General features: G+C 43.0%; 228 protein-coding genes, 3 pseudogenes and 1 other annotated feature (1 of these 232 cut by a window edge). Of the genes and pseudogenes, 197 read left to right on the top strand and 34 right to left on the bottom strand.

All coding sequences use genetic code 11. The features are described 5' to 3' along the window. From M2444_RS05055 to M2444_RS05030, 6 genes are all read left to right on the top strand, one after another. Positions 1–103 carry the final stretch of a uroporphyrinogen decarboxylase family protein gene (locus M2444_RS05055; protein ID WP_280786429.1) on the top strand. It extends 917 nt beyond the left edge of the window, so the window shows 103 of its 1,020 coding nt (coding positions 918–1,020); its start codon lies beyond the left edge, outside the window; its stop codon occupies positions 101–103. 11 nt (positions 104–114) lie between these two features. Beyond that, positions 115–942, top strand: coding sequence for a MetQ/NlpA family ABC transporter substrate-binding protein (locus M2444_RS05050; RefSeq protein WP_094869555.1), 828 nt, complete (start codon positions 115–117; stop codon positions 940–942). An 18-nt stretch (positions 943–960) separates the two neighbouring features. Beyond that, entirely contained in the window at positions 961–1,767 is an 807-nt protein-coding gene (locus tag M2444_RS05045) for a pyrroline-5-carboxylate reductase family protein (RefSeq protein WP_094869556.1), read from the top strand. A 2-nt stretch (positions 1,768–1,769) separates the two neighbouring features. Further along, on the top strand, positions 1,770–2,534 hold the full coding sequence (locus M2444_RS05040; RefSeq protein WP_280786428.1) for a VOC family protein: 765 nt from the start codon (positions 1,770–1,772) through the stop codon (positions 2,532–2,534). A gap of 283 nt (positions 2,535–2,817) precedes the next feature. Continuing rightward, the gene (locus M2444_RS05035) at positions 2,818–3,810 is read left to right on the top strand and encodes a hypothetical protein (RefSeq protein WP_280786427.1); all 993 of its coding nucleotides are present in this window, start codon (positions 2,818–2,820) and stop codon (positions 3,808–3,810) included. Between the two features lie 15 nt (positions 3,811–3,825). Further along, positions 3,826–4,086: a helix-turn-helix domain-containing protein gene (locus tag M2444_RS05030; RefSeq protein ID WP_094878836.1), complete on the top strand. Its 261-nt coding sequence runs from the start codon at positions 3,826–3,828 to the stop codon at positions 4,084–4,086. 30 nt (positions 4,087–4,116) lie between these two features. On the opposite strand, the gene M2444_RS05025 is transcribed toward M2444_RS05030, so the two are convergent. Next, on the bottom strand, positions 4,117–5,025 hold the full coding sequence (locus M2444_RS05025; protein ID WP_280786426.1) for a LysR family transcriptional regulator: 909 nt from the start codon (positions 5,023–5,025) through the stop codon (positions 4,117–4,119). Positions 5,026–5,130: 105 nt separating this feature from the next. Between M2444_RS05025 and aroA the strand changes: the two genes are divergently transcribed. The 3 genes from aroA to M2444_RS05010 all read left to right on the top strand — a co-directional run bounded on the left by aroA (position 5,131) and on the right by M2444_RS05010 (position 8,456). Beyond that, positions 5,131–6,477 (top strand): 3-phosphoshikimate 1-carboxyvinyltransferase, encoded by a 1,347-nt coding sequence (gene aroA, locus M2444_RS05020; RefSeq protein ID WP_094878834.1) that lies wholly within the window; start codon positions 5,131–5,133, stop codon positions 6,475–6,477. A gap of 18 nt (positions 6,478–6,495) precedes the next feature. Continuing rightward, positions 6,496–7,551: a chorismate synthase gene (gene aroC / locus M2444_RS05015; RefSeq protein WP_280786425.1), complete on the top strand. Its 1,056-nt coding sequence runs from the start codon at positions 6,496–6,498 to the stop codon at positions 7,549–7,551. A 224-nt stretch (positions 7,552–7,775) separates the two neighbouring features. Further along, a complete protein-coding gene (locus M2444_RS05010) occupies positions 7,776–8,456 on the top strand; it encodes a hypothetical protein (RefSeq protein ID WP_280786424.1) in 681 nt (226 codons plus the stop codon). Between the two features lie 146 nt (positions 8,457–8,602). Here the strand turns inward: M2444_RS05010 and M2444_RS05005 are convergent, their stop codons facing one another. The 3 genes from M2444_RS05005 to M2444_RS04995 all read right to left on the bottom strand — a co-directional run bounded on the left by M2444_RS05005 (position 8,603) and on the right by M2444_RS04995 (position 12,060). Next, the gene (locus M2444_RS05005; RefSeq protein ID WP_094869564.1) at positions 8,603–9,277 is read right to left on the bottom strand and encodes an SOS response-associated peptidase; all 675 of its coding nucleotides are present in this window, start codon (positions 9,275–9,277) and stop codon (positions 8,603–8,605) included. A gap of 171 nt (positions 9,278–9,448) precedes the next feature. Next, positions 9,449–10,990, bottom strand: coding sequence for a glycoside hydrolase family 5 protein (locus M2444_RS05000; protein ID WP_280786423.1), 1,542 nt, complete (start codon positions 10,988–10,990; stop codon positions 9,449–9,451). Positions 10,991–11,226: 236 nt separating this feature from the next. Continuing rightward, positions 11,227–12,060 (bottom strand): MurR/RpiR family transcriptional regulator, encoded by an 834-nt coding sequence (locus M2444_RS04995; protein WP_094876047.1) that lies wholly within the window; start codon positions 12,058–12,060, stop codon positions 11,227–11,229. 180 nt (positions 12,061–12,240) lie between these two features. On the opposite strand from M2444_RS04995, the gene M2444_RS04990 reads away from it, so the two are divergent. The 7 genes from M2444_RS04990 to M2444_RS04960 all read left to right on the top strand — a co-directional run bounded on the left by M2444_RS04990 (position 12,241) and on the right by M2444_RS04960 (position 19,452). Beyond that, on the top strand, positions 12,241–13,119 hold the full coding sequence (locus M2444_RS04990) for a DUF8171 family membrane protein (RefSeq protein ID WP_280786422.1): 879 nt from the start codon (positions 12,241–12,243) through the stop codon (positions 13,117–13,119). Next, positions 13,112–14,860, top strand: coding sequence for an ABC transporter ATP-binding protein (locus M2444_RS04985; RefSeq protein WP_280786421.1), 1,749 nt, complete (start codon positions 13,112–13,114; stop codon positions 14,858–14,860). The genes M2444_RS04990 and M2444_RS04985 overlap by 8 nt, the downstream gene beginning before the upstream one ends. Beyond that, complete coding sequence (locus tag M2444_RS04980; RefSeq protein ID WP_042189505.1) at positions 14,847–15,680, top strand: energy-coupling factor transporter transmembrane component T family protein; 834 nt, start codon at positions 14,847–14,849, stop codon at positions 15,678–15,680. Before M2444_RS04985 ends, M2444_RS04980 begins: the two co-directional genes overlap by 14 nt. 34 nt (positions 15,681–15,714) lie before the next feature. Beyond that, a complete protein-coding gene (locus M2444_RS04975) occupies positions 15,715–16,509 on the top strand; it encodes a PHP domain-containing protein (protein ID WP_094869570.1) in 795 nt (264 codons plus the stop codon). Positions 16,510–16,740: 231 nt separating this feature from the next. Then, positions 16,741–17,388 carry a FusB/FusC family EF-G-binding protein gene (locus M2444_RS04970; RefSeq protein WP_094869571.1) on the top strand — a complete coding sequence of 216 codons (648 nt, stop codon included), beginning with the start codon at positions 16,741–16,743 and terminating at the stop codon, positions 17,386–17,388. Between the two features lie 200 nt (positions 17,389–17,588). Further along, positions 17,589–18,062, top strand: a complete 474-nt coding sequence (locus tag M2444_RS04965; RefSeq protein WP_280786420.1) for a MarR family transcriptional regulator — start codon at positions 17,589–17,591, stop codon at positions 18,060–18,062. 154 nt (positions 18,063–18,216) lie between these two features. Beyond that, the gene (locus M2444_RS04960) at positions 18,217–19,452 is read left to right on the top strand and encodes an MFS transporter (protein ID WP_280786419.1); all 1,236 of its coding nucleotides are present in this window, start codon (positions 18,217–18,219) and stop codon (positions 19,450–19,452) included. A gap of 76 nt (positions 19,453–19,528) precedes the next feature. On the opposite strand, the gene M2444_RS04955 is transcribed toward M2444_RS04960, so the two are convergent. Next, positions 19,529–19,753, bottom strand: coding sequence for a hypothetical protein (locus M2444_RS04955; RefSeq protein ID WP_280786418.1), 225 nt, complete (start codon positions 19,751–19,753; stop codon positions 19,529–19,531). A gap of 171 nt (positions 19,754–19,924) precedes the next feature. On the opposite strand from M2444_RS04955, the gene M2444_RS04950 reads away from it, so the two are divergent. From M2444_RS04950 to M2444_RS04920, 7 genes are all read left to right on the top strand, one after another. Next, positions 19,925–20,764: a DegV family protein gene (locus tag M2444_RS04950; protein WP_094869575.1), complete on the top strand. Its 840-nt coding sequence runs from the start codon at positions 19,925–19,927 to the stop codon at positions 20,762–20,764. A gap of 196 nt (positions 20,765–20,960) precedes the next feature. Then, the gene (locus tag M2444_RS04945) at positions 20,961–21,665 is read left to right on the top strand and encodes a response regulator transcription factor (RefSeq protein WP_094869576.1); all 705 of its coding nucleotides are present in this window, start codon (positions 20,961–20,963) and stop codon (positions 21,663–21,665) included. Then, positions 21,643–23,061, top strand: coding sequence for a sensor histidine kinase (locus M2444_RS04940; RefSeq protein WP_094869577.1), 1,419 nt, complete (start codon positions 21,643–21,645; stop codon positions 23,059–23,061). The genes M2444_RS04945 and M2444_RS04940 overlap by 23 nt, the downstream gene beginning before the upstream one ends. 41 nt (positions 23,062–23,102) lie before the next feature. Continuing rightward, positions 23,103–24,218: an AI-2E family transporter gene (locus M2444_RS04935; RefSeq protein ID WP_280786417.1), complete on the top strand. Its 1,116-nt coding sequence runs from the start codon at positions 23,103–23,105 to the stop codon at positions 24,216–24,218. A 35-nt stretch (positions 24,219–24,253) separates the two neighbouring features. Beyond that, on the top strand, positions 24,254–24,604 hold the full coding sequence (locus tag M2444_RS04930) for an Asp23/Gls24 family envelope stress response protein (RefSeq protein WP_042129003.1): 351 nt from the start codon (positions 24,254–24,256) through the stop codon (positions 24,602–24,604). Positions 24,605–24,683: 79 nt separating this feature from the next. After that, entirely contained in the window at positions 24,684–25,070 is a 387-nt protein-coding gene (locus M2444_RS04925; protein WP_280786416.1) for a hypothetical protein, read from the top strand. A gap of 101 nt (positions 25,071–25,171) precedes the next feature. Then, entirely contained in the window at positions 25,172–26,188 is a 1,017-nt protein-coding gene (locus M2444_RS04920; RefSeq protein WP_280786415.1) for a S66 family peptidase, read from the top strand. Positions 26,189–26,234: 46 nt separating this feature from the next. Here the strand turns inward: M2444_RS04920 and M2444_RS04915 are convergent, their stop codons facing one another. The 4 genes from M2444_RS04915 to M2444_RS04900 all read right to left on the bottom strand — a co-directional run bounded on the left by M2444_RS04915 (position 26,235) and on the right by M2444_RS04900 (position 28,076). Then, entirely contained in the window at positions 26,235–26,519 is a 285-nt protein-coding gene (locus tag M2444_RS04915; protein ID WP_094869623.1) for a YxcD family protein, read from the bottom strand. Between the two features lie 8 nt (positions 26,520–26,527). After that, the gene (locus M2444_RS04910) at positions 26,528–26,956 is read right to left on the bottom strand and encodes a membrane protein (RefSeq protein WP_042194151.1); all 429 of its coding nucleotides are present in this window, start codon (positions 26,954–26,956) and stop codon (positions 26,528–26,530) included. A 202-nt stretch (positions 26,957–27,158) separates the two neighbouring features. Further along, positions 27,159–27,719, bottom strand: a complete 561-nt coding sequence (locus tag M2444_RS04905; protein ID WP_094869581.1) for a beta-class carbonic anhydrase — start codon at positions 27,717–27,719, stop codon at positions 27,159–27,161. A 24-nt stretch (positions 27,720–27,743) separates the two neighbouring features. Beyond that, positions 27,744–28,076, bottom strand: a complete 333-nt coding sequence (locus M2444_RS04900; protein WP_094869582.1) for an iron-sulfur cluster biosynthesis family protein — start codon at positions 28,074–28,076, stop codon at positions 27,744–27,746. A 163-nt stretch (positions 28,077–28,239) separates the two neighbouring features. On the opposite strand from M2444_RS04900, the gene M2444_RS04895 reads away from it, so the two are divergent. From M2444_RS04895 to trmD, 8 genes are all read left to right on the top strand, one after another. After that, entirely contained in the window at positions 28,240–29,757 is a 1,518-nt protein-coding gene (locus tag M2444_RS04895) for a carboxypeptidase M32 (protein ID WP_280786414.1), read from the top strand. Between the two features lie 56 nt (positions 29,758–29,813). Next, a complete protein-coding gene (trhA, locus tag M2444_RS04890) occupies positions 29,814–30,461 on the top strand; it encodes a PAQR family membrane homeostasis protein TrhA (protein WP_280786413.1) in 648 nt (215 codons plus the stop codon). Between the two features lie 149 nt (positions 30,462–30,610). Further along, complete coding sequence (gene ylxM / locus M2444_RS04885) at positions 30,611–30,967, top strand: YlxM family DNA-binding protein (protein ID WP_036688609.1); 357 nt, start codon at positions 30,611–30,613, stop codon at positions 30,965–30,967. Positions 30,968–30,987: 20 nt separating this feature from the next. After that, positions 30,988–32,373: a signal recognition particle protein gene (gene ffh, locus M2444_RS04880; RefSeq protein ID WP_094869584.1), complete on the top strand. Its 1,386-nt coding sequence runs from the start codon at positions 30,988–30,990 to the stop codon at positions 32,371–32,373. A gap of 47 nt (positions 32,374–32,420) precedes the next feature. After that, positions 32,421–32,693, top strand: a complete 273-nt coding sequence (gene rpsP, locus M2444_RS04875; RefSeq protein ID WP_036688604.1) for a 30S ribosomal protein S16 — start codon at positions 32,421–32,423, stop codon at positions 32,691–32,693. 22 nt (positions 32,694–32,715) lie between these two features. Further along, positions 32,716–32,946 carry a KH domain-containing protein gene (locus tag M2444_RS04870; RefSeq protein WP_042128982.1) on the top strand — a complete coding sequence of 77 codons (231 nt, stop codon included), beginning with the start codon at positions 32,716–32,718 and terminating at the stop codon, positions 32,944–32,946. A 92-nt stretch (positions 32,947–33,038) separates the two neighbouring features. Further along, positions 33,039–33,563 (top strand): ribosome maturation factor RimM, encoded by a 525-nt coding sequence (gene rimM / locus M2444_RS04865; RefSeq protein WP_094869585.1) that lies wholly within the window; start codon positions 33,039–33,041, stop codon positions 33,561–33,563. Next, the gene (gene trmD, locus M2444_RS04860) at positions 33,563–34,342 is read left to right on the top strand and encodes a tRNA (guanosine(37)-N1)-methyltransferase TrmD (RefSeq protein WP_094876050.1); all 780 of its coding nucleotides are present in this window, start codon (positions 33,563–33,565) and stop codon (positions 34,340–34,342) included. The genes rimM and trmD overlap by 1 nt, the downstream gene beginning before the upstream one ends. Before the next feature lie 635 nt (positions 34,343–34,977). Here the strand turns inward: trmD and M2444_RS04855 are convergent. Then, complete coding sequence (locus M2444_RS04855; RefSeq protein ID WP_179283606.1) at positions 34,978–35,154, bottom strand: hypothetical protein; 177 nt, start codon at positions 35,152–35,154, stop codon at positions 34,978–34,980. A gap of 206 nt (positions 35,155–35,360) precedes the next feature. Here M2444_RS04855 and M2444_RS04850 point away from each other — a divergent pair, with 206 nt between their 5' ends. Beyond that, positions 35,361–35,588, top strand: a complete 228-nt coding sequence (locus M2444_RS04850) for a hypothetical protein (RefSeq protein ID WP_094869586.1) — start codon at positions 35,361–35,363, stop codon at positions 35,586–35,588. Between the two features lie 57 nt (positions 35,589–35,645). Here the strand turns inward: M2444_RS04850 and M2444_RS04845 are convergent, their stop codons facing one another. Beyond that, positions 35,646–36,596 (bottom strand): hypothetical protein, encoded by a 951-nt coding sequence (locus M2444_RS04845; RefSeq protein WP_280786412.1) that lies wholly within the window; start codon positions 36,594–36,596, stop codon positions 35,646–35,648. A 346-nt stretch (positions 36,597–36,942) separates the two neighbouring features. Here M2444_RS04845 and M2444_RS04840 point away from each other — a divergent pair, with 346 nt between their 5' ends. The 11 genes from M2444_RS04840 to M2444_RS04790 all read left to right on the top strand — a co-directional run bounded on the left by M2444_RS04840 (position 36,943) and on the right by M2444_RS04790 (position 46,254). Continuing rightward, positions 36,943–37,233, top strand: a complete 291-nt coding sequence (locus tag M2444_RS04840; protein WP_094869588.1) for a hypothetical protein — start codon at positions 36,943–36,945, stop codon at positions 37,231–37,233. A 147-nt stretch (positions 37,234–37,380) separates the two neighbouring features. Further along, positions 37,381–37,725: a 50S ribosomal protein L19 gene (gene rplS / locus M2444_RS04835; protein WP_042128973.1), complete on the top strand. Its 345-nt coding sequence runs from the start codon at positions 37,381–37,383 to the stop codon at positions 37,723–37,725. A gap of 296 nt (positions 37,726–38,021) precedes the next feature. Continuing rightward, on the top strand, positions 38,022–38,630 hold the full coding sequence (gene lepB, locus M2444_RS04830; RefSeq protein WP_094869589.1) for a signal peptidase I: 609 nt from the start codon (positions 38,022–38,024) through the stop codon (positions 38,628–38,630). A 29-nt stretch (positions 38,631–38,659) separates the two neighbouring features. After that, on the top strand, positions 38,660–39,520 hold the full coding sequence (ylqF, locus tag M2444_RS04825) for a ribosome biogenesis GTPase YlqF (protein ID WP_094869590.1): 861 nt from the start codon (positions 38,660–38,662) through the stop codon (positions 39,518–39,520). A 197-nt stretch (positions 39,521–39,717) separates the two neighbouring features. After that, positions 39,718–40,329: a ribonuclease HII gene (locus M2444_RS04820; RefSeq protein ID WP_094869591.1), complete on the top strand. Its 612-nt coding sequence runs from the start codon at positions 39,718–39,720 to the stop codon at positions 40,327–40,329. 72 nt (positions 40,330–40,401) lie between these two features. After that, on the top strand, positions 40,402–42,555 hold the full coding sequence (locus M2444_RS04815) for a DNA ligase (protein WP_280786411.1): 2,154 nt from the start codon (positions 40,402–40,404) through the stop codon (positions 42,553–42,555). Next, the gene (locus M2444_RS04810; protein WP_094876033.1) at positions 42,552–42,860 is read left to right on the top strand and encodes an EscU/YscU/HrcU family type III secretion system export apparatus switch protein; all 309 of its coding nucleotides are present in this window, start codon (positions 42,552–42,554) and stop codon (positions 42,858–42,860) included. The genes M2444_RS04815 and M2444_RS04810 overlap by 4 nt, the downstream gene beginning before the upstream one ends. Beyond that, entirely contained in the window at positions 42,857–43,243 is a 387-nt protein-coding gene (locus M2444_RS04805) for a YraN family protein (RefSeq protein WP_094869594.1), read from the top strand. Before M2444_RS04810 ends, M2444_RS04805 begins: the two co-directional genes overlap by 4 nt. Positions 43,244–43,396: 153 nt before the next feature. After that, positions 43,397–43,807: a hypothetical protein gene (locus tag M2444_RS04800; protein ID WP_094876032.1), complete on the top strand. Its 411-nt coding sequence runs from the start codon at positions 43,397–43,399 to the stop codon at positions 43,805–43,807. Between the two features lie 41 nt (positions 43,808–43,848). After that, on the top strand, positions 43,849–44,358 hold the full coding sequence (locus M2444_RS04795) for a phosphoesterase (RefSeq protein ID WP_280786410.1): 510 nt from the start codon (positions 43,849–43,851) through the stop codon (positions 44,356–44,358). A gap of 189 nt (positions 44,359–44,547) precedes the next feature. Continuing rightward, positions 44,548–46,254, top strand: a complete 1,707-nt coding sequence (locus M2444_RS04790) for a YifB family Mg chelatase-like AAA ATPase (RefSeq protein ID WP_280786409.1) — start codon at positions 44,548–44,550, stop codon at positions 46,252–46,254. A 149-nt stretch (positions 46,255–46,403) separates the two neighbouring features. On the opposite strand, the gene M2444_RS04785 is transcribed toward M2444_RS04790, so the two are convergent. Then, positions 46,404–46,832, bottom strand: a complete 429-nt coding sequence (locus tag M2444_RS04785) for an organic hydroperoxide resistance protein (RefSeq protein WP_094869598.1) — start codon at positions 46,830–46,832, stop codon at positions 46,404–46,406. A 143-nt stretch (positions 46,833–46,975) separates the two neighbouring features. Between M2444_RS04785 and M2444_RS04780 the strand changes: the two genes are divergently transcribed. From M2444_RS04780 to M2444_RS04305, 96 genes and pseudogenes are all read left to right on the top strand, one after another. Further along, positions 46,976–47,464, top strand: a complete 489-nt coding sequence (locus M2444_RS04780) for a MarR family winged helix-turn-helix transcriptional regulator (RefSeq protein WP_269321761.1) — start codon at positions 46,976–46,978, stop codon at positions 47,462–47,464. 351 nt (positions 47,465–47,815) lie between these two features. Beyond that, positions 47,816–48,976 carry an ADP-forming succinate--CoA ligase subunit beta gene (sucC, locus tag M2444_RS04775; protein ID WP_042128955.1) on the top strand — a complete coding sequence of 387 codons (1,161 nt, stop codon included), beginning with the start codon at positions 47,816–47,818 and terminating at the stop codon, positions 48,974–48,976. Positions 48,977–49,038: 62 nt separating this feature from the next. Continuing rightward, positions 49,039–49,968: a succinate--CoA ligase subunit alpha gene (sucD, locus tag M2444_RS04770; protein ID WP_094869599.1), complete on the top strand. Its 930-nt coding sequence runs from the start codon at positions 49,039–49,041 to the stop codon at positions 49,966–49,968. A 221-nt stretch (positions 49,969–50,189) separates the two neighbouring features. Beyond that, complete coding sequence (gene dprA / locus M2444_RS04765) at positions 50,190–51,308, top strand: DNA-processing protein DprA (RefSeq protein ID WP_280786408.1); 1,119 nt, start codon at positions 50,190–50,192, stop codon at positions 51,306–51,308. Positions 51,309–51,344: 36 nt separating this feature from the next. Next, positions 51,345–53,444, top strand: a complete 2,100-nt coding sequence (gene topA, locus M2444_RS04760; protein WP_094869601.1) for a type I DNA topoisomerase — start codon at positions 51,345–51,347, stop codon at positions 53,442–53,444. Then, positions 53,444–54,826 carry an FADH(2)-oxidizing methylenetetrahydrofolate--tRNA-(uracil(54)-C(5))-methyltransferase TrmFO gene (gene trmFO, locus M2444_RS04755; protein ID WP_143812119.1) on the top strand — a complete coding sequence of 461 codons (1,383 nt, stop codon included), beginning with the start codon at positions 53,444–53,446 and terminating at the stop codon, positions 54,824–54,826. The genes topA and trmFO overlap by 1 nt, the downstream gene beginning before the upstream one ends. Positions 54,827–54,958: 132 nt before the next feature. Next, complete coding sequence (hslV, locus tag M2444_RS04750; protein ID WP_042189455.1) at positions 54,959–55,501, top strand: ATP-dependent protease subunit HslV; 543 nt, start codon at positions 54,959–54,961, stop codon at positions 55,499–55,501. A gap of 33 nt (positions 55,502–55,534) precedes the next feature. Continuing rightward, positions 55,535–56,935: an ATP-dependent protease ATPase subunit HslU gene (gene hslU, locus M2444_RS04745; RefSeq protein WP_094869603.1), complete on the top strand. Its 1,401-nt coding sequence runs from the start codon at positions 55,535–55,537 to the stop codon at positions 56,933–56,935. 378 nt (positions 56,936–57,313) lie between these two features. Beyond that, the gene (gene flgB, locus M2444_RS04740) at positions 57,314–57,721 is read left to right on the top strand and encodes a flagellar basal body rod protein FlgB (RefSeq protein ID WP_094869604.1); all 408 of its coding nucleotides are present in this window, start codon (positions 57,314–57,316) and stop codon (positions 57,719–57,721) included. Between the two features lie 6 nt (positions 57,722–57,727). Continuing rightward, positions 57,728–58,177 (top strand): flagellar basal body rod protein FlgC, encoded by a 450-nt coding sequence (gene flgC, locus M2444_RS04735; RefSeq protein WP_094869605.1) that lies wholly within the window; start codon positions 57,728–57,730, stop codon positions 58,175–58,177. A gap of 92 nt (positions 58,178–58,269) precedes the next feature. Further along, entirely contained in the window at positions 58,270–58,581 is a 312-nt protein-coding gene (gene fliE / locus M2444_RS04730; protein ID WP_042189451.1) for a flagellar hook-basal body complex protein FliE, read from the top strand. A gap of 35 nt (positions 58,582–58,616) precedes the next feature. After that, positions 58,617–60,203, top strand: coding sequence for a flagellar basal-body MS-ring/collar protein FliF (gene fliF, locus M2444_RS04725; RefSeq protein WP_094869606.1), 1,587 nt, complete (start codon positions 58,617–58,619; stop codon positions 60,201–60,203). A 4-nt stretch (positions 60,204–60,207) separates the two neighbouring features. Continuing rightward, a complete protein-coding gene (gene fliG / locus M2444_RS04720; RefSeq protein WP_042128934.1) occupies positions 60,208–61,224 on the top strand; it encodes a flagellar motor switch protein FliG in 1,017 nt (338 codons plus the stop codon). Beyond that, positions 61,217–62,065 carry a FliH/SctL family protein gene (locus M2444_RS04715; RefSeq protein ID WP_094869607.1) on the top strand — a complete coding sequence of 283 codons (849 nt, stop codon included), beginning with the start codon at positions 61,217–61,219 and terminating at the stop codon, positions 62,063–62,065. The genes fliG and M2444_RS04715 overlap by 8 nt, the downstream gene beginning before the upstream one ends. Continuing rightward, positions 62,046–63,371 carry a flagellar protein export ATPase FliI gene (fliI, locus tag M2444_RS04710; RefSeq protein WP_042128931.1) on the top strand — a complete coding sequence of 442 codons (1,326 nt, stop codon included), beginning with the start codon at positions 62,046–62,048 and terminating at the stop codon, positions 63,369–63,371. The genes M2444_RS04715 and fliI overlap by 20 nt, the downstream gene beginning before the upstream one ends. A gap of 9 nt (positions 63,372–63,380) precedes the next feature. Next, a complete protein-coding gene (gene fliJ, locus M2444_RS04705; RefSeq protein ID WP_280786407.1) occupies positions 63,381–63,824 on the top strand; it encodes a flagellar export protein FliJ in 444 nt (147 codons plus the stop codon). An 18-nt stretch (positions 63,825–63,842) separates the two neighbouring features. Further along, positions 63,843–64,784 carry a MotE family protein gene (locus M2444_RS04700; RefSeq protein WP_306440387.1) on the top strand — a complete coding sequence of 314 codons (942 nt, stop codon included), beginning with the start codon at positions 63,843–63,845 and terminating at the stop codon, positions 64,782–64,784. 25 nt (positions 64,785–64,809) lie between these two features. Next, positions 64,810–66,288, top strand: coding sequence for a flagellar hook-length control protein FliK (locus M2444_RS04695; protein ID WP_094869609.1), 1,479 nt, complete (start codon positions 64,810–64,812; stop codon positions 66,286–66,288). A gap of 32 nt (positions 66,289–66,320) precedes the next feature. Then, positions 66,321–66,815: a flagellar hook capping FlgD N-terminal domain-containing protein gene (locus M2444_RS04690; RefSeq protein ID WP_094869610.1), complete on the top strand. Its 495-nt coding sequence runs from the start codon at positions 66,321–66,323 to the stop codon at positions 66,813–66,815. Continuing rightward, positions 66,812–67,198: a TIGR02530 family flagellar biosynthesis protein gene (locus tag M2444_RS04685; RefSeq protein ID WP_094869611.1), complete on the top strand. Its 387-nt coding sequence runs from the start codon at positions 66,812–66,814 to the stop codon at positions 67,196–67,198. The genes M2444_RS04690 and M2444_RS04685 overlap by 4 nt, the downstream gene beginning before the upstream one ends. 103 nt (positions 67,199–67,301) lie before the next feature. Further along, positions 67,302–68,120 carry a flagellar basal body rod protein FlgG gene (gene flgG, locus M2444_RS04680; protein ID WP_094869612.1) on the top strand — a complete coding sequence of 273 codons (819 nt, stop codon included), beginning with the start codon at positions 67,302–67,304 and terminating at the stop codon, positions 68,118–68,120. Between the two features lie 89 nt (positions 68,121–68,209). Continuing rightward, positions 68,210–68,434 carry a flagellar FlbD family protein gene (locus tag M2444_RS04675; RefSeq protein ID WP_042128923.1) on the top strand — a complete coding sequence of 75 codons (225 nt, stop codon included), beginning with the start codon at positions 68,210–68,212 and terminating at the stop codon, positions 68,432–68,434. Beyond that, a complete protein-coding gene (locus M2444_RS04670) occupies positions 68,431–68,898 on the top strand; it encodes a flagellar basal body-associated FliL family protein (protein WP_094869613.1) in 468 nt (155 codons plus the stop codon). The genes M2444_RS04675 and M2444_RS04670 overlap by 4 nt, the downstream gene beginning before the upstream one ends. Positions 68,899–68,937: 39 nt before the next feature. Continuing rightward, on the top strand, positions 68,938–69,936 hold the full coding sequence (gene fliM, locus M2444_RS04665) for a flagellar motor switch protein FliM (protein ID WP_042189444.1): 999 nt from the start codon (positions 68,938–68,940) through the stop codon (positions 69,934–69,936). Beyond that, on the top strand, positions 69,926–71,227 hold the full coding sequence (gene fliY / locus M2444_RS04660) for a flagellar motor switch phosphatase FliY (RefSeq protein WP_280786406.1): 1,302 nt from the start codon (positions 69,926–69,928) through the stop codon (positions 71,225–71,227). Before fliM ends, fliY begins: the two co-directional genes overlap by 11 nt. Positions 71,228–71,253: 26 nt before the next feature. Next, positions 71,254–71,619, top strand: a complete 366-nt coding sequence (locus M2444_RS04655; protein ID WP_036688523.1) for a response regulator — start codon at positions 71,254–71,256, stop codon at positions 71,617–71,619. A 9-nt stretch (positions 71,620–71,628) separates the two neighbouring features. After that, the gene (locus M2444_RS04650) at positions 71,629–72,156 is read left to right on the top strand and encodes a flagellar biosynthetic protein FliO (protein WP_042128914.1); all 528 of its coding nucleotides are present in this window, start codon (positions 71,629–71,631) and stop codon (positions 72,154–72,156) included. Next, positions 72,153–72,917, top strand: coding sequence for a flagellar type III secretion system pore protein FliP (fliP, locus tag M2444_RS04645; protein ID WP_042189441.1), 765 nt, complete (start codon positions 72,153–72,155; stop codon positions 72,915–72,917). The genes M2444_RS04650 and fliP overlap by 4 nt, the downstream gene beginning before the upstream one ends. 21 nt (positions 72,918–72,938) lie before the next feature. Continuing rightward, a complete protein-coding gene (gene fliQ / locus M2444_RS04640; protein ID WP_036688516.1) occupies positions 72,939–73,208 on the top strand; it encodes a flagellar biosynthesis protein FliQ in 270 nt (89 codons plus the stop codon). Positions 73,209–73,217: 9 nt separating this feature from the next. After that, positions 73,218–74,003, top strand: coding sequence for a flagellar biosynthetic protein FliR (fliR, locus tag M2444_RS04635; RefSeq protein ID WP_042194135.1), 786 nt, complete (start codon positions 73,218–73,220; stop codon positions 74,001–74,003). 22 nt (positions 74,004–74,025) lie between these two features. Further along, complete coding sequence (gene flhB, locus M2444_RS04630; RefSeq protein ID WP_094875998.1) at positions 74,026–75,120, top strand: flagellar biosynthesis protein FlhB; 1,095 nt, start codon at positions 74,026–74,028, stop codon at positions 75,118–75,120. A gap of 17 nt (positions 75,121–75,137) precedes the next feature. Next, positions 75,138–77,171: a flagellar biosynthesis protein FlhA gene (gene flhA, locus M2444_RS04625; RefSeq protein WP_094869616.1), complete on the top strand. Its 2,034-nt coding sequence runs from the start codon at positions 75,138–75,140 to the stop codon at positions 77,169–77,171. Continuing rightward, positions 77,168–78,529: a flagellar biosynthesis GTPase FlhF gene (flhF, locus tag M2444_RS04620; protein ID WP_280786405.1), complete on the top strand. Its 1,362-nt coding sequence runs from the start codon at positions 77,168–77,170 to the stop codon at positions 78,527–78,529. The genes flhA and flhF overlap by 4 nt, the downstream gene beginning before the upstream one ends. Next, positions 78,526–79,407, top strand: a complete 882-nt coding sequence (locus M2444_RS04615) for a MinD/ParA family protein (RefSeq protein WP_094869618.1) — start codon at positions 78,526–78,528, stop codon at positions 79,405–79,407. The genes flhF and M2444_RS04615 overlap by 4 nt, the downstream gene beginning before the upstream one ends. Positions 79,408–79,440: 33 nt before the next feature. Continuing rightward, on the top strand, positions 79,441–80,772 hold the full coding sequence (locus tag M2444_RS04610) for a protein-glutamate methylesterase/protein-glutamine glutaminase (protein ID WP_280786404.1): 1,332 nt from the start codon (positions 79,441–79,443) through the stop codon (positions 80,770–80,772). Positions 80,773–80,806: 34 nt separating this feature from the next. After that, complete coding sequence (locus M2444_RS04605) at positions 80,807–82,879, top strand: chemotaxis protein CheA (RefSeq protein WP_094869620.1); 2,073 nt, start codon at positions 80,807–80,809, stop codon at positions 82,877–82,879. A gap of 27 nt (positions 82,880–82,906) precedes the next feature. Next, positions 82,907–83,368, top strand: coding sequence for a chemotaxis protein CheW (locus M2444_RS04600; RefSeq protein ID WP_076285425.1), 462 nt, complete (start codon positions 82,907–82,909; stop codon positions 83,366–83,368). 36 nt (positions 83,369–83,404) lie between these two features. Beyond that, positions 83,405–83,998: a chemotaxis protein CheC gene (locus M2444_RS04595; RefSeq protein WP_371915738.1), complete on the top strand. Its 594-nt coding sequence runs from the start codon at positions 83,405–83,407 to the stop codon at positions 83,996–83,998. Beyond that, positions 83,991–84,488: a chemotaxis protein CheD gene (locus M2444_RS04590; RefSeq protein WP_094869621.1), complete on the top strand. Its 498-nt coding sequence runs from the start codon at positions 83,991–83,993 to the stop codon at positions 84,486–84,488. Before M2444_RS04595 ends, M2444_RS04590 begins: the two co-directional genes overlap by 8 nt. A gap of 2 nt (positions 84,489–84,490) precedes the next feature. Beyond that, entirely contained in the window at positions 84,491–84,901 is a 411-nt protein-coding gene (locus M2444_RS04585) for a hypothetical protein (protein ID WP_256989777.1), read from the top strand. Positions 84,902–85,090: 189 nt separating this feature from the next. Then, complete coding sequence (locus tag M2444_RS04580; RefSeq protein WP_280786403.1) at positions 85,091–85,879, top strand: FliA/WhiG family RNA polymerase sigma factor; 789 nt, start codon at positions 85,091–85,093, stop codon at positions 85,877–85,879. A gap of 28 nt (positions 85,880–85,907) precedes the next feature. After that, complete coding sequence (locus M2444_RS04575; RefSeq protein WP_094874818.1) at positions 85,908–87,311, top strand: DUF342 domain-containing protein; 1,404 nt, start codon at positions 85,908–85,910, stop codon at positions 87,309–87,311. 148 nt (positions 87,312–87,459) lie between these two features. Continuing rightward, positions 87,460–87,771 carry a hypothetical protein gene (locus M2444_RS04570; protein WP_094870301.1) on the top strand — a complete coding sequence of 104 codons (312 nt, stop codon included), beginning with the start codon at positions 87,460–87,462 and terminating at the stop codon, positions 87,769–87,771. Between the two features lie 39 nt (positions 87,772–87,810). Next, on the top strand, positions 87,811–88,389 hold the full coding sequence (locus tag M2444_RS04565; RefSeq protein ID WP_280786402.1) for a hypothetical protein: 579 nt from the start codon (positions 87,811–87,813) through the stop codon (positions 88,387–88,389). Beyond that, entirely contained in the window at positions 88,386–89,030 is a 645-nt protein-coding gene (locus tag M2444_RS04560; protein ID WP_280786401.1) for an endolytic transglycosylase MltG, read from the top strand. The genes M2444_RS04565 and M2444_RS04560 overlap by 4 nt, the downstream gene beginning before the upstream one ends. Before the next feature lie 161 nt (positions 89,031–89,191). Beyond that, entirely contained in the window at positions 89,192–89,893 is a 702-nt protein-coding gene (gene rpsB, locus M2444_RS04555) for a 30S ribosomal protein S2 (RefSeq protein ID WP_094870298.1), read from the top strand. A gap of 132 nt (positions 89,894–90,025) precedes the next feature. Continuing rightward, a complete protein-coding gene (gene tsf / locus M2444_RS04550) occupies positions 90,026–90,676 on the top strand; it encodes a translation elongation factor Ts (protein ID WP_042189425.1) in 651 nt (216 codons plus the stop codon). Between the two features lie 105 nt (positions 90,677–90,781). Then, a complete protein-coding gene (gene pyrH / locus M2444_RS04545) occupies positions 90,782–91,510 on the top strand; it encodes a UMP kinase (RefSeq protein ID WP_036688491.1) in 729 nt (242 codons plus the stop codon). Continuing rightward, the gene (gene frr / locus M2444_RS04540; RefSeq protein ID WP_042189424.1) at positions 91,510–92,064 is read left to right on the top strand and encodes a ribosome recycling factor; all 555 of its coding nucleotides are present in this window, start codon (positions 91,510–91,512) and stop codon (positions 92,062–92,064) included. Before pyrH ends, frr begins: the two co-directional genes overlap by 1 nt. A 78-nt stretch (positions 92,065–92,142) precedes the next feature. Further along, positions 92,143–92,910: an isoprenyl transferase gene (locus tag M2444_RS04535; RefSeq protein ID WP_280786400.1), complete on the top strand. Its 768-nt coding sequence runs from the start codon at positions 92,143–92,145 to the stop codon at positions 92,908–92,910. 21 nt (positions 92,911–92,931) lie between these two features. Beyond that, positions 92,932–93,735, top strand: a complete 804-nt coding sequence (locus M2444_RS04530; protein WP_094870296.1) for a phosphatidate cytidylyltransferase — start codon at positions 92,932–92,934, stop codon at positions 93,733–93,735. 20 nt (positions 93,736–93,755) lie between these two features. Continuing rightward, the gene (locus M2444_RS04525) at positions 93,756–94,895 is read left to right on the top strand and encodes a 1-deoxy-D-xylulose-5-phosphate reductoisomerase (protein ID WP_042189421.1); all 1,140 of its coding nucleotides are present in this window, start codon (positions 93,756–93,758) and stop codon (positions 94,893–94,895) included. A gap of 146 nt (positions 94,896–95,041) precedes the next feature. Further along, complete coding sequence (gene rseP / locus M2444_RS04520; protein WP_280786399.1) at positions 95,042–96,316, top strand: RIP metalloprotease RseP; 1,275 nt, start codon at positions 95,042–95,044, stop codon at positions 96,314–96,316. Positions 96,317–96,341: 25 nt separating this feature from the next. Then, on the top strand, positions 96,342–97,790 hold the full coding sequence (proS, locus tag M2444_RS04515) for a proline--tRNA ligase (RefSeq protein ID WP_280786398.1): 1,449 nt from the start codon (positions 96,342–96,344) through the stop codon (positions 97,788–97,790). A 270-nt stretch (positions 97,791–98,060) separates the two neighbouring features. Beyond that, positions 98,061–102,389, top strand: a complete 4,329-nt coding sequence (locus M2444_RS04510) for a PolC-type DNA polymerase III (RefSeq protein ID WP_280786397.1) — start codon at positions 98,061–98,063, stop codon at positions 102,387–102,389. A 299-nt stretch (positions 102,390–102,688) separates the two neighbouring features. Continuing rightward, positions 102,689–103,156 (top strand): ribosome maturation factor RimP, encoded by a 468-nt coding sequence (gene rimP, locus M2444_RS04505; protein WP_094870292.1) that lies wholly within the window; start codon positions 102,689–102,691, stop codon positions 103,154–103,156. A 26-nt stretch (positions 103,157–103,182) separates the two neighbouring features. After that, complete coding sequence (nusA, locus tag M2444_RS04500; RefSeq protein ID WP_042189417.1) at positions 103,183–104,280, top strand: transcription termination factor NusA; 1,098 nt, start codon at positions 103,183–103,185, stop codon at positions 104,278–104,280. 27 nt (positions 104,281–104,307) lie between these two features. Further along, the gene (gene rnpM / locus M2444_RS04495) at positions 104,308–104,616 is read left to right on the top strand and encodes an RNase P modulator RnpM (protein WP_042189416.1); all 309 of its coding nucleotides are present in this window, start codon (positions 104,308–104,310) and stop codon (positions 104,614–104,616) included. Continuing rightward, positions 104,609–104,930: pseudogene (locus tag M2444_RS04490) on the top strand (YlxQ family RNA-binding protein); the annotation flags it as partial. The gene rnpM and the pseudogene M2444_RS04490, both read left to right, overlap by 8 nt. Then, positions 104,925–107,573, top strand: coding sequence for a translation initiation factor IF-2 (gene infB / locus M2444_RS04485; RefSeq protein ID WP_094870291.1), 2,649 nt, complete (start codon positions 104,925–104,927; stop codon positions 107,571–107,573). The pseudogene M2444_RS04490 and the gene infB, both read left to right, overlap by 6 nt. Positions 107,574–107,591: 18 nt before the next feature. Next, positions 107,592–107,939: a 30S ribosome-binding factor RbfA gene (gene rbfA / locus M2444_RS04480; RefSeq protein ID WP_042128856.1), complete on the top strand. Its 348-nt coding sequence runs from the start codon at positions 107,592–107,594 to the stop codon at positions 107,937–107,939. Positions 107,940–108,008: 69 nt separating this feature from the next. After that, a complete protein-coding gene (locus M2444_RS04475; protein ID WP_094870290.1) occupies positions 108,009–108,986 on the top strand; it encodes a DHH family phosphoesterase in 978 nt (325 codons plus the stop codon). Then, positions 108,983–109,897, top strand: a complete 915-nt coding sequence (gene truB, locus M2444_RS04470; RefSeq protein ID WP_280786396.1) for a tRNA pseudouridine(55) synthase TruB — start codon at positions 108,983–108,985, stop codon at positions 109,895–109,897. Before M2444_RS04475 ends, truB begins: the two co-directional genes overlap by 4 nt. A gap of 37 nt (positions 109,898–109,934) precedes the next feature. Beyond that, complete coding sequence (locus tag M2444_RS04465; RefSeq protein WP_094870288.1) at positions 109,935–110,882, top strand: bifunctional riboflavin kinase/FAD synthetase; 948 nt, start codon at positions 109,935–109,937, stop codon at positions 110,880–110,882. A gap of 148 nt (positions 110,883–111,030) precedes the next feature. Next, the gene (gene rpsO / locus M2444_RS04460) at positions 111,031–111,300 is read left to right on the top strand and encodes a 30S ribosomal protein S15 (protein WP_036656390.1); all 270 of its coding nucleotides are present in this window, start codon (positions 111,031–111,033) and stop codon (positions 111,298–111,300) included. 391 nt (positions 111,301–111,691) lie between these two features. After that, positions 111,692–113,794, top strand: coding sequence for a polyribonucleotide nucleotidyltransferase (pnp, locus tag M2444_RS04455; protein WP_094877303.1), 2,103 nt, complete (start codon positions 111,692–111,694; stop codon positions 113,792–113,794). A gap of 248 nt (positions 113,795–114,042) precedes the next feature. Next, positions 114,043–115,026 (top strand): polysaccharide deacetylase family protein, encoded by a 984-nt coding sequence (locus M2444_RS04450; RefSeq protein WP_280786395.1) that lies wholly within the window; start codon positions 114,043–114,045, stop codon positions 115,024–115,026. Between the two features lie 76 nt (positions 115,027–115,102). Further along, on the top strand, positions 115,103–116,371 hold the full coding sequence (locus M2444_RS04445; protein ID WP_094870285.1) for a M16 family metallopeptidase: 1,269 nt from the start codon (positions 115,103–115,105) through the stop codon (positions 116,369–116,371). Further along, the gene (gene dut, locus M2444_RS04440; protein WP_179283695.1) at positions 116,346–116,792 is read left to right on the top strand and encodes a dUTP diphosphatase; all 447 of its coding nucleotides are present in this window, start codon (positions 116,346–116,348) and stop codon (positions 116,790–116,792) included. The genes M2444_RS04445 and dut overlap by 26 nt, the downstream gene beginning before the upstream one ends. Before the next feature lie 198 nt (positions 116,793–116,990). After that, positions 116,991–117,887: a dipicolinate synthase subunit DpsA gene (gene dpsA, locus M2444_RS04435; protein ID WP_094870283.1), complete on the top strand. Its 897-nt coding sequence runs from the start codon at positions 116,991–116,993 to the stop codon at positions 117,885–117,887. Between the two features lies 1 nt (position 117,888). After that, the gene (locus tag M2444_RS04430) at positions 117,889–118,485 is read left to right on the top strand and encodes a dipicolinate synthase subunit B (protein WP_042189406.1); all 597 of its coding nucleotides are present in this window, start codon (positions 117,889–117,891) and stop codon (positions 118,483–118,485) included. A 354-nt stretch (positions 118,486–118,839) separates the two neighbouring features. Continuing rightward, positions 118,840–120,063 carry an aspartate kinase gene (gene dapG, locus M2444_RS04425; RefSeq protein WP_094870282.1) on the top strand — a complete coding sequence of 408 codons (1,224 nt, stop codon included), beginning with the start codon at positions 118,840–118,842 and terminating at the stop codon, positions 120,061–120,063. Between the two features lie 13 nt (positions 120,064–120,076). Continuing rightward, positions 120,077–120,952: a 4-hydroxy-tetrahydrodipicolinate synthase gene (gene dapA / locus M2444_RS04420; RefSeq protein WP_094877307.1), complete on the top strand. Its 876-nt coding sequence runs from the start codon at positions 120,077–120,079 to the stop codon at positions 120,950–120,952. A 509-nt stretch (positions 120,953–121,461) separates the two neighbouring features. Then, complete coding sequence (locus tag M2444_RS04415) at positions 121,462–123,141, top strand: ribonuclease J (protein ID WP_042189403.1); 1,680 nt, start codon at positions 121,462–121,464, stop codon at positions 123,139–123,141. A gap of 215 nt (positions 123,142–123,356) precedes the next feature. Beyond that, positions 123,357–124,136, top strand: a complete 780-nt coding sequence (locus tag M2444_RS04410) for a ClpP family protease (RefSeq protein WP_179281594.1) — start codon at positions 123,357–123,359, stop codon at positions 124,134–124,136. Continuing rightward, entirely contained in the window at positions 124,133–124,345 is a 213-nt protein-coding gene (locus M2444_RS04405) for a YlzJ-like family protein (RefSeq protein ID WP_042128829.1), read from the top strand. The genes M2444_RS04410 and M2444_RS04405 overlap by 4 nt, the downstream gene beginning before the upstream one ends. Before the next feature lie 78 nt (positions 124,346–124,423). Further along, positions 124,424–127,084, top strand: coding sequence for an FtsK/SpoIIIE family DNA translocase (locus tag M2444_RS04400; protein ID WP_094877309.1), 2,661 nt, complete (start codon positions 124,424–124,426; stop codon positions 127,082–127,084). Positions 127,085–127,705: 621 nt separating this feature from the next. After that, entirely contained in the window at positions 127,706–128,572 is an 867-nt protein-coding gene (gene sleB, locus M2444_RS04395; protein ID WP_094870303.1) for a spore cortex-lytic enzyme, read from the top strand. Positions 128,573–128,709: 137 nt separating this feature from the next. Beyond that, positions 128,710–129,987: an EF-P 5-aminopentanol modification-associated protein YfmF gene (gene yfmF / locus M2444_RS04390; protein ID WP_094870278.1), complete on the top strand. Its 1,278-nt coding sequence runs from the start codon at positions 128,710–128,712 to the stop codon at positions 129,985–129,987. A gap of 2 nt (positions 129,988–129,989) precedes the next feature. After that, positions 129,990–131,270, top strand: coding sequence for an EF-P 5-aminopentanol modification-associated protein YfmH (gene yfmH / locus M2444_RS04385; RefSeq protein WP_094877311.1), 1,281 nt, complete (start codon positions 129,990–129,992; stop codon positions 131,268–131,270). Between the two features lie 39 nt (positions 131,271–131,309). Continuing rightward, the gene (gene ymfI / locus M2444_RS04380; RefSeq protein ID WP_280786617.1) at positions 131,310–132,038 is read left to right on the top strand and encodes an elongation factor P 5-aminopentanone reductase; all 729 of its coding nucleotides are present in this window, start codon (positions 131,310–131,312) and stop codon (positions 132,036–132,038) included. Positions 132,039–132,174: 136 nt separating this feature from the next. After that, positions 132,175–132,438, top strand: coding sequence for a DUF3243 domain-containing protein (locus M2444_RS04375; RefSeq protein ID WP_094877312.1), 264 nt, complete (start codon positions 132,175–132,177; stop codon positions 132,436–132,438). A 176-nt stretch (positions 132,439–132,614) separates the two neighbouring features. Next, entirely contained in the window at positions 132,615–133,382 is a 768-nt protein-coding gene (locus M2444_RS04370; protein ID WP_042128818.1) for a DUF3388 domain-containing protein, read from the top strand. Between the two features lie 41 nt (positions 133,383–133,423). Beyond that, positions 133,424–134,386, top strand: coding sequence for a helix-turn-helix domain-containing protein (locus tag M2444_RS04365; RefSeq protein WP_094870276.1), 963 nt, complete (start codon positions 133,424–133,426; stop codon positions 134,384–134,386). An 80-nt stretch (positions 134,387–134,466) separates the two neighbouring features. Continuing rightward, complete coding sequence (locus tag M2444_RS04360; RefSeq protein ID WP_179281593.1) at positions 134,467–134,628, top strand: hypothetical protein; 162 nt, start codon at positions 134,467–134,469, stop codon at positions 134,626–134,628. Positions 134,629–134,830: 202 nt separating this feature from the next. Then, the gene (locus tag M2444_RS04355; RefSeq protein WP_094870275.1) at positions 134,831–135,322 is read left to right on the top strand and encodes a YajQ family cyclic di-GMP-binding protein; all 492 of its coding nucleotides are present in this window, start codon (positions 134,831–134,833) and stop codon (positions 135,320–135,322) included. Between the two features lie 152 nt (positions 135,323–135,474). Then, complete coding sequence (gene pgsA, locus M2444_RS04350) at positions 135,475–136,062, top strand: CDP-diacylglycerol--glycerol-3-phosphate 3-phosphatidyltransferase (protein ID WP_094870274.1); 588 nt, start codon at positions 135,475–135,477, stop codon at positions 136,060–136,062. Positions 136,063–136,171: 109 nt separating this feature from the next. Continuing rightward, complete coding sequence (locus tag M2444_RS04345) at positions 136,172–137,458, top strand: competence/damage-inducible protein A (protein WP_042189391.1); 1,287 nt, start codon at positions 136,172–136,174, stop codon at positions 137,456–137,458. A 299-nt stretch (positions 137,459–137,757) separates the two neighbouring features. Beyond that, a complete protein-coding gene (gene recA, locus M2444_RS04340; protein ID WP_094870272.1) occupies positions 137,758–138,825 on the top strand; it encodes a recombinase RecA in 1,068 nt (355 codons plus the stop codon). A 163-nt stretch (positions 138,826–138,988) separates the two neighbouring features. Continuing rightward, positions 138,989–139,720 carry a regulatory protein RecX gene (locus M2444_RS04335; protein WP_094870271.1) on the top strand — a complete coding sequence of 244 codons (732 nt, stop codon included), beginning with the start codon at positions 138,989–138,991 and terminating at the stop codon, positions 139,718–139,720. 316 nt (positions 139,721–140,036) lie between these two features. Next, positions 140,037–141,578 (top strand): ribonuclease Y, encoded by a 1,542-nt coding sequence (gene rny / locus M2444_RS04330; RefSeq protein ID WP_042128807.1) that lies wholly within the window; start codon positions 140,037–140,039, stop codon positions 141,576–141,578. Positions 141,579–141,719: 141 nt separating this feature from the next. Next, positions 141,720–142,514 (top strand): TIGR00282 family metallophosphoesterase, encoded by a 795-nt coding sequence (locus tag M2444_RS04325; protein WP_280786616.1) that lies wholly within the window; start codon positions 141,720–141,722, stop codon positions 142,512–142,514. Between the two features lie 201 nt (positions 142,515–142,715). Further along, a complete protein-coding gene (locus M2444_RS04320) occupies positions 142,716–142,976 on the top strand; it encodes a stage V sporulation protein S (RefSeq protein WP_019910496.1) in 261 nt (86 codons plus the stop codon). Between the two features lie 149 nt (positions 142,977–143,125). Next, positions 143,126–144,091: a dipeptidase gene (locus M2444_RS04315; RefSeq protein ID WP_094870269.1), complete on the top strand. Its 966-nt coding sequence runs from the start codon at positions 143,126–143,128 to the stop codon at positions 144,089–144,091. Positions 144,092–144,229: 138 nt separating this feature from the next. Continuing rightward, positions 144,230–144,802 (top strand): phosphate propanoyltransferase, encoded by a 573-nt coding sequence (pduL, locus tag M2444_RS04310; RefSeq protein ID WP_042128797.1) that lies wholly within the window; start codon positions 144,230–144,232, stop codon positions 144,800–144,802. 398 nt (positions 144,803–145,200) lie between these two features. Further along, on the top strand, positions 145,201–146,562 hold the full coding sequence (locus M2444_RS04305) for a DEAD/DEAH box helicase (protein WP_280786394.1): 1,362 nt from the start codon (positions 145,201–145,203) through the stop codon (positions 146,560–146,562). Positions 146,563–146,863: 301 nt separating this feature from the next. Here M2444_RS04305 and dapA (M2444_RS04300) read toward each other — a convergent pair whose 3' ends face one another. Then, positions 146,864–147,760 (bottom strand): 4-hydroxy-tetrahydrodipicolinate synthase, encoded by an 897-nt coding sequence (gene dapA / locus M2444_RS04300; protein WP_094877316.1) that lies wholly within the window; start codon positions 147,758–147,760, stop codon positions 146,864–146,866. Between the two features lie 121 nt (positions 147,761–147,881). On the opposite strand from dapA (M2444_RS04300), the gene M2444_RS04295 reads away from it, so the two are divergent. The 3 genes from M2444_RS04295 to metG all read left to right on the top strand — a co-directional run bounded on the left by M2444_RS04295 (position 147,882) and on the right by metG (position 152,887). Continuing rightward, complete coding sequence (locus M2444_RS04295) at positions 147,882–148,781, top strand: LysR family transcriptional regulator (RefSeq protein ID WP_094870265.1); 900 nt, start codon at positions 147,882–147,884, stop codon at positions 148,779–148,781. Positions 148,782–148,916: 135 nt separating this feature from the next. Then, the gene (htpG, locus tag M2444_RS04290) at positions 148,917–150,797 is read left to right on the top strand and encodes a molecular chaperone HtpG (protein WP_094877317.1); all 1,881 of its coding nucleotides are present in this window, start codon (positions 148,917–148,919) and stop codon (positions 150,795–150,797) included. A gap of 137 nt (positions 150,798–150,934) precedes the next feature. Beyond that, positions 150,935–151,196, top strand: a binding site (T-box leader). Between the two features lie 44 nt (positions 151,197–151,240). Beyond that, a complete protein-coding gene (metG, locus tag M2444_RS04285; RefSeq protein ID WP_280786393.1) occupies positions 151,241–152,887 on the top strand; it encodes a methionine--tRNA ligase in 1,647 nt (548 codons plus the stop codon). Positions 152,888–152,896: 9 nt separating this feature from the next. Here the strand turns inward: metG and M2444_RS04280 are convergent, their stop codons facing one another. After that, positions 152,897–153,766, bottom strand: coding sequence for a LysR family transcriptional regulator (locus M2444_RS04280; RefSeq protein ID WP_094870262.1), 870 nt, complete (start codon positions 153,764–153,766; stop codon positions 152,897–152,899). A 150-nt stretch (positions 153,767–153,916) separates the two neighbouring features. Between M2444_RS04280 and M2444_RS04275 the strand changes: the two genes are divergently transcribed. The 5 genes from M2444_RS04275 (at position 153,917) to M2444_RS04255 (ending at position 160,841) form a co-directional block, all read left to right on the top strand. Continuing rightward, positions 153,917–155,659, top strand: a complete 1,743-nt coding sequence (locus M2444_RS04275) for an ABC transporter ATP-binding protein (RefSeq protein WP_094870302.1) — start codon at positions 153,917–153,919, stop codon at positions 155,657–155,659. Then, on the top strand, positions 155,656–157,395 hold the full coding sequence (locus M2444_RS04270; RefSeq protein WP_280786392.1) for an ABC transporter ATP-binding protein: 1,740 nt from the start codon (positions 155,656–155,658) through the stop codon (positions 157,393–157,395). Before M2444_RS04275 ends, M2444_RS04270 begins: the two co-directional genes overlap by 4 nt. Before the next feature lie 153 nt (positions 157,396–157,548). Continuing rightward, positions 157,549–158,328, top strand: a complete 780-nt coding sequence (locus M2444_RS04265) for a sporulation protein (RefSeq protein WP_280786391.1) — start codon at positions 157,549–157,551, stop codon at positions 158,326–158,328. A 205-nt stretch (positions 158,329–158,533) separates the two neighbouring features. Continuing rightward, a complete protein-coding gene (locus tag M2444_RS04260; RefSeq protein WP_094870259.1) occupies positions 158,534–159,247 on the top strand; it encodes an ABC transporter ATP-binding protein in 714 nt (237 codons plus the stop codon). Further along, positions 159,240–160,841, top strand: coding sequence for an ABC transporter permease (locus M2444_RS04255; protein WP_094870258.1), 1,602 nt, complete (start codon positions 159,240–159,242; stop codon positions 160,839–160,841). Before M2444_RS04260 ends, M2444_RS04255 begins: the two co-directional genes overlap by 8 nt. A gap of 60 nt (positions 160,842–160,901) precedes the next feature. Here the strand turns inward: M2444_RS04255 and M2444_RS04250 are convergent, their stop codons facing one another. Further along, the gene (locus tag M2444_RS04250) at positions 160,902–161,573 is read right to left on the bottom strand and encodes a TetR/AcrR family transcriptional regulator (RefSeq protein ID WP_094870257.1); all 672 of its coding nucleotides are present in this window, start codon (positions 161,571–161,573) and stop codon (positions 160,902–160,904) included. A gap of 260 nt (positions 161,574–161,833) precedes the next feature. On the opposite strand from M2444_RS04250, the gene M2444_RS04245 reads away from it, so the two are divergent. Together M2444_RS04245 and M2444_RS04240 are read left to right on the top strand one after the other, a co-directional pair. Further along, complete coding sequence (locus M2444_RS04245) at positions 161,834–163,270, top strand: MDR family MFS transporter (RefSeq protein WP_280786390.1); 1,437 nt, start codon at positions 161,834–161,836, stop codon at positions 163,268–163,270. Between the two features lie 93 nt (positions 163,271–163,363). After that, on the top strand, positions 163,364–164,971 hold the full coding sequence (locus tag M2444_RS04240; RefSeq protein WP_280786389.1) for an S-layer homology domain-containing protein: 1,608 nt from the start codon (positions 163,364–163,366) through the stop codon (positions 164,969–164,971). Between the two features lie 115 nt (positions 164,972–165,086). Here M2444_RS04240 and paiA read toward each other — a convergent pair whose 3' ends face one another. The 5 genes from paiA to M2444_RS04215 all read right to left on the bottom strand — a co-directional run bounded on the left by paiA (position 165,087) and on the right by M2444_RS04215 (position 169,962). Next, positions 165,087–165,605, bottom strand: a complete 519-nt coding sequence (gene paiA / locus M2444_RS04235; RefSeq protein ID WP_280786388.1) for a spermidine/spermine N(1)-acetyltransferase — start codon at positions 165,603–165,605, stop codon at positions 165,087–165,089. Between the two features lie 32 nt (positions 165,606–165,637). After that, positions 165,638–166,090: a MarR family winged helix-turn-helix transcriptional regulator gene (locus M2444_RS04230; protein ID WP_280786387.1), complete on the bottom strand. Its 453-nt coding sequence runs from the start codon at positions 166,088–166,090 to the stop codon at positions 165,638–165,640. Positions 166,091–166,853: 763 nt separating this feature from the next. After that, positions 166,854–167,684 carry a carbohydrate ABC transporter permease gene (locus M2444_RS04225; protein ID WP_094870251.1) on the bottom strand — a complete coding sequence of 277 codons (831 nt, stop codon included), beginning with the start codon at positions 167,682–167,684 and terminating at the stop codon, positions 166,854–166,856. A gap of 2 nt (positions 167,685–167,686) precedes the next feature. After that, positions 167,687–168,574, bottom strand: coding sequence for a carbohydrate ABC transporter permease (locus M2444_RS04220; RefSeq protein WP_280786386.1), 888 nt, complete (start codon positions 168,572–168,574; stop codon positions 167,687–167,689). Between the two features lie 68 nt (positions 168,575–168,642). Further along, positions 168,643–169,962: an ABC transporter substrate-binding protein gene (locus M2444_RS04215; protein ID WP_280786385.1), complete on the bottom strand. Its 1,320-nt coding sequence runs from the start codon at positions 169,960–169,962 to the stop codon at positions 168,643–168,645. Between the two features lie 246 nt (positions 169,963–170,208). Between M2444_RS04215 and M2444_RS04210 the strand changes: the two genes are divergently transcribed. The 8 genes from M2444_RS04210 (at position 170,209) to M2444_RS04175 (ending at position 184,179) form a co-directional block, all read left to right on the top strand. Next, a complete protein-coding gene (locus M2444_RS04210) occupies positions 170,209–171,780 on the top strand; it encodes a response regulator transcription factor (protein ID WP_280786384.1) in 1,572 nt (523 codons plus the stop codon). Next, positions 171,777–173,492 carry a cache domain-containing sensor histidine kinase gene (locus M2444_RS04205; RefSeq protein ID WP_280786383.1) on the top strand — a complete coding sequence of 572 codons (1,716 nt, stop codon included), beginning with the start codon at positions 171,777–171,779 and terminating at the stop codon, positions 173,490–173,492. The genes M2444_RS04210 and M2444_RS04205 overlap by 4 nt, the downstream gene beginning before the upstream one ends. A gap of 185 nt (positions 173,493–173,677) precedes the next feature. Next, positions 173,678–179,122: a glycoside hydrolase domain-containing protein gene (locus tag M2444_RS04200; protein WP_280786382.1), complete on the top strand. Its 5,445-nt coding sequence runs from the start codon at positions 173,678–173,680 to the stop codon at positions 179,120–179,122. Between the two features lie 96 nt (positions 179,123–179,218). Next, a complete protein-coding gene (locus M2444_RS04195; protein ID WP_481857471.1) occupies positions 179,219–180,625 on the top strand; it encodes an alpha-L-fucosidase in 1,407 nt (468 codons plus the stop codon). Between the two features lie 400 nt (positions 180,626–181,025). After that, positions 181,026–181,703 carry a nicotinamide riboside transporter PnuC gene (gene pnuC, locus M2444_RS04190; RefSeq protein ID WP_280786380.1) on the top strand — a complete coding sequence of 226 codons (678 nt, stop codon included), beginning with the start codon at positions 181,026–181,028 and terminating at the stop codon, positions 181,701–181,703. Then, complete coding sequence (locus M2444_RS04185; protein ID WP_280786379.1) at positions 181,700–182,710, top strand: AAA family ATPase; 1,011 nt, start codon at positions 181,700–181,702, stop codon at positions 182,708–182,710. Before pnuC ends, M2444_RS04185 begins: the two co-directional genes overlap by 4 nt. Before the next feature lie 27 nt (positions 182,711–182,737). Then, positions 182,738–183,631, top strand: a complete 894-nt coding sequence (locus M2444_RS04180) for an NUDIX hydrolase (protein ID WP_280786378.1) — start codon at positions 182,738–182,740, stop codon at positions 183,629–183,631. Further along, positions 183,628–184,179, top strand: a complete 552-nt coding sequence (locus M2444_RS04175; protein WP_094872995.1) for an NADAR family protein — start codon at positions 183,628–183,630, stop codon at positions 184,177–184,179. Before M2444_RS04180 ends, M2444_RS04175 begins: the two co-directional genes overlap by 4 nt. A gap of 61 nt (positions 184,180–184,240) precedes the next feature. Here M2444_RS04175 and M2444_RS04170 read toward each other — a convergent pair whose 3' ends face one another. Further along, positions 184,241–185,095 (bottom strand): AraC family transcriptional regulator, encoded by an 855-nt coding sequence (locus tag M2444_RS04170; RefSeq protein ID WP_256990658.1) that lies wholly within the window; start codon positions 185,093–185,095, stop codon positions 184,241–184,243. A 207-nt stretch (positions 185,096–185,302) separates the two neighbouring features. Between M2444_RS04170 and M2444_RS04165 the strand changes: the two genes are divergently transcribed. After that, positions 185,303–187,378 carry a beta-galactosidase gene (locus tag M2444_RS04165; RefSeq protein WP_280786377.1) on the top strand — a complete coding sequence of 692 codons (2,076 nt, stop codon included), beginning with the start codon at positions 185,303–185,305 and terminating at the stop codon, positions 187,376–187,378. 44 nt (positions 187,379–187,422) lie between these two features. On the opposite strand, the gene M2444_RS04160 is transcribed toward M2444_RS04165, so the two are convergent. Both M2444_RS04160 and M2444_RS04155 read right to left on the bottom strand, forming a co-directional pair. Continuing rightward, complete coding sequence (locus tag M2444_RS04160) at positions 187,423–187,968, bottom strand: GNAT family N-acetyltransferase (RefSeq protein WP_280786376.1); 546 nt, start codon at positions 187,966–187,968, stop codon at positions 187,423–187,425. Then, the gene (locus M2444_RS04155; protein ID WP_280786375.1) at positions 187,965–188,615 is read right to left on the bottom strand and encodes an NUDIX hydrolase; all 651 of its coding nucleotides are present in this window, start codon (positions 188,613–188,615) and stop codon (positions 187,965–187,967) included. The genes M2444_RS04160 and M2444_RS04155 overlap by 4 nt, the downstream gene beginning before the upstream one ends. A 141-nt stretch (positions 188,616–188,756) precedes the next feature. On the opposite strand from M2444_RS04155, the gene M2444_RS04150 reads away from it, so the two are divergent. Further along, positions 188,757–189,278: a hypothetical protein gene (locus tag M2444_RS04150; RefSeq protein WP_280786374.1), complete on the top strand. Its 522-nt coding sequence runs from the start codon at positions 188,757–188,759 to the stop codon at positions 189,276–189,278. Between the two features lie 5 nt (positions 189,279–189,283). After that, positions 189,284–189,718, top strand: coding sequence for a DUF5301 domain-containing protein (locus tag M2444_RS04145; protein WP_280786373.1), 435 nt, complete (start codon positions 189,284–189,286; stop codon positions 189,716–189,718). 45 nt (positions 189,719–189,763) lie between these two features. Here M2444_RS04145 and kduD read toward each other — a convergent pair whose 3' ends face one another. The 3 genes from kduD to kduI all read right to left on the bottom strand — a co-directional run bounded on the left by kduD (position 189,764) and on the right by kduI (position 192,287). Beyond that, positions 189,764–190,522 (bottom strand): 2-dehydro-3-deoxy-D-gluconate 5-dehydrogenase KduD, encoded by a 759-nt coding sequence (kduD, locus tag M2444_RS04140; RefSeq protein ID WP_094878445.1) that lies wholly within the window; start codon positions 190,520–190,522, stop codon positions 189,764–189,766. Positions 190,523–190,565: 43 nt separating this feature from the next. Further along, positions 190,566–191,321, bottom strand: a complete 756-nt coding sequence (locus M2444_RS04135; RefSeq protein WP_280786372.1) for a DeoR/GlpR family DNA-binding transcription regulator — start codon at positions 191,319–191,321, stop codon at positions 190,566–190,568. Between the two features lie 132 nt (positions 191,322–191,453). Beyond that, entirely contained in the window at positions 191,454–192,287 is an 834-nt protein-coding gene (kduI, locus tag M2444_RS04130; RefSeq protein ID WP_094878444.1) for a 5-dehydro-4-deoxy-D-glucuronate isomerase, read from the bottom strand. A gap of 235 nt (positions 192,288–192,522) precedes the next feature. Here kduI and M2444_RS04125 point away from each other — a divergent pair, with 235 nt between their 5' ends. After that, on the top strand, positions 192,523–194,199 hold the full coding sequence (locus M2444_RS04125; RefSeq protein ID WP_280786371.1) for a hypothetical protein: 1,677 nt from the start codon (positions 192,523–192,525) through the stop codon (positions 194,197–194,199). Between the two features lie 394 nt (positions 194,200–194,593). Continuing rightward, the gene (aspA, locus tag M2444_RS04120; RefSeq protein ID WP_094873012.1) at positions 194,594–196,018 is read left to right on the top strand and encodes an aspartate ammonia-lyase; all 1,425 of its coding nucleotides are present in this window, start codon (positions 194,594–194,596) and stop codon (positions 196,016–196,018) included. A 106-nt stretch (positions 196,019–196,124) separates the two neighbouring features. On the opposite strand, the gene M2444_RS04115 is transcribed toward aspA, so the two are convergent. Then, on the bottom strand, positions 196,125–196,664 hold the full coding sequence (locus tag M2444_RS04115) for a MerR family transcriptional regulator (RefSeq protein ID WP_094878442.1): 540 nt from the start codon (positions 196,662–196,664) through the stop codon (positions 196,125–196,127). Positions 196,665–196,834: 170 nt separating this feature from the next. Here M2444_RS04115 and M2444_RS04110 point away from each other — a divergent pair, with 170 nt between their 5' ends. The 5 genes from M2444_RS04110 to ybaK all read left to right on the top strand — a co-directional run bounded on the left by M2444_RS04110 (position 196,835) and on the right by ybaK (position 199,743). Then, on the top strand, positions 196,835–197,497 hold the full coding sequence (locus tag M2444_RS04110) for a bifunctional transcriptional activator/DNA repair enzyme AdaA (protein ID WP_094878441.1): 663 nt from the start codon (positions 196,835–196,837) through the stop codon (positions 197,495–197,497). Beyond that, positions 197,487–198,020, top strand: a complete 534-nt coding sequence (locus tag M2444_RS04105) for a methylated-DNA--[protein]-cysteine S-methyltransferase (RefSeq protein ID WP_094873016.1) — start codon at positions 197,487–197,489, stop codon at positions 198,018–198,020. The genes M2444_RS04110 and M2444_RS04105 overlap by 11 nt, the downstream gene beginning before the upstream one ends. Next, a complete protein-coding gene (locus tag M2444_RS04100) occupies positions 198,017–198,835 on the top strand; it encodes an SPL family radical SAM protein (protein WP_280786370.1) in 819 nt (272 codons plus the stop codon). The genes M2444_RS04105 and M2444_RS04100 overlap by 4 nt, the downstream gene beginning before the upstream one ends. An 86-nt stretch (positions 198,836–198,921) precedes the next feature. Further along, entirely contained in the window at positions 198,922–199,173 is a 252-nt protein-coding gene (locus M2444_RS04095; protein ID WP_280786369.1) for a YolD-like family protein, read from the top strand. 96 nt (positions 199,174–199,269) lie between these two features. Then, positions 199,270–199,743 (top strand): Cys-tRNA(Pro) deacylase, encoded by a 474-nt coding sequence (gene ybaK / locus M2444_RS04090; RefSeq protein WP_280786368.1) that lies wholly within the window; start codon positions 199,270–199,272, stop codon positions 199,741–199,743. Here ybaK and M2444_RS04085 read toward each other — a convergent pair. Next, positions 199,732–200,484 (bottom strand): YdcF family protein, encoded by a 753-nt coding sequence (locus M2444_RS04085; protein ID WP_280786367.1) that lies wholly within the window; start codon positions 200,482–200,484, stop codon positions 199,732–199,734. The two genes, ybaK and M2444_RS04085, sit on opposite strands and share 12 nt — an antisense overlap. A gap of 318 nt (positions 200,485–200,802) precedes the next feature. Here M2444_RS04085 and M2444_RS04080 point away from each other — a divergent pair, with 318 nt between their 5' ends. From M2444_RS04080 to M2444_RS04065, 4 genes are all read left to right on the top strand, one after another. Further along, the gene (locus M2444_RS04080) at positions 200,803–201,252 is read left to right on the top strand and encodes a DUF1569 domain-containing protein (protein WP_280786366.1); all 450 of its coding nucleotides are present in this window, start codon (positions 200,803–200,805) and stop codon (positions 201,250–201,252) included. Positions 201,253–201,468: 216 nt separating this feature from the next. Beyond that, the gene (locus M2444_RS04075; RefSeq protein WP_280786365.1) at positions 201,469–201,990 is read left to right on the top strand and encodes a phosphotransferase-like protein; all 522 of its coding nucleotides are present in this window, start codon (positions 201,469–201,471) and stop codon (positions 201,988–201,990) included. Between the two features lie 124 nt (positions 201,991–202,114). Beyond that, positions 202,115–202,972, top strand: coding sequence for a GNAT family N-acetyltransferase (locus M2444_RS04070; RefSeq protein ID WP_280786364.1), 858 nt, complete (start codon positions 202,115–202,117; stop codon positions 202,970–202,972). A gap of 92 nt (positions 202,973–203,064) precedes the next feature. Further along, entirely contained in the window at positions 203,065–203,865 is an 801-nt protein-coding gene (locus tag M2444_RS04065) for an aminoglycoside 6-adenylyltransferase (protein ID WP_280786363.1), read from the top strand. A 679-nt stretch (positions 203,866–204,544) separates the two neighbouring features. On the opposite strand, the gene M2444_RS04060 is transcribed toward M2444_RS04065, so the two are convergent. The 3 genes and pseudogenes from M2444_RS04060 to M2444_RS04050 form a co-directional block, all read right to left on the bottom strand. After that, positions 204,545–205,561, bottom strand: a complete 1,017-nt coding sequence (locus tag M2444_RS04060) for a phosphotransferase (RefSeq protein WP_280786362.1) — start codon at positions 205,559–205,561, stop codon at positions 204,545–204,547. Continuing rightward, positions 205,561–206,631: a ribosome small subunit-dependent GTPase A gene (rsgA, locus tag M2444_RS04055; RefSeq protein WP_280786361.1), complete on the bottom strand. Its 1,071-nt coding sequence runs from the start codon at positions 206,629–206,631 to the stop codon at positions 205,561–205,563. The genes M2444_RS04060 and rsgA overlap by 1 nt, the downstream gene beginning before the upstream one ends. A 650-nt stretch (positions 206,632–207,281) precedes the next feature. Continuing rightward, a pseudogene (locus M2444_RS04050) lies at positions 207,282–208,034 on the bottom strand (IS110 family RNA-guided transposase); the annotation flags it as partial. A gap of 581 nt (positions 208,035–208,615) precedes the next feature. Between M2444_RS04050 and M2444_RS04045 the strand changes: the two are divergent. The 5 genes from M2444_RS04045 to M2444_RS04025 all read left to right on the top strand — a co-directional run bounded on the left by M2444_RS04045 (position 208,616) and on the right by M2444_RS04025 (position 211,353). Next, complete coding sequence (locus M2444_RS04045; protein WP_094878855.1) at positions 208,616–208,873, top strand: hypothetical protein; 258 nt, start codon at positions 208,616–208,618, stop codon at positions 208,871–208,873. 67 nt (positions 208,874–208,940) lie between these two features. After that, on the top strand, positions 208,941–209,294 hold the full coding sequence (locus tag M2444_RS04040; RefSeq protein WP_280786359.1) for a hypothetical protein: 354 nt from the start codon (positions 208,941–208,943) through the stop codon (positions 209,292–209,294). Positions 209,295–209,368: 74 nt separating this feature from the next. Further along, positions 209,369–209,731, top strand: a complete 363-nt coding sequence (locus M2444_RS04035) for a pentapeptide repeat-containing protein (RefSeq protein ID WP_094874694.1) — start codon at positions 209,369–209,371, stop codon at positions 209,729–209,731. Positions 209,732–209,895: 164 nt separating this feature from the next. Beyond that, entirely contained in the window at positions 209,896–210,345 is a 450-nt protein-coding gene (locus tag M2444_RS04030; protein WP_094874695.1) for a hypothetical protein, read from the top strand. 93 nt (positions 210,346–210,438) lie between these two features. Further along, positions 210,439–211,353 carry a phosphotransferase gene (locus tag M2444_RS04025; protein ID WP_094874696.1) on the top strand — a complete coding sequence of 305 codons (915 nt, stop codon included), beginning with the start codon at positions 210,439–210,441 and terminating at the stop codon, positions 211,351–211,353. 324 nt (positions 211,354–211,677) lie between these two features. On the opposite strand, the gene M2444_RS04020 is transcribed toward M2444_RS04025, so the two are convergent. Next, entirely contained in the window at positions 211,678–212,268 is a 591-nt protein-coding gene (locus M2444_RS04020; protein ID WP_280786358.1) for an HAD family hydrolase, read from the bottom strand. Positions 212,269–212,557: 289 nt separating this feature from the next. Here M2444_RS04020 and M2444_RS04015 point away from each other — a divergent pair, with 289 nt between their 5' ends. From M2444_RS04015 to M2444_RS04005, 3 genes are all read left to right on the top strand, one after another. Further along, positions 212,558–213,325, top strand: coding sequence for a nucleotidyltransferase domain-containing protein (locus tag M2444_RS04015; RefSeq protein ID WP_280786357.1), 768 nt, complete (start codon positions 212,558–212,560; stop codon positions 213,323–213,325). A gap of 257 nt (positions 213,326–213,582) precedes the next feature. Beyond that, positions 213,583–213,978, top strand: a complete 396-nt coding sequence (locus M2444_RS04010) for a hypothetical protein (protein WP_094874699.1) — start codon at positions 213,583–213,585, stop codon at positions 213,976–213,978. Between the two features lie 354 nt (positions 213,979–214,332). Further along, positions 214,333–214,587, top strand: coding sequence for a cold shock domain-containing protein (locus tag M2444_RS04005; RefSeq protein ID WP_280786356.1), 255 nt, complete (start codon positions 214,333–214,335; stop codon positions 214,585–214,587). 157 nt (positions 214,588–214,744) lie between these two features. Here M2444_RS04005 and M2444_RS04000 read toward each other — a convergent pair whose 3' ends face one another. Beyond that, entirely contained in the window at positions 214,745–215,557 is an 813-nt protein-coding gene (locus tag M2444_RS04000) for a class I SAM-dependent methyltransferase (RefSeq protein ID WP_280786355.1), read from the bottom strand. A 309-nt stretch (positions 215,558–215,866) separates the two neighbouring features. On the opposite strand from M2444_RS04000, the gene M2444_RS03995 reads away from it, so the two are divergent. The 9 genes from M2444_RS03995 to M2444_RS03955 all read left to right on the top strand — a co-directional run bounded on the left by M2444_RS03995 (position 215,867) and on the right by M2444_RS03955 (position 223,125). Beyond that, positions 215,867–216,211, top strand: coding sequence for a VOC family protein (locus M2444_RS03995; protein WP_280786615.1), 345 nt, complete (start codon positions 215,867–215,869; stop codon positions 216,209–216,211). Between the two features lie 93 nt (positions 216,212–216,304). Further along, complete coding sequence (locus tag M2444_RS03990; RefSeq protein ID WP_094878850.1) at positions 216,305–216,871, top strand: MarR family winged helix-turn-helix transcriptional regulator; 567 nt, start codon at positions 216,305–216,307, stop codon at positions 216,869–216,871. 108 nt (positions 216,872–216,979) lie between these two features. Then, complete coding sequence (locus M2444_RS03985; protein WP_179283798.1) at positions 216,980–217,489, top strand: hypothetical protein; 510 nt, start codon at positions 216,980–216,982, stop codon at positions 217,487–217,489. Continuing rightward, entirely contained in the window at positions 217,486–218,352 is an 867-nt protein-coding gene (locus M2444_RS03980) for an SDR family oxidoreductase (RefSeq protein ID WP_280786354.1), read from the top strand. The genes M2444_RS03985 and M2444_RS03980 overlap by 4 nt, the downstream gene beginning before the upstream one ends. A gap of 550 nt (positions 218,353–218,902) precedes the next feature. After that, the gene (locus M2444_RS03975; RefSeq protein WP_094874801.1) at positions 218,903–219,307 is read left to right on the top strand and encodes a GNAT family N-acetyltransferase; all 405 of its coding nucleotides are present in this window, start codon (positions 218,903–218,905) and stop codon (positions 219,305–219,307) included. Positions 219,308–219,767: 460 nt separating this feature from the next. Next, positions 219,768–220,430: a hypothetical protein gene (locus M2444_RS03970; protein ID WP_094879028.1), complete on the top strand. Its 663-nt coding sequence runs from the start codon at positions 219,768–219,770 to the stop codon at positions 220,428–220,430. Between the two features lie 82 nt (positions 220,431–220,512). Continuing rightward, entirely contained in the window at positions 220,513–221,490 is a 978-nt protein-coding gene (locus M2444_RS03965; protein WP_280786353.1) for a phosphotransferase enzyme family protein, read from the top strand. Positions 221,491–221,803: 313 nt separating this feature from the next. Next, positions 221,804–222,397, top strand: a complete 594-nt coding sequence (locus tag M2444_RS03960) for a phosphotransferase-like protein (RefSeq protein WP_280786352.1) — start codon at positions 221,804–221,806, stop codon at positions 222,395–222,397. Positions 222,398–222,618: 221 nt separating this feature from the next. Beyond that, positions 222,619–223,125 (top strand): P-loop NTPase family protein, encoded by a 507-nt coding sequence (locus M2444_RS03955; RefSeq protein WP_280786351.1) that lies wholly within the window; start codon positions 222,619–222,621, stop codon positions 223,123–223,125. 68 nt (positions 223,126–223,193) lie between these two features. Here the strand turns inward: M2444_RS03955 and M2444_RS03950 are convergent. Next, positions 223,194–223,702: pseudogene (locus tag M2444_RS03950) on the bottom strand (transposase); the annotation flags it as partial. 607 nt (positions 223,703–224,309) lie between these two features. On the opposite strand from M2444_RS03950, the gene yidC reads away from it, so the two are divergent. The 9 genes from yidC (at position 224,310) to M2444_RS03905 (ending at position 230,433) form a co-directional block, all read left to right on the top strand. Beyond that, on the top strand, positions 224,310–225,155 hold the full coding sequence (gene yidC / locus M2444_RS03945; protein WP_280786350.1) for a membrane protein insertase YidC: 846 nt from the start codon (positions 224,310–224,312) through the stop codon (positions 225,153–225,155). Between the two features lie 392 nt (positions 225,156–225,547). After that, a complete protein-coding gene (locus tag M2444_RS03940) occupies positions 225,548–225,760 on the top strand; it encodes a hypothetical protein (RefSeq protein WP_280786349.1) in 213 nt (70 codons plus the stop codon). Positions 225,761–225,989: 229 nt separating this feature from the next. Further along, entirely contained in the window at positions 225,990–226,730 is a 741-nt protein-coding gene (locus M2444_RS03935; protein WP_280786348.1) for a class I SAM-dependent DNA methyltransferase, read from the top strand. A 131-nt stretch (positions 226,731–226,861) separates the two neighbouring features. Further along, positions 226,862–227,479 (top strand): hypothetical protein, encoded by a 618-nt coding sequence (locus M2444_RS03930; RefSeq protein ID WP_280786347.1) that lies wholly within the window; start codon positions 226,862–226,864, stop codon positions 227,477–227,479. 204 nt (positions 227,480–227,683) lie between these two features. After that, a complete protein-coding gene (locus M2444_RS03925) occupies positions 227,684–228,025 on the top strand; it encodes a GNAT family N-acetyltransferase (RefSeq protein WP_280786346.1) in 342 nt (113 codons plus the stop codon). 2 nt (positions 228,026–228,027) lie between these two features. Beyond that, entirely contained in the window at positions 228,028–229,095 is a 1,068-nt protein-coding gene (locus M2444_RS03920; protein ID WP_280786345.1) for a CHAP domain-containing protein, read from the top strand. Positions 229,096–229,215: 120 nt separating this feature from the next. After that, entirely contained in the window at positions 229,216–229,644 is a 429-nt protein-coding gene (fabZ, locus tag M2444_RS03915; protein WP_094878948.1) for a 3-hydroxyacyl-ACP dehydratase FabZ, read from the top strand. Between the two features lie 139 nt (positions 229,645–229,783). Further along, complete coding sequence (locus M2444_RS03910; RefSeq protein ID WP_280786344.1) at positions 229,784–229,996, top strand: hypothetical protein; 213 nt, start codon at positions 229,784–229,786, stop codon at positions 229,994–229,996. 80 nt (positions 229,997–230,076) lie between these two features. Continuing rightward, entirely contained in the window at positions 230,077–230,433 is a 357-nt protein-coding gene (locus tag M2444_RS03905) for a phosphotransferase (RefSeq protein WP_280786343.1), read from the top strand. Positions 230,434–230,686 lie beyond the last annotated feature (253 nt).

Below are 230,686 nucleotides of genomic sequence, written 5' to 3'. Positions count from 1 at the left end.
ATTCATGAAAGACCAGCCATTTATCCTCTCGCCAAATTGCGCCATTCCACTAAATGTGACGGATGAAGCATTAGATCAATTAAAACAATCTGTATTTGAATAGGAGATGAAGTTATGAAAAAGTTAATGTTAGTGTTGATGATCGGGGTTCTAGCGGTGTTGACAGCATGCGGGAATAGTCAATCCGATAATTCAGGTGATAAGAAGAAGCTTGTCATTGGATTTGGTGTAGGAACCTATGAGGAGCAATTCCGCCAATCGATTCTGCCGATCCTAGAGAAACAAGGCTATAGCGTTGAAATTAAGTCCTTTTCACAAAACATGCAGGTCAATCCTGCCATGAAGGAAGGCTCCATTGACGCAAGTATCTTCCAAAGCACAGCCTATATGGAGGCAATCAACAAAGAAATCAAAGCTGACATGGTAGGAATTGCCTATGCGCCTGGTGCACCACAAGGTCTTTACTCCGTAAATCATACTACACTTGACGATGTTAAAGATGGAACAACCGTAGCTGTTCCGAATGATCCGGTGAACCAAGAGCGTGCACTGCGTATTCTGGAGGAATTGGGTTGGATCAAAATTAAAGACGGCGCGGGTGTAGCTGATTTTAACATCAACAGCATGGAGCCGGACAAATATAATATTGATATTAAAATATTGGACCCTGCTCAAATCTTAGTTTCACTGCAAGATGTGGATTATGGCGTTGTAAACGGCAATTATATTGCTAATTCGGACAGGAAAATTACAGATGCTTTGAAGATCGAGAATACACCTATGGAACACAGAATTATCGTATCCGTTAATAAAAAGGATGAAAATGCGCAGTGGGCCAAGGACTTGAAAGCCGCTTATGAATCTAAAGAGTTTGAAGAATATATTCATGGAATAGAGAAATATAATGGTTTCATTCTGCCTGAAGCATGGGACAACAATTAATTAAGGAAGTGAATGTAAGTGACACAAGAAAAGATTCATTTTATTGGTGGAGGACAGATGGCAGAAGCGATCATTCGCGCATCTATTTCCAACAACACCCTGTCTATAGATCAAATTAGTGTATCTGACATTAACGAAGCCCGTCTTCAGTTTTTGAGTACCAAATACGGAATAGATACGAAGAGCTCACAGGAGCAAGGCCTATCTTCTGCAGATCTGATTGTGGTTGCGGTGCGACCACAAGATGATTTGACTACACTTGGACAAATCGTACAACAATTCGCTTCACCTACCGCAGTCATCGTATCGATTGTGGCAGGTGTGACGAATGTCCAATTAGCGGGTTATTTTGGAGCTGAGCGGTCCATTATCCGTGTCATTCCAAATACTTTGACGGATACAGGATACGGATACAGCGGTGTAGCGTTAAATGCTTACGCTAGCCGTGATCAAGTGGAGCCTTTCTTACTCGGATTTGGTAAGGTACAATATCTGGATGAGGCATTCATGGATATTTTCACTGGATTTGGTGTGGCTGGCCCCAACTATATTTATTTTTTCATTGAATCTTTTGTAGATGCAGGTGTGCTTGCCGGATTGCCGCGTGAGCAAGCCTGGAGTGTTGCACTTGAGAATATGATGGGATCTGTAGCTATGCTGCAGCAGACAGGGCTGCATCCAAGACAGCTGCTTGATATTAATAATTCACCTGGCGGAGTTGGGATGCATGGCTTGTACGAATTAAATAACAGTGATTTCGCAGCAGGTCTGCAAAGAAGTGTTCTGGCAGCTGTGAAGCGCACTACTGAGCTGGGAGTGAAGTAATCATGGCAACGGTGAAATGGGATCATTTGGTACATTACGTCAATGATCTGGCTAAACCGGTTGAAATCTTTGCAGAACATGGTTTGATTGCTTTTAAAGGAGGTTCTCATAAAGATTGGGGAACCTATAACACATTAAGTTATTTCGGGCTAACCTATCTCGAATTTCTAGGCATTGAGAATCTTGAGCTAGCAGAGGCAACTGAACATAATCTAGTGGTGAAAGACGCGGTAAAACTTCTCCCGGAGCATGAGGTCTTAAGCAGAGTAGTCATCCGGACGGATGATATTGAAGAAGTAGCGGCTTCCCTTAAGGCAGCGGGTTTATCACTATCTCCAATTATTGATGGGAAACGTCTGGATAACGAGGGAAGATTAATCGAGTGGCGCATGATGACTATCGGTGGTGACTTTCAAGGACTAGTCTATCCGTTCATCATTCAATGGAGCGGAACAGATGCAGAGAGGTTAGAGAGATTATTTTCGTCTGGAGTCATACAGCCTCATCCTGCTGGACCTGTCGAAATCGTGCGTGCTGTATTCCATGTCTCCGATCCTGCAGCTACCGCTAAACATTGGGGAACGTTGTTCGGACTACCTGTAACAGAGTCAGAGGACGATAGTTTCAGCCTTAAGATTGACGATAAGTCGTTAGCTTTCGTGCATGGGAATGATAACCAGTTCAAACAGGTGGTTTTTGAGACGGATTCGTTAGTTCTAAAGGGGAAGACGATTCAGATTGGTGCCGGGGAGTATGTTTTTGTTTAAGGGTAATCATAAATACACTTATGATTTCTTGAATAAATCAAAAACCAGATCATTAAGCAATGTACGGAATTGCTTAATGATCTGGTTTTTTTTGCATGAATGGATATAATGACACCTTCTAAGAGCCCTTGACAATTAATGTAAAAGTGGTATGTTGTAAGTAGTAAGTGATAAGTAGTAAGTAGTAAGTAGTAAGTAGTAAGTAGTAAGTAAATCAAAACGCTCACCATACGGAATAAATATCATCCAGTAAATACGAATTTATGGATAGGGGTGGATGGTTATGATGGATTTAAAATTAGCACCAAGTTTTGCATTGCTCGCGCTTAATGGACAGAGAAGTCTTCATATGACTACTGTTAAGAAAGTATCTTTACGCTGCATGGCCGCGGCGGTTGTATTGGAGCTTTACTTAGAGGGATGTTTATCACAATATGAGAACAAGATCACTTTGCCTAAAGCAAAACTTGATCCATCTCATTCAACACTTTATAGAGAAACGGTTCTACAACCCTTACTTCACAATAGCGCTGTTACGGAGGGTGACTTAAATTGGTGGTTAAAAAAGGCTTCGACAAAGTCTAACCATCAGTTAAAAAAATTCGAAACGGCGATTACAGATTATCTTAAGTCAATGAATTTACTTGAAGAAATCCCAAGCCTGTTAGGGAGCGACATGTATTTTGATTCTGCTGAAGTTGAAATTAAAGCATATCGCAGTAAAATGGAGGCGTACACAAGCATTACAGAGAATATACGGGCAGAGATTTTGGAAGAGGGATCAGTAACAGATGAAGTTATTTGTATGCTGTGGCTACTTCGTGAATGTGGATGTATGCATGATTACTTCTCGAAGAACGAACTTGAAAAGGTAAATATCAGATTTCATGATCTATATCAAAGTAACTTATGGGCAAAAACATTATTTCCAATCCAAATTCATCATGGAATTGAGTTAGGGATCAAACGGTTTCTAGAATTGAAGACAAAGTTTGTGAAGACGGATGTCGGTGGTAGTATTAATTTTATTTTCCCAGCCCTTGAGCGATCACAAGCTGTCTTTATAGAAACAGAGTCTTGGTTTGATAATTCTAGTCAAAGACTAGACGCAGTGATTACAAGATTAATGTCGTGTGGACATGAAATTAAGGTGATAGAGAGAGGATCAATTGCGACCCTTAAAATTGATAATTTGTTATACGATGCGATCCCGCATTTTGTTATGATGAAAGTGCCAATTCAAGGTGTGCGTCTTGTTCCGAAGCGCCCGCTGTAAAGGAGTTGGTTATCCATGTCTAGACAACGTTCTATGGAGAATATTTTGGCTTCAGAGTATGTCTCTATAGGTGAATTGGTAAGAATCACAAATGCTCGTTATAGTACACTTAAACATTATACAGAAGAAGGCATGCTTCCCTTTGAACAGGCCGAGGAGAATTTAACACGCAGATATAAAAGAGAGGAAACCGTCGCACGTATTCTTTGGATCAAAGAGTTGAAAGCAGACGGTTTATCGATCCCACAAATGAAAGAAGCTTTAGGAATGAATTAAACATCGGGATTCCCGGTGTTTTTTGCTTTTTTAGTCAAAGAATTTAACATCCTCTGATAACTTCGCACCAATCATCCGAACGAAATGCTCAGCCGCAACAGACAGCTTTCGATCCCGTCGTACTGCAAAGCCTATACTGCGAGGTAACAACGGATCGTCTAGCTTCAGTTCATAAAGTATTCCACTATGAAGATCCTCTTGCACGAAAGAACGGCTAATAAAAGCTGCCCCATACCCTAATCTAGCGAACTCTGCTAGCAGTTCTATACTCCCCAATTCGATATCTGGGATTACCGATAATCCCTTAGTCGCAAACCATTGCTCAACAAATACTCTAGTGCTGCTCCCTTGAGAAAATAGGATTAAAGGAAGCTCTGACACTTCTCTCATGGTTAGTGAACGACTCGCTAATTCTTGATAGGCTTCTCCTACTACAAAACAATCCTCCAGCACAGCCAGCGTCTGTATATTTAGCAGTGGATCGTGAAGAGGCATATGGACAAAGGCGCAGTCGATCTCGCCATCTTTTAAACGCTTAGTGATGTCTGGCGTCTTCCCGTGAGAGAGACGGATTCGTATACCTGGGTATGTGCTATGGAAGGTGTTCAACTGCGGCAACAAAAGATGCTTGATCAGATAATCACTGGCTCCGATTCGTATTTCTCCCTCATTTAACTGCTTCAAGCTCTCCAGATGCTTCTGTGCTGAATCCAGCATGGAAAAGGATTGCTCCACATATTCGAATAGCGCTCGCCCTTCTTCGGTAAGCTCTACACCTTTGGACAGCCTGTGAAACAGCTTCAGTCCTAAGGCTTCTTCCAATTGTTTAATGGCATAACTCACAGAAGGCTGTGTAATATGCAGTTCCGTTGCAGCTTTTGTTAAATTACGATGACGTGCCGTTTGCCAGAAAATACGATACCATTCCAAGTTGAACATGTGGTATAGATCACCTCTATATCATTATGGTAAAAATCCAATTTCATTTATTACATTTCATTCATTATAATCAGGCTAGAGGAATAATTCAAAGGGGGGGATGAAATGGAATCCAATCAACCGGACTTAGAAGCACGTTCTCCATGGTCAACGAATAGCGATAAACACATAGTGAAGATTAGCCCAGCGAAAGCGGAAATCAATGGGACGATAACCATATCAGGAAGCAAAAGTCTGACGAATCGGGCCTTGGTAATCGCTGCTTTGGCTGAAGGACGTTCAGAAATAAAGGGTATATTAAAAAGTGATGATTCTTACTGGTGTATTGATTCGTTAATGAAACTGGGGATTCCCGTTATGATAGAAGGAGAGACAGCTGTTGTGGAGGGATGTGGCGGCAACTGGCCGAATCCGACTGGTGAGCTATATGTAGGAGCGGCAGGTACGGTTGCAAGATTCTTACCCGCTGCACTCGCGGCAGGGACGGGTACTTGGACAATGAATGGAAGTAAACGACTCTGTGAGCGTCCACTCGCTCCATTACTCGACGCATTAACGACCCTTGGTGCACAATTTGAGTATAAACAAGTAGAGCGCTGTTTACCTTTTACATTAGAGGCAAAAGGTCTGCAAGGAGGAAGGGCTACGCTGCCCGGCTCCACTTCAAGTCAATTTATTAGTGGATTGCTGCTCGCGGCGCCGTATGCCAAGGACCAGGTGACCGTGTATATAGATGGAGAAGTTGTGCAAAGAGATTATGTCGAGATGACCCTTGCCATGATGGCCTCCTTTGGTGTAACACCAGAAGCATCTCAGGATGGTCAATCGATAACGGTTCCTACAGGAAAGTATCACGGTCATACGATCACTTTAGAGCCTGATGTATCCACATGCTGTTACTTTTGGGCTGTTGCGGCGCTTACGGCAGGCCGTGTTCGAATTGAAGGAATCAATGCAAGCCATACAAGTCAACCTGATATCGAGTTTTTAGACGTTCTGGAGTTAATGGGCTGTACCGTTCTTCGTGGGGAGAATTTTGTTGAAGTACAAGGTGTCCCACGGCTTAAGGGTGGATTCACAGTGAGTATGAAGAAGTGGTCGGATCAAACACTAACCATGGCTGCTATGGCTATTTTTGCAGATGGTCCAATCACGCTAAAGGATGCCGCACATATCAGACATCATGAATGTGATCGGATAGCCGCGATATGCGAGGAAATAAGTAAGCTCGGAATACGTGTGGAAGAGTTTGAGGATGGTCTAACGGTATATCCGGGTCAGCCAATCCCAGCTTTACTAAATTCTCATGACGATCATCGGATGGCTATGGCGCTTTCTTTAATTGGCTTGAAGATTGAGAATATTCAGATTATCGACCCTGGTTGTGTCTCCAAGACCTGTCCAGATTATTTTGACCGTTTGTCAGCGTTAGGCGTACAGGTCCAATACTAACTAAGGAGTGCATATATAATGGCAGGAAATACATTCGGTGAAGTGTTCAAAATTACAACCTTCGGTGAGTCACATGGTGTGTCGGTAGGTGTCATAGTGGATGGTGTAACACCTGGTGTCGAGATTAACGAAGCGTATATACAGAAACAGATGGATCGGAGAAAACCGGGCCAATCTTCAGTAACTACTCCTCGTAAAGAATATGATGTTGTCCACATACAATCAGGAGTATTTGAGGGAAAAACAACAGGTACGCCGCTTTTTGTAGTTCTTCAAAACCACGATATGAGACCAGAAGCGTACAGCGAGATTCAGGACGCTTTTCGTCCGGGCCATGCCGACTTTACTTATTTAGAGAAATACGGGATTCGGGATCATCGTGGAAGCGGACGTGCTTCTGGTAGAGAAACTGCGGCAAGAGTGGCTGGAGGTGCGATAGCTCGTAAGTTGTTAGAGAGAAGAGGTGTACAGGTAGTAGCATACACGCAAGAAATCGGAGGCATAAAGTGTGAATCCTTCGATGAGGGAATGATTGAACAAAATGCTGTCCGCGCTTGTGATCCTATTGCAGCTGAGAAGATGATTAAAAAGATTGAGGGGTTAGCCGAGATTGGAGATAGCTGTGGAGGTATTGTGGAATGCCGTATTCGTGGCGTGATTCCGGGTCTTGGAGAGCCGGTCTTTGATAAATTGGATGCAGAACTGGCGAAAGCTATGCTGTCCATTGGTGCTGTTAAAGGGATAGAATTTGGAGCTGGCTTTGAAGCGGCAACGATGCTGGGTAGTGAGCATAATGACGCGAGGAATAGCGAGGGCTTTCTTACTAATCATTCCGGAGGAATCATCGGGGGGATTAGCACCGGACAAGAAATCGTATTTCGGATCAGTGTAAAACCGACGTCGTCCATCTCTGTGCCACAGCAAACGACTAACATTAAAGGGGAAGAGCAAGAGATACGCACCGAAGGCAGACATGATCCTTGTATTTGTCCGAGAATCGTACCTGTGGTAGAGGCTATGGCTTGTTTAGTACTGGAGGATCAATACAAACGACAAGCTGCTATGCTTGGATGATATAAAAGCGGCATGGCCCATTAGCACATATTGCGCTAATGGGCTTTTTACTGTTCACACTTCGATTTTACCCCATATAGAAACTTGATCTAGTATATTATGGAATTAGAAAAGCGGAAAAGAACTTATGCAATACTAAATAAAGGAGGGGCGTTAATGGACAACGACAGAGCACCAGTAATATTTCAAAAAGAAACAAAGAACGGGTTGAAAAAGGTGGTTTTATGAGAATATTCACGTTAGGAATTGTAGTATTGATGTTATTTGTTTTAAACCCTACCGTAATAAAAGACAATCCAAATACAGCTATATCGAAGATAGAAGCATCTGTTGAACCGTCAGAGAAATTAGTGGCAGAAAGCTTAAGTGAATTGGCTAATCGTAAATTTTCTATAAAAGAAGATCAGAACAATGAAGAAGATTATGATTCTATTGTGACCTTTGGAAAAGCCTTCGTTAATCTTTATACCGGAGCTGTTGCAAAACAAGAAACTGTATCCTTTGAGAATTACATCTCGAGTGCAAATCTTCTTAAATTCACAGATAAAATGTTGGAATTAACACAAAAGCAGGCATTGAACGGTGCCAGTAGTGTGAATTTCGGTCTCGATAATGAGTTTAATGAAGAAGTGATTAATAAAATTGATAAGAATCTTTACTATCTGAGCTTACCTTTTTCAAACGAAGGTTCTGGATTGACTTGCACACTGTTAGTTCAATCTTCAAATAAGTCATTGGAAATTGTTGATTTGTACTTTGGCTACAAAGATGGTGTAGATACTTTCACAACGGGTCACCCTGCGGAAAGAAACTTTGACAATCCACAAATATGGGATGACCAAGAATGGGTGGATGGTGTTTTTGAAAAGCTTGAACAATATGAAGCCGAACTCTCCGTCAAGTAGACAGTAGAAGAATAGAGATCCGAGCAGCAACTTGCTTTCAATATTCAGCGGTAACAATAAAAGCAGCGGTATGTTAAGGCTTTAGTTTCCCGCCCTAGCACCGCTGCTTCATTATTAAGGTATTCTAATCCAATTCTACTAGTATCTCAAGGTTTTACCCAGGAGCCCTTCAGATCCATTTCCCGGATACAATCGGCCGAGTCATTCCTGTTGTCGTTAATCATTGGGGTAACTGGGTACACCTGCATTTCATCTGCTGAATAAGGCCGCAGAATCGGATTCAGTGCTTCCAGATCATTTGTCTCCTCATCAAGCCATCGAGTGATATCCTGTGGGGACAAAATCGCCGGCATCCGGCTCTCAAATTCGCTAATCAGTGGATTGGCATCAGTCATGACCAGAGAACAGGTACGAAGAGGCTCCCCGCGCGTATCCCGCCAAATTTCGTATAGACCAGCCACTCCGAACATACTGCGATTATTCATGACTACCCGAACTGGATAAGTCTTCTTGCCTTCCTTTTTCCAATAATAAAATCCATTGCACGGGATAATACAACGATGCTTGTCCACCATCTTGCGGTAGGTTGGATTCTGATGCACGTTTCGGAGATCCGCATTGATCGCATCTTTTCCCCAATAAGGAACGAATCCCCAGCGGAACTCATCTAGAATTCGCTCACCATCCTGTTGTAAAACTACCGGCATATCCTGCGTGGGACTAATATTATAGCGGTCTTTATAGTAGTACATCACTCGGTTAATTTCAAAATGATCCCTAATTTCCTGCAGTTCGGCCGCTAGCGAAAAACGTTGACACATGAAACATCAGCCTCCTTTTGTTTCGTAGTGTTTGTAAAAGGAGGTAAATTATTCATGGCTTCCGAGGTCGCCTATTAATTGACCCGAATCCTGTGGTTGACAGTAATAAAGGAGCCGTAAGGTACGGCCCCTCGCAGTTTATCTTTTTTGTTATTTAACAGTTTTAATAAATTATTGCAGACTCACACTATCTAGATAAATAGCGGATTGGCCACTACTGTTCGAGGAGGCGCGGAATTCCACCCCAATTTCTTTGACTGCGGACAAATTCGAAATGCCGCTGAGGGATAGTGTCAAAGTGGTACCGACGTTCGATTGAATCAGATTCTCTCCAGAATCATACCATGTCCACCCGGACCCGGTCTTCAAGTATAGTTTCGCATAGATTCCGTTGCCAATATTTCCCCAGTTCGCATGCTTAACCGTTACTTTCAGACTGCTTTTTCCGGACAGGTTTTGATTTGAGGTTATATATAGGCTATGCGTGGAATTGGATTGTAAGGAGACATCGGCTTTGAGAGTTTGCGCTCCCGTAGCTTTCCATTCATTGGTGACCCATGGTCCTCCCGAAATATTGTTTCCCGACCAACCTTGAGTTCCCGACTCAAAATCATATAAGATCGCCCCGTTATTTCCCGGACTCGGGCTTGGTGTAGGTGTAGGAGTAGGTGTAGGTGTAGGAGTAGGAGTAGGTGTAGGTGTAGAAGTAGGGCTTGAGGTTGGAGTTACACCTCCGAAAATGCCGGACAACACAGAAGTTGCTTTTATGCCGTTACTGCCATTCACAACGGTATTGCCGAACGAGGTGAGGGAGTTGCCTGTCCAATCATTCGTCATATCAAGATAAGCCAAATCACTGCTATTGCCCTTCCAGGACCAAGCCAACCAGCCGACTCCTTTCTCTTGGGAATAGCTCATAATGGTGGCTTCATCCACATCACCGTTTGTATGCTGTCCGCCAAATTCGCCGATAATCAGCGCAAGATTCTTGTTCAGCACACCGTCAATATTGGATTTGACGGTATTTGCATTGCCCCCAGCATATTCATACATATGGACAGAGAACAATGTATTTTTTAACGGGTCCGCATTCAGTACTTCCGTCCCATAATTTTTGACCGAATCTGGATATTGTCCCCAGCCAGCAGAATCAACAATCAGCGTATGATTTAGACCGGCGTTTCGTAATTTAGGAATAGCTTGCTTATAACCATTAGCCCAGGCTACTCCATCCCATGTTCCGTACCACTCGTTAGCTATATTTATGAGTACACGGTCTTCTTTGCCAATCAGTGCGTCTTTAATACTGATCCAGTAATTAACGGCGTTGTCCAAATCGGATAGACTATCGCTTCCTGTTGCGTCATGTACTTCCAAAACGGCAATTAGTTTATTTTGTTCACAGAGGCTGATGATATTTTTGATGGCATTCACATCATCAATCGTCCATTTGTATCCATTCGCTAATACAATGCGTACCGTGTTGGCACCAGTTTTAGCAATGGCTGGTATTGCGGTAGACAATTGATCCTTATACCATGTGTGCGCATGATTGACTCCTCGCATAACAAATGGTTGTCCTGTAGCATCCATTAATTTGGTACCGCTTACATAAAATCCGCTCGCAGCATGTGCTTTGTTCGAAAGTTGTCCGGTCCATGTGAAAATCAGTAAGAATGCTACAAATGTAATTGACCACTTGCGTAAAATCACCAAAAACCACCTCATGAATTTTATTTATGTAAACCCTCATTAAGTTTATACTGGTAACGTCCGTTCACCTCCTATTGTTAGAATAATGAGGGAGTCATATTTAACTGTGCGTTCATGAATTCACTAATTTCTTTGGATTTATCGTTATTATATTAGCATTATGTTATTTTGAAAGCGTATGATTATTTTATGCAATTGACTAAATTTCGCTTTAAAAATTGTTTTTTATTAAGAACTCAATTCCTCGGAAGCTTCCCTCCATACTGTGCTCTTAGCTGCTGTAATTTGTCTAATTTGCTTAGACTACTATCTCTATTTGCTAAACCCACCCCAAGAATCAGATTCTCGATAATATATGTGGGACCGACCATGGAGTGAAACTCCCAAACCTCACCTCTCCCGGCATACAGTACAATACCTGCATCTTGGGATCGAGGATACACAAGTCTGTCAGTGATCAGGATGACCTGGTAATTAGCTTCACGTGCTTGGTCCAGAATCACTTCGATTTCAGGTAACAGTTGAACGAATCCAAAGACAAGCAATACATCTTTTTGATCAGCATGCATTAAGGACTCTAGCAGTTCGTGTCCGCTGGGGGCCATTTTTTTCATCTGTAGTCCAAAACGCGCCATTCGATAAATCATCAGCTCGGCTAGTCCAGCACAAGGGCCTGGGCTATATACATATACAATGCGAGCTGCAGATAGTGCTACTACTGCACGCTGCAGCGCCTCGTCGCTCAAATAGCGGCGTGTCTCTTGCAGATGATGTAAGCAATTGTCCAGCAGCACTTGAGGAAGTGAACGATCATCCGATCTTTGCATGGCATCACGCATTTTTATGGAAGGGGTGGATTCAAAGCGGAAACGGAGCCGGTTTTTGAAATCTTTGGCATGTTTGAATCCAGCCGCTTTCCAGAACCGCGAGACGGAGGCAATGCTTAATTGAAGTTCATCTGCCATTTCCTGTTCCGTCATATAGACTACACGTTGCTCATTTTTCTGAATAAAGTCAGCAATTATTCGTTGATTTGGTGAGAAGGCGCGGCGATTCCAATCTTTATACAATCTCTCATTCCTCCTAATATGAAGTGTTAAATAGAATATAACGTATGAAGATGTTGTAAATATTTTTACAACGTTAAAAATACTGAAAAAAATATTACTCCCATTTAACAATTGGTAAAAGTTGTGCTGACATGACCTTCTTATAATGAAGATAAATTCTTGTAGGGAGGTCAAATATTCATGAGTACGATAAAAACGCGCTACACGTTGACTCAGTCACAAAAAATGATGATTTTTGTACTGTCGATGTCGCTTTACGGTTTGTCCAATATGTTTACGGAGCTTGTGCCTGGGATCAAACTAGGCCCCATTGAATTATCGATTGAATATTTCGCATTCATTCCTTTGACCTTATGTATGCTGTTTCATCCACTGTATGCGGCCATTGGGGCAGCTGTGGGTGAAGTGATCTTTGGGGAACTGATGTTAGGTCAATTTGGCGGGCTGGGCGAATTGGAGAAATTCATCACCTTCTCACTAGCGATGTATACTGCTGGCCGTATGGTAACCGATCCGAAGAATCGTAGACAGGTTGGAGTGGCGGCGATTACTGGTGTAGCAATTCACCAGTTCTTCAGCTCCGTTGTGGATATAGTGAAGGTATGGGTGGGTGTAGAAGAACTTGAAGCTGTTAAAGGTCTGGCAGAGAGTATCGTTGTAATCGAGGGGGTTGGCTTTTTGAACGACGTACTCTTCTCCGGTATCTTGTTCGCCCTAATTCCAACTATGTATCTGGTCCCACGTTTATATGGGAAAATTGAACCTTTGCTTGGTATGAAGCCGCGAGAACGGAACATGAAATATGCAACAGGGGCTTGGCTATCTCCTAAGCTAGTTATTTTTGGAACGATTCTGGTCATGGTTGCGCTTGGATCAGAATTGCTCTCGGAATCCGGATGGAACTTTGGTGACTTTGAGTTTGCTTGGGCAGAGTCGAATGAAGAGAGCTTAATCTGGCTAAGTATGCTGGTAGCGGCAATTGTTGCAGCAACGGCGATTATATCCCTGATTCGGCGGTCAGCACGTAAAAGACAGGAAGCGGGTCAAGTAGATGCGTAAATCAATCCTCGAACTGAATGGAGTCACCTTTACTTATCCGGGAGCCGAACAACCTGTACTGCAAGATGTATCTTTGCGGCTAGAAGAAGGAGATTTCATTGCCATTATAGGTAGTAATGGTTCGGGAAAATCCACGCTGTGTAAATGCTTTAATGGCTTGATTCCTCATTATTACACAGGGGACTTCACTGGAGAGGCGACGATCTGTGGACAACCGGCGGATGGGAAAAGTGTAGCTGAGCTTTCCAGGCATATCGGGTATGTTTATCAGGATTTTGAGAATCAATTAGTGCGTCCGACGGTCCTAGATGATGTGTCGTTTACGCCACTTAATTATGGATTTGCCGATTATAGGGAGCGGGGAGAGCGGGCACTGGCACTAACCGGACTTAGCGATTTAAGAAATGAATTCATCTGGCAATTGAGTGGCGGGCAAAAACATTTGCTCGCTTTAGCCGGAGCACTAGCGATGGATCCAGAAATTCTAGTCATTGATGAACCGGTAGCTCAGCTGGATCCGCAGCATGCCCGCCATATCTATGATATTCTGCGCCGTTTGAATGAGGAGCATGGGAAGACCATTGTAGTGATCGAACATCATGCGGAATTTATTGCCGACTATTGTAAGAATGTCGTCCTGATGGATAAGGGGAGAATGTGCTGGCAGAAGCCGGTGCGCGAAGCTTTATCATCTGTAAAAGAACTGCTGGAGCTGGGCATTTATCCCCCGGATGTGACTCGGGCAGCTTGGCTCTTGCAATCTGATGCGCCGCTAACCCAATTCCTTCCCTTGAGCGCTGAAGAAGGGAATGCCCACATGATATTGCTGCAGGATAGGATCCAGAGAAATGATCCATCTGACTATATGAAGGAGCAGTCCCTTACTGTAAATCGGGAAGTGAAGAGTGTCGTTCAGATGGAGAATGTATACCTCTCATACCGTACCATTCATAAGACGATGCATCCTGTCTTGAATGGTGTTCAGCTGGAACTGCGGCAGGGTGAGTCTATTGCTCTTATTGGCAACAACGGGGCGGGAAAATCTTCTTTAATGAAGCTGATTGCTGGAATTGTCAGACCTACAGCTGGAACCGTAAATGTGAAAGGGATGACCGTGAACGGTCTGCCACCCGAGCGTCTCTCCGGTACCGTAGCATACGTATTTCAGAACCCAGAGGAAATGTTCATTGAGGATTCTGTACGCAAAGAAATTGCTTATTATTTGAAGGCGCGGAAGCTACCAGACGCAGAAGAGAGAGTAGAAGAAATGCTAAAAGCATTCCGGCTCCATGAATTAGCAGAACGTGACGCTCGACTTCTGAGTGGGGGTCAGCAGCGTCGAGTATCGCTAGCCATTGGTGCAGCTGTTCGTCCTGCCGTCATGCTGCTCGATGAACCAACGGCCAATTTGGATATTTCGACCAAACAGGAAATGGTTCATGTGCTGGAAACGCTTCGCAGTCATGTTGAGACAGTGGTGATCGCGACTCACGATATGCAGCTTGTGTCTGAGTGGGCGACCAGGATTATCGTTATGCATCAAGGCAGGATTATTGCTGACGGAACGAAAGATGAAATCTTCGCTGACGGACTTCTATTACGGAGGGCGGGTCTGGCTCAGACGCAATTGATGGAGCTGAGCCGTATGCTCGGTCTGCCCAAAATTTGCAGCAGCTTAGAGGAATTCGTAAGTCTAGTGGAAGTGAAAAAGGAGGTGGCTACAATCCATGGAAGCTGTTAAACGGGCACTTGACCGTATATCTGTTGAACAAATTAAACTGGAGCTCTTAGGGACTGCTTATAACAGTAGCAGTACATTTCTGGGGAGGCTCGACCCGCGAACGCTGCTACTTTGGTATTTGTTCTTTGCCATCGTGCCTTGGTTCGTACATAACCGTACAGTTTTGTTAGGGATGTTCGTGCTTATGGTCTTAACGACTGTCCTCTCCCGGGTCAGCCCGTATATTATTTTTATATTGTGTCTGGGATTAATCAGCCAAATTGGGTGGATGTTCATCCTGTCTCTCTTTTTCGGCGGAGGAATTGAATCGTTGCTGCCTATGTTGACGCTGACACTTAAGCTCTCAGTAATATCACTAGCTAGTATTACGGTGTTCTCCAGTCTCGATCCGGAAAGACTTAGTGACGGCCTGCTATCCTTAGGGATTCCAGATACATTTGCTTTCAGCTTATCTTATGGTTATCGTATTTTACCTACGTTACTGGAGGAATTCCATCAGATTTTGTTATCCTTCAGACTGAGAGGGCAAAGACCGCTGCAACATGGTTTGTTGTATTGGAGAACAGCAACATATTATTTGCGCATTGTGATCCTGGCATTTTATCCACTCATGCTAAATACCGCTAAACGTTCCCGGACCACGATCGAGGCGCTTGAGACTCGGGGATTTAGCTACGGTCTTAACAATAAGAAAGTGAAGAAGATTAAGCTATCTTATTTGAAAATGAAGCGGTCCGACTGGTACTTTTTATCCGGATCCACCGTTTATGTTATTTTGCTTTTTTGGATCGGTTACCTCTACCCTAAACTGGTGTATTAACATCACTCATAAGCTCAAAGGAGACGAATTAGACATGAATATTGATCTGCATACCCACGGTAAATTATCTAAGAAATCAACCTTTTCCCCTGAATATTTTGCTGAAATGATGTTTGAGGCGAAAGCGAACGGATTACAGGCAGTAGCTTTGACCGAGCACTTTAACACTTCTAATTTCTTTGCGATGTATGAGACGCTGGACCAGACTTATCCTTATAACGGACATTATTATGATGTAAACGGACTTAAACTGTTTCCGGGTATGGAGGTGGATATCGCGGAGACGGGTCATATTCTGCTGATTGGACTTAAGGAGAATATTCTAGCTGTTCGCGCTTTACTGGATGAGCATACGAAGGAGGGGGATTTTATTCCTTTCAAGGATCTGCTGGACATGGCTGATGAACATAAGCTTTGGAAAATCGGAGCTCATCCCTTCCGAATCTCTACGCCATTACATCAACTGGATCCAGAGCTGCTTCGGAGATTAGATGCTTTTGATTTCAATGCAAAGGATATTTACATGCAGGGGGCAGAGACTTACAAGAACCTGATCACACCTTTTGCTGAAAAGCTTGGTGTACCGGTGATTGCCGGTAGTGATAGTCATCAATGTCTGCAATATGGTAGTGTTCTGAATCGGTTGAATATTACCTGCTCAACGGTTGAGGAATTGAAAGAAACCATTAAGCAAGGCAACTACGAAATTGAGCTTTCGCCGTGTCTTCACACCAAAGTGAAAGCTTCAGTCATGATGAAGAAACTTTTGAAGCAGCTCATTGGTGAAGCACCTTCCAGAGATGAAGCAGAGGTTGGCAACATGGTCTAGCCGATGGCAAACATTCCTGTTATACTTTTTTCGTGAATGTAATCGGAGGTGGTACTGTGCTAATGCTGGTTTGCCCATTAGCTAGAAGTTCCTCACGCAAAGCCTAAATTAGGGCGATACTTTGCGTGAGGTGCGATAGGATGGATGATCGCCCAAACTAAATATTATCGTTTCTAATAATGGGCTTTGCACCTTATGAAATTTTCATATCAAATAAGGGGCTGAAGAGCAATGAATACACCATTTATTAGAAACCATCAATATAATTTTATTAAAAAACAAACAGACTTCCTTCTAAAAACACTGCGAACTGTAGCGGATCGAAGAGTCTTGGAGACGGTAAGATATCGTTCATCGTTGAATGTTGTAGAAGCTTTTTCAACACTAAGTGATAGTCAGCAGCAGTTGCTGCAACAAATATCAGCCTTTGAGACTGCATACGATTTTCAGAAGTATCTTAGTGGATTAGAGCCTTATTTAGAACCTTTTCCGCAGATTACACCGAAACAGATTCAGAAGTTGTTCCCTAAGAATAAGAAGCTGAAGGTACCTGATTTATCAGCCATCGACTTTCGATATATGACATATTTGAGCTGGATAGATATTGCTACCAATAAATTATTTATTGTATATCCGTTCGAAGGGCAGTTTATCGGTATTGAAGGTAGAATGACACCAATGAACAAGAAGGGGTATTGCCTGTTCTGTAATCGGCAGCAACAGCTCGCCTTTTTTACGGTCAAGACCAAGCTTGCGAAATCTTCGCCGGATGATTACTCTTCCATTGGCCAATATATTTGCATTGAGAGCCAAGCATGTAATCATAGGATTACGGATACAGCAGCACTAGAGAGATTCATTCTCTCCACTCGTGCATAATGTTAGGATTAGCAAAGGCTGCTTTTGTAAGTAGCTTCAGACTATAGAGCAATAGGGTTTTGAAACGAATGATTTCGTTTCGAAACCCTATTTGCTGTCCGCTCAATTCCTGAATTAATGATTTTAAATATTGTTGAAATAGAAACAAAAAATAATGTGATATAATAATGTTAATGCAAGAGCGGGTGGGAGGACAGGTCATGAACAAAGAAGATCAGATCCTAACGGGTGTCAGGGACCTATATAATAAGATGGTCTGGCTTAACAAAGATAAGATGGAAGCCAGTCTTAAGGGTTATACATCTTCTGAAGTACATTGTATTGAATACATTGAAAAAAATGTGGATTCCAACGTAACAAAACTTGCGGAGTCCTTTTTTATGACGCGCGGTGCCATAAGTAAATTAACTAAGAAACTCATAGAAAAAGGCCTGATCGAAAGCTATCAGAAGTCGGATAACAAAAAAGAAATCTATTTTAGGCTTACTGAGCAAGGAAAAGTAATTTATAAAATCCATGAGAACCTTCACAAAGAGTTTCAAGAGCGGGATAAGGCCGTCTTTGAGCAGATAACCGAGGAACAATTTGATAGTATGCTTAGTTTCGTGGAAAAATATAGTAGTCATTTGGATGCGGAAATAAAAAAACAGGGTAAAGATATGAAATTGGAATAAAATTTGAATAACGAAAATGAAACCACATGCAGTCGGGCTCTATGGAGAACGGCTGCATTTTTATTGTGATTATTTTGTTGACAAGGAAACAAAATGGCGATACGATAAACATGTTTCCTAGGAATCAAAATGCAACTTTAAGGAGTGAACATAAATGTCCATATTTAAATCACACAATGAACAGAACACAGGACAATCCGTAGATAAGCACGCATTAATATTCGGTCTTATCTCTGTGTTTCTTTGCGGAATTGGCTTTAGTATCATAATACCTGTCGTCCCTTTCTTAGTGCAGCCATATACAAGCAGTCCGGGAGAACAAGCAATAGTTGTTACGATGCTGACCTCGGTTTATGCAGTCTGTGTATTTTTTGCAGCCCCCGTACTTGGAGCTTTGAGCGACAAATATGGCCGGCGTCCATTACTCTTAGTATGCCTGTTGGGTTCCGCCATCGGGTACTTGTTTTTTGGTATAGGAGGGGCTCTATGGGTACTATTTGCTGGGCGCATAATCGAAGGTATAACAGGCGGGAGCATAAGCACGATCTTCGCATATTTTGCAGACATCATTCCTGCAGAACAGAGAACCAAATACTTCGGATGGGTGAGTGCAGTTGTAGGTGTAGGCACCGTCATTGGCCCAACGATAGGCGGATTACTTGCTAAGTTTGGTTATTCTGTTCCTTTGTATTTTGGAGCAATCATAACTTTATTGAATGTTGTTTATGGATTCTTTTTTATGCCAGAGAGCCTTGCCGAGAAGAATAGACTGAAGGAGATTACCTTTGTAAGACTAAATCCATTTTCACAGCTTGCCAACTTACTTTCTACGAAAAACTTAAATAGGCTGCTAGTCTCAGCTTTTTTACTCTGGATTCCTAACGGATCTTTACAGGCAGTATTTTCTCAATTTACGATAGATACTTTCAGCTGGAAGCCTGCACTAATCGGAGTTATGTTTTCGATTATGGGTCTCCAAGACATCATTTCACAAGGTTTGATCATGCCAAAGCTTTTGAAGAAACTTAGTGATAAACATATAGCAATTCTTGGAATGGCTTCGGAAATTATCGGTTACAGTTTTATTGCTTTATCTGCTTTGCTCTCATTCTATCCTCTTTTAATCGCTGGAATGTTTATATTTGGCTTTGGGGATTCGATCTTTGGGCCTTCATTTAACGGGATGCTTTCCAAGTCTGTCGATTCTAGTGAACAAGGTAGGATTCAAGGAGGTAGCCAGTCTATTCAGGCTTTAGCAAGAATGATTGGGCCTATCATTGGAGGTCAGATTTATGTATCACTAGGCCATGCCGCACCCGCATTTATGGGCATGATCCTTATAGCAGCAGCCATACTCGTCTTGTATAAGCGTCCGGATGTAAATGTGTAAACTACCTACGTTTAAGAACATATAAAAAAAGGGTTTCAGAACTCAGGGACAAGTTCTGAAACCCTTTTTGTCAAAGTTAATGTTTGTCTTTAGAATTTTTATTGATGACCCGTGCTGGACGAGTTACCCAGTTCGAACGATTCATCGGTTTAACTGTATCAATTCTGTCATTTGACGGTTCATTTAAAGCTTCAGTGGTTTCTGTTTCGGTAGACGCCGTTACTTCTTGATCTGCGGTTTTTTTCCTCGATAGTCCTGTTCCATCATGCTTGCCTCTGTTCCATACTCTTCCCTTACTCATACATACACTCCATTTCTATACGCTTATTCATAAACCATATCATATTAGGACAAGTTAAGGAAGAAAGACATAAGCACAAATCGAAGGATTTTTCAAGTTATATTGGTTACTGGAGATTTCATTTGCCGATAGCTATAATAGTACTGATATTGAAAGGAGAGTACTTATATTATGGCAATCAAGATCATAACAGACAGCGGTTCTGACCTACCCCTTGACTACATGGAGAAGTATAATGTTTCCGTGGTCCATCTACCGGTTCATTTTGGGCATGAGTTAATGCCTGCGGATACGGATACGAAAATCTTTTATGCTAAAATGAGTGAATCCAAGGAGCTACCTACTACAGCAAGTCCCAGTCCAAACCAATTCCTTGAGACATTCAGGCAAGTAGAGGAAGGTACTGACATTATGGTCATTTGTATGTCCTCTAATATTAGTAGCACTTATCAGACGGCTATGATCGCTATGGAAATGTACCAAGAAGAAGGACACACCAATGCGATAGAGGTTATAGATTCCAAGACCTTTTCTGGCGGGTTGTCGCTGATCGTGGGTCTTGCGGCGAAGTGGTCACAGACTTGTTCAAGTCTGCAGGAACTGAAGGTCAAGGTGCTTCAGCAAATGGATGAAGTTCAAGCATATTTTACACTGGACACACTTGAGAATGTAATGAAGGGCGGACGTTTAAGCCGGATATCTGGAGCGGTTGCTTCCGTGCTAAATATCAAACTACTACTCAAAATCAGCGAAGAGGGTACTGTTGAGGTAGTGGAGAAGACCCGGGGTCTTCCAAAGGCATTAAACCGACTGCTTGCACATTTGGATGAGAAGCAGCATGACTACGAGAAGGCTGTTATCGCTATAGTACACAGTAACTGTGAGAAGCTTGCGCTTGAGATTAAAGAACGCATCTTACAAAAGCACCCGTTCAAAGAAGTTTTACTCTCAAGTATGGGACCTGTAATGGGAACCTATGCGGGTGAAGGTGGAATTGGTGTTGCTTTTTAATAGGACTCTGAGGGCGTTTATATTTGCCGGCAGGCGTTCAGATTTCTGGAATTATACGATCGTACATGGGACGGGTTCCTGTGTGCGATTTTTATTTAAATATAAGAATTTGATGGATGTAATAATTTAGCTATTCTTTAGATTGCGTTTAGGTGGGTTTAATAATCGAAGATTATAGTTAGATGGGGTGATTACTATGTATACAATTCTAATCGCAGATGATGAAGCAGAAATTGTGGAATTGTTGAGATTATATTTAGAGAAAGAGTACAACATTGTGGAAGCGAACAGTGGGACTGAAGCGTTAAAGCAAGTACAGAACCATAAAATTGATTTAGCGATTCTTGATATTATGATGCCTGGTCTAGATGGACTGCAATTATTGAAGAAGATTCGTGAGTCTCATCATTTCCCGGTGTTGTTTTTATCTGCAAAAAGCGAACATTACGACAAAATACTGGGACTTGAACTCGGTGCCGACGATTATATTTCCAAACCGTTTAATCCATTGGAAATTGTAGCTCGTGCGGGAGCTTTACTACGGCGGGTACATCATTTTGACGCACAGATAATTGAAGAAAAGACAGCTGAACAGATTGTGTTGGGAGAATTGAGGCTGGATCAAAGCCAGTGTCTGATCTATCGTTCAGGAGAACCCGTCGTTCTTACCTCTACTGAGTACAAAATTCTGGAATTAATGATGAAACAACCGGGCCGGGTCTTTACACGAAAAAAAATATATGAGGCGGTATGGGAAGATTTCTATGTGTACGAAGATAATAGTATCATGGTACATATCAGTAATATCCGGGAAAAGATCGAGGAAGATTCCAAAAAGCCGGTTTATTTAAAGACTATTAGAGGGCTGGGATACAAAATTGAAGCGCCTATGGAGCAATAGAGATCAACGACCTTTACAATCATCGCTGACGCTGGATTTTTTGTTATTCATCTGCATTTTGTTTTTTCTTGTGATTGTTTATTATTTGTTCATTAATCTTGATGTGACCCATATGTTCGAAAAAAATAAAATCGCTGATCCTGATTTGAAGGTTGAAGCGAGTGCCTATCGGGATAATCTGGAGCATGGTATAGAAACCAAACGGCTTCTGCGTAGCGGTGGGTGGATTGAGATCTTGGGTCAAGACAAGAAGGTCATCGACGTTGTTGGTGAGAAGAAAGACGATGTAACACAATATACCGACAACCAGCTCTTAAATAATCTGGAAAACGGAGAAGATCAGGCGTACTTCTACTCGTTGACTACACGTAATAATGAGAATGAATCAGAGTGGCTGCTTTTGAAGATCCCTAGAGAAGTTATCGACATTTCAATTAACAGTGATCCATTAGTTGAATACTTCAACCACTCGCTCTCATATTATGTTTTTTTAGGAGTTGGAATGGTTCTCTTGCTTATTATCGTGTACAGCTATTGGGTGGCACGAAGAATCAGGAAGCCGCTGCGTATTATTACGCTTGGTTTGAAGCAGATGATTGAAGGAAATTATGATACTCGTATCTCGCTATATGCAGAGAAAGAATTTTCGCAAATAGGGGAGACTTTTAATTATATGGCGGACGTCATTGAGAAGACAACGAAAGAAAAACGTCAAGCGGAAGAAAGTAAGAAACGCATGATGGTTGATCTTTCTCATGATCTGAAGACACCCATTACGAGTATACAGGGGTTTGCACAGGCGTTGGTTGAAGGTCGTGGGGAGGATGAAGAACGTCAGAAAAGGTATTTAACCTATATCTATAATAAATCCTCGCAAGTGACCAAGCTGATTCAAAATATGGTGGAGCTGCTTAAAATAGATTCCCCAGATTTTTTACTACGAATGGAGCGTCATGAATTGGGCGAGTTTATTCGTGAAATCGTTGCAGACTCCTATGGTGAGATTGAACAAAAGAACTTCATCCTGCAGCTGAATGTTCCTGAACAGGAAGTATTCGCAAGCTTCGATGCGGAGCTGCTCTCGAGTGTAGTTCATAATTTGATCTCCAATGCTTTGACCTATAATCCGCCAGGTACTCATCTACGTGTGGAGGTTATCCCTTCGGAGAGTGAGGTTGCAATTGAAATTGCAGATACCGGAGTAGGTATTCCTGAAGAGCTTTGGTCAACGCTTTTTGATCCGTTTGTTCGTGGAGATAAAGCGCGGTCAACTACAGGTGGAACGGGTCTTGGTTTATCCATTGCTATGAAAAATACAGAGAAAATGGGTGGCACGCTTCATCTCAGTCGCGAAAAGAAGGAACCAACGGTATTCACCATCCGTATTCCCAAATAGCGAGATGAAAGCCTCCCGAAAATAGAAGATAGGAGAGAACTATGGCTAAACTGAACACATTCATTCGAGTTTGTATAGCGATCCTTTTGGTGTTAGGCATCGTATTTTTAGGCTCACAAGTTAATTTTATTTTCAGTCCAATCTTGTCTTTGTTCAATGTTATTATCGTGCCCTTAATGTTGGCAGGATTTTTCTATTATTTACTCCGGCCTCTAATCAATACTTTGGAGCGATATAAACTAAATCGCTCTGTTGCGATCATCATTGTATATGTGGTCATTGCATTGCTCTTGTTCGGTTTTAGTATTGGAGTATGGCCTTCACTTCGAACACAGCTAGTTAATTTTGTCGATAATATGCCAAATCTGATCGCAGCCGTGAATCAGCAGTTATTGAGGCTCGAGGACAGTGGATTTTTGGCTTCTATTATCCCAGCAGATATGGATCTTGCTTCCCAATTGACTGAATATTTGAATAAAGGATTTAATCTGATTTCGAATTACGTAACGGGTCTATTCTCCTTTGTTTCAAATTTCGCGATTATTTTATTTACCTTTCCTATTATGTTGTTTTACATGCTTAAGGAAGGTGGGAAATTTGGTCGTAAGATTGTAAGTTTCTTTCCAAAGAAGTATCGTGGAGAAGGAACTACAATGATGAGTGAAATTGACAGTGCGTTAAGTGGATTCATTGTTGGTCGGGTATTAGTCAATCTGGCGCTTGGTGTTTTGATGTATATTGGTTTCCTTATTATTGGACTACAGTATGCATTGTTGCTGACAGTAATTGCTGTTGTAATGAATTTTGTACCTTTCATTGGTGCAATTCTCTCCAGCATCCCAATTTTTATTATCGGATTCATCCAATCGCCGTCCATAGCCGTGTGGTCCATCATCATCGTTCTTGTAGCTCAGCAAATTCAGGATAATCTGATTGCTCCCTACATTTTTGGGAAAAAGCTTGATATTCATCCGCTGACAACGATCATTTTAGTGTTGGTTGGTGGAGATATAGGCGGGATTATTGCGATATTGCTGATTATTCCACTGTATATGATTGTGAAAATCCTCTTGACCAAAGTGTATAATTTGTTTGTTAAGAACCACAGGGCAGAGTCAGAGGTAGAAGTAAAGGTAGAGGTAGAGGAGAGTCTTTAATATCTCTTAAATTAACAAATATGGAGGTTGTTTATATGAATGAAGGAACGGAGCAAGGATTAATTCATATCTCAGATGATGTAGTCACATCGATCGTTGGACAGGTGGTTCTGGAAACGCCAGGTATTGCTGGGATGTCAGGAAGTAATATTTCGGACAACTGGGCCAAACGTTTGGGCGGTAAAAATGTGAAAAAAGGGTTATCTGTAGAAGTGAAGGAAGTAGACGTTGCCATCGACCTGCGGGTTATTGTTAATTACGGATGTGTGATTCAAGAGGTCTGCTATATGCTGCAAAAAAATGTACGTAATGCTGTGGAGAATATGATGGGCTTGTCCCTTGTTTCGGTAAATGTGAAAGTTGAGAAGGTAGCCCTTCCAGTATAAGGATATCTCTCAAATAGGCACCGTGATATAGGCTTCTGCATAGAATGGAGCAAATCCATTTACGGAGGTCAGAGCATCCATGTCGACATATAACACTGGACAGCAAAATAATGTGATTTATCAGGCCGATCCTGCGGTGATCCGGCACCTGCACGGTGTTCGTGATTCCTTGCATCAATCCTGCAGGCCCTATCTTAACCATCAGGTGAGTGTACAGACTTTAGATGGCTTAGTGCATGAAGGCACCCTAGCTGGAGTAGATAATAAACATTTATATTTGAACGTTGCGGTGAATGGCCAAATGCCACGCGGTTATTATAATCCATACCAGCCTTATCATCCGCATCCGGGTCCTGGTCCTTACCCAGGTCCACACCCAGGCCCAGGTCCTTACCCAGGTCCTCCTAATAATAATGTGATTTTGCCGCTTGTGTTGTTCGAACTGCTTGCCATTTCTTTACTCTAGATTATCTTGAATAAGAACATGTGCTGAAATCTAGCCATGTTCTTTTTTGTATACATAAAGGTTACTCTTGATATAATTGCTGTATAACCTGGAGGTGTCATATGATTAGATATCCGATTATGAAGAAAAATGCGACAGTAGGGGTAACAGCACCTTCATCTGGAGTAGGTCCTCAAAACGCAGAGTTAATTAAGTTGGTCTCAAGCCGTTTGGAGTCTAGAGGATTGAATATGATTTGTGGGGATACCGTATGGACGCAAGAGAAAGCTAAATCCGCACCAGCCAAAGTTCGTGCTCAGGAGTTTAACGAGATGATGGGCAGTGAGCATATTGATATCCTTATTCCGCCTTGGGGCGGAGAACTGTTAATTGAGGTTCTTGAATATATTGATTTTGATACTATGAAGGACAAGTGGATCTTAGGCTATTCAGATATTAGCGTACTGTTGCTTGCAGTAACGTTAAGGACAGGGATTGCCACAGCCCACGGGACTAACCTCGTTGATTTAAGAGGAGAGTATTCAGATGATACCACAGCCATGTGGGAAGCGGTTCTAGACACAAAAGCAGGGGATTCTATCGTCCAGCATTCTTCAATTAAATACCAGGGGGAATGGCAACATGATGCTCCTACGCCTTATGTATTTCACTTGACAGAAGATACCCGTTGGAAGACAGTATCCTCTGGTCCTGTAACTATGAAAGGGCGTTTGCTTGGGGGCTGCATAGATGTAATTAGGCATCTGATTGGCACACCATTTGGGAATCTGCGGCATTTTCAAGAACAAATGATTAACAATGAACCGATCCTATGGTATTTGGAAAACTGCGAACTGAATACGGTTGATGTACGTAGGTCATTAGTTCAGATGAAGCTAGCAGGTTGGTTTGAGAATTGTTCTGGCATTATGTTTGGCAGAAGTCCTGCCAATCGCCCCGTAGAGAACTACACGGCCGAAGACATCTACGCAGAGCTTTCTGAGGAACTCCAGGTACCGATTGTGTATGATATCGATTGTGGTCATATCCCACCGCAAATTACGCTGATTAACGGTGCGTACGCAGAAGTTGATGTGACGGACGGAGTAGGAACGGTAAAGCAATTTTTCTATGAATAGATGCATACAAAAAAAAGGACAACCATTTGGGTTGTCCCTTTTACTATTAGTTCCCTGTAGTTACAATAGCGGTGATTTCCTCGTCCAAGTCTAGCCTTACATCTTCGCGGTATGCACGAATGCCATATTCGCTAAGCATGTAACGTAGGATCGCCTCGATCATGTTGGACTCAACTAAATATTGACTACGTCCCTGTACCCAAACCTCAGCAGAGTATCCGGTGTCTTCTTCCCAGCTCAGTTCTACTTGAACATCTTCAGGGCGAACCGCTTTACGTTCAGCCATGTGTAGACATAGGGCATTGATGATCTCATCCATGCTTAGAACCATTGTTGACATTAGTAACGCCCACCTTGATCTTCTAAGCGACGACGTTCTTTTCTGCGACGGAAGAAGGACATCACGAGCATTACGAGCACATAGATAGCAAGCATATTAATGACGAATCCTAGAATGTTACCGAAGGCACCCATACCGGCGAACATTCCGCCGAACAGTAACCCTGCCAAACCACCGATCATCATACCTTTCATTAAGCCGCCACCGCTGAAGAATCCCCGTTTCGTATTTGCAGTAGATCCTGCTGTGGAGCTTTTAGTGCTATCGCTTTTCCTTACGTTATCGGTTGTTGATTTTTTTGGAGTTGTTGAATAACTACGAGTGCCGGATTTAAATCCGCCACCACCTCGCTTCGCATCCACAAAGTTCGGGGTAGCTACGGCGAAAAAAAGTGTGAAGGCCATTACAATCATCATTACGCGTTTCATTGGTTTCATTTAGTACGAAAACCCTCCTGTGAGTATAAAATTTGTGTGCATGTTCAGTATTACGCAGCTAGTCCTACTAGGTTTCAATTTTTATTTAAAATATAAGAAAGTTTATGCTTGTCATAATCTATACTTTTTTATTCACAAAAAAAGCGTGGATCCAGGATCCACGCAATTAGCAGTTAGTAGGTTGTTACTTAAATTATTTATACCCATCAACGACAAGTTCAAGCGCTCCGGTAGCCGGATCGATGATCATGCCATGCACAGGTACATTTGGGGGGAGTAATGGATGCTTATTGATCAGACTCACAGTTTGAGCTACCCCTTCTTGGATATTGTCAAACCCGCGTAGCCATTTGGTTAGCTTGATCCCGGAATTCTCCAGCGTGTTCAGCACCTCTTCGGATACTCCACGTTCTTTAATGGAATTGATCATATGGTCGGCGTTGAGGGAAGCCATACCGCATTCATAGTGCCCAACAACGATAACTTCCTCCGCGTCAAGTTCATATAAAGCAACCATGACACTACGCATAACACTACCAAAGGGCTGCGAAATAACCGCTCCGGCATTTTTGATGATTTTGACATCACCGTTCTTAAAGTTCATCGCTTTTGGTAATAGTTCAACCAGACGGGTATCCATACAGGTGATAATCAACATTTTTTTATCTGGATAGCGACTAGTTAAATACGCTTCATACTCTTTATTCTCTACAAAACTCTTATTAAAGCTAATAATATCGGATACATGGCTCATGGCTGTTTTTCCTCCCTATAATCACTAAAATGTACTTACATTACGCATATCTCTGACCAGGATATTTTTTCCGTAAATCTGTGAATCACTGTCTAGCTTAAAGGAAGAGAATCTTTCCTCGGCATCCAGACGCATCTTGTCCTCATAAAAGATTTCCTGCTGGCGGCTTACGATAAAGGGAAGGGAATCACTTTCCATCCTGGAATCGCCGTCCTCCATTTCTGAAACAATTAGTAATACATTAATTCCGTCACACCCGCAGCCTTCCGTATCATAAAAGAGCTTGAAAAATCCTGGCCGATCTTCAAGCCTTTCCTTCAACTTCCTTTCTGCGAGAGGTGTAACCTGAATCATCATAGCCGCTTCACGCTCCTTCAAATTTTGTGCGAAGCAAGTCTTGCTTCTTATGTAACTCATTGAATATTTTAAATTAGAGATGTAATCTCTGAAGTTGATTATACTCATTCAAAAAAGTATCATCAAGAGGAGTCGGCAAAACAGAGAAAGCAGGTGTAATAAAATGGAACAGCAAGTGAAGGAACAGTGGGAAAAATTTAGCGAGTTATTATCAAAAATAAGTGGATATTCAGAGGCCATAGAATTACTTCACTGGGATTTGCGCACCGGTGCGCCGCGTAAGGGCGTAGAGGTTCGTTCGGGAACGATAGGGATGCTAAGTGGAGAACTGTTTAGACTTGGTATTTCGAAAGAAATGGGAGAATTTACAGCATTTTTTACCCGTCCTGAAGTGATTAGCCAGCTAACTCATGATCAGCAGAAAATCGTTACCGATTGCCGTAAAGAATATGAGCGCAGCAAGAGCATCCCTTCCAAAAGATTTGAGGAGTACGCTGTCCTATCCGCGCATTCTCAAACCATTTGGGAAGAAGCCAAGGAGAACGATGATTTTGTCACTTTTGAGCCTTACTTAAGCAAGATCGTTGCTCTAAAGCAAGAGTTTATCGACTACTGGGGTGTAAAGGGAACGCGCTACGATACGCTTTTGGATATGTACGAGCCTGATCTAACAGTAGAGAAAGTAGATGAAGTATTCAGCCGTCTGCGCAGCCGCTTGGTTCCATTGGTAGAAGCTATCGCTGCTTCGCCGAATAAACCGGACACAAGTTTCTTGCAGCAGATCTTCCCTAAAGAACAGCAGGAAAAGTTCGGCAACTTTATTTTAGAGCAAATGGGCTACGATTTTGACGCGGGTCGTTTAGATGAGAGTGTGCATCCTTTTGCTACAGGATTGAATCCAGGCGACGTTCGTATTACGACCGCCTACCTGCTTGATAATGTGACTAGTGCCATATTCAGTTCACTGCATGAAGGCGGACATGCGCTTTATGAGCAAAATATCAGCAAGGATTTTGTTGGAACACCACTGGCACAAGGTGCATCGATGGGGATTCATGAATCTCAGTCGAGACTATGGGAGAACATGATCGGACGCAGCCGGGCTTTCTGGCAACGTTATTATGGGGATCTTCAACAACAATTCCCGGAGCAGCTTGCAAATGTGGAGTTGGAAGATTTCTACCGGGCGATCAACAGCGTGGAAAATTCCTTTATCCGGATCGAAGCAGATGAGCTTACATACAATCTGCACATTATCGTGCGTTATGAGATCGAGAAGCTTATTTTTAATGAGGGTCTTTCTGTAAAAGATTTGCCTCAGGTATGGAATGCTAAGTATCAAGAGTATTTGGGTATTACTCCGCCTTCTAACGCTCTTGGTGTGCTGCAAGATGTCCATTGGTCTGGCGGGGATTTCGGATACTTTGCTTCCTACTCCTTAGGTAATATGTACGCTGCACAGATTCTGAATACACTTCGCAAAGAGTTACCGGAGTTTGATGAGTTAATTGCTGCAGGGAACCTACTACCTATTAAAGAGTGGCTAACCGATAAGATCTATCGTTTCGGCAATAGCTTAACGCCTTCACAAATTATTGAGCAAGTAACGGGAGAACCACTGAGTCCAGATTATTTAGCTGATTATTTAGAAGCGAAGTATACGGAGATTTACAAACTGTAATCAAGTAGGATACGCGTGGTATAATAGAAAGAAAGCTTAAACGGAAGGATATGGATATGGCAAATACTCACACCTACAGCCGGAGAGAAGAAGTCGCGAATGCGATTACGCACGGGATTGGAACGGTATTAAGCGTGGCTGCACTTGTTCTGCTTGTTGTTTTTGCAAGTCTGAAAGGAACGACATGGCATGTGGTCAGCTTCTCCATCTATGGAACGACAATGCTGCTTCTGTATCTGAATTCAACACTAGTGCATAGTCTCAAAGAGGGTAAGGCGAAGGATTTGTTCGAATTTTTCGATCATTCCGCTATTTATCTGTTTATTGCTGGCACGTATACCCCCTTTTTGTTAGTCGCCATTCGGGGAACGCTTGGATGGAGTTTGTTCGGCGTTATTTGGGGAATCGCAGTGTTCGGCGTTTTCTTCAAGGCATTTTTTGTTAAAAAGTTTTTGTTCATGTCAACCATATTCTACATTGCAATGGGCTGGCTGATTGTAATCGCTTGGAACCCTCTTTCGGCTATTGTAGCTGACGGAGGAATGATCCTGCTGATGGCTGGAGGTATACTCTATACATTAGGTACTGTTTTTTATGTATGGAGAGGGTTTCCATACCATCATGCGATTTGGCATGTATTTGTCCTTGCGGGTAGTGTCACACACTTCTTCGCCGTATTGATTTATGTACTGCCGATCCAATAATTTCAAGCGAATTTATTGCGTGAAAAAGGGATTTTTAATAAAGAAAGAGATGACAAGCAAAAATGCTTGACATCTCTCTTTCTTTTAGGTATCATAAGGGACGTTGTGAAGGTGTAAAGTGTTTTTCCTTGACGAAGGGAGTGCCCTTAATGAGTCAGGAGAATAGGCTCGAGAAAACGAATCGTATCAATCTGCTTTTTGCCTTTTATGAACGACTGCTTACAGATAAGCAGCAAACGTTTCTTAAATATTATTTTCACGACGATTTTTCCTTGGGAGAGATTGCCGCTGAATTTGAAATCAGCCGCCAAGCCGTTTATGAACATATTAAACGGGCGGAGCAAGTCCTAGAAAATTATGAAGAAAAACTTGGTTTATTAGTGAAGCATGAGAGTCGTACCAAATATTTAGAAGAACTGCGCAGACTGCCGGAAAATGGGATGCTGCCTGAGCAATATAAACTTCGGTTCGCGGAGATCGTGGATCGCTTGCAGAGGTTAGAGTAGCATGAAGGGAGAAACTGCATATGGCGTTTGAAGGTTTAACCGGAAGATTGCAGAATGTGTTCAGCAAGCTGCGCGGTAAAGGTAAAGTATCCGAAGATGATGTAAACGAAGCTATGCGCGAAGTACGGTTGGCCCTTCTGGAAGCCGACGTTAACTTCAAGGTAGTTAAAGAATTCGTGGCTAAGGTGAAAGAAAAGTCTATTGGCACAGAAGTGATGGACAGCTTTACACCTGGGATGGTCATTATCGACATCGTTAACAAGGAACTAACCGAGCTGATGGGCGGAAGCCAAGCGAAGCTGGCCAAGTCGAACAAGCCACCAACTGTCATTATGATGGCGGGTTTACAAGGGGCGGGTAAGACAACCACTTCGGGTAAGCTGGCCAAGCTATTACAGAAGGGCAATCATCGTCCATTGCTTGTTGCGGCAGATATTTATCGCCCTGCTGCGATCAAACAGCTTCAAGTGCTTGGAGAACAAATTAAAGTTCCAGTATTCTCGCTGGGTGATCAGACTAGTCCGGTGGAGATTGCCAGACAAGCTGTACAACATGCGAAGGATAACGGACTTGATTATGTAATTATTGATACTGCAGGCCGCCTGCACATTGATGAAGAATTGATGGAAGAACTGAAGCAGATTCGGGGCATTGTAAATCCTGATGAAGTTCTGCTAGTAGTAGATGCAATGACTGGTCAAGACGCCGTGAACGTAGCTGAGAGCTTTAATAAGCAGCTTGAGCTTACAGGGGTTGTATTGACGAAGCTTGACGGCGATAGCCGCGGTGGTGCTGCACTATCCGTCAAAGCCGTAACTGGTTGCCCGATCAAATTCGCTGCGTTAGGTGAGAAGATTGACGCATTGGAGCCGTTCCATCCGGAACGTATGGCTTCGCGGATTTTGGGTATGGGCGACATGTTGTCGCTGATTGAGAAAGCGCAAGCGAACATTGACACTGATAAAGCTAAGGAAATGGAACGTAAGATGCGCAATGCAGAATTTACGTTTGATGATTTCCTAGAGCAAATGGATCAGGTGAAGAAGCTTGGCCCGATCGATCAAATTCTTGACATGCTGCCTGGCATGAACAAAGCCAAGGGCATTAAGGATTTGAAGGTTGACGACAAGCAAATGGGCCGCGTTGAAGCCATAGTTCATTCTATGACTAAGACGGAAAAGCGTCAGCCCGAGATCATCAACCATAACCGCCGCAAACGTATTGCTGCTGGTAGCGGAACTTCGGTTGCTGAGGTCAACCGCCTCATTAAGCAATTTGATGAGATGCGTAAGATGATGAAGCAATTCTCAGGCATGATGGGCGGAGGCGGCAAAGCCTCTAAGAAGAATGCGATGAAGCAGCTTAAAGGTCTAGGTGGAAAGGGTATGAAGTTCCCTTTTAAATGATCTTGCTGTTCTAATATCTCGAAACTATTATAAGGAGGTGATTTTTCGTGGCAGTACGTATTCGTCTGAAAAGAATGGGAGCGCATAAAGCGCCTTTCTATCGTGTAGTGGTTTCCGATTCCCGGTCCCCTCGTGACGGTCGTTTTATCGAGGAAATCGGTTATTATAATCCGATTGAACAACCGGCAGTAGTTAAGATCGATGAGGAAAAAGCTCTTAAATGGCTTCAAACAGGTGCGCAAGCATCTGATACAGTACGCAACTTGCTTTCCAAAGCAGGCGTAATGAAGAAGTTTCATGAGCTTAAGCAACAGAAATAATGACTGATTGCGAGGGTCCTCTATGGAAGAATTAGTTGGAGTAATTGCTAAGGCTTTAGTGGATCATCCAGAAGATGTGACGGTACGAGCGGTGGAGAAGGATCACCTAATTGTCTATGAACTGTCCGTACATCCTGATGATGTTGGAAAGGTCATTGGCAAACAAGGAAGGATCGCTAAGGCACTCCGTACAGTGGTCACATCTGCAGCAGTCAAGAGCGATAAACGCGTAACTGTAGATATTTTATCTTAAATGATGCGTACAATGAGGGGCTAGGGATAGTATATCCCGGCTCCTTTTTGTTCAAATATAGATTAGATGAAGCTTGTAAAGGAGAGGGTTGTATGACAGAAGAGTTAACCGTAGGCAGACTTGTGAACACACATGGTATTCGCGGTGAGATTAAAGTTCTATCCCATACCGATTTCCCTGATGTTCGTTTTGCTGCAGGTAAGAAGCTGCAGGTGCTCCCAGCAGATGGCAGTTCTAAATTCGAAGTAACAGTAGAATCCGCTCGTGAGCACAAGGGTATGTTCATCGTTAAGCTTAAAGGGTATACGAACATCAATGAAGTGGAAAAATATAAAGGAAGCCTCCTGAAGGTTCCGAGTAATGATCTGGTGGATCTCCCTGAGAACGAATACTACTTCCACCAAATCGTCGGTTGTGAGGTATACACGGATGAAGATGAAAACAAACCACTCGGTACGATTACAGAAATCTTACAGCCTGGTGCGAATGATGTATGGGTTGTTAAGCCTGCAAAAGGACAAGACATCCTAATTCCTGTAATTAACGATGTAGTCCTGAATGTAGATATAGAAGCCAAGCGAATTATTGTTCATTTGATGGAAGGGTTATTGCCATGATGAGAATTGATGTGCTTACGCTCTTTCCAGAAATGTGCGAAGGCGTATTCAGCACAAGTATTCTTGGTAAAGCACGTGAAAAAGGAATCGTTTCCTTAAATGCTGTGAACTTCCGTGATTTCTCGGGAAATAAGCATAATAGTGTGGATGATACACCGTATGGCGGTGGCGGGGGCATGGTGCTCAAGCCGGATCCAATTTTTAATGCAGTCGAGCATGTGCTTGGTACACCGAACGAGGAAGAACGCAATGGAACTGATGAAGAGGTTTCTGTGAAGCCGCGTATCATTCTTATGTGCCCACAAGGAAAAACTTACAATCAGAAGATTGCAGAGGAACTGGCGCAAGAGCAGCATCTAATCTTCATATGTGGGCATTATGAGGGATATGATGAGCGGATTCGTGAGCATCTGGTAACAGATGAACTTTCAATGGGTGATTATGTGCTTACAGGTGGAGAGTTGCCTGCATTGACGGTTATAGATTCCATAGTCCGGCTTCAGCCGGGGGCACTTGGAAATGAAACCTCTGCGATATCTGACTCGTTCAGCACGGGACTGCTAGAATATCCACACTACACACGTCCTGCCGAGTTTCGTGGCTGGAAGGTGCCGGATATTTTGCTGAGTGGTCATCATGCTAACATCGACATATGGCGGAGAGAGCAGGCACTGTTGCGCACATTGGAACGCAGACCGGACCTGCTTGAGACTGCAGAGCTTACATTGAAAGACAAAAAGACACTGGAACGTCTAAGAAATGTGGACAAGCCGGAGTGATAATTTAATGAAACAGGTATAGTTGACGTCTTTTTAACGTATCTTACGTTGAGGAGGCGTTTTTGTTATGTGTACCTGAGAACAAATCAAATAATAGTTTTCAAAATAATATGAGTATTGGTGCGTTGAAAGCTTCTTTTTAGGGTAATGAATAGAGGTGCCGCACTAATATATGCAGCTGATCACGCAGCAAGCTTAACTATTGAAGGGAATGAACTGAAGTGACTACGAAGACGCATGAAGAATTCAAGCCTAACGTGGACACAATCCACAAGGAGGCGGAGCCGCTCCGCACCGTGAATGATATTATCGATTTTTATACAAATCGCAATTCCCATTCGCCATTTAAAGAGTGAACATATAAGATTGAATGTTAGGGATTGACCGCCGCGTAAATAAAACCATTAGAAACAGTGAATGTGTTCGCTGTCGCTAATGGTTTTATTATTATTGTTAAATAACCACTTTCCAATGAGATCTAGCATCTCAGCGAAAAGTGGTTATTTTTTGAAATTATAAGAAAGTATATGATTCACGATATACTTTATCCTTATAATTCTCGCACAAACGCTTACCGTCCTTAAAAGGACGCCTAAGGCGTTTTAGCTTGCTATAAGAGTTCGTGGAGGCACATGTTATTCTTTGCGTAAGATTCTGTGTACTCCTGTAAGGAGTGAGTAAAGCGCAACACATACGAGAACAGTAACAGCCCATGCATAGTTGCGGACGGTGTAAGTAAGTGAAGCTAAAATAACGAAAATGGTGATACGCAGTACGCCTTCTTTAATAAACTGTTTTCTTTCTACATTCATGAGATTGGCCTCCTCGAATGGATGTGATATTGCGGACTGCAAGCTGAAGATAGGTCTTACATTATCTATAGCCTTAAGGAATACGAAAGATACAAGGATCGAAAAAAGTAAATATTAACCCAAAGTCCGACCTATGTAAGTTCGCCGTTACCGACCTGTACTCCTACACATAGATTATATCATTACGAACAAGGAGGAGTACACTAGTGGAAGCTTATTATAACTGTTTGCGTTGTAAAGATAGAAGGGTACGGATTCTGACTAGAGATGGTAGACAGCACGAAGGCGTTATTACAGATGTAGATAGATACAATGTTTACTTAAGAACTGGAAATGGTTCTGTGCATACTTCTGCGTTTTATGGAAATCCTTATGCCGGAAATCAGATCTTAACTCTGAGTCTGTTCACTCTGCTGGCCATCGCATTAATCTAATCATTTGGAACCAAAAACAGACCGCTCGGGTTTCCCGGACGGTCTGTTTATTACTGATTACTGTACTGTAATTGCACCAATATTTGAGCTTAGGGACAGCAAAGGTCCGCCTCCATTGATATCGGTCTTTCCACCTTCTACACCCTTGATTTGCCCGAGATCACTATTGGCTTCCAGGCTGCATTTCATACCATCGGCCAGGACAGCACTGAGGCTGCCGACCTCTGTTTTGGCTTTTAGGCTGCTATCATCCTTCATCCCTGCTATATCCATTCTTATACTGCCAGTATCGGATTCTACAGTGGATTTCCCAGTGATTTTAGCCCCTTCAATATTGATGGCTCCGACGTTGCTGACGATATGATAATTACCCTCTAAATTACGAAGGCGAATTTGACCTACGTTATTTGTGATTTTATATTTATTCATGCTGGCGGGGAGCTCTATATTATAGCTTATGCTAAAATCTGAATATCCATATTTGTCTTGCGCCCATGTCCATAAGTCCTTCTTAGGACTTGTTTTGGAATGCGTAGACACCTTCAAAGTATCACCACTGACCTCTACTAAAATTTCAGCATCATCCATAATCTTTTGGCGGTCAGACGTATGGAGAGAGCTGTTGTGGGATGAGATCGTTGCATTTACATGGATCAGATCTCCTGTAACAGCTGTTACTTCTATTTCTCCTACTGCATTGTCCATGCTGAGCACGGATGCTGAACCGATCGCTTGCGATACGGAGAGTTCTTTGTTAATGCTGTCTGCTTTAACTTCATCAACTACCTTAGTAGCTGTTTCCTCAACAGCTTGCTGCACAGTTGCAGCTGCTTTTCCTAGCTCTTGCTTGATAACTTCACCAAAGTTCTGGTGCGCATCCTCAGAAATACTTTTTTCAACCTCATTTTTGGCAGATTGTCTGCCTGGTAATTCAGTGCAACCCGCCAAAAGTACGATAGATAATACGGCTACTGCTGCTAACACACTATTATTATTCCTTTTCCTCATTGAACAAACTCCTCCTCGAATATGGGTGTATGTGATCTGACATATGTGATTTCGTTATGTACTTCTGTAAGTATAGCTTATGGGATTTATCTGTAAAAACGGCTGGAGGCGGGTTATTATACTGGACCAAAGACTAGGTCTCAAAAGTGTTCACTACACTTCGATTTTTAATTGTGCTAAAATAAATGAAAGATCACTCGCTGAATAAATACGGTTACGATACATATTTAAAAGGGCGCAGAAATCCTCATATTGTATACAGATATAGACCGTTACCTCACTTGCAGAACAGGGCGGTCTTTTTACTTTCTTTCTTTAATAAATCTTGAAGGGTGGAGGGAGCCAAATGAAATATGTAGCCATTTTGCTTGCCTTAGTAGTTTTGACAGGCGTATATTTTTTAGTCTGGAAACGGAAAATAAATACCACAAAAAATTATCCGCGTACTACACGGAGTAATGTAATCTCAATGGATAGTCATCGTAAAGCCAAACAGAGCCCAGGGGAGCAGCCCTGCTCTTCTTGTAAGAAGAAGAATGGAAAGCTTGTCTTCTATGCACAAGATAACGGAACTGTGGTTGGTCTATGTAAAGATTGCCAATCGAAGGCGAAAAAAAGAGATATGCTACCGCTTTAAATAGAAAAAATAAGTTGTATTAGCCCGTCCTTTATGGTATTATTATCTCTGTTGTGTGGAATACGGTGGTCCGCTGCGGATAATGAGGGAGAGCAAAGTTCTCTCCGGAAGAGGCAAGAACACCTGTACGGAAGGAGGAAGTCCTTAATGAATATCCTACAAGCTATTACGCAAGAGCAACTTCGTAAAGATATCCCGAGTTTTCGCCCGGGTGACACTTTGAAGGTGCATGTAAAAGTAATCGAGGGAACTCGTGAGCGTATCCAGTTGTTCGAAGGCGTTGTAATCAAACGTCGTGGCGGTGGAATCAGTGAGACTTTTACGGTTCGTAAAATTTCTTACGGTGTTGGTGTGGAAAGAACATTCCCAATCAACTCGCCTAAAATCGAGAAAATCGAAGTGGCTCGTCGTGGTAAAGTGCGTCGTGCTAAACTTTATTATCTTCGTGAACTACGTGGTAAAGCAGCGAGAATTAAAGAAATTCGTCGCTAGAATAGTGACAAAGGAAAGGGGCTTGAGTTCAAGCTCCTTTCGTTTTATTATTTTTTGAAAATATAAGAAAGCATAAGTTCCACGTTATACATTATTCTTATATTTCTCGCATAAACGCTTACCGTCCTTAAAGGACGCTGAGGGCGTTTTAGCTTGGTATATAATGCGTGCGACATATACGCTTGGGGATCAGCTTCTCCGAAAAGGCCTCCTGAAGGAGTATCTGTGGAGGGGTTTTTGGCAGGAGTTTTTTTGTGTTGTATAGTAAGAGTAGTATTAAGAGAGGACGGTGAACTATGCAGCAGGAACAAAGTGAAACTTTGGATTCAAGCGCGCAGAACCCACGTAAACCCAAAAACGAAGTCTTGGAATGGATCAAGGCCATTGCGATTGCTTTAGTGTTGGTTTTTCTGATTCGCTGGCTTTTGTTCAAGCCTTTTATTGTAGATGGACCTTCCATGCAGCCTAATTTCCATACTGGAGAACGTGTTATCGTAAATGAGATTTTGTACGATATTAGATCTCCACAGCGGGGCGAGGTTATAGTATTCCACGTGCCTTCTGAGGGCAGAGATTTTATTAAACGTGTAATTGGTGTGGCTGGAGATACCGTGAAAGTAGAAGGGGATGTAGTTACAGTTAACGGAGAGGTTGTTAACGAGACATATATCCAAGGCGCTATTGATGCTGCGCATAGTAACAACGCTCTGTATAATAATAAAGACTTCCCGAATGAAAAGTTCACGGATGGTACTGTACCTGAAGGACATGTTTTCGTTATGGGAGATAATCGCTCGGATAGTACGGATAGCCGAATGATCGGTTATGTACCTCTAGGTGATATTGTGGGCCGGGCTGATTTAATCTTCTGGCCGATAAAGGATATTACACTGATTAACCATTAAGTTGACAGAAGTCAAAGGAGGTGACGGCAATGGCCATTCAATGGTTTCCTGGTCATATGACGAAGGCTAGGCGGCAAATCGAGGATAAGCTGAAGCTGATTGATGTTGTAATAGAATTGCTCGATTCCCGTCTGCCGCTTTCCAGCCGCAATCCGATGATTGACGATATTTTGCGGGACAAGCCAAGATTGATTATTTTGAACAAGGCGGATCTGGCAGATCCTGAAATTACACGGAAGTGGCTGGCGTACTTCAAGGGACAAGGGCATGTTGCTTATCCTGTTGATGCATCTACAGGAACGGGTGTTAAGGATATTCCAGAGCAGGTCAAACTGTTGTTAAAAGAAAAGATTGACCGGCAGATCACAAGGGGAATGAATCCGCGAGCTATGCGTGCATTGATCGTTGGTATTCCTAACGTTGGTAAATCAACACTCATTAACCGGATGGCTGGTAAGAGTATTGCTGCTACTGGGGACCGCCCAGGGGTAACCAAGGGTCAACAGTGGATTAAGACAGGCGGTAACTTGGAGCTTCTGGATACCCCAGGTATACTATGGCCGAGGTTTGAGGACCAAGAAGTAGGTTATCGCCTAGCGGTAACGGGTGCAATAAAGGAAGAAATCCTAAATATTGAGGACATTGCCTTTTATGCAGTGAAATATTTGGTGAAGGACTACGGTTCTAGATTTCAAGAACGCTTTGGCATTGAGAAGCTTCCTGAGGATCTGGAGAATCCAGATGAGATCGTAGCTGTTATGGAAGCTGTGGGTCGTAAACGCGGTTGTCTAATTAGCGGTGGACGTGTAGATCTGGAAAAAGCTTCGCGGGCCTTGTTACATGAGCTACGGGCAGGTAAGCTTGGACGCTTTACGCTGGAAACGCCTTAAGTGGTGTGAAAGCTGCGTTTAATGGACTAGGTATGGAAGAGCCATCCGAAATTTCGGAGGCTCTTTTTTTATGGGAATGGATCAAATTGGAACTCCTATTTTAAGATGACCATGTAAGCTTTACTATGATAAGCTGACTTATATAGATCATAGAATAATTCATAATTGGCGGTGACAAATTAGTGAGTTCGTTAGATATGTTGGCCTATGAAAAAGAAGGCTGGGAACAGTCTTATCGCCGAATAGCAGGCGTAGATGAAGTAGGAAGAGGATGCTTGTTTGGGGACGTTGTCGCAGCAGCGGTGATTTTGCCGGAGGGGCTTATTATTGATGGTGTAAATGATTCCAAAAAACTTACAGCGAAGAAGAGAGAGGCTTTATACGAGATTATAATGGAGCAAGCGCTGGCAGTGGGTGTGGGTTATGTGGATTCTAATGTTATTGATGAAATTAATATCAAGCAGGCTTCACGTCTTGCCATGAAAAAAGCGGTAGAGAGTCTGGAACACACTCCTGACTATATGCTGATCGATGCTGAAAAGGTAGATCTCCCTTTGCCGCAACAGGCAATTATTAAAGGAGATGCTAATAGTCAGTCCATTGCTGCGGCTTCGATTATTGCTAAAGTAACACGAGACAGGCTGTGTGAAGGTCTTTGGGAGGAATTATACCCTGATTATGGGATTGCGATACATAAAGGTTACGCGACCAAGCTTCACCGGGAACAAATTACAGCTCTAGGTCCAACACCTATGCATCGACGCAGTTTTATTGGGCGGATTCTCGCGGAGCAGCAAATGTTATTCTAGAAGCAATGCTTAAAAAAGTAGGATGAATACCGATATAGTAAGAAGAGAGAAAATGGAGGGAGGAGAAACGGTATGAATATCGGAACATTGATCCGTGGATTGCTTGGAGATCAAAAACCGGGTGCGGCGAAGTCTTTAGAATTAAAAGAAGGGCAAGTTGTCCGTGGTGTTGTTCTCTCTGTATCGGATTCAGGCAAAGAAGCGGTTGTGCAAATCCAAGGTACACCTGTTCGTGCGGAATTAGAGACACCATTACTGCCTGGAGAAACCATGAACTTACAGGTTGGATCACCCGGAGAAGGCGGATTGCCCGTATTGAAGCCGGTCTCCCTCGGTGAAACGGCGTTAGTCACTCCCCAAAGCATGGGTGAGGCTTTGGAGTCGCTAGGATTAGCTGATTCCAAAGCAGGTCGAGAAATCGTACTAGCGATGCAAGCAGGAGGCGTTCCGCTTACAAAAGAGACAGCGGCTTTGCTGGATGCGGTAATGAGTGCAAAACCAGCTGGTGTGCCTGCTTCAGAGTGGCTTGACGCAGCTGTCATTTCTGTAAAACGGGGACTACCCGTTACAGCTGAGAGTGTGAAAGGATTGCAGCAGGCAGTATTTGGCCCGCAGCTGCATCAGCTTTTATCAGCACTGGAAGATCAGATTACAATATGGACAGGTCAAATTGCTAATGATGAAACAATTACAGCTGAATCAAAGGCTGGAATGGGTACAAATACTGGTAAACTTGAAATCTCGGTAACTGCAGGTGCTGGAAGTGGGAATAACATGGGAGTTGTAGAGGGGGACGCTACAGAAGCAGACTCTTTACAATCGGCAGCTAAAGGAAATGGACAAGCTACAACTAAAATTGCTGATGGGACTATCGCAAGCGGAAGTACCACTCTTTCGGAAGGAGCAACTGAAGGTGCTCTGAAACCGGTTGAACAAGGTGCGCCAGTCAAGGTGACTCTTAATATAGCTTCTGAGAATGAAATGGAGATAGGAACTGGCAAGCCAGTTGTAGTTGATGAGACAGGTGAAGGGGCTCAGATCCCGAAGGGTGGTATTGTTACAGAGCCTATGGCTGGTAAATCAACACCTGCCATGATATCCGGTGCTCTAAATAGTGCTTTAAGCGCTCAAGCTGATAGTGCAGCGAATAATCCTATCCGTTCCAGTGAAGTTGAGATTCAAGGGAATGCCTTGAATTTGAATAAGGATGGGGCATTGGATAATGTTATACATGCGGATAAGAGTCTGGCTGCCTCGATGGATAAGAGAGGGGCTATGCCGGGTGGCGCGAGTGTGAGCGCCGAAGGAACTGCTGCTGGTGCGGCGCCCCACGCAGCAAGTGGTGCCGCCCTGCTCGCGAAGCTGCAGGGCGTGCTCACCGAGCTGCGCGGCAGCTTGCCGCAGCTCGCTCTGGTCCCGCCCGCTGACGCGGCGGGAGCAAGCCCTGCCCCCGCTGCTGCGCCGCGCGGGGAGACCCCGGCTGCGACGGCTTCGCCGGTGCAGCCGGACACCGCCCCACCCGCGGACGCGGAGTCGTGGGTGGGGCGGGTGCTGAAGCTGCTCGGTGCGGAGCACGAGCAGCAGGCGGTGCGCGGCGGCGCAATAGCCGCCGCTGAGACGGCCCGCGCGGCGGCAGGTACGGCCGCGCTTGGCAGTGCGGGTGTCGGTGGCGAACAAGCCACCGACACCTTAAAGGGCGTGCTGCTGCAGATCATGAGCAGCAGCGAGGTGCCGCCCGCGGTAAAAGAAGCCGCGAGCGGACTAGTGCAGCAGCTGACAGGACAACAGCTGCTGCTCAATACAGATCGAACGGCTCCTTTCGCGCAAGTAACTTTGTTCTTGCCGCTGCAAGGTCCAGATGGGCAGGAGACAGCTTCCGTTCATATTCAGTCGCGTCGGGGACGCAAGGGTGAATTAGATGCTGCCAATTGCAGGCTCTGGTTTGATTTGGATATGAAGCAGCTCGGCCAGACACTGGTTGATGTGCAGGTTGTTGATCGAATCGTTAGTCTTAAGCTGCATAATGATCATCCTTGGGTGCTTGAGCTGTTGGAACAGCGGCGTGATGACATTAAATCGGCAGTAGAATCTATTGGTTATCAGTTGTCGGGATTAAGAACTGAACCTTTGCCAGAATTAAAGCTATCTACAGAACTTGCCAATCCCCATAGTAAGCTTGTTGATTATGTTCCTGATGTTTATAAAGGAGTGGATTACCGTATATGAACGAGAATGAGCCTGTACCTCTAATTTCACAAGGGCTCAAAAAAGCGGTCGCTCTCAAATATAGCCCAGGACAAAGCGAGGCACCTGTCGTTGTTGCCAAAGGACAAGGAGCGATAGCGGATCTGATTCTGCAAAAAGCTAAAGAGAGTGGGGTTGCTGTCCAAGAGGACGCAGCTCTCGTAGAAGTTCTTTCAAAGCTCGATCTAGATCAACAGATTCCATCTGAACTTTATCAGCTAGTGGCTGAAATCCTCAGCTTTGTGTATCAGAGCGACCGTTCCGCCGGTGAACGGAGACCGGAATGAAAGAGCCATACACAAGAGAACGCTACAACCGCAAACAGAAGGGAGCCGCTGCTGAAGAAGGGGCTGTGCAGTACTTATCTACTTGTGGGTACAAGATCTTAGAACGAAATTGGCGTTGTCGAACCGGAGAACTTGATATTATTGCGGAGAACGAAGGCTGTATTATTATTGTTGAAGTTCGCAGTCGTAGTGGAGAGCTATATCAAGGGACTCCGGAGGAATCTGTGAATACAAGAAAAATACATCAAGTGCGAAATACGGCACAGGTTTATTTGCATATGAAAGGTTATGATGATCGAAGAGTAACTTTTGACGTCATTAGCATTTTACTGAATGAAGATTTAAGCATCGCTTCTTTGGGGCATATACGTGAGGCTTTTTAAGCTGCACCCCATATTCTCACGCCATTCATTATGGGCACTAGCATTCTTATGAAAAAAGTCTTTACATAGCCTCCGCACAGTGGGTCATTTCTCAAAAGAAATGGGTAAACATTAGAGTAACTTTTTAATGTCATCATGAGGAGGGCTGTTTAAGTGAAGAATAAACCTTTTGAAATGCAGGTTAGTTTTGCTTGCCAATATTGCCAGCAGAAGATTGAAGTGAAATTTACCGCAGAGCCAGTATCCGTTGTCTGTTGTGCAAATTGCAATAAGAACTTCACGGTTATGCGGCCCACTATAGCTGAGGAAATATTAATCGATTGGAAAAATGAGGCGCTATTTCAAAAAATCCGTGCTGATAAATCACAAAACAGCAATAGCAGTCTCTTAGCGCTTGTTATAAAAGTCATAGAGCTTCTTACATGGCGAGATAAAGGAAATGGACAGGTGGAAGCGATTAAAGAAATGCGTGGCTGGCTCATTGAGAATGAAGAGACTCCCCCTCTAGCTGAACTGATCCAGAGCGATAATAAAAAACGATCACATAAGCGGCGTGACTGGTGATAATCATACAAACTATGATCAAAAAAGAAAGAAGGGTGAATATGGCTAACGTTTTTTTTACATCCGACCATCATTTTGGCCATAAGTTGATTATTGATTTTGAATCCAGACCCTTTATAGATGTGGGGCAAATGAATGAAGCTATGATTGAGAGTTGGAATTTGGTAGTGAATCCGGATGATAAAGTGTTTCATTTGGGAGACTTTTCGTTTCTTAATAAGGAAGCGACACGTGCTATTGTGGAGAGGTTACATGGCTATAAGATTTTAATTCTCGGCAATCATGATCGGGGACGCGGTCGGGATTGGTGGCTTGAAGCAGGCTTTGACGAGGTTAGTGAATATCCGCTGATTTATAAGGATTTCTTCTTTCTCTCTCACGAGCCTATGTATATGAATAAACATATGCCTTACGTAAATGTGCATGGTCATATTCACGGACAAAAATATGAAGGAAAGAATTATTTTAACATTTGTGTAGAGCATTGGAGCTATAAACCATTGACTTTTGAACAGATTAGGGACTCTGTCATAGTTAGTGAAGAAGGTTAATGTGGGTCTAAATGATTATTTATGCGTGTTTATGTAATTTGATGTTTATTAATAATTCTTGATTACGCTAAGATTTCATATATATAATGAGATATGTAGCTAATTTATTACCGGAAAATAAGGAAGCACCTTTTTTCTTGAAGATGTGACACCCAAACAGGGGTGTATTTCAGGAGACGAGGTGTTTTTATGTATGGAAAAATGCATAGTGCATGTCTGTATGGAATTGAGGGGGTAATGATAGGTGTAGAAATTGATCTTGCGAATGGATTGCCACAGACAAATATCATTGGTCTGCCTGATTCTGCGATTCGTGAGGCAGTAGAACGAGTAAGAGCCGCTATTAAGAACTGTGGTTATCGTTATCCCCAGCAGCGCATTACGATAAATCTAGCACCAGCCGACTTACGAAAAGAAGGATCTGCCTTTGACCTAGCGATTGCTCTGGGGATACTGATAACTAGTGGTCAACTGATAATGCCCTCAGCCCATGAGGTGCTTTTTATTGGAGAGCTTGCGCTTGACGGTAGTCTGCGTCCAGTATCAGGTGTTCTACCAATGGTGGAAGCTGCGCGTAAGAATGGATTTAAGGCTGTACTGCTTCCTGAAGGAAATGCTGCTGAGGCAGCATTGATCAGTGGCATAAATATATACGCAATCAACCATTTGCGTGCATTACCGAACCCGGAAGAATCACCATCCAATTCAGCTAAGGGTATAAAAGGGGAAGACGAACAGAATCAACGGTATGGAAGAGTTTCCGAAGAGATGACTTCTTTATCATCTCTTCCTTTTCCTGTAACTGTGACCAAGGGGATAGAAGCTAATGAACGATCTCCGGTTCTACTTCTTTCTTTGGAACATCTTAAATATACCCCGATTTACGGTGCATCTGAGGACGCCTCATATGTAATGAACGAGATGATGGATGATTACAGTGATGTGCTAGGGCAACAACATGTAAAAAGAGCCCTAACCATTGCGGCAGCTGGCATGCATAATATACTACTTATCGGTCCACCGGGTACAGGGAAGACGATGCTGATTAAACGCCTTCCAAGTATCCTACCGAAATTGTCTGAGAGTGAGGCGCTTGAGGTAACTAAAATTTTTAGCGCAGCAGGAACTTTGAAAGATGCCCACAATGGTTTGCTGCGCAGACGTCCTTTTCGCTCCCCACATCATACGATATCAGCCGCAGGCCTTATTGGGGGTGGAGGTATTCCGAAGCCGGGAGAAGTTAGTCTTGCGCATCGAGGGATTCTCTTTTTAGATGAGTTGCCCGAATTCTCTCGGAATGTACTTGAGGTGTTACGCCAGCCGCTCGAAGACGGGGTTGTTACCATAAGTCGTGCTCGAGCTTCTTTTACCTATCCTGCAAAATTCATGCTGGCCGCATCGATGAATCCCTGTAGCTGTGGTTATTTTGGGAGTAATCTTTCTCAACAACATTGTACATGCAGCCCCGCCAGAATTGCTCAATATCGCGCAAAGATATCAGGACCCTTATTGGATCGTATTGATTTACAGGTGGATGTTCCTCGTCCAAAGGAATGGGATCGTCAGGGGCATGTTCTATCTTCGGCTGAGATGTATGCAGAGGTGATGGCAGCACAAGCGATACAGACTAAACGGTTTAAGCGCTTGCCTATTTCTTGGAATAGTGAACTTTCCGGCGCTTCCCTTCGGAGATATGCAAGCCTTAGCCGTGAAGGTGCCCAATTGCTGTATGACATTCTGGAAAATTTAGGTTTAAGCATGCGAGCGCATGATCGAATTATTAAGCTATCCCGTACAATAGCTGATTTGGAAGGCGCACCGGATATTACTTCCGCGCATCTTGCGGAAGCTGTGCAATACCGTAATTTAGACCGGCAGGCAATGACAGAAGAATAAACTAAATAGAGCAGCGATTCCCGTTATTGGCGAATCGCTGCTCTGTTTTGGGTTATTAATGTCACTCCGCTAAAAATGTTAACCTCTCTGGATAAGATCATCTGTGTCCGTAAGGGCTTCGTTTGAGATAATAATTCTCTATAGTTCCCTTACAGCACATTCAATTCTACAGCGATATTGCCGCGGGTTGCGCGGGAGTATGGACAAGCGCCATGAGCAGCCTCTACTAATGAGGCTGCAGTTTCTCTATCAACGCCTTTAACTAGCACATCAAGCTTAACCGCTATGCCAAAACCTCCATCTTCAACTTTACCAAAGCTGACTGTAGCCGTTACTTCGCTACCTTCAATTTTTACTTTTCCGAGTCGGGCAACCATGTTCAGTGCACTATCGAAACAAGCGGAATATCCAGCTGCAAATAGTTGCTCAGGATTTGTACCTTCTCCACCGGCACCTCCCATTTCGCGTGGTGTACTAATTGTAAGATTAAGCTTAGGGCTTTCTGATTCGATAAAACCGTTTCTTCCTCCTACGGCTTTAACAGTGGTTTCATACATTTTTTGCTGGATGGTCATCATTGTGTATCTCTCCAATTCCAAATTAGTTTGTGTACAATCTAATTTATCACAATTAATTATAATGTCAAATTAATTTTTTGCTATTAACATGATGTTATGAGTGAATTATGATAAAATAAGGGTATAAGGCAGGTGAATAAGATATGAAAATGAATGAAGAAGATATGCAAAAGATGACGACTACACCTGAGCTGCTGATTGAGAATCAACTCTGTTTTACGATTTATGCCTGCTCTCGTGAGATCACAAAGCTGTATCAACCTTATTTGGATAAGATCGGTTTAACATACTCGCAATATCTAGTAATGCTTGTGTTATGGGAACGGCAGCAATGTACGGTTAAAGAAATTGGTGAGGCGCTATTTTTGGATTCGGGTACGCTGACACCTCTTTTAAAACGCCTACAAGCTGCAGGCTTGATCGTACGTGAACGTTCAACACAAGATGAGCGGAAAGTTCTGATTTCCTTAACGGAACAGGGCTGGGCACTTCAAAGCAATGCGGCTTGTATTCCTGGGAAAATGATGGAAGAAACGACAATGTCCGGCGATGAGACTGTAGAGCTGCTTGAGCAGTTCAAAAGCTTGTTAAATCGTGTTCATGAGGCGAACACTCAAGATAGTAAAAAGTAAGTATAAACAGTAGTCAATGCGATCGTTCGCATTCCGGCATGAAACCAAGCGAAAAAATGTGTACGAATCATGAATATATTTAAGGAAAGCGTTTTAAAAACATGTTACACTATTCTGGGTTCCTTTATATGGCATATAGGTAAGTATAAGCTTAGTCTTATAGATTTACTCAATGTCTCTCACAGAAATAAGGCCATTCTTTTACGAGTGGTAGAGCAGTTTCTGTTGGTTCCGGAATAGTGCTGCATGTTTAGCATCAGCCTATCCCTAACCCCGCGGCAATCAAAACGGAAGGCGAGATGACAACAGGCTGCCTGTTAAGTCACCACGCTACTTTAGGAGGCTACCGCTATGAATATCCACGAGTATCAGGGAAAAGAAGTGCTTAAGAAGTACGGTGTGGCCGTACCGAATGGAAAAGTAGCTTATACAGTGGAGGAAGCGGTAGAAGCCGCAGAGTCACTGAGTACACCGGTTGTTGTAGTTAAAGCTCAGATTCATGCAGGTGGACGCGGTAAAGCTGGAGGTGTAAAGGTTGCTAAGAATATCGATGAAGTGCGTACTTACGCAACCGAAATTCTCGGCAAGACTTTAGTTACTCACCAGACTGGTCCGGAGGGTAAGGTTGTAAAGCGGCTGCTTATTGAAGAGGGCTGTCAAATTGTTAAAGAGTATTATATCGGTATTGTTGTTGATAGAGGAACTGGTCGGGTGGTTATGATGGCATCTGAAGAAGGTGGCACAGAGATTGAAGAGGTTGCAGCTACACATCCGGAGAAGATTTTTAAAGAAATCATTGATCCGGCAGTAGGTTTGCAGACATTCCAAGCTCGTAAACTAGCTTACAGCATCTCTATTCCGAATGAACTGGTAGGCAAGACTGTGAAATTCATGCAAGCGCTATATCTAGCTTTTGTGGATAAAGATTGCTCTATTGCCGAAATTAACCCATTGGTAGTTACTGCGGATGGTAATGTGATGGCTCTAGATGCTAAATTGAATTTTGACCCCAATGCTTTGTTCCGCCACAAAGATATTCAAGAGCTTCGGGACCTAGATGAAGAAGATTTGAAAGAAATCGAAGCCTCTAAGTATGACCTGAGCTATATTGCGCTTGATGGCAATATTGGTTGTATGGTGAACGGTGCAGGTCTAGCGATGGCAACGATGGATATAATTAAATATTACGGAGGCGAACCCGCCAACTTCCTTGATGTAGGGGGCGGTGCAACTACCGAGAAAGTTACAGAAGCCTTTAAAATTATTCTGTCGGATGAAAAGGTAAATGGAATTTTCGTTAATATTTTCGGCGGTATTATGCGCTGTGACGTTATTGCTAACGGTGTTGTGGAAGCGGCAAGTCAATTGGGATTGACTAAACCGCTTGTTGTACGTCTTGAAGGAACAAATGTTGGTTTAGGTAAGCAAATCTTGGCTGGATCGGGACTAAACATTGTAGCTGCTGATTCTATGGCGGACGGTGCCCGTAAGATTGTATCTCTTGTGCAATAATGGCTCGGAAGTTGAAGCCAGTTATCGTATTTGACAATATAAGTAGGGATGTGACTTAAGGCATGAGCATTCTTGTAGATAAAAATACGAAAGTTATCACGCAAGGTATTACGGGAGCAACGGGCTTGTTCCATACTAAGGGTGCGCTTGATTATGGAACTCAGATGGTTGGAGGAGTAACGCCGGGTAAAGGTGGAACAACAGTTAATATCACCCTTGAAAATGGCAGTGAAGTTAGTCTTCCGGTATTTGATACAGTCGCAGCTGCTAAAGCAGCTACTGGTGCAACTGCTAGTGTGATTTATGTACCGCCAGCATTTGCAGCAGATTCCATCATGGAGGCTGTAGATGCAGAGCTGGATTTAGTTATCTGTATTACTGAAGGTATTCCTGTGCTTGATATGGTAAAAGTCTCACGTTATATGGAAGGTCGTTCTACAGTGCTGATCGGTCCAAACTGTCCGGGTGTTATCACTCCTGGAGAGTGTAAGATTGGAATCATGCCTGGCTATATTCATATGCCTGGTTATGTAGGAGTGGTCTCGCGCAGCGGAACGCTAACCTATGAGGCGGTTCATCAGCTGACCACGCGTGGAATTGGGCAGTCTTCGGCTGTAGGTATTGGCGGGGACCCTGTTAAAGGCTCCGAGTTTATTGATATTTTGAGGCTGTTTAATGAAGATCCGGGTACGAAGGCAGTTATCATGATCGGAGAGATCGGTGGTACGGCTGAGGAAGAAGCAGCGGAGTGGATTCGTGAACACATGACCAAGCCAGTAGTAGGCTTCATTGGAGGGGCAACTGCACCTCCAGGCAAGCGTATGGGGCATGCTGGTGCTATCATTTCTGGAGGGAAAGGTACAGCTAGCGAAAAAATTGCCGTACTGGAAGCTTGCGGAATTAAGGTAGCCCCTACGCCTGCTGAAATGGGTTCGACACTCGTAAGTGTGCTTGAAGAGCGCGGTATTCTCAATGCTTTTACATCGCACTAATTAGTGTAATTAAGACAGAGAAATCGCTCCGCGTAGTGAGGTTATTTCGTGTATAATTAATTAAAGAGGTAAGCAACCTTTTGTTCCTATTTAGGGATAAAAGGTTGCTTTTTTTATTTTAAATAGAAATTTATTGAATTTAAAGAAATACTTGCGTTTTCAAGATGTGTAACACAAAATAGGGAAGGCTAGGCCTTCCATGTTAAGGGGCGAAAAAGACTATGGAAGAACGGGAACTACTATTCGGTTTTAATGAAGTGGAAGGCATTGGCTGGAAAACGATCGACAAGATTCGCAGAGCTGGGCTCTTGTCAGAAAAAGCATTTTCTTGTAGCCCGGAAGACTGGGAAAAGGTTGGATTGAGTGAGAAAATGTCGATTCAGCTTGCTTCTATATATACGTTGGAGTGGATAGCAAGCCGCCGCTTACTAATGGAAGAAAGTTTTGTGAACATGATTACGATTTTTGATGCAGACTATCCAAATTTATTGAAGGAGACGGCTCAGCCACCATGGATTCTTTATTATCGTGGGCGTTTGGATCTGTTATCGACACCCAGTGTAGCGATGGTCGGTACTCGTGTGCCAACAGCTTATGGACGGAAGGTAGGGGAGATCCTCACGATAGAGCTTAGTGAAGCAGGTCTGACAGTGGTTAGCGGATTAGCTAGGGGGATTGATAGCGTTTGTCATGAAGCTGCGCTAAGAAGCGGTGGAGGCACAATAGCGGTAGTAGCTACAGGTCTGGATCGGGTCTACCCGCCTGAGAATAAGGAGCTTGAACGATTGATTTCCCGTGATGGGCTAGTGCTAACAGAGTATCCCCTTGGAACCAAAAGCCATCCAGGGTTGTTTCCGCAGCGCAATCGAATTATTGCGGGCCTCACATACGGGACAGTGGTTGTAGAGGCGGATAGTAGAAGTGGATCACTCATTACTGCAGATGCTGCCTTGGAGGCAGGACGGGATGTTTTTGCTGTCCCTGGACCTATTACGTCTCCCAAAAGTAGAGGGGCTCTTGATCTGATTAAACAGGGGGCAAAGCTGGTAACCGGTGCACTAGATATTTTAGAAGAATACACTTCTTTTCTCCCGACAAACCTCTCAAAAACGGGTGAAAGCGGTCCCCCTAAACAGGTGGTTGACGATTTGGTAATTGAAAAGAAATTGACAAATGAGGAGTTACACCTATACCATATACTGCATCAAGGCCCCTTTATTTTGGACGATCTGCTTGTGAGGACAGGATGGGATTTTGGACATTTGCATTCAGTTCTGTTATCTTTAATCATAAAAAAAGCGGTAGCACAATTACCAGGAGCTATTTATAAGGTAATTTAATATAGAGGTACGAGTGTTAACGAGGAGGAAGAGTCTATGGCAGATGCATTGGTTATTGTCGAATCGCCCGCGAAAGCGAAGACAATTGGCAAATATCTAGGTAGTAAATATATTGTAAAGGCATCTATGGGACATATTAGGGACTTGCCGAAGAGTCAAACCGGCGTCGAAGTTGAAAATAATTTTAACCCTAAGTATATTACTATCCGTGGTAAAGGTTCCATATTGAAGGAATTGAAAGACGCTAGTAAAAAAGTGAAAAAAGTTTATCTCGCAGCTGACCCTGACCGCGAAGGAGAAGCGATCGCATGGCACTTGGCGCATGCATTAAATTTAGATCAAACACAGGAATGCCGAGTTGTATTTAATGAGATCACCAAACAAGCGGTGAAGGATGCTTTTAAGACGCCACGTAAGATTAACATGGATCTTGTGAATGCACAGCAGGCAAGACGTATACTGGATCGGCTGGTAGGTTACAAGATTAGCCCCCTATTATGGAAGAAAGTCAAAAAAGGGTTATCTGCTGGTCGTGTTCAATCTGTAGCTGTAAAGATCATAATGGATCGTGAGAATGAAATCTCCGCTTTTGTACCTACTGAATATTGGAGTATTACCGCTAAACTTGGGATTCGAGATTCCGTCTTTGAAGCTAAGTTCCATAAGCTGAATGGTGTGAAGAAAGAACTTAATCAAGAAAGCGATGTTCAAGAGATCCTTGAGGCAATCAAGAACGCAGCTTTTAAGGTAAGTAAAGTGAAGGAGAAGGAAAGACAACGACATCCTTCGGCTCCTTTTACAACAAGTTCACTTCAACAGGAAGCAGCTCGTAAGCTTGGATTCCGTGCAGCTAAGACCATGTCTGTTGCCCAGCAATTATACGAAGGTGTGGAACTAGGCAAAGAGGGAACCGTAGGTTTGATCACCTATATGCGTACGGACTCGACACGCTTATCTGTCACTGCACAGGATGAAGCTAAAGAGCTGATCACTGCTAAGTATGGTGAAAAGTTCTTACCTGAAACCCCCCGCCAGTATTCGAAGAAAGCGGCTGGAGCACAAGAAGCGCATGAAGCGATTCGACCAACTTCGGCACTTCGGGAACCGGAAATGGTCAAAGAGTTCTTAAGCCGGGATCAATTCCGTCTTTATAAGCTGGTGTGGGAGCGGTTCGTATCCAGTCAAATGGCTTCGGCTCTTCTGGATACACTCTCGGTTGATATAGAAGCAGGTACAGCCACTTTCAGAGCGGTGGGTTCGAAGGTTTCATTCCCAGGGTTCATGAAGGTTTACGTGGAAGGTAATGATGATGGAACTACAGATGAAGATAAGTATTTACCGCCTCTTGAAGCGGGAGATGCTTTAAATAAGCAAGAGATCGAGCCGAAGCAGCATTTTACACAGCCACCACCGCGATATACAGAAGCAAGGCTTGTAAAGACACTTGAGGAATTAGGGATAGGACGCCCAAGTACGTATGCACCAACGCTTGAAACGATTCAGAAGCGTGGTTATGTAGCGATTGAAGAGAAAAAATTCATGCCTACAGAGCTTGGAGAACTAGTCATCGAGCAGATGGAACAATTTTTCCCGGAAATATTGAACGTAGAGTTTACGGCTAATATGGAAGGAGATCTTGACCATGTGGAAGAAGGGTCAGAAGATTGGGTGAAGGTTCTTGCCGAATTTTACGAGTCTTTCGAGAAGCGCTTATTGTTTGCCGAAGAAGAAATGAAAGAAATCGAGATTGAAGATGAAGTCTCTGATGAGATCTGCGAGAAATGTGGTAAACCACTTGTATATAAATTAGGACGCTTTGGGAAGTTTCTAGCATGTTCTGGTTTTCCAGATTGCCGAAATACGAAGCCGATTATCAAAGATATAGGTGTAACTTGCCCTAAATGTAATGAAGGTAAAGTTGTAGAGCGTCGTAGCAAAAAAGGGCGTGTCTTCTATGGCTGCGATCAATATCCTGGCTGTGATTTCGTCTCTTGGGATAGACCATCCACTAAGCCATGTCCATCTTGCGGGGCTTGGATGATTGAGAAACGCAATAAGCAAGGCACCAAACTGCAATGTACGTCTTGTGACCATACAGAGGCAGTTTTAGACAACGAAGAAGAGTTAGCAGAATAATAGTCTCTACAGGAGGAAATAAGACAGTGACAGATACAGCAAAGGTAACAGTAATTGGAGCAGGTCTCGCAGGAAGTGAAGCGGCCTGGCAAATAGCCTCTCAAGGCGTACCGGTAAGATTGTATGAAATGAGACCCGTGGTGAAAACGCCAGCTCACCACACGAATCAATTCGCAGAACTAGTATGCAGCAACTCCTTGCGTGCAAATGGTTTAGGCAATGCAGTGGGTGTATTAAAGGAAGAAATGCGGCGCTTAAACTCTCTTGTATTAGGTGCTGCGGATCGCCACGCTGTACCTGCTGGTGGTGCACTTGCCGTGGATCGGGATGGTTTCTCGGGAGAAATTACGAGTACATTGCATAATCATCCGCTCGTGGAAGTCATAAATGAAGAACTTACGCATATACCGGAGGAAGGGATTGTTGTTATTGCAACGGGTCCACTAACTTCCCCTGCATTATCTGCTGAAATTAAGGGTCTATTAGGTGAAGAGTATTTCTATTTTTATGATGCTGCTGCACCGATTGTTGAGAAGGACAGTATTGATATGAATAAAGTGTATCTGGCTTCCCGTTATGACAAAGGGGAAGCAGCATATCTGAACTGTCCTATGACTGAAGAGGAGTTTGACGTGTTTTATGATGCGTTGATTTCTGCAGAGACGGCGGCGCTCAAGGATTTTGAGAAAGAGATATACTTTGAGGGCTGTATGCCTATCGAAATCATGATGAAGCGCGGTAAGCAAACAGCATTGTTTGGTCCGATGAAGCCAGTAGGTCTTATCAATCCGCACACAGGTAAGCTACCTTACGCGGTGGTACAGCTTCGTCAGGATAACGCTGCTGGAACGCTTTACAATCTGGTGGGTTTTCAAACGCACTTGAAATGGGGCGAACAAAAGCGGGTATTTTCGCTGATTCCAGGTCTTGAGAACGCTGAATACGTTCGATATGGTGTAATGCACAGAAATACCTTTATTAATTCTCCTAAACTCTTGCATCCTACTTATCAAATGAAGGGTAAAGAAAGGCTGTATTTTGCTGGACAGATGACTGGCGTGGAAGGTTATGTGGAATCAGCAGCTTCAGGTCTGATTGCCGGCATTAACGCTGCTAGAGCCGCACTGGGTCAAGAAGGACTGATCTTCCCGCAAGACACGGTGCTCGGTAGTATGCCTGCTTATATCACTTCCGCTGATCCGGAGCATTTTCAGCCTATGAATGCCAATTTTGGTCTTCTACCGAAGGTGGAGAAGAAAATCCGTAATAAGAAAGAAAAAAATGAGATGTTAGCGCATCGTGCACTAGACAGTCTTGCCGAGTACGCCAATCGTACGGGCCTCGCTTATATAGAGCCGGAGGTTATCGATACCCAAGAATAAGCGCCTTCGGCGTCCTAATAAGGATGATAAGCGTTAGCGTTTAAGCGAAAAATATAAGGATAATGAAGAACAACGTGAAACGTATACTTCTTATATTTTAACAAAGCCCATCTTAAGGAGGTAACTGCAATCATGGTACCCAGCTTTCATGCGACTACAATTTGTGCTGTAAGACATAACGGACAGGCAGCTATAGCAGGTGATGGTCAGGTTACATTCGGAGAGAGTGTAATTATGAAGACGACGGCCAGAAAGGTTCGTCGCTTATACAGGGGACAAGTAATAGCAGGGTTTGCAGGATCTGTTGCCGATGCTATCACTTTGTTCGAAAAATTCGAAGGTAAGTTGGAGGAGCATCATGGAAACCTGCAACGGGCAGCCGTAGAATTAGCGAAAGACTGGCGTCAAGATCGTATTCTTCGTAAACTTGAGGCATTAATGATTGTTATGGACAAGGAAGGAATGCTCTTAATCTCCGGAAATGGTGAAATTATCGAGCCAGATGATGATGTGCTCGCTATTGGTTCCGGTGGTAATTTTGCACTTGCTTCCGGTCGCGCGCTCAAACGTCATGCTCCAAATCTTGCTGCTGCGGATATTGCTCGTGAGGCTCTTCAGATTGCATCAGAAATATGTGTGTATACTAACTCCAATATTATTGTTGAGCAATTATAGGCTCAGTGCCATAGAGACAAGGAGGAATTCACGATGGTGAATCAATCGCTAACACCCCGTCAAATCGTAGCTGAATTGGATAAATATATTGTAGGTCAGAAACAAGCTAAGAAATCGGTAGCTGTTGCCCTTCGTAATCGTTATCGGCGCAGTCTGCTGGCTGAGGAACTGCGTGATGAAGTTGTTCCTAAGAACATCTTGATGATCGGACCTACTGGTGTGGGGAAAACCGAGATTGCCCGGCGTTTAGCTAAGCTTGTTAATGCTCCGTTCATCAAAGTGGAGGCTACCAAATTCACTGAGGTGGGTTATGTAGGTCGAGATGTGGAGTCTATGGTGCGTGATTTAGTGGAGACCTCTATTCGTATGGTGAAGCTAGAGCGCACGGAAAAGGTGAAGGACCGTGCAGAAGAGCTGGCTAATGAGCGGATTGTCTCTATTTTAGTGCCTTCGTCTTCAAAGAATAAATCTCAGAAGAATCCTTTTGAGATGATTTTTGGCGGGAATTCTGCACAAGAGGATTCTAAAGAAGATTCCGAACCAGATGGAAGCTTAAGCGAGCGCCGTCGCGGGATTAGATTTAAGCTGCTTGCTGGTCAATTGGAAGAAGATATCATTGAAATAGATGTTGAGGATACAGCGCCATCTATGTTGGATATGTTTGCAGGGCAAGGGAACGACCAGATGGGGATGAATATGCAAGAAATGTTTGGTAGCTTGCTTCCGAAGCGGACGAAGAAGCGTAAGCTTCCTATCCGTGAGGCTCGTAAAGTGCTAATTCAGGATGAAGCAACTAAACTGATTGATATGGATGATGTCATTCAGGAATCTGTGACACGCGCTGAACAATCGGGTATTATTTTTATCGATGAGATTGATAAGGTTGCAAGTCAAGGTAAGGGTTCGGGCCCTGATGTATCACGTGAAGGTGTGCAAAGAGATATCCTTCCAATTGTAGAAGGTTCTACAATCATGACAAAATACGGTCCTGTGAAGACGGACTACGTGCTCTTCATGGCTGCCGGGGCTTTTCATGTAGCTAAACCCTCTGATCTGATTCCAGAGCTTCAGGGGCGTTTTCCGATTCGCGTAGAGCTAAGCAGTCTGACACTGGAGGATTTTGTATCCATCTTAACTGAGCCAGAGAATGCATTGACGAAACAATATGTTAATTTGTTAAAAACTGAGGACATTGAAGTTGAGTTCCAGAAAGATGCTATTTATGAAATTGCCAAAATAGCTGCTTCAGTGAATCAAAATATGGAAAACATAGGTGCTCGGCGTCTTCATACGATTTTGGAGAAGCTATTGGAGGATCTTTCTTTTGAAGCACCTGAGCTAACTCTGGATACTATGGTTATTACACCAGAGTATGTGCGTGAGAAATTGGCAAGTATTGCACAGGATCGTGATTTAAGTCAGTATATTCTTTAATGCGACAAATTATATTCTTTTGAATTTGGGCATATTGAATTAGAAAATTACAATTTAGTGTCATTAATAGGTAAAAAAATGTAAAAAGATGCAATTAAAAAGATAATTTTGAGTTAAAAAAGGAATAAAATAGCAATAAAGTGCTTAAAGCCCTGTCTTTTTTAAAAAGATAGGGCTTATTTCTTATTGTAATAATATACAAATTAAATGAAAATCAATGTATGTGAAAATACTAATAAGTTATACTTTGCGACAAGGTTCGACGTAGAAATCGATAAATTGAGGACTTTTATACTTTATTTGTCGAAAACAAGCAGGTTTTTTAAGGAAAGTTGTGGAATTCATTTCATTATGATAGCTTTGAAAGGAGGAATTATCTTGGGATTGCTGAATAGTGTCAGTTTTCAACGATTGCAGGGAGGCATTGATGCTGCCTACAAACGACAAAATGTTCTAGCAAATAATGTGGCTAACGAAGATACGCCAAATTTCAAACGTTCTGATGTTTCATTCGAAAGTTTCCTTCAGCAACAAGAAAGTGGAATAAAACCTACACTTAACGCGAAGGTAACGGACTCCCGACATTTTCAATTTGGTACCAACAGAATTGTACCAGCAGCTGTCGTTAGTACGGATGAAACTACCTCGATGAATAATAACGACAACAATGTGGATGTAGAACGAGAAATGGCGTTAAGTGCTGAGAACCAACTCAGGTATAGTTCTTATGTCGAGCAGATCAACAGTCAAATTTCGATGATGCGAGCTGTAATTCAAGGAGGATAAGATTGCATGAACTTTGGGAGTAGTTTTGGGATAAGTGCATCAGCATTAACAGCTCAACGATTGCGGATGGACGTGATTTCCTCCAACGTGGCCAATGCGGAAACTACAAGAGCATCGGTGGTTGATGGCAAAGCCGTTCCATACCGTCGAAAGCTTGTTGTTATGGAAGCTACCGAAAGCAATAAGTTCTCGAATATACTAAATTCGAAATTAAATGGTAGTAGTAATGAAGGTGTAAAGGTGCAGTCCATTATAGAAGATACTTCACCGTTAAAGCCAGTGTACAACCCAAGCCATCCTGATGCGGATGCCGAAGGTTATGTCTATATGCCAAACGTAGATATTACCAAAGAAATGGTAGATATGTTATCTGCATCACGTTCTTATGAAGCCAATGTCACGATGCTGAATGCATCTAAAGCTATGGTAAGTAAAGCACTCGAAATTGGGCGCTAAACGTAATTAACAGATAGAACGCTTCCGAAGTGAGTTTTGTACGAAGTGAATCTAGGAAGCATATGCTTACAAAACTTTTAGGAGGGAAAAAGTTGATACAGAATATCACTAATGGGGTTCAAGCTGTACAGCAGCTTGCCATGAAACCAACATCTACCGAAGTTTCATCCACTCCTGCTAATGCCATGGAGAGCTTTGGTTCTTATCTTGAGAATGCACTCACTAAAGTAGCAGATCAGGAACAACAAGCAAAGGATATGAGTAATAAATTTGTATTGGGAGAAGTGAATATAGACGAAGTGATGATTTCTTCCCAACAGGCTTTACTGAGTTTGCAGTTGACTACACAAGTCCGGAACAAAGTGATAGAAGCCTATCAAGAAATTATGAGAACTCAAATTTAATTAATTCCTAGCTTAGTTCCGGATGGGGTGACACTGTGAATGAAAGATTTGCCCAATATCGGGAGAAGGTGACCCTTTATTGGAACAGATTTAGTGGTAAACAGAAGATTTTATTTTTTTCAACATTGTTTATCATTCTAATAATAATCGTAGTATTAACCATGCAGCTTTCAAAGACAGAATATGAAGTAGCGTTTCAAGATTTGGACAGCACAGATTCAGCTGGAGTAATGAACTACTTGGATACAGCGGGTGTTTCATACCGATTAAGCCAAGATGGAAAGAGCATCTCGGTGCCAAGCACAGAAGCGGCTCGAATAAAGGTGGATATCGGTTCTCAGGGGATTGTTCAGGGGGGCTCTATCGGTTATAAGGTCTTTAATGAAAATTCGTCAATGATAGGGACGACAGATAGTGAGTTTAATGTGAAGTATAATAATGCATTAAACGGTGAAGTAGAACAGTTAATGAGACGTATGCAAGGAATTAAGGATGCTAAAGTGCTGATTAATCTGCCTAAAGAAACAGTTTTTGCTTCCCAGGCTGACCAAGAGCAAGCATCTGCATCCGTTGTGCTTTCATTTAATCCGGGATTTAGACCCAGTCAAGATAATATCGATGGGTACTTCAACCTTGTAAAGACGGCTGTTCCAAATCTACCAATCGATAACATTACGATTGCTAATAATGAAGTCGAGTTAATGCCTACGGCCAAAGGTGGACAAGCAGGAGTTTCCAGCCAAGTCGAAGAGAACTTCGCTCTTCAGAAAAAATTCGAAGAAGAAGTAAAGAAAGATGTGAAACAATTCCTTAGCACTCTTACGGGTCCGGATAAAGTTGATGTTCTTGTATTTTCGAAGCTGAACTTTGACAAGGAAAACCGGAAGGAGAATCTCGTAACCCCTGTGGATACAGAGAACATGAAGGGGATTGAGATCAGTTCACAAATCATTAGTAATTCGTATTCGGGTCAAGGGAATACAACTGGCGGAGTGGCAGGCACTGGTTCACAAGATGTAGCGGGCTATCCCTCACAAGCCGGTACGGATACTTCAACTTCGGAAGAATCTTCTGAAACGAGGAACTATGAAGTAAACCGAATTACAAAGGATGTTATCGCAAGTCCCTTTACTGTTAAAGATTTAACCATAAATGTTGCAGTTGAACCACCTACAGGACAAAATACTTTGGACGCTGCTACATCAGCAGCAATTCAAAACATTTTGGTAAATATTGTTCGTGCTTCGCTCGCAGATTCAGGTACTACATATACAGACGCTGATTTAACCAAAAAGGTTTCGGTATATTCTCAACAATTTGGCGGAACCGCTGCTAACACAACACCAGGTGGTCTTGCCACATGGATGTTATGGGCTATCGGAGCAGCTGCATTGCTGGTTGGAGCAGGTGGAGGATATCTAATCTATCGGAGTCGTAAGAAGACTGTGGAAGAGGAAGATGAAGACATTCCATTACAGGTTCCTACCGAATTTCCATCTATTAATTTGGAAAGTGTGACGAATGACAGTCAAGTTCGTAAGCAATTGGAAAGTTTGGCTAAGAAAAAGCCAGACGAATTCGTTAATTTGCTGCGTACATGGCTTGCAGACGAACAGAGGTGAACTAATGGCAAAGGCTAGTCAGCAGGGGCTTAGTGGCCGTCAAAAGGCCGCGATCCTGCTTATCACACTAGGGCCCGAGGTATCGGCGCAAATATTCAAACATTTAAGAGACGAGGAGATTGAACAATTAACTCTTGAAATTGCCAATGTCCGTAAAGTGGACAGCAGTGAAAAAGAGTCGATCATGTCTGAGTTCCATCAGATATGCCTCGCCCAGGAATATATATCACAAGGCGGTATTAACTACGCCAAAGAGATTCTGGAGAAAGCACTTGGTTCCGCAAAAGCAATGGAGGTCATTAACCGTCTGACTGCGACTTTGCAGGTAAGACCTTTCGATTTTGCACGCAAGGCTGATCCAAACCAGATTTTGAACTTTATTCAGAATGAGAATGTCCAGACTATCGCACTTGTATTGTCTTATCTACAATTTGAACAAGCCGCAGCTATTCTCTCTTCGTTACCTCAAGAGAAGCAGGCGGAGGTGGCTAGAAGAATTGCTGTAATGGACAGCACCTCTCCGGAGGTCATTACACAAATTGAACGAGTGCTGGAGCAGAAGCTTTCTGCTACAGTAACTCAGGATTATACAAATGCTGGCGGTATCGAATCAATTGTACAAATCCTGAATGGGGTTGACCGTGGGACAGAGCGCACAATTCTGGATTCTCTTGAAATTCAAGATCCAGAGCTCGCCGAGGAAATCAAGAAGCGGATGTTCGTATTCGAGGATATTGTCAATGTGGATAATCGTTCGATTCAGCGTATTATTCGTGATATTGATAATGCGGATCTGCAGCTTGCCCTTAAGGTTGCAAGCGAAGAAGTACGAGATGTTATTTTCCGGAATATGTCCAAACGTATGGCAGAGACCTTCCGAGAAGAAATGGAGTACATGGGTCCTGTGCGGTTGCGTGATGTAGAAGAAGCGCAAACGCGTATTGTAGGTACGATCCGCAGACTCGAAGAGTCTGGAGAAATTATCATCGCTCGTGGCGGAGGAGATGACATCATTGTCTAAGCTGATTAAGCATTCTCAGTATGTTCCAGTTGATGTACTGAAAAGATTGGAGCAGGCCCGGCACTATGCGGGCCTAACTGAGGAGCCCGTTCTAGAGGAGACTGTAAGCGAGACTCACTATCATGATCCCGCTCGTGAAGAGGCTGAAGTCGCACGCAAGCAAATGCTTAAAGATGCCCAAGAATTTGCTGAAGAGCAAGTTCGGAATGCCTCTCTTGAAGCGGAACAGATTGTTGAATCCTCAAAAGCGGAGGCTGAAGAGTGGTGGAAAGAGCGGCGTGAGCAGGATGAACATCTGGTAGAGGCCGTCAAAGCGGAGGCTTATCAGCTAGGGTATCAAGAAGGTGTTTCTCAAGCTGAGCAAGAGATGAAGCTCAAAATTGCTGCGATGATGGACGAAGCGCGTGCTGTTTTAACTGAAGCCTATAAGGCAAGGGATGTCATTATTCAGGAAGCTGAACCTTTCTTGGTTGAGCTAAGCTGTGATATTGCGGAGAAAATTGTGGATAGGCAGTTAACGGTAGAGCCGCAGTTTGCAATGGATTTGATTCGAAAGAATCTAGCTCGTAAACGTGAGCAGGGGCTGATCTCACTGTGTGTATCACCTGCGCAGTTCGCTTTCGTAAACGCAGCAAGGGAAGAATTGTCATTAGCGGTTGACTCGCAGGCTGAACTACAGATCTTGCCTGACTCGACTGTGAAAGATCAAGGTTGTGTAATCCGCTCCTCCTTTGGCAGCATAGATGCCCGAATTGATACTCAGCTTGCAGAAATCAAGAAAGAGCTGGTTAGAATCGCGCTGGACACCGATGAGCAGAGAAATGGGGAAGAAGATGCTTGATAGTAACCGTTATAAGGAGCAACTTCGTAATCTCGATCCGGTGAGGATCAATGGGAAAGTGACGCAGGTTATCGGTCTTATGGTTGAATCGGAAGGACCTGATGCTAGCATTGGTGATGTGTGCTATATCTATCCTTCTAAAGGAAATAAGCCGCTGCAAGCTGAAGTCGTTGGTTTCCGTGACAACAAGGTGCTATTAATGCCACTTGGAGAACTGCAGGCAATTGGACCTGGTTGTGATGTAGTGGGAACAGGCAAGCCGCTTAGTGTTCAGGTGGGTTCAGAATTGCTGGGTAAGGTACTGGATGGTTTAGGTCAACCGCTTGATGGTTCCCTGATCCCAGCTCGAATGCCACATAGTTCGACCTTTAACATTCCGTCCAACCCACTCAACAGACCACGAGTGCAAGAACCTATTAGCATCGGTGTAAGAGCGATAGATGGTTTGCTAACCATTGGTAAAGGTCAGCGGGTGGGGATTTTCGCTGGTTCAGGGGTCGGCAAAAGTACGCTCATGGGAATGATTGCACGTAATACATCAGCAGATGTTAATGTTATCGCTCTGATTGGGGAACGTGGCAGGGAAGTACTGGATTTCATCGAACGCGATTTAGGACCTGAGGGTTTGCAGAGGTCAGTCGTTATTGTCGCTACATCTGATCAGCCTGCATTAATTCGAATTAAGGGAGCACTTATTGCTACTACGATTGCTGAGTATTTCCGGGATCGTGGGCTTAATGTGATGCTGATGATGGATTCGGTGACTCGTTATGCTATGGCTCAACGTGAAGTTGGACTTGCAGTCGGAGAACCACCAGCTATGAGAGGTTACACACCATCGGTATTTGCAAGCTTACCTAAACTACTAGAACGTGCCGGAACTGGTCCTACAGGCTCTATCACAGCTTTTTACACTGTATTGGTTGATGGTGATGATATGAATGAGCCGATCGCTGATGCAGTGAGAGGGATACTCGATGGACATATCGTCCTTAACCGAAGTATTGCGAACAAAGGACATTTTCCAGCAATAGATGTGCTCTCCAGTATTAGTCGTGTAATGAAGGATATTGCGCCAGAAGAACAGATCGCCGCAGCAGAGAATGTTAAGCGACTAATGGCCGTGTACAAGGATTCAGAAGATTTAATTAATATCGGAGCGTATCAGAGAGGCTCCAATGCTCAAATCGATGAGTCGATGGAGTATATAGACAGTATATGGGAATTCACCAAACAAAGAGTGAATGAAAAAGTTACGCTGGCTGAAGTTCAACAGTCTTTAATTTCACACTTCTCGAGGAGTTGATTCAGTATCATGAGATTTCATTATACTTTTCAAAAAGTCGTTGACTTGAAGGGCAATGAGAAGACACAGGCAGAATGGATGCTCTCAAGCGCGCTTGGAGAATTGCAGGCACAAGAAAGAAGCCTGGATGAACTCACCTTTCAGCGGAGCGCTATTGTGTTATCTTTACAAAATGCCGCAGAACAAAAGGCACCTATGGCGAAGATTCGTGAAATGCAAGAATATGTAGAATACCTGGATATATGCATTGCTCGTAAACATACGGACATTAAAAGTGCACATCAGGAAGTCTTGAAGAAGCAAGATCAGTTAAGCACAAAGGTATTAGACGAAAAAGTATGGTTAAAAGCAAAAGATAAGGCTGAGACACAGTTTCAGCAAAGTATGAGTTTACGGGAACAAAACGAACTGGATGAGATGGCAACCGTCCGCTTCGCGATGAAATCCCTCTAACCCGGGAGGTTTCCGCTAGTGGCTAATATTGATAATGACATGGAACTTGAAAATGAAGGGTCAGCGGGGAAATTTGAGCGGTTCTTATTTCTAATGATACCGATTATCTTCACGCTAGTACTGCTTGGAGTACTGTTGACGCTTTTTAATATGGACATTCGTAATAACGTGCTTGAAGTTGCGAATAAAATTCCGATTCTGGAAAAATGGGTTCCTGATCCGCCAACAGATCCTTCTAAACCGAAGGAAGAAAGCAAGAAACAGGAAGTGAGCTCAAACTCAACGATTAAGGAGCTCAAAGCTCAGCTTGCCCAGCAGGCAGATGAGTTGAAGAAGGTCTCCGATGAAAAAACAGCCCAGGATACCAAGGTTCAGGCGCTAGAGTCGCAAATTGAGGGAATGAAGACGGAAGCCGCTGCAGCTGCTGAAGTAAACACGGAGGCAACAGAAGACCCTTATCAGAAGCAGGTTACTGATCTGGCGAAGCTGTACGCGGGCATGAAGGCTTCCAAAGCTGCACCGATTATGGAGAATTTGACTACAGAAGAGATGGTGCAGATATTCAGCGTAATGAATAAAGCGAGTAAAACTGCGATTCTGGAAAAAATGGATCCTAAAAAAGCGGCAGATGTCACGATTAAGTTGAAAGAAACAACCTCTTCGAGTGATATGGCTATTGCTGCTCTTCAATCTAGATTGAAAAAAGAAGCTGGCACTACTCAAACGACTAAAACTAGTGCAAATCTGGATAAGGAAAAGTTGAATCAAACCTTTAGTTCAATGACGCCTGCCAATGCAGCTTCTCTACTAGGGGAAATGTACAAGATTAGCCCTGATAAAGTAGTAACGATTATGAATACCGTAAGTGATAGTGTTCGTTCATCAATTTTGGGCGAAATGACTAAAAATGATAGTGCGCAAACCGCGAAGATTGTTAACCGTTTGATGGGTGCTAAATAAATAATGAAAGGAGGTGAAAAATAATATGAGTTTAGTGGTTCAATCGCTTGTGAACGCAAATACAGCTGCTGCAAGTGGTAGCTCATCAACTTCTACTGGCACAACAGCATCTGCTGTACCTTTCTCTCAGACATTAGTGCAAACTATGGGAGGAAACACAGCTAACACCACATCGGTACCTACTGATCCGCTTCTGGGAAATCTAACCTCTTTACTGCAAGGTCTTTTAAAGGAAGTGCAGACGACTGGAGAAGATCAAGGAGGACAAGATACGCAGAATTCTGATCTTATCGAGAAGCTAACTGCTGATGTTGAAAACCTGGATGAAAGCATTAATAGCGATCCTGCTGTGCTGGCAGCTTTGCAAGCTTGGCTTCTTCAGGTATCAGCTCTTCTATCAGGAAGTCAAGTGACCGAGAGTGATGCTACATCTGATATGGAGTCGGCAGGAAGCTTGTCACCGTTAGCTCAGCATGCAGATACGCTGCGGTTTGCTGTTCAAGATGATTTGCAAAGTTTAGTTACTATGATTCAGGAAGCTGCTGTCAGTGGGAACGAAGAGGCTGCTAGTAAAGGGATAAGCCTGTTAAATAATTTCACAGCGATACTAGAACAGTCCTCCGCTAACACTATTAAGGGGAAGGGAAAGAACTCCAGCTCAAATGAAAATTCTGGTGTATCTGTACAACAACCTATAGTGACTGAAAGCAAAGGCAGTACGCCGGACAAGACCATTCAAAACCTTAGTAACCGTGCTGGAGAAGCAGCTGCAATTAAGAATGAAGCAGTCCTAACTTCGCCTGTGACCTCAGGAGCTGTTCAAGATGCTGAAGCAGAGCTTACCACTCCATTGATTAAAAGCAGTGCAACTGGAGAAACAAAGCAGGCAGAATCCACTCAAGATTCCACATCAGGAACTACTATCATAGAAGGAGAACATGAGGTTGTAACGGCTGGTCAACTAGCTCTTCGGGGAGGAATTACGGCTCCATTGAAGGCTGAAGTCCCAGTAGCTCCTGTACCCGTTCATCAGTTTGCACAGGAAATGACCGGTTTTATTACAGGTAAATTGGAGATTGTGCAAAAAGGCGGAGTAGCTGAGGCTACGATATCACTCTTTCCAGAAAACCTCGGACAAGTAGATGTTAAGATTACTATGCAAAACGGCCATCTCGTAGCACAGTTTATGACTGAACATTCCGGAGCTAAGGATATGTTGGAACAGCAAATGAACCAGCTTCGAGCGGCATTGCAGTCTCAAGGCCTCCAAGTAGAAAAATTAGAAGTCACACAAAATAATACCCCCCTCAATTCACAATGGGGTCAAGAAGGACGCCAACCTGGTTCTGGAAGTGGCCAGCAGGGAAGACGCTCCAAAGAAAGTCGTGAGGAAGCTAATGATGCCATTCTTGCCGCAGAGCTAAATGGTGAATGGAAAGATTGGGTTTCAAACGCAGGGCAAGAAGAAGATAATCAAGGGAACTCCTTCTCTGCCAAAGCTTAAACTTATCATAAGTGAAAGAGAGGTGAACGGTTATGACGACAACAACTCCTCCTGTTTCTACCAAAGACCAGTGGAATTATACAACTCCTGAATCTACTAAAACAACAGGAAATTCTGCTTTGGGTAAGGATCAGTTTTTGAAGATATTGATCACCCAGCTGCAGAATCAAGATCCGATGCAACCGATGCAAGATAAAGAATTTATTGCTCAAATGGCACAGTTTACATCTGTTGAGCAGCTGATGAATATCTCTACACAGCTTACATCAATGAATCAGTCTCTTGGCTCAGTATCCGGCTTGATTGGTAAAGATATCACATGGACGGATACCGCCACAAATCTGCCTAAGACAGGGAATGTTGAATCAATCGTTGTCAGCAAGGGGATTCAATATGCGGTTGTGGGGAAAGACAGAGTTGCTTTAACCGATATTACACAAATTCAGAATCCTGCAACAACAGAGAATGGTTCTGGTACAGATAGTAATACTCCGGAGAATAACGGAGGAAGCGAGGCGACAATATGAGTGACAGGCTGACCATAGGCCAACTGTATCCTGCGTCGTCCCTACATTCCTCAACGTTACAGCGATCTTCGATACCGAAGCAGACTGTGACTGGAGAAGCCACCTTTGAGAGTGTACTGCAACAGAAACTACTAAAATTCAGTAATCATGCTGCCAAGCGTCTTGAACAAAGAGGAATTGAACTTGGAAGCAGACAACTGGATCAGATTTCTTCAGCTGTGGATAAAGCTGCTGCCAAAGGTAGTAAAGAATCCTTGATATTAATGAAGGATTTGGCATTTATCGTAAGTGTCCCGAATCGTACGGTTGTAACCGCAATGGATGGAAGTTCGATTAAAGATAACGTGTTTACGCAAATTGATAGTGCAATTGTGATTTCATAACCGGCTGGTCCTAACGGAAAGCCGAGGCGGCCGCTGACCGACTGACGCGGTCCCATTCACTTAGTAAGTTATTAGGACTCTATAATCTGGGAGGACAACACAAATGTTAAGATCTATGTATTCAGGGGTTTCGGGGATGAGAGGCTTTCAGACTAAGCTTGATGTAATCGGTAATAACATTGCCAATGTCAATACAATTGGTTTTAAATCAGGACGGGTTATGTTTAAGGACATTATGAGTCAAACCGTTTCTGGTGTAACAGCTCCTAGTGACGATGCCCAAGGTGGTGTGAATGCTAAACAAATCGGACTGGGCGTAAGTATCGCTTCTATTGATACACTCCATTTGGCCGGTAGTGCTCAAACTACTAACAATCCTACAGATTTGCGTATTGACGGAGATGGCTTTTTCTTAGTGAAGCTTACTGCGGATCAGGAAACTGCTTTTTTGACTCGTGCAGGAGATTTTCATGTAGATGCTGCACGTAATCTTGTTACTTCTGACGGACTTCATGTGCTAGATGCCGATGGTACTGCCATTCAACTGGGTGATGATGTAACAGCATTCTCCATTTCCAATGATGGAACGATTGTTCAGACCATGGCGGATGGAACGACTGAAGCAGGTGTGAAGATCGGAGTGGCTAAGGTTACTAATCCATCTGGACTTGAGAAGATCGGTGGTAATCTGTACCGGATGTCACTTAATGCGAATGCAGAAGGCGAACTTGTTCCTACGACAGCGAATGATACTGAAACTGGAACAGGCGCTATCATTTCGGGTCAGCTTGAAATGTCCAATGTGGATCTTACGAATGAATTTACAGAAATGATCGTATCGCAACGTGGATTCCAGGCGAACTCCCGTATCATTACGACTTCTGATGAAGTGCTGCAGGAAGTAGTTAATCTGAAGCGTTAATTTTATCAATAATTTAATTTCTTTTTTAAAGATTAACGCGGAGTCGTGGGGGAGATACCCCTCCCCCTATTTTTGTTAGGAGGCCTGTTATGATATCGGTAACGAGATTAAATGGAACACCGATGTGGATCAATGCCCTACTGGTAGAAATGGTAGAAGAAAGCCCGGATACATATATTACACTAGTAACCGGAAAAAGACTGATCGTGCTTGAAAAAGCGGATGAAGTTATTACGAAGATCCGGGATTATAACAGGGACATAGGCACATATGCTGCCACCATTAAAGTCCAGTCAATGGAGGAGCTAACATGAAGAAGATGCTGCCATGGTTACTTACGATTTTACTTGCGATTACACTTATCGTGATAGCCGCATTTCTATTAATGGACAAGATCTTTCCGAATGATACGAATGATGTAAATGCTGCGGTTCAAAGTGTGGAAACCAAACATTTAACTGCTGATGAAATCGTCGAATTAACGGCAGAGATCAAAGATATCAAAACAAATCTTGCTGATCCCGATTATATCGTTCAGATAGATTTCGCTTTCCAACTGAATTCTGCGAAATCAAAGGAAGCATTCGAAAAAATAAAAGAGATCAAAATCAAACCGATTATTATCAAAACGCTTGCAGATACCAAACCTGAGGAGCTTAATGGAGCAAATGGCAAAGACCAGCTTAGCAGCAAGCTTGTTAATCTGATCAATAAGACATTGACCGAAGGCAAAATCACTCAGATCGAAGTCACCAAATACCTTTTGGCTTCTATGTAGCTTCAGGCATGATAATTCTTTGATAGGGGGGTGATTGAATTGGTTGATGTACTATCACAAAACGAAATAGATGCTCTACTTGCTGCACTTTCTTCAGGTGAGATGGATGCCGATGAGCTTAAAAAGGAAGAAACTCAGAAGAAGATCCGATCGTATGACTTTAAACGGGCCGTTCGATTTTCTAAAGATCATATCCGTAGTCTTACAAGGATTCATGACAATTTCGCACGCTATCTTACAACGTACTTTTCAGCCCAATTACGCACCTTTGTGCAGATTAATGTCGTTCAAGTAGAGCAGCTCCCTTATGATGAATTCATTCGTTCCATTCCGAAAATGACAATACTGAACATTTTTGAAGCCGAACCTTTAGAAGGTCGAATGGTAATGGAAGTTCATCCAAACATCGCTTTCGCTATGCTGGACAGATTGCTGGGCGGTTTTGGGACTGCACCATCTAAGATTAATGCTTTAACTGAAATCGAAACAACGATTATGGAGCGTATCTTCAGCAGATGTTTTGAGAGCTTGCAGGAAGCTTGGAAGACTGTGCTGGATATCCATCCGCGCATGGAAGCGCTCGAAACGAACCCACAGTTCATGCAAATTGTATCGCCCAATGAGACCATTGCATTAATCTCGTTAAGCACCAAAATTGGAGATACAACAGGTATGATTAATCTTTGCATACCGCACGTCGTTCTGGAACCAATAATGTCTAGACTATCTGTTCACCAATGGTTTGTAACAGAGAAGAAGACGCGGGATGCAGATGAACTTGAAGCCATTAAGGCTAGAGTTCATAAGGCGAAACTGCCGATTGTCGCTGAACTGGGAGAATCGAGCTTATCTATATCTGAGTTTCTTGGGCTTAGCGTCGGTGACGTGATCTCACTAAACAGGAATGTAGATTCTGGACTCTCGATTAAGGTAGGGGAGAAGCTTAAGTTCATCGGAAGTCCTGGAATGGTGAAGGACCGGGTAGCCGTGCAAATAGACGAGATTGTCAGTGAAGGAGTTGAAGAATTTGACGAGTAAAGATTATTTATCCCAAGAAGAAATCGACGCCCTTCTGAGACAATCTGCGGAAGGCTCATTGGCTCCTTCAGAGAAAACGGTAAATGACTATTTAACACCGTTTGAACAGGATGCTTTGGGTGAAATCGGTAATATAACGTTTGGCAGTGCAGCTACAGCTCTTTCCACATTACTGGGGAAAAAGGTTGATATTACAACCCCTCAAGTTTCCATCATTACACGAGGGGAGTTTGAAGTGGCCTTTCCTAAGCCGCATGTAGCTGTACACGTGGAATATGTTGATGGATTTCAGGGTATTAACTCACTTGTTATTAAAATTAGGGATGCACAGGTTATCGCAGATTTAATGCTTGGTGGAGAAGGCGAACCTAAAGATGAAGAATTGAATGAAATCCACATTAGTGCTGTGCAGGAAGCTATGAACCAAATGATGGGTTCTTCTGCCACATCAATGTCTACTATCTTCAATCGATTTGTTAATATTTCGCCTCCGGGTATCGACATTCTGAACATGTCCAGCGGTGAAGGTGTTGGCAGCTTACCCAATGACGAAACCTTAATTCGGATTTCGTTCCGACTTAAGATAGGAGATTTAATAGATTCTACTATTATGCAGCTCTTGCCTGTCCAGTTTGCTAAGGATATGGTGACGATGCTTCTGGGTGATGTAAGCCCTGCAGCGCAGGAGGCTGCAGTTACGTCGACAGAGACTCCTGCTAAGCCAGCTCAAGAGACGCCTCCTGTAGCTCCTCCAGTGCAACAGGCGCCTTCACAGCCCACAGGAGAAACCCCTCCGCCATACCCGCCGCAGGGGATGCCTGGTTATCCAGGAATGCCAGAAGGCGGATATTATTATCCTCCAGCAGGAATGCCGGCGTATGGCATGCCAGGGATGCCACCCTACGGAATGCCGCCTCAAGGCATGCCTTATGGGCAGATACCACCGCTTAGTCCTGAAGCGAATCGCAATGTAAATGTACAGCCTGTACAATTTGCTAACCTTAACGGTGGAGCTTTTGGTCATATTGATGAAAACAATTTAAATTTATTGATGGACATACCGCTTAGAGTAACCGTAGAATTAGGAAGGACCCAGAAGCAGATTAAAGATATTTTAGAAATGTCTCAAGGCTCGATCATTGAGCTGGACAAGCTCGCCGGTGAGCCTGTAGATATTTTGGTTAACAACAAGCTTATTGCCAAAGGTGAAGTCGTAGTTATCGACGAAAACTTCGGCGTACGCGTTACGGATATCGTCAGCCAGTGGGACCGAATTCAGAAATTACAATAAGCATACTTAGGGAGGATTTTGTAAAAATGGCTAACCGAATTCTAATCGTGGACGATGCAGCATTTATGAGAATGATGATCCGTGACATTTTGTCGAAAAACGGATTTGAAGTAGTGGGCGAAGCTCAGGACGGTTCTCAAGCGATAGAAAAATTCAAGGAACTGCGTCCGGACCTCATCACGATGGATATTACTATGCCTGAGATGGACGGAATCGCCGCCCTGAAAGAAATCAAGAAAGTAGATCCGGCTGCTAAGGTCATCATGTGTTCAGCCATGGGCCAGCAGGCTATGGTAATCGATGCTATTCAAGCGGGAGCGAAGGACTTTATTGTGAAGCCTTTCCAGGCAGACCGCGTTATCGAAGCTATCAACAAGACGTTGGGTGTGTAGGAAAAAGACATGCCCGTCAATTCAGAACCGCTCGGTAGCAATAACACCCTGCTGAATTTGCTTAACGTTATTATTGTCCTTGCGGTAATCATTGTACTTATTGTGCTGCTGATCCGTTTTCTTGGACGTCGTAATCAGACCTTTATGAGCGGGCGCTCCATTCGGACGCTTGGTGCTGTAGGGCTGGGACCTAACAAGTCGATGCAGGTTATTGAACTGGGAAGCAGCCTTTACTTAATCGGGATTGGTGAGAACATATCCATCTTGGATAAAGTCACTGATCCAGATGAGGTGGCTTTGATCATTGCAGCATTTGAGGATCAGTCCTCCAACCAGAATAATTTTCTCGCACCGCTTATTGCCAAGGTTAAGGTTAAGCTGCGTGGGGAGGTTCCATCAGAAGAAATCGAGCTTAGTGAAACATCATCTTTTTACGAGACACTGCAATCCAAGCTTCGTTCTGCACCAGAGCGTAAAGAGAAAATGGAAGAGCTGTTCCGGGATGATGCTACTAAGGATGAGTCGAGGAATTTATGAAAAAGAAGCTAATTCTTGCTATTCTGCTGTTCGGGTTCATTAGTATAGTCATGATGCGGCCGATACATGCTGATCCTATACCTAATGTTAATATTCAGGTCGGTAATGAAGATGGTTCAAGCGGTGGTACCAGTTCCATATCCATTCTTCTTCTCGTTACGGTTCTGAGTATTGCTCCGGCGTTTCTAGTTCTTATGACCAGTTTTACTAGAATTGTAATCGTGCTCGGTTTTGTTAGAACCTCACTTGGTACTCAGGCCATGCCTCCCAATCAGGTGCTGGTAGGGCTTGCTCTATTTCTGACCCTATTTATTATGTCGCCAACTTTGGCGCAAGTAAATGAAACGGCATTACAGCCGTATATGAAGGGGACGATTACCCAGACTGAGGCTTTTGATAAAGCTGCTGATCCGATGAAAGAGTTTATGTTTAAACAGACCAATTCCAAAGACCTTTTGTTATTTATGAAATACACCGGTTATACGGGATCGGCTAAACCGGCTACATACAGTGATATTCCACTGACGGTGATGGTGCCAGCTTTCGCAATTGGAGAATTGAAAAAAGCTTTTACAATGGGCTTCTTAATTTTCATTCCATTTCTGATTATTGATATTGTTGTGGCGAGTACGCTGATGGCCATGGGAATGATGATGCTTCCCCCGGTCATGATTTCATTACCTTTTAAAATTATGCTCTTTGTACTGGTAGACGGCTGGTACTTAGTCATTAAATCACTACTTCTTAGTTTTAACACCTGACCTTAAGAGGAGGCATGAGGATTGAGTACGGAGTTTATTATCGGTCTAGCAAGCCAAGCCGTATATTTAGTGCTGGAAGTCAGCGCTCCCATGCTGATTCTTGGTCTGGTGGTAGGGCTAATAATCAGTATCTTTCAAGCTACGACACAGATTCAGGAACAGACGCTAGCGTTTGTTCCAAAAATCGTCGCAGTACTGCTGGCTTTATTGCTATTTGGACCGTGGATCATCACGAAGCTAATTGACTTTACTAGCCAAATTCTAGGAAATCTCTATATGTATATTGGTTAACCAATGAACATGGATACCTTATTGCAAAGTTTACCCGTCTTTTTGCTTATTTTTTGTCGAATTACAGCCTTTTTTGTTGTCGTTCCTGTATTTTCTTCTCAAGGGGTACCGACAACTTTTAAGATAGGCATATCTTTTTTTGTAGCATTGGTAGTCTTTAGTGCTAATGGAACAGGGATTACGATTCCGCAGGATTTTAGTTATATTTTGCTGATTATGAGAGAAGTATTAATAGGTTTATTGCTAGGTTTCATTGGATATTTGATGTTTATGGCGATACAGACAGCAGGTTCTTTCATTGATATTCAGATTGGTTTCGGTATTGCCAACGTCATAGATCCTATGACAGGAACGTCAGCACCTATTCTCGGTAATTTCAAATATATGATAGCCCTGCTAATGTTTTTGAGCATGAATGGACATCACCATTTACTAGATGCCATTGTGTACAGCTATAAATGGATTCCTATGAATAATGATTTATTTCTACGCATGGTTGATGGTAGTTTGTCAGAGTTTCTGGTCCGAACATTTGCGCAGTCGTTTGTATTAGCTTTTCAGATGTCGGCTCCATTAGTGACTGCACTGTTTCTGACCGATGTTGGTCTTGCCTTTTTGGCGAGAACGGCTCCGCAATATAATGTATTCGTTATAGGGGTTCCGCTAAAAATCATCATAGGCATTGCACTTCTTTTAGTGCTGATGCCAGGTCTGGCTGTGTTGTTTCAGAATCTCTTCGAAATCATGTTCGAATCCATGGAGAATTTACTGGGTCTCATGGGGAAGAAGCCGTAGGTGACCGTAAGGGGAGAGTATTATGCCTAAGACGAAGCGTTATAGACTAGATCTTCAACTCTTCGCCGGTGAAAAGACGGAAAAAGCAACCCCGAAGAAACGGCAGGATGCTCGTAAAAAAGGCCAAGTAGCCAAAAGTGCTGAGCTGTCTGGTGCAGTTGTATTACTAGCTGCGGTAGTTAGCTTGATGATGTTTGGTGGTTTTATGAAAGAGCGTTTTATGAAGCTATACACGGACGTTTTTCAGAATCGAATGATGCTGGATGTTACACCTGAGAATATAACGCTGCTATTTAATCAGTATGGCTTGCAAATCTTGATTTTGCTAGCCCCATTACTTGGAATTACGTTTGTTATGGCACTTGTTTCCAACTTGGCGCAGGTGGGCTTTATGGCTACAGGAGAGGGGATTACTCCTAAATTCAGTAAGATTAATCCGATAAAAGGATTCAAAAATATTTTCTCTATGCGTTCGTTTGTAGAATTCCTGAAATCAATATTTAAGCTTCTAATTATTTCTTATCTGGTATATAGCACTTTATGGGGAGAAAAGAAGAACTTTGCATCCCTGTCGCATATCAGTGCGGAGGGGATTTTTAAGTTTGCGGCCAAGCTGACGATGAGTCTTGGACTGAAAATCGGGGTAGCCCTGCTAATTATGGCTATTCTAGATTTTATGTATCAGAAGTACGAGCACGAAAAAAGCCTGAAAATGTCTAAGCAGGATATTAAGGATGAATACAAGAAAATGGAGGGTGACCCTCTAATTAAAGGTAAGATCAGGGAACGCCAACGCAGAATGGCCATGCAGCGTATGATGCAGGAAGTTCCTAACGCGGATGTAATTATTACGAATCCAACTCACTTTGCTGTTGCGCTAAAATATGATGGCTCCAAAATGGAGGCGCCACAGATTATTGCAAAAGGGCAGGATTATGTAGCACTTCGTATTCGGGAGCTGGCTAAAGAGCATGGCGTCGTGACTATGGAAAACAAACCGCTGGCACGGGCATTATTCCAAAGAGCAGAAATTGGAGATGTCGTTCCAAATGATCTGTTTCAGGCTGTAGCTGAAGTGCTGGCATATGTATATAAACTTAAAGGTAAGAGGAAATAAGGCGGGGGGTTAGGACATTGAAAGCTAAAGATTTAACAGTTTTGCTAGGCATCATCGGTATCGTGCTTATGATGATTCTGCCTATCCCGTCCTGGCTTTTGGACGTTTTGCTAGTTATTAATATCTCTATAGCATTAATTATCATATTAGTGGCTATGAACACGAAGAATGCACTCGAATTTTCAATTTTCCCTTCATTATTGCTTGTTACGACATTGTTTCGTCTTTCACTAAATATTTCGACAACGAAATTGATCCTGACTTATGCAGATGCCGGTTCCGTGGTATCTACTTTCGGTAGCTGGATCGCCGGCGGACAAATTGCCGTTGGATTTATCGTGTTTCTGATTTTGGTAGTCGTTCAGTTTATTGTTATTACTAAAGGTTCAGAGCGTGTAGCTGAGGTAGGGGCGAGATTTACCCTGGATGCAATGCCCGGCAAGCAGATGAGTATTGATGCCGATCTTAACGCAGGCATGATTAACGAAACACAGGCACGTGAGCGTCGCCGCAATGTTGAGCGGGAAGCGGATTTTTTCGGAGCCATGGATGGTGCGAGTAAATTCGTTAAAGGAGACGCGATTGCGAGTATCATTATTCTGTTGATCAATCTTATTGGTGGATTTATTATCGGTATGGTTGTGCACGGAATGGACTTCTCTACTGCGTTATCTACTTATTCCGTATTGACGATCGGGGACGGTCTAGTCAGCCAGATTCCTGCTTTGCTCATTTCGACTGCAGCAGGTCTTATCGTTACTAGAGCTTCATCGGAAGGTAATCTGGCAGAAGAATTAACAGGTCAGTTACTGTCCTATCCAAAGTTGTTATATATTGTTGCAGTTACTGTTGCTTTTCTAGGTCTATTTACACCTATACATATGATTACTACGCTCCCGCTAGCTGCTTTGCTGGCTTTTGCAGCCTATAGTATGGGACAAAATTTAAATCGAAAACAGATTGCCGAAGAGCAGCTTGTTGAAGAAAAACAGATTGAAGAGGTACGAAGTCCGGAAAGTGTAATTAATTTACTCTCTGTAGATCCTATTGAATTCGAGTTCGGCTACGGTCTTATACCTTTGGCAGATACAGGTCAGGGTGGAGATTTACTAGATCGTATCATCATGATTCGACGGCAATGTGCCCTTGAAATGGGTCTTGTAGTGCCTGTTATTCGCATTCGCGACAATATTCAACTAAAACCGAATGAATATGTCATAAAAATTAAAGGAAATACTGTCGGCGGCGGTGAATTATTACTTAATCACTACTTAGCCATGAGTCCAGGCTATGATGATGAATCTATAAACGGTATTGAGACCATTGAACCATCCTTTGGGCTTCCTGCGTTATGGATTGACGAATCGGTTAAAGAGCGGGCTGAATTGTCCGGCTATACCGTAGTAGATCCACCATCCGTTGTTGCAACACATTTGACGGAGCTGATTAAGCGGTATGGACATGAGTTGTTAGGACGACAAGAAACTAAGATGTTGGTGGATAACCTAAGAGACAATTATCCTGTGCTTGTTGATGATCTTATTCCTTCGGTATTAGCGGTTGGGGATGTTCAAAAGGTACTTGCCAAGTTGCTGCGCGAGAAAATATCCATCAGGGATTTGGTTACTATCTTTGAGACGTTGGCGGATTACGGGACGTACACCAAGGATCCTGATATTCTTACCGAATATGTCCGTCAATCCTTGTCCAGACAGATTACTCAGCAATTCTCGCAAGTTGGAGAGACTCTGAAAGTTATTACGGTGGGACCTAACCTAGAGAAGAAAATTTCTGAGAGTGTGCAGCAATCTGAACAGGGCAGTTATCTGGCATTGGATCCAGCATCGACTCAAACGATCTATCAGCGGCTAAGTGAACAGATCAACCGACTGCTGCAGTCAGGACAACAGCCCATTGTACTAACATCACCAACCATTCGTATGTATTTGCGGCAGGTGATTGAACGGACCATGCAGGATATTCCTGTACTGTCTTATAGCGAACTAGAGCCTAACATTGAAATACAAAGCGTCGGAGTGGTGAATTTATGAGAGTGAAGCGTTATGTGGTGGATACGATGCCTGACGCCATGCATTCCATTCGCAGTGAGCTTGGAAGCGAGGCTGTAATTTTAAGTACGAAAGAAATCAAGATTGGCGGATTTTTAGGATTGTTTAAAAAGAAAAAAATAGAGGTTGTAGCGGCTGTAGAAAAAGCTCAAAAGGAGAGTGCTCCTGAAAAGCCTGTGAAGCCTGCGATGAACATCCCGCGCAGCGCTGTCCCGCAAGCCTATCAAAAAGCTGCATCTTCATCATCTGCTTCTACTGTCATATTGGAAAAGCCGGAAGAGCCTCGGTCCTTTGCAGAAATCGCCGCTGCCTTGTCGGAAGCTATTGATGTGAAAGAATCGATAGCCAAACATCCAGAGCCTGATCAGAAATCGCTTGAATCCAATTCAGATGAAGCTACCTCAGTATCAGCCTTATATGAATCTTTAGGGTTAGATCAAACGCCAGAGGTTGCCTCGGCGCTCGAGAATGATGTTCTTCGTGAAATTAGAGATATGAAGCTTTGGATGGAACGAATCGCGAGGCAGTCTTCAGGGGCAAGAGAATTACCCGATAGTCTCCAGCAGCTTAGAGATCTTTTGATTGAGCAGGAGATGGACACTGTACTTGTTGAAGAGTGGATCAGTAATATCTCCGAACGTTGGGCGGAAGAAGGGCGTACTTGGGGCCCTGAGAAATTTCAGGAGTCCTTAAAAGAACAGCTCGATGGATTCCTGTCAGGGCGAATCGCTGATGGAATTGCACATGATACCCAAATCGTATATATTGCAGGGCCCACAGGAGTAGGGAAAACTACTACCATAGCCAAGCTTGCGGCTGAACAGCTATTCAAAAACGGACGCAAGGTTGGTTTTATCACCTCTGATACGTATCGGATTTCAGCTGTGGAGCAGTTGCGTACATACGCAGCTATCCTGAATGTTCCGCTAGAGGTTGTACAATCTCCCGGAGATTTACAAAGAGCACTTTTTCGATTGGAGAGTTGTGATCTTGTAATTATGGATACAGCTGGACGGAATTATCGTAATGATATGCTGGTAGCAGAACTTCAAAGCTTGTTAGCGAAGGAATTAAGAAGTGAGACCTATCTTGTGCTCAGCTTAACTTCGAAAAGCCGTGATATGAAATTGATTGCAGAGCACTTCGGCAGGTACAAGCTGGATAAAGTTATTTTTACCAAGCTAGATGAGACGGGAAGTTATGGACCACTCTTTAACGTCCTGAATGATTTCCCTCTCACATTATCTTATATGACCAATGGTCAAAATGTACCTGACGATTTATTGATGGCTTCCAAAGAACAACTTAGTGAGATGCTTCTTGGAACAGGTGAATCATGATGGATCAGGCACAATCCTTGAGACAGCTTGTATCCAGTCAGGAGCCTAAACTAGCTGAAAAAGGGGAAACATCCGCCCGTATCATTACTGTCTGTAGTGGTAAAGGTGGCGTAGGGAAATCGAATTTTACACTTAATTTCGCTTTAACTTTAAAAGCAATGGGAAAGAGGGTATTGCTGTTTGATGCAGATATTGGCATGGCTAACATAGACGTGTTAATGGGCGTGTCGGCGAAGTATAACCTATATCATCTGTTAAAAAGAGAAGCGGATATTGAGCAGATTATTCAGTTAGGACCGAACGGGCTTCCTTTTATAGCAGGTGGATCGGGCATGGATGAGTTGTTTTCTCTTTCGGAATCGGACCTTAATTATTTTACAGCTCAGATAGCCCTTATTGGGGACAGCATGGATTATATTTTGTTTGATACAGGTGCTGGATTATCTAAGGAAACGATGAAGTTTATAACCTCTGCGGACGATTGCCTAGTAGTTACAACACCAGAGCCAACTGCTATTACAGACGCTTACGCATTAATGAAGGTTGTGAATCGGACGTATCCGGAGATTTCTTTTAAACTGATCGTGAATCAAGCGGGTGATGAGAGAGAAGCATCAGTGACAAGTGATAAGATCCGTATGGCAGCCAGTCGTTTTTTACAATTAGATGTTTCCTATCTTGGTCATATAAGCTCAGATGCCCATGTAGTGCAGGCTGTCAAAAGGCAGACGCCATTTTCATTGGCTTTTCCAAACAGTGTTGCTGCAAAAGATATACATCGGCTAGCCCTAAGTTATTTGACCATAGATGGTAAAAAAGATACAAAAGTTCAAGGCATTAAAGGCTTTATCCATAAATGGTTGAAGCGAAGTAAATAATTGTTCTGAATCTGGAACAGAGGTGGAAATGATATGAAGCCATATAAAGTTTTGGTTGTTGATGATTCTGCATTTATGCGCAAGATCATTTCCGATTTAATTGAAAATGACGCTGACTTTCAGGTGACGGCAACAGCCACAAATGGTCGCGAGGCTATCGAGAAAATAAACAAACTTCGGCCGGATCTAGTTACTATGGATGTGGAAATGCCGGAGATGAACGGCCTGGAAGCGCTGAAAATAATAATGGCGTCAGATCCGCTGCCAGTGATTATGCTATCAGGCATCAATGAAGAGGGCATGAAGGAAACCATTCTTGCACTGGAATGGGGCGCTTTTGATTTCATTCGTAAACCTTCGATATCAAATTCCCAGGATATAACGGTCGTAGGGGAATCTCTAAGAGAGCAAATGAAAGAAGCTATGCTGGCTCGAGAGCAACGTGAAGCGCGAGCATCTGCTTTTAGGATGCCTGACATCACGCCTTTAGAGCCATTACTGCCGACTGCACCGAGATTGTTACCGGAAAAATCCAAGGCAGCACTCAAATCTTCTCTCAAAGATGAAGGAATGAGAAAACCTCGGGGGAAACAGCCAGTAGATAGTATTATCCCTAAAAAAGCAACCAAACCAATCATCTCTGCTAAAACACCGTTAATCGAAAAGTCTAAACCAAAGACTAAAGTAGAGAATAAATCCATTCCGCCCAAACCGGTGATAGAGTCTTTAGTGGAGGTATCTTCTGATCCTCCGGGACTTTCTCCGGATCGAATGGTTGGTAGCAAGAATTTGCACAAATTAGTTGCTGTCGGTTGTTCTACAGGCGGACCTCGTGCGCTGAAGGTACTCCTGGAGAAAATTCCAGCGGATTTTCCGGCTCCTATTGTCATTGTGCAGCATATGCCGCCTAACTTTACGAAATCACTAGCCCAGCGTCTGAATACATTCAGTCCGCTAGAAGTGTTAGAAGCAGAGCAGGGGATGATATTACGAAAAGGAGCAGCCTACATTGCGCCTGGAGGCTATCATTTACAAGTTACCCCAACATCTAAAGGGCAATATGCAGTTGTACTCACGAAGGAGGAGGCGCGAAATGGCCACCGACCTTCAGTGGATGTTTTATTCGAATCATTGCTTCCACTCACATCTCTGGATCGGCACGTGTTGTTGATGACAGGGATGGGTAGTGATGGTGCTAGGATGATGAAATCTCTCTATGACTCAGGGGTTACCTCAACATTTGCTGAAAGTGAAGAGACCTGCGTCGTTTACGGGATGCCGCGATCTGCGGTGGAATTGCAGTGCGTCAAATATGTACTGCCTTTGCAAGAAATTGCTTCAAGGCTAGTGCAAGCCGTTAAATAACGGAAAAGCGAACTCGAAGGGGAGGAGCTCTACTATGGACATGAACCAATATTTATCCATGTTTATTGATGAGTCGAATGATCATCTGCAGTCATTGAACGAGAGCATGATGGGGCTGGAAGCGAATCCTGAGGATCTTAGTATCGTACAGGTAATATTCCGCTCTGCGCACACCTTAAAAGGTATGGCAGCGACTATGGGCTTTGAAGATTTAGCTTCACTTACACACCAAATGGAGAATGTGTTAGATCTTGTACGTAATAACAAGCTGCGCATGCAGGATTTTATTTTTGATACGTTATTCAAAAGTTTGGATGCCTTAGAGTCTATGGTTGAGGATATTACTAGAGGCGGCGAAGGTAAAGCAGATGTATCAGCCATTGTCTCATCCTTACAGGCTATCGTCCGGGGTGAGATTCCGGTTGAAGGCGGAGCAGCCTCTGCTGCTAATACGCCTGCTGCACAAGCAGCTGAAACTCCGATTCATTTAGATGAGTTCCAATTTTCTGTTCTGGAACAATCGATTCAGGAAGGGCATCATGCATTGTATGTGGACGTAACGATCCGAAAGGATTGTCAACTTAAGGCTGTACGTGCATACATGGTGTTTGATCTGCTCGAACGTTCGGGTGAAGTAGTTAAATCCTTCCCATCCGTTCAAGATATAGAACAAGAGAAATTTGACCAAAGCTTCTCACTCTATTACATAACCCAAAAAACCGCTGATCAGATTCAGGCAATGATTATGAATTTGTCTGAAATTGATAAAGTAACAGCAGTAGCACTAGATCAAGAATCCTTGAAAATGCTTGGTCAAGAATCGGCAGCAGCCGTGTCAGAGGTTGCCGCAACAGCCACTGTAGAGGAAACAGCTCCTGCTGCTCCAGTAGCATCTAAACCATTGCCTACCAAAGATGAGGGTAATAAGCCGGGAGCAGCCAAAACAGGAGGGGCGCCTTCACGTACGATTCGCGTAGATATCGAACGGTTAGACGTACTAATGAATCTATTTAGTGAACTTCTGATTGACAGAGTTCGTTTAGAGCAGCTGGCTTCAGAGGTTCAGAATGGCGATCTTACGGAAACCGTCGAGCATATGGGCAGAGTAAGCGGAGATCTCCAGAATATTGTGATGAAGCTTCGGATGGTTCCAGTAGATACCGTATTTAACCGGTTCCCACGTATGGTTCGTGATCTAGCTAAGTCGCTGGATAAGAAAGTAGATCTAATTGTAACGGGTGCCGAAACAGAGCTAGACCGGACGGTAATCGATGAAATTGGTGATCCACTTGTGCATTTATTGCGTAATGCGGTTGATCACGGTATTGAATCCATTGCTGATCGTATTGCTGCTGGTAAACCAGAGACTGGGACAGTTCATTTACGTGCTTTCCACAGCGGAAATCATGTCTTCATTGAAATTGAAGAAGATGGAACAGGGATTTACCCAGAGAAGGTATTGAAGTCTGCTGTGAAAAAAGGCGTGATTACGCAAGAACAGGCAGCAAATATGACGGATGATGAAGCTTATCAACTACTATTTGCACCAGGTTTCAGCACGGCAGAAGTTATTTCTGATGTCTCAGGCCGTGGCGTAGGACTGGATGTTGTTAAAGCTAAGATTTCTTCCCTGGGTGGGAATGTAACCATTTATTCTTCACCAGGTAAAGGAACAAATTTCTCAGTACAGCTGCCACTTACGCTATCCATTATTGCGGCCATGCTTATTCGGTTGGGCTCTGAGAAGTACGCCATTCCATTATCCTCTATTGTGGAAACTGGAATCGTGAAGAACACTCAAATCCGTACGATTCATGGCAACAAAATGTTAGAGTTCCGGAATTCTCATATTCCACTAGTATCTCTTAGTCGACTATTTTCGGTGCCTGATTATGATGAGAGTACTGAAGAAGAGACAGAGATCGTAGTTGTACGTAAGGGAGAACGTCTTGTGGCCTTGGCGGTACAGGATTTTATTGGTCAGAACGAGATCGTTATCAAGAACCTAGGTAAATATTTACCTGAAATTCAAGGGATATCTGGCGCAACGATACTTGGAGATGGTCAAGTAGCACTTATTATTGATCCGAACGCTTTTATTAAATAACTAGGATAGAACAGGGAGGTTCATTCCATGGCTGAAGATATTAAAGTGATAGTGTTCAAATTAGGCTCAGAGGAATACGGTATCGAAGTTGAGAAGGTACAAACTATTGAGCGCATGATGCCAATAACTCGTGTACCTAAAACGTATTCTTTTATCAAGGGTGTAATTAATTTACGTGGTGTTGTTATCCCTGTGATTGACCTTCGTGGTCGCTTTGGGATCGAAGAGGCGGAGCAGACAGACCAGTCTCGTGTAATTATCGTATCTGTTAATGAAATGGAAGTAGGTTTCATTGTTGATTCAGCAAATGATGTAATAGATTTGAACAGAGATTCTATCGATACACCTCCAGATGTTGTTGGCGGCATCAAAGCGAAGTATTTAGATGGGGTGGCCAAGATAGGTGAAGAGCGCTTGCTGATCATGCTTAATCTGTCAGAAGTGCTTAACAAAGGCGAAATCGTTCAATTAGAAAGCCTAGAGGGCTAACCTGTGGAATTATTTAAGCACTATAAGGATTTTAAAATGGATGTGCTTAAGGAAGTCGGGAATATTGGAGCTGGGAATGCAGCCACCGCATTATCACAGCTCTTGAATAAGCCGATTGATATGGCTGTTCCCAAGGTACAGCTTCTCAACTTTGAAGAGATTACGGACAAAGTTGGTGGAGCTGAAGAACTAGTATATGCAGTTTTCTTACGTGTGGAGGGAGAAGCTCCGGGTAACCTGTTTTTTATTCTTTCTCCGGAAGCCGCTTTGAACTTACTCAGTCGCATTGCAGGCATCGAGATTTTGAGTGACCAAGAACTCGGAGAAATGGAGCTTTCCGCGCTGAGTGAAATTGGAAATATATTAGCAGGATCGTATCTATCTTCTCTTGCAGACTTTACTTCACTTTCTATGTATCCAACAGTTCCTGCACTTGCCATGGATATGGCTGGAGCCATCCTAAGCTACGGTTTGCTGCAATTTGGGCAAATGGGTGATGATGCATTGTTGATCGATACTACCTTTTTTGAGGGGAAAAATGAAATTGAAGGACAATTTTTCCTTATACCCGATCCGGAATCATTCCCGAAAATCTTCAAATCGCTAGGAGTTCCGTTTGAAAATGATTGAAGAACAAAGCATCATTAAAGTAGGGATGGCAGATCTTAACGTTGGAAGCCAGGATAGTTTGATTCGTACAACCGGTCTTGGCTCCTGCGTGGGATTGACATTGTTTGACCCTGGAAAAAAACTCGCGGGAATGGCGCATGTGATGCTCCCTACTTCTGAGATTGCTAGGGAAGGGCAATTAAACATCGCTAAGTTTGCAGATACTGCAGTGCCGGAGCTCTTATCCCGTTTGCTGGAGCTTGGTGCGGTCCGGAGTCGGATCGTAGCCAAGATGGCAGGAGGATCACAAATGTTTGCCTTTGCCGGGGGGAGCGACACCATGAGGATCGGGCCTCGTAATGTTGAATCTTGTAAACTTGCTCTTGAGCATTTGAAAATTCCGTTAATTGCGGAAGACACGGGCGGTAATTATGGCCGTACGATAGAAATTGCCTGCAACACTGGTGTATTGTTCATCCGCAGTGTGCAAAAAGGCGCTAAGGAAATATAAATATGAAGATGATAGGAAATATTTTTATAAACTTGCTGTTTGGTTTGATAGGTTTTGTATTCACATTTTTTGTAACCTACAGTAATAATGTCCTCGGTACTAGTTTATTACGAAGCCTATTAGGATTTATCACTTGGTTTCTGCTTGCTTTCCTCCTAAGATGGGTATTGGGTTTTATCGTGTATCAATCATCGCCTCCGGATGAACAGGATGTTGAGGGAGAAGAACTTGGTGCAAAGCTAGACATCAGTACCCCTAATGAGGATGAAGAGTTAATTAATCTACTGAAACCGAAGCCAGGACAAGGGAGTGGGAACAGTGAGGGGTTCAAGCCTCTTACACCCCCAAAACTAGTCTCTATGAAAGATCCTGAAGAATTGGCCAAGGCCGTTCGTCACCTGAAAGAAGAATAAGCGAGCGCTGTGGCGGAATCGGTTATCTTAAAATATAAGAAAGTATAAGTTTCACTTTATACATTATCCTTATATTTCTCGCATAAACGCTAACTTCCTCATAAGGATGCCGAGGGCGTTTATGCTTGTGACTAGGCAGGTTTCGCCGCGACAAGCTCTCTGACTAAACTTTGGGAAGGGTGAAAGCTATTGAACGAGCGTAAAGCTTCTCAATTGGAAACTGATGAGCTATGGGAACAGTGGAAAGAACACAGTGACCCTGAAGCCAAAAAGAAGCTGATAGAGAGTTATCTCCATATTGTTGATTACGTATCCAGCCGGTTGGCTGTGGGGTTGCCCAAAAATGTATCTAAAGATGATCTAGCCAGTAATGGAGTAATGGGATTAATTGATGCGATTGAAAAATTCGACTACAAACGGGGATTGCAGTTTCAGACCTATGCTTCCTGGCGCGTACGTGGTGCGATTTTAGATTCCTTACGCCAAAGTGATTGGGTCCCTAGATCTGTGCGGGAAAAAGCTAAAAAAATCGAGGATGCTTATCAGCAGTTGGAACAGAAGTATTTGAGATCCGTTAGTGATGAGGAAATGAGTCTATACCTGAATATTAGTGTAATAGAATTTCAAAATATGTTGCAGGATGTGGCTGTAATGTCACTATGTTCACTGGAAGACCCGATTCGTGAAGAGGAATCAGAGACCCGAATGTCCATACTGGTGGACGATAAAGCTAAGAATCCGGATAGCAAGGTAAATGAATTCTACTTACGCGAAGCCCTCACCAAAGGTATTGAGAAATTAACGGTGAAAGAACGGACCGTTGTGTCCCTTTTATATTATGAAGATTTATCATTGAGCGAAATCGCAGAGGTCATGTCACTATCGCCTTCACGGATTTCGCAGCTTCATTCCAAGGCTATTTTACGGCTGAGGGGAACGCTTGAGAAGAATCGCGATCTACTTATGCAGAACGATTAACCGTTAGCGGTGACAAGGGGGAGCAAAATTGATCGGTCAAAATGCTTTGGATCAGTACTTAAGTATTACTTTTTCGGATGACAAAGGGATCGCGTATTTACAGTTCTCCAAAAAGGATGAGAATTTTTCCTGCTCACCTACAGAATTGGAAAGCTTCCTGCACAGTCACAATATTCGCTACGGGGTCCAGCGTGATATTGTTGAACGTATCTGTAGTCATCCGGAGGAGTTTTTTTGGAGTAAAGTCGCTATTGCTACAGGTGAACCTGCAGTAAATGGAGTCGACGGACATATTATGCTTACTGTTGATCTGGAAGAGGATCGCAAACCGCTTGAAAAAGCGGATGGTAAGGTGGATTATAAGGATTTAGTTCGGCTTCGTAACGTCCTCAAAGGAAAGCTGATAGCTAGAATTATTCCTGCTCAGCCTGGTAAGCATGGTAAGACTGTAACTGGTGATGAGCTTGCTTTCAGAGCCGGAAAGGAAGCTCATTTTAAAGTAGGTAAGAACGTACTCGTTGATAACAATGAAACTTCGATGTATGCCGCAATTGATGGTCTTGTTACTTTAACCGATAGCGGTAAAATCAATGTATTTCCTGTGTATGAAGTGAATGGTGATGTGGACTACAGTACTGGGAACATTGATTTTGTAGGGACCGTCGTTATTCGAGGAAACGTACTTTCAGGATTTTCTGTAAAGTCCGCCGGAGATATTCGTGTAGTTGGTGGAGTTGAAGGAGCGGAATTAATCTCTGGGGGATCCATCGAAATTACGGGTGGAATTATTGGTTATAACAAAGGACATGTAACTGCTGGGAAAAATGTTAAGGTCTCTTTCATTCAAGATGGTAATGTAACAGCTGGTGAAGATGTCATTGTATCCCAGAGCATTATGCACTCCAATATACGTGCGGGCAGAGACGTTCTTTGTAACGGAGCTAAGGGTCTGATTGTTGGCGGAACTGTACAGTCTGGGGAAAGAGTCGTAGCACGTACAATAGGCAATACCATGTCCACAGCGACTTCTATTGAGGTCGGTGTAGTACCTGAGCTAAGAAATGAGATTAACGAGCTGCGGCAATCACTGCGTCAACTACTGGAAAATGAGGACAAAACCTCTAAAGCGTTGTATCTATTAAATCAATTGGCAACTAATGGTCAACTCCCTGCAGATAAAGTGGCACTTCGCGTAAAATTGAATGCTACTAAACAGTCTCATCAACGTGAGGAAAAAAGAATTAAAGAACGTGTGCTAGAGATTGAAAGAATGCTAGAAGATACAGGCAGAGCTAGAGTTGAAGTGATTAAAACGATCTATGGCGGATCCAAAATTATGATCGGTAGATATACTCGATTTGTAAAGGACCCCACAGAACGAGTTGTGTTTATTTATAGTGAAGGTGATATATCCTTAACGCCATACAATTAATCGGGCGGGCAGCAATAGCGGCCGGCCATTCTTGAAATATAAGAAAGTATAAGTTTCACGTTATACATTATCCTTATATTTTTACGAGAAACGGTTATCGTCTTCAAAAGACGACAACATCGTTTCTTCTTATGAGAAGAGGGTTATGATGAGCCTAAAACCAGTGGAACTGCAAATTGCACTACCTCGGACTACGGAAGCGGGTAAGATTCAGAATGAATCTCAGCAGCGCCCCGCTATTGATCAGCATCAACTGGCAGGACAAAATGTGAAACAAAGCCAGGAAATGACCATGCGAAGCGCTGAAGTGGATGAATCTTCTGAATCTGCTTTACGCGATGGCGGAGATAAAGGCAATCATCATTCCGGAGGGAATCCTTCTTCGGAGAAACGTTCGAAGTCAGGTACTCGTGATGCGGAACATCCTTACAAAGGACAGCGCATTGATCTGAGTCTTTAATAAGTAGTTATATTTGATATGTTAAAGGAGATAAGGCACTTGCAACCATGGGTGTATATTGTGCTAGTAGGTGTCGCCGCTATTCTTTATGCCTTTTTACTTCCAGCGCGTATGAAGGAAGGAAAAGCAGAGCAGCAAAGCCTCAAAGAAACAGAGGCTGCGCTTGAGCTATATATGGCTGACATAGAGCGCGAGAATGAAGAGCTAGTACAGTTAGTCAGCAGCATTAAACAGCAATCACAAACTAATCATGTAGCAATGCAAGGGCAGATTAGTGATTTGCAGCATCAATTAACAGAATTACAGCAAAGCTCTTTATTACTAGAGGGCCGAGTAACTAATGAAGAAAAACGGTTAAGAGAGTTGGAAGTTTCGGTTGAGAAGGGTTCATATGCTAAGGTTTCGGCGATCGGAGACCCATCTGCCGGTGCTGAAATACGTTCAATACAACCAGAAGTGAAAGCGAAACCTATTAGTTCTATTAAATTGCGATATCCACGATTATTTGAACTACATGAGCAGGGGAAATCGATAGACTCCATTGCCAAGACGGCTGGACTTCAGCGGGGAGAAGTGCAACTGATTCTGCAACTCGCCAAACAGGAGGAATCGGTATGATGAAGAACCGTTCTTTTTTGTTCGGACTTGGCACAGGGCTAATTGCAGGCGCCCTATTACTTCAATTAATGATATCCGGTGGAGCGGCTCCACTCACCAAGGAACAGGTAATACAAGGTGCTGAGAAATTGAACTTGAAGGTTATCGACGAAGCTACTGAACCTCCTTTGGATGAGTCTGCTTTGGAGGACGCTGTTCAAGGTCAGAAGTCAGCTGGCGTTAATGAGGGAATTACGGAGAACGTGGCACCTTCTGAGCCTTCAGTAGCGGCTTCTCCCGCTCCTGTAGTATCTCCTGCAGTATCTGATAACCCCAGTAAGGTTATCCCTCCTAAAGAGCCCTCAACGCCTAAAGAAGGCACTATTGAGGAGCCAGAGGTCACTACTGCACCAACTGCTGTTGCACCTGATAAGCCTAAAGCCACTGCGAATGCAGGGGTAGTTGTTCGTATACCTTCAGGTAGCACACTGACAAAAACAGCAGATATTTTGGAGAAGGCTGAAGTCATTAAGGATAAGGCTAGTTTTCTTAAAGCCGCCAATCAACGTCAGATCAATACGAAGATTCAATCGGGTTCTTACACCTTTAATAAAGACGAGAGTCTAGATTCTATAGTAGAAAAATTAATAAGTTTTCAATGATCATTGCATACACTAATAAAATATGATATAGTAATTGACGGTGTTAAAACACACGCCGGTTGATTTCGACAAGGGGTGCTTTCTTCTGAAGAAAGTCTTGCTGAAAGATGACGCACGGCGGAGGAGACACACAATAAACCAAACTTAGGAGGTGTGTGAAGATGGCAGTAATCTCCATGAAACAGCTTCTAGAAGCTGGGGTACACTTCGGTCACCAGACTCGTCGTTGGAACCCAAAGATGGATCGTTATATCTTCACTGAAAGAAACGGAATTTACATTATTGACTTGCAAAAAACAGTCAAGAAGGTAGAAGAAGCTTACAACTTTGTAAAAAGCGTCGCTGGTGACAACGGCACAATCCTATTCGTAGGAACAAAGAAACAAGCACAAGATTCCGTAAAAGAAGAAGCAGAACGTTCCGGTATGTTCTTTATTAACCAACGCTGGTTGGGCGGAACTCTTACTAACTTCCAAACTATCCAAAAACGTATTGATCGTTTGAAGAAATTGGAAGCTTGGGAAGAAGACGGCACTTTTGAAGTTCTACCTAAGAAAGAAGTTATCCTTCTTCGCAAAGAGAAAGATCGTCTTGAGAAATTCTTGGGCGGTATCAAGAACATGAAAGGTCTACCAAGCGCGTTGTTCATCATTGACCCGCGTAAAGAGCGTATTGCAGTTGCAGAAGCTCGCAAATTGGGTATTCCAATCGTAGCTATCGTTGATACTAACTGTGATCCAGACGAAATCGACTACGTAATTCCAGGTAACGACGACGCTATCCGCGCCGTGAAATTGTTGACTGGTAAAATGGCAGACGCTGTTGTTGAAGCTCATCAAGGCGAAGACACAACTACTGCTTAAGTAGCGACTAACACATACAAGAACTTAAATGAAAAGGGTGGTTGGCAGGTGGATAACCTCTCACTGCCCTTTTTTTAGGATAAAAGACTTGAATAATGTAAGAAAACGACAATTACCTGGAGGGAATAAACAATGGCAGTTGATGCAAAAGCAGTAAAAGAACTTCGTGAAAGAACAGGCGCTGGTATGCTTGATTGTAAAAAAGCGCTTGAAGAAGCTAATAACGATATCACTAAAGCAGCTGAATTGCTTCGTGAAAAAGGTCTGTCCGCAGCAGCAAACAAAGCAGGGCGTATTGCTACTGAGGGTGTTGTAGAATCTTACATCCACGCTGGCGGCCGTATTGGTGTACTTGTAGAAATCAACTGCGAAACTGACTTTGTAGGTAAAACAGATTCCTTCAAGGATTTTGCTCGCGATATCGCTATGCAAATCGCTGCAGCAAACCCGCGTTATGTTCGTCGTGAAGAAGTTCCACAAGAAGATGTAGAAAAAGAAAAAGAAATCCTGAAAGCTCAAGCTTTGAACGAAGGTAAGCCTGAGAAAATCATTGAAAAAATGGTTGAAGGACGTATTGGTAAATATTACGAAGAATATTGCTTGCTTGAGCAAACCTTCGTTAAAGACCCGGACAAAACGATCTCTCAATTGCTGAACGAAAAAATCAGCACAATCGGAGAAAACATCTCGATCCGTCGTTTTGCTCGTTTTGAACTAGGCGAAGGCTTGGAAAAGAAAGTGGATAACTTTGTTGAAGAAGTTATGGCACAAGTAAATAATTAATTTTAGCTTTATCATAAATGCGAAGAATTGAATAAGGGCAAGCATCAGAAGAGCGGAACACGTACACGTAGTGTTCCGTCTTTTGCAGAAAGTGAGGGTATACATTTGGAACAGCCGGTATTTAAGAGAGTAGTCCTTAAGGTAAGTGGGGAGTCTTTGGCAGGACAAAACGGATATGGTATTGATGCCGACATGATTATTTCCATCGCTGAACAGATCAAGGAAGTTGTAGAACTTGGAGTTCAGGTTGCAATTGTTTGTGGTGGAGGTAACATTTGGCGCGGGATCGCTGGTAGTGCAAGTGGCATTGATCGCGCAACTGCAGATTATATGGGCATGCTGGCAACAGTAATGAATTCACTTGCTCTGCAGGATGCATTAGAACAAATCGATGTGCCAACAAGAGTGCAGACTTCGATCTCGATGCAGCAAATTGCTGAACCGTACATTCGTCGTCGTGCGATTCGCCACCTGGAGAAGGGCCGTGTTGTTATTTTTGCAGCAGGCACAGGTAATCCTTTCTTCTCTACTGATACTACTGCAGCACTTAGAGCAGCAGAAATCGAAGCAGAAGTGATCCTGATGGCGAAGAACAAGGTTGATGGTGTATATTCAGCTGATCCGTTTAAAGACAGCACAGCCGAGAAGTTTGAACAGCTCACTTACATGGATGTTCTGAACAAAAACCTTGGTGTTATGGATTCCACAGCTTCATCTCTATGCATGGATAATAATATACCGCTCATTGTATTTGCCATTACTGAACAAGGCAATATCAAACGTGTCGTTCTCGGTGAGAAGATCGGAACGATTGTTAAAGGGAGTGTAGATTAATGCCACAATCGGTCAAAAAAAATGCCGAAGAGCGTATGGAAAAAGCGATTTCATCGCTGAAACGTGACTTGGCAACATTGCGTGCAGGACGTGCAACAACATCACTGCTAGATCGCATTCAAGTTGAATATTACGGTTCCCCTACTCCAATCAATCAGCTGGCGAACATCAGTACTCCGGATTCCCGGACACTGTTAATCCAGCCGTGGGACAAAACATCGATGTCTGACATTGAACGGGCGATCATGAAATCGGATATCGGTTTAACGCCTGCTAATGACGGAACAATCATTCGTCTTTCTATCCCTCCGCTTACTGAAGAACGTCGGACGGATTTGGTGAAATTGACGAAGAAATTTGGTGAAGAAGCGAAAGTAGCGATCCGCAACATTCGCCGTGATGCCAACGATGATATTAAGAAGATGGAGAAAAACGGTATCTCGGAAGATGAGTCCCGTGGCCATCAGGAAGACATTCAAAAGACAACGGATAAGTTCATAGCCGAGGTCGACAAAGTGCTTGTATCCAAAGAAAAAGAGATTATGGAAGTATAAAGATATTCTAGAGACTTGAGGCCCCTCCGTTAATGGTGGGGTTTGTCTCTTTCTGATAAGAGCTTGGAGGAAACGGAAATGATCAAACGGGTTCAAGCGTGGCTGAGCCGTAAAGACAGGCAACAGCCAGTCGAGATTTCACCGGATAACATTCCCCGGCATGTGGCTGTTATTATGGACGGCAATGGGCGTTGGGCTAAACGTCGCGGGTTGCCGCGCGTTGTGGGTCATCAGAATGGCATGAAGGCTGTTAAACGTGCTACAATCGCTGCAGACGAACTGGGTGTTGAGTTTTTGACGATGTATGCGTTCTCGACAGAAAATTGGAAACGACCAAAGGAAGAAGTCGATTATCTGATGCGCTTGCCAGTGGAGTTTCTAGCCATTGAGCTTGATGAGCTGATTGAGAAGAATGTCCAAGTACGTATGATGGGTGATACTGATGCATTGCCTTCATTTACACGCAAAGCTATGGAAGAAGCTATTGCCCGGACACAGGGCAATACTGGACTTATATTGAATTTTGCTCTTAATTATGGGGGGCGCAAAGAAATTGAGGACTGCATGCGCAGCATTGGTAAGGACATCCAATCAGGGGCTTTGACACCGGAAGATATTACGACTGATCTAATCGATAGCCGAATGTTATCTGGTGGGTTACCAGATCCGGATTTGCTTATACGTACAAGTGGAGAAATGCGACTTAGCAATTTCATGCTATGGCAGCTTGCTTATAGTGAGCTGTGGTTTACTGATGTGTATTGGCCTGAATTTGATAAGGAGCATTTGCATCAGGCAGTTGCTGAATATCAACGCCGTACACGCCGTTATGGTGGACTGAAGTAGCTTGATAGGAGATGGAAACCTTTGAAGCAGCGATTGATTACCGGAATTGTTGCCGGAGCACTATTTTTAGGCTTATGCGTGTTGGGAAACTGGCCATACCAGTTGTTACTTACTGCCATGGCTTTTATCGGGTTTTATGAATTTGTGAAAATGATAGGGATACCTGCGCTTTCCGGTTCTACCGTTCTTGGTTATGCAGCCATTCTAAGTTTCATGATCCCTTGGAATTTACTTGGGATCTCTGCACCCTTATCATGGGAACAAGGAATATGGATTTTGCTGCTCTTGTTCCTTTTAGTTACAGTTTTTACTAAAAATAAATTAGATATTCGAGTAACAGCCTTGCTGTTTACTGGTATAGTATACATTGGAATGGGTTTTTCTTATATGGCCATGGCTCGTGCATCGGATGACGGACATGGTTTGTTCTGGACTTTTTTACTCCTTTTCTGCATTTGGGGTAGTGATGCCGGGGCATACTTTGTTGGAAGAAGCATGGGGAAGAACAAACTTTGGCCTGCCATCAGTCCGAACAAAACGGTGGAAGGTGCCGTAGGTGGAGTACTGATCTCGATGCTGATCGCTATCGTTTTTGCAATATTTGCTCCTGAACAACTTGCGATTGGACGAGCACTCCTTATAGGGCTTTCTTGTGCGGTGCTGGGTCAGCTTGGTGATCTTGTACAATCTGCCTATAAACGTGCGTATGGTATCAAAGATTCAGGCACGCTACTGCCAGGTCACGGTGGTATTCTTGATCGATGTGACAGCTGGATTATCGTATTTCCATTCGTACATATCGTAATGCTTATGCCTTACTATTAACGGAAGGAGAGGGTATAACTATGAAAAAAATAAGTGTTCTTGGTTCCACAGGTTCGATCGGCACTCAGACTCTAGATGTCATCGCTATGCACCCAGACTCTTTTCAAGTAGATGGCTTGGCAGCTGGAACGAATACAGCGTTATTGCTGGAACAAGTTCGTCGGTTTAATCCTCGTCGTGTTTCTGTTGCGACAAAGGAGCTGGCAGATGAGATTAGATCCAGTCTGCCTTCAGGCATACAGCTATACAGCGGGAATGAAGGTCTTGTTGAGGTGGCAGCAGGTGGAGATGCCGAAATGGTCGTAACGGCTGTTATGGGTAGTGTAGGCCTCCAATCCACGTTAGCTGCGATCGAAGCAGGCAAACATATTGGACTAGCTAATAAAGAGACTTTGGTAACGGCAGGACACCTCGTCACTGATCTAGCTAATCGTAAAGGTGTTAAGTTGTTACCTATCGATAGCGAGCATTCTGCTATTTTTCAGTGCTTAAATGGTGAGAATCTCGCGGATATTGCTTGCATCACTTTAACAGCTTCTGGTGGATCCTTCCGGGATTTCACTCGTGATCAACTCAAGAATGTAACGGTAGAAGATGCACTTCGTCATCCGAATTGGAGCATGGGCGCGAAAATCACGATTGATTCTGCTACAATGGTGAATAAAGGGCTTGAGGTGATTGAAGCGCATTGGCTATTTGGTCTACCTTATGAACAAGTAAATGTACTTTTGCATCCAGAGAGTATCATTCACTCTTATGTGGAGTTCCGTGACAGCAGCATTATTGCTCAGCTTGGTAATCCCGATATGCGTGTCCCCATTCAATATGCGCTCACTTATCCCGAACGCTGGGAGTCACCGGCACAGCGTTTGTCGTTGGCTGAAGTTGGACGTTTGACTTTCCGAGAAATGGACTATGAACGATTCCCTGCGCTTAAGCTAGCCATGGATTGTGGAAAAGCTGGAGGGACAGCTACTACTGCTTTTAATGCAGCAAATGAAATTGCTGTTGCTCGTTTCTTGAGTCATGAGATCCCATTCCTGCGCATTGAGGAGATCATCGGAGAAGTGCTTCATCGTCATATTAACGAGGATAATCCGAATTTAGAACAAATTGAATCCTGTGATAAGCGTGTTCGTGAGCTGGCAGCAACGTTGTAGAATGTAGATTGATCTCTTTTTGGCTGGAAATACTTACTTTGCCCTAAAAATAGGTTGGGACAGTTGATTCTCTTGTGCCTGATCGGAGAATAATGATAAATTAAGAGGACATACTTCGGTCTTACAGCTAAAGGGGGATGATACGTTTGGAAATGGTTCAAGTCGTTTTATTAACGGTGCTCATGTTTTTTGTTCTGGTGACTGTACATGAATGGGGTCACTATTATTTTGCCAAACGCGCCGGTATTCTCGTGAGGGAATTTGCTATCGGTTTCGGTCCGAAACTGTTTTCTTATAAACGGAATGAGACACAGTTCACTTTGCGTTTACTGCCTTTTGGCGGTTATGCTCGGATGGCTGGTGAAGATCCAGAGATTATTGAGATTGGCTCTGGACAAACCATTGCAGTAAGACTTGGTCAGGATAACAAAGTGAAAAACATTTATCTGGACGCATTGGATACACGTAAAAATGTTATCCGTGGTGAGGCTTTGCATACTGATCTTGAAAATGATCTGCAAATCCGCTTGGATGTGGATGGCGAAGTTACTACTTATGATGTTCATCCGCATGCGATGATGATTAAAGGAACGCAGCAGACTCAAATTGCGCCTAAAGACCGCCAATTCGGTAGTAAAACCGTGGGTCAGCGGGCATTGGCTATTGTTGCGGGTCCTGTGATGAACTTCCTGTTAGCCTTTGTTCTGTTTGCCATCCATTTGCAAATGGTTGGGATTCCGGTGGAGAATCCTACTTATGTTAAGATCGGTGATGTCTCTGAAGGAATGCCTGCACAAGAGGCGGGATTGCAAAAGGGTGACATCATTGTATCCATCAACGGTGAGAAGATTGGTGCCGATTACCAAAAAATGATTGACTTAACCTCGGAGTCCAAAGGGAAAGAAATGAAATGGATGCTGCAACGTGGTGATGAGACCCTTAATGTGACTCTCGTTCCTCGTAGCATGGAGGGACAAGAAGGCGGTAAAATAGGGATTACACCTGAGCTTCCTACCCGCAAAGCTGGGGTTGGAGAGACGTTGACAGGTTCAGGTAAAGCTATGGTCGATACGACGGAAGCTATCTTTCTGGGCTTTAAGCAATTGATCAATAAATTCAATATGGATGATATTGGAGGTCCGGTTCGTACCTTTGAAGTAACCGGTCAAATTGCCCAACAAGGCATTCAGTATCTTACCTATTGGGCTGCTATCCTAAGCTTGTATCTGGGGATTTTCAACCTATTACCGATTCCGGCACTCGATGGAAGCCGTCTGGCGTTTCTAGGTGTGGAGGCATTACGCGGTAAACCTGTAGACCCGAGCCGTGAAGGTATGGTTCACTTTGTCGGATTTGCACTGTTATTTTTATTAATGATTGCTGTTACGTATAATGATATTTTACGTTTGATCAGCGGCTAATTTTCTTCGGGAGGCATTCCATTACATGGCAAAAGATAAGCAATTCGTTACGGAAATCACGCCGCAAAGCGAGGATTTCTCACGCTGGTATATTGATGTTATAAAAAAAGGGGACTTGATGGACTACTCTCCTGTTCGTGGCTGTATCGTATTTAAGCCAGAGGGCTATGAAATATGGGAGCATATTCAGGCGGAAATGAACCGTCGCCTTAAGGAAACTGGGCATCGTAATGCTTATTTTCCAGTGTTCATTCCAGAGAGTTTCTTTCAAAAGGAAAAGGATCATATTGAAGGCTTTAATCCCGAACTGCCATGGGTAACTGAGGCTGGTGGAGACGTGCTTGAAGAACGTCTGGCTGTCCGTCCTACTTCTGAGACCATGTTCGGGCATATGTATTCCAAATGGATTCAGTCCTATCGTGACCTTCCTGTACTTATCAATCAATGGGCGAACGTGGTTCGTTGGGAGAAGCGTACGTTACCATTTATCCGCACTACTGAGTTTCTTTGGCAAGAAGGGCATACTGCACATGAGAATGAAGCTGAAGCTCGTGAAGAAACCATGAAGATGCTGGATAACTACCGTGATTTTGCCGAGACTTTCCTTGCTATTCCGGTGATTACTGGACAAAAGACACCTTCCGAGCGTTTTGCTGGTGCTGTAGATACGTATTCTATTGAAGCGATGATGAAAGATGGACGTGCTGTTCAGGCTGCTACCTCACATTACTTGGGTACCAAGTTTGCAACAGCATTTGAGATCCAGTATTTGAGCCGCGACAATAATTTAGAATATGTGCATACGACCTCATGGGGATCCACTACACGCTTGATTGGTTCGCTGATTATGGTGCATGGCGATGACCGTGGGCTTGTTCTACCGCCTAAGGTAGCGCCAACTCAAGTAATTATGATTCCGATCGGACCTCCTAAAACTCGCGAAGCCGTGATTGGACGGACGGACGAGCTGTTCAAGGAACTGAAGAACGCAGGCGTTCGTGTACGTGTGGATGATCGTTCGGATGTAACGCCAGGTTGGAAGTTCAATGAATATGAAATGCGCGGTATACCTGTGCGCTTGGAGCTTGGACCACGCGACATGGAGAATGGCGTCTGCGTAATCGTCTCCCGTGTCACAGGTGAGAAGAAGGTTATTCAGCAAGAGAACCTCGTAGAAGAAGTTCAAGCAATGCTCGAACAGGTTCATAATGAAATGTTCGAACGTGCCTTGAAATTCCGCGAGGACCATTTCTATTCTGTGGATTCCTTGGAAGAAATGAAAGCTTCAATGGAAGAAAAACGCGGCTTTGCACTAGCTGGCTGGTGTGGTTCCGAAGCATGCGAGTCCAAAGTTAAGGAAGAGACAGGTGCGGGAAGCCGCAACATTCCTTTCGATCCGGCGGAGAAGAAGCAAGTCTGCATTTGCTGTGGCAAACCAGCTGAGCATACTGTGGTTTTTGCAAAGGCCTATTAATCTTTTGGCACCGATCAACAGTCTTGTAGTATTTTAATCTAGCTTCTGGAGAGAGGAGTCAGCGGGCCGAAAGTACCCAATGCTTTTTGAATCCAGAAGCTTTTTAAAATATAAGAATTTATAGGTTTGCACTATAAATTATCCCTTTTATTTTTACGAGAAACAGATATTGTCTTTAAAAGCCGACAACGTCGTTTTTTTTATCATATTGTACTTTCACTGAATATCATTGATTGTGTTTTACGGAGTTATCAAAGGTGGGAGGAAAGCATGGAACAAAACCAGGAGAGAAGAAAAAGATTCGAGCTCTTGATGAAGCAAGGTGAAATTCCACCTGCAATTATGGATCCCTACTTTTTAGATGGATATATAGAGCGTGTAGAGATCAGCCGTGGTAACCGAGACTGGCAAATTATGATTGCGAAAGAAAGCCTGGTTCCAGCGCAGGTATACCGGACATTTTGCCTCAGAATGCGGGAGAAACTACAGCATATAGCCAAAGTAAGCTTTTTATTCGTATATGATCAAAAAGTTAGTAGAGCAGAGATAGTCCAAGAATATTGGGGATTGTTTCTGGAGTGGGTGACTCGCGAGGTCCCTTCGGTTAATGGCTGGCTGACACGTTCTACCCAAGAGCTTAAAGAGGACACTTTAATGTTGACGATGAGTGACTCCACTTCTATGGAGCTGGCTCGTAAAAAAGGCATCGATGGGGCGATTATTAAATTTTATGATACGTATTTCGGTCTGACCTTAAAAGTTAAAGTGCTAATGGCAGAGAATGAAAATAATAATGTTGAGGCATATGAAGAATTTCAGCAAAAGCTTCAGCAAGAACAACGCGAGATCGTTGAGCAGATGATGACTGCAGTAGAAACAGAAGCTCCTGCTGATGATAGCGATCCTAGTGAAGTCATTAAGCTTCAAGTGGGGTATGAAATTAAGGAACAGGCCGTACCGATTCTTGAAATTCAAGATGAAGAGAAGAAAATTACTATTCAGGGTACCATTTTTGGTCTGGATCGTAAGGAACTTCGCAATGGCAGTACCTTGTTCACTTTCAGTCTGACCGATTTTACGGATTCTCTACAAATGAAGATGTTCGCGAAGACTAAAGATGATCTGAAGGTTATGAGTCAGTTAGCTAACGGTAAATGGGTAAGAGCACGCGGAAAAGTGGAATATGACCGGTTTATGCAGATTCCTGAGCTAGTGATGATTCCTTCGGACTTAACAGAAGTTAAGGCACCGCCTGCGCGTAAAGATACAGCTCCTAAGAAACGGGTGGAGTTTCACCTTCACACTACGATGAGTACGATGGATGCGGTCACTCCGATCACTACCTATGTCAAAACAGCTGCCCAGTGGGGTCATCCTGCGATTGCTATTTCTGATCATGGCGGAGTTCAGGCTTTTCCGGATGCGAACCATGCAGCTCATAAGCATAAGATAAAAATGATTTATGGCGTGGAAGCCAATGTTGTGAATGACTCTGTGAATATTGTCGAGAATGCTCAGCCTTTGGACTTGAAGACAGCTACCTATGTAGTGTTTGATATAGAGACCACGGGGTTATCGATTACCCGCAATAATATTACAGAGCTGGCGGCCATTAAAATGTGCGAAGGCAAAGAAGTAGACCGTTATTCTACTTTTGTTAATCCGCATGAGAAGATCCCTTATCATATTCAGCAATTGACCAATATTACGGATGAAATGGTGAAGGATGCTCCTGATCTTGAACCAGTACTGCGTAAGTTTGTTGAATTTGTGGGTGACAGTATCCTTGTTGCACATAACGCCAGATTTGATATGGGTTTTATTCAGGCCTCGTTACGTAAAATAGGTGAACCTGATCTTCCGAATCCATCTCTTGATACGCTTGAGCTCGCCCGGTTACTATATCCAAGCATGAAGAATCACAGGCTGAACACATTAGCCGATAAATATAAAGTTCTTCTGGAAAGCCATCACCGAGCGATTGATGATACTATAGCACTCGGTGGAATATTAACAGGATTGCTCGCAGATGCTGAAAAGATGAAGGGCATGACCCGCCTTGATCGACTAAACGATTATGTGGGTAATGATCTTTCGAACACAAGACCGTTCCACTGTAATATTTATGCACTTAATCAAGTAGGCAAAAAAAATCTCTATAAGCTCATTTCCATGTCACATACGGAATATTTCAAGCGTGTTCCTTGTATTCCGAAATCCAAGCTGGAAGAGCATAGAGATGGACTGCTCGTGATTTCCGGTTGTGAACGTGGAGAGTTTTTTGAAGCAGTACTCAACAAAACGACTGAGGAAGCCATGGAGGTTGCTCATTTTTATGATGTGCTAGAGATACAGCCATTGACCATGTACATGCATTTGGTAGACAAGGGCTTTGTAGCAGGCCCTGATGAGCTTCGTGATGTAGTCCGCAAGGTTTGTGAAATAGGGGAACAGTTGAATAAACTTGTTATCGCAACGGGGAATGTGCATTATCTTGAACCCCGGGACAAGCTGTATCGTGATATTACCATTAATGGAATCACAGGCTTTAGTCCGCTTAAAGACCAACGTAAACCAGATGCACACTTCCGCACAACCGATGAAATGCTGTCTGAATTCGAATTTCTCGGTGCTGAAAAAGCAATGGAAGTCGTGGTTACGAATACCGTTGAGCTGGCGGAACGTTTTGAAGAGCTGGAGCTGTTTCCGGATAAGCTATTTACACCCATTCTTGAAGGGGCGGACGAAGAAATTCGCGAGACCTGTTATAACACTGCGAAATCCATTTATGGCGAAGAATTGCCTGAGGTAGTCATTGCCCGTTTGGAGAAAGAGCTTGCACCAATTATCAAATTCGGGTTCTCTGCCAACTATTTGATTTCTGAACGTCTCGTTAAAAAATCAAATAAGGACGGATATCTCGTAGGTTCGCGGGGTTCCGTAGGCTCCTCTGTAGTAGCGACATTTCTTGGGATTTCAGAAGTTAATCCTTTGCCCGCGCATTATATTTGCCTAAACCCAGAGTGTCGCCATAGTGAATGGTTCCTGGACGGCAGTGTGCGGAGCGGATTCGACTTACCGGACAAAGTATGTCCGGATTGCGGTGAGAAGCTCAAAGGCGAAGGGCAGGATATTCCGTTTGAGACCTTCCTCGGATTTAAGGGCGACAAAGTTCCCGATATCGATTTGAACTTCTCAGGGGAATATCAGCCGAATGCCCATAACTTTACCAAAGAAATGTTTGGTGAGAAAAATGTATTCCGTGCCGGAACGATCGGTACCATCGCTGAGAAGACTGCCTTCGGTTTCACGAAGAAATACGAAGAACTGCACCAGAAACGTTGGCGTGGAGCTGAAGTTGGCCGGCTGGCAGCTGGATGCACAGGCGTTAAACGCAGTACGGGACAACATCCCGGCGGTATAGTTGTTGTTCCAGATTACATGGAGGTTGAAGATATTACACCCGTGCAATTTCCAGCGGATGATGTCAATGCCGAGTGGAAGACCACGCACTTTGATTATCATGCTTTTGACGCGAATCTGTTGAAACTTGATATTCTGGGTCATGATGATCCGACAATGATGCGGATGCTGCAGGATTTGACAGGTGTTGATCCAACTACTATCCCGATGAATGATCCGAAAGTCATGAGCATGTTTAACTCTACAGATGCACTTGGCGTAAGACCTGACGAAATCAGATCACCAGTTGCGACATATGGTGTGCCCGAAATGGGTACCAAGTTCGTACGTCAAATGCTTATTGAGTCGAAACCATCCAGCTTTGCTGACTTACTGCAAATATCAGGTTTGTCTCATGGTACTGGGGTTTGGCTTGGTAACGCGCAAGAGCTTATAAAGAATAATACTTGTAACATTAAGACTGTTATCGGTTGTCGTGATGACATCATGCTCTTCTTAATTTATAAAGCGGGAATGGATGCGAGCTTGGCCTTTAAAATTACCGAGAGTGTTCGTAAAGGTAAAGGTTTATCTGACGAATGGATCGAGGAAATGAAAAAGTGCAAGGTTCCACAATGGTATATTGATTCTTGTCTGAAGATTCAATACATGTTCCCGAAGGCGCATGCTGCTGCATACGTTATTTCTGCAGTACGTACCGCTTACTTCAAGCTGTATCATCCTATTGAATATTATGCGACTTATTTCTCTGTACGTGCAGCAGATTTTGATATTGAATTGTGCTGTAAGGGATATGAAGCGATCAACCGTCAGATCGTAGACATTGAGCAAAAAGGATTTCAAGCTTTGCCTAAGGAAAAGGCTATGTTGCCTGTCCTTGAAATGGCTTTGGAGATGACGGCACGTGGGTTTACATTCAAAAACATTGATCTTTACCGCTCAGAAGCGAATAAGTTTATTGTTGATGACAAGAGTTTGATTCCTCCGTTTTCCGCATTAGCGGGCATTGGTGAGAATGCTGCTATCAACATAGCTGCTGCGAAAGATGCCGGGGAGTTCCTTTCTATTGAGGATTTCCAGCAGAAATCCAAGGCGAGTAAGACAGTTATTGAGCTGCTAACCAATATGGGCTGCTTCCGCGGCTTACCGGAGAGCAATCAACTTTCCCTATTTTAAAGGCTTTAACAACACTTATTTCATGGTAAGCAGAACCGGCTTTGCCGTCCTTTTAGGGACGGTACCGGTTTCTGCGAAAAATACAAAACGTATAGGATGACGTGAAACTTATACTTTCTTGTATTTCTAGAAAAGAGAGCTCCAAAGGGGGAGTCAAGGGCTAGCACTTGTCAGTCCAGACTCACTATGGTATAATTTCTTTGGTAATAATGAGATAAGTCCGTTGTGTAAAGAGTGGGGAAACCCACTCTTTATCTTTGGTATATAGCAAAAGACAAGTTCGTGGAGGTAATTTTCTTTTGAGCACACCCAAATCTAAAATTAAACAAACGGTAGAGCAGATGCTCGGGCCCTATCTCGACGACAATGGTTTCGAACTGGTGGACGTTGAATACGTGAAGGAAGGCTCCAATTGGTTTCTGCGTATATTCGTAGATAAAGAAGGCGGCATTGATATTGATGACTGCGGAAGCATTAGCGAATATTTCAGTCAGCAGTTGGATGAGAATGATCCTATCCCTGAGGCATATTTCCTTGAGGTTTCCTCACCGGGAGCAGAGCGTCCTCTCAAAAAAGCTGCGGATGTAGCTAAAGCGGTAGGTAAGGACGTGTATGTGACTGTTTATGAGCCGATTCAAGGACTCAAAGAATTTGAAGGTCGTTTGCTCTCGTTCGAGAACGAGGAACTGCTCATCTCCGCGGGCAAAAAAGAACATGTAATACCGTATGCCAAAGTCGCAAGCGCGAGATTGGCCATTATTTTTTAACGTCTTGAAAGGGGGGCCGGAAATTCATGAGTATGGAGTTTATTGAAGCAATGAATGAGCTGGAAAGGGAGAGAGGCATCAGTAAAGATGTGCTGTTCGAAGCGATCGAAGCGGCGCTGATCTCTAGTTATAAACGTAATTTCAATGCAGCACAGAACGTGCGTGTTGATATGAACCGCAACACAGGTGTCATTAAAGTGTTTGCCCGCAAGCTAATTGTTGAAGAGGTCCTGGATACAAGGACTGAAATCTCATTGCCGGCAGCCAGAGAAATTAACCCGCATTTCCAGCTTGAAGACATTGCTGAGCTTGAAGTAACACCACGTGATTTCGGGCGCATTGCTGCACAGACTGCAAAGCAGGTTGTAACACAACGGATTCGCGAAGCAGAGCGTGGACTCATCTATAATGCCTTTATTGACAAAGAAGATGATATTGTAACAGGACTTGTACAACGTCAAGATATGCGGAACATCTACATTGATCTTGGTAAAATCGAAGCGGTCTTGCCGCTTAGTGAATTGATGCCAGGTGAGAAGTTTAAGCAAAGTGAGCGTATCAAGGCTTATATCACTAAAGTTGAGAATACCACTAAAGGACCGCAAATTATGCTGTCCCGCAGTCATCCCGGATTGCTGAAGCGTCTGTTCGAACTAGAAGTTCCGGAAATTTTTGATGGTGTAGTTGAAATTCGTTCCGTAGCTCGTGAAGCTGGCTTCCGTTCGAAGATTGCTGTGTATTCCCGCAATCCGGAAGTGGATCCAGTTGGTTCTTGCGTAGGCCCAAGAGGAACACGCGTTCAAACCATCGTTACTGAGCTTCGTGGCGAGAAGATCGATATCGTCCGTTACTCTGATCTGGTGCAAGAGTATGTTGCTAATGCACTCAGCCCTTCCAAGGTGCTTGAAGTTCAAGTCTTTGAAGCAGAGAAAATGGCACGGGTGATCGTTCCTGATTATCAATTATCACTGGCTATCGGTATTAAAGGGCAAAATGCACGCCTTGCCGCTAAGCTTACCGGCTGGAAAATTGATATCAAGAGTGAGAGTCAAGCGGAGCAGGAATACGGTAGACCGAGAACTTCTATTGATGAAATGCATCAGGATTCCGTCTCCATTGATTAATTAACCTGCTTGACGGGAGGCGTATGTATGAAACAAAGAAAGGTGCCGCTGCGCAAATGCGTTGCTACCCAAGAGATGATGCCGAAGAAAGAGCTGATTCGAGTGGTTAGAACGCCCGAGGGCGAAGTACTGATTGATCTGACAGGTAAGAAGTCAGGCCGTGGTGCTTACATATGCGGCAAGCTTGAATGCTTTAAGCTGGCACAGAAGAATAAAGCACTTGACCGTGCTTTGAAATGTCAAGTGAGTCCTGAAATCTATGACCAGCTTGCCAGGGAATTTACTTCCGTGGAAGAGCAGTTTCTAGCAGCAAAGGATAGTGAGGATAATGAGTAAGGCGCTTTCTTATTTAGGGCTTGCCATGAGAGCAGGCAAGATAGTCACCGGCGATGAGGCTGTACTCAAAGCTGTACGGTCTTCAGAGGCGAAGCTGGTCGTTCTGGCAGGTGACGCTTCAGATAATACCCAAAAAAAGTTCCGTGATAAATGCGGAACCTACGATATTCCACTAGTAATCGCATTTCACCGAGACAGCCTCGGTGCAAGTATTGGTAAAGACCAGCGCGTAGTACTGGCCATTACGGATAAAGGATTCGCGGAAATGATCTCCAAGCAACTCGGAGATACTGTCGGAGGTGGATTTATTGACTAAAGAAGAGAACAAAGATAAATTGCGTGTGTACGAATATGCCAAGTCACTAAACATGAGCAGTAAAGAAATTATTACTATTCTGAAGCGTTTGAATGTCCCTGTGAATAATCATATGAGTGTCATGGAGAACGGTTCCGTGAACAAAGTAGAGCAATTCTTCAAGGATATCAAGTCGAACGCTGCAGCCAAGCGGGATACCGGCTCCAGCAGCCGCCCGGTGTCAACCGGTGCAGTAACTGCCGAACCCCAGAGTGCTCAGAATGCCAACAAAAATCAACAGGAAAAGCAGGTAGGTATGAACAGTAACCAAAACAACAACCAATCGACGACGTCCCCAAGGCCCCAAAGCGGACAAGATTCCCGCAGAACAACAACAGGTTCAACGCAAAATGCACGTCCGCAACAAAGCGGAGCTCCACGTACAAATAGTACTACCGGAAGCCGTCCGCAAGGAAGTAGCACAGGCGGCAATCGCCCACAAGGTAGCAATACCGGTGGCAGCCGTCCGCAAGGAAGTAGTACAGGCGGCAATCGCCCACAAGGTAGTAATACTGGTGGCAGCCGTCCGCAAGGAAGTAACACAGGTGGTAGCCGTCCGCAAGGTAGTACTACCGGCGGTAGCCGTCCACAAGGAAGTAATACTGGCAGCCGTCCGCAAGGACAAAGCAGTGCACCTCGCACGGACAGCCGCCCACAAGGTCAATCTGGCACAGGTGGTGGTTTCACACGCGGTGACGACAGAGGTCCTAAGAAGAACACAACCGGTGGTAGACCAAATACGAACAATAGACGGTTTGATGATGGTAAAGGCGGTAACTACCGCGGTCGTGGTGGTAAGAATGGCCGTGGCAAGAATCAACCTATGGTTCACCGCGAGAAGATTGATAATACACCTAAGAAAATTATCGTTCGTGGCAGCATGACCGTAGGTGAAACTGCGAAATTGCTTCACAAAGACGCTTCTGAAGTAATTAAGAAGCTGATTTCTATGGGTGTAATGGCAACCATTAACCAAGAATTGGATATCGACACCATTCTTCTGCTCGCTGCTGAATTTGGCGTAGAAGTAGAAGTGAAGATTCCTGTTGATGAGGATAGCTTCGAAACTGTGGAAGAGAATGATACTGAAGATGAGCTTCAGACCCGTCCTCCAGTAGTTACAATCATGGGTCACGTTGACCACGGTAAAACTACTTTGCTGGATGCCATTCGTTCGACAAGTGTGTCACTAGGCGAAGCTGGCGGAATCACACAGCATATTGGTGCTTATCAAGTTGAAATCAATCAGAAGAAAATCACGTTCCTTGATACACCTGGTCACGAAGCATTTACGGCTATGCGTGCTCGTGGTGCACAGGTTACGGATATGACAATTATCGTAGTTGCAGCGGATGACGGTGTTATGCCTCAGACTGTTGAAGCTATTGCACACGCTAAAGCTGCTGGACTTCCGATCATTGTTGCTGTCAACAAAATCGATAAGCCAGGTGCTGATCCTGATAAGGTGAAGCAAGAGCTTACAAGCTATGAACTCGTTCCTGAAGAGTGGGGCGGAGATACCATCTTCGTTAACCTTTCTGCAAAACAACGTATTAACTTGGAAGAACTGCTGGAAATGATTCTGCTCGTTGCTGAAGTAAACGAGTACAAAGCGAACCCTGACAAACGGGCACGCGGTACAGTTATAGAAGCTGAGCTTGATAAGAATCGTGGACCCGTTGCACGTGTTCTGGTACAGAACGGTACATTGAAAGTCGGCGATGCTTTTGTAGCAGGTAACTGCTTCGGACGTGTACGTGCGATGGTTAATGACAAAGGACGTAAGATCAAGGAAGCTGGACCATCCACTCCAGTAGAAATTACTGGTTTGACTGAAGTACCACAGGCTGGTGATCCGTTTATGGCCTTCGAAGACGAGCGTAAAGCCCGTGCGATTGCTGATAGACGTTCCACTTCCCAACGCCAATCTGAGCTGAATACGAACACTCGTGTAACATTGGATGATTTGTTCCAGCACATTAAAGACGGCGAGATCAAAGACCTTAACGTTATTATTAAAGCTGACGTACAAGGTTCAGTCGAGGCACTTAAAGGTTCCCTGGCTAAGATCGAAGTGGAAGGTGTCCGCGTGAAGATCATTCACAGCGGTGCTGGTGCCATTACGGAATCCGATATTACACTTGCAGCAGCATCTAATGCTATTGTTATTGGCTTTAACGTTCGTCCGGACGCTCAGACCAAGGCAGCTGCTGAACAAGAAAAAGTAGATGTTCGTCTCCATAACATCATCTACAATGTAATCGAGGAAATTGAAAGTGCAATGAAGGGTATGCTTGATCCTATCTATAAAGAGAACGTTATCGGTCACGCTGAAGTGCGTAGCGTATTCAAAATCAGTAAAGTGGGTACCATTGCAGGTTGTATGGTTATTGATGGTAAAATTACCCGTAATGCTGAAATGCGCTTGATCCGTAGCGGAATCGTTGTATTTACAGGTAAAGTTGATACCTTGAAACGCTTTAAAGATGATGCCAAAGAAGTGGCGCAAGGTTATGAATGCGGCATAACTTTGGAACGCTATAATGACGTCCAAGAGGGCGACATTATCGAAGCGTTTCTTATGGAAACTGTAGAGCGCTAAGCGAAGAGGTGAATATAGATGTCTAAAATTAGAGCAGGACGAGTAGGCGAGCAGATCAAGAAAGAGCTTAGTCAACTTATCCAAAGCGGACTGAAAGATCCTCGAATCGGTTTTGTAACTGTAACTGGCGTAGACGTGACTAACGATCTGTCGCAAGCGAAAGTATACCTAAGCGTGTTCGGGGATGAAGAGCAGAAGTCAGGCTCCCTTAAAGCGATTGAGAAAGCAAATGGTTTTCTTCGCTCCGAGCTTGGCAAGGCGATTCGCCTCCGGCATACACCGGAACTGATCTTCAAGATCGATGAATCTGTCGCTTATGGCAGTCACATTGAGAAACTTCTTGGAGAGCTTCATAAGAACGATTAGAAATAGGTACAAAAGGAGTTCAAAATAGCTCAAGGCTATTTTGAACAACTTTTATAAAGGAGACGGCGAATGCAGAGCTATGAACAAAGTCTCCAGCAGACCCGTGAGTTTCTGCTGGAACACGACGATTACCTTGTAGTGTCGCATGTTCAGCCGGACGGAGATGCAGTCAGCTCCACCCTAGCGGTGGGCTGGCTTCTCTCATGTCTGGGCAAAAAATACACTATGCTAAATGAAGGACCGATACCGAAGCGGATGGAATACTTATGGCATTCGGAGGAAATCATCAATATGGCCTCTAGTGAGCCGCCCCGTCAATACAGCAATGTGATCTGTGTGGATTGTGCTGATTTTCAGCGAGTAGGACTAACTCATCGCTATTTTGCGAAGGATGCTCTAATCCTGAACATTGACCATCATCCCACTAACAACGGTTATGGTCTTGTGAATTTAATCAAACCTGATGCTGCTGCGACTGCGGAAATTTTGTTCGATCTGTTGAAGACGTTCGAGATTGAATGGGACATTGATATCGCCACAGCTTTATACACAGGTCTTTTGACAGATACTGGCGGATTTCGATATACCAACACATCACCAAAAGTAATGGCAGCCGTATCTGAACTGCTATCATATGGCGTTAACGGTCCTGAACTGGCTGAGACATTACTTGAAGAAATGACATTGCCGCAGATTAAAATTTTAAATAAAGCGTTAAATACTCTTCAATTATCACCCGAAGGGGATATTGCCTGGCTCTATGTTACACCGGAGGATATGATTGAATGTGCTGCTGCTAATGAAGATTTAGAAGGTCTCGTGAACTACCCTCGCAATATTCGAGGTGTGGAAGTAGGGATTCTGTTCAAAGTCATTCATGAACATGCGGTTAAAGTTAGCTTACGTTCTGCGGGTAAGGTCGATGTGGCTGATCTAGCGCAAACGTTTGGAGGTGGCGGTCATACCCGTGCTGCAGGTGCGCGTATAGAAGCTACACTCGAAACGGCAATAGCGCAAGTGCTTGAGGAGGTAAGACGTCATTTATGAGTGAATTAGAAGGTGTACTGGCGGTTTACAAGCCAGCCGGGTTCACTTCACATGATGTTGTGGCCAAGGCGCGTCGTATTCTCGGCATGAAACGGATCGGACATACAGGAACACTTGATCCACAGGTAACAGGTGTGCTACCGCTTTGTTTAGGCCGCGCTACTCGTGTCGTGGAGTATATTCAGGAGTTGCCCAAAGAATATGTGGCAACATTGAGACTGGGGATGTCCAGTGATACTGAGGACTTAACTGGGACCATTATAGAAACTGTAGATGAGGTGCATGTAACTGAAGAAGAGATTCTGTCAGTGCTTGCTTCATTTAAAGGGGTTATTTCTCAGGTTCCACCGATGTATTCTGCGGTTAAAGTTGACGGCAAACGTCTTTATGAGTTGGCAAGAGAAGGTAAAACCGTTGAACGTAAAAGCCGTGAAGTAGAGATTTACGAAATTGAAATGACGGATATGACTTGGGAAGGCAATCATCCCGATATCACATTCCGGGTGCTTTGCTCTAAGGGGACGTACATTCGTACACTCTGTGTCGACATCGGACGAGCACTTGGACTGCCGGGTGTGATGGTGAAACTAGAGAGAACGATGTCGGCAGGGATTTCTGCTAGTCATTGTCTTACGCTAGAGGATATTGCGACTCACAAAGAAGCCGGAACATTGGAAGATCATTTAATCGCTGCAGACGAAGCCATTTCTCATATGCCAAAGCACACGGTAATGGATGAGAAAAAGAAGGCAGCTTTGCAGGGGCAGCGTTTGTCCTCACGATTTATCGCTCCAGAGGTGAAGTCGAACAGTCAATTTCGGCTATACGATCTTCAAGGTGGATTTCTTGGCATTTATGAATTGGAAGATACAGGTGCAATTGCTCCAGTGAAGGTGTTTGCACAAGCTTAAATCAATTTTACCAAGTGAATTGTAGGTGAGAAACAGCGTGAGAACCGTAACGTTAACCTATCCGATGTCTCCGGAGACTGCTGCAGAGTGGGCTCAGCCTCAAGTGGCTGCTCTAGGGCAGTTTGACGGATTGCATCGTGGACATGCTAGCGTCATTACATCCGCTGTGGCCCTCGCACGTAAACAAGGTGTGCCGGCTGCAGTCCTTACATTTCATCCCCATCCTAAAGATGTTATGGGTAAGGGTGATTATGAAGGGTATTTGACGCCACCCGTAGAAAAGCAGGAGATTCTTGCTAGTTTGGGTGTCGATATCTTATATGTTATTGAATTTAACGAGCAGCTTTCCCGTGTAAGTCCACAGAATTTTGTCTCTGTTATGCTTTTGCCGCTACATATTGTAACTGCAGTTGTCGGCTTTGACTTTCGTTTTGGTTATCAAGGTGAAGGCGATGTTGAGATGCTTCGCAAGCTGGGTGAAGGTATTATGAATGTAGAGGTTGCTCCCCCTTTTCTGCTGGATGGAGAGAAGGTAAGCAGCTCCGGCATTCGTAAAAGTCTCCAAAACGGGGATTTAGAGCTGGCAAACTCCTGGTTCGGACGTTGCTATTATCTGCGTGGTGAAGTGGGTCATGGTGAGAAGAGAGGTCGCACTATTGGTTTTCCAACAGCGAACTTGAAGCTTAGTGCACATTTTGTCATCCCGACTAAAGGTGTATATGCGGTCCGAGTCTTTTATAAGGATAAAGTTTTGTATGGGGTTATGAATGTGGGCGTTAAACCTACCTTCCATGAGGGTGTATTGACTCCAAGCTTTGAGGTCCATCTGTTTGACTTTGAAGGTGATTTGTATGATCAAGAGCTCAAGGTGGAGTTAGTATCTTATATTCGTCCTGAACGAAAATTCGAATCCATTGGTGCATTGATTACTCAAATCGGTGAGGATGCAGAAACCGCGAAGAAGATTTTGGGGTATAATCTATAGTCATCCCGGACAAGCCGTTTACTTTTGTTAATGGAGATGCTATACTAATAAACGTTGCTGGCTTACAGCACCATAACCTTAGCTTGGTTACACGTTCTCACCGACGGTGACGAGGCTAGTGGCGATTATATTGAAGGAGGTGAACAGGATGGCATTAACTCAAGAACGTAAACATCAATTGATCGACGAGCACAAAACTCACGAATCCGATACTGGATCCCCTGAGGTGCAAGTTGCTATCCTAACGGAGAACATCGTTAATTTGACTGACCACTTGCGTACGCACAAGAAAGATCATCACTCCCGTCGCGGATTGTTGAAAATGGTTGGACAACGTCGTAAACTTCTGGCGTATTTGAAAAACAAAGACATCAGACGTTACAGCGCCCTGATCGAAAGACTGGGATTGCGTCGTTAATTTTCCATAAGATAACCCTTAAAGCAGCCTGGTTGTATACCGTATGTCCTTCTCGGAGCGACAGCGGGACAGCTGGGTTGCTTTTTGAAAATTTAGGGAAAACTTTATAGCAAGACTGATGAGATTATTCGTAAAAACGGCCACTTTACATCATCTGTGAGACTTAGCCGTTTCTTCTTATATGTATACAGAACAGGCTACATACCTTAAATTATAAGAAAGTATAAGTTTCACGTTATACTTTATTCTTATAATTCTCGCATAAACGCTACCGTCCTTATAAGGACGCCGAAAGCGTTTTTACTTAGGGACAAGCCTTTCCGATTCATTAGATCTATTTGTGAACCTGCTATATTTGATTGCGGGTCTACTACTATTCAAGGAGGTATTTATGGAAAAACGTGTAGAAATGCAGCTAGGCGGAAGACGCCTTGTGCTGGAAACGGGCCGTCTAGCTAAACAAGCAAACGCAGCCGTTATGGTGCGTTATGGGGATACTTCGGTATTATGTACCGTTACGGCTTCGAAAGAGCCAAAGGATCTGGATTTTTTCCCCCTTACAGTTAACTATGAGGAAAGATTATATGCAGTAGGTAAAATTCCTGGCGGATTTATTAAACGGGAAGGCAGACCAAGTGAGAAAGCGATTCTGTCAAGCCGTTTGACAGACCGTCCAATCAGACCACTGTTCCCTGAAGGATTCCGTAACGATGTTCAGGTATTGAACATGGTAATGAGTGTGGATCAGGACTGCGCACCAGATATTGCTGCTATGATCGGTACTTCAGCTGCACTTAGTATTTCCGATGTGCCTTTTGATGGACCAATCGGCGGCGTTGCTGTAGGTCGGGTTAATGGAGAATTTGTGATCAATCCGGATATGGCTCAGCAAGCAATCAGTGATATTTATGTAGTGGTTGCTGGAACGAAGGAAGCAATCATGATGGTTGAAGCGGAAGCGAACGAAGTGACGGAAGATGTGATGCTCGAAGCGATTATGTTCGGTCATGATGAAATCCGTAAGATCGTTGCAACCATCGAAGAACTGGTCAAAGTGGCTGGTAAAGAAAAAATGGCTGTGAAGCTGCATACAGTGAATGCTGACGTGAATACTGAGGTCCGCGCATTTGCTGAGGCTCGTCTGGTGGAAGCCGTTAAAATTGCTGAAAAACATGCTCGTCAGGAAGCGATTGATGTCGTTAATGATGAAGCGGTTGCGTATTTCGTAGAGAAGTACATAGAAGCACCGGAGCTTCTGAAAGATGTTAAAGAAGTCCTCCATGATATCGTGAAGGATGAAGTAAGACGTCTAATCACGCATGATAAGGTTCGTCCAGATGGACGTAAACTTGATGAAATCCGTCCGATTGAATGTGATACAAGCCTGTTGCCGCGTACACATGGTTCCGGTCTGTTCACACGTGGACAAACACAAATCCTTAGCGTTTGTACCCTTGGAGCACTAGGTGATGTGCAAATTCTCGACGGAATCGATCCTACTGAAACGAAACGTTTCATGCACCATTACAATTTCCCGCCGTTCAGCGTAGGGGAAGCTCGTCCGCTTAGAGCACCAGGACGACGTGAAATCGGTCACGGAGCACTTGGAGAACGTGCATTATCCAAGGTAATTCCTAGTGAAACTGAATTCCCGTACACGATTCGTCTAGTATCAGAAGCGATTGAATCTAACGGTTCTACATCCCAGGCAAGCATCTGTGCCAGTATTCTGGCTATGATGGACGCTGGTGTGCCAATCAAAGCTCCAGTAGCCGGAGTAGCAATGGGGCTGATTAAAGACGGAGAGCATGTCTCCATCCTGACGGATATTCAAGGTATGGAAGATCATCTCGGAGATATGGACTTCAAGGTAGCTGGTACAGCAGAAGGTGTTACAGCTATTCAAATGGACATTAAGATTGCCGGTATCGACCGCAACATTCTTCAGGAAGCACTTCAACAGGCTAAAGAAGGCCGTCTGTTCATCTTGGACAAAATGAATGAAGCGATCTCTGCGCCAAGACCTAATCTGTCCAAATATGCTCCTAAAATCATTATTATCAACATCAATCCGGACAAAATCCGTGATGTTATCGGTGCTGGTGGTAAGATTATCAATAAAATTATTGAAGAAACCGGCGTGAAAATCGACATCGAACAAGATGGCCGTGTCTTTATCGGTTCTTCAGATGAAGAAATGATCCAAAAGGCTCGTTCGATTATCGAAGGTCTTGTGCGTGAAGTACAAGTCGGAGAAATCTATGTGGGTACAGTTAGACGTATTGAGAAATTTGGTGCATTTGTTGAACTGATTCCGGGCAAAGACGGATTGGTACACATTTCCCAATTGTCCACTGAGCGTGTAGCTAAGGTAGAAGATGTTGTTGCTATTGGTGACACCATTACCGTTAAAGTTACCGAGATCGATCCACAAGGCCGGGTTAACCTGTCTCGTAAAGCGGTGTTGACTTCGGAAACTGGAGCTAAAGCGTAAGTTTGATCTTAGTAATAACCTTTACAAAAGGGATCTAATTTCATTATTAAAAGAGACAGAAGCGATTTGCGTTCTGGCTCTTTTTTTTATATGAAAGAAGTTGGAAAACTGTAGCAAACATTCCTATCTATTAGTCTTGTATCTGTTTATGACATAATTTCCTCCCTTGTCTCATAAATTGGGACAAAGTGTCTTTGTAATCGTGTGGAACGAACCTGAAATTCGTTTCTACCGGGGAGGAAGTCGTCATGAAGACGGAAAAAGTGGCATTAGTGGTTGCTTGTGTAGCAATCGTGATAGGAATTGGTAGCACACAGGGACCAGTCAAGGACATGCTTGTGCAATTGAAGCCGCAGGATGATCTTGCGGTGTGGATGGATATCCCTAAGGCGGCCAATAACGATCTTCGTCTGAGGATTGAGACCGCCGCGGCCAAACTAAATGCACCTCCAGTGGATGCAGTGGTTGACCGGGTGTGGAGAGCCATTCCGGGTTATAACGGACTTGAGATTGATGTAGAGAGTACCTATCGGAATGCTCTTTTGGCACCAAAAGAGCCCATAAAGTTAGTGTATCGGCAGATCGAACCAAAAGTATCGTTAAATGAACTGGGAGCAGAACCTATATATCGAGGAAATCCGGCGAAACCGATGGTATCACTGATGATTAATGTGGCTTGGGGGAATCAGTATATCGTGCCCATGCTGGATATTTTGGATGAAGAGAACGTGAAAGTTACGTTTTTTCTGGATGGAAGCTGGCTGAGCAAGAATCCAGAGCTTGCTGCAGAAATGTTAAAGCGTGGTCATGAGATGGAGAATCACGCCTATACCCACCCCAATATGAGTACTTTAAGTCGAGCGCGTGCTACAGTTGAGATTGAAAAGACGCAAAAGCTGCTAAAAGAATCACTTGGAGTCACTAATAAATGGTTCGCACCTCCATCTGGTGATTTCGATCAAGAGACAGTAGAAATTGCTAGCAGCTTGGGCTTAAAGACTGTACTCTGGACTGTGGATACGGTGGATTGGCGCAATCCTTCTCCTGAATCTATAGTTGCCAAAATCACAAGTAAAGCTGAATCCGGGACACTGGTTCTTATGCATCCTACTGCCTCATCCTCCAAGGCGCTGAAGGCCATGATACGCGGGATAAAGGCAAAAGGGTTACAGCTAGGAACAGTCAGCCAAACGCTGTCAGCGGAGCGTCTAATCCCCTCTGATGTTGAGTGAGTGATCTATTTCTGGTAGGATTATAGGCACGTGTATTAAATTAGATAGAACATGGCTATTGCCAGGAGGACATGAAGTGGAAAAAATAGTATTATCCAATGGATTACGAGTAGTGATGGAAAAAATTCCGACCGGCCGGTCCGTATCATTTGGAATTTGGGTGAAGACAGGTTCGCGGAATGAACACCCTGGAAACAACGGGATATCCCATTTTGTAGAGCATATGCTTTTTAAAGGTACGGACCGATATAGTGCTAAGGATATTGCCGAGCAGTTCGATGCTATTGGCGGCAATGTAAATGCGTTTACCTCTAAGGAATATACTTGCTATTATGCAAAGGTATTGGATGAGCATCTGCCTATCGCAGTAGATGTGTTAGCAGATATGTTCTTCCGTTCACGTATGGATGCTGAAGAGCTGGAGAAGGAAAAAAACGTCATCCTTGAGGAAATTTCTATGTGCGAGGATACACCAGACGACCTTGTGCATGATTTGATGTGTGCTGCTGCTTACAAGGATCATCCGCTTGCGTATTCTATCCTAGGCTTAAAGGAACGGCTGATGGAAATGAAGCCAGATGATCTTCGTGCTTACATGAAGGAGCAGTATACGATTGAGAATACGGTAATTAGTGTAGCGGGGAACATTAGTGATGGACTGATTGAGCTGCTGGAGCAGCATTTTGGTTCTTTTGCTAATCATGGCACATCTGCGCCGCTGACTCCACCGGATTATTATGGGGATTTGTTGTTTCACCGCAAAAAAACAGAACAGAATCATATCTGTCTTTCCTTACCAGGGGTCCGCTCTGGCGACCCAATGCAATATGCTATGGTGCTTATTAATAATGCCATTGGTGGGGGGATGAGCTCACGGATGTTCCAAGAGATTCGTGAAAAACGTGGCCTAGCTTATTCTGTATATTCATACCACAGTTCTCAGGCGGATTCTGGTTTATTCACGGTCTATGCTGGAACAGCACCGAAGCAAACTAAGGATGTAACAGAGCTAATTAAGGAAATGATGTACGAACTTGCTACTAAGGGTCTTAGTGAAGATGAACTGCGAAAAGGCAAGGAGCAGCTTAAAGGTAGCCTTATTCTTAGCCTGGAAAGCACTAGTAGCCGGATGAATCGGATTGGGAAAAATGAACTCATGCTCGGAAAACATAACACATTAGACGATATGATCGCCAAGATTCAGTTAGTAACGATGGACAATATCAACAGTGTGCTTGATAATATGTTTGCTGAGCCGCTTTCTTTAGCGATGGTAGGTTCAACAGATAAAGCTATTGCAAATGTTAGGAGAGATGATCTTGTCTTATTACGTACAAATCAATAAACTAGCTGGAAACGAGGATGTTAATCTTCCTTGTAAAATGTCAGAACAGGCTTCCGGGTATGATCTTTATGCCGCGGTTGAAAGAGAAGTCGTGCTTGCTCCTGGAGAACGTGCATTAATTCCAACAGGCATATCATTAGCTATGCCAGACGGATTAGAAGCTCAGATTCGCCCACGAAGTGGACTGGCCTTGAAGCATGGGATTACGTGTTTGAACACACCTGGAACGATTGATGCAGATTATCGTGGAGAGATCAAAGTGTTGTTGATCAATCTAGGGCAAGAGCCATTTGCTATTGCTCGCAATGAGCGTATTGCCCAAATGGTGTTTCAAGCGGTTCCAGTGGTCACTTTGGTTGAAGTAGATACTTTATCCGAAACAGAACGTGGAGCCGGAGGCTTCGGTCACACTGGCAAATAATATGACTTATTAAAAAGCTTGCGAATTTATGCCTAATCGGCGTGATTCGTGAGCTTTTTTTTCGTTTGAATATGACGATTTATAAGTTTCACACATTTAAGCCTGCATGGTAATTCTTCTCCGCTTTTCACCCATTAAGAATGCCCAGCATAAGATGCTCTATAGTCGATAGTGTATGTTGAAAGGAGCGTCATCCCTATGCTTACTGGCGTCAGGATCGTGTTCCTGGGCGGGGACGCGAGACAGCTTGAAGTGATTCGGAAATGTGTGGAATTGGATGCGACGGTAAGCGCTGCCGGGTTCGATAAATGGGAAACCCCTTGCCCAGGGGTGAGCCTGGAACAGATGACGGTAGAGCTGCTTAGTAATGCAGATGTATTAGTGTTGCCTACGATTGGTTGTGATGATGAAGGAAATATCAGTGCTTTATTTTCTTCTGAACGCTTGATGCTCTTGGAAGAACATTTTGCTGCTCTGCCACCCCATTGTTTGGTGTATAGCGGTATGGCTAAAAGCTACTTACGCGGCATGTGCGCCAAGCATTCGTTAAAGTTAATTGAATTGCTTAATCGTGATGATGTAGCCATCTACAACTCCATCCCAACAGCGGAAGGGGCATTGGTTATGGCCATACAGAACACGGATTTTACCATTCACAGTTCCAAATCGATGGTACTGGGCTTGGGCAGAACGGGTTTTACAATGGCAAGAAGCCTGCAAGGGTTGGGTGCTAGTGTCAAAGCCGGAGTTAGAAAACAGGAACATTATGCACGTGCTGAGGAAATGGGCTGGAAGCCGTTTATGACCAGTGAACTGTTGCTTCATGTGCCGGATGTTGATCTAATATTTAATACGATTCCAAGTATGATCATCACCGCACAAGTGCTTTCACGTATCTCACCGAATTGCTTAATTATTGACCTGGCTTCCGCTCCAGGTGGATGTGACTTTCGTTATGCGGAGAAAAGAGGAATTAAAGCGATGCTGGCACCTGGACTCCCTGGCATTGTAGCTCCTAAAAGCGCTGGGATTATTATGGCAAATGCGCTGGTTCAGTCGATATCGGACGAGGCTTTAATCAAGGGGGACGAATAAAATGGATTGGCACGGAAAAACAGTAGGGTATGCGATTACCGGATCTCACTGCACATTTGCGGAGGTAATGCCGCAAATTCAACGCTTCGTAGATGGAGGAGCAAACGTAGTGCCCATAGTTTCAGCATCCGTACTAGGCACCGACACCCGCTTTGGAACATCGCAAAATTGGCTAAAACAGTTGAAAGATATAACAGGTAATGATATCATTTCTACAATTGTTGAAGCGGAACCGCTGGGTCCTTCCAAGCTGCTGGATGTGCTTACCATAGCACCTTGCACTGGAAATACAACGAGTAAATTGGCAAATGCTATGACCGATAGTCCAGTGCTCATGGCTGCGAAATCGCAGATGCGCAATGGACGTCCACTTGTTCTCGCGATATCTACCAATGATGGCTTAGGTCTTAATGCCGCAAATATTGCAAAGCTTCTCGTGGCTAAACATATTTATTTTGTGCCATTCGGACAGGATAACCCTGAGGGCAAACCTAATTCGTTAGTAGCGCGTATGGATCTTATCCCAGAAGCTTGCTATGCCGCTTTGCAAGGTAAACAACTACAGCCGATGATTATTGAAAAGTTTCATTCCGTCTAGAATAGGGCGGAATCGGTGGAGCTAGTTGCGGATAATAAAAGGGGAGATGCACTAAATGAGCAATGAGAAGGTAAATGCCGCCTTGGTCGGAGTTGCTTCTTAATCAATAGACGCGGTCGTTAACGCTCAAAGCCAAGATCTGCTAAACCCATTGCTGAGATCATTGCTACCAAAAAATATAAGCTTACTGCTACCGTCCTCTGTTCGAGGGCGGTACAACCATTTTTCAAATTAAAAGAAAATTACTTAAGAAATAAGCTTACGTACTGTAAAGGAATTTCTCATTAGAAACGAAATGAATTCTATTTACGAACGATTAGTGTGTTTGCTTTGACAATAATGGAGGAATTATACATGGGTATTCTGGTACAAAAATTCGGAGGAACATCACTCTCAACACCGCAAGCTAGAGAGCACGTCATTCGTAATGTCAAACGGGAGCTCGCTAGTGGCTATAGTCTGGTCATCGTTGTTTCGGCTATGGGCAGACGCGGAGAACCTTATGCAACGGATACGCTGCTGGATTGGGCCGTACAGAATGGAGATTCACTTCCAGAGCGTGAGAAGGATCTCTTGATGTGCTGTGGTGAGATTATCTCTGCGACTACACTTTGTGGATTGCTGGAGAATGAAGGGATTGCTTCTACGGTATTAACGGGAGCTCAGGCTGGTTTCTTGACCGATAGCAACTATGGCAATGCAAGAATTCTAGATGTACGTCCTGAACGAGTTCTCCGCGAATTGCGTGAAGGTAAAGTGGTTATAGTGACAGGGTTCCAAGGACAGACTGAAGCGGGTGATTTGACGACTTTAGGACGTGGAGGAAGTGATACCTCTGCGACTGCACTGGGTGCTGCTCTTCATGCAGATATGGTTGATATCTATACAGACGTTAATGGGATTCTTACAGCAGATCCGCGGATCGTTGAAGACGCTAAACCGTTAACTTATGTTAGTTATACAGAAATTTGTAATATGGCTCATCAAGGAGCAAAGGTCATCCATCCGCGTGCGGTTGAGATTGCTATGCAGGCACAAATTCCAGTACGTGTTCGTTCAACATTTTCTGAGAATGAAGGAACGCTGGTTACGAATCCAGAAGGATTCAACGACATTCAGTCTGGCGGCATTGTAGATCGCTTCGTAACAGGGATTGCATATGTCAGCAACGTCACACAGATTTCTGTGGAGTGTCCAGATGGAAATGGTACGGGCGTTCAACTGCAAATTTTTAAAAGTATGGCTGACAACGGAATAAGCGTTGATTTTATTAATGTAACACCTACGGAAGCTCTTTATACTGTGTTCGATGACAAATCAGAAAAGGCCATCTCAGTTCTTCAGCAATTGGGCCTGCGTCCTAAGAGTTTATCAGGTTGTGCAAAAGTTTCCGTTATCGGAGGCGGAATTAATGGTGTGCCTGGTATTATGGCTCGTATCGTTGAGGCACTTAGCTCACAAAATATTCAGATTCTCCAATCCGCAGATTCGAATACAACGATTTGGGTGCTGGTGAAGAAAGAGGATATGGTGCAGTCCCTGCGTTCGCTGCACGCTATGTTTGAATTGCACCGCTAAGGAGGAATTCAAAGTGGATTTCGGAAGATTAATAACAGCCATGGTAACTCCCTTTGACGGGGATGGAGAAATCAACTGGGATGTAACTTCACAGCTTGTCGATTATTTAATTGAGGAACAGAAATCAGAGGCTTTGGTTGTCTGTGGCACAACTGGGGAATCCCCTACGTTAAGTGATGAGGAGAAACTGCAGCTGTTTTCTTTCGTACTAGAGAAGGCGAATGGTCGCTGTAAAATTATTGCTGGAACAGGCAGTAATAACACGAAGCACTCTATTCACCTCACGAAGGAAGCGGAGAAAATAGGTGTGGACGGCGTACTTTTGGTCGTTCCTTATTACAATAAGCCTAATCAGGAAGGGCTCTATCAGCATTTTTCTACGATTGCTTCGGAGACTTCATTACCAGTTATGCTGTATAATGTTCCCGGTCGCACGGGTGTGAGTATGAGCGTAGACACAACCCTTCGACTTGCAGAAATTTCGAATATTGTTGCGACAAAAGAATGTGCATCTGTCGATCAAGTGACACTTATCGCTTCTGCGTGTGCCGATGACTTCCGTGTATATACTGGTGATGATTCAGCGGGCTTAGCTAGTCTAGCCGTAGGTGGATACGGAATTATCAGCGTAGCTAGTCATGTGGTTGGTGCACAGATGTCAGAAATGATCTATGCATACAGCTCCGGAAATGTGCAGCGAGCGGCAGAGATTCATCGGAAACTGTTCCCAATTTTTAAGGGATTATTCGAATGCCCGCAACCGCTACCGAATCCTTCCGCGGTCAAATATGCTTTAACTCTGAAGGGTCTGCCTGTTGGAGGCGTCAGATTGCCGCTTATTTCACCTACGGAAGCGGAAGCGGCCTTTATTGAAGCGCTATTTCACTAAGTGCTGAACAATGATATTCTTGTGTTTAAACCGGCTTCTCCTGTGGAGAGCCGGTTTTTATATTTATTATATTTTGCTAAAATAATGGGTCACATTTAAGGAAAGAATTTGGATACGAGATAGGGTGACTTGTCTTTTGCCAAAAAAATCATGTATAATGATCTTAAGTGACTGGGTGCGGTTAAAATTAAATATGCGGTAATCTTCCGTCAATGGTTTACATTGTGAGACAGGATAGGTCCCAAGATGAGTCTGTGTAAATGATTGAAATGTCTTCGCGCGAGGGGCGCGACGGTGAATTTTGACGGCATTTGTCCGTTTCAATATGAACTTTACTGCCCGGAATCGGGAGCTTTCGCATTGCGCATTTTACAGATATCAGGAATATCCTTGTTAATTAGGAAGCTATCAGCTGTTTGAAGAATGTGTTCAGCGCCGCTGAAATAATCGAAGTTCAATATTTACCAATAAAAGTATGACGTCCAACATCATAGGAGGGTTAGATTCATTTGTCCAAAAAAAACAACAACGATAAATTGATGATTTTCGCATTGGGCGGAGTCGGAGAAATCGGGAAAAACATGTATGTCATTCAATATGGAGCTGACATTGTAGTCGTGGATTCGGGACTTAAGTTCCCGGAAGAAGATATGCTCGGTATTGATATTGTAATTCCTGATATCTCTTATTTGACAGAGAACCGTGACAAGGTAAGAGGAATTGTACTTACCCACGGACACGAGGATCACATCGGTGGTCTCCCATATGTCCTGAAGAATTTGAATGTTCCGGTTTACGGAACAAGACTTACATTAGGACTTGTAGAAAACAAATTGAAGGAAGCGAACTTACTGGGTGACACCAAACGGATTCTGATCAATGAAGATTCAGAAATTCAACTGGGAAGTTCACTCAAAGTTACTTTCTTCAGAACCAATCACAGTATTCCTGATTCCGTCGGTGTGTGCATCGAAACACCGGAGGGTAACGTAGTTCATACGGGAGATTTCAAATTTGACCACACTCCAGTCAACGGTCAATTTGCAAATTTGCATCGGATGGCTGAAATTGGTCAGAAGGGCGTGCTTGCTCTTTTGTCGGATAGTACAAATGCTGAGAAACCAGGCTTTACCCCATCTGAAAAGAATGTCGGTATTGTTCTGGAAGATATTTTCCGCAAAGCTGAACAACGTGTCGTTGTAGCAACCTTTGCTTCCAATGTGCACCGTATTCAGCAAGTGGTTAATGCGGCAGAATCCACAGGTCGTAAAATTACAGTAATTGGCCGTAGTATGGTAAACGTTGTATCTATTGCTTCTGAGCTTGGATATCTGAACGTACCTGACGGTATGCTGATCGAGCCTGAAGAAATGAACAGAATGGCAGCGAACCGTGTCGTTGTTCTTTGCACAGGATCCCAAGGCGAGCCAATGTCTGCATTGACCCGTATGGCACGTTCCAGTCATCGTAAAGTAGATATCTTGCCAGGTGATACTGTTATTATTGCAGCAACACCGGTACCAGGTAACGAGAAATATGTAGGTCGTACCATTGATGAATTGTTCCGTCTTGGCGCTAACGTAATCTATAGCGGTTCCAATTCTGGCGTTCACGTATCCGGTCACGGTAGCCAGGAAGAGCTTAAGCTTATGCTCAATCTGATGAAACCTAAATATTTCATTCCAATTCACGGTGAATACCGTATGCAACGCAAACATGCGCTTTTGGCAGAATCCGTAGGCGTAGAGTCTCAGAACATTTTCATCACTGAAATCGGTGAGATTGTGGAAATTCAAGGCGGTGCCGCTCGTAAAGCTGGTAAAGTAACGGCTGGTAACGTATTGATTGACGGTCTGGGTGTAGGTGATGTAGGTAATATTGTATTGCGTGACCGTAAGTTGCTGTCTCAAGATGGTATTTTGGTTGTCGTAGTTACACTAAGCAAACAGAATGGTGCAATTGTCTCCGGACCTGACATCATTTCTCGTGGTTTCGTTTATGTCCGTGAGTCCGAAGGACTGCTTGACGAAGCGAACCGAATTGTTTCCAGTACACTGCAGCGCCTGATGAGTGAGAAAGTAAATGAGTGGGCATCGCTTAAAACAAGCGTAAAAGATTCACTCGGTCGTTTCTTATATGAGCAAACGCGTCGTAGACCGATGATTTTGCCAATTATCATGGAAGTGTGAGGAGAATTCTCCTTAAATAAATATATAGCTTGGGCATTGGCCCCTTTTCCCCGGAAATATTGGACGGTTTCTACGGGAAAAGGGGTTTTTGTATTGTTTATATTTATATCATGAGGAGAGCTTTGCATAATGCGGGGCCCTGAAATGTCATACTAATGAAAGTTAGTAAGGCTATAGCAGACCAGAGCTGCATAAGAAAAGGGAGAGCTGCGAAGATGAACTACATGAATGGATCAAATGGAGCAAAGAATGAGGAAGTTATACCACAAGAGGGAAATCCAAGTACAAATGAAAATATGCCGCCCACGACAATGGGTGCACTGAAAGAGCTTGGACAAACAGCGGTACCTACTGGTGAACCGGATATCTTTTGCATAACGATCATCGGTCAGATTGAAGGCCATATTGTAATGCCTCCTCAGAACAAAACGACAAAATACGAACATATCATTCCCCAGCTGGTGGCAGCTGAACAGAATAAGAATATTAAAGGTCTGCTTATTATTTTAAATACGGTTGGTGGAGATGTAGAAGCTGGTCTAGCGATTGCCGAAATGATTTCTTCGCTCTCTAAACCAACGGTAACAGTAGTCATTGGAGGGGGCCATAGTATTGGCGTTCCGATCGCTGTATCCTCTACGTATTCAATTATTGCGGAAAGTGCAACGATGACGATACATCCGATTCGTATGAATGGTTTAGTAATTGGAGTGCCACAGACGTTCGAATACATGGAAAAAATGCAGGAGCGTGTAGTGAAATTCGTTACTTCTCATTCTCGGATTTCTGAAGAACAGTTCCGTGATCTCATGTTTAAGACAGGTGAGCTCAATCGTGATATTGGAACAGCCGTTGGGGGGTTGGACGCCGTTAAATATGGTCTCATGGATGAGGTGGGCGGGATCGGAGCTGCCTTAGCGCATCTTAACCGGATGATTGGTGGAGATTTCTCTGCAGCGCCTACAGCAGCGATTTCGGGAGGGCTTACGCAATGACACTCTACACGATAATGTCGATGGAACAGGTGTGGGAGGGTGCCTTTAATAATTACGCTACAACGCGAGAAGTAAGTGTTCAAGGGATGCTCATGCAGGTTGAGCCGATGGAGGAAGGACGCGCGCGCATAGTTAGATTGCTGGATTGTCCTTTGGAGCGATATTTGGATCCGTCGTTCTCTCCAGGAGCGATAATTACGTTAACATAAAGATTCAATTTTTGACAAAAGAGAACATAGGTACGCCACGCCATTATATGGTATAATGTTGTTCCGGGGGTGGCTGGCGTGGCTAAACGAAAAAAGAAAAAGAAAAAAGCGCTGCTCGGCAGCGTTTTAAAATATGAAATTTATGGAATTTTACTAATAACGATATCCGTTATTGCTCTGTCCGGTGAAGCGGCGGTAGGGCGGTCACTTTCAAGTATGGCGGGTTATTTATTAGGGAGATTTTATTTTGTGTTGCCGCTTATTGGTATTTTTTATGGGCTTATGGTTATGATCCATCGAAGATGGCCTTCTTCTTGGAACAGTCGGCATACAGGCGTGCTTTTGCTTCTGCTTTCCATGTGCCTTATGAGTACGATTTCTGCAATGGAGCAGAAGCTTGGCCCGTTGTCCTTGCTCCATCCTGGCAACGTGATGACACAAATACATAATGATCTTTCGGGATCTCTTTCGCCTGGTGTTAACAATAGTAATGTCTATATGCTGGGTAAGGATATAAGTGGTGGATATATCGGCGGGTTGGAGTATGCTGCGCTGCTGTGGCTCTTTGGTAGTCTGGGCGCTAAGCTGCTCATGATAGTTATGCTTGCCATCAGCTTTATGTTAATTACAAATCTCTCTTATGTAGAGATTATTACTCTATTACGAGTTCGTACGGTTAAGTTTGTGGAGGGGATTCGTCTCCATGCGGCAAACCGTCCGAAGGCAGTCCCGGTAGCGGCTAGACCTTCTAAATCAGCTGCCCAGGCTAAGACTCGGCAGGTGAAGCAGCCTGTCTATGAAGAAGATGACGAAGAGGAAGAAGACGATCGATATTTACCTAACCGCAAGCAACCTGTTCTTTTGAAAAAAATATCCGGTTGGTTCTCAGGCTCCACCCGTTCAGAGGCGGAAGCTGATTCTGGGAATGATGATCAAGGTCCAATTGTAACAAGTGCTTCGCACGGTCCGATCATTTCCGGGCTTTCAGTAGATAGTCGTGTGACTTCACTTGAGGATATTCATCAGGATTTTGATGATGCAGATATGGATATGGAACCTGTGACGCCAATTATCCGCGACTTCTTTGAGCATATCCGCTCAGAAGGGTTGAATGAGGAAGATAGGGAGGATTGGAGTGAATTCTCTCCAGCGGCTCGTGGTGTTACTAGCAAAGCTCCTGTTACTGGGGCTAATCCAATTCATCAACAGATTTCAGATGAGCCTGAGGAGAATGTGAACATAGACTTGAATGGATTGCTAAGTGCTACTCCGGATGGCGAGATCGTTCCTGCACCACCAGCACCACCTCCACCAAAGCCTTATAAGCTGCCATCTTTCCGTCTTCTTGCTAAACCTAACAACAGCGGCAAAGCGGGAGATCAGAATGATTATATGCAGACAGCCCGTAAGCTAGAAGCTACACTTGAGAGCTTTGGAGTAAGGGCAAAGGTTCTTGAAGTAGTTAGAGGTCCAGCGGTTACACGGTATGAAATTCAGCCGGATATTGGTGTTAAGGTTAGCCGTATTGTTAATCTGACGGATGACATTGCACTTGCTCTTGCTGCCAAAGATATACGTATGGAAGCACCCATTCCGGGTAAATCAGCAATTGGAATAGAGGTGCCAAATTCCGAAGTGTCTGTTGTTACTATGCGTGAAGTTATGGAAACACAGATCTTTCAGGAAGCAGAGTCCAGATTATCGATTGCCTTTGGACGTGATATTTCGGGTCAGACAATTATCGGTAATTTAGCGAAGATGCCCCATTTATTGGTGGCTGGTGCAACGGGTTCTGGTAAATCGGTTTGTATTAACGGGATTATTACGAGTATTTTATACAAAGCTAAACCTGATGAAGTCAAATTCCTGATGGTGGACCCGAAGATGGTAGAGCTGAATGTCTATAATGGGATTCCGCATCTTCTGGCTCCAGTGGTTACTGATCCGAAGCGGGCGAGCTTAGCTTTAAAGAAGATCGTTGTGGAAATGGAGAAAAGGTATGAACTCTTCTCCAAATCGGGAACACGGAACATGGAAGGCTATAATAAGCTGATGGCTGAGAATCCAGCGGCTATTCTTCCTTATATTGTTGTTATTGTGGACGAGCTTGCGGATTTGATGATGGTTGCCGCTAACGATGTAGAGGATGCTATCTGTCGACTCGCACAGATGGCGCGTGCAGCTGGTATTCATCTAATTATCGCTACCCAGCGTCCTTCTGTAGATGTCATTACAGGTTTGATTAAGGCTAATATTCCTTCTCGTATAGCTTTTGGTGTGTCGTCCAATGTAGACTCTCGAACCATTCTAGATATGCCAGGCGCGGAGAAGCTTTTGGGTCGAGGAGACATGCTGTTCTTACCGATGGGGGCTTCTAAACCGATTCGAGTACAGGGTGCTTTTATGAGCGATCAGGAGGTTGAGACGATCGTTCAATATGTCAGCAGTCAAGGGGAAGCAGAATATGATGAGTCTATTGTTCCAGAGGTAGATGACACAATCGCAGAAGATCAGGAACCTCAGGATGAGTTATATGAGCAGGCCGTAACGATCGTGCTTGAAGCGAAGCAGGCTTCGGTCTCGCTTCTACAGCGCCGGATGAGGGTTGGTTACACCCGTGCAGCCCGTTTGATTGACTCCATGGAGGCTCGTGGGGTCATTGGGCCATACGAGGGCAGCAAGCCGCGTGAGGTGCTTGTGTCACTGGAGCAATATCAGCATAACAAGATCAGTTCTTAAGCTGGACAAGTCAGTTCTAGCATTTAATAGACAGTGAGAAGGGGCGGTGCTCAAGTAGTTTGTACTACTTGGGCACCGCCCCTTACTCTGCTGAAGAAGTGTAAACGCCCCTTCAAATAATGGTCTTTGTAAAGCTGCATTAAAGAATTAGGGAATTTCTCCCTGAAATACTGATATTATGGCCCTCAGAATTACAATTAGAGAAAAGCTCCCTATAATTTATTAATTTTGGTAATAAATAAAGGAATTGGCCTGATTTTTAGGGAGGAATTCCCTAATTCCATTCATTATCAGAGAATATCCACTATTTTCAGGGAGTTTTTCCCTAAAGTGCGAACCTGTTACTTGGACTATTGTGAATTCATATCACTAAAAGGTTGAGAAGTATGACGTATATCTATAATTTCAATTAATACGTGGTTCCACAGTAAAATGTGTCCTTTAAATTCATGATTCATATCAACTCCATGGTTTTCTTATTTCGATTATAGTTGATAATCATTCTCAATTACAATGGGAAGCTATTTCTTCTTTTTAGTAATGCATAGGATGCGCTGACAGTCGTCATAATAACTTTAGCCATCCATGCAGAACTTACAAAAGAAAGGTAGAGCGAACCCTATGAAGAAACAAAAGATGTGGATATTTGCTGCTTTAACTCTTGCACTTGCTGCCGCGCCGTTTGCAGGAACGTTTTTCAAGGGGAATGGCATTGTTCAGACCAAGCAAAGTGCTGCTGCGTCATTTGTCCACGAGTTAAATAATCCTGACGAAGAAGCCTTGCCGGCTTTCAGTACAACACCCATTAAGCTTGGGTCCACGGGTCAGGATGTCTATGAATTGCAGGGACGATTGAAGCATTTAGGTTATTATGCCGGAAAAATAGACAGTCAGTTTGGGCCGAAAACGAAGAATGCAGTCACTTGGTTTCAATGGAAGTTCGGAATGAAGTCTGATGGCATTGTAGGTGCCAAAACGAAGCTGAAGCTGTATAACGCCACGAAGAACTGGAAGCCGACTGAGCCTTCTACGGGCACGGGAAATAAGACAGCAGAGGGAAACACTGGCAATAAAACAAATACGACAGATAAATCGAATTCTCCAGGGTTGTCTTCAGGCAATTCGATGGGTTTATCGGAGAATGATCTGAAGATCATGGCCAATGCCGTGTATGGAGAAGCCAGAGGTGAGCCTTTTGAAGGTCAGGTTGCTGTGGCTGCGGTCATTTTAAATCGTGTGAAATCACCTAGTTTCCCGAATACGCCGTCAGGTGTTATTTTTCAACCGAGAGCATTTACAGCTGTAGCCGATGGCCAAATCTATCTGGAGCCAAATGAGCAAGCACGTAAGGCAGTACAGCAAGCACTCAGTGGTTGGGATCCATCCGGAGGATGCCTGTATTACTTCAACCCTAAAACGGCTACCTCAAAATGGATTTGGAGCCGGCCTCAGGTTAAGACGATAGGTCAGCATATTTTCTGTATGTAGAACAGTAGGATAGAGAATTCAAAGAGCAACCGGGAAGAGGCTTCCGGTTGCTTCCTTACTTTGGAATGGTTTAGAATGGTTAATAATTCATAAACATGATGTAGAGCAACTATCCACGCCGTAAAGGAGTTTTGGACTTGACTAATAATGTATTTCAGCATGGCACCGTAGGAGGCTTGCGCATTCACGTTATGCCAACCAAGGCGTTCAAGACCTACGCGATCTCACTTTATGCAGGGATCCCTCTTGATGAGAATACAGTAACCTCTACTGCACTGGCTCCATTCGTGCTTCGCAGAGGTACCGCGACTTATCCTGAGACTACGCAATTCCGCGAGCGTCTGGAGGAGCTGTATGGCGCTGGGTTCGGGTTTGATATTTATAAAAGAGGCGATTATCAAATCGTTCAGTTCCGCATGGATACGATTAATGACTCTTTTGTGCAAAGCCAGGAGAGCTTACTTGAACAATCCTTCGCTTTCTTAGGTGAAGTACTGACTCGTCCATTAGTTGAAGACGGCAGCTTCCGGCCTTCGTATGTTGCAACAGAGCGTGAAACCGTTCGCAAGAAGCTGGAGTCTATCGTAAATGACAAGATACGTTACGCCGCTGAACGCTGTATTGAGGAAATGTGCCGCAAGGAGCCATACCGTCTTCACCCTCTGGGTCAAAGAGCGGACCTGGATCAAATCACTCCGAAAAGTTTGTATGAATCGTATAATTCCTGGCTGGATGAAGCCATCCTTGATCTTTATGTAGTGGGTGACACAACCACTGAGGAAGTAGAACAGCTTGTACAGCGTCATTTCGGCCGGGTTCAGTCCGAGGTGGGCTTATATAGCTCTAAGTTCATACCAGTATCGGTTAATGAGGTACGGACTGTAGAAGAGAAGCTGGATGTCAGTCAGGGCAAGTTGAACCTGGGCCTGCGTACCTCTATTACTTATAAGGATGATAATTACGCTTCCGCGATTATGTACAACGGTATATTAGGAGGGTATCCACACTCTAAACTCTTCGTGAATGTACGTGAGAAGGCAAGCCTTGCCTACTATGCTTCGTCTCGTTATGACGGCCACAAGGGCATTGGAACGATTCAATCCGGCATCGAAACGCAAAATTACGGCAAAGCCGTGGACATTATAGAGAAGCAATTGGAAGAGATGAAAGCTGGCAATATCAGTGATCTGGAACTGAGTCAGACCAAAGCTATGATCCGCAATCAGCTTTCCGAGATTCCGGATTCTGCTTTTGAAATGATCTCTTACGACTTCAACCGCCAGTTGTCAGGAAAAGAACGGACAGCGGATCAGCTATTGGGGCAGGTGGAACAAATCGGTGCTGAAGATGTAAAAGCCGCTGCCGAAACCTTTCAGCTGGATACGATTTATTTCTTGACAGGAAAGGAGGAATAACGATGGAACAAATTCATTACGACAGACTTCAAGAGACCATTTATCATGAGGTCATGGATAACGGACTTCAGGTATATGTGTTGCCGAAACCAACCTTCAAAAAGACTTATGCTACATTTGCAACTAAATACGGTTCTGTTGACAACCATTTTCATGTCGCAGGTGGAGAAGAGACCACTGTTCCTGATGGTATTGCTCACTTTTTAGAGCACAAGATGTTTGAAGAGCCGGAAGGCGATATTTTTGCTACCTTTGCTTCAAATGGAGCCTCGGCCAATGCTTTTACAAGCTTTGATCAGACCGTTTATCTTTTCTCAGCAACAGAGAATATAGAGACCAATCTTAGTACGCTCGTTGATTTTGTTCAGCGACCTTATTTTACAGATGAAAATGTAGAAAAGGAAAAGGGAATTATTGGACAAGAAATCAATATGTATGCTGATAATCCGGACTGGCGCGTGTATTTTGGCCTTATTGAAGCAATGTATTCGAAACACCCGGTTCGGATTGACATTGCAGGTACGGTAGAATCGATTAGTACGATCACGAAAGAAACGCTGTACACATGTTATAACGCTTTTTATCACCCTAGCAATATGTTGTTGTTCGTGGTTGGGGGTGTGGACCCGGAGAAAGTATTCTCCTTGATTCGCGCTAACCAAAAAGGTAAAACCTACGGCAAGCAGGGTGAAATCAAGCGTATTTTTGAAGATGAACCCGAACAAGTCGCTACAAAACGGCTAGAAAGCAAGCTTGCTGTTTCGATGCCGAAAATCATGTTTGGTTTTAAGGAAAAAGTAGAAGATCTAACAGGTGAGGCTTCTCTAAAACGCGATCTGATAACGAAGCTAATGCTCGATTTGTTGGTAGGCAGTAGCACAGCGTTGTATCAAAAGTTATATGATGAGGAATTGATCTCGGACAGCTTTGGACATGAATTTAATAGTTCTCCGCAGTATGCTTTTTCTGCAATGGGTGGGGATACGAAGGATCCTGATCTGCTGTTAAACCGAATTAAAGAAGAAGTAGATCTAATCTTAAAGTCTGGCTTTACGGAGAAGGATTTCGAGCGGGCACGGAAAAAGAAAATAGGCGGATATTTGCGTATGCTTAATTCCCCTGAAAGTATTGCACATGAGTTTACACGCTACCAGTTCCGCGGTGGTGACCTGTTTGAAGTTCTGCCTATGTATGAGTCGATTACTTTGGCGGAAGTTAACGAGCGTCTGCAAGCCCATGTAAAATGGGAACAGCTTGCCGTTTCATTGGTGGTGAGTCCTTAGGTGAGCGTTTTGGGAGAGAGCAGCAAACCACTAGGGGAAATGACAGTGCTCATTACAGGGGGAAGCGGAGGGATCGGCGGCGCCATTGCGGAACGATTTGCTTCTGTGGGGATGAATATAGTTATTCATTACAAACACTCACATGAAGCTGCGAATGATGTCGCGCGGCGTTGCATGGCCTTTGGGGCAAAGGTAATGACAGTAAACGCCGATATGAAGGATCGTAGTCAGATTGTACGTATGGCTGAAAAGCTTGAGAGTAATGGGATGCAGCCGGATATTCTCGTCAATAACGCCGGTAAATCGCATTACGGAATGCTCGCTGACGTGACCGAAGAGGAATGGGATGACATTATGTCCATTAACTTGAAGGGAACCTTTATGTGCAGTCAAATCTTCATGCCTTACATGGTATCACAACGTTATGGTCGTATCATCAACGTTTCTTCCGTTTGGGGAATCACTGGAGCTTCTTGCGAAGTAGCTTATTCGGCTAGCAAAGGCGGAGTGAATGCCTTTACAAAAGCTTTAGCAAAAGAGCTGGCTCCATCTGGTGTAACGGTTAACGCGGTAGCTCCAGGAGCGGTTAATACGAACATGTTGTCCAATTTACAGGAGGATGAAGTCCGTATGCTGGAGGATGAGATTCCAGTAGGGCGTTTGGCTACGCCTAATGAAATATCTTCACTAATTTATTTTTTGGCTTTGCCTGAGTCCGGGTATATTACTGGCCAAATTATTAGTCCAAATGGTGGATGGATTACCTGATCTTCAGTTGGAGAAAAGCTCCAGCATAATAACTTAGCTTCTAAGACATATTATAAGTGTTGTTTTTAAATCTCACGTAAGGCGGCTTACAGCCTGTATGCAGGTGTTTGACCGTAAACATGAAGGAGGATTTAAGATGACACAAGAAGATAGCGTAATCAAAAACTTTGACACCTGGAAGAAATTCCTGGGAAACCGAGTTGTACAGGCGGAGAAACTTGGGATGAGCGAAGACACAATCTCAAAGCTGGCTTTTGAAATTGGGGAATTCCTCGATGAAAAAGTGGATCCAGCAAACACTCAAAACCGTGCAATCAAAGAGCTATGGGACGTCGGCAACGATGAAGAAAAGCAGACGATTGCTAAACTCATGGTCAAGTTGGCGAAAAATCACGCCTAAGCTTGCGGAAAAGCTCCCCTTGTGGGAGCTTTTCTGCAATTATTACAGGACTGACCTTGCCTTTCATTTTTATTTTATATATCATTAACATGACCCGTGTTTCAGACCGCTTTGTCTGAACGGCATTTTTTTGATGTATATCAAAGTGCGGGAAAAGGAATCTATGAGGTGTACAAGTGGAATATAAACAATGGTATATGGAATACAAGATTCACAAGAACAGACCCGGTCTGCTTGGTGATATCGCTTCAATGTTAGGGATGCTAGAAGTCAACATTCTGACGATTAATGGCGTTGAAGGAAAGACTCGCGGAATGTTGCTGGAGACCAATGACGATGACAAAATAATGCTAATGGGCGAAATGCTCAAGAAAGTTGATAATATTACAGTTTCAGCTCTGCGGTCTCCAAGACTCGTAGACAAGCTGGCTGTGCGCCATGGGCGATATATTGAACGGGATTCAGATGATCGGAAGACGTTTCGTTTCACCCGGGATGAGCTTGGACTATTGGTCGATTTTCTCGGGGAACTGTTTAAAAAAGATGGAAATCAGGTAATAGGACTTCGAGGTATGCCCCGTGTAGGAAAGACGGAATCGATCATTGCTGGCAGTGTGTGTGCGATGAAGCGGTGGACGTTCGTTTCTTCGACACTTTTACGTCAGACGGTGCGAAGTCAATTAGCAGAAGATGAGATGAACCCGCATAATGTATTTATTATTGATGGTATTGTTAGTACGATCCGCTCTAATGAGAAGCATTATAATTTATTACAAAATGTTATGAGTATGCCAAGCACGAAAGTGATCGAGCATCCAGATATTTTTGTGCGGGAATCTGAGTATACCTTTGATGATTTTGATATTATTATCGAGCTTCGCAATAATCCAAATGAAGAAATATTGTACGAGTCGTTCACGACTAGCTACAGTGATGATTTATAGAACACCAATGATATTCATTGAAATTTACAGGAGGTGATGGTATGTCGGAACTGGGCCGGCAATTGAAAGAGGCGCGTCTGCAAAAAGGGATGAGTCTTGACGATGTCCAGGAAGTAACGAAAATTCGCAAAAAGTATTTGGAAGCCATCGAGTCTGGAGATTATAAGGTGCTTCCAGGAAGTTTTTATGTTAGGGCGTTTATCAAAACGTACGCAGAGGCAGTAGGGATGAGCCCTGACGAACTGCTTGAGGAGCATGGGAATGTACCAGCCCCTCCCGAAGACACAGCCATGGAAACGGTGATTCAAAAACGGAGCCGTAGACCAGAAACAGAACGGAATGCAAAATGGCTGCCAACAGTGTTAATGTGGACATTTCCAATATTGATTATTGTTGTGATTTACATTTATGCTTCTAGCTTGAACAAACCGGACCCTGCTCAGATTGATCAGACAAATCTGACGAACGAACAGCAGGATCCTACGACAGCCCAAACATCTCCACCGGCTTCAGGAGGAGGCGTTGTGGCGCCAACTTCTTCGGCAGGAACAGAAGCAACAACGGAACCTACAGCAGAGCCTACGCCAGTACCAACACCTACACCTTCCCCGCAATCCATTACAGTTACACCGGATGGGAAAGCAGGGAAAACAACAAAATTCAAGGTTTCAGCTCCGGCTGGAAGTGAAGTGAAGGTTGAAATTTCTGCTACTGGAGTAAGCTGGCTTGAGGTGTATAAAGGTGAGAACTCTAAAGGTGAAAAACTTTCATTTGGAAACACAGCGGCTGGAAATCGTATGAGCTTTGTGCTTGGAAGTGAAGGAATGTATATTAAATCTGGTTATTCACCAGCTACTGAGATTACTGTCAATGGACAAGTAATTACAGATGAAAAGACATCATCTCGTCTGCTACTTAATCTGGATGATGGTACTGGAAGTGAAACGACCCAGAATGAAGGTACCACCGATACTACCGACCAGACTAATGAAACAGGCCAATAAGAAAAATGATGCATAGACTTTGGCTTTGCGGGGAACATAAGAGTGTTTCCAGTTTCTTAGCCAAAGTGGGGTGTGCGTTCATGATTGTTAGCTGGATTGTAGCTGGACTTGGGGTTATTGTCAGTCTTATCGGATACTATATGACACCAAGTGCTTGGGGTTATGGAATTCTCGGGTTCGGTCTTGCACATATTGTGCTTGGAATTCTGGATATGTTTCGGAGCCCGCTTCGAAGCAGATAGAGAATTTAGAATGTGCGTCTCCAAGGGATATCTTCCATTGGAGACCTATTTCTACCTGAAACACAACTCATTTCGAAGGAAAAGCTCCACTATGTGGGGCTGTTTTCTGTGTCGGGTGAGGTACATATTATCCAATATTAGACTTAAGGGTATCATTCTTTTATAATAGTAGCAGACTAAAAAGTACAAAGGACGTGTAGTTATGAGTTCAGAAAGTTCATTTGATATCGTATCTAAAATGGATATGCAGGAATTAACCAATGCGATCCACCAAACAGAGAAAGAAATTGACAACCGCTTTGACTTTAAGAATAGCAAGAGTAGTCTGAAGCTGGAGAAAGACGCACTTATTATCGCCTCTGAGGACGAATATAAGTTAAACGCTGTTATTGATATTTTACAATCGAAGATGGTGAAGAGAGGCATCACGCTGAAGAACTTGGATTTCGGCAAAGTAGAGCCTGCTTCCCTGGGAAGTGTTCGTCAGCGCTTAGGTCTTAAGCAAGGGATTGATCAGGAGAACGCGAAAAAGATTAATATCCTGATTCGTGACTCGAAATTGAAGGTGAAGAGCCAGATCCAAGGAGATCAGATCCGTGTAACCGGTAAGAACCGTGATGATTTGCAGCAAATTATCCAGATCTTACGTAAAGCCGATTTGCCACTAGATTTGCAATTCATGAACATGAAATAGAAATTGGTACCCCGCAGTGCACTTCAGCACCATATGCGGGGTGCTTTGTATTTTTTTTGACACCTATTTATAGCTATAATATACTTGCTTAAGTAGAAAAAGATGAGCCTGATCCAGGCAATTTGTATGAACGATTTAGGGGAGGAACTTCAGTGAATTTACCCAACCGCATCACGCTATCACGTATTTGCCTAATCCCGATTATGATGTTTTTTTTGCTGGTGGATTTCAGCTTTTATCCAGAACCGATACATTGGGGCTCTTTTCAGCTATCTGTTAATCATTTGGTAGCAGCTGTAATCTTTTTGCTTGCTGCGAGTACAGATGGAATAGACGGCTACATAGCTAGGAAATATAATATGGTCACCAATCTCGGTAAGCTCCTTGATCCGTTAGCGGACAAGCTGTTAGTTTCCGCAGTTCTGATTTCACTTGTGGAATTGGGCAGATGTGATTCATGGATCGCAATTGTTATCATTAGTCGTGAGTTCGCAGTAACCGGGCTTCGCCAGATAGCATTGTTAGAAGGAAAAGTGGTTGCCGCCAGCAAATGGGGGAAGATAAAGACGGTTGTACAAATTGTAGCGATCTCACTGCTGTTGTTGAATAATTTCCCATTTCAATTCGTCAGCATTCCTGTAGACGATATTGCCATCTGGGCTGCAGCCTTGATCACTATCTACTCTGGAATTGATTATTTTGTGAAGAATAAGGAGCTATTACAGCTGCATAATGCTTAAGCATTATAGGTAGCTACATATAGGAGAGGTAATAGGTAAAGCACCTATTACCTTTTTTAAACCCTAAAAGCAGTGTATCTACATTATAACGAGGAGGCGAAAGCCAAGTATGAAAGCGGAGATTATTGCAGTAGGCACAGAGCTTTTGCTCGGTCAAATCGTAAATAGTAATGCCCAGTTTTTGTCTATTGAGCTAGCTGCTATTGGGATTGATGTATATTTTCAAACCGTAGTTGGGGATAACAGCAGCCGTCTGCAACAAGCCATTGAGATCGCTCAAAGCAGAGCGGATGTTATCATATTTACCGGTGGTATCGGTCCTACAGAAGATGATCTAACGAAGGACGCGCTGGCTGCTTCCTTAGGCCGCACACTTCATATAGATCGCTTGGCAATGGATCATGTACAACGTTTCTTTGATGATCGCAAGATCGTAATGACGGAGAATAATCGTAAACAGGCACTTATAATTGAAGGCACCACACCTTTGCCAAATGAGATTGGTCTTGCTGTTGGCATTGCTTTTGAGCATGAAAAGAAATATTATATTGTGCTTCCGGGTCCGCCTCGAGAGATGAAGCCGATGTTCGTAGATAAAGCTGTACCGTGGCTCCAGCAGCACGCTCTGACGACAGAAATGCCACTTTATTCTAAAATGCTTAAATTTGCCGGTATCGGAGAATCACTGCTTGAGGATAAGCTAATTGATCTTATTCACAGCCAGACAGACCCAACCATAGCTCCTTACGCTAAAGAGGGAGAGGTAACCGTTCGTATTTCGACAAAGGCGCCTTCCGAGCATGAAGCATACAAGAAGCTGGAGATTCTGGAGAAACAGATCAAAGAGATTTTGCCAGAACATTTATATGCAAATATTGATGTGCCGCTGGAGCAATTGATTGTGGATTGGATGGCGGATGCAGGTCTGACTTTAAGTGCGGCAGAGAGTTGCACTGGAGGCTTGCTGATGGAGAGTATAACTAACATTCCCGGCAGTGCTTCGATGTTTGCGGGAGGAATCGTCTGTTATTCCAACGACCTGAAGAAAAAACTTCTAAATGTGCCAAGTGCATATTTGGAGGGGCCAGATGCTCCAGGGGCAGTTAGTCGTGAAGTTGCCGAGGTGTTAGCTGATCAGGTGAGAATGATCGCGGATAGTGATTTCGGTTTATCTGTAACGGGTGTAGCAGGACCAGGCTATTCTGAACGTAAGCCAGTTGGACTTGTATTTATTGGTTTAGCTGAACGCGGGCGTAAGACAGAAGTGTATGAGCTTAATCTTAAAGGTACACGTGAAAATATACGACTGCGTACTGTTAAAGCTCTGTTGTATCGTCTATGGCGCAGACTTGAGGAACGGAAGGTGGAGACACCGCTAGAAGGCTCAGACTTGTAATGGGAGATTAGCCCAGTTATAATTGAGACATACGGAAGAACCGTGGCACTGAGATTTCTTTGCTGCGGTTTTTTGTATATCTGCGGAGATTTTGATCGCTGTTTTGGTTTTGATCATAAGTCGTTGATGTCCGGTGAAGTAGAGAAATCAGTTAACTTCTATGTCCGGAGGGAGGCTTACAATAAAAGGGATAATTAACGCTTGAGACAAAAAAAACGAATGTATGTTCGAAAAAAAGCTTGGCAAGACCTCAAAAACACGTTATTATATTATTATAAACAGTGAAGGAAGTGGTCTGATTGTCAGATCGTCGTGCAGCGCTTGATATGGCGCTTCGTCAAATAGAAAAACAATTTGGTAAAGGTTCGATCATGAAACTGGGAGAATCCACTCATATGCAAGTGGAAGTTGTACCTAGCGGATCTTTGGCACTTGATATTGCGTTAGGTATAGGCGGACTTCCAAAGGGACGTATCATTGAAATATACGGACCTGAATCCTCCGGTAAAACAACTGTTGCTCTTCATGCTATTGCAGAAGTGCAAAAACAAGGAGGACAAGCTGCATTTATCGATGCTGAGCATGCGCTCGATCCGAAGTATGCACGTAACTTGGGCGTAAACATTGATGAATTGTTGTTATCTCAGCCAGATACGGGTGAACAGGCACTTGAGATTGCTGAAGCACTTGTACGAAGTGGTGCAGTAGACATTATTGTCGTTGACTCCGTAGCTGCATTGGTTCCTAAAGCGGAAATCGAAGGTGATATGGGTGACTCTCACGTCGGTCTACAGGCTCGTTTGATGTCTCAAGCGCTTCGGAAGCTATCTGGTGCCATTAGTAAATCGAATACAATTGCTATCTTTATTAACCAGCTTCGTGAGAAAATTGGTGTTATGTTCGGTAATCCTGAGACAACCCCGGGTGGTCGGGCGTTGAAATTCTACTCTTCCGTACGGTTGGATGTTCGTCGCGTCGAAAGTATTAAGATGGGTAACGACGTTGTAGGTAACCGCACCAAGATCAAGATTGTGAAGAATAAGGTAGCACCTCCATTTAAACAAGCTGATGTTGATATCATGTATGGTGAAGGGATTTCCAGAGAAGGAAGTCTTGTAGACATCGGTACTGAAATGGACATCGTGAATAAGAGTGGTGCATGGTATTCCTATGAGGGTGAGCGTCTCGGCCAAGGACGTGAGAATGCCAAACAGTTCTTGAAAGAACATCAAGATATTGCACTCATCATTGAGAATAAGATCCGTGAAGCAAGTAATCTGTCCACTATTGTTGCTGCACCAAATGAAGCGGAAATCATTGCAGAGCAAGAGGAAGAAGAGAAGCTACTTCTCGAAATCGAACAATAGAATTTATTAAGGAATAGGACGCCCTGTGATTCATTGTTGCAGGGTGTCTTTTCTTAACAGTATAAAAAATATATATTTGGGGTCCCCCAAAGTACCTGAGTATGCATCGAATTTAAGCGACACTTTGTGGGGATATTTTATTGCTATGAGGTGACAAGTAACTATGGTAATACAGCTGGATATGGATTTTGAATCGGATGAGCAGGACGTACAGGTCCTATCTGATTTTCCTGATGGAGAACTTTTAGAAATTACTAAGGTAGAACGTCAGAAGAAATCGGACCACCGCTATATCATACATTTCGGAGCCTATAACATGACTGTACACGAAGACGTCATGATTAAATATCGGATGATTACTGGAAATTCTTTTATGAAAGCCGATTTGGAGGAAATTGTTGTTGCTGATGAGCGACAGCGAGCTTATGTAGAAGGACTTCGTTATCTAGAACGGAAGCCACGAACCGCTATGGAAATGACTCGCCGTTTACGGCAGAAGGAAATAGGGGAGACTATTATTGCGGAAGTGGTGCAACGGCTGCAGCAAGAAAGATTTCTTGATGACCCCTTGTATGCAAAGCAATGGGCGGAGCAACGCATTACGAACCAGCGAAAGGGGAAAATGTGGATTCGCCAAGAGCTACGTGAGAAAGGAATCGACAAAACCTTGATTTCGGAAGCACTAGAGAATGTCAGTCCTGAACAAGAACTAGAGAGTGCACTTCAGATTGGCCGTAAGAAATGGAATCTTATTCGTGGTGAAGCCACAGATAAGCGCAGAAAGACTGGAGCCTTCTTAATGCGGCGTGGATTCTCGGGTGATATGGTGCGACAAGTGATTAATACTTTACTTGAAGAAGACAATTATGAGGGTGAAGATGAGGAATTTTACTAGACTCACTGATTCTCTTGACATTAATGCGCATATCGACTCTCTTGACAATGTCTTTTTATAAATAATAAAATATAACATGAATCGGCATAAAGTAAGAATCCTTTTTCCTTCCCAAAAAGGGGACTTTTTAAAACGGTTCGCGTACAACTCATATGAAATGTAATCGCCGGATAAGGCGGGCAGTGTGCATGTGCAGCATGTGCAGTATGGCAATCGGTTATTTACCGGTTTTTTGTATGGTGATGAACGGATAGTTTAACAACTGCACAATTCCCAGGGATATACCTTGGAGAGGAACCAACGAGGAGGTGAACAGATGCAAGCATGGATCTGGGTCATTATCGTTCTCGTTGTAGCTGCATTATTCTTTGGGTTCGGTTATTTTATTCGTAAATCCCTTGCAGAAGCTAAAATTCAAAGCGCAGAAAGAGAAGCCGTAGTCATCGTGGAGAACGCGAAGAAAGACGCAGAGGCGCTGAAGAAAGAAACAGTATTGGAAGCTAAGGATGAAGTCCATAGAATCCGTACTGAAGCTGAGAAAGAAACTCGTGAACGTCGGAATGAAATCCAACGGCAAGAGAGACGTTTGCTGCAAAAGGAAGAATCTCTGGATAAAAAAATGGAATCGCTTGAAAGAAAAGAAGAACAAGTAGCTAACAAAGAGAAACGAATTGATGAAACCCAACAGCAAATTGATGTTATTTACAAAAACCAAGTCACTGAATTGGAGAGAATTTCCAATTTAAGCATCGAAGATGCAAGAAGTATTATTCTTAGCAATGTTGAGCAAGAAGTTCGCCATGAAACGGCTCAAATGATCAAAGAGATTGAACAGCAGGCGAAAGAGGAAGCGGATAAGAAATCCCGCGAAATCATTACACTCGCTATCCAACGCTGTGCAGCTGATCACGTAGCGGAGACAACAGTTTCAGTTGTTACCCTGCCGAACGAAGAGATGAAAGGTCGGATTATCGGTCGTGAAGGCCGTAATATTCGTGCACTTGAAACTCTCACAGGTATCGACCTCATTATTGATGATACGCCGGAAGCAGTTATTTTGTCGGGATTTGATCCAATCCGCCGTGAAGTGGCCCGTACGGCACTTGAGAAGCTTGTGGCAGATGGACGTATCCATCCCGCTCGAATTGAAGAGATGGTGGAGAAATCCCGCAAAGAAGTGGACGAACGAATTCGCGAGTATGGTGAACAAGCTACTTTCGAAGTGGGTGTTCACGGATTACATCCAGATTTGATCAAGATTCTGGGTCGTCTGAAATTCCGTACAAGCTATGGTCAAAATGTATTGAAGCACTCCATGGAGGTTGCTTATTTAACTGGACTGATGGCCGGTGAGCTTGGGGAAGACATCGTGCTTGCAAAACGTGCAGGATTACTCCATGATATCGGCAAAGCGCTGGATCATGAAGTAGAAGGATCGCATGTTGAGATCGGCGTTGAACTAGCGAAGAAATATAAGGAACATCCGGTTGTTATCAACAGTATCGCGTCTCATCATGGAGATTGCGAAGCTACTTCGGTTATTGCTATGTTGGTTGGTGCAGCTGATGCATTGTCAGCAGCAAGACCTGGCGCTCGCCGTGAAACACTGGAAACGTATATTAAACGTCTAGAAAAACTGGAAGAAATCTCAGAGTCATTCGAAGGTGTTGAGAAATCATTTGCTATTCAGGCGGGCCGTGAGGTACGCGTGATGGTACAGCCAGAGAAGATTGACGATGCAGAGGCATTCCGTCTTGCTCGCGATATTACGAAGATGATTGAAAGTGAACTGGATTATCCAGGACATATCAAAGTTACCGTTATTCGTGAGACACGGGCTGTTGAATACGCTAAATAGGTGGAATATAAGGTTAAGGGATAAGATGTAACTTATACTTTCTTATATTTGTTGAGAATTGGCCCCTAAGCGGGGCCTTTTTCTTTTGAATATGAGGCCTTATCCATAAGCTATAGCGGTTAAGATTAGGAGGAGAGAATCATTAAAGTACTATTTATTGGAGATATCGTTGGAAATGTTGGCAGAAAGGCTCTTCGTGAGATGTTGCCCTCACTAAAAAGTAAATATCAGCCACATATCATTATTGTTAATGGTGAAAATTCAGCTGCTGGAAGAGGGATCACTAAGGCGATTGCGAATGAATTTTTTAACTGGGGCGTTCACGGAATAACGATGGGGAACCACACCTGGGACAATAAAGATATTTTTGAGTTCATCGATGATGAAGCTCGGATTATTCGCCCTGCGAATTTTCCACCAGGAACACCGGGAAGAGGTTATACGGTCGTTAAAGGTAACGGTAAAGAACTGGCCATTGTAAATTTGCAAGGCCGGACATTCTTACCTGCTATCGATTGTCCTTTCCGCGTTGGAGAAGAAATTGTGGAGGAGCTTCGTAGAGATCATAAATGTATTTTAGTCGATTTCCATGCGGAGGTAACCTCTGAGAAAATCGCCATGGGATATTTTATGGATGGTCGCGCATCGATTGTTGTGGGGACACATACTCATGTTCAGACAAATGATGATGTGATTTTGCCAGGAGGAACTGCGTATTTGACCGATGCGGGTATGGTTGGTTCAAGCGAAGGGATTCTGGGTATGGAAAGAGATGCAGTACTTTATAAGTTCACAACTCAGCTTCCAGCGCGATTTGTTGTCGATGAAGGCAAGTGGCAGCTTCACGGTTTATTTGCAGAATTAGATGAATCAACTGGTGCGGCAACTCGTCTAGAGAAGATACGGCTTCGTGAAGATGAATGGGTTATGAGCTAAGCGTATTACAGAGTATTTTGTTAATTCGGGTAATTTCGCCGAGTTAGGGTAAAGTGTGATATTTTTTATATCGTAACAGAGTATCTTGTACACCGTTTTTGGAAGACGTGGTCCGTAAAAAGAAGGAATTATTTCTTCTCTCGCGAATAACATCTAAAGTAGTGGAAGAACACCATTATTTTCCCAGGGGAGGTACTTACTATGGATGTATTAAAAGTATCAGCTAAATCCAATCCAAATTCCGTCGCCGGCGCATTAGCAGGTGTTCTTCGTGAACGTGGATCGGCCGAATTGCAAGCTATTGGAGCTGGAGCACTGAATCAAGCAGTCAAAGCAGTTGCCATTGCCCGGGGATTTGTTGCACCAAGCGGAGTTGATTTGATCTGCATTCCTGCTTTCACTGATATAGTGATTGATGGAGAAGATCGAACCGCGATTAAACTGATTGTTGAACCCAGATAATAGACCTATAGAATGAATGAGCCTGTTTACTTTTGTAAACAGGTTTTTTGCTTTTTATTTATAGTCTGAAGTTTTTTGGCATAGGATTTGAAATAGGGTCTTGGAAGATGAATTATACGGCTAGAACTGCGAGAAAGTGAGGTTATAGAATGAGTGTTAATAAGCTTAAGGTAGCGGATTTTCATTGTGATGTGCTAAGCAAAATGCAAGCCTCTCCGGATATTGATTTTGACAATGATCCCCGATTAGATGTTACTGCAGAGCGGTTAAGATCGGGCGGAGTGGAATTGCAGATTTTTGCAATATATCTTTCGACAAGTAGGGGCAGAGCAAGCTTTGAACATGTCCTAGGGCAAATGGATCTCTTTAGGCAAAAGATAGTGAACACAGATGGGCTTCAGTGGTTACGGTGGAAGGAGCAAGTAGGGAATCGGCTAGTAGGTGCTCCTCCGCAAGCAATGCTCTCTCTGGAGGGCGTAGACGGCTTAGAAGGGAACTTGTTTTATGCCCAGCTCTGTTTCGAACTTGGAGTACGCTTTCTTGGTGTAACTTGGAATTATGCGAACTGGGCAGCAGATGGTGTGCTAGAGAAACGAAATGGTGGATTTACGGAAAAAGGGAGAAAGCTGATAGAATGGTGCAACGAAAGTGGAATGCTGCTGGATGTGTCGCATTTGTCGCAAGCGGGGTTCTGGGAGTTGGCTGATTTAAGTAATCGTCCGTTTATTGCCTCCCATTCGAATGCTGCAGCTATATGTGGGCATGTTAGAAATTTAAATGATGAACAGATTAAAGCTTTGATTGCAATGGATGGAAGAATAGGCCTGACCTTTTATCCGTGGTTTGTACGTGATGATGGGAAGGCTTGCATGGATGATTTGTTAAAGCACATTGAACATGTAAGTAGTCTCGGCGGAGAGAAGCATATGATGTTTGGCTCGGATTTTGACGGCATTGATACTTGGGTGGAGAAGTTGGAGCATCCGGGAAAATACCCTGATCTTATAGAACAGCTGCTTCGTTATTATCCAGAGGATACTGTGAAAGGTTGGATGTATGAGAATGCGACCTCTTTTTTAAGCGAAAACTTGCCCTCTCAGGTGTCTAAACCATGACAATCTTGTGCAAAAAACATAAAATGTCGAAAAAAGGGGCTTCGTTATGATGCAGCCCTTTTTATTTTTGGGTAAGAAGATGTATAATGGTTAATGGCTTGTACAGATACTAGAGAAAATACAAGGAGTGACTTTACAATGAGTAAGACTGTACCCGTAGGTGTGTCGGCTAGACATATTCACCTTACGCAAGAGCACGTGGAGGCTCTGTTTGGCCCAGGATATCAATTAACTGAGTTCAAACCACTTTCACAACCAGGACAATTTGCAGCAAATGAACAAGTAGCAGTTATCGGTAGCAAAGGTAAATTTGACAAGGTAAGAATTTTGGGACCTGCTCGTCCGGCTTCCCAATTAGAAATTTCCCGTACTGACTCCTTCGCACTTGGCGTGAAAGCTCCAGTTCGCGAATCTGGAAATATTGAAGGAACACCTGGCATTACGCTTAAAGGACCTGCTGGTGAAGTTGAATTAGAACAAGGTGTTATTATCGCAGCTCGTCACATTCACTTCCACACATCTGAAGCTGAAGCTTGGGGCATTGCGGATAAGCAATTGCTTAAAGTTCGTCTGGGTGGCGACCGCGGTCTCGTATTGGAGAACGTAATTGCTCGTGTATCTGACAGCTTCAAACTTGATATGCATATTGATACTGACGAAGCTAATGCTGCCGGTGCCAACAATGGCGACACTGCTGAAATCGTAGACTAGTCTTCATACGAATGATAAGAAGCGGGGGAGAAATCCTTCGCTTTTTTTTGTTTGTTTTCTGCGTGCAAAAATGTTATGTGACTAATATGCCCGCTCACTTGAACATTTTTCCGACTGCATAGCTCTTATTGTTTCGTATTTGTGCGGATTTGTGCCCGTTTTACACGAATAGGTGCAATAGAGTCCGATCGCTCAAAAAGATGTGTATTCAGGAGCATAGGAATTCAGGAACACAGAACTCAGGGTGGATCCTATCCTGAAATGGATTTTTAATGAAAATTGGTGCGATGATAAAGAATATCTATTATTATTTGACTGATTATGTTATGATTATTGTTTATGACGTGACAAAAGGATTTTTTGTTAAGAATATATGTATTAGAAATTAAGGAGACAAAATGACATTTAACGAACTGAATATTATGCCTGCGATTTTAAAGGCTTTAACCAAAGAAAACTATACATCACCTACACCAATACAGGAGCAATCGATCCCAGCTGTATTAGCAGGTAGAGATTTACTTGGATGTGCTCAAACGGGAACAGGAAAAACAGCTGCATTCTCTGTACCTATTATTCAATTATTAAGCGAACAAACAAGTCCCAATAAATCAAACAATGTGCGACGTATTCGCTCACTGATCTTAACACCGACAAGAGAACTAGCGATTCAAATTGCTGATAACATAAAAGCGTATAGCCAATATACAGATATCCGCTCTGCTGCCATCGTTGGTGGTGTATCACAGAAAGTACAAGAGCGTGCCCTGAATCAAGGTGCTGATATTCTAATTGCTACACCAGGTAGACTTATCGATCTGATCAATCAAAAACGTGTGGACTTACAGTATGTCCAAATTCTTGTCTTGGATGAAGCTGACCGTATGCTAGATATGGGCTTTATCCATGATGTAAAGCGGATTATCGCCAAAATGCCAACGAAAAAACAAACGCTGTTCTTCTCGGCAACGATGCCTACTGAGATCTCCAAATTGATCAAAACCTTGCTTGTAAATCCAGTAAAAGTAGAAATCACACCCGTGTCATCTACTGCGGACAGAATCGAACAATCGATCTATTTGTTAGAGAACGGAAACAAGCAAAACCAATTGAATCTTTTATTACAGGATAAATCAATCGTTTCTGCGCTGGTGTTTACTCGTACTAAACGTGGTGCAGACCGTGTTACTCGTGATCTAGCAAAAGTGAACATTTCTGCACAAGCCATTCACGGCAATAAATCGCAGAATGATCGTCAGAATGCATTGCGGAATTTTAAAAGTGGTGCAACCCGTGTGCTAGTAGCTACGGATATCGCCGCGCGAGGAATCGATATTGATGAGTTGTCTCATGTAATCAACTTTAACTTGCCTAATATTCCAGAAACCTATGTGCACCGAATTGGTCGTACGGGTAGAGCGGGTTTAAGCGGGACTGCAATCTCTTTTTGTGAATCTGAAGAGCTTCCGTTCCTTAAAGATATTGAGAAATTGATCGGAAAATCGATTCCTGAAGTGAAGGATCACCCGTATCCGATGTCTCGTAAAACGCAGATGAAGACAGAACGATCTTCGAAACCGTCAGGTTCGAGATCTGCCTCTTCAAAACCGTCGACCTCTAGACCTTCTACAGCTAAACCTGCGGGGTCAAAGCCAGCGGCATCTAAACCTGCCAAAGCAAAGCCTAAGTCCAACCCTCCACTAAAGCCAAAGTCTGAGTGGTTCACCAAGGGAAGACAGCAAACTTCGAGCAGCAGATAAGTTGTTTTGAACGCTAGACGTTTTATATAGTAAGATCTCAAAACCGTCAGAGAAATCTGATGGTTTTTTTTGTTTTTTGATGCTGCGGTAAGTTAATAGGTGATACTCTTTTATTTAAAAACAGAGGTGATGTTGTGGACGATACTAAACTATATACACTGTCGATAGAATCAGAAGAATAGTTAGAATAATATCGAAAAAGTTATTGCTGATCTTCTCGATGAGAGCGATTTCGACGTTAGATTCATTACAAAAAAGCCGCTACACAGTTCCCACTGTATAACGGCTGTTGTTATTATAGTTATGCAGTCGCTTCAATCGCGTTGTCCTGAATATAAGAACCAAGCTCTTGCTGAAGCGCTGTGCTGATGGAAGTCATTGGGAGGCGAAGCGTATCCGAATTGATTAGGCCATTTTGGCTAAGCATCCATTTGATTGGAGCGGGGTTCGATTCCTTGAACAAGAGACGGATGATCGGCAGTAGTTGTTCAAAGTTTTCTTTGGATAAGTCGAATTGACCCGATTTGAAGGCTTCGTATATACGGATACATTCTGCTGGATAAACGTTCGCAGTAGCAAGCATACCACCAGCTGCCCCGGAGCTAAGCATTTCAAAAAAGAGTGAATCGTCGCCGCCAAGCACAGGTTTGCTACCTGTACGAACTAGCTCAGTAACCATTTTGGTGCTACCAGAGCAGTCTTTTAATCCGACAACATGATTCATTTCTAGGATTGTACGTGCAGTATCTAGGGTCATAGCAGTACCCGTACGACTTGGAATGTCATAAGCCATGATCGGAATACCTACTTCTGCCGCTTTGCGGAAATGGGCAATGATGCCCTCTTGTGATGGACGACTATAATAAGGGACGACTACTAGTGCGCAATCCGCACCAAGGTTAGCTGCGATCTCTGTGCGAGCTACCGTAGAAGCTGTGTCATTGGTTCCTGTACCGACTACTAAGGGGATAGATGTAGATTGTAAAAGCTCACGAGAAGTGTTTACTAGAAGCTGCATTTCATTTACGGTTACAGTTGGCGATTCACCGGTGGTTCCATTAACGACCAGACCTTGTATGCTGTTGTTAATAAGGTTCTTTACATAACGCTGATACGAATCCAGATCGACTTCACCAGCAGCATTGAACGGGGTGACCACGGGGACATAAATTCCATAAATCTGTTGTTCTGTAAGCATAAATTATCGGCCTCCAAAATATTTTAATTCCTCTACATACACTTTACCATGGAATGTTGCATCGTCGTTAGCTATAATAAATGATGTGTATCATCAAAAATATTGATGTTAGGGTGAGGTTATGGATTTAACCTATTTACGAACATTCCGCGAGGTAGCTAAACGTCAGAGCTTTACACGTGCTGCTGAAGAGCTAGGTTATGCCCAGTCGAGTGTTACGATGCAAATACAGAAGATAGAGAAGGAATACGGAGTCCCTTTAATAGAACGGCATGGTCGCCAATTGCGTCTTACCCCGCCTGGAGAAGAGCTATTGAAGCTATTCGTGGAGATTTTGGATCTGTATGATCGTTCTAAAGAAACCATCGCCCAGCAAATAGGAGGCACGCTAACAATTGGGACAATAGATTCATTAGCCGCATTCTACTTGCCCCCTTACCTACAGCAGTTGAGGACGAAATTCCCGAAACTTGATATCCATCTACAAACTATGCAGGAAGCTAGTCTTGTGGCCAAAATAAAAGACGGGGAAGTGGACATCGGCTTGATGCTTGATCGTACCACTACGGATTCTCTACTTGATCGTACGATCATTAGAGACGAACCGCTTGTATTGATCGCCCCCATTAATCATCCACTTGCCCGGAAGGATATAGTAAGCTTACAGGATCTAAATAACTGTGAATTAATTGTTTCTGAAGAAAGCTGTATTTATCGGAGTCTGTTCGAGAATCTGTTAAAGGATCACGGCATTATATTCCGCATAGGCTTTGAGCTTTCGAATCTAGAAGCGATCAAACGTTGTGTAATGAATGGTCTGGGAATTGCCCTGCTACCAAAAATCGTGGCAGAGGAAGAAATTGAGCGGGGGAACTTGGCCGAGCTGCCCTTCGCACATCCGGAAATTCACTTTGATCTGCAGCTTCTGATGCATCCTAAGAAATGGAAGTCCCAGCCGTTGCAATTTCTAACGCAAATGTTACTTGTGAATGAATCGTTAGCGAAAGGTAGCATTATTTAATGAAAGTCGCTATAAATATTGACATTCAAAATCAGTTTATGTTATATAAAAAGAAGAATTAGCACTCATCTAAGAAGAGTGCTAATCATAGAGTGTTGTACAAGAAGGTTATTTTGAAAGGAGATTTATTTATTCATGGCCAAAAAAGAGTTTAAAGCCGAATCGAAAAGATTGCTGGAAATGATGATTAACTCCATTTATACCCAACGAGAAATTTTCCTGCGCGAGTTGATTTCCAATGCAAGTGATGCGATTGATAAGATCTATTACAGAGCATTAGCTGATGAAGGCCTGGTCTTCAACAAAGAGGATTACTATATTAAAGTGAGTGCTGATAAGGCGAACAGAACCTTGACGATTTCCGATACAGGGATCGGGATGACTCAAGAGGAACTGGAGAATAACTTAGGAACGATCGCGAAGAGCGGATCGCTTGCTTTTAAAAAAGAGAATGAAGCTAAAGATGGTCATAATATCATCGGACAGTTCGGTGTTGGCTTCTACGCTGCGTTTATGGTGGCAGATGACGTTACAGTGATCAGTAAGGCACTAGGCAGCGACGAGGCCTTTAAATGGGAGTCTAAGGGCGCTGACGGCTATACTCTGGAGTCTGTCGAGAAGGATTCTGTGGGTACTGATGTTATTTTGAAGATTAAAGAGAATACCGAAGAAGATCAATATGATGAATATCTGGAAGAATATCGCCTGAAATCCATCATTAAAAAATACTCCGACTTCATCCGTTTCCCAATTAAGATGGACGTGAAGGAGCAAAAGCCAAAAGTAGGCACAGAAAACGAGTTTGAGGAAGTTGTTCAAGAACAAACCGTAAACAGCATGGTACCAATCTGGCGGAAGAACAAAAGCGAGCTGACCACAGAAGATTACGATAACTTCTATGCAGAGAAACGTTACGGCTTCGACAAACCGCTTAAACATATTCATATCAGTGCCGATGGTGCTGTAGTATATAATGCAATCCTGTTCATCCCAGAAAATACACCTTTTGATTATTACACAAAGGAATATGAAAAAGGTCTTGAGCTTTATTCCAACGGTGTATTGATCATGAACAAATGTGCAGATCTGCTGCCTGACTATTTTAGCTTTGTAAAAGGTATGGTAGATTCAGAGGATCTTTCGCTGAACATCTCCAGAGAGATGCTCCAGCATGACCGTCAGCTGACCTTGATCGCTAAGAATATTAAGAATAAAGTGAAGAGCCAACTGCAAAGCTTGCTGAAGGATGAAAGAGAGAAATATGAGCAGTTCTATAATGCTTTTGGCAGACAGCTTAAATTCGGTGTGTACAATGATTATGGAATGCACAAAGATACACTTCAAGACTTACTGATGTTCTACTCCTCCAAGGAGAAGAAGCTGGTAACACTGGACGAATATGTATCAAGAATGCCAGAAGATCAGAAGTACATCTATTATGCATCCGGAGAGTCGATCGACAGAATCGAAAAGCTCCCACAAACCGAGCTGGTATCGGATAAAGGGTATGAAATTCTCTACTTCACTGATGATATTGATGAATTTGCGATCAAGATGATCCAGTCGTATAAGGAAAAAGAATTTAAATCCGTATCCAGTGGTGATCTGGGAATCGAAGCTGACGAAGCGGACAAGCCAACGGAAGCGGAAGAGAACGAAAACAAGGAGCTTTTTGAAGCGATGAAGGACATCCTGTCCGGCAAAGTGAAGAATGTTAAAGCTTCCAAACGTTTGAAGACGCATCCGGTATGCCTCTCTGCAGAAGGTGAACTGACGATCGAGATGGAAAAAATCCTGAAATCGATGCCGAATGGGCAAGAGGTTCAAGCGGACAAGGTACTCGAAATCAACATTCATCACGAAGTATTCCAGTCCTTGAAAGCGGCAGCTGAGAACGATAAAGAGAAGCTCGGTTTATACACGAACTTGCTGTACAACCAAGCCCTGTTGATCGAAGGATTGCAAGTTAGTGATCCTGTTCAATTCACCAATGATATTTGTAAAATCATGAAATAATATAAAGTACAGGGACCATCCAATTGTATTATGATTGGGTGGTCTTTTTCATGGGAATTATGGCGAATTCATTATGTTTGAGCTTATGCATTGACATTACTCGATAAATTAAGTATTATTTCCAGTAACTTGAATATGTAAAAGCAAAGAAGAGAAAGAGTACCACGGCAATTCTTTCAACAGAGAGCTCCGGTCGCTGAAAAGGAGTAAAGAAAACCCTTGGGAATATGGTCTCAGAGCTGCGCATCGAAACCTTATGGGTTGTAGGCTGCGCCGGAACCTGCATCCGTTACAGTGCTAGGGTATAAACGTTAATTAACGTCGTACCTGAAGAGGTAAATGTCATGAGGCATTTATAAAATTAGGTGGTAACACGTGAGTAGAACTCTCGTCCTTTGTGGACGGGAGTTTTTTTGTTGTCTAAAAAAAGGAGGAGAAGGTTAATGAGTAATGTGTTTATAGGTGGTGCTTGGCCGTATGCGAATGGATCTTTACATCTTGGGAGATTATCAAGTGTGTTGCCTGGGGATGTGCTGGCACGATATTTTCGCTCCAAAGGGGATAACGTATTATATGTATCAGGCAGTGATTGCCATGGCACACCCGTAGCGGTTCAGGCTGCGAATGAAGGAATTACGCCCGGAGCCTTTGCGAGCAGATATCATGAAGAGTTTCTGAAGTGTTTTGAACAGCTGGGATTTAGTTATGATCTATATACTCGAACGGATCAACCGCAGCATCATAAGGTCGTGCAAGAGTTGTTTACAAAGCTGCTAGAGAATGGTCATTTATATAATAAAACCATTGCGCAATGTTACTGCGAGGTAGATCAGCGCTTTTTGCCAGATAGATATGTAGAAGGGACTTGTCCGGTATGTGGCCAGCGAGCACGAGGGGATCAATGTGATTATTGTTCTACGATTCTAGATCCTGCCGATTTGTTAGAGAGAGTCTGCAAATTATGTGGGAGTACGCCAACAGAACGGCCTACAGAACATTATTATCTTAGCTTATCTAATTTTCAGTCTGAATTAACGGAATATGTAGAGGAAGCACAATTTTGGAGAGAAAACGCTATTAAACTGACCAAACGTTATTTACAAGAAGAGCTGCAGGACCGCGCGGTAACAAGAGACTTGTCTTGGGGTGTAGATGTCCCTGTGGCTGGATTTGAAGATAAAAAAATTTATGTTTGGATTGAGGCGGTAAGTGGTTATCTATCAGCCAGTAAGCAGTGGGCTGCGCAGTCCGGAGGAAGCTGGGAGGATTTTTGGTTAGAGAATAAAGGGAAGATTACCGCTTATTATGTCCATGGTAAAGACAATATTCCTTTTCACACCTTAATATGGCCGGCTGTGTTATTAGGAGCAGGAGGTTTGCATTTACCGGACAGGATTATATCTAGCGAATATTTAACCCTTGAAGGGCAGAAGTTCTCCACTAGCCGAAATTGGGCGGTCTGGGTACCTGATATTTTAGAGCGGTATCAGCCAGATTCTATTCGTTATTTCTTAATTGCCAATGGACCCGAGAAGCGGGACACGGATTTTTCCTGGAGAGAGTTTATTTATAGCCATAATGGAGAGCTGCTTGGAGCATTTGGTAACTTTGTAAATCGTTCATTGGCTTTTGTAGATAAGTTTTATGAAGGGAAAGTGCCGAATGGGCAATTGGATAAGGGGTGGAGGGACAACATTGACCTCTTGTATCTGGAATCAGGGCGGCTTATTGAGGCTGGGAATATAAAAGATGCGCTGGAGTATATTTTTTCTTACGTGCGCAAGGCAAACCAGTATTTCGATCTGCAAAAACCATGGATACAGATAAAAGAGGATCAGGTTTCTTGTGATTCTGCAATATACACATGTGTGCAAATTATTGCGAACCTAGCGAATTTGCTGCATCCGTTTCTGCCGTTCTCATGTGACAAGATCAGGGGGTTCCTGTCGTTAGAACTACCGAATTGGCAGCCTTGCTCGGTGCCCCCTTACCAACAGATTACTGATTTACAATTGTTGTTTGAACGAATTGATATTAGTCGTATTAAAGAAGAAGAGGATAGACTAGTTCAACAACAAGTGAATAAATAGCGAAGATTCTTAACCATTCTTAAAGCTTTCAATAAACTTAGAAGCTAGTGATGATAAGTATTTATCCTTGATCCAGACGGCGGCGACCCGCGTGCGTAGTGATTCACTACTGATTTCTTTATAGATCAAATTCCGATTACTCGTTAATTCGAAAGCGGATTTGGGAATGATTCCGATGCCAAGACCAGCGTTTGCCCAGAGCAGTGTTGTTCGCGCATCATCATTCATACAGAAAATCAGCGGATCAAAACCATTCTCAAGACAGGTTTCCCGGATAAGCTGCTCAAAACGGCGGTAGATAATGAGCGGCTTATCTTTTAATTCACCGATCTCAACGAAGTTTTCATCTGTTTTCCAGTCATACTCTGGCGTCATTACGGCAATCATAGGCTCAGCCTGTGTGTAAAGACATTCTAAATTTGTAGCATTAAAGGGTGTCCTAACAATCCCGACTTCGACAATACCTTTACTCAAGAGGTCAATGATTCTAAAGGTATTTCCTTCATGAATCTCAAACTTCACACCTTGATACGTTTTGTGGAACTCACATAGCCGATCTTGAAGCAACGTAGCTCCAGAGGAAGAAACTGTACCAATGGCTAGGGTTCCTTTTAAACCTTTGACAAAATCAGTGAGCTCACGGGCAGTGGAATCTGCCAGCTCCAGAATTTGTTGGGCACGGTCCCGCAAAATGGCTCCAGCTTCAGTGAGCTGCACGCTGCGTGGACCTCGTTCCACTAGCTTTACACCGAGTTCTTCCTCCAGGAGTTTTAGCTGCTGGCTCAGCGGAGGCTGGGCCATTTGCAGCTTTCTGGCCGCGGATGTAATCTGTCCTTCCTCAGCTATCGCCATAAAATATTTAAGTTGTCTAATATCCATAAAAGAATCCTCCGAACTTGAGATATGTTAATCGTATGGGAGCGATACGAATCCAATATTATTAATATATGAGTAGATATGCCATAATCATAACTGTTCTTATACATATTTCAAGTGGTTAAATACTTCTTAGGTTGGGTGTGGATGAATTTGTTCAAAATTGCAGTATATTTAAAGCCGTACAAAAAAGAAGCGATCATCGGTCCAATCTTCAAACTGATGGAAGCGATTCTGGAGCTGATTTTGCCTACCATTGTCGCATTGATCATCAACAACGGGGTTGGTAATCATGACAGCGCCTATGTTTACCGCATGGGTGGCCTAATGGTTCTGATGTCACTGCTTGGTTTCGGTTGCTCCATGGTGTGCCAATACTATGCAGCACGAGCATCTCAGGGATTCGGCACGACACTTCGTAATAAACTGTTCAAACATATTACATCTTTATCGTACGCTGAGCTGGATACGTTCGGCACGCCTACGCTAATTAACCGGATTACCAATGACGTAAACCAGCTGCAGATTGCAGTCGCTATGCTGATTCGCCTGGTTATTCGTGCGCCGTTTATCTGTATCGGGGCAATCATAATGTCCATGATTTTGGATTTCAGATTATCGCTGATTTTAATAGCGGCAACGCCGATTTTTGGTATTATTTTGTATTTTATCATCACTCGAAGTGCGCCTTTGTATCGAAAATACCAGCAGAAGCTGGATGCCCTTGCGCTCGTTCTTAGTGAGAATTTGTCGGGGATTCGAGTCATTCGTGCTTTTGCAAAGAGACGTACGGAAAAAGAACGTTTTGATGCTTCATCTGAGGATTTAACCACTACAGCGATCCGGGTCTCGCGGATTTCCGCTTTACTTGGACCTATGACGACACTTGTAGTAAACGCGGCGATCATAGCTATTTTATGGGTAGGTGGAATTCACATTGATGGAGGGCGATTGTCTCAAGGTGAGATCATTGCCTTTATCAATTACGTCACTCAAATCTTACTGGCGCTTATTGTGGTCTCCAACTTGGTCATTATTTTTACAAAAGCCTCATCCTCTGCCAATCGTGTGAATGAAGTGCTGAGTGTCAAAGCATCCGTGTCCGAGGAAGGGAATGTCGTGATGACTGAACCTGAACCTGATTATACCGCTCCTGCCATATCATTCGATCATGTATCGTTTGGTTATAATACAACAGGAGAATTGGCATTAGAGGATATTTCGGTAGTCATTAACCGCGGAGAAACTGTGGGGCTGATTGGCAGTACGGGTTCTGGTAAATCTACTTTTGTGAACTTGATTCCACGTTTTTATGATGCAGTGCAAGGTGAAGTTAAAGTGGATGGAGTGAATGTCAGAGAGTATAAGCTGCATCAGCTTCGTGAGAAAATAGGGATTGTGCCGCAAAAAGCAGTGTTATTTACTGGAACAATCGCTGAGAATATTCGTTGGGGGAAGGAAAACGCAAACGAGGAAGAAATCATGCAAGCAGCCTCTGTTGCTCAGGCGGAAGAGTTTATTCGTAAATTGCCTGAAGGATTGAATACGCAGGTATCACGTGGTGGACTTAATTTATCCGGGGGGCAAAAGCAGCGCTTAACCATAGCTCGTGCAGTGGTGGGTAAGCCGTCGATTCTTATCCTGGATGACTCCTCCAGTGCGCTGGATTTCGCTACTGATGCGGCTCTACGTAAAGCGCTCAAAGAGAGCAGTCAGCAAATGACCCTACTAGTTGTCTCGCAGAGGGTGAGCACTGTAAGGCAAGCGGATAAAATCATGGTATTTGAGGAAGGGCGGATTGCCGGCGTCGGAACCCATGAGGAACTGATGCGTGGTTGCGAAGTGTACAAAGAAATCTGCCTGTCCCAGCTATCGAGTGAGGAGTCGGGCCAATGAACAAAAACAACATTTGGAAGAGACTAATTGTATATACAGGACATTATAGAAAAATAGCTATTGGGGCGGTTATATGCGCATTACTTAGTGTGATTGCTAGTTTAATCGGACCACTTCTTATCGGTAAAGCCATTGATTTTATGATCGGACCGGGAGAAGTGGATTTTGACGCCGTACTTAGACTGCTTTTGATTCTGGCAGCGGTATATATTGTCGGCAGTTTTTTTGGATGGCTCCTTACCTATCTGACAAATCGAATCGCCTACCGGACTGTATATGACTTACGGCGGGAGCTTTTTGATAAATTAAATGTGTTGCCTTTAAAATTTCACGACAACCACCCGCAAGGCGACAGTATCAGCCGTTTTGTTAATGATATGGATGCTGTCTCTGATGGACTGCTGCAAGGCTTCTCCACGCTGCTTACAGGGATCATCACCATTGTTGGGGCAATTGTGCTTATGATGTACATCAGTCCTCTGATGACCTTAGTAGTTCTTTTGTCAGCCCCCGCTACCTTTTTTGTGGCCAGATTTATTACGATACGATCTCAAAAGATGTTTAAAGAGCAGGCCAAGATTCTCGGTGGTCTCAATGGCTATGTGGAGGAAATGATCGGCGGGCAAAAAGTAGTCACGGCTTATCATTATGAAGAACGTGCAATGTCTCAGTTTGAAGATCAAAACGAGACGTTATACCAGACCGGTGTGAAGTCACAATTTTATGGCTCCTTATCTAATCCGACGACGCGGCTAGTAAATAACGTTACGTTCTCAGTCATAGCTATGATCGGTAGTGTTATGGTAATTCAGGGTCATTTCACGGTAGGGGATCTATCCAGTTTCTTGATCTTCTCCAACTTGTTCGCTAAGCCTTTTAATGAAATAACTGGTGTGATTACACAGCTTCAATCGGCAACTGCCTCTGCACAGCGGATCTTCGCCATTCTCGATCTAACGCCAGAACCTGCTGATTCTAAGGACGCCAAAATCATGAGCACAAGTCAAGGAACCATTACCTTCGAAAAAGTATCCTTTTCTTATCATCCAGAACGTCCCTTGATTAACGATTTCAGTCTAGAAGTAAAGCCCGGTACCCGAGTTGCGATTGTAGGTCAGACTGGAGCGGGGAAGACAACGCTGGTAAACCTGCTCATGCGTTTCTACGATGTGGACCGTGGGTCCATCAAGATAGATGGTGTGGATATTAAGACAATTACCCGTGACAGCCTGCGACGTAATTTTGGGATGGTGCTGCAGGATACTTGGCTCTTTGGGGGCACGATCAGAGATAATATTGCTTATGGAAAACCTGGGGCTACAGAGGAAGAAGTCATCGCTGCTGCTAAAGCGGCTAATGCGCATAGCTTTATTAAACGTCTGCCTGAAGGGTATGATACGAAGGTCAGTGGCTCAGGGGATAATCTCTCCCAAGGACAGAAGCAGCTGCTTACCATTGCACGAGTAATGCTTGTAGATCCGCCTATGCTTATTTTAGATGAGGCTACAAGCAGTATTGATACATTGACTGAGGTACGAATTCAGAAAGCTTTTCTGACTATGATCGCTGGTCGGACCAGCTTTGTGATTGCCCACCGATTGTCAACGATTCGGGAGTCGGATCTCATTCTTTTCATGAAGGATGGAGATATTGTGGAGAGTGGTACGCATGAGGGGCTCCTAGCCAGCGGCGGATATTACGCACGATTATATAATAGTCAGTTCGCGACAGCGTAGACTTTATGATTAAAAGAAGCATTCGGACCCCAATTTTGGGTGCGGATGCTTTTTTGTTGTTAGTAACACGGTATATACTGTTCTAAAATGAAACCGGAGATGGTTCCCTTCGTATCCTTAAATATGCAAATATTAGGGAGGGAATTCATTACAATGTCAATGTTTAAACGAATGCTCGCGAGCGCCGGAATTGGAGCGGCTAAGGTAGATCTCATACTCCATCAAGATTTCGTGAACGCAGGTGATACGATCAGTGGTACCGTCCAAATTCAAGGCGGGCGAGTGGATCAGGAGGTCGATGACGTCTACGCATTCGTTAAGACGCGTTATTTGAAAGAGCTGAATGATAAGAAGATGGAAGTGGAAGCGACGATATCCAAATTCCTGTTAGCAAGTAAATTCAAAGTAGATGCTGAGCAGGTCTATGAATTTCCCGTCTCATTCCAGCTTCCGGCGATAACGCCAGTGACATTAGGTAGATCGCCGGTTTGGATTCAAACCGGACTTGATATTAAAGAGGCAATTGATCCGAAGGATCAGGATTATCTTCAAGTAGGCCCTCATCCATATTGTGCTATTATTTTGGATGCGATGAATCAGCTCGGGTTCCGTATTCGTGAAGTGAATTGTGAATATTCACCGCGCTATGGCAGGATCAATGGCTTAGATTTTGTTCAAGAATTTGAATTCGTTCCCCCCTCACAGTTCCGGAACCAACTAGACGAATTAGAAATCATTTTCTTTCCAAATGAGGATGGCATTGAATTACTTCTGCAGATTGATCGCAAGGCACGTGGTTTAGCTGGGTTGTTCGCCGATGCGCTTGATACAGATGAGAGTTTTATGAAAATACGCTTCGATCACAATCAACTTGCTTACGGAGTTGACTATGTAGCTGATCAACTGCTCGCAACGATCCATAAGTACGTATAAACGAATGGAATAGGATTATATAAGAGAGGGGAGAACCCCTCTTTTTCGTTTTTTATAAAGAAAAATTTATTTATATGAAGGTATGAACTAAATGGACAAGATAAACGTACTATAGTAAAACTATCCTAACAACGTATGAAACGGTAGGCATTGATTACATGATGAAAGTTACTAATACGTACATGAACGGAAAGGGAGTGCTCAAATGCTGACAATAAAACATTTTACCAAGAGCTACAAGGGTGGTAAGAAGGCAGTAAATGACTTGAATTTAGTGGTTGAGAAAGGCGATATTTATGGCTTTATTGGTCATAACGGTGCGGGGAAAACAACGACAATTCGGGCAGTGGTAGGTGTTCTTGATTTTGAGGAGGGGGACATCGAAATTGGTGGATATTCTATCAAAAAAGATCCTTTAGCCTGCAAAGCGATTACTGCGTATATTCCAGATAATCCAGATCTATACGATCATCTGACAGGCATTCAATACTTGAATTTTATTGGTGATCTTTTTAGTGTATCGAAAGCAGATCGGGAGTTGTTGATTAAGAAATATGGTGATGAATTTGAAATTACATCTCATTTGGGGGATTTAATCTCCTCGTATTCTCATGGAATGAAACAGAAGCTCGCGATCATCTCAGCACTAATACATAAACCGAAGTTATTAGTGCTGGATGAGCCCTTTGTGGGACTTGATCCAAAAGCGGCACACACGCTAAAAAAAACCATGACGGAGATTTGCAGTCAGGGCAGTGCGATCTTTTTTTCGACGCATGTACTGGATGTGGCCGAGAAGCTTTGCAATAAGATTGCCATTATTAAAGCGGGTGAGTTGATCACCCACGGCAAGACAGAAGAGGTGAAGGGTGACAGTAGCCTTGAAGATGTATTTTTGGAGTTGATTAAGCATGATTAATATCTGGAGATTGACGAAGATTCAGCTGATTTCTTCCTTTGGGTTAAATAAGGCCTTGCATACACATGATGTGAAAAAAAGACGCAAAATGCTTTGGCTGAGCATCGGGATCCTAATTGGAGTTGTCATGATGGCTCTGGTTTCATTTGGTTATAGCTATATGATAGCAGAGACCCTTGAACAGATTGGCCGGCCAGAGCTGCTGCTTGCGATAATGATGGCAGTTACTTGCTTAATCGGATTTTTTACAACGATTTATAAGGCAAGTGGTGTATTATTCGGCTCCAAAGACTACGATCTCGTAATGTCGCTGCCAATCAAAACGAGTCATATTGTAGCAAGTCGGGTGGCTCAGCTTTATGTGTTAAACCTATTCTTCTCTTTGATGGTGATGGTACCTGCAGGCATTGTTTATGCAATAAAGCTGAATCCCGGCGTTCTATATTATTTGTATTTTTTGATTACGCTGTTATTTATTCCATTAGTGCCGATCATTGCTGCAACGATTATAGGTGCTCTGATCAGCTGGGTTTCCTCAAGATTTAAAGGAAGTCGTATAATAACTCTCATCCTAACTTTTGTTGTAATTATTGCTTTAATTGTTGGTTCAGGTCAAATAAATGGTAATAATCCACAATTACTTGCGGATATGAGCGCTCAAATCGCTGATCAAATATACAATTTGTATCCTTTGACGCTTATGTATGTAAATGCGGTTTGCTCGTTTCAAATGGATTCCTTAGTACTGTTTATTGCGATTTCGCTGATTTCTTTTATGCTGTTTACCATGGTACTTGGCAGTAAATATAAAGCGATACACACAGGTCTTACGACTTCTTTTTCAAACAATAAATATCAAATGAAATCACTTACAGTATCCTCACCGCTTTACACATTGTATAAAAAAGAGCTGCGTCGCTATTTTAGTTCTTCTATATATGTACTCAACACGAGTATAGGAATGGTTATGTTACTTGTATTGGCGATCGCTTTACTGTTCGTTAGTGCAGAGCAACTAGGACAACTCGTTGAGATACCAGAGCTTTCAAATTATCTGAATCGGCTGGCTCCACTGTTTGTTTCCGTTTTTGTAACTTTAAGCTGTACGACATCCAGTTCCATATCGCTCGAAGGTAATAATATTTGGATTTTAAAAAGCGCACCTGTGCCGACATTAACGATATTGCTAAGTAAAATCGCAGTGAATCTTACGATTACCGTGCCGATTGTAGTTGTCAGTAGTGTGCTCCTCATGATATCTCTAGGTACCGGATGGATGGAAAGCTTGTTATTACTGGTTATTCCCGTCTTATATGCTTGCCTTACTGCAATGATAGGTGTGCTCGTTAACTTGAAGTTACCTAAACTGGAGTGGACAAATGAAGTATCGGTAGTCAAACAAAGCGCATCCGTCTTAGTGGCGTTATTGATAGGGTTTATAAGCTTACTGATTCCTTTCGGTTTGAGTCTTCTTCTAGCCGATCTGAATAGTAATCTCGTTTTGTTAGGTCTTGGAATGTTGATATTAGTGGTGTGTGGAGCGATGTATCGATATATTAAGTCAAAAGGGGAGCTTTTATTTCGGGCTCTTTAAAGAGTAAGGGCATTCCAAAAGCCGGAATTGGCTACTGGGATGCCCTTACTGCATTTCTTGCTACGCATTGGCCAACTGTTCTATACCCCGCACTAATATTTTCAGACCTGTGTGAAACATCTTGTCAGAGCCTATTTCATTGAAGATATTGTTCTCGTACATCCGCTTTATAACATTAGGACCCTCTCCGTTTAAGCGCTCAAGGGATTGTTTAAATACCTCTCTAGCATCCCCGAGGACTCCATTTTTCATGGCTACGTCAATTCGATCCTGTTCATACTTGTCCAATTCGAAAGAGATCACATAGTTTAACACGCTTGAGATTATAGAGAACTTATCACTGTCGGTTAAAGGCAGCGGCTCCACAATCTGTAGCAACGTATTCAGCAAAGCTAGATAGTCTGGTTCCGAAGGTAATGTTCTCATCAAGAGCTGAGCGGAACAAGGATATTTATGTAAAACACCTCGAATTTGGTCCGCAAAATGAAACAATTGATCATTCCATTCCCCTTCGAGAGAGGCAGATTGTAGGGTTTCTTTTGCTACTTCATTGGCAAGTGTCTGAAAAATACTCTGTTTGCTCTTAAAATGCCAATAAAGTGATGCAGCTTGTATATTTAGTAGTTCTGCTAATTTCCTCATACTGAAAGCCTCTATACCGACATTATCTAACAGCTCCCAAGAAGCTTTAATTATATCTTGTTCGGTGATTTGTAGATTTTTGATTCTCATCGAAATGACCTCCTGTTCCTATCTTCCTTTATCTTAATCCATCTACGAGGGTTGGTCTACCAGCGTTAGATTAATATGCGTCACATTTGAACAGTTGAAGCGATCAGATGATAATCTTACACCGTTAGATATTTCTGTTTACAGTCTATTATTCCGGTGCTATATTAATCTTACAGTGTTAGTTAAAAGGCGGGGCGGATTAGTGAGGAAGTTCCTGATAGAAATTTTGTTGAAAAAATCTAAGAGGATGTGTATAGAACATGATGAATCCAGAAGTGAAAATATCCCAGCCAGTCACAAAAGAATTCTCCATAAAGGCAATACTCCCAGTAATTCTGGCACTAATAACAGGGATGTTATTAGTTATGCTCGACAGTACTATTATGAACGTAGCTATTCCACAACTTGAAAAAACCTTTGCAACCAGCTTAAAGACCATTCAGTGGGCGATTACTGGTTATACCCTAGCGTTATCTGTAGTTATCCCATTAGCCGGTTGGTTTTCGGATAAATTTACGGCTAAAAGAGTCTTTTTAGCTTCAATTGTATTGTTTACAATGGGTTCCGTATTATGCTCACTGGCAAAGTCACCGACAGAGCTGATTATTTTTCGCGTAATACAGGGGTTAGGAGGAGGGATGATTGCTCCAATCGGCATGGCAATGTCTTTCAAAATTGCACCTCCTGATAAAAGAGGGTCTATTATGGGCTTGCTCGGACTACCGATGTTGATTGCGCCTGTGCTGGGCCCTGTACTGTCAGGATGGCTGTTGGAATACGCAAGCTGGCACTGGATTTTCCTTATTAATGTTCCGATTGGTGTTATTGCGATGATCGTTGGCATTAAGTTTCTTCCGGTTACAGAGAAAGGGAAAAAGGTCAATCTGGATATTTGGGGTGTGATTTTATCTCCGCTAGCGTTCTCTAGCTTGGTGTTCGGGGTTCACAGAGGGGGAGTAGACGGATGGGGTGACAAATATACGCTTATTACTCTTATGTTCGCCATCATTACGCTTACTCTGTTTATTTTTGTGGAGCTGCGCCAAAGAGAACCGTTATTGGAGCTTCGTTCTTTCCGTTCGTTTGAATTTAGTAAAGGTATGATTCTGACCTGGATTAATCAATTCGCCTTATTTGGCTCGATTCTGTTAATCCCTCTATTTTTGCAACTGGTCAGAGGTTTTTCTTCTTTCGAATCTGGATTGATGGTCATTCCCCAAGCGATAATATCCTTTGTCGGCATGATCATCGGTGGAAAATTATTCGATAAATACGGCGCTCGCCTTCCTGTATTCTCTGGTCTTGTGCTGTTATCAACCGGACTCTTTCTTTTAACACGCTTGCAAAATGATACAAATGTATATGTTATGATCAGCTATCTCGCCATTATGGGATTAGGTCAAGGATTATCTACTATGCAGCTCGGTACACATGTACTTAAGGCAGCCCCAAAAGATTTGATTAGCCGTGTAACCCCACTCACAGCATCCGCTCAACAAATTATTGGTTCCTTTGCCGTTGCAATAATGTCTGGATTATTGACATCCAATATTGCTTCTCATAAGAGTCAAACGAATATAGGTGCTGTTGATGTTCAAGCGATGGTCGCAGGATTTCATGATACGTTTCTAATTTCAATGGCTTTGGCACTTTGTGGTATGGTAATCAGTCTTTTCCTTCGTAAACAGAAAAACTGATCTTTTCACACGCTACCAATATTTTAGCAATGTTTATAGCATCTATCCTTGGTATAATTCGAAGATTGATAACCAAGGGGGAATCTCTAGCCCGTGAAAAGAATATTAGCTAGACTTGCTATAACGACACTTGCTTTTGTGCTCGTAGCTGGAGTATTTATTCAACATATATCGGCTGATGATGAGGCACCTTTTAAGGATATAGATACTAGTTATGCTAAAAATGAAATCATAGAATTGTATCACCGCAACATATTAACCGGCACAACGGCGACAAGCTTTTCACCTACTCAATCAATTACTAGAGCGGAATTCATCACGGTTCTAGACCGTCTGCTACAGCTAAGTCCCACAGTTAGTCCAGTCTCTCCATATACCGACGTAGCGAAGAGCGCTTGGTATTACGGCTGGATACAGGCAGCTGTTCAGCTTGAGCTGGCTAACGGAACTTCGGCAACTACTTTCGCGCCAGCAAAAGCAGTTACCAGGCAGGAAGCGGCTGTATGGATGGCCAAAGCTTTAAAGCAAACAAACCATACTTCTGCTCTAACTTCGTTCAATGATCGAAATGAAATTGCTAGCTGGGCAAGATCAGCTGTTGCTACTGTAAATGATCTGGGTTTAATGAAGGGGGATAATCGCAAGAATTTCCGGCCCTCTGATCCTATTACTAGACAGGAAACGGCCGTCCTCATGGACCGAGTGCTGCAAAATGAGAGTTGGGCAGCAGAACTTGAAGATGAGCCCGAGGATCGCATCGTTATAGGCTGGCAATATGGGCAGACGACGGCACAATACGAAAATACGGTTCTGAAATCCAACGTTAACACCTTATCACCACGGTGGTATTATGTAGGAAGTACAGGCGCAGTAACGGATTCAACGGATGCTTCGCTGATCACATGGGCAAAGAAGAATAATAAGAAAATATGGGCGATGGTAGGCAATCGATCGGATCAAGAAGCGACCCATCAAATGTTGTCGAGTGCAGCCACAAGGAATACGGCAGTAAATCAATTAGTAGCTTTAGTGAGCAAATATAGATTAGATGGACTAAACATTGATTTTGAAAATGTAGCCCCTGACGATCGTGAGTATTTGACCTCGTTCATTACATTATTAGCTGAGAAAATGCATGCTCTTAACGCGACGCTGTCGATAGACGTCTCTCCCGATCTTGGAACAGATTGGACAGATGCTTTTGACTACGCTGCACTAGGTAAGCAAGTGAACTATATGGTGATGATGGGTTATGACGAACATTATGACGGGAGTAAACTTCCAGGGCCCAATGCTTCTATTCCTTTTGATCAACATGCAGTGGATACTGTACTAAAGGACGTACCCAGCCATAAGGTTATATTGGCACTGCCTTTATATAATCGTGACTGGACATTGAATCCGAATGGTACGGTTTCATCTTCAAAGTATATCTCGCTTCCGGAGCAAAATCAGATTATTAGTAGCTATGGAATGAAACCCGTATGGAATGAGACTTTAGGACAATATGTGGCCAACTATTCGAAGCAGTCCATAAAGCACACGATCTGGATTGAGGATGGCCGTTCATTCATAGCAAAATACGACTTAAGCGTTAAGAACAATCTAGCCGGAATTGCTTATTGGTATATAGGTGGAGAAAGCGCAGATATATGGTCTAGCGTAAGTAATGCAGTGAAATTTTACGATTATACGTTTTAAAAAGAAAGACTGGATGCATATAGCTATCTTGCTAGGGCATTCAGTCTTTGTATTTGGTTATCACAGCACCACGACCGCGTGTTAGAGTGAAAGCTCGGCACCCAACAGATACACTTTAAATCTGTGTTTTAGTCATTATAAAATCTATTTGTTCTTCATTACCCATATAGAAAGAGTGAGTCCCTGTTTGAACGAAGTTCATTTTTTCATAGAATTTAATTGCATTCTCATTTTTTTCCCAAACGCCTAACCAAACCTTTTCTTTATTCTGATCTTTTGCTATGTCTAAAGCCTTATTTATCAGGTATTTACCTAGTCCACGTTTATGAAATTTCCCCCTGATATAAATCCTCTCGATTTCAAGCGAATCATTACCCATTTGTTCTGATTGGGCATCATTAAAGTTTAGCTTTAAATACCCTGCAACTTCCTTATTCAAAAAAATAAAATAGAATTCTGAACAATTATTTAATAATTCTTTTTCTAATTGTTTTAAATTAAAAGCATGATCTAAGTAAGCTTTCATAATTGCAGGTGAGTTTTGATTCTGAAATGTATCGTTAAATGTTTCAACACTAATTTCTTGAAGTAACTCTAAATCTTCAAACGTACACCTTTTTATATTTATGGTCATTTTTATTTGTCCTCCGTTTACTAAGTCAATAATCAATACTCTCTTTTGTTTCCTTTTTTGACTAACTCCCAGTCTTTTTCTACATTTTTTCTGACTCTCTGAAGCAAGATAAATATATGTTCTACTTCACTCTCAGAGAATCCAGATAATGCGACCTTATTGGAATGATCGTTTTCCCTTTTTATGTAAGGGTACAAAGTCTCCCCTTTGTCTGTAGGAAATAGTTTTTTTATTTTTTTATTTTGATTGTCTTCTTTCTTTTCAATAAATCCATTCATTTCTAATTTCTTAATTGCACGTGAAGCTGTTGTTCGATCTACTTTTATCATCTCAGCTAACTTTTCTTGAATTATTCCTGGGTTTTCACATATTCGAACAAGGTACAAATATTGCCCTTTTGTAAGGTCATGTTCTGCAAATTCTATATTGCTTATTGAATCTAATGCCCTAGCTATCATTCCAATTTCACGTAGGATTTCCTTCATAAATAACTCCTTAAGGCGTATTTTGTTGTAAATGCAATAAATAATATGTATTAACTTATCTCATTTTTGTTGCATTTGCAATAAAAAAAATAAAATCATTGTGAGTAAAGTGAAGCATGACTTCTATAGTATTAGAAATATATAAAACTAGCCCATGGTATTTCACTATTTGGTATTACCGCGTAAATGGTAGTCCCCTCGTTATTGAATGGTTTTCCAGCTACATCAGCAAACAACTCGTTCTGGCCAAAGTCTGCATTTCGTATTTCATTAATTAAGGTGAGTTTTGTGAAACAATGTTCCCATAGGTTATAGCATAGGGAGGAGTGCCTCCGGTAGTACTCCAGCGCGGAGCAGGATGTCAAAGTCCAGCTGTGCCTTGATGATCCTCATTCTTAAATCTCTCCTGAAAAAGAAAATGCCCCCTCGAATAGGGGGCTTGTTGTTACGTCACGAAAATGATAAATGTCCTACATTTTGATTGACCATCTACTTATTAAATACAAGGGGATTAGAAGTGGACCGAAGGGTGATTATCGCGAATTTGATTGCGCACATTTCAGGGGCTGCACGTTATTAGTTTGATGCCGCATATTTCGCTGCTTCATTAAACGGGTATAGGAATGGCCTTACAACTTGCCCTTAGAGAAAGTGCGGAGAAGCGAACCATAAGTGACGGCGAAATTTGCGAGTCACGATACCGGCTCAAGAAGGCCGTCTACAGAAGACCAATTTAAGTTGCCAATGGTATGTCTTTAAGCTCTTATCCTTTTAGTGAGCCGGAAGTGATGCCGTTAATGATATATTTTTGCATGAAAATATAGAACAGGATGAGTGGAGCGACCGCTAAGAGCATCATCGGAAAAAAATTCGTCCAGTCGGTCGAGAATTGCCCAATATTGCGGAATACTTCTAGGAGTAATACGCCCTTTGAACGGGATTGCAAGAACAACAACGGCGTCATGAAATCATTCCACACACCAAGCGTATTCAAAATCGCTACAGTGGCAATTACCGGCATAAGCAGCGGGAACACAATCTGCAAGAATGTTCTCCAAACCCCACAGCCGTCTACCCTTGCCGCTTCTTCCAGTTCAAATGGAACGGCAGAGCCGATAAAGCTTTTAATTAAAAAGATAGAGAACGGGAGGTTGTAACAAATTTCAATAAGTATAACACCCGTGTGAGAATTCATAAGCCCGAGCTGGGCTACCTGTTTATAAAGTGCCAAGATCCCCATTTGATACGGTACCATCATCCCAACCATGAATAAAAGGAACACGATCCGATTGAAATGGCTCGTGCGTCGTACCAAGCTGTATGCAGCCATCGCGGAAAACATAACAATACCCGAAACCGAGGAAATCGTAATGATAAGATTGTTTCCTAACACATGAATGTAGTTCATTGCCTTAAAAGCGCGAACGTAGTTGACGAACGTGATGTTAACTGGAAGACCCATTGGATGAGAGACCGCATCAGCCGGGGTCTTAAAAGTCGTAATGATCAAATAGTAAATAGGGATCAAAAAAATTGCACCTAAGACGAGCAAGAGAATTTCCGTGACGGCAGTTCCTTTTGTATATCGGTTCATGATTACCGCCGCTCCCACATTTTGATTAGAGTAAAGTGAATAAAGGTGATGAAGCCAACGAGGATAACGAAGACGATACCGAATGCGGCTCCGTAACTATAGAAACCTTCACTGAGCCCTTTCTTGATCATGAGTGATACGATTGTTTCCGTTGAATACCCTGGGCCACCGCCAGTCAAGGCATAAACAATATCAAATACCTTCATGCCGTTTATCATCCCCATAACCGTATTGAAAGTGATCGCTGGAAGCAGTAGAGGTAGCGTGATATAGCGGAACATTTGCAGCCCGCTCGCTCTGTCGATCTTCGCCGCTTCATAATAATCTGTGGAGATGCTCTGCAAGTTGGCCAAATAAATAACCATCGTGTAACCAACCCACTGCCATACGGAGGCGATGATGACCGAATAGAGTGCAAGATGCGGGTCTCCGAGAAAATTGATGCGTTCAAAGCCAAGAGCAACTACAAGTTGATTAATCAAGCCGAAGTCGGAGGGTGAGTACATAAAATTCCAAAGAAAACCGATAACTAATACGCTGAACACCGTAGGAAGGAAGAAAGCAGCCCGCAGCAGATTTTTTGTTTTTAATCTTTTATTGAGAAAGACCGCTAATGGAATGGCTAGCAAATTCTGTCCGAGCATAGCGAGTACTGCATAGATTAAAGTATTTTTAATACCTGTCAAATAGATTGAATCTTTAAATAGAGCGATATAATTGTCTATACCAACAAATTTCACAACAACTGGATGCACATCCGACCAATTTGTAAAGCTGTATAAAGCAGTTTTTATCGTCGGAAATATGAAAAAGGTACAATAAATAAGTAAGGCAGGAAGCAGAAGCAGAACATAATTGATTTCTCGTTTAAAAAAGTTTGGTTTGTTCATGCGCAACAACCTTTAGCTTATAGGATGTACAAGGGGCAAAGCGCTTTGCCCCTTGTAATTTATACGACCTATTTAGATTTCTCCAGTAGTTCAACTGCTTTCTTGTCTACCGCTTCTAACACTTGGCGGGGCGTTTTAGTACCTGCTATGATTTCTTGAATACCTTTTCCTAAATCTGAGAAAGCAGGACCAGCAACGCCCCAATTATTAACAGGGTACATGACATTACCCGCCTTGAAAGCTTCTTGAGCACCGTTGTACTCTGCCGGCATTTCAAAAGTAACCCCTTTCAAAAAAGAGGAACCTCCTTTATTATCAACCCAGTAAGCATTCTGACCCTCTGGTGTGGATAACAGGTCAAGCACCTTGTATACTGCATCCTTGACTTTGGACTTCGCATTCAAACCAAATGATACCCCAGGACCACCGACCATCCAACCCGGGCCGCCTTTTGTACCCAGGTTCGGGAACATATCAATCTTCATGTCAGGTGCCTTTTGCTTAAAAGTTTCCATATACCAAGGTCCTGCTTGGAACATCGCCGCCTTGCCGCTTGTAAATTCGTCAATCGCTTGTTCTTCTTCAAGTCCAAGCATATCCTTGGTGAAGACACCGTGTTTCAAGTATTCGGTCCATGTCGTCAAAGCAGGCTCCAGCGCATCGACCATTTTTGAGTTTCCTTTACCAAAATCATCGTTCCATTGTTTTCCTTCTGCTGTGCCGATAAAATCATTGAGGGCCAAACCAAGGAAGGACTGGCCTGCTACGTTAGGATTCTTTAGACCAATCGCTTGGGGTTTAATTCCATTTTTCTTCAGCACGTCTGCTACTTGGAAGTACTCATCAAGTGTTGTTGGTATTTTCAGGTCATATTTGGCAAATAGATCAACATTATAGTAAACCCCGTTAAACCAACTAGCTTGCGGCAACCCGTACAGTTTATTATCAAATGTTGCGGTGGACGTACCGGTTTCATAATACTTGCTGGCATAACGTTCTGTTAAATCTTCGAAATACCCTGTCTTGACGGTATTTGCGTCGATTACTCCACCAATAATGTCAGGACCTTCGCCTGCTGCTAGCTGTGTCTTGATGACATCTACGTAAGTCTTGTTATCGATGAACTGATACTCCACATCTATATCGGGAAGTTTATCTTTGAATAATTGCAGAAGTGCCTTTACACTGTCTTCTTTGTTCCAATACGATAATCTGACCTTTACTTTCTTTACCGCTTCTGGAGCCTTTGATTCTTCCAGTGTCTTTGTATTATTTGGTGTTGCGCTTTCCTTAGCGCTACTGTTGTTCGTACTGTTCGAACTGCAGCCTGTAAATAGAATTGACAAGGTGAGTAAAGCGGTAGTGGGAACTAACCACGTTCTCTTCATCCAAAGACCTCCCAAATTTAGAAAATAAGTTTTTCGGTATAGATTTCATTGTAATGTAAATGCCATTTCCATCGAAATAACAGATTTTTTCGAAATCTAACAGAATCCATCTGACAATAGAAACCAAATCATGTGGTTAATGTAACATGGTATGAATTGGAATGCCTAGTGTGCTATGCTTTGGTTTGTAGTAAGGATCCTCTGGATGCGAGTAAATACCGCCCGATGAACGGATAGGAGGAAAATATGTATCATATTCTAGTAGTCGATGATCAACAAGCTGAAATCGATGCGATTGAATGGCTTATTCAGAAGTATGCTCTACCTTTTTCTGTTGCTCAGGCCAACGATGGGGAAGTAGCGCTGGAATATATAAGGGGCCATCATGTAGATCTGTTATTCACGGATATTCGCATGCCTTTCATGGACGGTCTAGAGTTAATCAAGCAGGCAAAGATAGTCATTCCGGACCTTAAGGTGCTTATTTACAGTGCTTACGGGGAATTTGAATATGCACAAAAAGCGATTCAACTTGGAACGGTTAGTTATATTTTGAAGCCGATCGATGTGAAGGAATTCCTCAAAGTATTCCAATCCATAATCTCTATACTAGATGACGAACGACTTCAGAGAGAGAAGGACGAGTTGCTGATCAAGGGCTTTCATAAAGGAGTGGCGTATGAGAAAGAAAAGCTCCTGTTTGATCTCATTCAAGGTCGTGAGAGTGACGTCCATTACGAGGAACGGGCAGCTTTTGCTGGCCTAAATCATCTGGACAATAAGCGGATGTATTTAATTATGATTGGATTGCAAAGTCACTTTTTTGATCAACATCATACAGAAGCGTTTGAATTTCTTCAATCGACTAGTAAACATGAGATTCTTTTATTACATATCAATGAATACCAAAGCATCCTGCTCGTCGTTATTGATCCCGCTTCAAAGAACAGTGCTAACGGGCAAGAGCTTATAAATTATGGAGAAAAGGTTAAAGAATGGCTGGAGACTAGCTTTGATCGGCGATGTTTAATTATTGTCGGTAGTCCGGTAGATAAGCTAGAGGGGCTTCATGACGAGTTCACCCAAATGGAAGAGTTAATGAATTTTCGGTTTTTTATGGATAGAAGTGTCGTTTGTTCCAAAGATGCCGAAAGCATTCATGACCAGATAGACGACGAATCGTTAGAGCTTATGCTTAAGGAGATTTATACTTCCATTGCACGAAATGAATATCGTACACTCGAGCATCAAATAGAGTATCTCATTGCGGGTATGAGAAATAGTAAGCGCTTTAGTTCTATGTATGCCAAACTTTTATTTACAGAAATATTGAAAAAAGTAGTAGAGCTTCAAGGCAAAAAAAGCAGCAGTTTACTAAAGGAAGGTTTGGAGCGAATCGCACTTTGCAATTCAATTGCTGAGTTGAGGCAAGTCATTTTATCCGTTTTTCAGGAGCATTTGCTGCAAATTAAAACGAATACAGATGATCAAAGCCGCAAAGTAATAGAAGATGTACAGATACTCATCCAGATGGAGTACGGAAATGATATTGGGGTTGACTATTTAGCGAATCGCGTCTTTTTATCGCCAAGTTATTTAAGTTTCCTCTTTAAAAAAAGTACAGGTCAAAGCCTAATCAAATATATTACAGCTGTACGTATGGAGCGAGCGAAGGAGCTACTGCGAGATTCAACGATTAAAGTTGTTGATATTGCCAGTACAGTTGGATTTGCGAATACTTCCTATTTTAATTTAATGTTTAAGCAGCATAACGGCCTGACTCCTATTCAATATCGGGAGGGTGACGGAAGAAGATGAGTCTGCTCAAATTTATTCGTAATATCCGCCTGCGTCAGAAATTATTGCTTTCATATGTGATTGTTATCTTCCTGCCAACGATTGTACTGGGCTTGTATGCCTATCAAAGTTCCAAAGCTTCATTGAAAAGCCAGGTTCAGCAAAGCGCGGATAACGAGGCGAGGAAGCTGGCGTTAGAAATTAGTTACCGTCTTCAGAGACAGGATGTATCCATGAAATCGATTGTATTTCACCCTGCGCTTCTTGATTTGATGAGTAATCCAGATCAGGATTTGTACGCTCAATTTAAGACGTTGAATGATAAAATTGAACCTATTTTTTTTAATTTAATGTATATGGTTGGGGATATGACTGAGATTATGTTGTATTCTGAGAATCGGCAATCCGAATTAGGAAACTTCATTACGCCTTCTTCAGCAGTTAAGGATAAGGATTGGTATGAAGCGACAAAGAGCAGCGAGTCAACGAAGTGGTGGTTCGAGGATGGAGAATTGTTTGCCACTCGAGTGATTCGCGATATCGATCTTCAAATCGTGAGCGCTGAACTTTACGTCCGGTTTGATTACAATAAAATCTTCGGTGATTTCATTGGCAAGATGAATGAAGGTAGGGGCATCATTATTACCGATCAAAAGAATCAGCCGGTGTTAACAGAGCATGCCCCGCAGATGGATGATGTTCAGCTTCAATCCCTTTCAAGGAGTGGTACTTCAAAAGCAAGCTTAGGTGGCGAATCCTACCTTGTTATAAACAAAGATATTCCGCAAACCGATTGGGTCCTGCATTATTTGGTTTCCGATGATCAATACAATACAGGCATTCGCAATATTTTAAGCGCCACGGGTATCATTGTACTCATCTGTATGGTTTTCCTCAGTATCATAATCTTCTTGTTCTCAGAGACGCTGTTAAGAGGAATCGAGAAATTAAATACCAAAATGAAGATGGTGGAAGATGGTGATCTTACGGTTGTTGTATCCACGAATTCCAAAGATGAAATCGGGCAGCTTACTGATCGTTTCGGTTCTATGCTTAAACAAATTAATCAACTCATTTCGGAAGTATATCAAACAAAAGTCACGCAAAAGTCAGCTGAACTCAAAGCGCTGCAAGCTCAGATCAATCCCCACTTTCTATATAATTCTTTATCTTTAATTAATTCCAAAGCGCTGCGAATCGATGCTCAAGAAATTAGTGACTTGGTAAATAACCTTTCTAGTTATTACAGAACGACTTTAAATAAAGGGAAGCAGATTATTGCGATTCAAGATGAATGGACCAACGTTCAAGCATACATACATATTCAATTAGCTATGCACAATTCAAGATTTGACGTAGAATTTGATGCCGACGACAAGGTATTTCAATTTGAAATGATTCATTTAATTTTACAGCCGATTGTTGAAAATGCGATTATGCATGGCATCGATCTGAAGCGGGAGGGGCGAGGTAAACTCATCCTGCGGGCAAGTCTCGACGGTGAGGATATTGTTTTTGTCGTGGAGGATAATGGTGTCGGAATGGAACCGTATATGATCGCGCGTATTGTTGAACAAGAAAGTTCCGGCTATGGCATTAAGAATGTGCAAGAAAGATTACAGCTCTTATTTGGATCTGAGTACGGGATCAATATTCATAGTCAACCTGGAATTAGCACTTCCGTTATCGTACGCATACCGCAGTATCGTCACATAAGAGAAGAAGATTCATGATCGCAGAAACGCCTTTGGCGTCCTTATTAGGACGCCAAAGGCGTTTCTTCTTATTTACAATCGAAATCTGTTAGATTTCAAAAAATACTCTTATTTAGCAAGAATTCAATTGAGATTATAATGCATAATGTGAGCGCTTTAATTGTGTTCTAACATTAATTAAAGTATGAAAGGATGGTTGATCTATGTTCAAACGGGCAATGTATACAATGATCTGTTTCATGATTCTAGTAAGTACATTTTTCCAGGGCAATGCGCCTAGTGTCCATGCTGACAGCAGCAACCTGGATGTGTGGGTGGTTAATGCATTGAAGTCCTTATATAGGACCAGCACGATCCCTGCAAATCCTGACAACAGCATTGATCTTGTTTCAGCCAAAAACGAATACGAAAGTGAGCAAATTGCTGTAAGAGGTGCAAGCGATTTTAAGATTACAGGAATTGAATTTTCCGATCTTGTATCTCCTGGAAATACGATCTCAAACAGCAACTTAAGCTATCATTTTGAAGAATACGTGCTTGAGGATACCGTGCAGCCCAATCAATATCGACCGGATTTAGTAGGCACGCAAATCTACCCCTTATCGGAGATTCCCGACCCTCTTTCGAACGATACCTCTATAAATGTGGCGGCAAATTCAACTCAGCCCATCTTAATAACGAATTATGTCCCTGCCGATGCTGTTCCGGGCCTCTATTCCGGTATAGTTACGATGAAAACGACGTTGGGCGATTATCAAGTACCTATTAACGTTGAAGTTGCTAACGCTGCAATCCCTCCAACCTCTGAGGCTAATTTCGTTAATTATCAATGGTCGATGACGAATGGTTTTATGATTGGAGGTAATCCACCTGAGATTGTAGATGATCCTTTAACTCAGTCTAGTTATGACGTTGGCGAGAACTATTATGGAGTGGATACGTATAGCGATGAGTGGTTTGACCTTATGGATAATTTCGCCAAAACTATGACCGACTATCGCCAGAACATGATTTGGGTTCGTACAGACTTATTATTAAACGAAAAGGGTACCAAGATGGTGTCTTTTAAAGACGGGATACCGGAGAATATCGATTGGTCATTGTTCGATAGATATGTTCAAACCTTTATGGATAGAGGAATTACTCATTTTGCGAACATTCACTTGATCCATGCGTTAGAACAAATGCCACAAAATGAGAGACCAAACAATAATAATCCCGAAGATCCGTGGAAAACGTCCATACCCGAATTCGATTCACTACCTGTTACAGATGCTTATCTTACGAACTACTTGACGGCATTGCACGATCATTTAGAGGAAAAGGGTTGGCTTAATGGTTTCACTTGGTATCAGCATACTAAGGACGAACCCAATGGTGCTAGCATTACAAACTATATGACGTATATCGCTAGAAAAATAAAAGAGATCGTTCCGGATTTCAAGACATTGGACGCTGATGCGGCCGGTACGCTAATGAACGAAACCATCAAACCTTATGTGGATGTTTGGGTCCCATTAACACCGGTTTTCGAGGACAAGAAAAGTCTCTATAAAGCGGAGCAGGCGGCAGGTAAAGACTTATGGGTGTATACTTGCGATGCGAATCCGGCTCCGTGGTTGAACAGATTCTGGACGCAGCCCATATTGACTGGCAGGCTGTTATTCTGGAATCTTAGTCAAGAAGGTGTACAAGGACACTTACATTGGGGATGGAACGTATGGTATGTCCCTCATTATGGAGATTCTACGATCGTATATCCGGACAAGGAACATATGACGGTTAAGAGCTCACTGCGTTACGAGGCCCAAAGAGACGGACTTGAGGAATACGAACTGATGCACCAACTCAAGCAAACCAATCCTGGGCTTGCAAAACGTATAGTAGATAGCGCTGTTAACCCATCTGATCCGAGAAAATATACCCTGGATAATGAATATATCAGCAAGCTTCATGATTATCTGGTTAAAGCGGCGGCCGGAGAAACATTGGGTGAAATTCCTGTGCCAACTAGTCCCTACGATGGGCAGGATGTACCTATGACTTACATGACCGATAACGCGACCGGTGAGATCACTTTTGATGGTGAATGGTTTGCAAAAAGCCGGAAATACGCTTATATGGGCGGCGTTCAAGGCACGTTAAAAGCGGATGATGAATTGACCTATACTTTTACAGGGGCTGGTATCGATCTTATCGCGGAGAAAAATGAAGGCTCTGGTAAAATTTCCGTATCCATCGACGATTCCGCGCCAGTGATTATAGACCTATATGAAAAAGTTCAACTCGATTCGATATCGGTATACAGCAATCATAACTTGTCAGCAGGCAAGCATACGATCAAGGTAGTGAATCTGGAGAACAAAAACCTATTCGTTGACGGCTTCAGAGTAAGCATGTATGAAGGACAGGAGCTCTATGACGGAACGCTGCAAAGTTTGGACCTGACTAACGCGCCTTCGGTTCTTTTTAATAAAAACAATATTAATTACCAGGCCATTATTCCGAACGATGTAGACGTGATCACGATTACGCCAACGCTTGCGGATGCAAATGGCACCCTAGATATCAACGGGAAACGTTACGGCAGCGGTGAGAGGCTTACATTCAACATCCCTACAGGCAAAAGTAAGATCCTTATTCGCTCTACCGCAAGTGATGGGGAAACCACGAGACTTTATACGTTGAACTTTCTCAAAGGCAATGTAAATCAACCGACCACCAATATTGCGAGAAGTTATTCAGCTATTACAGCAACAGCTGCCAGGGAAGACAGTACCGGCTATGGTGTTTCAAATATGGTTGACGGCAGTTACGGTTCCATGTTTGCGAGTATTAGCGGGTATACGAGCATCGTACCGTTCCCGCATGAGATCAATCTTACTTGGAATCAACAGAAGACCTTTAATACGATTGTCATGGCTACGCCATCAGGGTTATTACAGGGGATAACGGATATTGATGTTGAGGCTACTTCAGAAGGAACGAATTGGACCACCATTGCAAAGAGGGTACCGATTCAATGGCATAGCAGCACAGACGACAACAAGATGGAATACACGTATGCTAATATCCCTACAGTTAATGACGCGCTGAAGCTGAGGATACGGGTCAATGACGCCAACAATACGTATTGGGGAATATATGCTTTATATGAACTTGAGCTTTATAATCTTCCAGATAACGGAGAGATTAACCCTATAGCAGACGGAACGCTGAGTAATTTAATAATCCCTAATGTTCCTTCTTTTAAGTTTGACAATAGCACGACGACCTACCCTGTAATGATACCTAATGATGTAAGCACCATCACGATTACGCCAACGCTTTCGGACGGAGCGGGTACCTTGCAGGTCAACGGAAAGACTGTCGCCAATAACACAGCGCAGACTTTTGACATTCCATTCGGAAAAAGTGTGATTCATATCAGGTCTACCGCAAGCGACGGGACGACTACAAAGCTCTACACGTTGAATTTTCTCAAAGGAAATGAGGATGGGCTAGGTACCAATATTGCCAGAAGTTATTCTGAGATTACAGCAACGGCAGAACGTGAAGGCGAGGACTATAGTGCCAAGAAAATGGTTGACGGTATTATGTATACCATGTTCGCAAGTTCGCGTGGCTACAATAACGAACATCCGTTTCCGCATGAGATTAATCTTACTTGGGAACAACCGCAAACCTTTAACACCGTCGTCATGGCTACGACATCTGGATTAATTCAGGGTATTTCCAATATCGATGTTCAGGCTTCTACAGACGGAATAAACTTTGAAACCATAGCAAGTGGGGTTCCGATCCAATGGAATAGTAACGAAGACGACGGGGTTATGGAGCACACCTTTGCTAATATTCCTGAAGTACGAGATGCACTTAAGCTGAGAATACAGATCAATGATGCGAACTATACGACATGGGGCATGTATGCTATGTATGAGCTTGAGCTCTATAATCTCGTTGAGAACGGAGAAATTGGCGAGAACAGTAACACGATCACGGCGAGTGCGGGGGAAAATGGAACGATCAGTCCGAACGGCGCCGTTGTAGTCAATGAAGGTGAAGATCAAGCCTTTACATTCAATCCGAACAATGGATACGAAGTCGACGAGGTTCTGTTAGACGGCACCGCTGTGACGGTGACCGGAAGCGTGTATACGGTTACTAACATAACCGCCGACCATACGATCAATGTTACGTTTAAGCTAAAGGAGACAGGTGGCGAGAACAGTAATACGATCACGGCGAGTGCCGGGGAAAACGGAACGATCAGTCCGAACGGCGCCGTTGTAGTCAACGAAGGTGAAGATCAAACCTTTACATTTAATCCGGACAATGGATACGAAGTCGACAAGGTGTTGTTAGACGGAACCGCTGTGACGGTGACAGAAAACGTGTATACGGTTGCTAACATAACTGCCGACCATACGATCAATGTTACATTTAAGCAAAAGGAGACAGGTGGCGAAAGCAGTACCCCTCCGACGAGTGGTGGAAACAGTAGTGTCCCATCTACCAGTGGTACAGTCAATGGAAATACCGATGCTCATATCCTTGTAGTGAAAACGGAAGATCTTACTTCTACAGCCTCCAACGGAGTCGTGACAATCGCAGCCAAGGATAAAGAGAAAATTGTACTTCCTGCCAATGCAGCTGAACTGCTCGGACATCATCAATTAGTCATTCAAGCGGGTCCATTTACGTTGGAAGTACCCGCTGAATTACTTAAACAGTTGACGGATAAATTGTCCGAAGAAGATAAACGAAACAGTACGATAGAGTTAATCATGACTCACTTATCTGAATCCGATGCTGATAACCTCCTAGCGATAAGGCAGTCTTCCATGCATGCAATAATTAAGATTTCCGGCAATGTGATTAATTTTAGCTTATCGATTGTCGGAAAAGATGGTAAAGTGACAAGCTTGAACAGCTTCGATAAACCGATGACGATTCGATTCAAAACGGATCCTTCTTTAAATCCTAAACGGTCTGGCATTTACTATTTGGCTGACAACGGTACGTTGGAATATGTGCGAAGCACGTTTATTAACGGAGAATGGGTGGCCGATATTCACCATTTCAGTAAATATGCAATGCTCGAATTCAAGAAATTATTTACCGATGTTAAGTCCACTCACTGGGCGGCTGATGCGATCGAACAGCTAGCGGCGAAGCAATTTATTGAAGGTACTAGTGCGGCAATGTTCGAGCCAGAGCGTTCTATCACACGGGCCGAATTTACGGCGATGCTTGTCAAAGCGTTGAACCTGACATCGGAAGGCGAATCGAAATTCACGGATGTATCGAAGGGTGCCTGGTACGAGGGAGCTGTTTCCATGGCGGTCAAAGCAGGCATTATTAAAGGAATTAGCACAACGTCTTTCAATCCCGATGCTAGAATCAAACGCGAAGAAATGGTCACTATGATGATGCGGGCGTATGTTATCTTGAAAGACGTCAAGTTGAACGGAAAAACGGCTTCTTCCTTTACTGACGAATCCGCTGTGGCAGCCTGGGCGCTTGAATCAGTAAGAGCGGCGGCGGCCCTTCATTTCATTAACGGCCGGGAAGCAAATAAATTTGTTCCGAGCGGGATCACTTCCCGTGCTGAAGCAGCGGCTTTGCTCAATAGAGCTATACAGTAGCCGGGTAAACCCCCGATTTCTATGTTGGGGGTTTACAAGTAATGGTTTTACTTTGATGTGACGCGGAGAAGCGAAGGAGGCAACCGTATGAATGATATGGATATCAAGGAACTTCAGCAAGCAGATGCGCCGGAACTGAAAGAAGGCGTCCACGGTTACAGCAGTGAGACAAATTGGGTGAAGCCGGAAAATCCAGTTACGCTGGAAAGGTTGGAATGGTTCAAGGATCAGAAATTGGCCCTAATGATGCATTGGGGACCTTATTCGCAGATCGAGGTCGAGTCCTGGATTCTCAGCGACGAAGACGGTGATTGGGCACGTAAGGATGTCGACTGGACGAGCGACTACGAAGAGATGAAGCGCGAATATTTCGGACTCAACCGCACGTTCAATCCTATCCGCTTCCAGCCGGAGCTATGGGCGGAAATCGCTGCCGAAGGCGGGTTTAAATATTTGATTTTTACGACAAAGCATCACGACGGATATTGCATGTGGGACACACATACGACGAATTACCGAATTACTGGTTCTGAAACGCCATTTCATGCACATCGCTATGCCGACGTCTGCAAGCATGTGTTTGACGTTTTCCGCAGCAAGGGGCTTGCGATCGCCGCATATTTTTCGAAGGCGGATTGGCAATCGCCGTATTACTGGGCACCAGGAATGGAACGGGGCAGCAATACGTGGAGAGGGCCCTCGTACTCCCCCGGGGAATATCCGTGGCTTTGGGAGCAATTCGTCGATTTCACCCATGAGCAAATCATGGAGCTGATGAGCCTTTACGGCCGGATCGATATCTTGTGGCTGGATGCGGGCTGGGTTAAAGATAGCGACCAGGTAAAGCAGGACATTCGGTTGGGCGAGGTCGTCGAGCGCGCCCGTCAAAAACAGCCGTGGCTGCTATCCGCGGATCGAACAGTCGGAGGGCCTTACGAAAATTATGTGACGCCGGAGCAAACGATTCCGGAGCGTCCGCTGAACGTGCCGTGGGAAAGCTGCATAACGATCGGCACACAGTGGGCTTTCAAATACGATGACCAGTATAAATCGGGGAGAGAGCTCGTTCGCATTCTGATGGAAGTCGTATCCAAAGGCGGGAATTTGGCGCTTAACGTAGGCCCTCAGCCCGACGGACGATTGCCGGCTGGGGCGGTTAAGAGTATCAAGGAGTTGGGCGCATGGATGAAGGTTTACGGTGAAGCGTTATACGGCACACGCGTGTGCGGGCCGTATTTTACCGGTTCCTGCGCGTTCACCTCGAAAGGAAATACCGTATACTGTACGTACTTGTATGAAAGCGCAGATGAAGCCGTCGCCAAGCACGTTCATATTCCGTATCAGCAGCCCGTTTTAGGCATCGAGCTTGTTGGAAGCGACGCTGAGCTGCAGGTTGAGCGTACACCGGAAGGAATCTCGATCACGCTCCCGGATGGCGAATTAAACGGGCAGACTCCAATCGCCCATGTTTTCCGCATGCAGAAGGGTGAGGAGATAAAGTGAACGATAAGATTCTTGCTTTAAGTCTATTATACGATGAGGTCTGTGGGAAATAATACGAGCGCGGCGGCAGATAAAAAAAGTAGCCGGATGACAAATATATGTTTGAACACCAACCCGCGTAAATTGCGGGTTTTTTCCTTTGTCAGCGTATATTCTTGCCAGAAATCATTGTCAAGAATAAGTACCGTTAGCTGATTCTCGAATTAGGCTTACGCTAAGGAAGAGGATTCAGAACATGGACTGGAGCCAAACTTAATTTGGAAATTATTCTCAAATTTTTATTGCATCTCCTTCTCCTTTTTGCTATATTTGATATTAACAACTTGTTAATATCAAAATGTTACTAACAACTAACTGAATGGTGAAGGTTAGAGTATTTAATGAAAGCGAGGGGATGAAAGTGGATAAAACATGGGGTGGCTGGAATCTGTTTGAAATCGTCTGGCTATTTTTGTTTACCTCAATTGCTATTGCGTTTACGGTTATATCTAAAGATTCCTTATTCGGTTTTACAGTCTTTATCACCGGGGTGCTATGTGTGGTGCTCGCGGCGAAAGGAAACCTGATGAGTTATGTTTTCGGAATGTACAATACCGTCGGTTACGCATACTTGGCTTATATAAACGGTTTGTTTGGAGAGGTCATGCTGAATTTGTTATTCTTTGTTCCTATGAATGTCGTTGGCTTCTATATGTGGAAAAACAACCGCCAAGACGGCAAACTATCCATGCGACAGATGGATCTTAAGTGGTTATTCCTTGTTGGAGCGGTCTGCGTAATAGGCTGTCTGCTACTGGGAATCGGGCTATCGTTCATCCCAGGGCAGAACTCGCCTTATATCGATGCTATTACGACAGTATTGTCCATAGTGGCTACCTTTTTAATGGTCAGTAGATTTAAGGAACAATGGCTGTTCTATATTGTTTTGAATATGTTTACGGTGCTGTTGTGGGTTATTCGGATGCTGGAAGGCAGTGGCGAGGGGGTGCTGATGATCGTCATGTGGAGTGCGTATCTGGTTAACGCGGCATACGGCTATTACAATTGGAATAAAGGGGCTAAGGAGGTGTCGGCATGAAGAGGCTTGGATTAACGCTGGGGAAGTTTGCCCCGTTGCATAAAGGACATCAATTCATGATCGAGACGGCGTTGCAAGAGGTCGACGAATTGATTGTGGTAATCTACGAAACGACGGTGACCCCAATTCCGCTTCATATCCGGGCGAACTGGATCCGCAAGCTCTATCCAATGGTCCGGGTAATTGAAGCTTGGGACGGTCCAGACGGATATTCGAACGATCGGAAGCATGAGATTCGAGAGGAGAAGTATATTCTGGGGCTGCTGAAGGGCGAGCAAGTGACGCATTTTTATTCTAGTGAGTTTTACGGTGAGCATATGAGTGTCGCATTAGGCGCGGTGGATCGGCGGGTGGATGAAGCCCGTGAGCAGGTGCCGATTTCGGCCACGATGGTACGTGCCGACCCTTATAAATACCGCAGATTTATAAGTGATGTAGTGTATAGGGGGTTAATCACGAAAGTGGTTTTTGTGGGAGCGATGTCCACTGGCAAATCTACAATCACTGAAGCGCTGGCGCGGCGGTATCGCACAACCTTTGCGAGTGAATATGGGCGTGATTACTGGACCGAGCATCAAGAAGATCGTAGAATCAGCCTAGAAGCGTTCGATGAGATCGCTTTAGGCCATATCGAACGTGAGGAGCAGGCGCTGCTGGAAGCTAACCGATATCTCTTTGTCGATACCAATGCAATTACCACATATATGTTTGCCTTGGATTACCACGGCCGGGCTCCTGAGTGCTTATCCCGGATCGCATTAGAAAACGCGCAGCGCTACGATCTATTTTTCTTGTGTGACGATGATATTCCTTATGAGGATACATGGGACCGTAGCGGGGACCAGAAGCGGCATATTTTTCATAAGCAAATCATTGCGGATTTGAAAGAGCGGCGGATTCCCTATATCGTGTTGCGAGGAAACCTAGAGGAACGAATGCACAAAGTAAGTGAGGTCTTGACAAAGTTTGAGCCCTACCAGAACTATTTCGGAGAGTTACACGGCTAGGATAAAGAACAAAGGAGGCAAGGACACATGAATTTGTTGGATCGCGATGGACTTACGGAACATCAATTTCTCGAGCAGTACCGTGCCGGGGATTTCGAGCGGCCTTCGGTGGCAGCGGACATGGTCATTTTCACCGTTACGAACACGGAGGCTGACAGCTACCGTAAGCTTCCGGAAAAAGAGCTGCGAATTCTGCTCATTCGTCGGGGAGGTCACCCGTTCTTGGGCAATTGGGCACTTCCAGGCGGCTTCGTCCGGCCGGACGAGACCACGGAGCAAGCGGCGGTGAGGGAGCTGCATGAAGAAACCGGCGTGGATGACGTATATTTAGAGCAGTTATACACCTTCAGCGATGTTGGAAGGGACCCTCGTACCTGGGTAATGAGCTGCAGCTACATGGCCTTAATCAACAGTGATCAGGTACAGCTGAAAGCAGGAGATGACGCTGACCTAGCTGCCTGGTTCAAGGTAACCTATCGGCTTCTGCGCGAGCGGAAAGAGATTATTGAGGATGGGTATGTGAAAACGAAGGAATACGAGCTCAAGCTAAGCAGCGATGAAGAAGAGTTTACGGCAGTTGTGGGTCGGACGATGACATCAAAGTCGGCCTCTACGTCAACCGCATACTCCATTGTATCAAATGACGGATTGGCTTTTGATCATGCAAAGATTATAGCTTGCGCTATTGAGAGACTGCGGGGAAAAGTGAATTACACCGATCTTGCGCTAAACTTGATGCCGGACTTCTTCACTTTGACGGATCTGCAGCAAGTTTATGAGGTGATCTTAGACAAAGAGCTGCTGAAAGCCGCATTCCGGCGTAAAGTAGCGGATCTCGTAGCGGAGACCGATCATTATACTGAAAATGCGGGACACCGTCCTTCCCGCTTGTATCGAAGAAATATGGAGGAATATCAATGATTTATAATATCGAGCAGTTAAGAAAAGCTTATATCGCGGGCAAAACGTTCAAGTTTGTGTTCTTCTGGGGCCATACACCGCCAAAGCACGACGGTGTCGACAAAAGCTGCTTCAGCCAATGGTGGATGAGTCCTTTCTTGGTAGAGGGGATGGAGTATTCCTGTGTCGAGCAGTTTATGATGGCCGAGAAAGCAAGACTGTTTGGAGATGACGAAATGTTGGACGCGATCCTTAAAGCAAAGCATCCCAAGGAGATGAAAGCTTACGGACGTGCAGTAAGAAACTTCGAAAATGACACTTGGGATAAAGAATGCTATAACATTGTCAAAAGAGGAAATATAGCCAAATTTTCGCAGAATCCGAAGCTTGGAGAATATCTCAAGTCAACGAAAAACCGTATTCTCGTCGAAGCTAGCCCACAGGATCGCATCTGGGGAATAGGTATGAGCCAGTCCAATCCGGATGCGGAGAATCCCGTGAAATGGAGGGGGAGGAACTTACTTGGATTCGTGCTGACCGAAGTGAGGGACGAATTGCTGCGAGATTAACTTCTACCGGAATTATTTTTGATAAAAGAATGAAAAGATAACGAGATCCCTTTGGATTTCGTTATCTTTTTTGTTCACTCTCTAAAAGTCTCTCCTTCATCACCCCAGGCGTACAGCCATAAGTATTTCGGAAGATTCGGATAAAATAATTCGTCTCCATTCCCAGTTGAACCGCAATATCCTGAACGAGAATATCAGCATTCTCTGTCATTAACTGTATCGCACGTTCTAGTCGCAGATTCTGTAGATATTTATGTGGAGTTACGGCATATTCCTGTACGAATAGACGCTGGAAATGCTGGACGGAATACCCTACAGCAGCAGCTAGATTGGAGATAAGGAGTGGCTCAGTATAATGTTCGTTAATAAGCTCAACCGCCTTAGCCAAGGCACCATTACGCACAGACTCAAGTTCAAAACGACTGCCTGAGGTGTGTTTGGATTCAGAACGTCGTAACATCAGAAGTAATCGATATAGGGTTATAGATAGATCCTCCATCCCATGCTCGTCTTGGCGACTAGCCGTCTGAGTGTTCGCCGTATGCCAGATCTTTCCGATCTCCTCCCAACATTGTTCAAAACGAGCAGGGTGATAGGGGGAAAAAGGGAGAAGGCCAATCCCCTCCAGCAAGCCTTGTGATTGAATGCCTTCGATCCCGATGAAGCCGACATGCCACGGTTCATGTGAGGTTGGATAATATTCATGTCCTCGATCTGGAGGGAAGGCGAAGACCATTCCAGGTTCTAGTGTGATCTCAGTGCCGCTCTCCAGATCTCGAAAGAGTCCAGTTCCGGTACGAATCAGAAAGATTTGGTGCACAGGAAATCCAGCAGGACGTACATGATGAAATTGGATATGACGACCTACAGAATAGGGATATAAAGGAAGTGTCTCCGCGTCGCGCGGTAATTCTATCAGAGAAAAAGGAAGCAGGATGGTTCACCTCATATTCATTTTGTGCTATCACTTCGAGAGTATATTCCTACTGCTGAAGAGGACTTTTCTTTTATTATAAATAGTATAAATGATGATTCGTGATTTAGATAGCTAAGGCGTCTAACCAATCATCAGAGAATAGTCCCATTCATAACATGGGCAGAATTGAGAGGATGATCTTACACAATGAGTAAAAAACATTCCCCGATTAGCAGCAAAGCTCCAGTGATGCTGCACGGTGCTGATTATAATCCTGAGCAATGGCTGAAGTACCCGGAAATTTTGCGTGAGGATATTCGTTTGATGAAGCTTGCGAACTGTAATGTGATGTCTGTTGGGATTTTCTCTTGGGTATCCTTAGAGCCTGAAGAAGGCGTATTCACTTTCGATTGGCTGGATGGTGTATTGGATTCTTTTGCAGAGAATGGGATTTACGCATTTCTCGCAACACCTAGTGGAGCGCGGCCCGCTTGGATGTCTGAGAAGTACCCTGAAGTTCTAAGAGTGGAACGTAATCGTGTTCACAATTTACATGGCTTCCGTCATAATCACTGCTTCACCTCCCCTGTGTACCGGGAAAAGACTGCAATTTTAAATGCGAAGCTAGCAGAACGTTATAGCCAGCATCCTGCGGTTATCGGTTGGCATATTTCGAATGAGTTTGGTGGCGAATGCCACTGTGATCTTTGTCAAAATGCTTTTAGAGGTTGGTTGAAGGACAAATATAATAACAATCTGGATGAGGTGAATCATGCTTGGTGGGCTACGTTTTGGAGTCATACCTATACTTCATGGACACAAATTGAATCCCCGGCTCCACACGGAGAGACGCAAGTGCACGGCTTGAATCTCGACTGGCGTCGGTTTGTCAGCGAACGGACGATTGATTTCTGTCAGCATGAGATCAATACTGTTCGCCCGTACAATCCAGCGTTGCCAATTACAACGAATATGCATATGATCGATGGCATTGATTACCGCGAACTGGCTAAAATTCTGGATGTTGTCTCATGGGATGCTTATCCAGAATGGCATTATACTGAAGACGGTGACGATGCTAGACTGGCCGCATGGACGGCGATGCACTACGATTTAATGCGTTCTTTTAAAAAGAAACCGTTCCTCCTCATGGAAAGCACGCCATCACTTACGAACTGGCAATCGGTCAGTAAACTGAAGCGTCCTGGCATGCACAAGCTGTCTTCGCTTCAAGCGGTAGCGCATGGTTCGGATTCTGTACAATATTTTCAATGGCGTAAAAGCCGGGGCTCTAGTGAGAAGTTTCACGGTGCAGTGGTTGACCATAGCGGCCACTCCGAGACTCGTGTGTTTAAAGACGTTACAGAGGTAGGAAAGATGCTGGCTGGAATGACAGAAGTAGTAGGTACATCAACTCCAGTAAAAACAGCAATTATTTTCGATTGGGACAACCGCTGGGCGATCAAGGATGCGCAAGGCATTCGTAATTCTGGATTGTGTTATGAGGAGACTGTACTACAGCATTATCGTGCACTTTGGGAGTTAGGCATTCCGGTTGATATGATCGGATCAGGGGATGATCTGTCCGATTATAAGCTGGTAATTGCACCTATGTTATATCTGATCAGTGAAGAGAATGGAAAGCGTATCGAGAAGTTTGTTGAACAGGGCGGAACATTCCTGACAACCTATTGGTCTGGTGTCGTTAATGAAACGGATTTATGTCATTTGGGTGGATTCCCAGGACCGCTGCGTAGAACGCTCGGCATTTGGGCGGAAGAGACCGAAGGGCTGCATAGCCGTGATTTGAATGGTGTTGTAATGCAGGCGAGCAATGCACTTAATCTAAGTGGAGATTATGATGCGCATGAAATTGCTGAGCTGATCCACTTGGAAGGTGCGGAAGCATTAGGCACTTATCGCAGCGATTTCTATGCTGGCCGTCCAGCGCTTACGGTAAACCGTTTCGGTGAAGGAAATGCCTATCATCTCGCTACTCGTGTGAAAGACGCCTCTTTCTACGTTGAATTGTATGCTGCAATCACTTCTAAAGCAGGAATTACTCGTGCGCTTGATAGTGAGCTACCAACTGGTGTGACAGCGCAGCTTCGGACGGATGGAGAGAGCGATTATATCTTCGTGCAAAACTTCAGCGGAAGTCCGCAAACGGTACAATTAAATGGAGAAGAATACACAGATATAACTTTAGACACTGCTGTTCCGGCTGTGTTGAATCTAGCGGTAAATGATCTCGCAATGTTGAAGCGTAAATCGTTAGTATAAAAAGAAGGCAGGACCTGAGGAATTCAGGTTCTGCCTTTTTAAAATTAATCTATAAATCGTCCCATCATAATCGTGTTATAGAATTTTCCGTCTGCAAGAATCTTATCATTCTTTAATATTCCCTCGATCTCAAAGCCAAGCTTCTGATAAAGGGTAATAGCTTTGTCATTTGTTTCGAGGACATTTAAAGTGATTTTTTGGATACCGTTAGCGTCGGCCCAAGCAATAGATTCTGATAAAAGATTTTTTCCAATTCCATAACCCCAATAATCCTGCAGCACACATACTCCGAACTCGACTTTATGAGCCGATCTTGCTAATGAATGACCTTCGCATCTAGAGAACCCAACGATTTGATCATTAACTACCGCGATTAGAAATAAGTTACGTAGTTTCTCTGAATCAGATTGAATTAGCTGCTGAAACCCTATTTCGTCTATAAAAGCCTCCCCTGGTTCTCTGTCTAAATTCTCGGTCTCCCCATCGATTTGTACTCTTAATTTGGACAATGTCATAGCATCCGTAGTGTTTGCAGATCTAATGGTGTATTGGGTTCCTTTCACGGCAAATGTTCGTTGATTAATAATCATTTGTCCTCCGTTACTACTGCTGATTTTAGAAATATTGCCTCGATACCCTCGATAATACGAGTATAATAACTCACTTCATGGGGTACAAAATGGGTTTTGTCTACATCCTGCTCAATGGTAATTCTATGTCCATGCGCATCGATTTGAAAACCGTTGACTTGTAGACAATGTATTTCTCCCTGCCAAAATCTACGGAGATCAGAGAACTTAGCTTTGACAATGCCGGTGACCTCTTCTTTTTGTAGCTGAAAATCTTCTAGACGATAGGGATTGTTATAAACAAAGACATGCGCTCGTTCATTATCGATAAGGTTTTCTTTTCTCATACTGTAAGGAATTGTCCCTAGCGGGATCAGGTCTTCAAAAGATAGCTCTAGTCCCAGCTCTTCATGAACCTCACGTGTTCCATCTTCTACAGTTTCGTTTGCTAGCAAATGTCCTGCGGCCGTGATGTCCAGTAGTCCCGCATAATCTTGTTTCTGTTCACTGCGAAGTTGTAAGTAGATATAGGGTATTTCCTGATCTTTGCTTATAAACCAGCAGTGGAAAGTCTCATGCCAATGTCCTAACCGATGCACCTCTTCACGTGGAGCCGTACCTGTTCGGTTGCCTCCTTCATCAAAAATGGTAAGTATCTCATTATGCATAGAAAAGCTCCTTTATGATGATTTCTTCTTCCTAAAGCCTATCATAAAAACATTCGAATTACCCTGAATGTTAGGAGGTTCTTATTGACAACAGCTAGAATGAAATGTATATTTTTGGATGTTAATCAAAGGAGGAGTTAAATGAATTTAGTAACCATGAAGCAGAAGGATTTGGACACTTTAAGTGATGAAAGATTAGGATGGGCCTGTATGGAGCCTACCTTTCAGCAGATTCGCGCAAAATCACCATCGATCAAATCCGAAGTGATCTCAAAGCTCACAGATGGACAGAAAGCACTTTGTATGTTCAGAGTAATGCATGATCACAGCCGTAATTCCGAAGGGGAGTATTATGCTTGGATTTCTTACATGCAAGACCAGCCGGGGTATTGGACAGGAGTGATGGGAGGTATACGATTTTTTGGCGACGAACCAATGCAACTTTTGCTTCAGGAAACAAAGGCATTTCTCGAAGAAAGAAACAATCGACTTGGAATACAGTGGGTTGATGCTACCCTCACGGATCTCGATCGTGACCCTGAGTTGTTGAGAGGGATGAGTGGTTTATTTGAACGGTTTAAGAACATAGCCGAAAATAGCCACCGATTGATTGGCGAGTATATTCGTGCACATCCGGGAGAATTTGTGGAGATAGAAGGCTAATAATTATGAAAAAAAGTAAATTATTTTTATTATTTCTTATAGTAATAAATCTGCTTCTTTATGGAGTTCCCTTATATCACAGTTATAATTCATTTCAAAATCTTGTACTGGATCGAATCGATGCTACTCAAATCACCTCCGTTAGAGTTCTTAAGAGTTCTAATGAACAAGATATTAAAGTGGATGACCCGAAAGAAATTGAAAAGATCATACATGAGTTTTCTGACGTGAAATTAAAAAGAAGTGGTGCATCCGAACGACCTGCGGAGACCTATTGGATAAGAATATATGTAAATAAAGATCAGCGCTTTGGAATGACACTCTATGGCACAGATTACTTGTATTTCAGCGATCGATCTAGTAATAGTAAGTATCACTCTGGAAATTTTAAGATTACAAGTAAATTTGATGGGGAATCCATTACAAGCTTGTTTAAGTAAAAATAACCCGTTGCCACAGGCAGCGGGTTAAATGTTTTAGGTTATTTATCTTGCCATCCATCCACCGTCAACATTAAGAATATGACCATTCAAATAGTCTGAAGCTGCGGAAGCCAAGAATACAGCAGGACCTCTTAGATCATCTGGTGTTCCCCAACGTGCAGCTGGAATACGATCTAAGATCGCGTCCGAACGACTTTGGTCGGCACGGATCGGAGCTGTATTTTCAGTCGCCATGTAGCCTGGTGCAATCGCATTGATGTTCAGACCGGAGCCTGCCCATTCATTGGCAAAAGCTTTAGTAAGACCTGCAACCCCATGCTTACTCGCGGTGTAGCCAGGGACATTGATTCCGCCTTGATAGGAGAGCATAGAGGCGATGTTAATGATTTTGCCGGATCCTCTTTCCAGGAAGTGGCGGCCAGCGATCTGAGACAGAAGGAACACGGTGTTCAAGTTCAGGTTAATAACATCGAACCAGTCTTTTTCACTATGGTCTTTTGCCGGAGTACGGCGGATCATTCCTGCACAGTTCACGAGAATGTCAACATGACCAGTCAGTTCAAGTGCTTGGTCAAATGTGTTTTGCAGGTTGCTATGATCACTTAAGTCAGATTCGATGCTAACCGCTTTTACGCCAAAAGCTTTTGCAGCGTTTACGGTTTCTTGACTTGTATTAAGTGATACGGCTGCTATATCCGCACCTGCTTCTGCGAAGGCAAGGGCAATGCCTTGTCCAAGACCTTGAGCTGCACCGGTTACGAGTGCTGTTTTACCTGCCAAGCTGAATAATGATGATGACATTATAAATTACGCCCCTTTGATTAAATGGATTTAATTCCGGTTATTACTCACATTCAATGGCAACGCCTGCACCGCGGAACTGTTCTGCCGTTTCGGGAGAGAGTCCTTTATCTGTTAAGATAACGTCAACTTCCTGCAGAGAAGCGAATGTACGCAGCGCAGTTTGGCCGAATTTATGATGATCCACAACCGCGAACACTTTACGGGCAGTAGACACAAGGGCTTGCTTAAACTCAATTAAATCTCCTGTATAAATAGAAAGTCCATGTTCGATATGAATAGCTGTCGAGGACAGAAATGCTTTTTGAATATTAAGTTGTTGCACATAGGAGACGGCTTCAGGGCCGGCCAACATATTGCGGACACGGTACCCCCCAGGAACGACGAGACGAATATGATCTTTGAGAACCAGTTCGCTGATGATGTATACATCATTGGTGACTACCGTTAGAGGCATATTGTCCAGGCGTCGGGCAATTTCAAGCGTTGTGCTCCCGCCGTCAAGAGCTATAATATCGTCCTTTTCAATATGGGCAAGCGCGCGCAAGGCGATCTCCGTTTTTTCGTCGGAATACTTATCCAGTGGATCCTTAGAGGGCAAAATACCAAACTGGTCGCTTTGTGCCAGCACAGCTCCGCCATGTACACGTACAATCAGTCCTTGCTCCTCCAGCTTGCTCAAATCCTCACGAATTGTTTTTCCCGTAACCTGTAGCTTATCGCTCAGTTCATTCACCGTTACATCTTTTTGGTTCAGCATAACTTCCATAATCATCTCATGTCGTCGTATCGGGTTCATCCGCTTGCCTCAGCTTTCCGTAATTGATTAAAATTATAAGAAAGTTTAAGTTTCACGTTAGACTCTTCCTTATAATTCCCGCACAAACGCTTATCGTCCTTAAAAGGACGCCGAAGGCGTTTTAGCTTGTCTCTATTGTAGTTCTTTCATGGATACGGGGTCCATATCATCATATCTTTTATTATCGCCAGCCATACTCCAGATAAAAGTATAGTTATGAGTACCAACACCACTGTGGATGGACCAGCTTGGGGAAATAACCGCTTGTTCGTTTTGCATTACGATATGGCGAGTTTCATTAGGCTCTCCCATCAAGTGGAACACAACGGAATCGTCCGGTAGATCAAAATAGAAATAAGCTTCCATCCGGCGTGGATGTGTATGTGCCGGCATCGTATTCCACATGCTACCTGGCTTCAGTTGAGTCATACCCATAACTAGCTGAGCGCTTTGTACGCCGTTTGTATGAATGAACCGGTGAATGGTACGCTCGTTGGAGTTCTCCAAACCGCCCATCGCACCGGATTCGGATTCAGCCAGAGTGGTTTTAGTAGTTGGATAGGACTGGTGGGCAGGTGCAGAATTCAAATAAAATTTAGCGGGCTTGGAAGCGTCTGCACTTTTGAAGATAACATCTTTAGAACCCTGACCAACATACAGACATTCTTTGAAATCTACTTCATATTCTGTACCATCGACAATAACCGCCCCTTTACCGCCAACATTGATGATCCCTAGCTCACGGCGCTCCAAGAAGTAAGTAACCCCAAGTTCTTTAAGGTCAGTTGTAAGTGCAACTTCTTCCTTAACAGGATTAGCACCGCCAACGATCATACGATCCTCATGGGTAAGTACTAGTTTCAGTTCATCGGGTGCAAAAATGACAGGAATATGGAATTCCTTGCGGAGGCGCTCAGTGTCAAACTGCTTAACTTCATTAGGATGGGATGCAAAACGTCTTTCCATGGATTATTCAATCTCCTTCAAAAGCATATTTTCGTTCGTATAGGTACAATTTACTCCATTTATGTTCATTTTACAAGTGTTTATTTTTATATATTGGTTCATTATAGTTTATTTATAAGTTTTAATAATTGCAAAATGAACGAAAAGTGTGCACAATAGATCTAAAATGCTTAGTTCTCATTTATAGGATTGTTATCATACTATTGAAAATTGAGATGTGGGAGGTTGAACTTGAATGCTAGAGTCGAATGGGATTCAGAGTACTTATCAGGACCGTCAACAAGAAATCATTATAAGTATAGCGCTGGAAGCGCAGAGACGGCCTCTGCTTGAGAGTGGACTCTGGTTCCACGATGATGTGCGAAATAACTTTTATTATGCCTCATATCTTTTTGCAGCTGCAGTAGATGATTCTTTGTCGTTGCCTTTTGACCGGGAAGAAGCAAAGCAGAAGGCACAGGATGTGTTGCTTGAGACATTAATGCTACAGAATCGTCAACCTGGCACGGAGCTATACGGGCACTGGCCGCTTGGATTGAATCCGGTTCCACGTGAGGCTTCACCGCATGAGTTACCTGTGGAAATTATGGGCAGCTTGCTGGTTTACTTTTGCAAAAGATATGGTGGAGCACTAAACGCTCAACTTCGCATTGTCCTGAATACAGCATTTGGACACATTTATCGGAGTGGTTTCTACCGTAAGCCGGTAATCACTTTTGGACATCATGAAGCGAAATATACAGCAGCAAAGCTGATTTTTGGCACTATGTTTGCAGATGATGTGCTCGTTGAAGATGGTCGGCAAAGTTTGAAGGACACATTGACGTACATCCGCTCTAAGGGGATGCCAGAATACGGCAGTCTCCCGTGGTTCTGGCATTGGATACAAGCGTTTACCTGCGCTTTGGAGCTTGTCCCAACAGAGGATACGGATTTAATAACTACTCTTAAAGAGATGCTTGATCATCTTTGGATGGTAAGAGCTGAGTTTTATTTACGCGGAGCTTGGGTGGGTGCACATTCTAGAGGTTGGCCACATGATGTACCAGGAGATGCTAATGTGCTTCATGACTATATTCAATTCGGGGACTTCAAGCTTTCAGTGGCAATGCCACGTACGGAATACGCTGGACTCCTGTTCTATAAAGCACCAAATGAGGCTTTAACAGCTGCAATGAATCGCCAGACGCCTGTGGAAACCACTAAGATTACACAGAAGGTAGTCCCAGCAGATCCGAACGCTCAACCGTTGCTTCATTCTTATGCCTATATTACAGAGGATTATGCAGCAGGCGGGATGTGGGAGCGAGTAGAAGAATTCGACAATGAACAGCTCCGGTGGGCTTTTTCCTTGCCTGTAAGTGGAGAGGGTGGGGGGAACCAGCTGTATTTCTTCCACCCAGGTCAATACTACAATTCGGGAGATCCTCGCCATCAGAGTCGTTATATGGAGGTCCTTTATCACAAAAATGTAGTTATTTCTTTATTTCCCATTCCTCAGGGGGAAAAAAATACGATTATCGGTGTTCTTCCTCACGGGGAGTGGATGCAAGGCCTGAACGCCTTGTTCGGTCACGTTGGCGATGTCTATTTCGCAATATATCTATCTCATCTATATCATCTGCAAAAACATAAGGGATACATTGAGGTAACAGCTACAGGGATGCCGGGTGGGGTGATCGTTGAGGCGATCGGTGTTAAGGAGTCTGCAGAGCGTGGAATCATCGGACTGGATGCATTTGTAATAGCTATGGCCCATAATGAACCCCGATTTGAGACGGAAGACGGATTGGCGGCTCATTATACGACCAGTAATGGCGATAGATTGCATTTGAGTATGAAGAGCGAGTCAGAGCCACCGCGAGCTTTGCTGAATGGTGAGAAGATCTATTTGGAGAACTATACGGTTTAATAAGAACTCAACATATTTGTGAGTAAAGTTTGGATAGAGTCGACCTTAAGGTCGGCTTTTTTTATGTAATAATCCGATATGAACAGTTATGATTCGATTTCACTTTAGAGTCCGTGTGCAAAAAGCCCGATGAACTTCTAATGCATTTACTGCAATAGAATCTAATTAGTGTGCATACTATGCTATAGCTTTATTTGGAAATTTACTCCTAATAAAAACCAGCTTTCCTTTAAGGGCAAGGCTTTCGTGATCTTATTTGAAATTAATTACATTAATCTCTAATTTTATGAGAGACATTTATCACAATAAAGGTTAATATCTAAGTGAGACATATGTATGAATGCGCTTTCTTAAATCCGATCAAACCTAACTCAAAGAATGCGAGGGATTTACTGTGACAGGAACTGAATTTCGTGTAGAAAATGATTTTCTAGGCAGCAAACAAGTAGATAAGAACGCATACTATGGGATTCAGACATTACGCGCAGTAGAGAATTTTCCAATTACGGGTTATAGAGTGCACAATGAATTAATCAAAGCGATGGGGATCGTAAAGAAAGCCGCTGCGCTTGCAAATATGGAAATTGGCAGGCTCTATCGTGGGCTTGGAGAAGTTGTTGTGAAAGCAGCAGATGAGATCATCGAAGGTCAATGGCACGAACAATTTATTGTAGACCCTATACAGGGTGGTGCAGGTACCTCGTTAAATATGAATGCCAATGAAGTCATTGCTAACCGAGCATTAGAGCTGCTTGGTCATGAAAAAGGAGACTATCGTCATTTAAGTCCCAACTCTCATGTGAATATGGCACAGTCTACAAATGATGCATTCCCTACGGCTATTCATATTGCGACGCTTTCTCTTCTGGAACAACTGCTTATTACTATGCGCAGAATGCATGAGGTATTTGCAGACAAAGCCAAGGAATTCGATCCGGTTATAAAAATGGGACGCACGCATCTACAAGATGCAGTGCCGATTCGTCTGGGCCAAGAGTTCGAGGCTTATCGCAGAGTACTTGAGAGAGATATCAAACGTATTGAACATACACGTCATCATTTGTATGAAGTGAATATGGGGGCAACGGCTGTAGGAACTGGATTAAATGCTGACCCTCGATATATCGAAGTGGTTGTAGAGCATTTGGCTGAAATAAGTGGATTGCCGCTAGTTACTGCAGATCATCTTGTGGATGCTACGCAAAATACAGATGCATACACAGAAGTATCTGCTGCCCTAAAAGTCTGTATGATGAACATGTCCAAGATTGCTAATGATCTTCGGCTCATGGCTTCTGGTCCGCGGACAGGATTTAATGAAATTTCACTCCCTGCACGTCAGCCAGGTTCCTCCATTATGCCAGGTAAAGTCAATCCAGTAATGGCGGAGGTCATCAATCAGGTGGCTTTTCAAGTGATAGGAAATGACCATACAATCTGTCTGGCTTCCCAAGCGGGTCAACTGGAACTGAATGTTATGGAGCCAGTTCTAGTGTTTAATCTCATTCAGTCCATCAGCATCATGAACAACTCCTTCCAAGTCTTCACAGATTTCTGTCTGGCTGGTATTGAAGCCAATAAAGAGAAGCTAGAGCGGGATGTGGAGCGGAGTGTCGGAATCATTACCGCAGTTAACCCACATTTGGGCTACGAAGTGGTTTCTCGTATTGCTCGTGAGGCGATTTTGACAGGAGAATCTGTTCGTGATTTGTGCCTTAAGTATAATGTGCTATCCGAGGAAGAGCTCAATCTGATTCTGGACCCATACGAAATGACGCATCCAGGAATCGCAGGCTCAGCTTTATTGCAGAAGCAATAGGGGATTACCTAACCGTTAATCGCTGACTTTGTCATCCATGTGCTACGATATTTAATAAGAACCTACTTCAACGTTAGTTAGAAGTAGGTTCTTTTGTGTTTCAGGCTTACAGGAAAAAGAATGAGCGTAATAGCCCGCGCTTCCTCGGTGGAGAGGGTATTCTTGTACTAGTAACGGGATGGGAAGCTTCATTTGACGTGAAGACGTTGACTTTTGTAGCTTGCATGGGTTCTAGGGTTGCCGCTAATTGTTTGATCATTATCCGCAGATCCTCAAGCTCCTCACGCTGCTGAAGTAACTGTATCATGACTACTTCGTCGGCTTTTTGATCAAGGGTGCGTTCAATATAATGAATCCGGGACAATATATCTTGCATAGGCTCAGTGTCTGTGGAATGTAGTGGATCTTGCGGTGACTTGGATATTTGAATTTCATTCGAGACAGGTAATTGAATACCTTCCAGTGGTTCTCCGTGATTAATACATTCTTTAATATGTGTGAGCAAGCTGATTTGCTGCTCTGAAAAAGTATAGTGGCCAAATCGGTCCTTTGGAAAAAAATCAGGGAACATAGCAGCCCAACGTTTGATCGTTGTTTGGCTAACAGACAACAGCTCTGCGGCATCCTTTGTTTTCAAAATTTCCATTTTGATTCCTCCAGTTCAGGTAGTCATGTTATGAGTAATTCGTTGTTCAATTGCTGCTCCCTGCACGGTTGACAAAGGAAGTGCGGATTCGATAAACAAAGTGTAATTACGAGCAATCTCACCATTCTTGGATTTCACTATCTTGCTTTTACATTCTAGAATGAGTACAGATGACCCTGAAGCGGGGTATACTTGGTTTAGAGGTGAAGCGTATGGATAAGAGTGGAGAAGTGGAAAAGATGACTGAGGAGCAATGGCAGGCTATTTTGCAAAATGATGCAGCTTATAACGAAAAATTCTTTTATGCTGTGAAGACTACGGGAATCTTTTGCCGACCTTCCTGCAAGTCCAAAGCACCTAACCGGGAGAATGCACGTATCTTTCAAAATGCAGAACAAGCATTAGAATCTGGATTTCGTCCCTGTAAAAGATGCAAACCGACGGGTGAGCGGCTGCCGGATAAGGAGTGGGTGGCTGTAATGACTGAATATATCGACAAACATTATCATGAACCTCTTACTCTTGAAACGCTGGCAGAAGTCTGTCATGGAAGCCCTTATCATCTGCATCGAACCTTCAAGAAAGTAACTGGAATCACGCCAGTGGATTATATACAGCAAAAGAGAATCGTTCAGGCATCTGAATATTTGGTTACCACGGATCGGGATATAGCTGATATTGGATTACATGTGGGTCTGCCAAATACGTCGTATTTTATTACCTTATTTAAGAAAAAGACGGGGCTTACCCCAACGAAGTATCGACAGCTTAACAAATTAGAATTAACGAATCATTCTGAATTATTCTTGGGGGTACAGAAAAATGGAGAGTAGACCAAGTGCAATCATATACTGGACATTGCTAACTTATAAGGAATGGAGTTTCTATATCGCAGCGTCGGAGAAAGGATTAAGTTATGTGGGGTCGCAGCAGAAGCCATTCGAAGAGATGAGTGACTGGATCAGCCGTAGATTTCCTGAAAGTGAACTGGTGCAGGACGATGAGAAAATGGTTCCATTTGTACAGGAACTGATCGAATATTTGCAAGGGGTACGGCAAGCATTTAGCATTCCTTTTGACTATCGTGGGACTCCATTTCAACTCGCGGTGTGGAAAGCGTTATGTGAAATTCCATATGGACAAACGTGGTCTTATTCGGACATCGCCACATATATTCAAAAGCCTGCTGCAGTACGCGCGGTAGGGACAGCCATAGGTGCAAATCCGATACTAATTACGGTGCCCTGCCACCGAGTGATTGGCAAGAATGGAACATTAACTGGCTACCGCGGGGGATTAGAGATGAAGACGAGGCTGCTTCATTTGGAAAGTGGAAAGACTGCTCAAACATTATGAACAATGAGATCCAGTACAAGACCCCAAAGACCTTACTAAATAAAGGGACGGGTTATCTGAACGGATACAGTCATTCTTTAAATCCATATACCGGCTGTACTTATGGCTGTTCTTATTGTTATGTGCGTCAAATGCCCGTTTCACTGTTCCGTCAAGAGGAATGGGGAACGTGGGTAGATGTCAAACAAGAAGCCGCAGCTATTTTGCGCAAAGAACTCCAGAAAGCAAAATCTAAAGGACCGGTCTCCATCTTTATGTCCTCTAGCACAGATCCTTACCAACCGATAGAGCATAAGGAGCAGGTAACCAGAGCTTTGCTGGAGGTTATGGTGGAGACCCCGCCCGATTTTCTGTTCGTGCAGACGCGCAGTCCGCTCGTACGCAGAGATATAGATTTATTATTACGCTTAGAAGATAAGGTTCGCGTGAGTATGACTGTAGAGACGGATCGTGAAGATATTCGCAAAAAATTCACACCAAGTGCTCCGCCCATATCTGCAAGATTAAAGACACTGCAATTACTGCGTGAAGCGGGCGTTCCTGTTCAAGCTACCATCGCTCCGGTATTGCCGAGCAGTACGTCTTTTCCAGAGATCCTAAGGAGCTTGGTGAATAGAGTCTGTATCGACGATTATTTTATGGGAGATGGCAGTGGAGGGAAACGTACACGGAGATTAGGTATTTATTCCCTTTATGAAGAGCTGCAACTGGAAGATTGGTATGATCCAGCGGCATATCGTAGGGTGTACGATGGACTCCGGAATGTTTTTTCTGAAGATGAGCTGTTCTTGAGCCAGAAGGGGTTCGAGCCTTAAACTGAAACATGTTATAATAAACGGGAGCATTCAGACTTAGTATTTTATAATACTTAATACCCGTAATCGCTTATTGGAGGAGTAGAGTGGCAAAAGCAAAAGTGGCCAAACGGCCCACGAGAGATGAATTTGTACTTGAGGAGCTAGGCAATCAGTTAGTTGAAGCCAAGCAAGAAGGTTCTGAGATCTTATTAACCGTATGGGGAAAAGAAGATCAGGTACGTGGAACAATTGTTGAAATGGATTCACGGACTGGAAAAGTACACATCGGTAAAAACGAAGGTATCGAAAAAGTTCCGTTTATGGATATTATGCAAGTTAATTATCCCAGAGATTAATGGGAACGCAGCAATAAGAGGTCCTGTGAGCCATGTTGGCTTTGGGGCCTCTTTGACCATATAGTATCGAATAGATTAAAGAGAGGTAGATCAGATATGACAGTAACTAAAACCAATGCGATGCGAATGCTAGATGCGAAGAAAATTGGATATGAAGTGTTTGTTTATGACAACGAGGATGGACTAATCCATGGTACGGCAGTTGCGGAGAAGATTGGAAAGGCGGCTGAGACGGTTTTTAAAACTTTGGTCGCTCATAGCGGAGCAAATCTTTATGTATTTGTTATACCGGTTGCTGAGGAGCTGGATCTCAAAAAGGCGGCCAAGGCCGCCGGAGAGAAAAAGATTGAGATGCTGCCAGTGAAAGACTTACAGAAGTGGACGGGTTATATCCGTGGTGGATGTTCACCAGTCGGTATGAAAAAGCTATATCCAACGTTCATTGATAGCGGTGCAGAAAGTCAGGAAACGATAGCCGTTAGCGCCGGGAAAATTGGTCAACAAATGGATGTATCACCGCAGCTTCTTGCAGGGGTAACCAATGCGAAATTCACAGATCTAATTAAATAGATGAGCAACAAGAAGACCTAAATACTCCTTCAAGGCTGTGCCTGTAGTGGAGATGGCTCCTGGCGAAGGAGTGAACTTTGAGGGTTGTAACGAAAATTCAGCGCTGGCGATATAATCTGTAGGAAAAGCTTGCGCTGTTAGCCCTGCATTCTTGAAATGCTGCATCGAGCGGGGCATATGAAACCCTGATGTGACTAGTACAGGACGCTTAAGTCCCTTCTCTTGTAGGATTGCGGCGGTATTTACAGCATTCTGCTCCGTATTAAGAGATTGATTGTCGGTCAGGATATCCTCTTCGGGGACACCGAGTCCAAGGAGTTGTCTTTTGGCGATATCCGCTTCATTGCCGCTGTCGGAGAAGACTTGTCCACCAGAGAATAGGATGGGTAAATCACTCGCATGATGTAGTCGTACAGCTGTAATTAGCCGATTTGCTGCTGATCCATATAAGTTGCCCTCGCCATCCATATCCGGTGTCCCGGAGCTTGCACCTCCACCAAGCACAACGATGACATCTCCTTGCAATGTATCCGGTTGAAGATATTTTCGTTCTAAACCTCCGATTAACGCATCGCTGACTAAGGAAGTCATGGAGAAATACATAAGCAGTGTAATGCCAAGCAAGACAAGCGCAGGACGACGGTTCTTTTTCCATAACCAAATGACAAGACCGAGCAGAAGTAGGATGAAAAGTCCTGGAGGAAGCACAAAGCTGTATACAAATTTGATGATGTAAATCAACAGTATCAACCGCCTTCGTAAAGTATGAGTTCAGGTTGTATTGTAACATGAGTTGGGGTGTTCGAAAGTTGCACAAAAGGCCGTTTCGGTCTTTTTTTATTTGATGTGAAGCTTTCTGCTGTCTTATTCAACTAACGGGCAGGATAATGAGCAAAGGATAGAATGATGGCAAATGGTAAATATTAGATTGACAGCATGCTGTCGAATTGTAATGATACAATCATGAATACGATAGACAAACAAGAGGATCCTTAAACGGATTTTCATTGAGCGAGTCAAATTCACGTATACAAAAGATAAATTTAATGGAGAGTGCTAATGAAAAATATATACAACGAATTACATACAGCAGAAATACTAAAACGTATCGAGAATTTGAGTCCAAATTCAAAACCACAATGGGGAACAATGAACGTTGCTCAAATGTTGGCTCACTGCTCAGCATTTCAAGACATCGCATTAGGAAATTCCTTTCCCCCTAGATATTGGCTAGGAAGGCTAATAGGAAGGTTTGTGAATTCTATTTTCTATAATGAGAAGCCGGTACCACATAATATGTCAACAATTCCGAGCATACTTATTTTAGATGAAAGAGACTTTATGACAGAAAAAGAAGAACTGAAACAAAAGATTTTAACTTTCCAAAGTAACGGTCCAGAGAAATGTTCGTCCCATCCTCATCCTTTTTTTGGAAAGTTCACTCCTGAGCAATGGGGTAAAGGGATTTATAAACATCTAGACCATCATTTAAGACAATTTGGTGCTTAGTATTTTTTGAAATGAATAATAATTGTTCAGTTTAGTGCAGTAACTCTGTTTCGTTGTGCTAACAGGACTCGATAGAGGAATAGCGGTTGCTTCGGCAGCCGTTTTTTATTTGTTCACTAACGGTAGTATAGTTCAATTATAGTTGTTTTTTATTTCCATATTTGAAGTTTGAATATTAAAATGGAACTAATTGAATTGATAAGGGGTATTAACAGGATGAACAAGGGTAGAATCGTATTTTTAAACGGTGTTACGAGTTCTGGAAAAACATCAATAGTAGATGCTTTACAGTTAAAATCACATGAATTTTTTTATGTTGTTGCCAATGACCTTTTTGAAGAAATGATAGGTGAACGTTATCTTCGTGAAGATTATTGGAAGTATTTAAGTGAAGCAATTATCATGATGTATCATACAGCCAAATTATTTTCTGACCTTGGTAAAAATGTGCTTATTGATGGCATTATGGTAGATAGAGCTGAGTTGAAACCACATTATGAAAAAGTGAACAATATATTTTCCGGGTACCCATTATACATTGTTGATGTGTTTTGCCCTTTAGACATTTGCCGTCAAAGAAATATTGCACGAGAAAATAGAACCGAGGACCAGTCTGAATGGCAACACAAAATCATGGCAAAAGATATCCGGTATAATTGTAAAGTCAACACACATTTAAACACTTCCGAAGAATGCGCAGATTTGATTTTAAAAAGTATATTTGAAGATGAAGTTTGAATTACTATGCCCGAGGTGACACATTCCGGTAACGGGGAAGGTTAGTATGATAGCGGTTGCTTCGGCAGCCGTTTTTATTTGTTCAACTGTGTTCAGGTTAATTTAACAAGGAGCTTATTTAAAGATGAAATTTGAAGGGAGAGATGAAATGATAGAATTATCTAAAGAAAACTACGCTCACGTTCTGCCACTGTTGAAAAATCTAGCATATGAACCTGTGTTTGCATATTCCGTAATTGAGCGAAATCAATCTGGAAAAGTGTTCGTTGATCATAACGAAAATCCTACCTGCAGTCTTATTATCAATTCATATGGACAGTATTTTTTGGTTAAGAGGGGCGACAATGAATGCTTTATGAGTGATGTAGTTGAATTTTTGCGGAATGATCAAAATCATTCAAAATACTACGATCTTTATGCTTCAACACCGGAACTACTGTTTCAAATTAGCGAATGTTTAGCGGGAAAGACTGTATTATTGCACCGTTCTTCTTTTACATTCGATCTATCCAAATTCCAACATCTAAAAAAACCTAACGCATTGCAAGAACAATTTGTTATGAAACAGATGGATAAGGCGCTATTCGATAAATACAAAAATGAAATGGACGCTTCTTATGATTCGCTATGGAGTTCGGCACAACAATTTGCGGATCGAGGATTTGGTTACTGTCTTATGGTGAATGATGATTTTGCAAGTGTTTGTAATTCTTATTTTGTAGGTGGAGGGTATGCAGATATCGATATCGTAACCGTGGATGAATACCAGAATAAAGGGCTAGCAACACTCACGAGTGTAGCATTTATCGAACATTGTCTGAACCATAATCTAGTGCCGAATTATAATTGTGACGCTGGCAATGAACGATCGATACAGCTAGCGAAAAAGTTAGGGTTTGCAAAAAAATATGATTTTCCAATGTTATGGTGGCATCAGGATCAGAGTATAATTAGTGATTATTTGAAAAGATTCAATTATTAAAAAAGAGAGCTTAAAACGGAAACTTTCCAAAATGACAGAAGTGAATCGGTGATAAAACTATTATTAGATGAAAATACAGGGGAGGTTTAGCTATGACGATTAACCGTGAGACCATTCTAAACGCAATTGTATCAGACCTTGGAATTGAAGAATATATTTTAGCTATTTGGCTAGAGGGTTCAGATGGTACTAAAACTTTGGACGAGTATTCTGATATCGATTTGGTGTGCTATGCGAAAGAAGGCTACATAGATGCTGCATTCACCCGATTGGATGCCTGTATGCGTCAATTAGGAGAAGTAGATATTGCTTATGAAGAAACGGGTCGACCCACAAATAACCGCTACAAGGTTTACCACCTACAGGAGTCAGCAGATAGTCTCTTAGTTGACGTGACGATCCAAAGTGAGAGTGTCCCTGTTTTATTCATTAACGAAGACAAAACCGTCGTACCAGTTATATTGATAGATAAGACAGGTATCGTGAAGTATCAAAACGTTGATCATACGACTCACCATTCACAACTTCAATCACAATTGTTACATGCTCAGGGTATTTACAGTCAAAGGAACCGAGCTGTTAAATATACAAAACGCGGGCTTTTTCTAGAGTCGTTGATTTACTATCATAAGTATGTTGTGAATCCACTTGTAGATGTACTTCGGATAATCTATACACCATTCCAAGCTGACAGCTTCTTGGTTCATGCATCTCGGGATTTTCCTGTCGAAGTGGTACTAACCTTGGAAAAGCTATATGGTGTAAAAACCGTAGAAGATATAGTGGATCGCATCGAATTGACAGACAAGTTGTTTCGTAATGCCGTAGCAGAGGCTCATGTCATGCTATTACAATCTAAAGAAGGCGAAAGTTTAGCGGATACCAACCCATAAGAATTACATGGGCTATTGTGAGTGATCGCAGATACATAAGTACGGAAACGCTAGTATTATACTGATAGCTATAGGATTGCATTTATGTAGTATTATAGTTTCGGCCATACACATCGAACTTTTAAACAAACAAAGATCTAATTATAGATCATCCCTTCTTAGAAGATCCGTCGATAGACAAATCCCCAACCTCTATACCGATATGCTTGAAGGTGCCTTTCTTACGATTAATATGTTGAATGGTGAAAAGGGCAGTGGCTTATGGTGGGAACAAAGCGCGAATCCGTCTGGACGGAAAATCAATTAGACCTGTTCACCCTGGACACGATCAAGGAGCAGAGTATCTTGTTGTATGGTGAGTCCCATCTAGACAATATTCCATCGTACTCGAAGGAAGAGTTCATTAGTTTTTTTAGGAATATGCCAAGTGCATGCGGAAGTTTGGCAAGGGGAGTAGTCTACATTCCGTCGACTGGCTCCTATTAGCTTCTAAATTTATAGCTTGGTGGCAGGAAGGTGTCATCTTGTCTAAAAGCCATGCAGCAGATTGGGGGCATTTACATCTTAATAGCGGATGGAAAGAGACTGTATTTCCATTGTCGATTCACCGAATGAGAGTAATGAAAGTAACTCCGAAAACCCATTATATATAAGGGGTTTCGGAGTTCTTTTTTTAGAGTCAACCCTGCGTAGGGCTGGTCTTCATTTCATGGATTTTTTGGAGTGTATGAAGACACTTTGTTTTCTCGTCATCGTCCTCTATGTGGAGATACCACTCTACAAGCCTGTACCCGAATATGAGAAGGATCATTTCGAAGACACAATTATCGGCGATAGGGGATGCATCTGCATACTCCGAAAAACCTTTGTAATACGCAGGGATACATCGTTGGTAGTATTCGACCATGTGTTCGATATCCGCTTCATCCGCAATCAAGCTTGCGAGATCCTCACCCAGGTAGCCCCATCCGCATGTATCCCAGTCGATGAGCGCTATTTTTCCGTCGGCATAGATCAGGTTGGTCACCCAGAAGTCCCGGTGGCATAGCACTAGTGGCAACTGCTCGATGCGGGCGAGTATCTCATCTGCGTGCTCATCGATGTCGATGAGCACTTGCCGCATGTGCTGCGGGAATTCACAGTCCTCCGAGCGTATATAATCGTAGACGACTGGCCACGACCGGTAATGCAAATACGTATTCTTCATGAGATCCGCATGGCTTAGGTTTGTCAGGCTCTGCAGCACAGCGGGCTTCTCCGCATACAGCTTGCCTTGATAACGGCCTAACTCCAGCGCGGCCTGTTCATACATGTCACCGGTTAAGTCTAAACCGGTTACGCCATCGATATATTCCACCCACAGCTGAAATTCATTTTCTTCGGCATTCATCTCCGCATGGTAACATGTTGGCCAGCGGAAGGTATCCGAGAACGTCGTTCCCAAGTCAGACATATAGAGATCATATTCCCGGCGCCAGGAATTCGGATCGTTGTAACGTTCCCATTTCTTTTGAATTTTCAGCACGATATGGTACGGCATTTTTTCACCATCCGCTGTTTCGGCGATCCCGTTTACCAGGTGCACATTTCCTACAGTTCCACCCTGTAACGACATAGTTTGGAAGTCAGCCGAGTTAATATCCTTCTTGAACTGTCGGCTTAAGGCATAGATCAGCGTTTCAAATTTAATATTCATTATTTCCATCCTCCGTTTTTCTTCGTTTGCTTGCTTGACATAGCTATCGTTTTATTTCGAGCCCTCTTGTCGATGAGGTAGCTTGTTTTATCCTGGACATACTTGTGCTCATGCTGCTGGGCAACATAATACTCCCACCGTTCAAGCGGCAATGAGCCGTCGGCAAGCGCTGCGAGAACGGCACAGCCCGGCTCGCTCTGATGGCGGCAATCTGCGAACCGGCATTGCGGGAACCATTCCTCCACATCGGTAAAGCTTGCGCGTATGCCTTCGCCGGCATCAAAAAGCCCGAGCTCACGCATTCCCGGCGTATCGATGACCATCGTACCGGAGGGGAGCATGAATAACTGACGGTGCGTTGTCGTATGCCGCCCCCGGCTATCAACCTCCCGGATCTCCTGAACCCTCATTACGTCCTGTTCTATCAATGCATTAAGCAGAGACGATTTACCGACGCCGGACATGCCGAGAAAGACGACTGTTTTACAAGGCATCAAGTAGTTAGCGAGTTCGTTCAGCCCCAAGCCAGTATGACTACTGATCGCATGGACTGGCACATCAGGGATACTTTGTGTAACTTCTGCGAGCGGGAGATTATAATCTTCAACGAGATCAGCCTTGGTCAGAATGACGACTGGCTTACTGCCGCTCTGCCTGACTTGTGTCAGGTACCGCATGATGCGGGTAACCTTGAAATCCCAATTCAGAGAAGAAAGAATGAACAAATAGTCAAAGTTGGTTGCAACGACCTGTTCCCGTACGGTTTTGGCGTAACCTACGGCATGCCCTGAGTAATCTGCGCGTGAGAACTTGGAACGGCGGGGCAGTACAGTAACGATGAGCGAATCTCCGCTCTCGTTGTAGTGCAGCAAGACGAAATCACCGACGCACGGAAAATCTACGCGTGTTTCCACGTTGCGATAGAATGCTCCTTTGAGCACCGCCGTTACTTCGCCGCGCTCGGTCATGAGCGTGAAGCGCTCGCGCCGAAGCTCTGTCACCCTGCCGGGCAATAATCCGTCGGGAATTGCTTCTATTTCTGTATAGCCATAGGTTTTCAGATTCATCATAGTTTTTTTGTTAGCTCCTTTAATGTTGTTTTTGGACGCAAAAATGCCACGGACAAGCAGCCTCTAAAGAAGCTGCTGTCACGCGGCATCAGGACGCAAAAAAGACACGACCTTCATCGTATCCTGCAAACAGCAATATTCACGAAAGGTTACTTCGGATGGCATACCAAATAATAGGGGGCGTTTCCCCGCTTTTTTCGCGTATGCCTACTATTCAGTTTTAAGACCAAACCACCATATAAGTAGTTGCCATTAAAACACATCTCCCTTCGTGTCAGGAACTTGCTTATCGCTAAGCTTTCTATAAAATAACCTATTATGGAAAAAAAATCAATGCCTGACAGCCCAGTTTGTCGGCCTGCTTCATCGAGTCTGCCGTTCATCAAGAACCCGCGAACATTAAAAGTCAGTGTGAACGCTTCCTCAAGCTGTTTGAAGGAAACGGCGATGGTATATCAAAGATCAGCGAAATTGCAGAAATCGACAAGATACTCATTGAATACTAATAGTTCATCATTCAACTATACCAGCTAATAGCTTGTCAAGATTACCAGTAAAATGAACTTAAGTCATGTGGTATAGTAAAAAATAGGCATGTCAAATAACCCTCCAATCCCTTTATTTTGGAAGGTAATACCAATATAAAATGGTCAGGCAATGCGGAAGGATTTTTTACTTTTAAGGACATAAAGCCAATGAACCAGCTTATTTGCGCATGCAATTAAAGCTACTTTATGTGGCTTTCCTTCGCCTCTTTTGCGATCATAAAAATCTTTAAGTCGCAGATTACGAGAACGGATGAGTCCACACTGGACGGCCATAACTAGCGCATAACGAAGTTGCCGAGAACCACGTTTGGTAATTCGATTCCGTGTTGCCGTAAACTTTCCAGATGTGAATACACTCGGGTCAATGCCTGCAAAGGCTACTAGTTTCTTTGGATGATCAAAACGGTCGACTCCTCCAATTTCCGATAAAATGGTTGCAGCAATTTTAGGACCAATACCGGGAATCGACTGGATTAAATCATATTCTTCCATTTCTTCAGTGAGAGCATCTATGTTCTCTTCCAATCGAGATAGATGCTCTTGGTACTGAAGAATGAGCGAAATCAAAACTCTCAGGTTAACCATGTGACTAGAGTACATAGTCTGCAGAAAAGGATTTTGTTTTGCCGCGTTTAATAGACGCGTAACTCGCACACAGATCCAATTCTCTGACCGCCCTCGTCTTGAGGAAAGTAGTTCTGTGAATTTGGACTTTAGCATTTCTTCGTCCGATTGCAATACCAAATTTGAAGTTGGAAACTCATTTAAAAATCGAAGTGAAATGTTAGAATAGATGTCCCCGAAAACACCTTTGTACGTAGGGAAAACTTGAACAAGAACAGTTTGAAATTCGATTCACCTTCCTAATTTAGATTTACCGGCAGCCCCTGTGATTTCCTCTTGTCGCTCCATAGCATCGCTTGTTATACGGGATCTCATGTCCCAACCAGCCTCAATCATGGTCATGACAAGTAGGGGTGAACATTATAGCGCTCGGGATCAAGTCCCACGGGCAGGTACGTTCGACCCGGCTACCTTAATTCTTAAAGCAAATGAAAAAGGATCAACCAGAAAGAACTGGTTGATCTCATAATACGAACGGGTAGTTTAGTTCAAACCTATGCAATTAGTATTGTATAATTTTTACAGGAACTGAAAAAGAAAAATTGATAACCGTTGTTTATGACAAAACTTCACGAGATGACGAAATAGACGATGCCGTAATGGATTTATCTAAATTAGATGACGATGACATGATACGAGCCAGTGTAGGAGAATACAGAGATAGCTTTTAAAGAAGCATTTGCACTGATTAAATCCAAAGGAACGGATTGGTATACGAATTTTTCGGAATTATTCCCAACGAAAATAAAGTAAAATAAAAACCGAGATTAAACAACGAAGAATTTTAGTGAAAAGAACGGAGGGCTAAATTGTTGCTGTATCAAAAAATTCAGGACATGATTAAGGAGTGGAATCCCAACGAGATTCATCCACTATTGGACGATGAATACAATGATGAGGTCAAACAAATATACAACTTCATCAATGAAAACCAGAGAAAATGCGGAATTGGTGACCTTGGACAGTACATCTATGTTGTTTTCCAGAAATGCTGCGGGAACCTGTTTGAGAAATCGCAAGAAGAATGCGTTCAGATAGCCAATAAGATAGCCAATAAGATAATCAAATAGTACAGACCATCAACATGTTAAGCTAACGGGACACGATAGCTCAATAGAGATCAGGAGAAGGCTGTCGATGTGGAATACTGTGTTTTTAAAAGGAGATGAGGTTATGCAAGGCTTAAAAAAAGATGTTGTTATATTGCTTGAATCAATTGTTTTTTTGGCTATTGGCTTGTTACTTACTGTAAATGTAGCAAGTAAAATTTATGAGAGTTTTGGAATTGAATTTATAGGTAATGTTTGGGTTAATTGGTTCGGAGTTTCTTACTTTCTTTTTGTACTATACACGGTTATTACTAGACTATTTATTATGAAGAATACTATCTACTTTAAGCAACGTCTGAAATCAAAATTTTTTTGGTTTCTTTTTATTGGTTCAATTTACATAATCTCTATTCCATTTGTAAAAGGAGAAAACCCATTCTAATTGAACTAACGGGCAGGTTAATATGGAAGCCATGTAGAACTTTTATTGTATAAAGTTGGTGTGGGGGAATATCAATGGAAAGAGAAGTTACGGAAGCCGAATTTTTAGATATGCTTCAAAATGGGCACAGACACTTTCACAAAATTTGCGTCGAAGCAGGTACTTATCATGAATTTGACTTTTCGGGTTTAATCTTCGATGAGTGTTTGTTTTCGGTTGACTTTGCGGGCTCTAATTTTGAAAACTCTACACTGATGAACTCTAATTTTAAAGCGTGTGATTTCTCCAATTGTGTTTTTAAAGGTGCAGTCTTGTTAGGTAATTCGCTCGATGGTGCGGAATTCAAAGGGGTGATTATAGAGGGGATTACCTTTTTAGAAAATACATATCATTCTATTATCCTTACAGAGCGACATCTAATTGACATGATAATATAAATAATCAATTCTTCAACTTGGGAAACTATAGTTCAATAATGAGATGGTGGCTCCGAGAGGAAGCCCTTTGTTCGGCTAACTGGCAGTATAGTGGAATATAGATTTGGGTTGTATAATCAAAACAGTATAAACATTTTTATCAAATGGATAAATAAGGAGAAAATATGAACACTGAAGATTACAAAGGTAATGATGATTTACAACTGTATGATTCAGTCATAAAGAAATTCGTTATTGACCACCAAAACAAGACCGTTGAGTTTTACTTTCTTAAGGTAATTGAGCGAGTAGACAGAAGTGAGCATAGCTTTACTTATAAAGTAAGGGAAGCAAGGCTGAAATTTTCAGGTGTGGTATATGCGAAACTACCATATTGGATGGAATTTGATGAATGGAGTGAATTTTACCGCTCCGCAGTTATCAAAACTTCAAGTATCCTACAAAGAGTTCCCGAACGAGCACAAAAACATAAAGAACTCCTACATATCTATTTGGGTATAGACAATGGTAATGAATATGCAGAACAAGATATAATCTGCGAAAGTTTTGCAATAGAATTGGAGCCAGAAGAGTACATTTTGCATAATGATTTCGACTGGTTATATGTAGAATAATACTGATATGCAATCAACTAACGGGCAGTTATGCGTAACTTCCAGGGAATGTAAACATCTAAATAACGTAAGGAACGAGGAGGCAGACAATTCATGGGAGGAACGAATGTATGGGATGCGGAGTGGGAGGTTAACGAAGAGCAGGCGCGGACGCTGATCGGCAGACAATTCCCTCAGCTGTCATCGAAGCAAGTGAAGCGATTGGGCTGGGGCTGGGACAATACGGTTTTTCTCATCGGTGACGAGTACGTGTTCCGGTTTCCAAGGAGAACGATTGCAGTTGGCTCGATTCGTATGGAAGGGAAGCTGCTGCCGAAGCTGGAGGCATATATGACCATCCCCTATCCGAAACCGTTGTTTTATGGCGAAGCAAGTGATGAATACCCGGCACCATTTCTTGGCTATGCCTACGTGCCAGGAGATTTCCCCATCGGTTTGACGGAAGAACGCCGGGCTTTATCGGCAGAGACGCTGGCGAAATTTTTACGGAAATTGCATGAGTTTCCGGTGCAGGCGGCGCTGAAGTGCGGAGTTCAGCAAGATCATCGAAACTTGACGGACATAGCATCGCGCAAAGTGAAATTGGAGGGCTTTCTATCGAAGGTGGTTGAACACTTGTCGCCGGAGGAGTACGGTGTGATCGAAGCGTATATTAGCAGGCTTCAAAAGGATCGTGTCGAGGCGGTGAATGCACTGCTACATGGCGATCTTCATTTCAAAAATATGCTTGTGAATGAGAACGGGATCGTTTCCGGCATCATTGATTGGGGCGATCTGAGCGTAGGCCATCCGGCTTGCGATTTGAGCGTTGCTTATAGCTTTTTACCACCTTACGCTCGTGGCGTGTTTTTCGAAACGTACGGAGGAGCGGACGAGGAAACGAAGCTGCTGGCGCGGCTGATCGCGGTATACATCCCCATACTGATCTTAATGCAAGCGGTCGATGACAGGAATGAAGCGATTGCGGCAGAGGCGAAATCCAACATCATGCGGGCACTGTCGGATTAGGCTAATTATTTCGTTGCGGCTATGGGGCTATGGCTATCGGCACCATTTTGTCGTTTAAAGGCCTCGATAAGGTACGATCCGCCTTCTCTGATGCTGCTTTATGTTGAGGAACACGAAATTCAACAGAGTAAGTCGTTGCGCTAACGGGACACTATAGTGGAATAGCGGTTGCTTCGGCAGTCGTTTTTTATTTGTTCAACTAACGGGCAGTTTAGTTGAACAAGTTAAGTGGATGTTTTATATCATATATAACGCAAACTGTGCAGGAAGGGATGGATTATACGGCGAGAAAACTCAGCCTATTAGTCACTGTATTGCTTTAAATTAAACCTCAGCAGTTGACAATAGTGAAGTGATTTTATGAATCCAGTCTCCATTTTTGTCAGCTAATAAGGCATTCCACCCGAGCAATATTGCTTCATTAAAATTTTTGTCCTGGTCATCAACAAACCATACATCTGCCTGGTGACTTAAATGTTGATGAACAAGAGCGTATATTTCAGAATTAGGCTTACAATAACCTACTTCGCTGGATATAGTTATACTGCGTACAAAGGGTTCAATTGGTTTTATAATGGACTCAATCCACTCGATGCGATGGTTACTTAATAAGTGGATGTTTGCGTATTTACTCCAATGTTGAACTTTTTCAAAAGCTGGTAATGGGCGAATATTTGAAATAAGGAGTTGCTTTGCCTTATCTATATTAATTGCAGGAAATTTTATGTACAGCTGCTCCCAGAACCCCTTCTCCGATATCTTCCCAGTCCATAATTTTTCACGTATTTCGTTTCTAAAATGAAAAAGCACTTCATAAGGAATATTCGACTTTTCCGAAAGGTCTTCCCAAAAATGAGGAGAAAAATTGGTGGAAAGCACTCCTGCCACATCGAGAATTAATTCTTTACGATTCATATTCAACACCCTCCACCCACATGTTTCAAAAGCATATTCGACTTATGTGGTTGAATTTCCTCTTGATAAATATTATAGGCAGTTAGTTTAGAAGTTTTTTCATCGAGTCGAGAGTCGTAGTGATTGTTGCACAGTACGAAGATATTGTGTAACAAAAAGAAAGCGCGCTTGTTCAACTAACGGGCAGGATAGTTGAATGATTTCGCGAATAACTTAAGTCATGACGAATTTACGAAGTTCGCAAAAAAGACGTTAGCCGAAAGAAGTTCTTAGTTTAGGAGGAGTCTATATGATATTAGAAAAAGTTATAAATAGAATTGTAATACAAAGTGAATATAAGGATTTTGTTGATAAATATATAGATAATATACTTAGCGAATTTAAAGGTAAGATTCATAGCATTTATATGTGTGGCTCGATTCCAAAAGGAACTGCTAAACCTTTTAAGTCAGATGCAGACTTTACTATTGTATGTGTAAATCCCAAAGATATTGATTACGAAAGATTGTCAAATATTAAAGAGGGGCTTTTGGAAGAATATCCATTAGTAACTAAGATTGATACGATAATTTGCTCGATTGACGATGTATTAAGTAAACCAAATGAGTGGGGTTTTTGGGTAAAGATAATTTGTGTTTGCATATATGGTCATGACGTTGGTGAAAAAGTACCACCGATAATTATTTCTCCTGAATTCATTTTAGACTTAAATACAGAGACCAAGGAGGAAGTAGATCGTATACATAGTTTACTTTCTAATGCTAATGAGAACACAATGAAAACTAGATATATTAAAGGTTACTCTAAGAGATTAATTCGTGCATTATACTCTTTGGTTTTAGAAGATACAGGTGTATGGCAAGATGACATTATTAAGATGAAGAATGCCATATTAAACTATTGTGAGATTGACTCCGCTTTAGTTAATTATCTGTATGCTTGTTACTTGGATAGTAATTTACTTGTTGAAGAGTTTCTGGGAATTGCAGATGAAGTATATAGCTATTTTGAGAACGCCTTAAATGCAATGGCTGCTTCCAGAACTTCCTTCGGCTAACACCATATTGACGCTCCGGGTAACTCTGAGAAGTGAGTGACCACATCCAGCCCCCTAAGCCCGTCGGGACGTCACTGCATTAGGTGTTCGGCAAGCCTCACAACTATAAGCAGCGACTCTAATTAAAACATAAGACTATTGAACTAACGGGGAACTTTAGCTGAATGATACACATTAAAGAGCAGCCGCTACGGTAGCCTGCTGTTTTCATTGAAGTAACGGGCAGGATAACTTGGACAAGTCACGGAGATTTGAATATGAAGATTGTTAAGGGATGTGTTATTAAAATGAGTCTACAATTGGTGCCATTAAATATTCCATCAGATTGGACTGTCGTATGGAATCATTTTTATGAAATTAATCCCGATGACTTTCATGACGACTCATTTCCTTATGTATGGGAGCTACATGAGGATATATTCTATTTTAGAAATGAAAAGACAGGTTTGATTTTGGATTTAGGATGGTATCCAGCTATGCGTTCAGAGGGTGCGTATACATTGAATTTAGTGAAAATAGGTGATGAAGAAACTGGACCCGAATATTGGGCTAACCCTATTTTGAAATATTGTTCCCGCAAAATTAACGACATAACAAATATAATTCATGAAGTTCTCAATAAAGAGCAATATGATTCGTCCGAAGCAAAGTAAATCATTAAGCTAGCGGAGAACGACAGTAGAATAGCGGCTGCTTCGGCAGCTGTTTTTTATTGTTCAAATAGCCAGCAGAATCCTTACAATTTGTGGGGCTATAGCGTTCCATTATTAGCATTAGGTTAAGTGATAATATTATGTAAAAAATTGGAACGATGTGGTAAAGTGGAATGATGGGAAAAGTACTCAAATTACAAGCTTCTTCAATAATATCTTTGTGCCAATCCTTGCGTTCCTCGGTATGATACTTTTCGTATATGGGTTTCCGAAAAAAATCAAATAAGATAACTTGTTCAACACGATGTGAGCACATTATGGATTGTACCATAAAGTTACAGAGGAGGTGCTTAGATGGCGGAAAGAAGATATGGAATTGTCAAATGGTACAAAGAAGATCAAGGCTACGGACGGATAATGCTAGACGGGCAGGAAGATAACCATGTTTTTGTACACTTCAGTGAAATACTACCAGACCCTATTAGGTTACCGGACGGCTTTCGGTTCCTTAAAGAGGGTCAAAAAGTTGCATTCGACCTATTCGAGTTTCCGGATATAGTTGATTCTCAGCGCATGACAGCTAAGAATGTGCAAATATTAGAGGAATGAAGGAATCGAGACGCACTTGATGAATGTATGGACTTTCGGGAATCATAATTAAGCTAACAGGCGACGATAGTTCAATATAAACACGATAAGGCAGCCAATCAGTCAAGATGATAGGCTGCCTTTATTCAAATAACGGGCATTTATCTTCAACTACTAATTATAGTTTTCTTGCTTTAATTACGAAAGTTACAGGAAGCATCTTTGCTTTTTTCGCAAAATCGTCGTTATCGTTCCGGGATTGGATAAGTTCATCATCAGATTGCTCAATCATTTCCTCAATGATAAATCCCGCTTTTGAGAGCGCATTGACATAGGTTGATAGTTTACGGTCAGATAATGTTAGCGTACTTTCGTTAAGAGTTACCGAATACCAAGATTCATCGAAATAACATTTTTTAAAAACAAGCATATCATTTTCTGCAACAACACATTTGTGTATAGGGTGAGACCAACTGAAAATAAATACGCCGTCTTTTTTTAGGTAAGATGCAATCCTGCTAAAAGTACCCTCAAGGTCGGTTGTCCAGCCTATAGCATAAATCGAATAAACAAAGTCAAAATAATCTTCAGGTAAGCCACATTTTTCTTCCATGGGTGAACAGATTAATTTTGCTGAAAGTCCGTGATCTGATAAGTATTCTCTTGTTTTTTCGATTTGGTTTTCTGATATATCTATACCCCATAGTTCAGATGCTTTACGTTCCCCGAGATATTGCAATGATTGACCGCTTCCACAGCCTATCTCTAGCATCTTTTTTCCTGAAATATCGCCAAAAAGTTGGCATTTTTCTTCTGAGACGAATGCTCCATATAAAGGAAGTGCGGTTGCTCCTAAAATATCATTTCCTTTTGTATCCCAAAATAAACTGTTAGTTTCATGAATAACATTCTTGTCCATATCGACCGAGATAGCGCTACCAACCTCCCCAGCGCCTATAATATTTGTTCTATAAACAGAATTCTTGTCCATGCAAGTACCATCCCCCAATATAAAAATATTAGCCTAAATATCCTGACTTTCGTACTATTAATTCCCAAATAATGTACCATTTTTCTATGAATACATCTACCTCAAATCTTCCATATAGCATCCATTTGATCTAGTAGACTCATTGCGCTAACGGGACACGATAGTGGAGTAGCGGTTGCTACGGTAGTAGTTTTTATTTGTTCAATTAGTGGGCAAGATAGTTGAAAAAGGAACTCAAATTTAAAACTCGAATATTTATTGAGAACGGATAGCTAAACAATAGATGACAGACAGGAGATAAATACGAGGATAAAAGGTTTCGGAGGAATTTTTTGGAGAACTAAGAATCTTGAAGTTATAAAAAAATGGTACAGTGAGGTCTTGAAGATTGAAATAGATCATTGGAATGGGACTGTGATAAAGCCCCAATCAGGAAATGAGACTATCTTTTCTTTCTTTACCGAGGATGACAGTTATTTTCCAACAGAACAACAAGTGATGTTAAATTTCCAAGTACATAATCTAGACGAGACTATTAAGCATCTTGAGCATATTGGTATACCACTTGCAAAGAAAAAAGAAATTAGTGAATTTGGAAAGTTTGTTTGGATTGAAGATCCTGAAGGTCGACTGATCGAGCTTTGGGAGAAATAAAGAGTTCTAACCAAATCCAACGGTATAACTCCAGAGTTGATGAGTTATAAAAAATGAGTTGACACAAAAGTAGTTAGGAACCATACTACACATATGAACAACAATAATAAAAAAGTAAGTGACATTGAGGCTATTCCCTCGCTTGTACAATCCAAGCGTCAGATTGATCGTTATAACCTAGACATAGACGCACAGGCTATACTCGTCGCGTCAAGGCTAATGGCAGCGGGAGCCATGCTTGGACACGCCTCGGAAATTCATTTCTCTAGATTTGGTTTATCAACAGGGCGTTATCGTTTATTGGCTGATCTTGAAGATAACGAAGGAGAAGAGTTGCCTTCGCAATTAGCGGAGCATTTAGGCGTTACACGTGCAACAGTGACTGGTCTTATCGATATTCTTGAACGAGATGGGCTAGTATCTCGGAGATCAAGCTCAGACGATGGGCGTCAGAAATCAGTCATTTTAACGGAAGAAGGAGCGAAGAAGCTACGTGAAATGGCACCTGAGCATTTCGCTCGGCTGGAAGCAATGGTGGGCTTACTCAATATCGAAGAGCGCAGCGTATTTCTTGACTTGCTAGACCGAGTTACACAAGGCATCTCAGCACTTACGGGTGAACTAGGCTCGAAACCAAAGGGAAACATCAGTAATGAGTAGAATGGGCTAGTGAAGCTAGCCTATTTTTATTCTTATATAGTTAGGAACCTAATTATATCTCGCTGAACGCAATCGTTGGACTACTTCAAAGAAGAAAGGAGCAAGTAAATGAACCAGATGAAATACCCGAAGCGGACAGATGGTGTTTATGACATCAAGGCTGTCGGTTCCAAGAAAAAGACTTTTGTACTATGGCGTGAAGTTGTAATGGCCTATATGGCTCCTGCTATTATGGCAGGTATCGGGGGATTGGTTACTGCAGATAGGGGGCTTCAAATAGCGGCATTGACCACTATTGGTGGTGCATCAGCTTTGATGGCTTTGATGATTGGCCTTTTGTTGCGTAGCCGAGTGGGCCATTTGCAATGGGTCATCGGTGCACCTCACTTGGTTGTGGTAGGGGTATTCGCATTGGCCGGGTCCTCATTTGGACTATACGCTGCATGGGTGACATCTGTTTCTGTTGAAAGTATGATTCCGAGTAATCACTTGGCCTGGGTAAATCGTGTCTGGATCGATTTCCCGTTGTCAGGATTCATAGCAAGCACGATAGTGACATGGCGGTGGCGACTTGCAGTCACAACTAATTTTTCATCTAAAAGGAGAAGTGAGAAATGATAGTTATTATGGGAGCAACAGGTACGATAGGTAGTGCACTTTTGGAACGTTTGGTTGATCTTGGCATACCTGTGAGGGCTCTAAGCAGAGAGCCAGAGAAGTTGCGCGATCAGATCGGAGAAAAAGGCCGATCGACTACCGAGGTCGCAAGGGTGGATGCTTCCGACCCCACATCGCTGCGCCGTGCGTTTAATGATGCTAGCCAGCTCTTCCTTGCCATGTCCAACAGTCCAAGACAAATCGAATTGGAAAATTCAATCATTCAGATTGCCGTCGAATCTGGAATCAAACACATCGTAAAAATATCAAGTCCAGCCTTTGAGCAGAGCTCTCCAGTGGCAGTAGCGGGCTGGCATCAAGAAATTGAGAAAACGCTGAGAGAATCGGGTCTCACCCACACCGTATTGCGCCCCTATGCGTTCATGCAAAATTTAATGCGCTTTGCACCAACGATCACAACCCAAAATATTTTCTTCGGCTCCATGGGTGATTCACCATGTAACTTCATTGACTGTCGCGATATTGCAGACGTTGCTGCAGAAGTTCTGACCAACCACGAGGTATCAGGCCATATATATACTCTTACTGGTTCGGAGATTTTCAGTTATCCCCAGATTGCGAGTCGACTATCGGCCCTGCTTAATCGACCGATAAGTTACATCAACATGGAACCCCAAGTACTGCTCCGTAATCTTATCGAGCACGGGAATATGCCTCCTTGGCTCGCGAACCACGTTGTGGAAATTCAAACTATGTCTAGGATGGTGCCAGAAAGTCCAAATGACACTGTGAAGCGCTTGCTCGGCAGAGAGCCACGAACGCTAGACACCTTTCTACATGAGTGTGTAGAGAATTTCCGGTAAAGGCGGAGTCCACCAATTCTGATATTTGTAACGTTAGCAGCATTTTATTCCGATTTTAGATAAGTCATTGAGCTTACGGAGAACGTTAGTGGAGGAGCTTCCTATAAGGTAGGTAGCTCTTCTTTTCTATTAAGCTAACGGGAGGTTAACGGGGATGGGACCTCAGCCGAAATAAAGGAAGATTCGATTAACGACATTCGAAGAATGGAGTAAGGAATTTACAAGTATTTAGACAAACCACTTAAAGCGTTGAGCGTATAGCTGTCAATTACGCTAACGGGAAAATTAACGATATAAGCCTCTTATGCTTAAGTAAAAGAAGTATTCTCATGAATTCTCTAATGTAATTAAATGCAAATTCCACTTCAGTTAATCCATTTTCTATACATATTTTTAATAGTATATTGAGGTAAATAATTCATTTTGAAAAATCCGAAATTGCTTTGTCGGTTTTATTTTATGGCTTCGTAAGGATTGCAAAACCATCGAAATATGGGAGTTTAAAACAGATGTTGTGCCGTAGTTAGTTTTATGAAAGGAAGGTATAGGGGTGAGTATTTATTACGCTTCAAGCAAAGAGGATATCACTAAGGATGCACTCCAAGAGTTATTTCTTTCGGTAGAATGGGAGTCTGGCAAGTATCCAAACGAGCTTTTACAAGCAATACGAGGGTCTCATTCACTTGTTACTGCTTGGGAAGGAGGAAAGCTTGTCGGTTTAATAAATGCTTTGTCAGATGGTGTTTTAACCGTATATTTTCATTATATGCTTATTAATCCGAGTTATCAGAGTATAGGTATAGGTAAGGAAATGATGAAGATAATGCTTGAAAGATATAAAGGATGTAAAACAAAAGTATTAATTTCATATCCTCATGCAGTGGATTTCTATAATAAATTTGGCTTTAATACAGAGGATGGAGCTACACCAATGTTTATCTCAGAGTTGATATGATTGAACTAAAGGGACACGCTATAGTCCGAGAACATTGAACGCCTACACTCTTCAGAACAAAAATGCTAATGACGGAACTAGGCGATACCGAGATAGTGGAGATTACGTTGACTATACTGAAGGAATATTTGATGAAACAAGCAGATCGTTTGAAGCCAAGCAGTCTAGGGCATCGAATTCGACATACCTATGTGTGTAAACTCCTTGATAACGGTGCCTCATTGGATTTCATCAAGGTATGCTGAATCATGAGAAAGCCTCAACCGCGCAAATATACGCACAACTCCGCGGCGAGAGCAAGAGAGAAATGTATCGACGATTTTTTAGCATATTATTGCGGTAAATCCCTTTTTAGAAATCTGCGGCTATTCAACTAATGGGCAGTTTAGCGCAGTGCCGAAGGCGAACACAATGGAGTATAATGGTAATAAAGACCATTGATCCCAAGAGGTGTGTTCTCATGCCAGAATATTCTCAAATCCAAACTTATATAATATGTGATCAATTCAATTTCCAAGACGTTATCAGGCTCTTTTCAGGAGTAATAAACTCGCTGGGACTTGATTCTAGATACTTTAATAGTGAGCTGGAATGGGAAGTTTCAGAAAATGGTTTTATGTACGTTGGTGGCGATGCTGAGACTCAGTTGTACCAAAATAACGGGTTCCAACTCCATTTACGGCCATATGTACTAGGCTGGACACCTAAAGTTATTGAGGAATTAAAAGAATCATATCTGGAAATTAGTATCTTGTTTTGGACAGAAGAGATAGAACACGATTGGAGAATAGGACAAGTACGAAGCCAATATCAATCCTTGATTTGGCGGATTATGACTAAGTTCTCTGAGGAGTTTAGACAAACTGGAGTGTTTTTCACAAATGAAGCTATGGATGGAGCGCCTTGGGAGGCGTTAGTGTCAGGTCAGCAAGAGGGACTTTGGGCATTTGATGCTGCAATTTTACCTGAACACCTGTTTGATTCGTATAAGGATATTCCAAAAGATATTTTTATTTGTAAGGATAAAGAGCTAGTATATGTTGCCCGAGAATCCGTATGGGGAACAGAACCTTGGTACAACATCGATTCAACTGACGCGTATAATATCTCCAAGGAGACTTGAAATGAAAAGAAAAGAAAGATATCTCTTTTATACTTTATACCAAAATTGAATAAAAAAATCCTTCTTTTTTAAAGGAGTCCTTATGACGAACGAGAAACTTTTGGACTTACTAGGTAGATACGACGATATCCAACAACCTGAGATTATTTTTTTAAGGCATAACGAGAACAGAACATATCGTGTAAATGACAGAATGGGAAAATCATATTTACTTCGCATTCATGACCCTTTTATAGATGACATGAAAGGTCTGCAGCATACATACGACGGCATTCTTGGAGAATTGCAAATGCTTGAGGAGCTGGGAAGTTGGAGCATCAACGAAATACAGACTCCTATAAGAAACAAAGATGGTGAATTAATTACGATCGTCGAATACGAAGGTGAGCTTTTGAACTGCTCTGTCCTAACCTGGCTGGATGGAAGAGACATGATTAAGAATGATGTTAACAATCTTGAACTGGTAAAAAAACTGGGATTGCAATTAGCAGAGCTGCATACTTTTTTTCGTCAGTACAAATATTCAGATATAAAGATTCGACCGAGTCAAGGCAGAGCCTATAATGAACGGATGATCCGTGTGATCCATTCGGGTGTGAAAAAGAATCTATTTACGTCTTCTGATGCCAATGTCATTGAACAAACGCTGCAATTGATTAACTTCCGGTTGGATGATCATGGCGGGGATGCTGGCCCTGACCTTATTCATGGGGACTTGTGTATGGGGAACATCATCATCACAACCGAAGGAGAGGCGCGCTTTATTGATTTTGGCTTTTTCGGAACCGGGTATGCCTTGCTTGATGTAGCCATGGGAGCTATGATGCTGCCATCCGATCGAAGACATACTTTCCTTAAGGGATATTACAGAGAGCACGAAAATACAGCGAATGATCTACTGCAGCTGGAAGGTTTTATGCTGGTCGCTATTATCGGGTATTACGTCTTCCAGTTGGAGAATGAACATGTCCATGCCTGGATGCGTGAAAAAATGCCTAAATTATGCGCAGAGTATTGTCGTCCATTTCTTAATGGTGAAAGTATATTTTATAAAATATAAATAGGAACCTTTATCGGTGAACTAATGGGAAATGATAGTCAATTATCATCTTCTATTTAAAGGCCGTTTACAAGCAGTTGTTGAGCTGAAAATATAGCTGGCTATGTTTTCGGAAGTGACGCGTTTAAGCCTTCCTCACCCTTAGGGGTTTGGGGAGGTTTTTTGTTGTGAAGGAAAGGAATGACCTACATTGTGATGTCGCTGTTTATTATGATTTTGTGAAATCAGAGGCGGATGTTGAACGTAATACGACAGGCAGGATAGTTCAATTGCTTCTCGAATATTATCTGAGTTGGATAATTTTATAAAATTTATGAATATAACGTTATCTGAAAGATACGCAAAACTTATAGGTGAGGGTGATAGAAAGACTAGTATTTCTAATGAACTGATAAATCAGAAAGAGATTCTATTTCATCATTTATCAATAGATGTTTTTATCAAGGACTTTTTTAAACATAAATTTTCAGATATTGAACCTACAAGAGAAGTAGATGAGCATGTTATCGCACAAATAATGTTTGATTCCTTAGTCTCAATGTACTATTCGACAGTTAAATTGTTTTCAAAAATGGGTTTGAATGTAATAGTAGATACCGCAATCGAAAATGACAAGTGGTTTAATGAGTGTCTTGATGTATTTTTTGATCAGCCTACATTATTTATAGGTATAATATGCTCGAAAGAAGAACTCATAAGAAGAGAGCAAATAAGAGGAGATAGAAAGATTGGATTAGCAGCTTCACAGTTCAATACAGTATATTCCATTGATGAATATGATCTCAAAGTAAATATAGAAAAGATGAATCCAATAGAGTGTGCCGAAAAGACATTAAGTTTTATTAAGTCCAATAAGGAATATCTCGCATTTAAAAAATTAAGTAAAAGAAATGTTTGTGTTTCCTAGATAGCTCGAGGGAATTCGGAATTAATCTAACGTGAGGCAATAGCTCAATAAACACGATAAGGCAGCCGTTCAGTTAACGCGATCAAGTACCTTTATTCAACTAACGGGCAGGCTACTTTAATAAGTAATGTTAAAACGAAGGACAGCAAAAGGGGAATCTGCGACTATTGCGAATAGATAATTAGTCAAACATTTCGCCGATCTAGGGAGCTTGAACAGGAATGAAAAAAATCCTCATTATTGGAATTGTTGCTAGCGGTAAAACGACATTCGCTAAACGATTATCCCAGAAATTCAGTCTACCCTGGTATGAACTTGATTCCATAGTCCATCATAATACAGCTACGGGACGGTACAAACGTTCCGCAGAAGAACAATTCGAAATTATAAAGGAGATCGATATTAAAGGAGCGTGGATATTCGAAGGAACAGATAGAGATTCCTATCAATGTTTGTATCAAATGGCAGATACGATCATATTCCTTGATACTCCATTGTGGAAGCGAAAGGTCAGAATCTTAACACGATTTATCAAGCAGAAACTTGGGATTGAAAAGTGTCACTATAAACCAGATATCATGATGTTGAAGATGATGTACAAATGGACGAGGGATTTTGAACAAAGTAGAAACAGTTTTGATGCCAAGTTGAATAGATACAATGAGAAAGTGATCAGATTAAGAGATAGTAACAATCTGGATGTTACAAAAGGGACACGACTAAGCTAATAGGCAGGATAGTTCAAGCGTTTCTCGAATATTTCATGAGATGGATGAAGAACGGATGAGTCCACATGGACGGCCATAACTAGCGCATAACGAAGTTGCCGAGAACCACGTTTGGTAATTCGATTTCGTGTTGCCGCAAACTCTCCGGATGCGAATACACTCGGGTCTATGCCTGCAAAGGCTACTAGTTTCTTTGGATGATCAAAACGGTCTACTTCTCCAATTTTCGATAAAATGGTTGCAGCAATTTTAGGACCAATACCGGGAATCGACTGAATTAAATCATATTCTTCCATTTCTTCAGCGAGAGCATCTATGTTCTTTTCCAATCGAGATAGATGCTCTTGGTACTGAAGAATGAGCGAAATCAAAACTCTCAGGTTAACCAAGTGACTAGAGTACATAGTCTGCTGAAAAGGATTTTGTTTTGCCGCGTTTAATAGACGCTTAACTCGCACTCTCTTTGAAAGAGACTCGTATTGTCGCGTTGGATAACGCAGATTAAGCAGTTGAACACCTATTTTTTAAAGGGCTCAAACTCTTCATTGTAGTACAACTCTCTCAATAGATAGGCATTAGCATGCTCCTCTAAGAACTATATGTTCGAATTTAAACGTTCCTTTGTACGGTTTACCACGCTGACCAATCATTGAATTCATTCAATGCACCTTCCTAATTTAGATTTACTGGTAGCCCCTATGATTTCCTTTTGTCGCTCCATAGTATCGCTTGTTATACGGGATCTCACGTCCCAACCAGCCTCAATCATGGTCATGACAAGTAGGGGTGAACATTATAGTGTTCGGGATCAAGTCCCACGGGCAGGTTAGTGAAACCACACCGTTTTCTCTAACGTATAATCATTATTCAAATTTTTCCAACATGGCTCATGCGGAGGTGAACTTGACTGGAGCATTTTTATGACTTGGTTCAATTGGCATTTTCGATCGCTCTCATCTATTCCTTAGTGTCAATTCCATTCACCTATATTTCTTTACAAGAGATACACTGGGGTTATGAAATTGCTCCAGCCGTTTCAACTTGGTTTGTGTCTGTCAGACTGTCGCAACCGAGCAGCATTCAGCGGTGGATAGTACGTAACGCCAGACGAAGAGAAGCACCTGATGAAGACGACAATGGTCCTTCCCCACATTGATATTCCATACTTTCAATTAGGGAGGACAATGATGAAAAAGATTTTATTGCTTCAAAAATGGGCGAAGCCCATTCTCGTCATGTTGATTGGAGTTATTCCGATCATTGTGCTCAGCGGGTGTTCGACAGCATCCCAATCAAACTCGATTAATGCCGATTCATCAGGGATATTTAACCACTTTTTTATTTATCCATTTTCGATCTTGATCAAATTCTTTGCGAATACATTTCATGGAAACTACGGATTATCGATCGTGCTGATGACTTTCATCATCAGACTTGCGATCATGCCGCTCATGATGAATCAAACCAAGAAACAAATGGATATGAAAGAAAAGATGGTCGTCCTCCAGCCGGAGTTAACTGCACTTAAGGAGAAGTATAAGAACGACGTCAGTGCGGATGCAAAAAAACAAGAGCAAGTCGAGATGATGCAGCTCTATCAGAAGCATCAATTTAATCCCTTAAACATGGGGTGTTTACCGATGCTTCTCCAATGGCCGATCACCCTCGCATTTTACTACGCCATTCGTCGTACCCCAGAGATTGCAGCTGACAATTTTCTGTGGTTTAGCTTGGGGAAAACAGATATGATTTTGCCGCTGATTGCTGCTGCGGTGTATTACTTTCAATTCCGCGTGTCTCAATCCGTTTCAGCGCAGGTTCAGCAAAATTCAAATAACCAAATGGCTTTCATCGGATTGTTGTCACCTATCATGATGGGTGTGTTTTCTTTTCAGATGCCCGCCGCATTACCATTATATTGGGCGGTTGGCGGTATATTCATTATCGTGCAAACGACCATTCTCAATAAAATGTACACGAAGCCAAATGTATCGAGTAAAAACGGACCCACCGGTGTAGAAGATTTATAAATTTGAACAAGGTCATAAAACAATACTAAAAACAGAGCATCTGATGCGCGACCTCAGATGCTCTGTTTTTATGAGGCGGCTCGTTAACGGGGAACATAGTTCAACATAATGAAAAAAATGAAAGGGCCATCCCACAAAAGGGTGGCCCTAAAACTTGCCGTTACAGACAGCGCGGAGAACCGTATCATAAAATAAATAACGGTTAAGCTATTGGGTAACGTTAGCTCAAATACGATTTGGCAGCCCGGTAATCAACGCGATCAGCTGCCTTTATTCAACTAACGGGTAGTTTAGATGAACTTAAATACCAATATGGAATGAGAAAACAAATCATCTCCATATTGTGATCGACATACATATTATAACTGATCTTTCTAGTAGGGGGGCTCAGTTTGAGACTGCTGATTCTTGTGGTGGGTATAGTCTTACTTGCTTTACTTTGGACAAACCCTGATAGCTCCGATTTTGAAAAGTGGGTCCATAAGAAAGAACTGACAAATTTCCAAAGAAGCACTTCTTTAGAACCTGTTGGTTTTCGAAGTGAAAATTATTTGTTTTTCTTCTCAGTACACAAACTACTGATTGTAAGGCAACGGGCAGAATAAAGTAATGATTATCGACTTAAAGAGTAGTTATTTAAGGTGCGATAAAAATTGATTATAACTATGAATTACCAAACGGTTTATAAAAAAAACAGTAAAATAATGTTAAGCACGAATGTCGATAGGTTTTTTATTTTTTAGATTATCCTTTCTGCGTCTAACTAAGCACATGTTTTTCTTATGAAAATTATTTTTCTCCAATGTAACATTGAAATGAAAGAAGGGGATGGCGTTGATTGAACATAGCAATCTTGAAGAATATCTGGATCCGGTAAATTATGATCTTGAATTTGACGGTGAAATGGACAAATATCAGTTCTATCTTGAGCTTGCAAGATCGAGTCCTGGCGAAGTGTTAGAACTAGCTTGTGGTACAGGCTTAACAACGATACCCCTGTCAAAAGCCGGTATAACGATGACCGGCGTAGATATCTCTTCTGCGATGCTCGCGTATGCGCGGCTGAAGGCGGAGGGGTTGACAGTTACTTTTATGGAAGGCGATGCCCGTACCTTCGAATCGGACAAGCGATTTTCGATGATCTATTTGACTGGCAATGCATTTCAGGCATTCTTAAGTGATCAAGATCAAAACGATTTGCTTACTACCGTTCACAAACATTTACAACCCCATGGAATCTTTGCATTCGAGACCCGTAATCCGGAGGGAACGGATTTATCCGATCAAGAGGAGACAGAATGGGGGTCCTTTATTGATAAGGATGGGCAAAACGTCAAGGTATCAGGTACACAATGTTACGATGCTAGCCAGCATATCATGCATTGGGTCACGATGCGTAATTGGGGTGATAAACGAACGACTTCCCGAATTGCTTGTCGGTTTACAGATCAAGCGACGCTGCAATCTTTATTAACCCGTCACGGCTTTCGCGTCGAACATCAATATGCTGACTGGGATAAAACGCCGTTCTCTCCGTCATCTTCATCTATTATTAGCGTTTGTAGGAAATGTTAGGAGAGACGTAATGCATGGCAATAGGAAAAATCCCCTTAAAGTCCGCTTTTATTCAACTAGACGGCAAGATAGCGTAATAGCATGTCTGAAAATATGGTACAATTTGTAATACTAAAGCGAGGTGAAAGAATTTGAGGAATATTGTTGAGGACTCACAGTTTCTCAGTGAAAGAGCTGAGATGATGTACTATTTTCAAGATAAATTTTACATCGCTGAGAAAACTGAAATTATTCATTCAACTTCAGGAAAGTTCAAACTTGAAATCCATCACTATAACCATGTTGAAGGTTTTATCAGTCATAATTACACAAAAGGGATTGTTACGGATAGTGAGCATAAAATCATCGACATAATATATAGAAATTATGACCCATTCTTATTCAGTTGGTTGGGGGTAAATGGCACAGAATATCTGTTGTGTGGGTTAGATTATCAGGGGTATTCAATTGTTAATTTATCAAATAGAGAAACCAATCATTATGTTCCCGAAGAGGCTTATAAAGGGCATGGATTTTGCTGGGGGGAAATTATATATTTTCAACAAAAAAAACTAATAGTGATTGATGGATGCTATTGGGCATGCCCCTATGAACTTGTTTTTTATGATTTTTCTAATCCTATGATTGTACCATATAATGAATTATTCCGTGTGGATGTTGATAGCGTATTAAATTGGGATAGTTGGAAAGATTCCTGTAGGGTTATATATCTTGATAAGGAAAACAACGAGACAGAATTTGTATTTTAGAAATTAAGCTAACGGAGAACGATAGTGGAATAGCGGTTGCTTCGGCAGCCGTTTTATTTGTTCAACTAATCGGGCAGTATAGAGAAACCTATTTTTGTGAATTATGGTCTAATTATTATAGAGTACGAATTAGCTCCAGTCCTAAGGATTAAGGAGGATTTATGAAATTGCAGCAAAACTAAACTTGATCAAAGGTGAATGCCGATGGAACAACTAATTATTGAACCCTATAAACCCGAAAGGGACGAAGCTTCAATCACAGCCATGTTGTGTAAAAATGAACAGTTTAATGTGTCTCAACAGAGTAACGAAATGCTCTCAGATGATATATTTGTTGCTCGTTACAACGACTTGACGGAAGGTTTTCTCTCTTTTGGTGGTTTTAAGAGAAGCGCGTTGACGTCGATGTTTGTTAACGAAGAATACAGAAGAATGGGCATCGGTGGCACACTTTTGGAAAAGGCGGATAAAATACTTTTCCAAAACGTAGCAGTAGAACGTTCGATAGGTTTCTGTCCTGAGTTAGTTCAGGGATTGGGGAATTAATTATGATATGTGAGAAGAAATCTAAGCGACTTGAAATTGTTCGATTCCATGTTTATGAAAAGCAGAGCAACTTCAAAAATCAGAAAGCTTGGGCTCATCTTTCAGGAGTATCTACCTTCGCTTCGATGCTCGCTATGAGAAGAGGACTAGATTCAGAAATCGCTGCGATCGCGGGGGTGCTACACGATTTTTATTTCTATAAAACTGGAATAAATACCTTTCCTGGTCACAACAGTGCAGACGCGGTAAGACCTATAATACGTAGCACCCAAATCTTTACCGACGAAGAGATGTCAGTAATTCTTAGATCAATCTTTTATCAAGAAGATAGACATCGAGTTCATGGACCAGATGAGGAAGTTATTAAAGACGCTATTTTATTGCAGATGTACTTTCAAAATACAGGTAATAATATGCTTAAGACCGATATACATAGACTACAAAAAGTATTTATTGAATTAGGGATTCCGGAGGGAAATGTAGATACGGAATTTAACGTAGATATGGAAGCATTAAATAGAGAAACTAAAGACAGGCGACTTATGCTGGCTGATTTTGCGGAAAAGCTCGCAGGGCAAAACATAATCGGGGTACCGGAAGATGAACGTTATCGGGAAATTTGCAAGTATTGGCCGGACTCTGATATCTATAAAGTACTAGAAGGTAATTGGTGTGCTGCATTTGTATACTACTGCTGTATGCATGTTGGAATACTTCTTCCAATTAGATATCCTAACCGAATGTATCGGCTAGCTGGGGTTGGTGCGTGGTTGGATTGGGCTCAGCTGCCCGATACTAGATTTTTCTATGACGCTAAACAAGAAGAATTTAATCCGGCACGTGGTGATATTGTTATTTTTGATAAGCTTCTCTCCGATCATTCTCACGATCATATCGGTATTGTTTTAGCTTATGATGACAATGAAATTTTAATTGCTGAAGGCAATAAAGACAATAAAAACTACTCTAGTGTCTCATACAGGGATAGAGATCATTGTATACTCGGATATGTCCGAATAGATAACAGCTATCATTATCATTTTAATGGAGAGTATATACCCTGTTATTGATTTGGAGCAGTTATTACGCTAACGGATAGGTTAGTTTAACTAGAGTTACGTTGAGTTATTTTCGGGCTGGTTTAACTCAAAGGCGATAAAATGATATTAAACCGATTAGGAGGCAAATCCATGCTTGATATTGAAAGAATTAAAGAGATTATTCCTCATCGAAATCCATTTCTCTTGGTCGATAGAATATTGGAGATTAATGAGGGGAAGAGAGCTGTTGGAATTAAAAATGTAACCATTAATGAACCTTATTTTCTCGGTCATTTCCCTGACTATCCCGTAATGCCTGGAGTCTTAATTGTAGAAGCACTGGCACAGGTCGGTGGAATCGCAATGTCCAACGTTGAGAGCAACAATCATAAAATAGGCTTACTGACGGGTATTGATAGTTGTCGTTTTAAACGACAAGTAAAACCAGGAGACCAACTCCTTCTTGAATTTGAAGTGATTCGAATTAAGGGACAAATCGTCAAAGGAAAGGGAGTCGCCACAGTAAATAATGAATTGGTATGCGAATCTGAAATAATGTTTGCATTCAGTTCGATTTAGGTTTTTTAGGTAACAGGAACGATAGTTGAACAATACACATTGATGAGCAGGTTACCTTTATAAACTAAGTAATGGATAAAATATAAATATAAGCGCGCTCTCTCTCAAATTATTAGAAAATAAGGGGAGGGAAGATACCGTGCTAGATACTCAGGATATTGCTATAGAAGCATTAACTTGTTATTCAATTATTTATCAATCAATAGCTCATATTGGCCAAAATGCAAACACCATCTATAAAGTGACAGATAAGGAAAGTAACTGCTATAGTTTGCGAATACATCTATCAAAAAATGATTCGATGGAAAGTATTTGGTCTGAGGAAAAAGTCATCCATTCAGAAATGATTTGATTAACAAATGATACAGATCTGGTGTTGCCATCAGCTATAAAAAATAACATTGGTGAATACGTTACTAAGATAACGCAGATTTGATACCAAGTAATTTTGTGTTTCATGAACAAGAAGCTAGAGCTATTGATTTTGGAGCTTGTGGGTTCGGATATTATTTATTCGATTTAGGTTGGACACTTTCTTATATCCACCCAGCATTCAGAGACCAGTTGCTAGAATCTTACACACAACAATTCGACCTGCCTCATAACTATGTTCAACGTTTGGAAGGCTTCTTTGTAGCAGCCCAACTCGAAACAATGAATTTTTGGCTTGGGCTGCCTGAAGCTAATGAGTGGTTACCCTGTCACATTAGTAAATTAGCAAGACGGGAATTTAAGCGATATGTAAATAAAGAAGAATTTCTTTTTAGTGGTACTCCTTACTGGGAGTAGTTTGTTCAATGATCAGGCATGTTAGTTCAAATATGCGTTTGGGCTAACCCAGGTGACTTGTATAAGTTTAACCCTCGAATTTTTCCTTCTAATCAACGATTTTGAATTGAATTACTGATATGAAATAGTGGGTAAAAAAAACGCCGGTACCCTTAAGCTGAAGTGCTCCCTGTCAAGTGTACAGTGTAAAAAACAAAAACTAGTTAGTTTAGATACCTCAGCTCGCATCATCAGAGCTGAGGTATCTTCGTTA

This window comes from Paenibacillus sp. PastF-3 (assembly GCF_029893135.1).
In the GTDB taxonomy this organism is placed as follows: domain Bacteria; phylum Bacillota; class Bacilli; order Paenibacillales; family Paenibacillaceae; genus Paenibacillus_AQ; species Paenibacillus_AQ nitricinens.
The sequence above is the reverse complement of the archived record's forward strand: the minus strand, read 5'-3'. Positions and strand labels throughout refer to the sequence as shown.

Coding starts and splice junctions, on each gene's coding strand:
- M2444_RS04225 (WP_094870251.1), bottom strand. CDS start 167,684: ATGAACCGATATACAAAAGGAACTGCCGTCACGGAAATTCTCTTGCTC.
- pnp (WP_094877303.1), top strand. CDS start 111,692: ATGGAAAAACGTGTAGAAATGCAGCTAGGCGGAAGACGCCTTGTGCTG.
- fliJ (WP_280786407.1), top strand. CDS start 63,381: ATGAGATTTCATTATACTTTTCAAAAAGTCGTTGACTTGAAGGGCAAT.
- M2444_RS04115 (WP_094878442.1), bottom strand. CDS start 196,664: ATGGAAATTTTGAAAACAAAGGATGCCGCAGAGCTGTTGTCTGTTAGC.
- fabZ (WP_094878948.1), top strand. CDS start 229,216: ATGCTTGATATTGAAAGAATTAAAGAGATTATTCCTCATCGAAATCCA.
- kduD (WP_094878445.1), bottom strand. CDS start 190,522: ATGTCATCATCATTATTCAGCTTGGCAGGTAAAACAGCACTCGTAACC.
- M2444_RS05035 (WP_280786427.1), top strand. CDS start 2,818: ATGATGGATTTAAAATTAGCACCAAGTTTTGCATTGCTCGCGCTTAAT.
- M2444_RS04905 (WP_094869581.1), bottom strand. CDS start 27,719: ATGAGCCATGTATCCGATATTATTAGCTTTAATAAGAGTTTTGTAGAG.
- M2444_RS04855 (WP_179283606.1), bottom strand. CDS start 35,154: ATGAATGTAGAAAGAAAACAGTTTATTAAAGAAGGCGTACTGCGTATC.
- M2444_RS04265 (WP_280786391.1), top strand. CDS start 157,549: ATGTCAATGTTTAAACGAATGCTCGCGAGCGCCGGAATTGGAGCGGCT.
- M2444_RS04930 (WP_042129003.1), top strand. CDS start 24,254: ATGAATGAAGGAACGGAGCAAGGATTAATTCATATCTCAGATGATGTA.
- kduI (WP_094878444.1), bottom strand. CDS start 192,287: ATGGAAAGACGTTTTGCATCCCATCCTAATGAAGTTAAGCAGTTTGAC.
- M2444_RS04230 (WP_280786387.1), bottom strand. CDS start 166,090: ATGAAGGAAATCCTACGTGAAATTGGAATGATAGCTAGGGCATTAGAT.
- M2444_RS04035 (WP_094874694.1), top strand. CDS start 209,369: ATGGAAAGAGAAGTTACGGAAGCCGAATTTTTAGATATGCTTCAAAAT.
- ylxM (WP_036688609.1), top strand. CDS start 30,611: ATGAGTCAGGAGAATAGGCTCGAGAAAACGAATCGTATCAATCTGCTT.
- M2444_RS04405 (WP_042128829.1), top strand. CDS start 124,133: ATGACACTCTACACGATAATGTCGATGGAACAGGTGTGGGAGGGTGCC.
- M2444_RS04065 (WP_280786363.1), top strand. CDS start 203,065: ATGACGATTAACCGTGAGACCATTCTAAACGCAATTGTATCAGACCTT.
- M2444_RS04895 (WP_280786414.1), top strand. CDS start 28,240: ATGGAACAGCAAGTGAAGGAACAGTGGGAAAAATTTAGCGAGTTATTA.
- M2444_RS04805 (WP_094869594.1), top strand. CDS start 42,857: ATGAAAGAGCCATACACAAGAGAACGCTACAACCGCAAACAGAAGGGA.
- M2444_RS04080 (WP_280786366.1), top strand. CDS start 200,803: ATGAAAAATATATACAACGAATTACATACAGCAGAAATACTAAAACGT.
- M2444_RS04250 (WP_094870257.1), bottom strand. CDS start 161,573: ATGAGAATCAAAAATCTACAAATCACCGAACAAGATATAATTAAAGCT.
- M2444_RS04840 (WP_094869588.1), top strand. CDS start 36,943: ATGAAATATGTAGCCATTTTGCTTGCCTTAGTAGTTTTGACAGGCGTA.
- M2444_RS04845 (WP_280786412.1), bottom strand. CDS start 36,596: ATGAGGAAAAGGAATAATAATAGTGTGTTAGCAGCAGTAGCCGTATTA.
- M2444_RS04260 (WP_094870259.1), top strand. CDS start 158,534: ATGCTGACAATAAAACATTTTACCAAGAGCTACAAGGGTGGTAAGAAG.
- aroC (WP_280786425.1), top strand. CDS start 6,496: ATGGCAGGAAATACATTCGGTGAAGTGTTCAAAATTACAACCTTCGGT.
- M2444_RS03955 (WP_280786351.1), top strand. CDS start 222,619: ATGAAAAAAATCCTCATTATTGGAATTGTTGCTAGCGGTAAAACGACA.
- fliI (WP_042128931.1), top strand. CDS start 62,046: ATGGGGAAGAAGATGCTTGATAGTAACCGTTATAAGGAGCAACTTCGT.
- truB (WP_280786396.1), top strand. CDS start 108,983: ATGAGTGAATTAGAAGGTGTACTGGCGGTTTACAAGCCAGCCGGGTTC.
- M2444_RS04650 (WP_042128914.1), top strand. CDS start 71,629: ATGCCCGTCAATTCAGAACCGCTCGGTAGCAATAACACCCTGCTGAAT.
- ffh (WP_094869584.1), top strand. CDS start 30,988: ATGGCGTTTGAAGGTTTAACCGGAAGATTGCAGAATGTGTTCAGCAAG.
- frr (WP_042189424.1), top strand. CDS start 91,510: ATGCCACAATCGGTCAAAAAAAATGCCGAAGAGCGTATGGAAAAAGCG.
- aroA (WP_094878834.1), top strand. CDS start 5,131: ATGGAATCCAATCAACCGGACTTAGAAGCACGTTCTCCATGGTCAACG.
- M2444_RS04195 (WP_481857471.1), top strand. CDS start 179,219: ATGGATATCAAGGAACTTCAGCAAGCAGATGCGCCGGAACTGAAAGAA.
- M2444_RS04220 (WP_280786386.1), bottom strand. CDS start 168,574: ATGAACAAACCAAACTTTTTTAAACGAGAAATCAATTATGTTCTGCTT.
- ylqF (WP_094869590.1), top strand. CDS start 38,660: ATGGCCATTCAATGGTTTCCTGGTCATATGACGAAGGCTAGGCGGCAA.
- M2444_RS04355 (WP_094870275.1), top strand. CDS start 134,831: ATGAGTTCAGAAAGTTCATTTGATATCGTATCTAAAATGGATATGCAG.
- M2444_RS04685 (WP_094869611.1), top strand. CDS start 66,812: ATGAGTGACAGGCTGACCATAGGCCAACTGTATCCTGCGTCGTCCCTA.
- M2444_RS04040 (WP_280786359.1), top strand. CDS start 208,941: ATGTGGAATACTGTGTTTTTAAAAGGAGATGAGGTTATGCAAGGCTTA.
- dpsA (WP_094870283.1), top strand. CDS start 116,991: ATGCTTACTGGCGTCAGGATCGTGTTCCTGGGCGGGGACGCGAGACAG.
- M2444_RS04155 (WP_280786375.1), bottom strand. CDS start 188,615: ATGCATAATGAGATACTTACCATTTTTGATGAAGGAGGCAACCGAACA.
- fliG (WP_042128934.1), top strand. CDS start 60,208: ATGGCAAAGGCTAGTCAGCAGGGGCTTAGTGGCCGTCAAAAGGCCGCG.
- tsf (WP_042189425.1), top strand. CDS start 90,026: ATGGCAGTTGATGCAAAAGCAGTAAAAGAACTTCGTGAAAGAACAGGC.
- M2444_RS04165 (WP_280786377.1), top strand. CDS start 185,303: ATGAGTAAAAAACATTCCCCGATTAGCAGCAAAGCTCCAGTGATGCTG.
- M2444_RS04210 (WP_280786384.1), top strand. CDS start 170,209: ATGTATCATATTCTAGTAGTCGATGATCAACAAGCTGAAATCGATGCG.
- M2444_RS04180 (WP_280786378.1), top strand. CDS start 182,738: ATGAATTTGTTGGATCGCGATGGACTTACGGAACATCAATTTCTCGAG.
- M2444_RS04950 (WP_094869575.1), top strand. CDS start 19,925: ATGGCAATCAAGATCATAACAGACAGCGGTTCTGACCTACCCCTTGAC.
- M2444_RS04000 (WP_280786355.1), bottom strand. CDS start 215,557: ATGGACAAGAATTCTGTTTATAGAACAAATATTATAGGCGCTGGGGAG.
- M2444_RS04675 (WP_042128923.1), top strand. CDS start 68,210: ATGATATCGGTAACGAGATTAAATGGAACACCGATGTGGATCAATGCC.
- M2444_RS04605 (WP_094869620.1), top strand. CDS start 80,807: ATGGACATGAACCAATATTTATCCATGTTTATTGATGAGTCGAATGAT.
- M2444_RS04270 (WP_280786392.1), top strand. CDS start 155,656: ATGAACAAAAACAACATTTGGAAGAGACTAATTGTATATACAGGACAT.
- sucC (WP_042128955.1), top strand. CDS start 47,816: ATGAATATCCACGAGTATCAGGGAAAAGAAGTGCTTAAGAAGTACGGT.
- M2444_RS04585 (WP_256989777.1), top strand. CDS start 84,491: ATGAAGATGATAGGAAATATTTTTATAAACTTGCTGTTTGGTTTGATA.
- rplS (WP_042128973.1), top strand. CDS start 37,381: ATGAATATCCTACAAGCTATTACGCAAGAGCAACTTCGTAAAGATATC.
- M2444_RS04965 (WP_280786420.1), top strand. CDS start 17,589: ATGAACAAAGAAGATCAGATCCTAACGGGTGTCAGGGACCTATATAAT.
- ybaK (WP_280786368.1), top strand. CDS start 199,270: ATGACAGTAACTAAAACCAATGCGATGCGAATGCTAGATGCGAAGAAA.
- M2444_RS04980 (WP_042189505.1), top strand. CDS start 14,847: ATGGAAGCTGTTAAACGGGCACTTGACCGTATATCTGTTGAACAAATT.
- M2444_RS04915 (WP_094869623.1), bottom strand. CDS start 26,519: ATGGTTCTAAGCATGGATGAGATCATCAATGCCCTATGTCTACACATG.
- M2444_RS04160 (WP_280786376.1), bottom strand. CDS start 187,968: ATGATTATTAATCAACGAACATTTGCCGTGAAAGGAACCCAATACACC.
- dapA (WP_094877316.1), bottom strand. CDS start 147,760: ATGCTTACAGAACAACAGATTTATGGAATTTATGTCCCCGTGGTCACC.
- htpG (WP_094877317.1), top strand. CDS start 148,917: ATGGCCAAAAAAGAGTTTAAAGCCGAATCGAAAAGATTGCTGGAAATG.
- M2444_RS04205 (WP_280786383.1), top strand. CDS start 171,777: ATGAGTCTGCTCAAATTTATTCGTAATATCCGCCTGCGTCAGAAATTA.
- M2444_RS04185 (WP_280786379.1), top strand. CDS start 181,700: ATGAAGAGGCTTGGATTAACGCTGGGGAAGTTTGCCCCGTTGCATAAA.
- sucD (WP_094869599.1), top strand. CDS start 49,039: ATGAGCATTCTTGTAGATAAAAATACGAAAGTTATCACGCAAGGTATT.
- M2444_RS04655 (WP_036688523.1), top strand. CDS start 71,254: ATGGCTAACCGAATTCTAATCGTGGACGATGCAGCATTTATGAGAATG.
- yidC (WP_280786350.1), top strand. CDS start 224,310: ATGATGAAAAAGATTTTATTGCTTCAAAAATGGGCGAAGCCCATTCTC.
- M2444_RS04005 (WP_280786356.1), top strand. CDS start 214,333: ATGGCGGAAAGAAGATATGGAATTGTCAAATGGTACAAAGAAGATCAA.
- flhB (WP_094875998.1), top strand. CDS start 74,026: ATGCCTAAGACGAAGCGTTATAGACTAGATCTTCAACTCTTCGCCGGT.
- M2444_RS04780 (WP_269321761.1), top strand. CDS start 46,976: ATGAAAATGAATGAAGAAGATATGCAAAAGATGACGACTACACCTGAG.
- rpsO (WP_036656390.1), top strand. CDS start 111,031: ATGGCATTAACTCAAGAACGTAAACATCAATTGATCGACGAGCACAAA.
- M2444_RS04815 (WP_280786411.1), top strand. CDS start 40,402: ATGAATATCGGAACATTGATCCGTGGATTGCTTGGAGATCAAAAACCG.
- flgG (WP_094869612.1), top strand. CDS start 67,302: ATGTTAAGATCTATGTATTCAGGGGTTTCGGGGATGAGAGGCTTTCAG.
- M2444_RS04510 (WP_280786397.1), top strand. CDS start 98,061: ATGGAACAAAACCAGGAGAGAAGAAAAAGATTCGAGCTCTTGATGAAG.
- flgC (WP_094869605.1), top strand. CDS start 57,728: ATGAACTTTGGGAGTAGTTTTGGGATAAGTGCATCAGCATTAACAGCT.
- M2444_RS04200 (WP_280786382.1), top strand. CDS start 173,678: ATGTTCAAACGGGCAATGTATACAATGATCTGTTTCATGATTCTAGTA.
- M2444_RS03985 (WP_179283798.1), top strand. CDS start 216,980: ATGAACCAGATGAAATACCCGAAGCGGACAGATGGTGTTTATGACATC.
- M2444_RS04975 (WP_094869570.1), top strand. CDS start 15,715: ATGAATATTGATCTGCATACCCACGGTAAATTATCTAAGAAATCAACC.
- M2444_RS04010 (WP_094874699.1), top strand. CDS start 213,583: ATGAAGATTGTTAAGGGATGTGTTATTAAAATGAGTCTACAATTGGTG.
- M2444_RS04025 (WP_094874696.1), top strand. CDS start 210,439: ATGGGAGGAACGAATGTATGGGATGCGGAGTGGGAGGTTAACGAAGAG.
- M2444_RS05030 (WP_094878836.1), top strand. CDS start 3,826: ATGTCTAGACAACGTTCTATGGAGAATATTTTGGCTTCAGAGTATGTC.
- trhA (WP_280786413.1), top strand. CDS start 29,814: ATGGCAAATACTCACACCTACAGCCGGAGAGAAGAAGTCGCGAATGCG.
- M2444_RS04430 (WP_042189406.1), top strand. CDS start 117,889: ATGGATTGGCACGGAAAAACAGTAGGGTATGCGATTACCGGATCTCAC.
- M2444_RS04110 (WP_094878441.1), top strand. CDS start 196,835: ATGACCCTGAAGCGGGGTATACTTGGTTTAGAGGTGAAGCGTATGGAT.
- dapG (WP_094870282.1), top strand. CDS start 118,840: ATGGGTATTCTGGTACAAAAATTCGGAGGAACATCACTCTCAACACCG.
- hslU (WP_094869603.1), top strand. CDS start 55,535: ATGGTGAATCAATCGCTAACACCCCGTCAAATCGTAGCTGAATTGGAT.
- M2444_RS04360 (WP_179281593.1), top strand. CDS start 134,467: ATGATTGTTAGCTGGATTGTAGCTGGACTTGGGGTTATTGTCAGTCTT.
- M2444_RS04795 (WP_280786410.1), top strand. CDS start 43,849: ATGGCTAACGTTTTTTTTACATCCGACCATCATTTTGGCCATAAGTTG.
- ymfI (WP_280786617.1), top strand. CDS start 131,310: ATGACAGTGCTCATTACAGGGGGAAGCGGAGGGATCGGCGGCGCCATT.
- M2444_RS03920 (WP_280786345.1), top strand. CDS start 228,028: ATGATATGTGAGAAGAAATCTAAGCGACTTGAAATTGTTCGATTCCAT.
- M2444_RS05005 (WP_094869564.1), bottom strand. CDS start 9,277: ATGTGTCAACGTTTTTCGCTAGCGGCCGAACTGCAGGAAATTAGGGAT.
- M2444_RS03965 (WP_280786353.1), top strand. CDS start 220,513: ATGACGAACGAGAAACTTTTGGACTTACTAGGTAGATACGACGATATC.
- rbfA (WP_042128856.1), top strand. CDS start 107,592: ATGTCTAAAATTAGAGCAGGACGAGTAGGCGAGCAGATCAAGAAAGAG.
- M2444_RS04970 (WP_094869571.1), top strand. CDS start 16,741: ATGAATACACCATTTATTAGAAACCATCAATATAATTTTATTAAAAAA.
- M2444_RS04525 (WP_042189421.1), top strand. CDS start 93,756: ATGAAAAAAATAAGTGTTCTTGGTTCCACAGGTTCGATCGGCACTCAG.
- M2444_RS04910 (WP_042194151.1), bottom strand. CDS start 26,956: ATGAAACGCGTAATGATGATTGTAATGGCCTTCACACTTTTTTTCGCC.
- M2444_RS04320 (WP_019910496.1), top strand. CDS start 142,716: ATGGATGTATTAAAAGTATCAGCTAAATCCAATCCAAATTCCGTCGCC.
- M2444_RS04295 (WP_094870265.1), top strand. CDS start 147,882: ATGGATTTAACCTATTTACGAACATTCCGCGAGGTAGCTAAACGTCAG.
- M2444_RS03960 (WP_280786352.1), top strand. CDS start 221,804: ATGAATATAACGTTATCTGAAAGATACGCAAAACTTATAGGTGAGGGT.
- nusA (WP_042189417.1), top strand. CDS start 103,183: ATGAGTATGGAGTTTATTGAAGCAATGAATGAGCTGGAAAGGGAGAGA.
- M2444_RS04100 (WP_280786370.1), top strand. CDS start 198,017: ATGAACAATGAGATCCAGTACAAGACCCCAAAGACCTTACTAAATAAA.
- M2444_RS05050 (WP_094869555.1), top strand. CDS start 115: ATGAAAAAGTTAATGTTAGTGTTGATGATCGGGGTTCTAGCGGTGTTG.
- M2444_RS04870 (WP_042128982.1), top strand. CDS start 32,716: ATGGAAGAATTAGTTGGAGTAATTGCTAAGGCTTTAGTGGATCATCCA.
- M2444_RS04945 (WP_094869576.1), top strand. CDS start 20,961: ATGTATACAATTCTAATCGCAGATGATGAAGCAGAAATTGTGGAATTG.
- M2444_RS04255 (WP_094870258.1), top strand. CDS start 159,240: ATGATTAATATCTGGAGATTGACGAAGATTCAGCTGATTTCTTCCTTT.
- M2444_RS04175 (WP_094872995.1), top strand. CDS start 183,628: ATGATTTATAATATCGAGCAGTTAAGAAAAGCTTATATCGCGGGCAAA.
- rpsB (WP_094870298.1), top strand. CDS start 89,192: ATGGCAGTAATCTCCATGAAACAGCTTCTAGAAGCTGGGGTACACTTC.
- M2444_RS04305 (WP_280786394.1), top strand. CDS start 145,201: ATGACATTTAACGAACTGAATATTATGCCTGCGATTTTAAAGGCTTTA.
- M2444_RS04020 (WP_280786358.1), bottom strand. CDS start 212,268: ATGAATCGTAAAGAATTAATTCTCGATGTGGCAGGAGTGCTTTCCACC.
- M2444_RS04150 (WP_280786374.1), top strand. CDS start 188,757: ATGAATTTAGTAACCATGAAGCAGAAGGATTTGGACACTTTAAGTGAT.
- topA (WP_094869601.1), top strand. CDS start 51,345: ATGGCAGATGCATTGGTTATTGTCGAATCGCCCGCGAAAGCGAAGACA.
- M2444_RS04690 (WP_094869610.1), top strand. CDS start 66,321: ATGACGACAACAACTCCTCCTGTTTCTACCAAAGACCAGTGGAATTAT.
- metG (WP_280786393.1), top strand. CDS start 151,241: ATGAGTAATGTGTTTATAGGTGGTGCTTGGCCGTATGCGAATGGATCT.
- M2444_RS04670 (WP_094869613.1), top strand. CDS start 68,431: ATGAAGAAGATGCTGCCATGGTTACTTACGATTTTACTTGCGATTACA.
- M2444_RS04125 (WP_280786371.1), top strand. CDS start 192,523: ATGCTAGAGTCGAATGGGATTCAGAGTACTTATCAGGACCGTCAACAA.
- M2444_RS04960 (WP_280786419.1), top strand. CDS start 18,217: ATGTCCATATTTAAATCACACAATGAACAGAACACAGGACAATCCGTA.
- M2444_RS04070 (WP_280786364.1), top strand. CDS start 202,115: ATGAAATTTGAAGGGAGAGATGAAATGATAGAATTATCTAAAGAAAAC.
- M2444_RS04105 (WP_094873016.1), top strand. CDS start 197,487: ATGGAGAGTAGACCAAGTGCAATCATATACTGGACATTGCTAACTTAT.
- M2444_RS04410 (WP_179281594.1), top strand. CDS start 123,357: ATGAACTACATGAATGGATCAAATGGAGCAAAGAATGAGGAAGTTATA.
- M2444_RS03970 (WP_094879028.1), top strand. CDS start 219,768: ATGCCAGAATATTCTCAAATCCAAACTTATATAATATGTGATCAATTC.
- M2444_RS04245 (WP_280786390.1), top strand. CDS start 161,834: ATGATGAATCCAGAAGTGAAAATATCCCAGCCAGTCACAAAAGAATTC.
- M2444_RS04145 (WP_280786373.1), top strand. CDS start 189,284: ATGAAAAAAAGTAAATTATTTTTATTATTTCTTATAGTAATAAATCTG.
- M2444_RS04015 (WP_280786357.1), top strand. CDS start 212,558: ATGATATTAGAAAAAGTTATAAATAGAATTGTAATACAAAGTGAATAT.
- M2444_RS04475 (WP_094870290.1), top strand. CDS start 108,009: ATGCAGAGCTATGAACAAAGTCTCCAGCAGACCCGTGAGTTTCTGCTG.
- M2444_RS04375 (WP_094877312.1), top strand. CDS start 132,175: ATGACACAAGAAGATAGCGTAATCAAAAACTTTGACACCTGGAAGAAA.
- M2444_RS04590 (WP_094869621.1), top strand. CDS start 83,991: ATGATTGAAGAACAAAGCATCATTAAAGTAGGGATGGCAGATCTTAAC.
- paiA (WP_280786388.1), bottom strand. CDS start 165,605: ATGACCATAAATATAAAAAGGTGTACGTTTGAAGATTTAGAGTTACTT.
- M2444_RS04075 (WP_280786365.1), top strand. CDS start 201,469: ATGAACAAGGGTAGAATCGTATTTTTAAACGGTGTTACGAGTTCTGGA.
- M2444_RS04955 (WP_280786418.1), bottom strand. CDS start 19,753: ATGAGTAAGGGAAGAGTATGGAACAGAGGCAAGCATGATGGAACAGGA.
- M2444_RS04345 (WP_042189391.1), top strand. CDS start 136,172: ATGAAAGCGGAGATTATTGCAGTAGGCACAGAGCTTTTGCTCGGTCAA.
- M2444_RS04600 (WP_076285425.1), top strand. CDS start 82,907: ATGGCTGAAGATATTAAAGTGATAGTGTTCAAATTAGGCTCAGAGGAA.
- M2444_RS04365 (WP_094870276.1), top strand. CDS start 133,424: ATGTCGGAACTGGGCCGGCAATTGAAAGAGGCGCGTCTGCAAAAAGGG.
- M2444_RS04215 (WP_280786385.1), bottom strand. CDS start 169,962: ATGAAGAGAACGTGGTTAGTTCCCACTACCGCTTTACTCACCTTGTCA.
- pduL (WP_042128797.1), top strand. CDS start 144,230: ATGAGTAAGACTGTACCCGTAGGTGTGTCGGCTAGACATATTCACCTT.
- M2444_RS05040 (WP_280786428.1), top strand. CDS start 1,770: ATGGCAACGGTGAAATGGGATCATTTGGTACATTACGTCAATGATCTG.
- M2444_RS04595 (WP_371915738.1), top strand. CDS start 83,405: ATGGATGTGCTTAAGGAAGTCGGGAATATTGGAGCTGGGAATGCAGCC.
- sleB (WP_094870303.1), top strand. CDS start 127,706: ATGAAGAAACAAAAGATGTGGATATTTGCTGCTTTAACTCTTGCACTT.
- M2444_RS04810 (WP_094876033.1), top strand. CDS start 42,552: ATGAACGAGAATGAGCCTGTACCTCTAATTTCACAAGGGCTCAAAAAA.
- M2444_RS04060 (WP_280786362.1), bottom strand. CDS start 205,561: ATGAATATTAAATTTGAAACGCTGATCTATGCCTTAAGCCGACAGTTC.
- hslV (WP_042189455.1), top strand. CDS start 54,959: ATGGTACCCAGCTTTCATGCGACTACAATTTGTGCTGTAAGACATAAC.
- M2444_RS04820 (WP_094869591.1), top strand. CDS start 39,718: ATGTTGGCCTATGAAAAAGAAGGCTGGGAACAGTCTTATCGCCGAATA.
- M2444_RS04925 (WP_280786416.1), top strand. CDS start 24,684: ATGTCGACATATAACACTGGACAGCAAAATAATGTGATTTATCAGGCC.
- M2444_RS04335 (WP_094870271.1), top strand. CDS start 138,989: ATGGTAATACAGCTGGATATGGATTTTGAATCGGATGAGCAGGACGTA.
- M2444_RS04785 (WP_094869598.1), bottom strand. CDS start 46,832: ATGATGACCATCCAGCAAAAAATGTATGAAACCACTGTTAAAGCCGTA.
- M2444_RS05025 (WP_280786426.1), bottom strand. CDS start 5,025: ATGTTCAACTTGGAATGGTATCGTATTTTCTGGCAAACGGCACGTCAT.
- M2444_RS04535 (WP_280786400.1), top strand. CDS start 92,143: ATGATCAAACGGGTTCAAGCGTGGCTGAGCCGTAAAGACAGGCAACAG.
- flhF (WP_280786405.1), top strand. CDS start 77,168: ATGAGAGTGAAGCGTTATGTGGTGGATACGATGCCTGACGCCATGCAT.
- M2444_RS04935 (WP_280786417.1), top strand. CDS start 23,103: ATGGCTAAACTGAACACATTCATTCGAGTTTGTATAGCGATCCTTTTG.
- lepB (WP_094869589.1), top strand. CDS start 38,022: ATGCAGCAGGAACAAAGTGAAACTTTGGATTCAAGCGCGCAGAACCCA.
- M2444_RS03980 (WP_280786354.1), top strand. CDS start 217,486: ATGATAGTTATTATGGGAGCAACAGGTACGATAGGTAGTGCACTTTTG.
- M2444_RS04030 (WP_094874695.1), top strand. CDS start 209,896: ATGAACACTGAAGATTACAAAGGTAATGATGATTTACAACTGTATGAT.
- M2444_RS04900 (WP_094869582.1), bottom strand. CDS start 28,076: ATGATGATTCAGGTTACACCTCTCGCAGAAAGGAAGTTGAAGGAAAGG.
- M2444_RS04280 (WP_094870262.1), bottom strand. CDS start 153,766: ATGGATATTAGACAACTTAAATATTTTATGGCGATAGCTGAGGAAGGA.
- fliP (WP_042189441.1), top strand. CDS start 72,153: ATGAAAAAGAAGCTAATTCTTGCTATTCTGCTGTTCGGGTTCATTAGT.
- M2444_RS04695 (WP_094869609.1), top strand. CDS start 64,810: ATGAGTTTAGTGGTTCAATCGCTTGTGAACGCAAATACAGCTGCTGCA.
- proS (WP_280786398.1), top strand. CDS start 96,342: ATGGCAAAAGATAAGCAATTCGTTACGGAAATCACGCCGCAAAGCGAG.
- M2444_RS04985 (WP_280786421.1), top strand. CDS start 13,112: ATGCGTAAATCAATCCTCGAACTGAATGGAGTCACCTTTACTTATCCG.
- M2444_RS04570 (WP_094870301.1), top strand. CDS start 87,460: ATGAGCCTAAAACCAGTGGAACTGCAAATTGCACTACCTCGGACTACG.
- M2444_RS04610 (WP_280786404.1), top strand. CDS start 79,441: ATGAAGCCATATAAAGTTTTGGTTGTTGATGATTCTGCATTTATGCGC.
- M2444_RS04790 (WP_280786409.1), top strand. CDS start 44,548: ATGTATGGAAAAATGCATAGTGCATGTCTGTATGGAATTGAGGGGGTA.
- rny (WP_042128807.1), top strand. CDS start 140,037: ATGCAAGCATGGATCTGGGTCATTATCGTTCTCGTTGTAGCTGCATTA.
- trmD (WP_094876050.1), top strand. CDS start 33,563: ATGAGAATTGATGTGCTTACGCTCTTTCCAGAAATGTGCGAAGGCGTA.
- M2444_RS04135 (WP_280786372.1), bottom strand. CDS start 191,321: ATGAACCCGATACGACGACATGAGATGATTATGGAAGTTATGCTGAAC.
- M2444_RS03925 (WP_280786346.1), top strand. CDS start 227,684: ATGGAACAACTAATTATTGAACCCTATAAACCCGAAAGGGACGAAGCT.
- M2444_RS04450 (WP_280786395.1), top strand. CDS start 114,043: ATGAAGACGGAAAAAGTGGCATTAGTGGTTGCTTGTGTAGCAATCGTG.
- M2444_RS04990 (WP_280786422.1), top strand. CDS start 12,241: ATGAGTACGATAAAAACGCGCTACACGTTGACTCAGTCACAAAAAATG.
- rsgA (WP_280786361.1), bottom strand. CDS start 206,631: ATGATGAATCTGAAAACCTATGGCTATACAGAAATAGAAGCAATTCCC.
- M2444_RS05010 (WP_280786424.1), top strand. CDS start 7,776: ATGAGAATATTCACGTTAGGAATTGTAGTATTGATGTTATTTGTTTTA.
- yfmH (WP_094877311.1), top strand. CDS start 129,990: ATGGAACAAATTCATTACGACAGACTTCAAGAGACCATTTATCATGAG.
- M2444_RS04560 (WP_280786401.1), top strand. CDS start 88,386: ATGATGAAGAACCGTTCTTTTTTGTTCGGACTTGGCACAGGGCTAATT.
- M2444_RS04315 (WP_094870269.1), top strand. CDS start 143,126: ATGAGTGTTAATAAGCTTAAGGTAGCGGATTTTCATTGTGATGTGCTA.
- M2444_RS03990 (WP_094878850.1), top strand. CDS start 216,305: ATGAACAACAATAATAAAAAAGTAAGTGACATTGAGGCTATTCCCTCG.
- fliR (WP_042194135.1), top strand. CDS start 73,218: ATGGATACCTTATTGCAAAGTTTACCCGTCTTTTTGCTTATTTTTTGT.
- M2444_RS04615 (WP_094869618.1), top strand. CDS start 78,526: ATGATGGATCAGGCACAATCCTTGAGACAGCTTGTATCCAGTCAGGAG.
- M2444_RS04920 (WP_280786415.1), top strand. CDS start 25,172: ATGATTAGATATCCGATTATGAAGAAAAATGCGACAGTAGGGGTAACA.
- rimM (WP_094869585.1), top strand. CDS start 33,039: ATGACAGAAGAGTTAACCGTAGGCAGACTTGTGAACACACATGGTATT.
- dprA (WP_280786408.1), top strand. CDS start 50,190: ATGGAAGAACGGGAACTACTATTCGGTTTTAATGAAGTGGAAGGCATT.
- rnpM (WP_042189416.1), top strand. CDS start 104,308: ATGAAACAAAGAAAGGTGCCGCTGCGCAAATGCGTTGCTACCCAAGAG.